Below are 206,473 nucleotides of genomic sequence, written 5' to 3'. Positions count from 1 at the left end.
TGTTGTCTACCACACGTCCCTCGGTCCAGTTGTAGTTTCCGGGGGGGAGGCAGCGCCTGAGAGCGGGAGCGGGGGGGGGGCCCCCCCCCCCTCGGGGCGGCCGCTGTGCCGGGGCGGGCTCGCCTCAGTGCGTCGTCACAGCGCGGTCAGATAGTCCGGCGTCTCGATGCCCGGGGCGAGGTCGGCGGAGGGGATCAGCGCGCCGTGACTCCTGCGCAGCGGGACCACGCCCGACCAGTGGGGGAGGTCCATGTCCTCCGGTTCGTCGTTGGGACCGCCGGTGCGGGCCTTCGCCGACACCTCGTTCAGGTCGAGGCGGAGCACGGCCGTCGCGGCGAGCTCCTTGGCGTTGGCGGGGCGGGAGTCGGCGGCCCGCCCCGGCACGACGTGGTCGACGAGGGCGTCGAGCGCGGCCCGCTTCTCCTCGGGGTCCGTCACCTGGTGGGCGGTGCCGTGGACCACGACGGAGCGGTAGTTGATCGAGTGGTGGAAGGCGGAGCGGGCCAGGACGAGACCGTCGACATGGGTGACGGTCAGACACACCTGAAGCCCCGGGTCCTCCTCTCCGGCAGCCGCCTGTGCGTCGCCCGCCATGCGCAGGGGGCGTGAGCCGGTCGAGCCGTGCACGTAGAGGCGCTCGCCCACCCGGCCGTAGAGCGTCGGCAGCACGACGGGGGCGCCGTCACGCACGAAGCCGAGGTGGCAGACGTAGGCCTCGTCGAGGATCGCGTGCACCGTCTCGCGGTCGTACGAGGCGCGGTCCCGGGAACGGGTGGGGACGGTGCGGTCGGTCGGTGCGTAGGCGGCGCTCTCCGGCGTGTCCGTGTCGGTGGTGGTGCGCGTCGTCTGCATGGCCTCTCCTGTACTGATCCTGTGGCCGGCCGAACCGCGCGCCCTGCCTGGCGCCCCGGTTTGCCGTTCATATTGCACTAGTGCATACTTGCGTTTGTGCTAGGAGAGTATCGGATCGAAGGTCGGCGCGCAGCCGATATCGCGGCCAGTGTGGAGCGGGCCGTGGGTGACGGCGGCCTGGAGCCGGGGCAACTTCTGCCGCCCATGCGGGAGTTGGCGACGCGTCTCGGAGTGAATCCCAACACCGTGGCGGCCGCCTACCGCACCTTGCGTGAGCGCGGGGTCATCGAGACGAGCGGGCGGCGCGGCAGCCGCGTGCGGCCGAAGCCCGCCACGACCGCGCGCGAACGGTCGCGGGTGGACGTGCCGCCGGGTGTGCGGGACGTGTCCCAGGGCAATCCGGACCCGAAGCTTCTCCCGCCGCTCGCCGGGGCGTTCGCGCTGGCCGCGGCGGAGGGCGACGCGAAACCCGTCCTCTACGGAGAGGACGCCGTCGACCCGGCGCTCGAACGGTACGTGCGCGCGGCCTTCGACGCCGAGGGCGTCCCCGCGGGACCCATCGCCGTCACCTCCGGGGCGCTCGACGCCATCGAGCGGGTGCTCGCCGCGCATCTGAGGCCCGGCGACGCGGTGGCTGTCGAGGACCCGGGCTGGGGCAGCATGCTCGACCTCGTCCCGGCCCTCGGGCTGCGCACCGTCCCGGTCGGCGTGGACGACGAGGGGCCACTGCCCGCCGACGTCGAGCGGGCGCTGTCCGGCGGTGCCCGCGCCCTCGTCGTGACGGACCGTGCCCAGAACCCCACCGGTGCCGCCGTCAGTGCTCCACGCGCGCGTGCCCTGCGCGAGGTGCTCGCGGCGCACCCGGACGTCCTGCTCATCGAGGACGACCACGGCCACGGCATCGTCGACCTGCCGCTGCACCCGCTGGCCGGGGCGGCGCGCCACTGGGCCCTGGTCCGCTCGACCGCCAAGGCGTACGGCCCCGACCTGCGGCTCGCCGTGCTCACCGGAGACCCCGTCACCGTCGACCGGGTGCAGGGGCGCCAGCGGCTCGGGCCCGGCTGGGTGAGCATGCTGCTGCAACGTGCCGTCCTGCGGCTCTGGGCCGGTGACGCGGTGGACGCGCGCGTGGTGGCGGCTTCCTACGGGCGGCGGCGGGACGCCCTCATCGCGGCGCTCGCCGAGCGGGGTGTGCCCGCGCAAGGGCGCAGCGGCATGAACGTATGGGTGCCGGTCCCGGACGAGACGGGGGCGGTGGCGCGGCTGCTGCACGCCGGCTGGGGCGTCGCCCCGGGGGCGCGCTACCGCCTTGCCACGCCGCCCGGCGTGCGGATCACGATCGCCGCCCTCGCCGACGAGGAGATCCTGACGGTGGCGGACGCGGTGGCCTCGGCCACCGGCCCCGCTCCCGCGCGGCGCTACGACTGACGGACGCTCCGCCATGGCCTGCGGGTGGCGTCACGCGCGCGTGGCCTGGACTGGGTGAGCGCCGCCCCCGCGAGGACGATCACCGCGCCGACCGGGGTGGACCAGCTCAGGGACTCGCCGAGCAGCGTGACGCCCGCGGCGGTGGCGATGACCGGAATGAAGTACGTGACCATCTGTGCGGTGGTCGGACCGACCTCGGCGACCAGGGCGTACTGCAACTGGAAGGCGAGGCCCGTGCCCAGGGCGCCGAGCGCCACGACCGCGAGGAGCGGCACGACGGGGAAGTGTGCGGGGAGGTCGGTGAACAAGGGCGTCACCACGGCCAGTTCGGCGGTCGCGACGAGCAGTTGCGCACCGGACAGGGAGAGGTTCGAGTGGCCGGAACCGGCCAGCGTGCGGCGTACGTAGATCCAGCCGATCGGGTAGCTGAGCGAGGCGAGCAGCGCCATCGCCGTGCCGGCGAGGTCGAGGCCGCTGAAGCCCTGCCAGGCGCCGAGCACCGTGAGCACCCCGAAGAAGCCGATGCCGAGGCCCGCGACGCGGCGCCGGGTCGGCCGGTCCTCCGAGAGCGCGACGAGCGAGAGGGCCATGCCCCAGAGCGGTGACGTCGCGTTGCAGATGCCCGCGAGCGTCGACGGAACGGTCAACTCCGCGTACGCGAAAAGGGAGAACGGCAGGGCGTTGAGCAGCAGGGCGGCCACCGCAAGGTGCAGCCACGTCCGCGTACCGCGCGGGAGCCGCTCCCGCTTGACGACGAGCACGGCGGCCACGACGGCGGTGCCGAACACGAGCCTGCCCAGGGTGACCTGGAACGGGGCGTACGCCTCTGTGCCCACCTTGATCAGCAGGAAGCTGAAGCCCCAGATCAGCGAGAGGATCCCGAACCGGATGCGCCAGTCGACGGCCGGGCGTGCGGGCGCGGCCGCCCCGGTGGTGGGCGGCTCGGCGGGTGGCTTCATGGGCGGCTCTGGCGCGGTGGCCGTCCCTGCGGGCGGGGTCGGGGTGCTCATGCGCTCCACGATGCGTCTCCACATTCTCGTAGCACAAGCGAGATTTTTTGCGGAGTATCGCGTAGCATTGCTTACATGTCTTACGGGGGGAGTTGAGGAAGCCCATGCTGAATCTGGAGCGGCTGCGCACGCTGGACGCCCTCGCCCGGCACGGCTCGGTCAGCGGCGCGGCGTCCGGGCTGCACGTCACGACGTCCGCCGTCTCGCAGCAGATGACCAAGCTGGAGCGCGAGGTGGGCCAGCAGCTCCTCGCCAAGAACGGCCGGGGGGTGCGGCTCACCGACGCGGGGCGGCTGCTCGCCGAGCACGCCGCGCGGATCCTCTCGCAGGTCGAGCTGGCCCAGGCCGACCTGGAGGAGCAGCGCGGCAAGGCGGTCGGCGAACTGCGGATATCCGCGTTCCCCACGGCCATGCGGGGCCTGCTGCCCGCCACGCTCGCCGCGCTGCGCGCCGAGCATCCGGGGCTGCGGGTGAGCTGTCACGAGATGGAGCCGACGCCCGCGGTCGCCGCCGTGGTGCGCGGCGACAGCGACATGGCGGTCGTCCTCGACTGGTACAACAAACCCCTGCCGATACCGGAAGGTCTTGAGAAGGCGCCCCTGCTCGACGACCCCGCCGACGTCGCGATGCCGGTCGCGCACCCTCTCGCCGACCGGACCGAGATCGATCTGGAGGAGCTCGCGGACGACGAGTGGATCACCTGGGCCGAGGGCGAGTTCTGCCACGAGTGGCTGATGTTCACCCTGCGCGGCAAGGGCATCGAGCCGCGCATCGCGCACCGCGCGGAGGAGCATCACACGCAGCTCGCCCTGGTCGCGGCGGGCCTCGGCGTCTGCGTGGCCCCGCAGCTGGGCCGCGACCCGATGCCGGCCGGGGTGCGGATGGTCCCGGTGCGGCACCGGGTGCGGCGCCATGTGTATGTGGTCTGGCGGACGGACGCGTCCCGCCGCCCGTCGATCAGAGCAGCCGCGGAGGCACTGCGAGTGGCGGGGGCGGGGCTTCGGTAGGGGCGGGGTAGCTGCTGCGGGGCGAGCGGGGCGGCGGCTGCGGGGCGGCCTTCGCGAGGCGCGGCGGTCCCCGTGGGGCGAGGCGGCCTTCGCGATGCACGGGAGTCGCTAAAGTGCCGCCAGCTTGCGGAAGTCCCAGGAAGCGATCGTGTCCGGCGTGAGGCGGAGCCACGCGTGGCGGCCGTCATGCGGCATCTCGTCCATGCCGAACAGCTTGCGCGCGAACAGCTTCTCGGGGACGGCCAGCTCGGGGCAGGGCTCACCCGTGCGGGGTGCCTCCCCGACGAACTCCACGGTTCCGGACAGCTCGACGCCGCGCAGCTCCCCGTACTCCTCGCCGGTGTCCACCACCACGGCGACGCGCTGGTCCTTGCGCAGGTCGGCCCAGCGCTTGCTGCGAGTGACCGAGTACAGCCACAGGGATGCGCCGTCCCAGGCGAACCAGAGCGTGCTGACGTGCGGGGCGCCGTCGGCCGAGACCGTCGCCACGCGGCAGGTGCGCTCCGCGGCGAGGAACGCGTCGAGCTCGTCCGGCGTCATCATGATCCTGCGGCCCCGACGCTGCGTGGCGGCCATGTGCCCTCCCAAGTGGCTGACTCGGTGTCAGAAAGGGATGATGGAGCCTCTTCCCTCGTCACGCAATGCCCGTTAGCCTCGCGCGGATTCCGGGAGCCGCACGCGGGCGACCGTCCTGTCGGAACCCCGGCACCCCGGCCCACCGTCACAGGGGGACCCATGCCGTCGTACGGACAGCTCAGCGCGATCCTCGACCCGGCGAGCACGGCCCTGCTGACCGTCGAGTGCCAGCAGGGCGTCGTGGGCACCGAGAGCGCACTGCCCGAACTCGCCGAAGAGGCCAGGGCGTCGGGGGCGCTGGACAACGTGGCGCGGCTGGTGGCCGCCGCGCACGGCAGCGGCGTCCAGGTCCTGCACGCCGTGGCCGAGCGGCGCCCCGACGGGCGCGGCGCCAACCACAACGCCAGGATCTTCCGGGCCGCGGGCCGGCTGCCCGTCCAGCAGCTCTCGGGCACGGCGGCCGTGCGGATCGCGCCGCCGATCGAGGTGGCCGACGAGGACCTGGTCGTACGCCGCCTGCACGGCCTCTCCCCGCTCGCGGGCACCGACGTCGGCCCGCTGCTGCGCAACCTCGGCTGTCGCACTCTCCTGATCACCGGGGTCTCGGCCAACGTCGCGATCCCCAACGCGGTGTTCGATGCCGTCAACCTCGGCTACACCGCCGTCGTGCCCGCCGACGCCATCGCGGGCGTCCCTGCCGACTACACAGCGGCGATGGTCCGCAACACCCTCGCCCTGGTCGCCACGGTCACCACCACGGCGGACGTGCTCGACGCCTGGAAGCGGTCCGGGAGCGGGTGAGAACCGTCAGGCGAGCCTGACCGAGTCGCCGTCCACGGAGATCTTTGCCGCGGGCAGCGGCTGGGGCGCGGGGTTCTGCTTGACGCTGCCGTCGGCGATGTCGAACTTGCTGCCGTGGCAGGGGCAGTTGATGGTGCCGCCCTCGACGCTGGTCACCGGGCACTGCTTATGGGTGCAGCGGTTGGAGAAGGCCTTGAACTCGCCCTTCGTGGGCTGGGTGACCACCACCCCCTCGTCCTTGAAGATCTTGCCGCCGCCCACCGGGATCTCCGACGTCCTGGCCAGCACGGTCCCGGCGGCGCCACCATCCTCGGTCTGCGCCCCCGCGGGCTCGGCCGAGTCCTTGGCGTCGTCACCGCCGCCGCACGCGGTGAGCGCGGCGGCCAGGCCCGCCGCGCCGATCGTGGCCACGACGGTGCGGCGGCCGGGTCCGGAGAAGGCTTCCTCGTAAGTCGTCATGCCCGGTGGTACGGCCCCGCGCGGCCAGGCGTTCAAACCGTCAGGAAGTTCCCAGGGACGCCCGCAGAAAGCCGAGTTCCATCCGCAGCAGGTTCGCCTGCGCCTCGTCCGACACCATGTGGCTCGCGCCGGACAGCGGCAGCACCGTGTGCCGACGGCCCGCGGCCAGCAGGGCCGAGGAGAAGCGCAGCAGATGCACCGGGAAGACGTTGTCGTCCGCCAGGCCGTGCACCAGCATCAGCGGCCGGGTCAGGCGGTGCGCGTGGGCGACGAGGGAGCAGCGCTCGTACTGCTCGGGTCGTACATCCGGGTGACCTAGATAGCGCTCCTTCCAGTGGGTGTCGTACAGCTCCAGTTCGGTGGGCGCGGCGCCCGCGACCGCCGCGTGGAAGACCTCGGGGCGGTGCAGCACGGCGCCCGCGGCGAGGTAGCCGCCGAACGACCAGCCACGGATACCGACGCGTTCGAGGTCCAGGTCGGGGCACTTCTCGGCCGCCGCGTGCAGCGCGTCCACCTGGTCGTCGAGCGCCGGCGTCAACTGGTCCCCGTGCACGGCCCTCTCCCAGGCGATGCCGCGCCCCGGGGTGCCGCGCCCGTCCGCGACGAGCACCGCGAAGCCCTGCTCCGCGAACCACTGGGCCACGACGGTCCACCACGCGCGCGCGTGGACGACGAGCCGCATCCCGGGGCCCCCGTACGGGCAGAGCAGAACCGGCAGCTTTCCCGCGCCTGGTTCGTGCCAGGACGGCAGGTACAGCGCAGCCCGCAGCTCCCGCTCGCCCAGCGTCATGTGCTGGGGGCGGGGTACGACGACGGGCTCCTCGCAGAGCACGTCGATCTGCCCGGCGGGCTCACCGCCGCTCAGCACGGTCACCGTGTGCCCGTCGGGCGTCCTGCTGTCCAGGACCACGGTGTCACCGCCGAGCACGGCCGTGTGCACGCCCGGGCCCTCGCTGAACCGCGTGACGGAGACCGCTTCGGCCTGGCTCTGGCGTTGGCCTTCCGGTCGGCCTTCCCGTTGGCCTTCCAGGTGGTCGAAGGACCAGACGTGGGTCTCCGTGGCCTCCCGCGAGGCGGTGAAGAACACCCGCTCGCCGACCGCGCCGAGAACCTCGTGCACCTGTAGCCCCGCGGGCGTCGTCGCCTCGCCCACGGCGAGGCCGCGGGTGTCCCCGTCGACCGCCGCGTACCGCACCAGGGCGCCGGACGGGGTACGCAGCGGCGCACCCGGCAGCAGCGGCACCCACGCCTCGTCCCGCACGCGGCACACCGTCCGCGAGGCTCCCGTGGCCGGGTCGACCTCCATGATGTGCACGGAACGCTGGTCGCGCGTCTGGAGGGTGATCAGGGGCCCATGGGCGTCCCAGGCCGCCGTCGGCACGTAGTCGAAACGGTCGTCCGTCCACGTACCGCCGGGGTGCCGCTCATCGGCCCGCTCCGGGGTGCGCACCCGGGTGCGGGTCCCGGCCAGGCGCAGGATGTGCAGTGACGTCTCGGCGTTGCTGGTGCCCGCCGCCGGGTAGCGGACCGCGCGGGGCGGGAGCTCGGGCCTGGCCGGGTCCGCGAGCCACCAGCGCCGCACCATGGAGGCGTCGACGCGGGCGACGAGCAGCGCGTCGCCCGCCGGGGACCACCAGAAGCCCCGGTGGCGGTCCATCGACTCGGCGGCCACGTGGTCGGCGAGCCCGTAGGTGACCTCCGGGCCCTCGGGTTCCGCCAGGGCCCGGTCGTCCGTGCCATCGGCTCCGACGACCCGCAGGGCGCCCCCGGTGACGTACGCGATAAGGGTCCCGTCCGGCGAGGGGCGCGGGTCGAACGCCGGGCCTGCGGTGCGGATGCGGCGCGGAGCGCTGCCGTCCGGCTCCACCACCCAGAGGGCGCCGCCGAGCGCGAAGGCGACCACGCGCGCGTGGCGGTCGGCCGCGAAGGCCACCACTCCTTGTGCGGCCTCCCGCGCGCGTTCCCTGCGGACGCGCTCCGCCTCCGGCACCGGGCCCGCCGCGCCCAGACGGAGCGGATCGACGAGCAGGCGCTCGGCCCCGTCCTCGTACAGCCACAGCCTGCTGACCGGGTCGTCGCCCGCGGTGGAGCGGGTGAAGAGCAGCCGGCGGCCGTCCTCGGAGAGCGTCAGGCCCTGGGGCACGCCCAGGAGGAAACGGCGCGTGCGCGCGAACTGCCGAGGAAGATCCGGTGCGTCCATGAGCGGCACTGTAGGCAGCGGGGCGAGTGATCGAACAGCTTCCGGCCGCCAGTAATCTGGGGCGATGCTCACCGAAGTGACCGCGGTCCGCTATGTCACGCCCCTGCGCGAGGGCGGATCGCTCCCCGGCGTCGTCGAGGCCGTCGACGGCCATGGCGCGTACGCGACGTACGTCATGAAGTTCACCGGCGCGGGACAGGGCCGCAAGACGCTGGTCGCCGAGGTGATCTGCGGTGAGCTCGCGCGCCGGCTCGGGCTGCGGATGCCGCGGCTCACACAGATCATGCTCGACCCGGTGATCGGCCTCGGCGAGCCCGACCAGCAGGTGCAGGAGCTGCTGAAGTCGAGCGGTGGCCCCAACCTCGGCATGGACTTCCTGTCCGGCGCGCTCGGCTTCGACCCGCTCGCCCACCAGGTGGACGCGGCGGAGGCGGGACGTGTCGTCTGGTTCGATGCGCTGATCAACAACGTGGACCGGTCCTGGCGCAATCCGAACCTGCTCCTCTGGCACGGCGACCTGTGGCTGATCGACCACGGGGCGAGCATGATCTGGCACCACAACTGGCGCACCGCCGCGACCGCGTCCGCGAAGCCGTACGACGTCACGGACCACGTGCTCCGCCCCTACGGGCCCGACGTGATGTCGGCCGCCGCGGAGCTCGGCCCGCTCGTCACCGAGGAGCTGCTCACCGAGGTGACCGCCGAGGTGCCCGATGCCTGGCTGACCGACGAGCCGGGCTTCGGGACACCGGACGACGTGCGCCACGCGTACGTGGCGGCCCTGCTGCCCCGCGCCGCGACCATCCACGAACGGATCGCACTCGGCGAGCCGCGGCCGAAGGGGGCCCTCACATGACGGATCGGGACGTCTTCGAGTACGCGCTGGTGCGCGTGGTCCCGCGCGTGGAGCGCGGCGAGCAGTTCAACGCGGGCGTGGTGGTCTACTGCCGCGCCAAGTCCTACGTGGCCGCCCGCACGCACCTCGACGAGACCAAGCTCCTCGCGCTCGACCCCGCGGCCGACGTGGCCGGCATCAGGGCGGCGCTCGGCGCCGTCGAGCGGATCTGCGAGGGCGGCACGGCGGCGGGCCAGGCCGAGCGCGACGACGCCGGGCGGCGCTTCCGCTGGCTCATCGCGCCCCGCTCCACGGTGGTCCAGCCGGGCCCGGTGCACACGGGTCTGACGGCCGATCCCGCGGCGGAGACGGACCGCCTCCTCGACCTCCTGGTGAGGTGACGCGTCACTGTGTGCCGGTGAGCCGTTGACACCCGGTGCCAGGCCTTCTAGCGTCTCGTCCAGCTGAAGGTACTAAGCGGTCGCTCACCATGGGGGCGTACCGTGGGCCGCATCCCAAGGCTGTATCCCAAAGCTGCATCCCAAGAGCCGCATCCCGAGAGCCGCATCCAGGGCGAGGAGAACCAGCATGTCCACCACTGAGCAGCGCGTCGCGATCGTGACCGGCGGAGCGCGAGGCATCGGCGCGGCGACCGCCGTCCGGCTCGCCGCCGAGGGCCGCGCCGTCGCCGTCATCGACCTCGACGAGGCCGCCTGCAAGGACACCGTCGCGCAGATCACCGCGGCCGGTGGCAAGGCGCTCGCCGTCGGCTGCGACGTGTCCGACGAGGCCCAGGTCGAGGCCGCCGTCGCCCGCATCGCCGAGGAGCTCGGCGCGCCGACGATCCTCGTCAACAACGCCGGTGTGCTCCGCGACAACCTGCTCTTCAAGATGAGCGCGGGCGACTGGGACACGGTCATGAACGTGCACCTGCGCGGCGCGTTCCTGATGTCGCGGGCCGTCCAGAAGCACATGGTGGACGCGGGCTTCGGCCGTGTCGTCAACCTCTCCTCGTCCTCGGCCCTCGGCAACCGCGGCCAGGTCAACTACGCCGCCGCAAAGGCCGGCCTCCAGGGCTTCACCAAGACCCTCGCCAAGGAGCTCGGCAAGTTCGGCGTCACCGCCAACTCCGTCGCCCCCGGCTTCATCGTCACCGAGATGACCAAGGCCACCGCCGACCGCGTGGGCATGGACTTCGAGGAGTTCCAGACGGCCGCCGCCACCCAGATCCCGGTGCAGCGCGTCGGCCGCCCCGAGGACATCGCCAACGCCATCGCCTTCTTCACGGGCGACGCGGCCGGGTTCGTCTCCGGACAGGTCATGTACGTGGCCGGCGGCCCGCTCAACTGATCCGGAAGGCGGAGATCATGGCTGTGCAGGACAGTGGGAAGGCCGCGCTCATCACGGGCGCGAGCCGCGGCATCGGCTACGGAATCGCCGAGGCCCTGGTCGCCCGCGGCGACCGCGTCTGCATCACCGGACGCAACGAGGACGCCCTCAAGGAGGCCGTCGAGAAGCTCGGCTCCGACCGGGTCATCGGGGTCGCGGGCAAGGCCCACGACGAGGCGCACCAGGCGGTCGCCGTCGAGCGCGCGATGGAGGCGTTCGGCCGCGTCGACTTCCTGATCAACAACGCGGGCACGAACCCGGTCTTCGGGCCGATGTCCGAGCTCGACCTGAACGTGGCGCGCAAGGTGTTCGAGACCAACGTCATCTCGGCGCTCGGCTTCGCCCAGCGGACCTGGAAGGCCTGGCAGAGCGAGAACGGCGGCGCGATCGTCAACATCGCCTCCGTCGCGGGCGTCTCCGCCTCGCCCTTCATCGGGGCGTACGGAATGAGCAAGGCCGCCATGGTCAACCTCAGCCTCCAGCTCGCGCACGAGTTCGCGCCGAAGGTGCGCGTGAACTCCATCGCGCCCGCCGTCGTCAAGACCAAGTTCGCCCAGGCGCTCTACGAGGGCCGCGAGGCGGAGGCCGCGGCCTCCTACCCGCTCGGCAGGCTCGGCGTGCCCGAGGACATCGGGGGCGCCGCCGCGTTCCTCACGTCCAGCCAGTCGGACTGGATCACCGGCCAGACACTCGTGGTCGATGGCGGCATCTTCCTCAATGCGGGCGTCGGCTGACAAAGGCGGCGCAACCGTTGGCTACGCCGTCAAAAGTGATGTAAACGCGCATCGAGTGCCCCGCACGCCACACCGGTTGGCGTGGCGGGGCACTGCCGATATGGTCTGCCGACCCAGGACGAGGCCGATCGAGGAGAGTGCGCGTGTTCAGTGATGTTCCCCCCGTAAAGCTGACGAGAAGCCTCGGTACCGTGGCGGCGCTCACGTCGCTGTCGCTGATCGTGGGATGCGGGGCACTGTCCTCCGAAGGGTCGGACGGAGAACAGGTGATCACGGTCGGCACCATGAGCGCGCCGAGCACCCTGGACCCGGCCAAGGCCTGGGACAGCTCCTGGGAGCTGTACAGAAACGTTTTTCAGACGCTGCTCAGCCTCCCCTCGGGGGCCACCGAGCCCGAGCCGGACGCCGCGGAGTCCTGTGAGTTCGACGGCGCGTCGAGCACCGTCTACACCTGCGAGCTCCGTGAGGGCCTGACCTTCTCCGACGGGCACGAACTGGACGCGGCGGCGGTGAAGTACTCCTTCGACCGCATGCGCACCCTTGAGGCCAAGGGAGTCGTCAAGGGCGGCCCCATGGGGCTGCTCGGCTCGCTCGACAAGGTCGAGACGAAGGGCGAGCGGACGGTCGTCTTCCGGCTCACGAAGCCGGACGCGACGTTCCCTCTCGTGCTGTCGACGCCCGCCATGTCGATCGTCGACCCGCGCGAGTACCCGGCCGACAAGCTGCGCCGGGGCAACGGGCTCACGGGTTCGGGGCCGTACGGGCTCAAGGCGTACGTGCCCGGTCAGAAGGCCGAGCTGGTCAAGAACGACAACTACAAGGGCGCGGCCGACGTCAAGAACGACGGCGTCACCATCCGCTACTTCAAGAAGTCCTCCACGATGGTCGACGCCCTGAAGAAGAAGCAGATCGACGTCACCTTCCGCGGCCTGGACGCCCGCGACGTCATCGCGGCGCAGGGCAAGGGCAAGGGCGAACAGGACGTCGAACTCGTCGAGGGAACGGGCACCGAGATCCGCTACCTGGTGTTCAACGCCGAAGACCCCTGGGCGCGCAAGCTGCCGGTCCGACGGGCCGTCGCCCAGCTCGTCGACCGCCCTGCCATCGCCCACAAGATCTACAAGGACACCGTCGAGCCCCTGTACTCGATGGTGCCGAGGGGACTCACCGGGCACACCACCGGCTTCTTCGACGACTACGGGGGCCCCAGCACGGCCAAGGCCAGGAAGATCCTCACCGACGCCGGCATCGACGGGCCCGTGCCGCTCACCCTCTGGTACACCACCGACCGTTACGGATCGGCCACTGCCCAGGAGTTCGCCGAGCTCAAGCGGCAGCTCGAAGCCTCCGGCCTGTTCAGGATCACGCTCAAGAGCCGCCCCTGGACCGAGTTCCAGGAGGGCTACAGCAAGGGCGAATACCCCGTCTTCGGCCGCGGCTGGTTCCCCGACTTCCCGGACGCGGACAACTTCATCGCGCCTTTCGTCGGCCCCAAGAACGTGCTCAACACGCCCTACGTGACCAAGGAGATCACCGACGAGCTCCTGCCGCGCCAACGCAGGGAGACCGACAGGGGAGCCGTGACCGACGACTTCGAACGGGCCCAGAAGATCCTCGTCGACGACGTCAGGCTGCTGCCGCTCTGGCAGGGCAAGCAGTACATCATGGCCAGCGAGGAGATCGCGGGCGGCGAGCGCGCCCTGGACCCCTCGGCGATCATGATGATGTGGGAGCTCGAGCGCAAGACGAGCTGGTGACGGGGCGCGGGCCCGGAGCGGCCCGGGGGAGCGCCGGGGCGGCGAGGTGGATTGTCAGTGGTCGCCGGTAGGTTCAGTGGTCAGAAGAGATCGCACCCCGGAGGTTGTTGACGTGACCGACATCGCCATGCTGCCCGCGTCCTGGCGCGGAGTCCTCGGCGAAGAGCTCCAGAAGCCCTACTTCGAGGAGCTCACCGAGTTCGTGGAGCGCGAGCGGGCGCAGGGTCCCGTCTACCCTCCGCGCGACGAGGTCTTCGCCGCCCTCGACGCCACGCCGTACGACCAGGTGAAGGTCCTGATCCTCGGCCAGGACCCGTATCACGGCGAGGGCCAGGGACACGGGCTCTGCTTCTCGGTGCGCCCCGGTGTGAAGACCCCGCCCTCCTTGCGGAACATCTACAAAGAGATAAACGAGGAGCTCGGCCACCCCGTGCCGGACAACGGCTATCTGATGCCGTGGGCCGAGCAGGGCGTCCTGCTGCTGAACGCGGTGCTCACGGTCCGCGCCGGTGAGGCCAACTCCCACAAGAACAAGGGCTGGGAGAAGTTCACGGACGCGGTGATCCGCGCGGTGGCCGCCCGCCCCGACCCGGCGGTCTTCGTGCTCTGGGGGAACTACGCCCAGAAGAAGCTGCCGCTCATCGACGAGGAGCGGCACGTCGTCGTCAAGGGCGCGCACCCCTCACCGCTGTCCGCGAAGAAGTTCTTCGGCTCGCACCCCTTCACGCAGATCGACGCGGCGGTCGCCGCACAGGGGCACGAGCCGATCGACTGGCGGATCCCGGACATCGGCTGAGCGCCCACGTCTCACTCGCCGAGCGTGTATCTCACTCGCCGAGCGTGTAGTCGAACGCGTACGGGGTGGACTTCTCGCCGTGGTGCGCGGTGAACGTGCCGGTTCCGCTCAGCCCGGCGAGTTCGCCGGTGCCGGAACTGGGCAGCACGGTGAAGGCGCACTCGATGCCGTCGGCCACGAACGAACCGCGCTGCTCGATGACGAAGGAGCCCTCGCGGCCGTCGAGGGTCCCCTCGATGTACTCGTAGCCGACGTAGGCGCCGTCGCCGCTCCCGCCGAGGTAGGCGATCGTGTACTGGCACGCGGAGGACCTCGCCTCGATGCCGCCGTGGAAGTCGTTGGAGACGGCGGCATGCGTGATGCGTACGCCGCCGTCCTCTCCGGCGACGGGCCGCTCGTCCCAGTGGGTGAAGGTGAAGGTGCCGGTCGAGCGCTGGAGCTGGGGCATGGGTGTGTTCCTTCCGGGTTCGGACGAGAGATTCCGGTTTCGGGTGAGGGATTCCGGTTCCGGTGGCCGGGGCCGCCGTGAAGAGCACTCTTCCGGGGGTACCTGACACCTTCTGTCAGGTACGGGGGCAGACTTGGGGGCATGCGCGCCGACCGGCTCATCGCCCTCCTCCTGCTGCTCCAGAACCGCGGGCGGATGACCGCGCCCGAACTGGCCGAGGAGCTGGAGGTCTCGGTCAGGACCGTCTACCGCGACGCCGAGGCGCTCGCCGCCTCCGGGGTGCCCGTCTACGCCGAGCGGGGCCCCGCGGGCGGCTTCCGGCTCCTCGACGGCTACCGCACCCGCCTCACGGGCCTCACCGGCGACGAGGCCGACTCCCTTGCCCTCGCGGGGATGCCCGGGGCCGCGGCCGACCTCGGGCTCGGGGCGCAACTGGTCACGGCGCAGCTGAAGTTGGCGGCCGCCCTGCCCTCGGGGCTCGGGGAGCGGTCGCGCCGCATCCAGGAGCGTTTCCACCTCGACGCGGCGGCATGGTTCCGCACCGCGGAACCGGCGCCGCTGCTCGACGTGGTGGCCGACGCCGTGTGGCGCCGGCGGATGCTGAGCGCGCACTACCGGCGGTGGGGCGGTGACGTCCGCCGTGAGCTGCATCCGCTGGGCCTCGTCCTCAAGGCGGGCAACTGGTACCTGGCGGCGGCCGTCGACGACCGCGTCCGCACCTACCGGGTCTCGCGGTTCCTTGAGGTCACGGTGGTGGAGAAGCCGTGCGTGCGCCCCGCAGGGTTCGACCTTGCGGCGTACTGGCGTGAGGCGTCGAGCGGCCTGGAGGCCCGCGTGCTGCGGGGCACCGCGCGGCTGCGGGTGAGCCGGACGGGGCTCCGGCTGCTGCCCGCGATGTTCGGCGCGGCGGGCACGCGGGCCGCGGAGGGGGCGGGTGTGCCGGGGGCGGACGGCTGGGCCGAGGTCGACCTGGAGGTGGAGGAGCTGCCGGTGGCCGTGAGCGACATCCTGCGGCTCGGCCTGGAGGCGGAGGTCCTCGGGCCGCCGGAGCTCCGCGCCGAGGTGGCGAGAAGCGTCACCGGGCTGGCCCAGCGCTACGCGTGAGCGGCCCTCGTCCGAACGTGCCTGACCGCGATTGTCAGTGGTGGCCGCTAGCGTCATGAGGGATGGGGCGTAGGCGGTACGACCACGGAGGACCCGGTGACGGAGCAGCAGGAGCAGGCGGCGGACGACGCGATGATGACGCGCATCGGTCAGGCGGTCATGCTGCATCACGGCGGTGACCGCGAGGAGGCTCAGGACCGCTTCCTCGGGCTGTGGGGGGAGATCGGCGAGGGCGGCGACCCGCTGCACCGCTGCACGCTCGCGCACTACATGGCGGACACACAGGAGGACCCCTCGGCCGAACTGGCCTGGGACCTGCGGGCGTTGTCCGCGGCGGACGAGCTGACGGACGAGCGGCTGAGCGCACACCACCAGTCGCTCGCGGTGCGGGGCTTCTACCCCTCCCTGCACCTGAACCTGGCCGCGGACTACGTGAAGCTGGGCCGTCCCGCGGCGGCCCGCACCCATCTGCGCCGGGCCCGGGGCGCGGCGGGCTCCCTGGAGGACGACGGGTACGGAAACGGCATCAAGGCGGCCCTGGCGAGGCTGGAGCGGGAGGTGGGGGAGGGGAGCGAGGAGGAGTGACGTGCCGGACCGGTGATGTGCTGCCGTCAGATGTGATGCCGTCTGAGGTGATGCCGCCGCGGGTCAACGCCGGTAGGCCTCGCGGCAGATGACGGCCTGGGGGCTGCCCGGCTGCCAGCCCCCGTAGGTCTCACCGAGCGCGCACACGTCCGCACCGGGGACGGCGGGCGCGGACGGGGCGGGGACGGCACGCGTGGCTCCGGCGTCCGGCCGGGCGGCGGGGGGTCTGCGGACCGGCGGGGGCGTGGACTGGGCCGGGCGGGGCGGCGGGGCCGAGGGACGCGTGACGGCGACCGGGCTCGGCGGAGCGCCCGGGCGGGTCGGCCCCATGCGCTCCAGCGCATCCCTGGCCGGGGGCTGCTCGGCCCGGGGCCGGCTCTGCCCGCCGGTACGGGGTGGCGCGGGCGGCGGGGTGGCCGCCGGGGAGCCGTTCCCGCTGGGCCGCTCGACGCTGACACAGCCGGAGACGGCGGCCGACACGGCCACGGAGACGAGTAGCGCGGCGGCGGTTGTCGTCGATCGATGCACCCGCGCAACTCTTGAGGAGGGGGCGGCTTTTTGGTGCGGGAACGGCCGGGGGATGCCTCGCATGGGTGACGGGGGTGACGGGGGTGACGGGGTGAGGAGGTGACGGGGTGAGGGGGGGACGGAGTGAGGGGGTGAGGAGGTGACGGGGTGACGGGGGTGACGGGGTGAGGAGGTGACGGGGTGCTGCGGCTTTGGCGTCGCGCGGTTGCAGCGGCCCCCGCAGCCCCGGGCCCGCAGCCCCGGGCCCGCGGCCGCGCCTCGCGTCAGTCCGGCAGCATCCCCCCGAGCAGTTCCGCCGCTCCTGTCCGTAGTTCCTCCTCCGTGGGGGGCGTCGCGTGGTACGACCCCGCCACGCAGGAGAACATCAGGCCCTCGCACCAGGCGGTCAGGGAGAGCGTGTGGCGTTCGGGGGCGGGGGAGCCCGCTGCCTTGAGCAGGGCCTCAAGAGGCCTGCGGAACTGGGCGCCCGTCGTGTCGTAGTAGGCGCGCAGTTCCGGTCTGCGCGTGGCTTCGAGGGCCAGCTCGTAGCGCGAGACGAGGAGGGGGCGGTAGCCGCCGGTCAGGTAGCGGTGGAGGGCGAGGGCCAGGCCGGCCGCCAGGGCTTCGCGGCCCGCCGCCGGGTCCGGCAGCGACGTGGGGTCGAGCACCTCGGCCTCGCGCTCGGCCTGCCGCCGCACCGCCGCCTCCAGGAGGGCGAGCCGGGTGCGGGCGTGGTTGGACGTCGAGCCCTGCGGCAGCCCCGCCGCCTCGTCGACGGCTCGGTGGGTGAGTCCGCGCATGCCGCGTTCGGCGAGCAGGGCGAGGGCGGTGTCGGCGATGAGCGCGGAGCGCGGCGACCCCGCGGCGGTTCGTGCGGCCATGACGCAAACCCTACCCCGGAGCGACTACAGGTGTAGTACGGTCGTCGTATCGCTCACTACAGGTGTAGTTCCGACCGTGGCGAGCCCGGTCCGCCGTGTGCGGCGTATCAAGGAGGAGCAACCATGAAGCAGCAGCCCCACGCGGTGGTGATCGGCGGTGGGATCGGCGGTCTCACCGCCGCCATCGGTCTGCACAGGACCGGCTGGCGCGTCACCGTCCTCGAGCGCGCCCCCTCGCTGGAGCCCGTGGGCGCCGGCATCGGACTCGCCCCCAACTCCCAGCGCGCTCTGGACGTCCTCGGCCTCGGCGACCGGGTCCGTGACCTCTCGGCCTGGCAGGGCCAGATCGGGATGCGCGCCCGGCACGGCCGCTGGCTGGTGCGTTCCAGCGCGGCCGAGGCCGAGCGGACGTACGGCGGAACGCTGGTGATGCTGCACCGGGCCACCCTCGTCGACCTGCTGGTCTCCGCGCTCCCCGAGGACACGCTGCGCACCGGTACGCGGGCCCGCCTCGCCGACCAGGGCTCGGCCGGCCGCCGTGCGGTCGTCGCGACCGAGGACGGCGACATCGAGGCGGACCTCGTGATCGGCGCCGACGGCATCAACTCCGCCGTACGTACGACGCTCTTCCCGGCTCACCCGAAGCCCGTCTACGCGGGGTTCACCGCATGGCGGTTCGTGACCCCCACCCCCGACCGGCTCCCCGCGCCCGGTGGGCACATCGCGCCTGGTGGGCACATCGCGCCGCACGAGACGTGGGGCCGCGGCGGCGTATGGGGGACGCAGCCGCTCAAGGACGGCCGGGTGTACGCGTACGCCACGGCGAGGCTGCCCGAGGGCGGCAAGGCGCCCGACGGCGAGAAGGCCGAACTGGCACGCCGTTTCGCCGACTGGCACGACCCGATCCCCGAACTGATCGCCGCCGTCGAGCCGGATGCCGTCCTGCGCAACGACGTCCGCTACCTGGCGACGCCGCTCGCCGACTTCCACCGGGGCCGCGTCGCCCTCGTCGGAGACGCCGCGCACGCCATGACGCCCAGCCTCGGCCAGGGCGGCAACCAGGCCATCGAGGACGGCGTGGTCCTGGCCCACCACATGGCACCCGGCGCCGACCTGGCGGCAGGGCTCGCCGCGTACAGCGCGGCACGTGTTCCCCGTACCACCGAAATCGTCCGGCGGGCGGCGCGCGCCTCCCGGGTCACGCACATATCGAGCCCTCCGCTCGTCGCCGTACGCGACGCCCTCGTCGCCACGGCGTCGCGGCTCGGCCCGAACCTCATTCTGCGGGGCTTCTCCTCCATCGCCGACTGGCGTCCGCCGCAACCCCCGTATGCTGCGGGAACGGCGACCGGGGCGCCCGCGCGGACCGTGCGGACGCAGGGCGCGGGGACAGCGGGACGCCAGATCGGCGGCGAGCGGTAGGGAGACAGTGGTGAAGATCGGCTGCATCGGACTCGGTGACATCGCGCAGAAGGGCAACAATGCCGGTTCCCAAGAGCTCTGAAATGGGCCTCACCGGTTGAGGACCCCGCTAATGGGAAACGAGTGGGAAACGAAGAACCCTCTCACGCCCCATCAGACACCGTGCGCCTCAGACGCTCCCGTTCCCGCTGCAGCGCCGACCTGACGGTCACATACTGCACCTCCGGTTTCACCACGCGCACGTCCCGCAGAATCTCCATCGGCTTGGCCAGACCGCGACTCATTGCGTCACGCACCAGCGTCGACACACGCACCTCCGCAGGCCTGGGTTCGATCTGCACCGCCTCGTCAGGCGACAGTGTCTTCCTGTGGTTGTCCCAGCGAGCTTGCAGCATCTCCGCCACCCGCCGTTCCATGACAGGCGTCAGGTTGCTGTACGTGCCCTCAACACCCTGCAGCTCGTGTCCCATGCGGGTCTCCACGACGTACCGCGAGTGCCCATCCTCGTCCAGCCACGCCTTGTGACCGTGCCGGATCAGGTACATGCGCTTTCCCTGAAATGAGGGCACCGGAGGGATCGCTGGGCGCAGCTTCCCGCCGGCGCGCCTGGGCTGCTCGTCGCTGCCATCCGCCACGGGGCGCCAGTACCAGGTGTTGAAGTCTGTTTGCGCCAAGCACCCGCCGTCCACGCCTACGAAGACCCACGGCGAGGTGTGGCTGGCGAGAAGCCTTTCCAGCATCTCCGCCAGGAACGGCGGGATGACAAGAGTGCGGAACGAGTCGTACTTCGGCGGGTAGAAGCCGAGCACGCCGTCCTCGTACTGCACTTGCCGCTCGGCCCGGACCGCGGGAAGGAGACCGTCCCCCTTGCCGTACCGGTCGGTATCCTCCGCGTAGCGGTCGACCTCGTCGGGGTCCGCTCTTGGGTCGGCCCCAGGCCAGCTCGGGTAACAGAACTCGCGCGTCAGGCCGAAGAGCTCGCCCGGTCGCATCCCCGTCATGGCCATCGTCCAGATCAGGACGTACCCCGAGTAGCCGAAGACGACCTCCGCGTTGCGGGCGAGGCGGTCGACCACGGCGATAGCCATGTCCTTCTTGCGCTCGCGCGCCCGCTTCTTGAAGCGGCCCCGGCGGCGATGGCGCTCGACAGGGGACGTCTTCCGCAGGCCCGCGGCCACGGCATCGTCCATCACCATGCCGAGGACCATCATGACGTTGTGCCGGCTGTTCTCTGTTCCAAGGGCCCGCTGGATGTGCGTCTTGAATGCGCGGACGTCAAGGATTCCGATGTCGCCGACGGCTTTGGCCCCGAAGTAGGGGCGGATATGTGAGTTGATCGTCCAGCGGTAGTTGCGCAGCGAGAGGTGCGCGAGGTCGAGTGACGCCAACCAGTCGTCGAGCCACTGCGACATGAGCGTCGCCTTGTCTGATGCTGGAATGTGCAGGCCGTGCCGGATCTCGTACAGCTGATCCCGGCCGTGGTCGAGCGCGGTTTCCTCGTCCAGGAATCCGCCCTGAGAGGCGAACTTCTTGCGCCCGTTGGGGTGGTACTCGCCGGTCCACCACTTCACGCGGCAGGTGCCTCCACGCCACTCCGTGTAGACGTCCTGGCTCCGTCGCGACATCGGCTTCGCCCCCTAGGCATGATCTGACGCGGATGCCTGGCAGGTACCCCTACCGCCAAGGCTCCGCGTCACCATGATGCCGTCAGCTCGGACTGCCAATCGGGCAGTTGCGGCAGGTGCCGCAGTCCACCCCGAGCTCCTGCAGATTTTGGCGCATCGACTTCCGCACACGCCTGTTCAGTTGTGGAGGGACAACGCACACGATCTTGCTGTCAACCTTGACCGCGATACCGCTGAATCCCGGCCCGTAGTCGGCTATGACCGCATCTCCGTACATGGCTCCCCCAAATCGGGCTAGCAGGAGCCTCCAAGGGTTTCTGCCCTGCCGACCCTGCCACGCCTGAGACCACTTGGGGCCACCTACGTCCCAGTACAGATGGCGGAAATGTGTAACAGAATCGAAAAAGCAAATGGTTGTGCGACTTTCGGAGGAACTTTCCTCAGATCGCGCCGATCTTCTTCAGGTCCCGCACGATGCGGTTGCTGAGCTCGCGGATCTGGTCGGCAGGCAACCCCGTCGTGGCGATCGCCGCGAGTTGCACAACGTTCCGCGCCTGCTCGTCCATCGCCTCCGGCGGCACCAGCGTCGTCACGGAGCCGGGCTCCCCCTCGACGTCTTTGACGGGCATCGCGCTGCGGCCGTCAAGGATGGCCGCGCAGCTGCCGGTGGCCCAGTGCAGCGCCTCGTCGATCTTCACGTAACTGGTGTCTCTGACTTTCTCGCCCGCCTCGACGCGCTGCCAGGTGCCCTTGGAGATCCCTGCGGCCTGGGCCGCAGCGAGGCGTGACGGGTACAGGGCGAGCCGGCGGTTCTTCACGGCTTCAGCGAGGCGCCCGAGGTCTGTCGACATGGGTCCATCTTGGCAGGGCCAGCCAGGACCAGCCAGGACCAGGGCCACCTACGGCTGAAACTGTGGCACCCCTGCGACCTGCACTGACCTACGAGCAGACTTCAGCGGCCAAGAAAAAGGCCAACAAAGTCCAACTAGGGCTGGACTGCGAGGCCACCTAGGGCTAACTTCTACTCATGCACCAACCCCCAACCACCTACTCGGTGAACGGACCCAAAGTCCGTGAGCTGCGTATGGAGGCGGGCGTCGAAGTCGCCGACCTGGCCGAGAAAGCGGGCATAAGCCGCCGCTACCTCAGTCACCTCGAGAACGGCACACGCACCCGCATGAGACCGGCCCGATACCAGCGGCTGCGACAAGCCCTGGGGGCGAACGACAAGGAGCTCTTGGCCCCCACCCGAGACCACACCCCCTGAAGGAGCCCGCCAGTGCCCAGCGACAAGCACCTCCGATACGGCCGCCCCACACCGCCCGATGACCCGAACCAGGAGTTCATGAATGTCCAGGAGACGGCTTACGTCCTGGGCTGCGGGGTGAAGACCATCCGCAACCGCCTCAAGCAGCTCGGCCTCAAGTCCAAGCCGGGCCGCCGCGTGATGACGTCGTCCCGGGACCGCCAGCGCCTCCACGAGTTCGGCCGCAAGAACGCCAAAGCGCAGGACAGGGAGCGTTCCCTGCGCGCCACTGAACTCGCCGACGCCGCCTAGGGCGGTATGCGGCCCCAACCGCCGGTTTCTGGCGAGTCACCGGCAGCCGGGGCCTCCGATCCACACCTCAGAACCCTGAAGAACAGGAGCGTGGACCGTGTCCACATTCTCTCAGAACCCTGACGCCACACCGGACCCCGTGTTCACGGAGATCACGAGTGAGCTCGTGATGCCGTCCGCCTGGCAGGCGATGTTCGACGCCGCCCGGGAGCACCTCGCCGACACGCAGCCGGACGGCTTCGAGGTCGAGGACATTGGCCGCCTCGCCTGGTCGTGGCTGCCTGAAGCCGACAAGCCCCGGTCGCTGGACATCCTCTTCTACACGTACTGGGCGGCCCAGTTGTCGGACGAGGAGGAGCTGGAGCGCTACGAGCGTGAGAAGGATGTGCGCCTCGAACGCCGGTATCTGCTCAGCCGGTACGAGGAGCTGGCTGACGGGTCGCGGCTGGTGCCGTATGCGCTGCTCGCCGACATCGTCCGCCTGACGCACCAGCTGAACGGCGGTGGCGAGTCATGAGTGCCATCCGCGACGACATTCTGGCGGGGCTGCGCGCCTCGGAGGGCTCGACGGTCGGTGACGCGACGCCGGAGCAGATCCTTGACGCCTACCGCGCCGAGGTGCTCAACGAGACGGCTGATGAGCTGGTTGCCGACTTGGAGCGGCAGGGCGGGGATGCCACCGGGCAGTACGCGGTCGGCGTGAAGCGTGCGATCTTCCTGCTTCGCCGTCGCGCCACCAACGGTGGTGGCGAGCGATGAACATCCCGACGTTCCTGGCCGCCATGACGGGCGGCGACCTCCCGGCGACTGCGGTGTCCGAGGAGCGGTGCTTGAAGGCGCCGATCGGCTGCGGTGAGCCGCTGGTCGCCGAGGACGGCACGGCCCGCGTCTTCTGGGACGCCGACGAGGCCGCCCGCTATCAGACGGAGTGGCGGATCACCGGGCTGTGCCCGAACTGCCAGGACAGCCTCGACGACGAGGAGCGTGCGTCATGACCGACCGTCTGTCGCCGCAGCGCGAAGCCGTGACGCCCGCCGAGATCCGACTCGCCGAGTACGGCGAGCGCACCAAGTCCTACGGCAGCGGTACCGAGAAGGCCCTGCATCAGATCGCGACCGACCTCGCCGTCGAGTTGGCTGCGGTCCGCGCCGAACGCGACGAGGCGCTGGCTGCGGCCGAGCGGCTCAAGGAGCAGCGGTCCTTCCTGCTGAAGCAGATCCAGAAGAAGGACGCCCGCTCCGGCGAGGCCGACACCGCACTCCGGCGCTTCCTGAGCGGCGACGAGGAGGCCACGTCATGACCGGCCGCCAGTACCCCATCCGGCCCGTCCCGGACGACGACCCTCGCTTCAGCTTCGGCCTCGCCGTCGACATCGCGGACGTGCTCGCACGGCACGGCTACCCGCAGGTCGAGAACGGTCTCGACTTCGTCGACTTGCAGCAGGCGCTGTTCCAGTTCCTCTACGGCAACACCGGCAAGGGGGCAACGTCATGACGAGGGATGCCAGCACGATCGCCGCACTGGATGTCCTCGCCTCCGAGGTTGAGGCCGAGGCCGCGTGCATCACGCTCCGGCAGGCCGCCGCCGTCTCGCAGTCCCCGTCGGACCGGATCGCCTACAGGCTCGATGAGCGGCTCCTCGCCCATCCCGAGGTGTGCGCCCACGACGAGGACTATCCGGGCTGGGCTGATCGCATCGCCAGGGCGCAGGCGGAGAACGAGTTGTACCGCCAGGCCGCCCGGTTCAATGCCCGCTACCCGGTCGGCACCCCGGTCACCGCCTATCCCGGCTTCCGGCCCGAGGACGACAAGAACGCCACCCGCATCGACACGACGACCCGCAGCCGCGCCACCGTCCTCGGCGGCCACACCGCCGTCGTCTGGGTCCACGGTCACGGCGCCTACATCGCCCTCACCCACATCGACGTGCACCCCGGAGGTGCCGCATGAACTACCTCGACATCGACGACGGCCTGGCCGGGGTCCTCGACCTCGTCCGCGAGAAGCACGCCCCCATCCGGCGCGCGCTCGCCGCAAACCAGCCGATGCAGCCCTTCGACCTGGAGCATCTCGCCGGAGCCGTCTCCGTCCTCATCGACGCGATCGACGCCCGCACCCCCCAGCACAACACCAAGGCGGTGGCGGCATGACCGCAATCCTCCCCGAGCGGCCCACGGTCCTCGACGAACTCCCGCCCATGCCGACCACCGCCCCGCCGGTCGTCCTGCCGGGCCTCCTCGCCGCCGTCGGCCTCGCCGAACGCCGCGTACCCCGCTGGATCACCGACCCAGACCTCATCCAGTCGATCCTCAACGGCTTCGTCGACATCCCCGACGAGCTCAACCCGCAGGAGACGTGATGCGCACGCTCAGCGCACGCCAGACACGACTCCTCAACCAAGGCGGCACCGACGACAACCGCTCCTACCGCCTCACCTGGAAGGCCACACCATGAGCACCGAACTCGCGCAACTCCAGGCAGAGCTGCAGGCGTACAAGGACCTAGCCGCGCGCCTCACCGACCGGCTCGACGCCGCCCAGCACGAGAACGAAGCGGCCTACCGGCAGGCATATGAATTCGCAGCCGGCCCCCACTTCTGCACCGGCCAGCCCTTCGGCGCCGTCACAGCCAAGCCGCGGCCCGGCATCCGCGACCTCGCCAAGGAGACGTGATGAGCCTCATCCACCGGCCGAAGGCGGCAGGCAGGCATCGGGCCGACGACCGGATCGCGAAGCTGGAACAGCACCTCGCCGCTGTGCAAGCCGACAACACGAAGCTGCTCAACTTCAAGGCTGCCGCCGACGACTACTTCATGCTCCTCGTCGACGACCGCCGCCAGGTGTACGACGCATGGCGGGACGAAGGGCAGAAGCGGGCCGAAGCGGAGATCGTCGCCGCCTGCACCCTCGCCAACCTTGAGGCGGCACACGCCGAGCTCGCCGAACTCCGCGCCTTCAAGGCCAACGCTCAGGCTGTCACCGTCCCACCGATGCACCGCGACACCACCGCGGTCGAGGACCAGGCCCCCGGCCCCATCGACGTCCGGCCGCTGTGGGAAGCGCACGGCACCGGCCGGACACGGCAGGCCAGCTGGGGTGTCGACGACACACAGCCGCTGACCACCGGCGCGCCGGCCACCTAGACCGCCGGGCTCGCCGGATGACACCGGCCAGCGAGCCCGGCCACCAACGCAGAAACCCCTGCCCGGGGCTAGCGGGCGGGGATCGACCACCAGCATCCCACGGAAGGGAAACCCCGCATGTCCGTCGACACCGTCCCGTACACGATGCGCGGCAAGAACGGCGCAGCCTACGAGGTCAGCGACGCCATCCAGGTCGCCCCCGGACTCGTCGTGTTCCGCCTCCCCGGCGACCTCGACCTGAACAACCCGGCCCGTTGGAACATCGGCCACCACTCGGGCTACGTCGTCGCTGAAGCGATGACCCGCGCGCAGGCCATGGCGGGCGCCAAAGCGATCGGCCCGCTCTGCGACTGGACGGCCGAAGTCGACCTCCTGACCGAGGAGATCGACGAGGACGAGGTGCTGTCGAAGCTCGGACACGTCGGCTGCGGCACCGTCCACAGCCACGGCTACGAGCGCGGCGACGTCTCCCGCAACGGCACCTACACCGACGCCGACATCGAGCAGGCTGCCGCCGCATCGGACGGCATGAGCGCCTACGAAATCTTGCTCGGCATGGCGCACACCGTGCCGTGGATGGGCCTCGACATGAACGACTTCAACGAAGCCCACGACCGCATCGCGACCGCCGCCGGCGCCGCCTGACCGCCACCCCATAGACGCCGCTGAGCCGCCCCCGGGCTCGCGGCCCCAGGGGCCGCCGCCCAGCCACCCCCCGGCGAAGGGCGGCGGGCCCGCCACCTCGCACACCCCGAACGGAGCCACATGAGCACCACGAGCCCCACCATCCCGCGGGAAACCGCCCGCCACGTCCTGTGGCGCTACGACCGCCGCGGCGGCGCACAGCCCGGCAGCTTCACCCAGCACCTCATGGCCGCCATCGAAGCCGCCGACTTCCAGAACCGGGCCATCCTCCGCGACGCCTACCCCGCCCTGTCCCAAGCTCTACACCTGGCCCGCTACGACGAGGAAGGCCTCGCCAAGCTACAGGCCATCGCCACCGGCCAGGCGCCGCTCGGCTGCAAGTGCGGCAACATCGCAGGCCCGTTCGACCTTCAGGGCCGCTGCGAGACCTGCACGGAGGCCGCCGCATGACCGCCGCCGCCGAGACCGAAGCGCCCGCTGAGGCGGTGCCCGGCGTGTACGACATCGACGCCGAGCTGTACCACTCGGACCCCATCCCCGGCGGCAGCCTCTCCTCCACCGGCGCCCGCAAGCTCGCCACCCAGTGCCCGGCAGCATTCAAGCACTGGGCCGACAACCCGCAGCCGAGTAAGCAGGAGTTCGACTTCGGGACCGCCGCCCACAAGGTGGTCCTTGAGGACGGCCCCGAGCTCGTCGTCGTAGAACGCGACATCTGGAACACCAACGAGGTCAAGGCCCAGGTCAAGGAGATTCGCGCCGCCGGGGACATCCCCCTCAAGCCGCGCGACCACGACAAAGTCCACGCCATGGCCAAGGCCCTACGCGAGCACCCCGAAGCCGCAGAACTCCTCGCGCCAGGCAGCGGCGTCGCCGAACAATCGATGTTCTGGGACGACCGCGGCGTCTGGCGGCGCATCCGTATCGACTGGATGCGCCACGACGGCACGCTCGTCGACTACAAGAGCTGCCGCACCGCCAACCCGTCGAAGCTGCCAAACCACGTCGTCGAATACGGCTACCACCAGCAGCAGGAGTACTACCGCGACGGCGCCCTCGAGTTCGGCCTCACCGAGCTGGCCTGCCCGTTCAAGTTCATTTTCCAGGAGAAAGAACCGCCGTACCTGGTCTCGGTGATCGAGCTCGACTCGACTGCCTGCGGCATCGGTCGCCACCTCAACGAAGTCGCCCTGAACACCTACGCCATCTGCCGCGAGAACGGCGAGTGGCCTGGCTACCTCGACACCCCACTGATCTCGCTCCCCGCCTGGGTCGAGCGCCAGTACGCCTAGGAGAAGCACATGTCACAGCTTGGCCAGCCCGTCCGCACCGCACCCCGCACCGAACAAAGCGGGCTCGCGCCGCAGTTCACGTTCGCCCCCGCCAGCAAGGCAGGCCGAAAGGCCCGACTGTCCATCCAGGGCATGTCCGGCTCCGGCAAGACCTGGACCGGCCTCGGCATCGCCCACGGCCTGTCCGAAGGCCGCAAGTTCGCTGTCATCGACACCGAGAAGGGCGCAGCCAGCCTGTACGCCGGGATCGGCGGCATCCAGTTCGACACCCTCGCCATGGACCGCTACGACCCCCGCGACCTCGCCCGAGCCCTCGACGCCGCCGCACAAGCCGGATACCCGACCGTCTTCGTCGACAGCCTCTCCCACTTCTGGAAGGGCACCGACGGAACCCTCGACCAGGTCGAGAAAGCCAAGTCCAAGTACGGCGGCAACAAGTTCGCCGGCTGGAAAGACGGCACCCCCATGCAAAACGACATGGTCGCCGCGATCCTCGCCTACCCCGGCCACGTCGTCGCCTCAATGCGCTCCTACACCGAATGGGTCCTGGAGGGCGGCAAGCCGCAGCGGGTCGGCACCCGGCCTGAGCAGCGCAAGGGCATCGAGTACGAGTTCGACGTGGCCGTCGCCATGGACATCGACAACACCCTCGAAGTCCTCAAGTCCCGCTGCCCTGCGCTGAGCCGCCAGGTCATCAAGCGCCCGCAAGGGGCCCGCGACATCGCCGGTCCGCTCCTCACCTGGCTGGCCGCCGAGCCGCAGGCGGACGCCGAGGACGAGCTCGCCCAGCAGTAGCCCGCACACACCTGAGCCGGCCGCGGGATAGGCGGCCGGCTCCCTCCCAAGGGAATCACACCATGAAGGCACTCACCATCAAGCAGCCGTGGGCAGACGCGATCACCCACGGGGAGAAGCGGACCGAGAACCGGTCGTGGCAGCCGCCGAAAAAGCACATCGGCGCCCGCATCCTCATCCATGCCGGGGCCGCCTACGACCCGATGGGCCGCTTCATCATCACCGACCGGGCCGCCCTCAACTCGTGGCCGGACAGCCGCAAGGCCATCGTCGCCGTCGCCACGCTCGCCAGCGTTCACTTCGCGGCCGGCTGCTGCGGCCCGTGGGGCGAGCCCGGCGTCTACCACTGGACGCTCACCGACGTGATCGCCTTGCCCGAACCGGTGTCCGTGAAGGGGGCGCTCGGATTCTGGGCCCCCGACGAGGAGACCGTCAACGCCGTCCTCCGGCAGGAGACGGGGGTGGCGTGGTGACCGCACCAGTTCGCATCCAGCGTCGCCGAGCCAAAGGCTGGCGCGTAGGGGATCACGCCACCAGCCCGCTCGGCGCCACCTACGTCGGCCGCCCCACCCGCTTCGGCAACCCTGCCCGCCTCAGCTATGCCGACCACGGCCTCATTGTCCAATGGGGACTCAATGGCGGCGTTGTCGGCACATGGCCCGCCGATGGTCTGGACGCCCGCCGGTACGCCACCGAGCTGTACCGGTCGTGGATCAGCCAGCCCGAGCAGGCCGACACTGTGCGTCTCTTTCGCGCCCTGCTCCACGGCCGGGACCTCATGTGCTGGTGCCCGCTCCCGGAGTCGGGTCAGCCCGACCACTGCCACGCCGCCGTCCTCCTGGAGCTCGCAAACGAGGAGGCCGCGTCATGACCCCCGAGCCCGTCGAGGGCAAGTGCGGACGCTGCGGCCAGCCACGGCCCCTGTTCCCGCGCAAGCCCGACCACGACTGCATCGACGCCATCGGCCACGTCGACCTCATCGAAGCCGCCCGACTGATCGCCGAGATCGACGACCAGGGCGACCGCTGGTGCACCCGCCGCATCGAAGGCCTGCCGCCGATCCGGCTGTGTGTCCGCTGCCACGACGCCGACGCCGCCGAAGAAGCCGCACACGTGAAGGAGCACCAACTGTGACCGCCACCGTGCAGCCCGCCCTCGACGGCCGCGTTCCCGCCCCGCGGCAGACCCGCACGCAGCGGCAGGCCGAGGACTACGAGACGTGGCTCGCCGAAGTCTGGCCCAAGTTCCTCGACGCCGCCGCGACCGGCCGCACCTTCACCTGCTACGAGATCGCCGACACCGCGGACCTGCCCGCGCCGCCGAACCCCCAGGCGCACTGGGGCCGGCTAATGACGCTGCTGAAGGACGAAGGCTACGTCCGCACCGCCGGATGGGCATGCAGCGACCGGCCCACCGCCCACCACAGCGGAGTCCGCACCTGGAAAGGCACCGCAGCCGCCAGGAGGGCCGCATGACCGCCGACACCCTCGCCGTCATCGACACCTACACGACCGCCATGCAGTGGGCGATGTGGATGTGGGCTGCCTCCGCGCTCTTCCTCGCCGCCTTCGCCGCCTGGGCCGTCATCGCCCTCGGTCGGACCGCCTTCGACCGGATCGGCCGGGACTTCGCCCGCGCCAACCAGACCATCGCCGACATCCAGCAGAGCCGGAAGGAGGAGCTGTGACCACCACCGACCACACTCCGAGCAGGGCCTGCTACCTCCGCGGCTGCCGCCGGGAAGTCTGCAAGCAAGCCAACTACCGGTACATGAGTCGCTACCGCCTCGACCGACAGCGCAACGGCCTCCGGCGCACTGACGCCGCCCCGGTCGCCGCACACGTCCGGGAGCTTGTCGAAGCCGGCTGGTCCTGTCGGCAGATCGCCAGCGTCGCCGACTGTGCAGAACGCACCATCATCGCGCTGCACAACGGAACATACCCGACCATTCGCGCCGACATCGCAGCCCGCATCGCCGCCGCGCAGCCACATATAGCGGACGTCAGTGACAAGTCCTACGTCGACGCAACCGGCACTATCCGACGCGTCCGCGCCCTCATGGCCATCGGACACCCGCTCAACGCTATCGCCACAGAAGCACAGGTACACCGAGCCCCCCTCGGCAAGCTCATCTGCCACGAGCACCAGCGTGTCACCGCCAGCTTCGCCCGGCGCATCGCCGCCGCTTACACGGCCATGTCGAAATGGCCGGGACGCAGCGTCCGAGCGCGCAACCGAGCCCAGGCCAACGGCTGGCACGGACCCCTCGCCTGGGACAACCTCGACGACCCCGCCGCCGAGCCCGACGTCGACCCGCACGCCGACAAACGCGGGCGGCCCGCAGAAATCGACGCCACCGAAGTCGCCCGCCTCACCCGCGTCGGCAAGAGCGCCGCCGAAATCGCACTCCAACTCGGCTGCCACGTCCGCACCGTCACCCGCGCCCGCGGACGCCTCACCACCAACGACCTGAAGGAAGCCGCCTGATGCCCCGACACGACAACGACGCGCTCACCGTCATGGACTGGTTCTGCGGCGCGGGCGGCTCCTCCCAGGGCATGCACTCGATCCCCGGAGTCCGTATGGAGCGGGCGGCGAACCACTGGGAGCGGGCGATCGAATCGCACGCCGCGAACTTCCCCACCGTCGACCACTACCGCGGCGACATCCGCGAGGCCCCGGTGGAGTCGTGGCCCGTCACCGACATCTTCTGGGCGTCCCCGGAGTGCCCGCAGTGGTCGAACGCGCGCGGCAAGAAGCGCGACTTCGACGCCTCGATGCAGGGCGACCTGTTCGAGGAGTTCGGCCCGTCCGAGGAAGTCGAGCGTTCCCGCGCGCTCATGGAGGAAGTCCCCATGTACCTGGGCGGTGTTCAGCAGCGCGGCGGCCTGGTCAAGGCCGGTGTGGTCGAGAACGTCGTCGACGTCCGCGCCTGGGACCAGTGGGACCGCTGGATCGGCGAGATCCGCAAGCTCGGCTACGAGACCCGCGTCATCGCCCTGAACTCCATGCACGCCGATCCGCGTACCGTCCACAAGGCGCCGCAGTCCCGCGACCGCCTCTACGTCGCCTACTGGCACCAGAGCCTGGGCCGCACCCCGGACTGGGACAAATGGCTGCGCCCCCGCGCCTGGTGCCCCGGCTGCGACGCGTGGGTGCAGGCCGTGCAGCGGTTCAAGCAGCCCGGCCGGGACATGGGCCGCTACCGCCAGCAGTACGTGTACCGCTGCCCCAACACCACGTGCCGCAGCCAGGTCGTGGAGCCGGAGACCCTGCCTGCGGCAGCAGCGATCGATTGGGATATCCCCGGGCAGCGCATCGGGGACCGCACCAAGCCGCTGGCCGACAAGACGCTCGCCCGCATCCAGGCCGGCCTGGACAAGTTCGCCCGCCCCATCACTCTGGAGGCCGCGGGCAACACCTTCGAGCGGCGCCCCGGCGTGCGCACCTGGCCCGTCGACGCACCGCTGACCACCCAGACAACGACGGCGACCAAGGCCCTGGCCTACGAGCCGTTCATGGTCCCCGCGGGAGGCACCTGGCGAAATGACCCCTCCACCGTCCTGGACCCGACGGCCTGCCGCACGACCCGGGAGAACGACGGCCTGGCCATACCGCCGCTCCTCATCCCCGTCGAAGGCCGTGACGGCAAGGAACCCGCCTCCGCCCACAATCCGCTACGCACCCAGACCGCTCGCAACGAGACCGGACTTGCCTGGCTCCCGTTCATGGTCACCATGCGTGGCGGCGGTGACCAGCTCCGTGGCCGGTCCATCAGCGAGCCCGTCGGCACGGTGTCCGCCAACGGCAACCACCACGGCCTCGTCACGCCTGCCGCGATGGTCATGCGGAACAACGGCAGCAAAGGCGACGGTGGCGAGCACTGCACATCCGCCGCCGAGTTCTTCCGCACCATGACCACCGCCGGCCACCAGTCCCTCGTCACCTGGGAGCACCTCCTCGTCCCCTACTACGGCAACGGCACCGCCAAGACTGTGCGCGAGCCCGTCGGGACGCTGTCCACCCGCGACCGGTACGCCCTCGTCCAGGGCAACGTCGACATCAACGACGTCCTCTTCCGGATGCTCGAGCCTCACGAGATCGGCCGCGCAATGTCGTTCGCCGACCAGTACGTCGTCCTCGGCTCCAAGCGTGAACGTGTCCGCCAGTACGGCAACGCCGTCACCCCGAACTGCGCCGAGATCATCGTCTGCGCCCTCGTCGAAGCCATCACCGGCGACGACATCGACCGGCACACCGAGACGCAGTATCAGGCCGCCGCATGAGCGCCGACCGATGCCCGCCACCCTGCGGGAAGCTCCGCTACCCGACGGAGGCAGTCGCCCAGCTCGCCTGCGCCCGCGCCGCCATGCGCGGCAAAACCGACCTCACCTGGTACCGCGCCCCCAGCTGCCGCACCTGGCACCTCAAGAAGACACGCGGCAGCGGACGCGGCGGACGACGCGGCCAGTGGGTGCAGCAGTTCGCCGACCCGGAGGCCGCCGCATGAGTCGAAGCACGCGCCGAAACCGTGCGCCCCCTTCAGATCCGCGGCACGGCCGAGGGGCCGAGACACCAAGTTTGCGCACGCCGACCGCGTGTGCAAACCCGCAGGTCACACCCCAGATTGACCCGCCAGCACAGGGCCGTAAGTCTACCCGCACACCGCACGACGAAAGCCCCGCACACGGCGGGGCCTGGAGGAGAGAGGGGGAGTGTATGAGGTCAGTCGGAGGACGGCTTGCGGCGCACGACGACGCGCTTCTTCGGGGGCTCGATGTCGTCCACCTCGAGGACTCGCTCTTCGCCGAGCGCTTCCAGGGCGCGCTCGTAGAAGTCCATGCCGACCAGGACGGCGACGCGCTTACCGCGGGACGTCAGCACGGTCGTCTCGTCGAAGTAGCGGGCCTTCTCGATCGCGTCTGCGAGCGAGTTGCGGAACACCGCGATCTTCTCCTGGTTCTCCTTCTTCGTCGCGCTCATGTCGGGAGTGTACCTCACGACCATGATGTACATGAGCGCGGTCACCGCTATGATGTACGCGAGACTGTGAACCTCTGGGCGAATTGCTCCGGAGCTGCCGACTTGAATTGCCATGCGCAGCCGAAATTGCTCTTTCAAATCGAGGGACAAATGGCCGTCTCCAAACGCCTCCGGTGCGAGATCCTCCGGCGGGACAACCATGCCTGCCGCTACTGCGGCGCCACCGCGCCCAACGTGAAGCTCAACGTGGATCACGTCATCCCGACATCGCTCGGCGGAAGCCACAAGCCCGACAACCCCGTCACCCCCTGCGCGGACTACACGGACGAGGCCTTCTGATGGCGTGGGCCAGGATCGACGACCGCTTCCCGTCGCACCGCAAGATCGCCTTGCTGTCCGACCGCGCCTTCCGGCTGCATGTTTCCGCGATCTGCTGGTGTGCCGAGAACCTCACCGACGGGAAGGTCACCGACCGCGAGCTTGCACTCGTCGCGAAGATCAGGGGCCTGAAGGCCACCGCCAAAGAGCTTCAGGCTGCTGGCCTGTGGGATCGCGCCGGCGATGTCTGGATGATCCACGACTACCTCGACTACAACCCGTCCCGCGAGCAGGTGCTCGCCGAGCGGAAGAAGAACGCCGAGCGGCAGGAGCGGTTCCGTCAGCGCAAGAACGGCAAGCCGACGCCGCCGTCAGACGGGTCAAGTAACGGCAGCAGTAACGGCGTTACGCAGGACGCCGAATCGCAGCACGGCGACACGAGCGCGACACGACGGCGACACGACGGCGACACGACGGCGACACGACTCAGCGCTGTTCCAGACGAAGAGTCGCAGGTCAACGCGAACCGTAACGGCGTTACTAACGGCGCCCCGTCCCCGCCCCCACCCGTAGTACCTACTTACGTAGGTACTACTGCAAGCAAGGCAGGCCGCACGAACGGGTTCCCCGACGCGCTCCAGCCGCTCGCCGCTGCGCTGGCAGCAGCAGGCCTCGGAGCAGTCGCCTGGGACATCAGGAAGTTCACCGACTGGGAGCGCATCCGCATCCAGCTCGACCGGCTCGGCGTCGACCTCATGGTCCGCTCCGCCGCTCTTGCCGCCCAGTCCCGCGGCGAGCCCGACAGTGTCGTCGCCTGGATTGGCCGCTGGGAATCGCTCCAGCCCGAACCCGAAGCCCCGCCCGGTGGCCGCCCCGTACTGCGTGCCGTACCGGGCGGGCCCAACCGCCCCCACCCCGCCACCGGGGCGGGCGCACCCACACCAACCGCCGAGCAGTACAAGAACGCGAGGCCCTTCTGATGCCCAATGCCGCCGACCGGCGGGCCCGCTACGACGCCGAACGCGCCGCGGCCCGCACCGAGATCCGCAACCAGACCCTCGACCGCTACCTCGCCCGGCGCCCCGTGGCCTTCGAGTACACCGGCGACGTCCGTCCCGAAGTCGACGGATGGATCACCGGCTTCCTCACCGGCTCCCACGCCTCGCTGCTGCTCCTCGGCGAGCCCGGCACCGGCAAGACGTGGCACCTGTGGAAGATCGGCGAACTGCTGATCCGCCGCGGCTGGTTCGGCAGCTACTACCTCGTCAGCGACTTCGACTTCAAAGCCGCAGCCGACCGGCCCGTCAACCACGACAAGCTCGCCACTTGGCGCGAGGTGCCGCTCCTCGCCCTCGATGACCTCGGCGCCACCCAGCTGTACCCGTGGACCGTCGACGCGATCGCCCAACTGATCGACGTCCGCTGGCAGAACCAGCTGCCCACGCTGATCTCCACGAACCTGCCGACGCTCGAGCCGCTCGGCGCCCGCACCATGTCCCGCTTCGCCGACGGCGGCTCCACGTTCGTGCCGTTCACCGGCACCGACTTCAGGAAGAGCGCATGAGCCACGACTACGACGAGCCGCCCGCCGATGACGAGAAGCTGCCCCCGTTCGACCTGTCCGCCGAACGGGCCTTGCTCAGCGCCATGATCCGCTCCAGCAACGCCATCGACGAGGCCGTCGAGATCGTCGAGCCTGAACACTTCTACCGGCCGCAGCACGAGACGATCTGCCGGACCCTCACCGACCTTCACACCGAAGGTGCAGCGCACGACCCGATCTCCCTCAGCGACCGCCTCGAAAAGGCAGGCGACCTCGCCCGCTGCGGCGGCAGGACCTACGTCTTCGACCTCCTCAACGCCTACGACAGTGTCGGCAGCACCCACGCGCACGCCGAGATCGTCCGCGAACACGCCAACCTCCGGAAGATCCTCGCCGCCGGCAACGGCATGACGCTCAGCGTCCACAGCCGCGAGCGAAGCCCCGACGAGATCGTCCAGGACGCCTACGACACCCTCGAAGGCCTCGCCAGCCTCACCGACACGGGCGACACCGACCAGTCCATCGGCGTCGACATCATGGACGCCGTCGCCGAGGTCATCGACATCCGCGAGCACGGCCCCAAGGCCGGACTGTTCACCGGCTTCCTCGACTTCGATGCGCTGACCGGCGGCCTCCAGGCAGGCCAATTTGTGATCATCGCGGCGCGTCCGGCGATGGGAAAGTCCGTGCTCGCCGGGGACTTCGCCCGCTACGCCGCCATCCGCAACGACGTACCCACCGTGTTCTTCTCGCTGGAGATGGGCCGCCGCGAACTCCAGAAACGGTTCCTGTCCGCGCAGGCCAGTTACCCGCTGCACTGGATGAAGACCAAGGGCCCCCTCGAGGACGCCAAGCTCATGGAACTGGCCACCGCAGGCAAGGACATGCAGTCATCGCCGCTGCACATCGTCGCCGACACCGGCATCACCCTCGCCAAGATCCGCGCCCAGTGCCGCCGTATCCAGCGCAAGCAGGGGCTGGGCCTGGTCGTCGTCGACTACCTCCAGCTGATGAGCGGCGAGTCGACCGGCCGCAACGACAACCGGCAGCAAGAAGTCAGCCGGATCAGCCGCGGCCTGAAGAAGCTCGCCATGGACCTGGAGATCCCCGTCGTCGCCCTCTCGCAGCTCAACCGCGGACCCGAACAGCGCCAGGACAAGAAGCCGCAGGTTGCCGACCTCCGCGAGTCCGGATCGCTCGAGCAGGACGCCGACATCGTCATCCTCCTCCACCGCGAAGACGCCTACGAGAAGGAATCACCGCGCGCCGGCGAAGCCGACTTCATCGTCGCCAAGCACCGCAACGGCCCCACCGGAACGATCACTGTCGCCTTCCAGGGGCATTACAGCCGATTCGTCGACATGAACCAGACCTGATCAATTCGCCGAAAGGGAAACGCCCATGCGCCGTCAGCCCTATCTCGACAACTGCGATCGCTGCCTCACCGAAACGAGCCTCCCCATAGCCCCGGCCAGCGTGGTCCCCAGCGGGCCCGACGGGGTTCTGGCCACCTACGTGTGCCCCAGCTGCGGTGGAACGTGGACCTGTGGGTGGAGTGCACAGCCCGACGAGGACGTGGCCGCGTGATGCCGCGCGTTGATTCCCGTCCAGGGGGACCGGTCCGTGGCGTGGCCGCTGGCGCGCGGGCTGGTGGCGCGGCTGGGATCTCGGGTCAAGGCGACCGGTGCACCGTCGCGGGCTCACAGCGGCCTCAGGGCGCCTCTGGGGCGTTCGGCGTCCCCGAGTCAGTCCTGATTCCTCCTGCGGCCTCTCAGGGGCTCTCAGGGCTTCCCGTCTCACGCTTGAAGCTCTCAGCGCCCGCCTGAGCCGCTCTCGCGCCCCGGAGGTCCCGGGCGCCCGTCGTCTCCCGAACGGCCGTCCACGGCCCCGCCAAACGCCGAATTGAGGCCCGCATGCCTGACGCCGAAGCCCCCGACTCCCGATGGACGCCAACCCGCCGCCCACGCGGCCGAGCCCTCACCCCCGACCAGTTCGCGGATGTTGAGGCCGCTGCCCGCGCCTACCTCGACGGCAGCACCCCATGACCGCACACGACCTTGGCGTAGAGGTGGCCTGCGACGGCCCCGACGAAGACCGGGACTGCCCGGACTCCGCCGCGGTCCGCGCCCGCTTCACCTCGATGACTGCAGCGCAGGTGAGGGCGGACGGCCGGGCCGACGGCTGGATCCGCTGCCGCCGCAACGGCCGGCTGGTCGACGTGTGCCCCGCCTGCAAGCCCACCCCGTGATGCCCGACCCGACCCGAAGGAGCGCCCCCGTGACAGCCGCCGCCAAATATGACGCGCTCATGAGATCCCTAGGCCTTGAACCATCCCGGGAGGACGGGAGGCGGAAGAAGGGCCCTCGCGCCGTTCGCTGCGGCACCTACTCCGGATATGAGCGGCACCGCCAGAAGGGCGAGCCCGCCGATGCGGCTTGCCTCGCCGCGAAGGCTGCGTACCGCCGCAGGTACTACGCCGAGAACCGAGAGCGCATTCAGGGACAGCGAGCCAAACAGACCACCGAGCTGTGCATCCCCGCCCCGTGATTCCTGGTGCTGGCCTCCGCCTGCAGCTATCAGGCGGAGGCCAGCCCGGACATCCTCTCGCACCGATCAAGGAGAACCGCAATGACCGACCGCCCGTTTCGTGACGACCCGACTGAGGCTTCCCTGCTGCGCGCCGCGATCGAGCGTGGTCGGCGCCTGGCCCTCACCTTCGAGGTCAGCGGGAACGAGTTCATCGCAGATCAGATCCGCACGGCCCTCGACCTCGACGAGGCCGCCGCGCCGTCTGCGCCCGCCGACACCGACCTCCGTGAGCGCCTCCGGGAGATCGCCAGCCGTCTTGCCAACCACGCGAAAGGTTTCGGAGACGTACTCGACGAGTCCGACCGTGGGCCGTGGGGGCGACTGGTGCGTGGCGACATCGACGAGCTGCTCGCCGTCCTGGCCGCGCTTCCAGAGGCCACAGACAGGGTCGCCTCGCCAGAGGCTGAGACGCCGCTGGAGAAGCGACTCCGTTTCAGCGAGCGCCGCAACGACGAACTCCGCACAGAATGCCTGCGGCGAGGCCGAACGGTTTCGGAGCGCGGCGAGAAGATCCGCACTCTAGAGCTGGAGATCGACGAAGTGCGCCGCCAGCTCGGTACGGAGATCCTGCGGGCCGGGCAAGCCGAGGCTGAGCTCCGCCGCATGGCCGACGAGGCGCAGCAGACAACCGTGTGTGATCACGACTCGCAGATGATCGAGCACGAGGGAGAGCACTACTGGGCCTGCCTCAAGTGCGGCAAGAACCACGGTCGGGTGACCGACGAGGCGCAGCAGACGGTCCGGCCGACACCTGGCGGCTACGAGGCGACCACCGGCCACGCAATCACCTGCGGCAGCGGATTCGGCATGGGCTGCCAGGGCGACGACGAGGAGCAACAGGCCGACACGGGGGACGTCCCCGACGCCCGCCCGGGGACCACGAACTACACGCTCCAGCAGCAGACAGAGCAGCCAGCTACCCCCGTGCACGCTGTCCCTCTGCCTGGTGCCAACGGCATTAGTTCGTGCTGCGGACGGCCGCCCTGCGAGTTCATCGGCGAGCGCGTGACCCGCGACCCGGCGCTCGTCACCTGCATGGGCCGCGACGACGAGGCGCAGCAGGCCGACGGGGCGGGGGAGGCGTGATGGCCACCGTCGACTTGCCGATCCCCGTCGTCGTGACCCGGCACCAGTGCCCACACTGCCGGATCACCAGGGCAAAGCGTGCCGCGATGGTCGCCCACATCGCCCGCTGCTGGCAGAACCCAGCCGTGAGGTCCTGCAAGACCTGCGTCCGCTTCGAACCGTTCGAGGAAGGCCCCTACGACGGGCACCCCGGATTCCCCGAAGGCTGCGAAGCCGACCACCGCATCGACCACCAACTCAAGAGCCACTGTGCCAGCTGGCAAGGCGAGGAGGGGCGCAATGTCTGACGATCAACTGACTTGGACCGGCAGGCACGGAACGCCGTGCGCCAACGAAAAGTACCTCGCTCACTTCGGGCTGCAGGTCGACCCGTGGCGCCTCGATGAATGCCGCGAGTGCGAGTTCTGCGGCTCCTGTCAGATCCACATCTGCTACCGCGACGACGCGTCCACGCTCCTGCACCTCGACTGGTTCAAGGACTTCGCCAACCCGGGTGATCCCGAGTGCGGCCACATCGGCGGGCCCGCCAACCTCGTGCCCTCGACGTACCAGCCCCGGCCATGCAACCGCCCTCCCGGGCACGACGGGAAGCACCGGGCGCGCACGGGCTGGTCTTGGCCCGCAACGAAACCCGCACGCACCGCCTGAACCCCCGGTGGGTGGCGGTCACGGCCGCCGCCCACCCTCACCGCAAGGAGCACGCACGTGAGCACCCGATACCGACGCCGCCCCACCCCGGTCCTGGCCGTGCAGTGGACGGGCGACAACGAAGCCGAGCTGCGCAAGTTCGCCGCATTCCGGTTCTCGATCATCGGCGACAGGGAGGAGATCGAGGACCGCGACATCGACGCCACCGCCAGGCTCCTGGATGACGCCCGCGGGGACTGGGTGCCGCTCGAACCAGGCGACTGGGTCATCCGGTGCCGAGGCAAGTACGCCGTCGTGCGAGCAGCCGACTTCGCCCGGGACTATGAGCTGGCCGGGGAGCAGCCGTGACCGCCCCGCGTCCCGCCGCCGACAGCGTGAAGCCTGCCCGCCGTCCGCAGGCCCGCAAATACGTCAACGCCGCAGCCGGGGAGCTCCTCGCCCGCTGCTTCCCCGGCATGATTCCCGCCCTCGTCATCGAGGAAGCACTCCGCGAGAAAGCCGCCCGCGAAGGCCGACTCCCCGCCAAGCCCGGGAGACAGCCGTGAAACGAGCCCTCACAGCCCGCCAGCGGCAAGTCCTCGCCCTCGTCGCCAACGGCAACACGAGTGCGCACATCGGCCGCCGGCTCGGCATCAGCAAACCCACCGTCGACCGGCACCTCGCCGAGATCTACCGCACCCTCGGCGCCCACGACCGAGCCCAAGCAGTCGCCCTCGCCCTCCGCCACGGCGACCTCACCCAAGCCGACATCCACGAACCCGCCCACGGAGACGCCGCATGATCACCGCCCTGACCGACTCGAAGGCCAGCATCGACTCGATGCCCTCAGTTGCTGGCCGCTGCCCCGCCTGCCGCGGTGAGTCGCTGATGCTCGCCGGCGGGCACGTCACCTGTCGTCGCCTCGGCTGCCCCGACCCGACGGCCGCCGACGACCTGCTGCACGGTGATCGGCCCGACGCCTACCGGAAACTCCTCACCCGGCTCGAGGCTGACCGGGCGCGGATGCTGGCCGCCTCCGAGGCTGCCACCGTCGACGAGGTCCGCATCGCCCAGTCCGCCCTGGCCTCCGGCTACCTGCACGCCATCGCCTGGGCAATCCAGCTGTTCGACGGCACCGAGGCCCGCGAAACGTACCTGCGGGATCACGCCGACGGAGTGCACCTCAGCGTGCACTCCAGGGGCGCGCCGTGACCCAAGCCGCGACGCCTGACCCTGCCTCGCAGCACTTCTAGAGCCGTGAGGCAGGGTTACGTGTTTCGCAACTTGGACGGGTACACCTCGTGCCGGGGATCCCACCACACAACGTGGAAGACGTTCCCGTCCAGGAACCCGTAGAGCCTTTGCAGGCCCGTTAACTCCAGACGCTGGATCGATGTCATGTCGTCGCGGCGCATCTCGGTCAACCTGTCCAGCGCCTCCCGGCAGAGATTGCCCGGCAAGTCGTACTCCTTGAACAGGCGCCGCGTGTTCCGTAACTCCTGCACCGTCATCGACTCACAGTCGGCCAGCTTCCGCAGAACCTCGCACAAGACGGTCGGCTCCATCTCGTCGAAGCCCCACCGACCGTCGTGATCGACGTGCGTGAACCGCCAGCAGAGACGCTCGTTCGACGTGCCCGCCCCAGGCAGCAGCGCCGAAGGATCACCAGTCCGCTTCCCTACCGACAGGCCGGCACTGGGCAGAGCGAGCTTCTTCTTGGCCTTCCCCCCTTTGCCCACTCAGTCCTCGCGGCCCACCAGTGCGCCGAAGAAGTCGGCGATCTCTTCATCGCGCAGTTCCTCGTTGGAACGCTGCAGGTCCCTGACGCCGGCGCGCTCCCGGGCATCAAGCCAGGGGCCGGGCTGGTGCGACATGGCCGACAGCTCTTGCGCGCTGTATGCACGGAAGTTCTCGAGCACGATGTTCACCGACTCGCGTTCGTCGTCGTCGAGGGCTGTCGGATCTCCAGGGATGTCGCCGCGGTCCAGCCGGAACTGGCCGCGGTGTTGGTCATACAGTTCGTAGACCACCGGCCCATTGGCCCACGCCTCGAAGCGTTCGGGAAACAGCTGCCGGTCCTCCCAGGCCAGGTGGTAGCCGTAAGCGAAATAGCAGAGCTTTTGCAGCTTCATGGCGGACATCGGCGCGTCTTTCGCCAGTATGTACGCCGCCACGTCCTGCACGCATGCCATGATCTTGTCCCCTCTGTGCCTTCTCTGACCGTAAGCGAGGCGCTGGCTAGCGTGACTCGCGGGCTCACGGGCGGGACGGCACTTCCCCCAGATGGCCCAGGCTATCGGGCCCGCTGCGGTCACTGAAGAGGCAGGGTGAATCTCTGGACTGTGCCTGACGAATCGAACGAACGTCTGGACGAAATGGGTTCTAATCAGGGCAGTGCAGCCAGCCGTCTACACAAGATCCAAGTATGCGTGGCAGCGCAACGGTGTCTGCCATTCAAGGCCGCGGGCCCGAGCGTTGCGTCACCACAGCACACGGGAGGACCCTGGCCGTGACGCAAAGGAGGCGCCATGGCCTGGGTCGACAAGGAGTACCTGCCCGCCCTCGAACAAGACCACCGCTACACGCGGCTGATCAACCTCAGCAAGCGGCTCCTGGAGGAACACGTGCCAGCCTGCTGCAACTGCACCGGCGGCACCATCACCGTGCGGGACGCCGACGGGCAGGAGACCGTCGTCGCCTGCGGGGAATGCGGCGGGACGGGCGAAGTCGGGACGCTCGTCGACAACGAAGAGAATGGCGAGGCCGGCAACGCCTGAGACGCAGAAGTCCCAAATTGAGTGGAACTGTCATGGGTCAGCGTGTCATCACGGACAGCTGGCAGGTGAGCCCGCTATCCCTAGCCCGTGACCGAAGCCACCTCAGACGCCACACCCGAAGACGCAGAATACCCGCCCCTCGCAGCAGCCCTCGATGCAGGAATCTACTTCCGAGCCTGCTACGACGACGGCCGCATGGCCGTGATACTCACTCCCACGGCACTCGATGCACTGGTCGAGGTGCTCGACCGGCGGAAGAGGCACCTACCCATCCCCCGCGAGGCCCTAGAGGAACTCCAGTACTGGCAACAGCACCTCTGCAACGCCTTCGTGGACCACCACTCGCACTGCCAGCACTTCGTAGACGGGCCAAACGAGCAGTGCCCTCGGCACACGGCGATTAAGCGAGTACACCCCCAGGCGACGCCCGCCCTGCAGGGTCTCAGCGCTCGAGCACGCCACCTCTTCGACGAACTCTGCGACAAGTCCTACCTCCGAGGTGAGCGGAAAATGGAACGGCTCGCAGACCGTCTGGCGATCTCCACCTCCACACTTCACCGCGCCATCGCCGAGCTCGACGTAGCCAACATTGCCTGGCGCTCCAACCGGAGGAGCCCCATCACGATTCACCCGGCGATCGCCTTCTTTGAGAAGGCGAGAGGGCACCGCGAAGCCCTTGAAGCCCTCCGGGCGGACCGCAAGGCCGCCTTCCAGTACCTGGAGCCCGACCTAGACCCTGCCGAGTGCAAGTAGCGCAAAGGCTCATCACGACGCCCCACCTACACCGGGCAGGGCGCCGACGACGGCTAGGCAGCAGGGCCGGCGGCGACACGAGCCAACGCCCGCACCTGCCCCGCGAACGCCTCAAGCCGGTCCGCGAAGACCTCCGCCTCCGCCGGAGACATCACAAACGGCACCGATTGGTCATCGACCAGCACGTAGGTGGCTCGCTCCGACTCGGCCTCCGCGAACGGATCCGAGCCCAGACGAGCGTGCGCCAACAAGCGGTAGCCAGGACCGCCAGGGATCGCCAGATCCGTGACCTCACCCGCATGCTCCAGATCCTCCAGATGCCTGACGCTCTCCGCGATGTGATCTTCCGTGCACCACGGCGGGCACTGGACGTGCACGCGGTGACCGTTCACCAGCGCAGGGCGAAGGCGGGGTTCTGCCACCGGGGGGTGTCCCTCGACGGGTAAAACCGTGGCCACTGTTGGTACGCTCATCGCGATGAGTCCTTTCTTGACGGGACGGACTTACTGATCAGCGAGGTGATGACTCGCTGTTCGCGGCGGCCGGGCTTTCGCTCGGCCGTTTCGCGTTGGTAGGAGTTTTCCGGTGTTTGCGGCTCGCCCTCTCCTGCCTACGGACGATTCGCAAGATCCACTGTTGCCTTTCCGTTATCGGGTGGCTGGTCTGCTCCGTGACGTGGTCGACACGCCCAAGCTGAAACCGGCCCCGGGTCAAGACCATAGGCCACAAGACGCGCCCCACGCAGCCCAATCAGAAAGAGTTTCCGCAGGTCAACGTACATGCATGAACGCTAGAGTGGAGGTAAGGGGAGATCATGCAGATGGCGGCCGGGCGGACCCAGAACATAGGCGACCCGCAGCATCCGGCGCAGATGGGTGGGCACTGACCGGCCTCGTACCAATGTCAACCATCCGGCCGGAGCCCGTGCACCGAGAACCGTGCGCCAGGCCCTTTTACCACGCCCAGGCGTAGGTCCACGACAGCACCGCAGCCAGCGAAAATGCGGTGAGTGTAACTCGGTTGCAGTCATCGCGAGCCCTCCCAGACAGTCTTCAGCAACGGGCGAAACGGACGGACGGCAACCGAAGAAGTGACCGGAAGTCGACGGGCCAGACGCTACGGCCGCACCCCGGCACTACCGGCATGAACCAGACGGCCGCCGACAGGCCGCCCACCAGCGCCACGCCTGAATTGCCCGAGACGGTAGGGTCTGGCGCGCGCCCTCCTGTTGCGCGGCCGACGCGAAGACTGCGGAAAACCGGCCGGAAGATGACTGCATCTCCCCGCTCTCTGCTTCCCAGCATCACGGTGACACCCCCGTCGGCTAGGACACGCCACATGGCAGTTCCGGACCGACGGAAGACTGAAGTGCCACGTAGCTTGGTAATTCGGCTCCGCAGACGGTGAACGGCAGTAAAGCCCGACACGTGCGCCGGTCATGCGCCCCCGTTGGCCGGTTCACGCGCTTGCCGCCCTTTCAGTCGGGCCCCACTCTGGCCACGTCAGTCGACGACCACAGGGGGGCCCATGGCGATCTTCGGCAACGACAACGGCGATCTACTCCGCCAGCTACTCGGCCAGCTCAGCCAGATCGGCACCGACCTGAGCGCAGTCAAACAGCAGGTTGCCGACCAGCAGCACGCCATCGACCAGATCCGCCAAGACGCCACCGCCGCCATCAACACCGGCCTCACCGAGAACCGGGCCGTGATCCGCGACGGGCTAGAGCGCACCCGCGACACGATCGGCGACCCACTCACCCGAATCCACACCGAACTCCTCGCCATCCGCGGCGGCGTCAACGGACTCGATAACCAGCTCAAGGCCCGCGCCGAGCAGACGCCGCCAGCCCCGCAGGTCAGCGACGAGAAGGCATTGAAGCCGCCCCCGGAACCCGCAGACCGGGCAGATGACGAGCGCGTCGTCGACTTCACCGAGCCCACCAGCTACGACCCCGACATGCCAGACAACGCGATCCTGACAGCCGCCGCCGGCGTCGCCCACGCCACCCTCGAAGCCCACCGCGACACCTGGGCGTTCCTCGTCCAGGTCGCCGGGAAAGCCGAACACTTCCACATCCCTGGCGCCGTCAACGACGACGACGGCTTCGTCGCAGTCAGGCTCTCCGGCCCCAGCCTCGTCGCCGCGATCATCAGCCTCGCCCACGTCACCCGCGACACCGACAGCCCCGTCACCCAGGCGATCGCCGGACACATCCAAGACAAGATCACAAAGGCAGTGCAGGCCATCATCGACAGGCCCCGCACCAACGGCCACGGAACACCCGTCCGCATCACCATCGACGACCAAGCCCAAGCCGACGACCAGCCCGGAGGAGACGGCAAGACAGAGCGGCCAAGCGTGGGCGCATAGACAGCACGATGCCCCCGCCCGTCTGGGCGGGGGCATCGTCGTGTGTGGTCAAACGGCAGCATGGCCGATGCCTTGCTGGCAAGACTCACGCCTCCCTCGGCAGCGCGCCGTTGAGGTACTCCTGCACAGGCTCGAAGAGCCCGTAGGGCACGTACTGGCTGATCTCATCGTGGGCTACCCAGGCGACCGCGTCGAGTTCTTCGTCGTCGGCGACCCGGGCCTCGCCCGAGATGACTTCGCAGGCGGTGTACGACATGAGCCGTCCCGTCTTCGGGTGTACCCGCTCGCCGAGAAGCTTGATCGCCTCGACGATGAGGCCCGCCTCTTCCTGTGTTTCGCGGACGGCGGCCTGCTCTGCGGTCTCACCTTCTTCGATGGCACCCGCGGGGAACTGCCACATCAGCTCGCCCTCCTTCACGGCGCGGCGCACCATCAGCACCTTTCCGCCGGAAACGATGATCGCGGCGGAGATGGCCGGCTTTTCGGTGGTGGTCTCGCTCATACGGTCGCCTCCAGGGCGTTCAGGACGGGCGGGTAGATGCGCTCCGTCGGGATGTACCGGGGCAGATCCTTTATCGGAGCCCAGGCCACGGCGGCGTTCTCGAACTCGTCCCCGTTCATCGCCTCACCGTGCAGCCAGTCGCAGATGTAGTAGTTGCAGATGGCCCGGGTGATCGGGTGTAGGCGTTCTCCCAGGTGCTCGCGGACTGTGCAGTGGATGCCGGTCTCGTCGAGCGTCTCGCGGACCGCGACCTTCGCCGCTGAGCCGCCGGGCTTGACGATGCCGGCCGGGAACTGCCACGTGATGTCATCCCCGTCCTGCCTGCATACCAGGAGCACTTCGTCGCCCCGCCGGACCACGGCGATCGCTACGCGCAGCGCCTGAGCCTGTATGCGTTCGACGTGGGCGCGCGTGTAGTGGATGAACCGCCGGCGCACCGCATCACCTGCCCTCTCGTATGCCGTGTTCAGGATTCGCCGCGTCTCCAGCTTCGGAACCATGTCAGGCGACTTGTGCCAGGAGGCGACGCTGCGCACGGAGACGCCGAGACGCGCGGCGAACTCCTCCTGGGTGTCCTCGAACGCGTCCTGTAGCCAGCACGCGTGCCGTCCGGTCCACTCGGTGATATCCACTATTGGCTCCCCGCCTGGTTCCGTGCGGGCTCTTTATGGCGTACCTGCATGAGGCCTGCATGTGCGCTGCATGATCACTGCATGTGGCTGCGTGGTCGCTTCATGGTTTGCGTGTCGAGCAGGGCGTTGACTCGCTTCCATGACCTGCCAATCACTCCCCGTGGGCGATCTGGAAGGCGCGTTGGAACGAGACGCCCCCCATGATCGCTCCGACTTCCTTCCACTTCTTCCCCTCAGCCCTCAGCCCCAGGGCTGTCTCCTGCAGCAGAGCCCGTTTAAGCGCCCGGAACTGCCGCTCGGCCGCTTCGATCGCCTCGAACCGCCCCGGGTAGTCGTCGATGGCCCGGACGTGATCTGCAAGAGGCGCGAGAGCCTTGTCGAGGGATGCGGTCATGCAGTGAGCGTAGAGGGCTACCAGGTAGTCCTCAAGAACCCGTTCGATAAAGCGAGTTGGGTTGACGCCGCCGCGGCGGGCCTCTACTGTCCTTCACATCGAGCTGTTTCTAGTTCCAGCTTGAAGCGATCTTCGTTGCTCACTCCTACCGGACCCAGTCCGCGAGCGACGGAAACACAAAAGAAAACGGGCCGGACGCTTGCGACTCCTACATCGCGCACGCACCGGCCCTGACCACAGGTTCTACAGAGGAGACCCTGATGGCTACCGCTCATTCTATGGGTGCGCCTGCGCATCCCATCCCGACCCCCGCCACTTCGCTGGCCAGCCCCCGTTCGTGGTCGTTCGTCGACCGTCGCACGGGTGAGTCTGTGCAGTACACGTGCATGACCGGCTGCACCGTCAATCACGACTCGGACGTGAGCCGCCCCGTCTTCCCCGAAGACATCTGGTGCTGGCTCTGGGACGAGTCCCTGACGCTCCCGGTCAACGAGAACGGGCGGCCGGAGGAGTTCCGCGTCCTGTCGACCGTCATCAAGGTCGAACCGTGGTCGCCGACGATCGCCGAGCGGCTGCCGTTCGCCGTGGTCGAACTGGTCGACGACCACTACATCGACGGCCTCGACCCCGACGGCTACGAAACCCTCATCAACACCTTCGCCGCCCGGCTGGAGCGGATGCGCGAGACGCACCGTCGCCTCGTCGAGATCCGCGCCCAGTACCGCGCCCGCTTGCAGGCCTCCAACGCGGGGAGGTCGTGATGGCCACGGCAACCCGCATTCCGCTCCCGTCCGACCTCTCCACTGCCCCGCTTCCGCCGTCTGCGGTTGCTGCACTGTCTCGTCTGGAGCGTGCTCTTGCTCCGGCCGTGGTGGCCGAGGCGCTGTCCCGCTTCGAGGCGGCGTCGGCTCGAACCGTGGAGCTTTCCCGTCTGATGGATGCCCGTGATCTGTCGAAGGCGGAGTTCGATGCGCTGTTCGCTGCGCAGGATGTGATGCGGGAGTCCCGTAGGGCGCTGGCTGAGGCCGGGATGCTGCATCTGGTCGGGGTGTCGTCGTGAGTACCGCGACGGTCGACTACCGGGTCTTGGGGCGTTTCCCTGCTGGTGGCCCGCGTGGTTCGTGGCCGGCGGAGGACTTCGCCCGCGCCCGCCGTATGAAGGGTGTCCACGCGGTGGTCGTTATGGATCTTGCGTCGGACAGCTTCCTGGTGATCGTGCGGGGGGTGTCGTGATGTTCGCCCGCTACCGCAAGATCCGTGCCGATCGTCGCCTGTGGGCTGCCGCGCAGTCGCTGCCTGAACTGGGCGAGCTGATGGCCCGCTGGTTGGAGGGCGACCTGCTGGTGTGGCCCGGCTATGCCCCCGGTTATGGCCCTGACGACGAGACGGCGGATCTGATCCCTGTCTTGGCTGCGGCGAATCGGGCTGGGTTCGTGACGGACGCCTCGCAGCCTGCCGGTGACGGGGTCGGTTTCGATGGGGCTCGGTGGCAGCAGCGTGCGGCCGTGTGCGGTCTGGTCGCTGACGAGCAGCTGCTGTCCCGGATCCGCCGGGCTTGTGAGCCTGCCGGTCTGATGGTGATGTTGTTCAATCCGCGGCAGGGTTTGTGGTCGCATGCGGTGCCGGTGACTTTCCGTGACGGCGAGGCGATGACGTCGTTCGGTCGCGAGCAGTCGCTGCGTGATCTCAAGTTCTTGTGGCGGGGCGTCGGTTCGCGAGCCATGGCTCAGGTCACGGACTCCTGGCAGGTCACGATCATCGACTGTGAGACCGACAGTCCCGACCGACTGTGGATGGCGCTCGCGGAAGCTGTCACGCCGACTGGCGACTCGATGGCGCAGGCGCTGGGAATCAACGTGCACGACATCGGTGATGAGGCGGCCCGGCGCCGCTAGCCCCTGTTCTGCCGCGGCGGCGGTCCGTCCCCCGGTCCCCGCCGCCGCGGCTCCCCCCCCCGTTCTGGCTGTTCGGGCGGCTGCCGGTGACATCCCCTGGCACCGGCAGCTCCCCGACCGTCCAGCACCACCGAGCGGGCCGGATTGGCCCGTTTCATTGACCGCCTCTGATGAGGAGAGATCACATGCTGGGATACAGCTTCAAGGTCACCGCCGACGAGCTGAACGAGATTTTCACCGTCCGGCTGGCCCCCTACCTGCCCGCGCACCTGGCCAAGGTGGAGCCTCGCCCGTCCGGCTGGGGCAACAGCTACACCTTCAAGCCCTTCACCGGCCGGGAGACCGAGCCGGTGGAGCCTGACTACAAGAGCATCTGTGACGACCCGAAGCTGGCTCGCCAGCACTGGGACGAGAAGGCTGGCCGCCCCGTCGCCGACGATGCCGAGTACGAGCTGCGTGAGAAGGCCCGCTACTTCCTGAGCGAGGTCTACCGCGAGGCCCGCATCGAGTGGCGCAACGCCGCCCACATCACGGACCTGAAGGCCACCGTCAAGAACGCTGGCGACCTCTACAAGCAGTACGGGCAGGCCAAGACGTTCGACGACCGCGCCCAACAGATCGCCGAGGTCCACGACAAGCACCGCCACGAGTACGGCTACGCCGACGACGAAGCCCTCAAGATCGCCGGATACCCGGAGGGCACGGACTGGCCGATCGCCTCGACCTACGACTACGGCCGCAACTACCGCGGCGAGTACAGCCGCTCCACCCTCTCCGGCCAAGCCCAGGTCCTGATCGCGGAGCAGGAAGAGCACGTCGCCAAGGTCGGCCGCCTCACCGGTACGACAACCGCCTGACCGTCCCACTTGCCGCTTCAACCCGAAAGGTTCTGATCTTGATGTCGATTTATCTCTTCGATGCTGATCTGGCGTCGACGGACCTGGGCCGTCACGTGCGGGCCACAACCACAGTGTCGGATGCGCTGGCCGAGCTGTTCGGCGATGAGCTGACGCGGGCCCTGCACCGGGAGAACGCCTACGCCGTACCGGACGGGCAGCGGATGACGTGCTCCCTGCACCTGGACTGGCGGGCCGACTGCCTCGACCTGCACGCGGCTGTGCGGGCGGCGGCCTGATGAGCAAGCCCACCGTAATCATCATCGTCGGCTACCTGCTCTCCGCCATCGTCGCCGCAGGTATCGGCTACCGGCTCGCCGAGTACGACGTCGCGGTACCGCTCATCGGCGCCTGCGTCTGCTCGGTCCTCGCTTCCGGTACGGCTGTCACCAACCGGCTTTCCGAAGCCCGCGACAAGGCGGGTTCGCCATGACCTACGTCGCATGGATCCTCGGTATCGCCTTCGTGATCGCCTGCCCGCAGGCCATCCCTGTCGCGTTCGCGGCGGCCGGCTGGCTGCTCGCCGATCCGGTCGGCACTGCCTTCCTCGGCTTGGCGTTCGCCGCCTCCCTGCTCGTGTGCGCCCGGTCCCGGTACCGCGGCTACACGGTCAGGCGGGCGTGGTGAGCGATTCCTGCGTGCACGTCATCTGCCACGCCTGACCCGGAAGGACCCGATCGCTGTGGCCAGCCGCCGTAACAGCAAGCCCCGCCGCACCGCCCCTGCGGCGGCGAAGCCCGCACCCGTGCCGGCCGTCGAGACGCCGAAGGCGCCCGTGCAGACCCAGGCCGCCGAAGCTGCGGCCGAAGCGTTGCTCGCGGACGCCCGCACCAGGTCCGACGAGATCATCGCGAAGGCACTCGAAGAAGCGTCTGACACGGTACGGCAGGCCAACGAGCAGTCCGCCAAGCTCGCCGCGGAGACGGAACAGGCCGGCACGCAGGTGAGCCAGAAGGCCACGGCCGAAGCGCAACGGCTTCTCGAAGAGGCCCGGTCTGCGGCGGCATGCCTGCGCTCTGCAGCCGACGGTCACGTCGCAGAGGTGCAGGCGGCAGCCGAGCTCGCAGCGCAGCGCACCGAGAAGCATGCACAGGACCGTGCCGACGCCTTGCACCGGTCGGCCGTCGCGGATGCGGAGAAGCTCGCCGCGGATGCCCGTGAGCGTGCCGATCGGATCGGTGCTCTGGCGGTCGACGAAGCACAGCGCATCACGGCCGCGGCGAAAGAAGAAGCCGACGCGCTTCTGGTTGAGGCCCGCGGTGCTGCCGACCGCGCACGGCGGATCATCGACTCGGCGGAAGCCGATGCCGACCGCATCGGCAAAGACGCCGAGCAGCGCAGCCAGCGACTCATCGCCGTCGCCGCAGCGGAAGCCGGACGGGTCCGGGAAGCGGCCGAAGCGGAAACGGTGAAGCAGCAGCAGCGCGACGACATCTTCGACACGTGGTCTGCGCGCCTCGTCATCGCCGGCACTGTCGGCCTCACCGCATCAGGCGAGTACGCGCTCGCCCGCATGGTCGGCTTCGACAAGCCGGTTGCCTGGCTCCTACCGTTCGTCATCGACGTGTACGTCATCCAGGCGTTCCGGCGGCACCGCGACATCGTGCAGGCGATCGCTTTGACCGTCGCCGCGAATGTCATCTTCCATCTCGCCGACAAAGGGCTGTTCGGAGTGGAGAAGGCGGCCCGCGACGGCAACGAACCGAAGTGGTGGCTGATCGCCATGGTCGCTTCTGTCGCCTCGGTCATCCTCTGGCGGATGCACACCATCACCGCCCCGCCGAAGGTTGAGCGCGAACCTACGGAGAAGCGGCACGACCTCGCTCAGGAGCCGCCCGCCTCGCCCTCCGTGCGCGCTCAGAATGAGCGTGTTGAGCGCCCGGCGGCGGCGCCCGTGAGTACGCCCGCTGAGCGCGCTCACAAGCCCGCCGATGGGCGCCCACTCGAGCGCTCAGGCGGGCGCCCACGGAAGCCCAAGGATGAGCGCGCTCAGAGCGCTCGATCGAAGCCGAAGAAGAGCGCGTCCAAGACGCTCGCTGAGCGTCGGCAGGAGCGCGTCCGCGCCCTCTACACGGAGCTCGGCAAGCGGCCCGAATGGGGCGACATCCGGGACGCTCTCGCTGCGACGAAGCTCGCCGACAAGTCGATCTCTCGCTCCTCGTGCCAGCGCATACGCGACGCAGTCGAAGCCGCCGAGCCGCACCTCGCCGCGCTCGGCTCCACGAACGTCCGCCCCATCACCGGAAGCTAGCCCACCGCTGTCGCGGCCGAAGGTCGCGCGTACTCACTGACAGGAGATCGGCTCAATGGCCGCAACCAACGGATCTAGCAATGGCAGGGCCTCCGCGGTTCCGCCGCCGCCCAACTACCCACCGTCGAATGGGGCGAGGCCGGGCCCGTCCGCCGCTGCCCAAGTTCGCGCTGCGGCACGGGCGCAGGCGCAGGCGCCCATCGGCCCGCCTCCCGCGCAGCAGCGTGGCGGTTCCAAAGTGGAGATCGGCAAGGTCAACCTGGCACCCGACGTCTCTCTGCCGCCGCTGACGTTCAGCTACAACAAGACGACTGTCGTGCAGGGCGCCAGCGGCGGAGGCGGGGGCCGGACTGCGACGCCCGGGTCCGGGTTCACCAGCGACGAGGACATTCGCGCCTACTGCGAGTCGCTGCGTAAAGCTGCCCGGCCGCGCGCCGTCGAGCGGTCCCTCGACGCGGAGGTGCTCGTGTCGTCGCTGAAGAACATTCCGGACGTGAACGGCTCCATGTCGGGTTCGCGGGCGCGGGCCCGACGTGTGGCCCGGCACCTGAAGCGGATCGCCGCCGCCGAGAAGCTGATCGCGAAGCAGGCATCTGCGCTGTACGCGTCGTTCACCCGAGAGTTCGAGGCGGAGTTGGCGCAGATCAGCAGCGGGCGCCGGCGTGGCGCGCCGCGGCAGGCCCCGCGGCGCCGCACCAACAGCACCTGGAAGGCGTTTTGATCGACCTCGTCGTTGCCGCCGCCGCAGCGGGCCTGTACGCGCTCTGGCTGAACCACCAGTACTGCGTTCCGCTGCGGGACGGCGTTGTCTCAGCTGCCGTGCTGTTCGGCTTGTACATCGCCGTCGCCTCCCACATCCGCTGACACCCCTCCCACCTGCACTGATACCTGGAGTGACACCGTGGCTGACACCCCCAAGGCCGAGCTGTGGAAGGCCGTCAAGCACCCTCGCCTGAGGCCTTGGTTGGCGACGTCTGCGTCCATGCCCGCAGCAGTTGGCATGCACGCACTGTGGGGCGGCTCGCCCCTCGCCGGCGCCGGATTGACGGTCGCTGCGGGTGTGCTGACCGCCAGCACTTGGTGGGCGGGCGATGGCACGACCAGGCCGCGGCGTCTGCACGCCACCCTGTCCACAGCCGCGGGCACGTGCTACCTGGTCGTCGCGACGGTGACTGATCCGCTCGACCCGTTTCTCGCCTCGACGTGGGCGATCGGCGGGATGGTCACAGCTGGCGGCTGGAACATGCGGCAGATCTTGCGCGTCAACCCCGACTCGAAGACTGGCGATCAGGCGACTTCAGATACCGGACTGCTGGTCAAGTCGCTGGGCAAGGCGAAGGCCGCCCTGAAGGGCGAGCCGAAGGTCGAACCGAACAAGGTCACCGCCCCGTACAAGCTGGCCGGCGGCGAACTCACCAACGCCGACCTCGGCAACCGGATCAACAACATTGCCGGTGAGCTGGGGATTTCCCCCAACAGCATCCGCATCGTGCCCGACCCCGAGAACGCAGCCGAGGGTGAATTTGTGTTCGTGCCCAAGGACATGCTCGCCGAGGGCGCCCCCTACCCCGGCCCGTCCGCGCCCGGGGCGTCCATCGTCGAACCCGTCCAGGTCGGCATCTACGAGGACGGGGAGATCGAGCAGTTCTGGTTCCCCGCCGACGAGAAGAGCCGCCGCAACGCCACCCACTTCTCGGTGACAGGCATGAACGGATCCGCGAAGTCCACGGGCATGACCTGGGGCATCATCGAAGCCATTACCAGGCGCGATGCCATCGTCTGGGCCATCGACGCCGCCAAGGGCATGCAGACCCTTGGCCCGCTCCTGCCCTATCTCGACTGGGCGGAAATGACGATGCCCGGCGGTAACGCGATGATCGACGCGCTGCCGCAGGTCATCACCGCGCGCGCCGACGAGCTTGGCCGCCACGGCTTCAAGAACTGGACACCGGAGGCGTACACCAAGCTCGGCATGCCCTATCTGATCGTGTGGATCGAGGAGTCCGCGAAGTTCTTCCGTGATGGCGCCGAACTGGAAGCGGTCGTCGAGGCGTTGCGCTCCGCGGGTGGCAGCGTCATCGTCAGCCAGCAGCGGCCCTCGGCTACCTCCATGCCCACTGACGTGCGTGAACAGCTCGGCGGCGCCTTCTGCTTCGGCGTCAAGGGCTCCACCACCGCCGACATGGCCCTGCCCGACGACGTCCGCGACGCCGGCGCCCGGCCGGAAGCGTGGGAGAACCGCAAGCCCGGCTACAACTACCTGGTCGCCCCGGGCGTGGACGAGGAGCGTTACGCCATGAAGGCCCGGACGTGGAGCCCGATTCCCGACGACGACATTCGTGCCGTCCTGGAGCGCTTCCACACGCCCACTCCTGCAGGTCCGACGACGACCACGGCTGCGGGTGAGGCCTACGCCAACCGGAAGATCTACCTGCCCGGCCAGTCCCTGACCAGCATCGACGCCAAGGAGACCGTCATGAACAAGCAAGACGAGGAGCGAGAGGAGGAGGCTCTGCTGGAACGGCAGGTGATGCGTGACGTCGCCGCCCTGGCGCCCGACGACGAGGGCGGCCCGGAACCGGACGTCGACCCCGACGAAGAGCTCGAACCCGTCCCTGCGGATCAGGTCTGGCAGTTCGGAAAGCCCGTCGAGCCGCAGGACGACAAGTCGGAGAAGGATGCCGAGGCCGAACTGATGACCATGTTCGAGGAGTTCCGCGAGCAGGGCCTGACGGAGGTCGGGCCTCGGCACTTCCAGCCGCACGGCAAGGCCGGCCGCTACGGGAAGTCCAGGGCCTGGCTGTCGAAGAAGCTGACGGAACTCGCCGACGAAGGCGTGCACCTCGAGGAGACCGAAGCGGCCGGTACGTACAAGCTGCTGTACCCGGCGCTGACACCCTCCTGACCTGCGGTGACACCTAGCTGACACCTGCTGACAGCTGATCATGGTGTCAGGCGGGGTGTCAGGACCGCTGACACCCCGCCCCGCCTTAGGTCAATGCGCGTGCGCGCGTGAGCTGACACCCACTGACACCCCCTTCTGACACCTCTCTGCTGTCAGTCGGTACAAAGCGATAGAAAAGGAGCACCAGTCATGATCTTCAACCCGCCGGACTACGAGTGGGAAGCGACCACCGTCCGCGAAGCGCAGGAGTTCCTGGACGCCGCGAAGGACATGATCGACGCGCACATGGCCAGCCTCGCCGCCGGCCAGCAGGGCCGCATGGAGCGCGAGCGCCGCACGCCGATCAAGTTGCAGCTCACTCTCGGCCTGGCGCCCGTCGTGGAGCGCATCAACGACAAGCGAGCTGTCGACTTTCTGGCAACTGACTTCGATGACATCGGGAGTGCCTGATGCTCACCGAAGCCGACAGGGAGTACCGCGCGGCCGTCGCCCGCACCAAGGAGATCGGCGCCCAGATAGCCGAATTGCTGAACAAGGTCGACGAGCTCGGCGTCGGAACCGTCCTCACCCGACCGGGCATGGTCACCGGCCCGGAGTTCGTCATCCGCCGCGTTGGAGACCGCTGGATCTGGATCGCATGAGGACCGAGACCGTCCCGACGCGCTGGAGGGGCCGTATGCGCACCGCCTTCCTCAGTAGCGGGAGGGTCCACCCCGCCGAGTTCTCCACCTGGGCTGACGCTCGCCGCTACCACGAACGCCACGGCCGCGACCGGAAGGTGCTCGACCAGCTGCGGGCCTCGATCGCGCAGGACGGCATCCAGGAGCCGCTGCTCCTCGGAGTGCGCGAGCGAGACGGGCGGGTGTTCGTCTTCGAAGGACACCACCGCGCCGTGGTCGCTCTCGAACTCCGCCTGGCGCGCTTCCCGTTCCAGTGGTTCATCGACCCCCACGTCCGCGCTGTTCAGAGCGATCCCTTTCCCCAGCACCTGCTTCCAACTGACTGAGGAGACCCGAGCCCATGTCCACTCCGCTGCCTGAGCGGCCCTCGATCCACGCCGCGCCCGCGGATGGACAGGCCGACCGCGACGCCGTCATCGATCAGCAAGCCGATCAGATGATGGCCGCCCTCCACGAGATTGCGGCCACCAGCTTCCGCGACGACCGGCCCCTCCCGAGGATCGGTGACGCTCTGCCCGTGCCCCAGCCCGGCCGTCCGCCCATGACCCCTCAGGCCACCGGGGCGAGCGTCATGATGATCGCGGGCGGATTCCTGAGCCTGTGTCTCGGTACCGCCGCCTCCGCAGTCCTGCACTTTTCCGCGGGCGCCGACCCGGTCGTCGTCGGTCTCGTCGTCGCCGCCCCGCCTGCCGCCTTCCTGTCTATCCGGGGCCTGCTCAAGAGCCTCAAGGACGCCGTGCCCGACGAGCACCATCACCACTACGAGGGGCCCGTCTACCAGGACCAGCGCAACGTTCACACGTCGACCCGCGGCGTGTGGGCCAAGACCAACAACCAACAGTAGAGGAGCACTACATGTCCAGCCTCACGATGTCTGCCCCGGTCGAGGTGCCTGTAGGTGCCCGGTTTGTGGGGGAGTCCACGACGATCGATCTGGCTGTGGTGGCGGTCGGCCAGTGCCCGCACGGCCACCTGTTCCTGCAGCCCGTCCTTGACGCCTCGGACAGTGAGACGGCCGCGGGGCTTCTGGCGGCATGGGCTGCCGGGCACGCCGACGACTGCACCGGGGTTGCCACGGAAGGAACCGCATGATCCTGCCCAGCCGTAAGCGTGTCACCGTCGTGACTGCTACCTCGACGGTGGCGATCGGCGCCACCACCGCGGCCACTATCGGCGTTGGAGCGCCCGGCGCCGTGACTGTCGCGGCGGCGGTTGTCGTGTTCGGTGCCGCAGCCGTCACCGGGGCCATCCGCCTCGGCGGTAAGCCCACAACCATCACCTGAGAGGACACTCGAATCATGGGATACATGCACTACGAGATCATCCGTCACGGCGAGAAGATCGAGGCCGGTTACGGCGTCAAAGCGACCTGCGAGAAGACCGGCTGCACTGAGAAGATCGACCGTGGGCTCGGCTACCTGTGCGGCAAGAGCCCCGGCGGCGACGAGCATGGCTGCGGCGGCTACTTCTGCGGCGAGCACCTGACCTACAGCAACCAGTGCGAGGTGTGCGGCAAGGCCGCCGACGAAGCGAACCGGTGGGTGCACCCCAGCACGGGCGAGGAGTTCGACCTGCGGGACTACTTCCTGCCCGCCGGATCCATCTACGACGCGCGCGGATCAGTGTGGAAGCACTTGGGGGAGCATCGCGACGGCATCCCGATACTGGCCCTGTGTCCCGTCTACAGTGACCAGCCCGAGGGCCCCGAGCGGCTCATCACCGACGGGGAATGGGAGGACATCGGCAGGATCGTCGTCCGGCAGATGCAGGCGACGCCTGCCACACGCTAGACGTCAGCGGCAAGGCCCGGACCGTCCTCGGTCCGGGCCTTCGTCATGCGCGGTACGGCGCGGGCCATCCACCGGTTGTCGGTGAGGAGCCGCGGCGGCATCGCCGGCTGCAGCCCGAGCGTTAGCAGCAGCCGCAGTCCCTCCGCTGTCTCCCGCTCGTCATCGCCCTGCACCGTGAAACGAAGCGCCATACAGGCAGTGTGATCCGTCGGGTGGGGGAGCGGGGCGGGAACCGGGGATTACGGCTGCCATTCCTGGCGGTAGCCGGGGCGGTCCGCGTAGGGCAGGGCCATGAAGGCGATCTGCATGGCGACGGCCCCGGCTGCCATCCGATAAGCGGCCACGCCGCCCTTCCCTGCCCTGGCGCACTCTGCGTAGTGGTCGAGCGCCTTCCGTTTGGCGTCGATGTCGCGCAGCACCCGCGCCGGATCATGCGTGGCCACGTGAAGGCAGTCCTCACGGGCGCGGTGGGAGTCGGTGTACGCGACCGGCCAGTGCTTGCCGTCGTCGCCCACCACGCCGTCATCACGCACACGCCACGGTCCGGGCGTGGCCGCTCGCGCGATCCGCTCGTCAGCGTCGAACTGCTCGCCGAGCCAGCGTGCGAGGTCATCCATCCGACGGCTCCTGGGTGTGGGCCTTGCCTTCGACTTGCCGCCGGTCCCGCAGTTCGTCGAGGAGCGAGGGGTTGACGATTGTGACGATGGCTTCGATGTCTCGGTCGTCGGCGGCGGACCACAGGACGTCGCGGGCGGCCCGGTACTTCGCTGCGAGGCGTACCCGCTTCTCCTGGGGGAGCTGCGCCGCACGATCGGGATGGCTGTTGTGGGCGTTGTCTGAGATCTTCACGAGGGTGGCGTCGCTGCTCGTGATGATGCGACGGATCTTCTCCTCGTAGGGGACGCCCTTCTGGTTGGTCACCGCCTCGACCGTGGAGACGACGCGCTCCGAGAGGCCTTCCTCGCGCAGCCGGTCGGCGGTCCAGTCGGTGTCTTCGAGGATGTCGTGCAGCAGTCCGGCCATGACGAGCTCGTCGCCGAACGGCGTGAGCCCGGCGGCCACGGCACGAACGTGCTCAATGTAGGGCACGCCGATCTTGTCGACCTGCCCGGCATGGGCGCAGTCGGCCATGAAGTCGACTTCATTGACGCTCTTCATTCCTGGTTCTCCTTTGCCCTCTGGGTGCGCGCTGCTTCGATGGCGCTGCGGTCGGGGCGGGCCGGGAGTTTGGCACCGGGTTCGCGGATGTACCAGTCGATGAGTTCGCGGATGACGGCCGCACGCTCGGTGCCCATGGCCTTCGCGGCGGCGTCGAAGTCGTACCAGGTATCCCCGATGCGGATCTGGCGGGGCGGGGTCTTCGGCTGGTTCGGCGACATGGGCTGACTGTATTCGGGTGTAGCTACCTGCGTCATCTTCCCTCTTCTCTTCTGTAGCTACCGGTGTAGCTGCAGAACCTCAGGCGAACGGCTTGCGGTGTAGCTACACCTGAGTCTAAGGTGTAGCTACACCGCGAGCAAGGGGAACGCCAGGGAGATCAGCCAGGGAGTGCACATGGACACCTTCGAACTCGCCACCGTCGTCGCCGTCGGAACGGCCTTCGTCCTCGCTCCGATCGACCCGCAGCCCATCCGGGACCTCAACACCCCGATCGCCGACCCCGAGCCGGAGTCCACCCCCGAGCCCGCCGTCGTCACCAACTACGACAGCTACGGGTCGGTGTGGGGAACATCGACCGTTACCGAGACGGAAGAGCTGATCGAGCAGGCGCAGGCCGACGGCGACCACATCGACGAGTGGTACAGGACGGACCGCGACGGGCTCCGCCACCGAATCGTGCGGATCGCTGACGCCGAGTTCCTCGACACCATCTGCGTCTTCCCCGGAGAGTGCGACGACTGCGGAGCGCCCGTCACCTCCCTGGAGTGGGTCACCGACGATCACCACGCGAAGTGCCCCCGCCGCGACCCGAACTGCTAGCCCCACCCCAGGGCCCGGCCACCACCGGCCGGGCCCGTCGATCCACCGCACATCCGCACCCAGGGGGAACCGCATGATCCGCTCGAACCGCATCCGCAGCCAGGCCGTGAAGGCCCGCAGTCTCACCACCCGCGCCGCCGCACGTATCGCCCGACGCGGAACCGGGACCCTCGCCTCGCACGCCATGGCGCACGGGCTCTCGCACCGGGACGCGGCCAGCATGGTCGGCACCCTCCGCAAGGTCGCCGCCAAACTCGGCATCACCGGAATGACCGGCCGCACGCACGCCGGCCGCCGGATGCGGGACTGCTCCAGGTTCACGCCCCAGCAGGTCGCCGTCATCGCCCTCTCGTACAGGCCTCGCAAGCCCGCCTACCGCATCGTCGCCGCCCGCCTGCTGCTCGCCGCCTGAAGGGAACGCCATGACCAGCTCCACCGTGCTTCCGGCCGTCCCGGCTGCCCTCGCCGACCGCATTCTGGCAGCCGGGGACGCCGGTCTCATCGACGCCCTGACCGCCCAGATCGGCCAGCAGGCCGCCTTCCCGATCCTCGCCGAGGCGTACAGCATCGCCGCCGACCGGCTCAGGAACCGCTGACCCACGCCTCGCCGCCCACCATCCGGGGACGTCGCCCGACCCGGCAACCTGCCCGGACTCAACCGACAGGAGAACCTGATGGCTGCACCCGCGACCGACACGGCCCCGCGCTTCATGGTGGAGAAGCACGGACCGGGCAGCTTCTACGTCTTCGACACGGCGACCGGCCTGAGCCGCTACCCGAGCTTCACCCGCCGGGGAGCCCAGAAGGTCGCCGACCGGAAGAACGTCGAACACCGCGCCGAGGAGAAGCGATGACGACCGCCGCGATCCGTGCCCGTCTCGCCGCCCGAGGCATCACCGACGAGCCCGCCACCCCGCCGCCCACCAAGCCACGCGCCTACGACTGGGACGAAACCCCCGCCGAAGCCGCCCGCTACGACCGGGCCTACTTCGACGACCTGTACGACCGAGACGAGGACTCATGAACCATCCGCTTCCCGTCGGCGCTCGCGTCCGGCATTACGGCCAGCAGTGGCCCGCCGCTCGGCAGGGCACCGCGACTGTCCGAGAGGTCAAGGGCCCGTGGCCTGACGGTTCCTACGAGTACAGGGTCGCGGCAGGCGAGGACTTCTCCCGCCATACCGGACTCGACAACCCGGAGACCCGAGACACGTGGTGGTCCTCCACCGCAACGATCCCCGCGTCCACCTCGTGACCGCCCCGGCCCCATCGCTCGCCGCCGAGTTCCCGGTCGAGCGGGTCCGCTTCGTCAACGGCCGCACGTATCACCGCACCCGGCGGCCCGACGACGCACGCTGGTGGGATCTGCTGGAAGCCGCCTGCGGGAAAATCGGGCACCTCGCCCGCGGATACCCCGGCGGGAAGATCCGGGAATGCCGCGGATGCGCACGGGCCGTCGATGACGGAAAGCCGTAGCGCACGCAAGACAGAGCCCACCCTGATCCTTGCGGGTGGGCTCTGATGCTGTCCGCAATCGGCCAGCTGGGCGGATCTGTCGATTCCGTCGACTACCTCATCTGTGTGCCGATAGCATCCCCGCCTCATATGCACTGGGGGAACCATGCGCCGCACCGTCGTCGCCCTGCTCGCCACTGGCCTGCTACTCGCCGGGGCCGCGGTCGGCTGCTCGAAGTCCTACGACGAGAGCGCCAAGGACTGCGCCGCCGCGCTCACCAAGAGAACCGGCAGCGATTCCGTGGACACGCCGTCCGTCAGCGAAGCGGAGGAGCGGGTCGATGCGCTCGACACGACGCTCGCGGGCATGGTCCGTTCGGGGTATGAAGCGCCGGCCAAGGAAGCGGCCGACGCTGTGGAGGAGAAGACCAAGGAGGGCGGAAAGAACCGACCAGAGGCGTGTGAGCCGCTCACGAAGGACGACTACACCGCGCTGCACATGGCCAAGGCGATCGCCGGCCTGGGCTGGACGGGCGAGGGCGGGGAGTTCGACAAGCTCAAGATGGTGAAGGGGCTGGGTGGCTAGCGTTGCTGTCGTTGTGGTGAGGCCCTGTGCCGGTTGTCCGGGCTGGGCCTTCGCCATGCCGTGGGGCCCCTCTCAGGCGGCGGCCGTAGCCGTGCCTGACGCTCAGCGGCGTCGAGTGCGCCATCCCTTGCGGGCCATGCGGGAGCGCCCGGCGAAGTACCGTCCGCCGTTGCTGACGCGTGCTGCTTTCTCCTTGCTGGCGCACTTGCGACGCAACGCCCGGTAGGCGGCGTGCCTTGATCGGTAGACGAAGCCATGGGGTCCGCCGCGGTCGCTGACCATGCGTGCCTCCTGCGATGTTGTGACTGCAGCAACTCTTTGAGATGCGACGCTTCGATTGTGAACCTCTGTGACCTACGATTCAAAGGTGGCCGCGATCGTGTGCCCCTGAAACGCAGGCTGAGGAGGGTGATGTGGCCACCGCTGGGGGAGCCCCGTACCGCAAGAAGAACACCGCCGAACGCGCCGAACTAGCCGCCGCCGTCTTCGACCTCAGACTGGAAGGCCACAGCTTCCGCACCATCGACACGCTCACCCAGGTCCCCGACGGGCCCACCGGCGGACGCCGTGTCAGCGCCACCACCGCCAAGGAACTCGTCCGCGAAGAGGCGGCCCGCCGCATCGACCCCAAGGTCGACGAATGGCGAGCCATGGAACTCGGCCGCCTCGACGCTTCCCTGGTCCGCCTCGACGGCCTCGAGTACGCGGCACGCCAGGTTCTGGAGCGCGAGCACATCACCGTCAACAACGGGCGGATCATCGTCCTCGACGGCTCACCGCTCCCCGACGACGGCCCCGTCCTCGCCGCGATCGACCGGCTCATCAAGGTCGAAGACGCCCGCCAGCGCAACAGCGAGAGCAGGCGAAAGCTCCTCGGCCTCGACGCCCCCGCCAAGTACGACGCGCAGGTCACCGAAGTTACGCAGCAGGATCTCGAACTGCAGGAGATGATCCGCGACGCACAGGCAGCCGTGCAGCTCGAAGAGCAGCAGATCATCGACGGCGGCACCGCGTGACCCGCTCCCTGTACTACCTCGAATCCCTCGTCCCGTCCTGGCTGATGCACGACGGCGGCTACCGCCACGCCCTCAGCCAGCATCTGCGCGACCGCGTCGAACACCAGGGCTATGAGATCGTCGCACCGATCCGCATCACGCCCGCCCCCGGAGACGTGCCGCCGCCGGTCGGCATGCTGATGCTGCGCGTCACAACGGAGGTCGAGGAGTTCGACGTCGAGGTCGGCGGCGACTGACGTGGCGGCCGCGGTCCGCGCCCCCGGCTACCTCGTCGGCCTCGACGCCGAGACGTTCGACCTGACCGCCTACCTCGCCCCGTTCGACGCCAAGCTCCTCGCCGAGCCGGAAGGCCGTCGTATCCTGACGCGCCTTGATCCGCTGCTGTTCGCCCTGATCTACGTCCGCCACCACCTCCGTGACGGCAAGGGGAAGATGACGTTCGGGGACGCGCACCTGGACTGGTGCCGTGCCGCGCGCGCCTGGATCCGGCCCGCACTCCAGCCAGCCGAGCACCGCGACGCCTACATCGCCCCGAGGAACATGGGCAAGAGCACGTGGTGGTTCCTGGCCCTGCCACTGTGGGCTGCCGCCCATGGCCATGTCCGGTTCGCGGCGGCGTTCGCGTCGTCGGCGACACAGGCGGAGACGCACCTCGCCTCGTTCAAGCGGGAACTGGACGTGAACCCGCTGCTGCGTCAGGACTTCCCGGACCTGTGTTCGCCGGCGAAGCGCCCGTCGGGCGGCAACGTGGCGGACACGCAGTCGATGTTCATTGCGCGCAACGGGTTCGTGTTCGCGGCCCGTGGTATCGACTCCTCCAACCTCGGCATGAAGGTTGAGGAACGCCGCCCCGACTTGATCTTGTGTGATGACATAGAGCCAGATGAGAGCAGCTACAGCCCCGACCAGGCCCGCAAGCGCCGCACCACATTGATCGATTCGATCCTCCCGCTCAACGTGTACGCCCGCGTCGTGATCTCCGGCACCGTGACGATGCCCGGCAGCATCATCCACGAGCTGGTCAAGCACGGCCGCGGCATCGAAAGCGCCGAATGGGTGCGGGAGGAAGGCTTCTCCGCCCACTACACGCCGCCGATCGTCCAGCGTGACGACGGCACGGAGCGCAGTGTCTGGCCCGGCAAGTGGCCGCTCGCCTACCTCAAGTCCATCGAGCACACCCGGTCGTTCGCGAAGAACTACGCGAACGACCCGATGGGCGCGGACGGAGCGCTCTGGTCCCCGGACGACTTTCGCTATCCCGGCGACGAGGGCGTGGACCCGGTGACGCACATGATGCTGTCGATCGACCCTGCGGTCACGGCGAAGAAGGGCTCGGATTTCACCGGCCTCGCGGTTGTGTCCTGGTCGGCGCGGCACAAGCGCTGCACCGTGCACGGCGCAACCGGGCTGAAGATCCAGCCGGGACCGCTGCTGCGGGAGCGGGTGCTGGCGCTGCTGGATGAGTATCCGCAGATCGGCCTGATCCTGATCGAGGTGAACCAGGGCGGCGATACCTGGGAGGCGATCTTGCACGGCATGCCGGTGAGGGTGAAGACGGTGAACCAGTCGGAGAACAAGTTCACTCGGGCAGAGGGGGTGTTGAACCACTACCAGCGGGGCCGGGTGATCCACGCTCGCAGGCTGGTGGAGGTGGAGCAGCAGATGTGCGCGTTCCCCAAGGCGCCGCACGACGACCTCGTCGATGCCGTCGGGTCGGCTGTGCGCCGATTCATCCCAACCAAGCGGGAAGTTCCCAAGGTTGGTAGCTCAAGTTACCTTTGATTCCAAGGTGAAGGCGTATGCTTCCCTTGATGAAGGGTGGCGCATGTGAGTATCGATGACCTGATGCACGGCATCGACGAGCTCGCCGAGGCGCGCCCCGGCTACGACAAGGCGGCGATGTACTACGAGGGCTCCGCCCCCGAAATCTTCGCCTCCAGCCGCATCCGTGCCGCCCTGCGCGCCAACGACATCGACTTCGACCTCAACTTCGCGAAAACGCCCGTCAATGCCGTGGCCACCCGCCTGAAGGTCGCATCGATCACCAGCCCGGACGAGGCCACCAACACCCTCATCTCGAAGATCTGGCAGGACAACCAGCTCAACCTGGAACTCCCCGACCTCGTCCGCAAGGCAGGCGAGTTCGGTGACGCCTACCTGATGGTGCTGCCCGTCGAGGACGACAAGGGCAACGCCGTCCGGGTCGAGATGTTCTACAACTCGCCGCAGACCGTGCGCGTGATCTACGACGAGGAGAACCCGCGCCGCAAGAAGTTCACGATCAAGAAGTGGTGCGACGGCCCCTACCTGAGGGCCGAACTCCTCTACGACGACGGCATCGAGCGCTGGACCACCGGCAAGCACTCCACCGGAACGGACGCCGGCGACTGGAAGCCGTGGACCGTCGAGCCGGAGCCGGACGAAGCGGCCCCCTCCGAGCCGGACCCCGACTCGTGGCTCATCACGCACGACTGGGGCGAGCAGCCCGTCTTTCATTTCCGCACCGAACGCCCCTACGGGGTGCCTGAGCACTACGGCGCCTACGGCCCGCAGAACGCGATCACGAAGTTGCAGGCCACTCACATGGGGACTGTCGACTACCAGGGTGCCCCCCAGCGCTACGCACTCACCGAGGCTGCCACCACCGACACCTCCGACCTGGAGCCCGGCGACTGGGACGACGCCGACTTCCCCGAGGACACCACCGGCCGCGGCCCTTCGGACACCGGTGATGACAGCAGCTTGAAGGCTGGGCCCGGTGAGATGTGGCTGCTGAGGGGCTACAAGGCGGTAGGCCAGTTCGACGCAGCGAACCCCGAGGTGTTCCTCGGTCCGATCATGTTCAACGTGCGGGCGATGGCGCAGATCACCACCACTCCGCTGCGCATGTTCGACCCGCAGTCTAGCCAGCGCTCTGGCGAGTCCTACCGCGAAGAGGACGGCCCGTTCACCGACAAGATCGAGAACCGGCAGACCTCCTACGGCGCCAGCCTGCACGCCGCCTTCACCTTCGCCCTCAGGCGCCTGGGCATCCCCGACCCGGTCATCACCGTCGACTGGGTGCCCGCCCGCTCCGTCACCGACAAAGAAGGGTGGACGACCGTCGGAGAGAAGATCAGGAACGGTGTGCCGCGCAAGCAGGCCCTGATGGAAGCCGGATACCGGGCCGAGCAGGTCGACGAATGGTTGGAGGGCGTCGATGACGCCGAGCTGACTCGCCGCGTCGACATCCTTGCCACCGTCGCCGACTCCGCCCAAAAGCTCGGCGCAGCCGCCGCCCTCGGCGTCATCGACGACGCCCAGGCCCAAGCCCTCCTCAACGGCGCCCTCTCGGACATCGAGCTGCTCGCCGGAGTGCAGGAGCGCACATGATGGCCCGCCGCCGCGCCACCAACGAGGAGCTAGCCGACCTGGTGCAGGGTGAGCAGACCGACGCCGCCCGGGAACTCGAGGACCGCGTCGCTGCCCGCGCCCTGGGGGATCTCGACAGCCGGTTCGCAGTCCTGTCGCTGCGGTCGATCACCGCCTGGGTGGCCGCGTTCGGGAGCGTCCAGGCCGAGGCCGGCGACCCCGCATCGCTGCGCCGCATCCTGACCACTGTCCGCAGCGCGATACGTCGCTTCCTCGGCCCGCTCGCACCGCGCGCACAGCAGGCGCTGGACGAGGCGCTGACGGAGGCCGTGCTTCTCGGCGCACGCCAGCACGCGGTGTTCGTAGAGGAGGCGTCAGCTCGCCGGGCGCGGCCAGCCACCGCCCGGCCCTCCCGCGGCCTGCGCCGTCGCGCGGCGGCCATCGGCGCCGCCATCGCGGAGCGCCGCGACCGGGCACTGGACATGCTCCGCCCGCAGCGTGCACGACGCTGGTCCGACGTGCAGGCAGGCATCGGAGTAGCCCAAGGTGCCCTGCCCGCAACCCGCGCCCACATTGCCACAAGCATCAACGAAGCCGTCAACGAAGCCGCGCAAGAGGCCATCGACGGTCAGGGCGGCCAGAAGCTGTGGATCGCCGAACGGGACGCCTGCGTCAACTGCTCCGCCTACGCCGGGATGACCGTCGCAGCGGACGCCGACTTCCCCGCCGGGCTGTCCTGGGATCCCAACCAGCGAGGCCGCGGGCAGGCACTCCCCGCCCCGCCGAAGCATCCGAACTGCCGCTGCCGCATCACCGCCTGGCAGGACGACTGGGCCGTCGAGGGCGTGCCGTCATTCCCCGAGTCCCTGCGCCGCGAGGCGCGCCGCTCCATCGCCCGAGGCCACTCCCTTCCCACCGAATCCGGCGCCTCCCGCATCCGGGCCGCCCGCGAGCTCCTGCGCACCGGTGCAGGCCTCCCCAAGAGCGTCGAAGAGTTCGCGGCCAGTGCAGTCGCTGCGGGCCGCTTCGCCAACCGTGCTGTCCCGACAGGCCCGTGATGGGCACTCCGTACCCCGTGATGGGAGCATCATGAACACTCCTCCCCGCCGCGCGATGGTTCGCGCAGCCCGTATCAGCCTGCCGCCCCGCACCCTCATCGGCTATGTCGCAGGCCGCCCCGTCTACAACATCGCCGGGGGCGCTGCAGACACCGACGACATGGACGTCGAAGTCGACGACGCCCTCGATGACGAGCCCGAGCCGCAGCCGGACGACGACGCCACAGAGCCGGAAGATGAGCCGAAGCCGAAGCCTCCCGCCAAGAAGGCGGCGGAGCCGAAGCCCGGCGACGACGACTACCTCGCGCCTTCCCGCACCGAGTGGGAGCGCACGCAGGTAGCCCTCAAGAAGGCCAACGACGACGCGAAGCGCCACCGCCTCCGCAACAAGGAGCTGGAGGAGAAGACGCGCGCGGATGAGACCGAGCACGAGAAGGCGCTGCGCCTGGCCCGCGAGGAGGGCGAGGGGAAGTTCCGCGCGCCACTCGTCCGGACTGCCGCCCGCTCAGCTCTGGTTGAGGCGGGGGCGCTCGCCTTCCTTGCGGAGGAGAAGGAACCCGAGTCGGATGAGGCCCGCAAGAAGGGCGAGTCACGGCTGACGCGGCTGATGAAGCTCCTCGACACCGACGGGCTGGACGTGGATGGGGACGGGGTCGTGTCGGGCCTGGAGGCGGCCGTCGATGATCTGCGCCTCGACTACCCGGAGTTGTTCGCCACCCCCGCGCGGAAGCCCAAGGCGCGGCCGACTGGAGCACCTCGCCCGCCGGCCCCGGACAAGCCCAAGTCGGCGGCGGAGAGGCACGCGCTGCGGGCCCTCGGTAAGGCTTGACATTCCAAGGTATATTTGGCTCTAGCTGATCGATTCGGTGATCGAATCGACTAGTGTCCTTTGATGCGAAGGCGCCCGTGATGGGGCCAGAGCCCACCAGCACCCCCATCACGCCGCCCGCAGGAGGGCACAATGGCCCGAAATACGTTCGAAGCCTGGATCCCGGAAGAGTACGACTCCGAAGTCATCCAGCGGATCACCCAGACATCCGTCGTCGAGGCCGTCGCCAACCGCCTCCCCATGACGTCCGACACCCGCCACGCCCCCCGCTCCGCAGGCATGGGCGTCGAGGTCATCGACAAGGGCGGCGCCTACGGCGAGGACGTCTCCCTCAACGACGACGTCACCCTGACGGCGAAGAAGTTCGGCAAGGTCGTCCGCATCGCCGAAGAGGACATCAACGACGCGCTCCCCAACACGCTCGCCGTGAAGATGAAGGACTGGGGCATCTCCTACGCGAAGATCCTCGACAACGCCTGCTTGGGCGTCACCGCCGTCCCCGGCGCGGGCGTGCCCTTCCAGTCGCTGTACAGCCTGCTCAACACGACGGATGCGACGCTCGGCTACACCGCCGCCGACAACATCACCGTGGCCGCTTCCGGAGGCGTCACCTACGACGACTTCTCCGACACCATCGGCGACGTCGAAGCAGGCGACTACTACGACCCGGCCACGATGCTCGCTGTCGCGCACCCGGCATTCAAGAAGTCGATGCGTGGCATCAAGGATCTCCAGGACGACCCGATCTTCATCGAAGGTCTCGCCGGAACACCCGACACGATCTTCGGTGTGCCGATCCGCTGGTCCCTCGGCGCCCGGCTCCACGCCACCGCCACGTCTGCGCCCACCGGCCGCCCGATCATGGCGTTCGTCTCCACCGACCTCATGCTTCTCGGTATCCGCTCCGGACCCGAGTCCGTGTTCATCGACGGCCGCGACGGCACGTCGGCGCTCACAGACGAATCGCTGCTGAAGATGCGCGCCCGCCGCGGATGGGCCTACGGCCACCCCGCCGGCGCTTCCATCCTCGTCGGCTGACCTCCACCTCCCCACCCCTGCACCGCCCCTGTGGCTGGACGGAGCAGGGCCACCGGAAGGAGGCAGCCATGGCAGCACCGAAGAAGACCGCCGTCCGCGCCAAGCAGTTCCCCGCTAAGGAGGGGGAGCCGGAAGTCGAGGTCGATGAGCGGTCCGCCGACGGCTCCGCAGGGCTGCGGTACGTCAAGGAGTTCGTCGTCCTCAAGTCCTGGCCTGCCGGTGACGAGGCTGACGCGCACAAGGCGAACGCTGCAGCAGTAGCCAACGAGGCGATCCAGCGCGGCCTCCACCCGCGCGGCGAAGCTCGCTTCGACGGCTCCGAAGCTCACCCGGACGGGCACTCGCTGACCCTCACCTACAGCGTCGAGACGGTCCCGTCGTCCATCGACACCGAGCCGGGCGAGACCACCACCCCGCGCGACGTGCTCACCGGCAGCAAGAGCGAGGACTGATGGTCGACGCCTGGGCCACCCCGCAGCAGGTCACCGACATCACCGGCGCCACGGTGAGCGATGTCCAGCTGTCGCAGGCTCAGGCGTCGATCGAAATGTTCTCCAACCGGATCTACCCCGACACGGACCGGATGCGCACCCGCGACCTGTACTGGCTGCGCATGGCCGTCGCCTACCAGGCCGCATGGATGCTCGGCCAGTTCGACCTGCACACGCGCATGGACGCCAACCAGGTTCAGCAGGACGGCATCGTCGCCAGCCTCGACCCGCGCGCCATGTCGCTTGGTCCGGAAGCCAAGCAGGCGCTGCAGCGCTGCTCGTGGATGCGCTCCCGCACCATCCACGTGCAGTCGCCGTTCGAGAGCGCCGGCCGTTACAGCAACGTCCTCGCCGAGTCGGCCGACGAGCAGCAGCAGTGGACGCCACTGGCAGGTGGCGCATGAACCTTGCCACCACCCGCGTCAGCATCCTCGGCGGCACCAGCACCGACGCGTTCGGCGACGAGACAGACGGCTCCATCGCCCTGCAGTCCGGGGTCCCCGCCTCGCTGATCGAATCCTCACGGCAGGCCTCCGAGCCGGTCACTGGCCTTCCCCGGATCGTCCGCACCCACGTCTGCCGCCTCCCGCCCGGCACCGACATCGACGAGACCAAGCGGCTCCTCGACGAGACGACCAGCGAGATCTACATCGTCGTCGCCGTCACCCGCAACGCCAACCCGGTCCTCGCGCAGCCGCTGCGCGTGGACCTGAAACGCACAGGACGAGCCGCGTAGCTCCGACATAGACCACCGCCCGACCGGCACCAACGGCCCGTAAACGGCCCGCCGCCACGGCATTAGCCCGCCGACGTAGAGGAGGTGCAGGGCATGAGCGTCACGTTCCGGCTCGACGTGAACAGCCGTTGGCCGGCAGAGCTCACCGTCGAGATCGCCCGCTACCTCCGCAAGCTCGCTCGGCAGATCCAAAACGATGTCGAGCGGATGGCCGCAGTCAAGACCGGCAAGCTCCGCGCCTCCGCGTACCACGAGGTGAACGGGCTCACAGCCCGTATCGGCGTCCGCAACGTCGACTACTGGAGCACGGTCGAGTTCGGGTCCGGCCCGCACATTATCCGGCCTCGCAACAAGAAGGCCCTCCACTGGCCGGGCGCAGCGCACCCCGTAGCGTTCGTCAACCACCCCGGCACCCCGGCTCAGCCGTTCCTCCGCCCTGCCCTCTACCGGCGACGGGGGGCTCTGTGATGGCGGTCATCCAGCGCGCGAACTCCGAGCTCGTCACCGTCGCGTGGCTGCAGGGCGCCGCAGGGGTGGAAGCGGGGCAGGTCGCCACGACCCTCCCCACTGACGTCTCCACCTGGACCGCCAACGGGTTCGTGCAGGTCTGCCCTGTCGCCGGAGGCAGCCCGCAACTGCACTACGCACTGCGGGAGCCCGTCATCCAAGTCGACTGCTACGCAGTCAATCCGAACTCCGGCAAACCCCCGTGGGGCAAGGCCGCCTCGCTCATGGAACTCGTCGTCGCCGCGACCTACGACGAGGAGCGCATGCAGCGCACCCTCACCCTTCCCGCCGGCTACCCGCAGGCCCGCGTGATGACCGCCCACCTGATGTCGGAGCCGCGCCGGATGCCCGGCGACGAGGCCTCCTACGCCCGCTATGTGGCCGACCTTGCCTTGCACTGGATCACCCTCTAGGAGCGCCATGCCGACCGTCCGCACCACCATCCAGCCGCACGTGGTCCTTGAGGTCTCCGAGGCCGAGTACCTCGACCTGTATCGCCAGGGCCTCCTCCTCGAGGACGTCCCTGCGGTTCCTCCTGCCGCCGCACCGGCCAAGTCCCCTGCCGTTGTGAAGAGTAAGGAGTAAGGCCATGGCCGTCACCACCACCAACCTGATCATGGGGCCGGGGACGCTGTACCTCGCGGACTTCGGCGCGACCGAACCCCTCGACACCGTCGTCAACACCACGCCGGCCGCCTCTGCGTGGACGGACCTGGGCGGTACGCAGGACGGCGCGAAGCTCACCATCGACCAGACATACACCGACCTCGAAGTCGACCAGATCGTCGACGTCGCTGGTGCCCGCCTCACCAAGCGCCTTTTCACCGTCGAGACGAACCTCGCCGAGCCGACGCTGGAAAACCTGAAGTTCCTGCTCAACGACGGCACCGCCGCATCCGGGGCGGGCTTCAAGTCCTTCGAGCCGATCTACGCCAGCTCCGCGACACAGCCCACCTACCGGGCCGCGATCCTCGACGGCTTCAGCCCCAACCAGCTCCGCAGGCGGTTCATCATCCGCAAGGTGCTGTCCAGCGACAAGGTCGAGTCCACGTACAAGAAGGACTCGCAAACCCTGTTCACCGTCAAGTGGTCGGGCTTCTACGTCAGCTCCGTCATCGCCCCCTTCAAGTTGATCGACGAAACCTCCTAGGAGCCACCCGTGACCACCCGAGCGCCCAAGACCCGCACCGCTCCGGTGCCCGCCGAAGAGGGCAGTATCCCCGCCTTCACCACCAGCGACAGCCCCCCGCCTGAAGAGGTTCGTGAGCCGCTGTTCACCGTGGACGGCGAGGAGTTCACCGTCCCAAACATCCTCGACGAGCGGATCACCTACCTCGCCATGAACAAACTCCGCACCGAGGGCGTCGTCTTCGGCGCCATGTACCTGCAAGAACTCGTCCTCGGCGCTGACCAGTTTGCTCGGCTCGTCGCCCTGTACGAACAGCGCAAGCTCACACCCGAGCAGTTCGATCAAGTCGGCAGCCTGATCAACAACCTGTTCTTCAAGAAGGTCAAGGACGAACCGAACACGGCGGGAAAAGCCTCTGCCGACTCGTCGACCAGCTGACCGCACACAGCTGGATCCTCGACCACGAAGAGGACGTCGACGCCGACTTCCTCGCCACCTACGGCATCGACCTCGACACCACCGTTGTCGGCGCCAAACGCTTCCTCGCCCTAGCCAACCGCCTTCCCCTCTACGAGGGCGCTGTGGCCGCCGCCGCAGCCGCCGAACAGCCCGCACAGGCAGCCGCACCTGCCGACACGGACGCCCCCCAGGAGGTGTCCGTCGACGCAATGAACCTGCTGATCCCCGGCCTGATCGAACGCGTGGAGGTGTAGGAACCGATGTCCTTCCTCGTCGCGTCCGGCCATGTCGAAGTCGAAGCCAAGACCGGCGACGCCGTCCGCGACATCAACCGCGTCGTCTCCGCGCTACGCGACATCGGCCCCGCCGCCACCACAGCAGGCACCGCACTCAACCAGCTACGCACCCGCGCCACGGTGACGGTGGCGTGCCGGGTGGTTCCGGCGGCGACTTCGACAACCGGGCCTGCGGCGGTGGTGTACTGCTCCCCGTCATTGGTACGTGCCTGCCGCCCAGGTTCCGTATCGGCGAGGTGCCGGGCCACGTCACGGCTGACCGCTGCGATGAGGGCCCGCGACAGCATCCGCCGTCCGTCCGGCAGCCGCACGACCAGCTTCGTGGGCCGCCCGGCAGACCCGGTGTAGCCGACGACCTGCGCGTCGACCGTCTCACTGTGCCGCAGCTTCCGCCACGCCGGGGTTCGCCCCGCCCGGTACGGCGACTCGGCGCGCTTCGCGACGACGCCTTCGATGCCCTGCCCGGCGAGCTGCTCGATCCAGGCGCGGGCCACGTCCGGGTCGTCGGTGGCGGGCACGGCTTGGATGGGCGGCGGCTGCCCGGCGAGCACATCGAGGAGCGCAGCACGCCGCTCCAGATAGGGCCTGTCGCGGAGGTCGACGCCGGCGAGCATGAGGCAGTCGAACGCCGCGAAGCTGGCTGGGTAGCGGCTGACCAGGTCGGCGAGGCGTCGGCCGCGGGCGGAGGCACGGGAGCGGACCGCACCGAAGTCCATTCTTCCGTCCCGCCAGATCACGGTCTCTCCGTCGAGGACTGTGTCCGGCGGCAGGTCCATGCCTGCGGCGGCGAGGTCGTACCACTGCTCGGTGGCATCGCGCCCGGACCGGGTCTGCACGCGCACCGTGTCCCGGCGCCACAGGACGCCCCTGTCCCCGTCAAATTTGGGCTCGTACCACCAGCCGTCGCCGACGGGCAGCGTATCCACGCGCTCGGCGAGGGCAACCACGACCGGGTACTCCACGGTCAGGGCGTCCACACGTCGGGTCCGCCGCCCCGCCATTCGATGAGCGCGGAGCGGACGACGTCGACCTCGTCGAAGGACTGCAAGCCCGCTTCCTGCATGAAGCGGACGATGTCCTGCACGCTGTAGGCGCGTCCGAGGATCGTGCCGTCGATACGGACGCGGCGGCTGCCGTCCTCATCGGGCGGGTAGATCACTACGGGCATGCTGGACGCCATGCTGCCAGCGTGACGGTGCACTGGGCTGGGCGCACGCCGGGCTACTCCAGGACGCCGAGCGCGGTGTCGGGGCGGCAGTGCATACACGCCCGGATACCGCGCGCCAGCTCCCACCGCGCCTCGTCCCGCGTGATCGGGCGCCGGCGCTTCCCCGCGGCGTGGCAGTCCCCGCGGTGAATCTCGGCGGGCGGGCTGCCCTGCCCGATCCCGAGCTCGACGATCCACTCCGGGGCCGGCGGTCGGGCCTGCTCGCCGCGGACCTTCTCTGCCTGCCGCTGCTGCTCCTCGGCGATCCACTTCTCGACCTGGCCGAGCTGGTGACGGAGGAAGCCCTCGACGATGCGGAGCTTCTCCAGGCGCGACGGCTGCGGCAGATCGGACATGTGTTCGAGTCTACGACGGCGGGAGGCCGCATGTTCACCACTGTTGTCAGTGCCCGCCGCTAGCCTGGGGTCATCTATCCGCGCTGTGGCTGCAGCGTTGCCGCCCCGCCCCTCTGATGCAGGGGGCGGGGTGCTCGGCCGTTGTGGGCCAGATACCCCTGCTTCGCAGGTCAGGACGTCACTCTGCGGTGTCCGCAAAGTGATCAAGCCGCGTCGACCACCGGCTAGGAGCCTGCCCCGTTCCGCTGGACCTTGGCCAGGCATACGTTGCACAGCGGGGAGGATGGCCGCCCGGAGGTCGCGTTGCCGTACTTCTGGGCCTGCCGCTCGCACTGTGCGGTGGCGCACGGCCCTGCTCCCTGGATCGGGGGTTCGTAGGTGACCTCAGGTGTGGGCGTGCTCATCGCGGCAGAATCCTGTTCTGTTCGGGATTCAACAGGATACGTCGAGCCGCTCACGCCGCCTCAACGATGCGCCCCCGCACCGCCTCCGCCCGCGATACTGCCGTCCACTCCGCGACGAGCACCTCGTACCGGGCCCGCGTCTGGCCGTACAGCCAGCCGCCCGTCTCGGCGAGGAGCTCCCGGATCTCGTCGTTCACCACCGCGGCAGACCGCGCGGAACCACACACCGGCGGAGTGGGGATCATGGACCATAGTCTAGGTGCCGGGTCTGACAGACCACAGAGTGCGGTGTAAACGGCATATGGCGATCATGCGCCGAGAGCGTCCATCAAGTGATCGTCGAGATCGGCGACCCAGTCCTCGCGCCGCCACGGCCGCAACTCCTGCCGGGCCCTCCGCAGCCGGATCGCAGGCACCCGACCACCCGTCGCAGACGCCGCCCCCACACACTCATGCAGCAGGCTGGCAGCCTCCCGCGGCTCACCGAGCCGAATCCGTGCCAGCGCCTGATCCGTCGTGACGATCGCCCGCTGCACCTGCTCCCGCGGCGCCGACAACGCCTCCGCCGACCGGGCGAACCGGTCATGCGCCGCCGCAGGATCGCCGACGTACAGCTCACACACACCCTCGAAGCCGCGAAGATGACCGGGCGAGAACGACGTGGCCGCCGGATCCCCGACGTGCGCGGCTTCCAGGTCGTACCAGGCCAGACCCAATGCGGCCTGCGACTGCCGCTCCTGCCCTGCCCGCGCCGCGATCTCCGCCTGCAACGCATGCGCACGCGCCCGCACCAGCGGACTGTCACCCGACCGGGCCGCACGCACCGCCTCATCCACCAGCAGCCGCGCAGACTCCAGACCCTGCACCGAGTACAGAGTGACCAGGGCGTGACTCATGTGGACACCGGCCCGCCGCCACGGATCCTCCAGCAGGGCAGCCTCCCGGCTGGCCTCCGCATACAGGGCGCGCGAAGCGGCATCATCACGGGTCTCGAACGCCAGCCTGCCCGCAAGCGCGGACGCCGAGACCGCGGCTTCCCGCAGGCCGGACTGGAGCGGGTCCGGCACCGGACCCGCAAGCAGGCGACGGCACGCCTCCACCGCAGGCGCCAACATCAACTGCAGCCGCACGAATGGCAAGGTTCCCACTTCGGCGTTCACGTCGGAGACGACCGACACCAGCCCGGCCACGACGTTCTCATCAGTCCGGGACGGATCGGCGAGCGCCGCGGCGAGACCCGACTGCGCACCGGGCGCCATGAAGGCGAGCATGCTGCCGCCGGCGTCCGTCACGGATCGAACCAGCAGCGACCGCAACTCCGCAATCCGCCGCTCGCTCTCCCCGAACAGGCGCAGCGCTGCCAGGAACTCCGCGACGTCGGAGCCCGCACCGAGGGACAGGTCACCGGCGGGCGTGTGTGCGTACAGGTGGGCGAGGAGCAGCTGGTAGCGCTCGTCCGGCATCGTCGGCCTGGCCGACTCCCAGCGGGCCACCGAGCGCTGAACGGATGCGACCGCAGGCAGGTGCGGTTGGTGGAGCTCCGCGGCGTATTGGTGGAGCGCGCGGGCCACGTCGGACAGGGACAGGCCGCGGCGGTGTCTCAGCCGCTTCAATACGGCAGCTCCTGCCGCTCTGTCGTCCATACCGGTCATGGTGGCGCAGATGCCGTCTACACGGGCACGATCAGCCGGGGTTTCCCCATATCGGATGTGTAGGTGAGGGTCTGCCACGTCCCCGACAAGGGTTCACCGCCGTGCGGGAAGCCGATCGTCATGCCGCTGCGGTCGACCATCCACCGGTTGCGGGCATGGTAGGCGGGCGACCGCAGCTCCGGCGCCCTCAACTCGACGATCTCCCTGATGCGGTCCCGGGTCCGCGCGATGGCCTGCCGCGCCTCGGCAGGCTGCTGGTCGACCGTGCCAGGTACGACGACGGTGATCTGCGCGGCCGTGTTCCCCGCGAGCCAGAGCAGGGACATGCTGTCGATACCCTTCGCCCCGCCAATGTAGAAGTGGCTGTCGGCGAACGGGCCCAGGTAGTCGGCGAACAGCCGGGCGTACTCGTCGAGGCTGCGATGCCCGGTGCTGCGCGTGCCTGTGATAGCCACCGTCCGCATCAACATCAACTCCCTGTCATAGGTTGTCATATCCCGCCCCCACCAGCGGCATTGAGATCGTCAAGGCGTGGACATCGACGACCTGCACCGCCTCGGCAAACACCTCGAGCATCGTGGCCTTCACGTAGCGGCCTGCGACCCCGAGCTCCGCCTCCATGTATCCAACCCCCTCAACTCGCGCCTCGGCGAGGAGATCACCCTCGCCGGAGGCCGGTACGTCACCAGCTTCGACTACGAGATCGGCGAGCAAGGCGACGAGCACGCCTGCGCCGAACGCATCGCCCGCCTCCTCGCCGTCGGAGCCGCGCCATGACCGGCCCAAGCCCGAACCATGGCAACCCGGTCGCCGACAGCGCTGAAGACGTCGCGTACCGGGCCCTGCTCGACCACCTCGCGCCGAGCCGCGATGCCCTGAAGGGCTGCATCGCATGCAACGAGGGGCGGTGCCCGCGCGGGAATGAGCTGCGCGCGGCTGTACGCGAAGCGCGGCGGCAACGGTGATCTGCGCCCGCCGCCATCACCGCGATCCTGCGGGATTAGCCGTATACGAGCCACGACATTCACAGCCAGCCTGCGTGCGGGACGGTGTGTGCACCTGGTTTGCCCGCCTGCGGATCGCGAAGGTGACCATGCGCACACGTAGCGTTCATGGCTCTGGCCAGCGGTTCTACGGTGGGTGATCAGTTCGCACGGGGTGCGAACAGAACGCGTAGATGTGCAGTGCAACAGGGTTCCGCATGGCTCAAATATGCATTTAGATAGTCAATTACTAGTCAAGCCCTGAGTGCCCTGCCCAGACCCCGCGAGGCATCCAGTCAGCCCTGCAAGCGGATCCGCCACCTGTCCATAGGCAGGATCAGATCCGAGGTCTCTACGGGGGTGCCGTGTACATCGAGCCGGGTCCGAATTACGCGGAAGGCCAGCGTGTCCACCAAGAGACCCAAAGCGTGAGCCTGTTCCGGCCCGAGGCGCACCGTGTCGAGCTCGGCCGCGAACGCCGCATGGGAGCGGCGCTGCCCGCACCACCAGGTGCTGGCGAGCATCCCCGACCGCCCACCGGGATCCAGGCACTCCATGGACTCGTGGTGGAGCAGTGTCCGCACAGTGACACCCAGCCGCTCGGCCAGTTCCTTCGTGGCGAAACGCGGGCGCGTATCGGTGGTCTCGCAGGAGTAAGGCCATGCGGCATCGATGTCCGTAAGAGTGCGCACGGCAGGAGGATGCGCCACAACAACACGCTTGCGCTCCTCCCCTTCAAGGACTCCAGTCCTTCGGAGGAGGTCGTAGGCGAGACGCATCGTCTGTTCATGGACGCCATACGCGGCGGCTAGAGCCGCGCGGGAGGGGAGCGCTTGGCCCGGTCGCCATTCGCCGGCGTTGATGCGGCGACGGATGTCGTCAGCGATGCGGCGGTAGCGCGCGACTGGCATCCGGTCCCCTGGCGTCGATCACGGTGATCATGACGTGAGGTCCGAAGTTATGAAGCCGGGCCCTGACTGGATATATCCAGAGGGCTTACGGCTGTTCGGCTTATGCCAGGAGCAACTGCACAGAGAGCTTCAGGGCTACGGGTTCAGGTACCAACGGCCCTGAAGGGGCCGCCGTCGGCCCGTCGTACCCCATCAACGGGTTCGACGACGGCTCCGATCGACGATCACCGTCGACATGCATCAATCCGAACGAGTGACCTGGTTTCCGTGCTGCAGGCGGACGTCTCTCGTTGGCCCTAACGGCCGGAGCCGGACCTGACAACGCCTCCAAGGGTGCACAGGGTCCGGCTCCGGTTCTGCGTGTTTACTAGGCCCACTGCCCGCACGGAAGGTCTTTCCGGAAGCGGAGCGCTCGGGTGGGAAACGAATGGGAACCGAAGCAGCCAACCAGAGCATAATCAGGACCAACTAGAGCCCAACCGGAGTGACGAATGGCGAGGTCAGGACGATGACGACCAGCGAACATCAAGGCCTGAAGATCGGCTGCATCGGACTCGGTGACATCGCGCAGAAGGCGTATCTGCCCGTCCTCACCACCCGGCCCGGGGTCGAGCTGCACCTGCAGACGCGCACGCCGGCGACGCTCGCCCGGGTCGCGGGCGTCCACCACATCCCCGACGCCCGCTGCCACACCGACCTCGACTCGCTGCTCGACCAGGGCCTCGACGCCGCGTTCGTGCACGCGCCGACCGCCGTGCATCCGGAGATCGTCGGCCGGCTGCTCGAAGCGGGCGTCGCGACGTACGTCGACAAGCCCATAGCGTACGAACTCGACGAATCGGCCCGCCTCGTGCGGCTGGCCGAGGACCGTGGCGTGAGCCTCGCCGTCGGCTTCAACCGCCGTTACGCGCCCGGTTACGCCCAGTGCGTCGAGCATCCGCGCGAGCTGATCCTGATGCAGAAGAACCGCGTCGGCCTGCCGGAGGACCCGCGCACGCTCGTACTCGACGACTTCATCCACGTCGTGGACACCTTGCGCTTCCTGGCGCCGGGGGAGATCGACCACGTGGGTGTGCGCGCCCGGGTCGTGGACGGTCTCATGGAGCATGTGGTGCTACAGCTCGCGGGCGACGGTTTCACCGCGCTCGGGGTGATGAACCGGCTGAGCGGTTCTGCCGAGGAGATCCTCGAGGTCTCGGGGCAGGACACGAAGCGGCAGGTCGTGAACCTCGCCGACGTCATCGACCACAAGGGCCAGCCCAGCGTGCGGCGGCGTGGCGACTGGGTGCCGGTGGCCCGTCAGCGGGGCATTGAGCAGGTCGTCATCGCCTTCCTCGACGCCGTGCGGGCGGGCAAGGTCCTCAGTGCCCGTGATGCGCTGGCGACCCATGAACTGTGCGAGCGCGTGGTCCGTGCGGCTCAGGAGCAGGGCGCCTGAGCGACCGGGCGCCCTCGGCCGCGCACAGGACGGTGATCACCACGAGCGCCCCGTGCACGGGCCAGTCGCCCCACTTGACGTACGCCGTCGTGCCCTCGGCCAGCGGCACGTCGTAGACCTTGGCGGTGCTCGCCGAGGTGCCGAGGGGGGCGCCCGCGCGGGAGCCGTCGGGGCCGTAGACCGCCGAGACACCGGTGAGCGTGGCGTGCACCATCGGGCGGCCCGTCTCGGCGGCGCGTACCGCGGCGAGCGAGGCGTGCTGCTCGGGGGCCCAACTGGACTGGAACGACGAGGTGGCGGACTGGGCCAGCAGCAACTGTGCCCCGTCGCGGGTCAGTTGGCGGCTCATGTCGGGGAACGCCGACTCGAAGCAGACCAGTGGCCCGACGCGCAGGCCGGGGCCCGCGTCCATCAGGACCTGGCGGTCACCGCGCCTGCGGTCCTCACCGGCGGCCTTGCCGACGGAGGTGGCCCAGCCGAGCAGGGAACGCGCCGGTATGTACTCGCCGAACGGCACGAGCCGCATCTTGTCGTAGCGGTCCCCTGTCGGGCCTTCCGGGCCCACCAGGACGGAGCTCTTGAAGATGCCGGGGCGGTCGGAGCGGCGGGCGTCGACGTTGACCAGCAGGTCGGCGTCCACCTCGCGGGACAGCGCGGCGAGGCGACGCGCCACGTCGGGCCGGTCGGCGAGGTCGAATCCGACGCTGCTCTCGCCCCACACCACGAGGTCCGGGTCCTCCTCCGCCAGGTCCCGAGTCAACGCCTCCTGCCGGTCGAGCCGCTTCTCAGCCCCCGAGACACCGTTCATGACACCGGGCTGCACGACGGCGACCCGGACCTCCCCGGCGGCCTCGGGACGCGGAGCCCAGACCGACGCAGCCACGGCGAAGGCGGCCACGGCGAGGATTCCGGCGAAGGCGGGGAGAGCGGTGGCGGCGGCGGTGGCGGCGGGGCGTGCGGCTGTACGGGGTGCGGGTGCTTGCCTGGCGGCGGCTGGTGGCGTGGGGGCGGTGGGCTTGGGTGTCGCGGGGCCTGTGGGTGCTGGTGCTGCGGGGTTTGTGGGCTTGGGTGTCGCGGGGCCTGTGGGTGCTGGTGCTGCGGGGTTTGTGGGCTTGGGTGTCGCGGGGCCTGTGGGTGCTGGTGCCGCGGCGTCTGTGGGCTCGGGTGCCACGATGGCCGTGGACCTTGGCGTCGGGATGCTGTCCGGGGACTGTGGTGCCGCGATGCCCGCGGGCTCTGGTGTCGCGGGGTCCATGTGCTCGGGTGTCGCGCGGTCCGTGGGCCCTGGTGTCGCGGGGCACGGGGGCTCGGGTATCGCGGGGTCCGTGGCCCTCGGTGTCGGGATGCTGTCCGGGAGCCGTGGTGCTGCGATGCCCGTGGGGCCTGGCGCTGAGGCGTCCGTGGGATCGGGTGCTGCGATGCCCGTGGGGTCTGGTGCCGAGGCGTCCGTGGGGCCTGGTGCCGAGGCGTTCGTGGGCTTGGGTATCGCCATACCCGTGGGCCTCGATGCCGCGATGCTGCCCGTGGACGACCTTGGTGTCGTGATGCTCATGGCCCCCGGTGTCGGGGTGCCCGTAGTCGCATCGGGCGAGGTCGGCCTGCCCGGCGCCGTGGTGTCCTGCCCCGAGGTCTCCATGCGCGAAGCCGCCCCACTCGCCCCCCTGCGTGCCTCCCTACGCGATGCCACCCGCCCCGCCAGGGCCAGCACCAGCAGCGTCACGGCCACGTTCACCACCACGACCAGCGCGCTGACCAGCCACACTCCGCCCACTGACGCGAGCCGCAGCGCCGACGGCACCTGCCACTGGCTGGAGCCCAGCAGACCCCAGGGACCGCCCAGGTTCTCCCACGACCGCGTCAGTTCGACCATCAGCCAGCCCGAGGGCAGGACCACCAGGGATGCCGTGGACCGACCCGGGGACGGCGCGCCGCCGAGCAGGCGACGGACCAGCCAGCCCCACGGCGCCCACAGCAGGCCCAGCAGCGCCGCTATGACCACCGTGAAGACATGCAGGCTCGGCAGCAGCCAGTGGTGTACGGCCACCATGAAGCCCAGGCCGCCGAGCCAGCCGTCCAGCATGGCCCGCCGGGCGGTGGGCGCCGTGCGGGTCAGCAGTATCCAGGGGACCAGCGCCACGTACGCGAACCACCACAGCGACGGCGCGGGGAAGGCGAGGGCAGGGAGCGCGCCGGTCAGGACGGCCAGGCCGCCACGCCACCGGCCCGAGGCAGCCGGAATTCCCCGGGCAAAAGCCTGGAACCGGCCCCGCCGGGCGAAAGCCTGGAACCGCTCCGGCCGGGCGAAAGTCCGGAACCGGTCCCACTGGGCAAGAGTCCGGGTCCGGTCCCATCGGCCCCGCCGGTGCCACCGATCGCCGTCGCCGAACAGATCCATGCAGCGCCTCCCTCGATCCCGCCGCCTGCCGGAATCCCAGTGTGCGCGCCCTTGACGATCTAGAACAGGGGGTGTCCGCTGGGGGCCGCGGGCTGGGGGAGTGGGTCAGCCGGCGGCGGGAGCCTCGGCGGGCCGCTCGCTGATCCGGCGCCACTTCTCCTCCACCGCCACCTGCCGCAGCCGCCAGCCGGCATGGGTCCGCTGGAGCGTGAAGACGTACCGCCCGCCACACTCGAAGTCCGGCGCCGTGGACTTCTGGGCGCCATCGCGGTCGGGGAACCGCATGGGGTTCAGATAGTCGGCCTGTACGCGTGCCGTGTCGCCGACGTCCTGGTCAAGGGTGCCGAACTCCAGCTTCCGGTTCACGATGAGGTGCTGGCGCACCGGGAACATGCGCATGGTCTCGGCCAGCCAGGCCGCGACCTCGTCGGCGCCTCCCTCGATGCCGCCCGCCGAGCGGTAGTCGGCACGTCCTTGGGGAGCGAAAAGCTGCTCGTAGGCGCTCCAGTCGCCGTCGTCGACCGTCACCGCGTACTCGGTGATGAGGGCATCGATGGCCAACCGGTCGATCACGGCGGCCAGTTCCACGCGCTGCGTCATCGGCTCAGTGTTGGGCACGGGCGGTGCCGAGCCAAGGGGTGTGCAGGAGTGGCGTGCAAGAGTGGCGTGCAGGAACCGCCGCCCGGGGTGGGAGCGGTGCCCGGCGCCGGGGACCGGCTAGGCGGCCTTCACGACCTCCGCGCGGACGGCTGCCGCCCACTCCGTCACCAGTCTTTCGTACTCGGCGCGCTGCTCGGCGGAGAGGCGTCCGCCGGCGCGCAGCCACAGGCTGCGGATGCGCTCGTTCAGTTCCACGGAAGAGCGCGCGGAACCATGAGGTGGTGGGGTTAAGGGCATGACGTCAAGCCTAGGGGATGGCTACGACAATCGGAACTGTCAGCTACCGAACACCTCCGCCAGGTGATCGATCGAGGCTGATTTGCCTCAGGTAGCCGCCCGCAAATCCGTATGGAACGGTGTAAAACGACTCGGGTGATGTGACGAAACCTTGCCTGGTCCGTACCGAGCCCCGCTGAGCCCTACCGAGAGAGGTGGCGAGATGTCGTCGAAGCGACGCCGCAAGAAGAAGGCCCGCCGCAAGCACGCGGCAAACCACGGAAGCCGCCCTCAGTCGTAGGCCGTCCGGGCGTCACCGCTGGGCGGGGCGGTGGCGCCCGCCGGTCCAGGCGTCACTCTGCCTTAACATCCCCCTCACATGGCGCATGATGCTCCTTTCAGTACATGCGCCATCCCTGGGGGGATCATGCACAACCGCACCGCCATCGCCGCGCTCATCGTCGGCACCAGCCTGCTCGCGCTCACCAGCTGCGGCCCGGCCAAGGACTCCAGTACGAGCACGAGCACGAGCGCCAGTACCAGCGCCGGTACCAGTGCCGACACCGACAAGCCCGCCGCCGAGAGGGCGGACGGGAAGGCCGAGACCGCCGCACTGCCCGACATGACCGGCAAGGGCTTGCAGTCCGCGCAGGACCAGGCGCAGGCGGCCGGCTTCTACGGCCTCACCTCGCACGACGCGCTCGGCCGCGACCGCATGCAGGCCTTCGACCGAAACTGGAAGGTCTGCTCGCAGACCCCGAAGCCGGGCGAGCACCCGACCGACGTCAAGGTCGACTTCGCCACGGTCAAGCTTGAGGAGACCTGCCCGGCCAAGGACGCCGGCGCCGATGAGCCCCAGGCCGCAGGCGCGAAGATGCCCGACTTCAAGGGCAAGGCCGTCAAGGTCGCGCGCGGCGCTCTCGACTCCGGCACCAGCATCACCGTGAAGGACGCTTCGGGGCAGGACCGGTTCATCCTCATGGAGTCGAACTGGCAGGTCTGCGGGCAGGAGCCTGCCGCGGGCGCCAAGCTCGACGGTCGGCCTGTGACGCTCAGCGCGGTGAAGTTCGAAGAGTCCTGCTGACGCAGCGGTGAACCGGCGTGACCGTCATCGCGCCGCGCTGCGCCGCGTCGTGTCATGGCCATGGCCGTACCGGTGGCCATGGCCGTATAGGACACTTGTGCGGCAACGGCACCGCCGGGTCAGGTATCGCGGACTCGGGACAGGTGCGGACGACGACCGGCGGCAGTGCCTCCGATACAGCGTGGAGGAGGCGTGGGGCCGCGTGGCTGACCTGTACCGCAACTGGGCGGAGCTCGCCGAGGCGGAGGCCGAAGGCGTCGACTACCGGATCCACTCCGCCGGCCCGGCCGGGGCGACCTGGGTGTCCATCGCCATCCACGGCGGTGCCATCGAGGCGGGGTCCGGGGAGATGGCCCGTGCGGTCGCCGGGACGTGGATGCGGTACTACGAGCTCGACGGGGTGAAGGACGCGGGCAACGCGGCCCTGCACATCACGTCGACGAGATACGACGAGCCCGGCGCCCTGGCGGCGGTGACGACTGCCCGCCACTGTCTGTCCTTCCACGGCTACCGGGGCAGCGGCGAGGTTCCCATGACCGCGATCGGTGGCCGGGACGCCGAGCTCGTCGCCCGCGTGAGCCGCAACCTGCGGGCCGCTGGTTTCGTCGTGTCCAGCGCGGCGAGCGATATCGCGGGCACCAGCCCGGCGAACATCTGCAACAAGACGCTGTCGGGCGGCGGCGTGCAGCTGGAGATGAGCCGGGCCCTGCGCCGCAGCTTCTTCCCCGGCGGGGATCTCTCCGCGGAGATGCGCGAGACCGACGCCCGCACGGAGTCCTTCCACCGCTACGCCGCCGCGGTCCGGGCGGCATGCGGCGGCCGCACCCTGACCTCACCGGGCGGCAGGCAGGCCGGCACGATCAGGGTCAGGGCGGCACTGTCCGTGGACAACGCCGCCGCGCCCCAACAATCCCCCAAGTGGCGTTCCCCGGTTGACAGGCAGACGATGAGATGAAGGGATCGGCTGGTGATGTCGGCCGTGGATCCCGCGGCGGCGACGACTGACTCCCGGAGCATGGGCGCGAAGCCCGAATGGAGGAAGTCGTCATGATGGAGGTCAAGACGGTCGAGAAGCCGGACGAGCGGCGAGATTTCCCCCGCGGTCACCTCGAAGCCGTTCATCTCACAGGGCTGGACTTCGCCGTGGGCACCTTCGAGCCCGGCTGGCGCTGGTCCGAATCCGTGGCCCCGCTCGCAGGGACCAAGAGCTGCCAGATCCACCACAACGGTTACGTCGTTCAGGGGCGGATGGGTCTTCGCATGGACGATGGTGGCGAATCCGAAGTCGGACCGGGCGATGTCTTCGTATGCTCGCCCGGCCACGATGCCTGGGTCGTCGGCGACGAACCGGTCGTTCTGTACGACTTCGCCGGTGGCATGGCGCAGGACTACGCGAGAGCAGCGGAGGCGTAGCTGTCTCTGTCTCGCGAGGGCATCAGTTGCTCCGCCGCAGCTGGGAAGCACGCACTCCCACGTGAGGTGCACACGCCGCTCGCCTCCGCGATTGTGGACCACAAGACCGACGTCGCGGGGAGCCCCTGATGTGCCTACCGTCGGCGCCGGAAGTGCAACCAGACCCGGGCGACGACCAGCCCCAGGACGACGACGCCGACCGTGATCTGCGCCCAGCGCGGGAGAGCGCCCGAGCCGGGGAGATACAGGGCGAACGTCATGACGCCCCCTCGGATCGGGCCGTCCGGGCCTGCTCGACCACTGACCGCTCCAGTCGGGCGGGGGGCTTCGGCACATTCGGTGACATGCGAACACCGTATCCATAGGGCGGGCTCCAGGCCTCCCGCAGGAAAACGGCCCTGCTACCCCGCCGACTCGCCCGCGTGAGGGCTCAGTACGCCCATGCTGACCAGCACGATCAGGACCAGTCCCAGCAGGAGCCGGTAGTAGACGAACGGCATGAAGCTCTTGGTGGTGATGAACTTCATGAACCACGCGATCACCGCGTAGCCGACCACGAAGGCCACGAGCGTCGCGAAGATCGTGGGGCCCCAGGAGACGTGCCCCTCGCCCGCGTCCTTCAGTTCGAAGACGCCGGATGCGAGGACCGCGGGGATGGCAAGGAGGAAGGAGTAGCGGGCGGCGGCCTCGCGGGTGTAGCCCATGAGCAGGCCGCCGCTGATCGTGGCGCCCGAGCGCGAGACGCCCGGGATCAGGGCCATCGCCTGGCAGATGCCGAAGATCAGGCCGTCCTTGACGCCGAGTTCCTTCAGGCCCTTGCGTTCCCGCACCACGCGGTGCCTGCCGCCCGTCTCGTCGCGGGCCGCCATGCGGTCGGCGATGCCGAGCACGATGCCCATCACGATCAGCGTCGTGGCGATGAGCCGCAGATCGCGGAACGGGCCCTCGATCTGGTCCTTGAACGTCACGCCGAGCACACCGATCGGTATCGAGCCGACGATGACCAGCCAGCCCATCTGCGCGTCGTGGTCCGAGCGCGGCACCTTTCCGAAGAGGGAGCCGAACCAGGCCGACAGGATCCGCGCGATGTCCTTGCGGAAGTAGATGAGCACGGCGGCCTCCGTGCCGATCTGCGTGATCGCCGTGAACGCCGCCCCGGGGTCGTGCCAGCCGGCGAACGCCGCCGTCAGCCGCAGATGCGCGCTGGAGGAGATGGGGAGGAACTCGGTCAGTCCCTGGACGAGCCCGAGGATGAAGGATTCAAGCCAAGACATGAGTACTGCGCCGTCCAAGTACTGATCATCGGACCGCGGCTGCGGCTTGCGGCTGCGGTCGTAGCGGTCATCGAGAGGCGTGGCGGGAGAGCGTGGCGGGGAGCGTGGCTGAGGCGGAAGGTGTGGGCGAACGCCGGAACGCGGGCGGTGATCACGTGATCACGTCCCCCGTCCGGGGGGCAGCGTAGCGGCCCAAAGTTACGGGCCGGTGCGAGCCCCACCCGGCCACCGCCGTACGGCCACCGCAGCCCCGCCCCGCTGTCGCCGAGCCGTCACCTGAGATCCACCCCGCCGTCCCCGAGCCGCTACCGGAGGCCCGCCCCGCCGTCCCCAGGCGGCCACCGCAGGCCCGCCCCGCCGTAGCCGAGCCGCCGCCTGAGGCCCACCCCGTCATCGCCGGGCGTCACCGCACCGCAGGCACTCACCGCCCGCAAAAGAAACTCAGCGCCCCCGAAAGTGATGCCGCTTGAGCCAGGCCACCGTTGCCCCGCCGAGTCCCGTCACCGCGATGAAACCCATGGCGATAAGGAAGGCCGGGGAGGTCGGTGTGGAGGCTCGGGCGCCTGCTACGACGTACGCCGCGGTGTTCGGGATCGAGCCGAGGCCCGTGGCGAGCAGGAACGACAGCCAGCCCATGCGGGAGACCGCCGCGCAGTAGTTGGCCGCGGCGAACGGCACCCCGGGGAAGAGCCGTATCGCCAGCATCGACCGGAAGCCGTGCTTGCTGAGCTGGCCGTCCGCGGCCCGCAGCCACTTGCCCCGCAGCAGCGGCCGCAGCGCGTCCTGCCCCAGCATCCGGCCCAGCCCGAAGGCGATGCCCGCCCCGAACACCGTGCCGGCGATCGCCGCGACGAGACCCGCCTGCGTGCCGAAGAGCGCGCCCGCCGCCAGATTGAGCAGCGGCCGCGGCACGAACGCGGCGGTGCACGCCCCGTACGCCACGGCGAACAGCGCCACCGCCGTGGCCCCGCCGAGCTGCGCGATCCAGCCGCCGGAGAGCAGCCGTTGCGGCTCGTAGAGCAGCACGCACGTCCCGGCCGCCGCCAGCAGCACGACGAGCAGCGACAGCCGCGACCACGGCGAGAGCAGCACTCTGGTGCAGCGCACGGCGAGGGCCTGCGGACGGGCGGTTGCGGTCTCGGGCATCCGGGCAGACTAACCGGCTCATGTGTCTGATCGCCGTAGGGTGCGTCTCATGAGCGTCACAGCCCCGCGAAGTGACCTGGCCGACACCGTGCTCGAACGGCTCGTCACCGCATACTCCGCGGCGGCCGATCCACGGGCCGCCGAGCGGATGCGCGCGTACATGAAGGACGTCGCTCCCTTCCTCGGCCTGGCCTCGCCGGTCCGCCGTGAGCTGGCCAGGACAGTGCTCGCCGGGACGCCACGCCCCGACGAGGACGACTGCGCGGCCGTCGCGCTCCGCTGCTGGGCGCTGCCCGAACGCGAGTACGCCTACTTCGCGGCGGACTACCTGCGCCGCCACGTCCGCCGCTGCTCGTCCGGCTTCCTGCCCGTCGTGCGCCACCTCGTGACGACGAACCCCTGGTGGGACACCGTCGACGCGCTCGCCGCGCACGTCGTCGGCGGACTCGTCGCCGCCGACCCGCGGCTGGCGACCGCCATGGACGCGTGGATCGAGGACGAGAACCTCTGGGTGGCCCGTACCGCCCTCCTGCACCAGCTCCGCCGCAAGGACTCCACGGACGCGGAGCGCCTCTTCGCCTACTGCCTGCGCCAGTCGGGGCACCCCGACTTCTTCGTCCGCAAGGCCATCGGCTGGTGCCTGCGGGAGTACGCCAAGACCGACCCGGAGGCCGTACGCGCCTTCGTCGAGCGGGAGCGGGGCAGGCTGGCGCCGCTCTCCGTGCGGGAAGCCACGAAGAACCTCTGAGACGAGGGAAAACCATTCGACGCGGGCGTCCTCTTCGGTGAGGATCAGACCCATGTTCCGGTACGCCTTCCTCGCAGCCACGCCCGCAGTCGCGGGCGCTGCGAAGGCTGCCGTCCCGACTCCCGACGCCCTCGACGGCGCCCGAAGCTGACCCTCCCCGGAGACTCCGGCGGACCCCGCAAGGGGAGGGTCGGTCCGGCCCCTGGGGTCCCCGTCCCGACCGTGCGCACCGCCGCAGGTCCGGGCAACAGCTTCGAGTTCCGGAGAAGGAACCGCCATGTCCAAGACGGCCTACGTCCGCACCAAGCCGCACCTCAACATCGGCACCATGGGGCACGTCGACCACGGCAAGACCACCCTGACCGCCGCCATCACCAAGGTCCTCAGCGAGCGCGGCACCGGCACCTTCGTTCCCTTCGACCGCATCGACCGCGCGCCGGAGGAGGCGCGGCGCGGCATCACCATCAACATCGCGCACGTCGAGTACGAGACGGACACCCGCCACTACGCGCACGTGGACATGCCGGGCCACGCCGACTACGTCAAGAACATGGTCACGGGCGCCGCCCAGCTCGACGGGGCGATCCTCGTCGTCTCGGCGCTCGACGGGATCATGCCGCAGACCGCCGAGCACGTCCTGCTCGCCCGCCAGGTCGGCGTCGACCACATCGTCGTCGCCATCAACAAGGCCGACGCGGGGGACGAGGAGCTCATCGACCTCGTCGAGCTGGAGGTCCGCGACCTGCTCTCCACGCACGGGTACGGAGGTGACTCCGTACCGGTGGTACGGGTCTCGGGGCTCAAGGCCCTGGAGGGCGACCCGCGGTGGACCGCCGCGATCGAGGCGCTGCTCGACGCGGTGGACACGTACGTGCCGATGCCCGAGCGCTATCTCGACGCGCCGTTCCTGCTGTCCGTCGAGAACGTGCTGACCATCACCGGCCGCGGCACCGTCGTCACCGGCGCCGTCGAGCGCGGCACCGTCCGCCTCGGCGACCGCGTGGAGGTCCTCGGCGCGGACACCGAGACGGTGGTCACCGGCCTGGAGACCTTCGGCAGGCCCATGGAGGAGGCGCAGGCGGGCGACAACGTGGCGCTGCTGCTGCGCGGGCTGCCACGTGACGCGGTCCGCCGCGGCCACGTGGTCGCGGCGCCGGGCAGCGTCACCCCGAGGCGGCGCTTCACCGCGCAGGTGTACGTCCTGTCGGCACGCGAGGGCGGCCGTACGACGCCGGTCGCCACGGGGTACCGGCCGCAGTTCTACATCCGCACCGCGGACGTCGTCGGCGACGTCGACCTCGGCGATGCGGCCGTGGCCCGGCCCGGCGACACGGTCACGATGACGGTCGAGCTCGGCCGCGACATGCCGCTGGAGGCCGGCCTCGGCTTCGCGATCCGCGAGGGCGGCCGTACGGTCGGCGCCGGCACCGTGACGGAGGTCGCCTGACGGCACGTGACCTGACGGCACGTCGCCTCGCCCGGCGGGTCGCGTCGCGCTCCCTCCCGTCCGCCCCGGGGACATCGGGTCCCCGGGGCGGACGGCACAATGGGGTACGTGGACGACGAGTGCGTGGACGACGGCCTCGCGTACGAGCGCGCGGATGAACGCACGGGCGAGGGCACTGCGGGTATGGGTCAAGGGGACGAAGTGGTGGCGGACGAGGCCATTCCGGTGGCGCGCACCGTCGATCACGGCGTCGCCAAGCTGATGCCCGACGTCGACCGCCCGCGGGCCTGGCTGCTCACCGTCGACGGCGCCCCCCAGTCGTACGTGGATCTGGACGAGCCCACCCACCTGGAGTTCGAGTACGCGCGGCGCCTCGCGCACGTCCTGGACACCGCGGCCGGGCCGGAACACCCGCTCGACGTCGTCCACCTCGGCGGCGGCGCCCTCACCCTGCCCCGCTACGTCGCCGCCACCCGGCCGGGGTCCCGGCAGGACGTGGTCGAGGCCGACCGGGGGCTGCTCGGACTGGTCGCCGAGCAGTTGCCGTGGGACGACGGCGCCGGAATCTCCGTACACGGGACCGACGCCAGGCAGTGGCTGGAGGCGGCGCCGGACGACAGCGCCGACGTCCTGGTCGCGGACGTCTTCGGCGGCTCACGCGTCCCCGCGCACCTCACCACCGTCGCGTACGCACGGACCGCCGACCGCGTGCTGCGGCCCGGCGGCGTCTATGCCGCGAACCTCGCCGACGGCGCGCCCTTCACCTTCCTCCGCTCCCAGCTCGCCACCTTCGCCGCGGTCTTCGAGGAGCTGGCGCTGATCGCCGAGCCGTCCGTGCTGCGCGGACGCCGCTTCGGCAACGCGGTGCTGGTCGCCGCGCACGAACCCCTCGACATCGCCGCCCTCGCCCGGCGCGCGGCCCGCGACGCCTTCCCCGCCAGGGTCGAGCACGGGGACGCGCTCCGGCGGCTCATCGGCGGCGCGGAAGCGGTGCGCGACGAGGACGCGGTGCCCTCACCCGAGCCGCCCGACGGGGCCTTCGGCATCGGCTGACGCGGCGACGGCGGGGCGCGGTGCGGGGGCGCTCGGCATTTCCTTGGTCCGGCGCGTCAGATCGCGTACGTCGGGGACGAACAGGACGGCCGCCGTCACCAGGACCACGAGCAGCGAGCAGCCCCACAGCGACGGGCCCCGCCCGAACGCGGACTCCGCGGGTCCGGCGAGGGCCGTGGCGAGGGGCACCATCGCGATCGAGCCGAACCAGTCGTAGGCGGCGACGCGCGACAGCTTCTCCTCCGGGATCTCCTGGTGCATCGCGGTCATCCACGAGACGCCGAAGACCTCGATGGCCACGCCGCTGACGAACATCACCGCGGCGAGCCCGGCCACTGAAAGGGGCACCGCGAGCGCCGCCGAGGGTGCGGCGAGGGGAAAGACGCAGAGGGTGCCGGCGAGCAGCAGCCTGCGGGGTTTCCACCGCATCATCAGGAAGGCGCCGCCGACCGTGCCCGCCCCGAACGCGCCGAGCGCCAGGCCCCACGGTCCCGCCCCGCCCAGTTCGTCCCGGGCGACCAGCGGCCCGAACACCGACTCGGCGGCGCCGACCACCGCCACCACCACGGAGAACTGCGCGACGATGGCCCAGAGCCAGGGGCGGCCCGTGAACTCCCGCCAGCCGTCGCGCAGATCCGCCAGGAGGCCGCCGCCGGGGGCGCGCGGAGGTATGTGGCTGACGTCGAGGAACATCCGCAGGGCGCCCGCGAAGGCGAAAGCCGCCGCGTCGACGGCGAGCACCCAGCCGGGGCCGAGCGCCGAGACCATCAGACCGCCGAGCGCGGCTCCGCCGAGGCCGGCCCCCTGCATCGCCATGCGGTACATCGCGAACGCCCTGCTGACCTGCTCGCCGCTGACCGAGGACATCAGCATGCCCTCGGCAGCGGGCCCGAAGAAGGCCTGGCCCACCCCGCCGAGGCCGCCGAGCAGCATCATCTGCCAGAGCTGCGGCTCGCCCGCGATGACGAGCACGGCGAACGCGGCCTGGGAGAGGCAGTTCAGGGCGTTGGCGGCGACCATGACGTGGTGCCTCGGCAGCCGGTCGGCGACCGCGCCGCCGATGAGCAGGAACAGGACGAGCGGCAGTGTCCGCGCGGCGGCCACCAGACCGACGTCCCCGCCGTCGCCCCCGGCGTCCAGAACCGCGAACGCCGCCGCGATCAGTGCCCCGTGGCTTCCGAGGTTCGTCACGATCGCGGCGGCGGTCAGCAGTGTGTAGTTGCGGCCCGCCCAGGAGGGCAGGCGGCGGCGCGGAGGGGCGTCGGGAGTCGTCACCCCGGGACTATCCCCGCCACCCGGCCGACTTGCCAAACCGTTTGTCCCCGTGGCGGAAGACCTGCCGAAGGCCTGAGGCCGTCCCGCTGCGGGCGGGTCGGACCGTCCCGCGGACTCAGGACTCCTCGGACGCCGCCTCGCTCCACCGCACGGTGCTGAGGATCTCCTTCACCGTGTCGTCGGAGATCTCGTCCTTGACGCCCTTGGCGCCGTAGAGGGTCCAGGCCACGTACTCACCGGCCTCGTTCTTGAAGCCGAACGTGGTCGCCTTGCCGTCCGAGTCGCACTTGGCCGAGGTGGCCGCGCCGCTCGTCGTGGACGTGGCGAGGCTGCCCTTGATGCCGGACTTGGTGGTGTAGTCCTCGACCTTGCTGATCTTGATCTTCTTCTTGTCGGCCTTGGTCTGCTCGGTGTAGCCGCCGAAGACCCACCACGCGGAGTCGTTGCGCGCGATGTCCTCGGTGTTCTTGGCGCCGTTCTGGCCCTTGGTGCCGACCGTGGCCAGCGAGATGTCGCTGGACTCGCCGTCCTTGTCGTCGTCCGACGAGCACCACTTCTCTTTGTAGACCGCGGGCGCGGACATGCCGATGATCGTCTTCGTGCCGTCGTCCTTGCGGTCGTCGAAGCCGACGAAGGTGTCCGTCGTCTCGACCTTCCAGTCGGCGGGGACGTCGAAGGCGGTGCCCCACTTGGGGTTCACCACGACCTGCCAGCCGTCGACCGTCGGCTTGTCCTCGCCGCCCTCACCGCGCTCGCTGCCGCCGCCGGTGGCCGTCGGGCTCGGCTTCTTGGTCGCGGACTTCGAGGGCTTCGCGGGACCGGCCTCGTCATCCTTGTCCCCGTCACCGCCGAGGACGAGGAAGCCGGTGACGCCGGCGGCCACCACCACGGCCAACGAGGCGACGATGGCGGTGATCTTCGTCTTGTTGCCGCCGCCACCGCCCTGGCCGCCGCCCGCCTGCTGCGGCATCGAGGGCGGCGTCGGAGCGGTCCACTGGGGCTGCTGGGGCTGCGAGTAGCCGCCCTGCTGAGGCTGCTGGTAGCCGCCAGGGGGCGGCTGCTGCTGATACCCGCCCGCCGGCTGCTGGTACCCCGGCTGCTGATAGGGGTTGGGCTGCTGGTACCCCGGCTGCTGGTACGGGTTGGGATTCTGGTCCTGCGGGTTCTGCTCGCCCCCGGGCGGCTGCTGTTCTGGCCACATGGCCAGTAACCATAGAGGTGCCGGGACGCCGGGTGCCACGGGCCCTCCCGCGTGACGGTGAGCAGGGCGGCCGCTGGTGGGGGACACGTGCGGAGATAGCGGCAAAGGGCACCACGATTCCCCCACCCGTGACGAACGGTCAGGACTTCATGGGCTCGCCATGTGTCCGCACCGTGCTGAGAATCTTCATGACCGTCTCCTCGGGGATCTCGTCCTTGACGCCCCTGGCCCCGTACAGGCTCCACGAGACGTAGGTGCCCTCGGAGTTCTTGAAGCCGAAGGTGATCGCCTTGCCGTCCGTGGCGCACTTGCCCGTCTCCGGCGTGCCCTGGGACCGGGCCCGGGCGATGCTGCCCTTGATGCCCGACTTCGTGGTGTAGGGCTCGGCCTTCTCGTCGACCGTGTAGCTCTTCTTGTCGGGCTGGGTGTACGCCGCGTAGACCCACCACCCGGCCTGGATGAGCGCGATCTCGTCGGTGTTCTTCGCGCCCTTGGCCCCCTTGGTGCCCACGGCCGCCAGCTCGTGGTCCTCGGTCTTGCCGTCCTTGTCGTCGTCGGTGGTGCACCACTTGGGCTTGAGGTACGCGGGCGCCGACATGGTCATGAGCGGGTCGCCGGTCTTGTCGTCCTCGAACGCGATCGCCGAGTCGGGGTTCTGTACCTCCCACTCCGGCGGTACGTCGAAGGCGGTGCCCCACCGGGGGTTCACCACGACGTGCCAGCCCTTGATGGTCGGCTTGAGCTCGTCGTCGGCGCCGCGCTCGTCGTCGTCACCGTCACCGGCGGCCGGCGCCTCGGACCCGGCTGCCGACGGTGCCCCGGCCGCACTGTCCTTGCCGCCCTTGTCGTCCTTGTCGCCGCCGAGCACCAGGAACCCGGTCACCCCGGCGGCCACGACCACCGCCAGCGCCGCCACGACGGACAGCACCTTGACCCGCTTCCCGCCGCCCCCGCCGCCGCTCTCCGCCGCGGGCACGGTGGGCACACTCCACTGCCCCTGCGGCCCACCGGCGGGCTGCTGATAGGGGTTGGGCGCCTGATACCCGGGCTGCTGATACGGATTCGGCTGCTGGTACCCCGGCTGCTGGTACGGGTTGGGATCCTGGTCCCGCTGGTTCTGCTCGCCCCCGGGCGGCTGTTCTCCTGGCCACATGGCCAGAAACGATACGGGGGCGGTCCGGCGGGGCCGCAGCCGCCCCGTGCGGGGATCGCGGGCCCGCAGGAGGGCGGCTGACGGAGCTTCAGTCCTCGGGCTCCTCGTACTCGCGTACCGTCGCGAGGATCTTCTCCACGGTGGCGTCAGGCACCTCGTCCCGCACGCCCTTGGCCCCGGCGAAGGCCCAGGAGGCGAACTCGCCCCCGGCGTCCTTGAAGGCGAACACGGTGGCCTTGCCGTCGGAGTCGCACTTGTCCTGCTTCTCGACACCAGCCGAAGAGGCCGTCACCAGGCTCCCCTTGAGGCCCGACGCGGTGATGTACGGAGTGGGCTCACTGACAGTGATCCCCTTCGTGGACGGCTGCGTGTATCCGCCGTAGACCCAGTCACGGGCGTCGCTGCGGGCGATGCCGTCCGTGCTCTTCGCGCCCCTGTTGCCGCGTGAGCCCGCGGCGGCGAGCGCGGAGTACTCCTTCTTGCCGTTCCGGTCCTCGTCGGAGCCGCACCACTCCTCCTTGAGGAGCGCGGGCGCGGCCATGGCGGCGAGCGGCTTGTCGTAGGAGTCCTTGTCGTCGGAGACGTAGTGGACCCAGCTCTTGGTCTGGGGCGCCCACCCGGGCGGCACGTCGAAGGCGATGCCTCGTGCGGGGTTCGTGATCACCTGCCAGCCGGCCACGGTCGGCTGCGGCTCGCCGCTGCCGTCGCGGGGGTTGCTGTCGGAGCCGGCCGATGACGTGGCCCCGGTCTTCGTCGGCTCCGGCTTCGCGGCGTCGTCCTTGTCGCCGCCGAGCAGCAGGAACCCGGTCACGCCCGCGCCCACGACCACGGCCGCCGCCGCGCAGAGCGCGATCACCTTCGTCCTGCCGCCGTTGCCGGGCGGCGGCCCGGGCGTCGCGGCCCCCGGCCCGGCGGGCATGGTCGGCGCGTCCCACGGAGCCGGGCCCGCCTGCGGGTTCGGCTGCGGGTTCGACTGCTGGTACCCCGGCTGAAGATAAGGGTTCGGATTCTGGTCCCGCTGGTTCTGCTCGCCCCCGGGCGGCTGTTCTCCTGGCCACATGAAGGGTCAGCCTAGGGGGACCGTGATCCGGGGGGTGGAGGGGCCTGGTCAAGTTGGCTACTGGTAAGTAACATCGCGGTCATGAGCGCAGACCAGATGACGATCGGCGAGATGCTCGCCGCCACGGTGCCGATGGCAAGGAGCCTGAACCTCGAGTTCCGGGAGACCTCGCCGGACAAGGCCGTGGTGGCCCTGCCCGACCAGAGCGAGTACCACAACCACGTCGGCGGACCGCACGCCGGAGCCATGTTCACGCTCGGGGAGTCCGCGAGCGGCGCCATCGTCCTCGCCGCGTTCGGCGCCCAGCTCTCCCGGGCCGTGCCGCTCGCCGTCAGCGCCGAGATCGCGTACAAGAAGCTGGCCATGGGGCCCGTGACGGCCACCGCGACGCTCGGCCGGCCGGCCGAGGACGTCGTGGCCGAGCTCGACGCGGGGCAGCGCCCCGAGTTCCCCGTCACCATCGAGATCCAGCGCGCGGACGGTGCCGTGACCGGCGAGATGCGAGTCGTCTGGACCCTGCGTCCCAACGACCCCAGCTGAAACAGCGGGGGAGAACGGCTCCGGAGCCCGGGACGCCTTCGCGTTCCGGACTTCGGCGTTCCATGGTGGTCGATTCGTCCAGGTAGGCTGCCCGGCGTCCGCGCACAGGCATTTCGTACGGGAGGAACCGGCGTTGCACGTCCAGGAGTGGCTGGAGCAGGTACCAGCCGTCAGCATCTACGCGCTGGTGGGAATCGTCATCGGCCTGGAGAGCCTGGGCATCCCGCTGCCCGGCGAGATCGTCCTGGTCTCCGCGGCGCTCCTCTCCTCCCAGCACGGTGACCTCAACCCGGTGATCCTGGGCATCTGCGCCACCGCGGGCGCCATCATCGGCGACTCCATCGGATACGCGATCGGGCGCAAGGGCGGCCGTCCGCTCCTCGCCTGGCTGGAGCGGAAGTTCCCCAAGCACTTCAGCGCCGCCAACGTCGGCAGCGCCGAGCGGTCCTTCCAGAAGTGGGGCATGTGGGCGGTCTTCTTCGGCCGCTTCGTCGCCCTGCTCCGCATCTTCGCCGGGCCGCTCGCGGGCGTCCTGCGCATGCCGTACTGGAAGTTCCTCATCGCCAACGTCCTCGGCGGCATCGTCTGGGCGGGCGGCACCACCGCGGTCATCTACTACATCGGCGTGGTCGCCGAGGACTGGCTGAAGCGCTTCTCCTACTTCGGGCTCGCCATCGCCGTACTGATCGGCGTCGGCTCGATGCTCTTCGTCAAGCGCCGGGCGAAGAAGGCCGCCGCCGAGGCGGAGGCCACGGAGACCGCGGGAACCGCGGGCGGTTCCGTCGCCGAGCCGCAGCGGCAGCCGGTGCCGGCCGTCGACTGAGTCACTCCCCGGCGTGCGCCGCCCGGTGCGCCTTGGCCAGTTCGACGTACATCGTGCCGTTGTAGGAGATGCCCTCGCGCTCCTCGTCGGTGAGCGGCCTGCGCACCTTGGCGGGCACGCCCGCGACGAGCGAGCCCGGGGGCACCACCATGCCCTGCGGCACCAGCGCCTGGGCCGCGACCAGCGACCCCGCGCCGATCACCGCGCCGTTGAGCACGGTGGCGCCCATGCCGATGAGGCAGTCGTCCTCGACCGTGCAGCCGTGCAGCACGGCGTTGTGCCCGACCGAGACGCGCTCGCCGATGGTGATGGGGAAGCCCAGGTCGACGTGGAGGCTGCAGTTGTCCTGGATGTTGCTGTCGGCGCCCACGACGATGGGCCCGCCGTCGGCGCGCAGCACCGCGCCGTACCAGGCGCTCGCCCCGGCGCGCAGCGTCACCTCGCCGAGCACGACGGACGTCGGGGCGGTGAAGGCGTCCGGGTCGATCTTCGGGTCCTTGCCGCCGATGCCGGTGATGAGTGCCTCGTGGCCCATCGGATGTCTCCCTCTTCGGTACGTCGTCACGCCTGAGCGCACGGTACGGGACGCCGGGGCGGGCACGGCCGTGTGGGGTGAAGATCACAGGTCAGGGGTGCCCGGGGCGCCGGGTCACTGAGTAACGTGAGCGCGTGCCGAAGAACAGGAACACGTTCTCATCCCTCGCTGCGGTGCCGCGCCGTCTCGCGCAGCGCGCGGTCCACACGGGCTGGGCGTGGGCGCAGCGGACGGGCGCGGTCACCGCCGCGCATCCCGGGCGGCTGCGGTTCGGCGCGATCGGCGAGGGCACGAAGCTGGCCTTCCCGCAGGGCACGGTCTTCGGGGAGCCGTGGATCAGGCTGGGCGACCACTGCATCGTGGGGGAGCACGTCACGCTGACCGCCGGGATGATGCCGGACCTGGACCTCGGCCCCGACCCGATCCTCCGCGTCGGCAACGGCGTCGTACTGGGCCGCGGCAGCCACGTCATCGCCGACACCACGGTCACCATCGGGGACGACTGCTACTTCGGCCCGTACGTCTACGTGACGTCCACCAACCACTCCTACGACGATCCGCACACCCCCATCGGCAAGCAGTGGCCGCGCATGGATCCGGTGGAGATCGGCCCCGGCTGCTGGGTCGGCACGGGCGCGGTGATCCTGCCGGGCGCCAGGATCGGCCGTAACGTCGTGGTCGCCGCGGGCGCGGTGGTGCGGGGCGAGGTGCCCGACCACGCGGTGGTGGCGGGGGCGCCCGCCCGTGTCGTCCGCGCCTGGACCGCGGAGCAGGGCTGGCAGCCGCCGCTGCGGACCCCGGCGCCGGTGCCGATCCCCGAGGGCATCACGCCGGAACAGCTCGTCGCCCTGGGAGAACTGTCGGACGACTGAGCGGTGCCCGGGGGGGGGGTGACGGGTCTGTTCCCGTGGGGTGTGCCGGAGCCGTCCCCGCAGCCGTCGGCCCGCGGGGTGCGCCGGTGTCGTCCCCGTGGGGCGTGACGAGGCCCCGCAGTACAGTGTGGTGAACCATCCAGGCCCACATTTTGGACGGAACGTGTCGGACCTCGACCAGCTCACCCAGTCGCTCGCGCGCAACCTCAAGCGCCGGCGCACCGAGCGGGCCCTCACCCTCGACGCCCTCGCGGCCAGGGCGGGCGTCAGCCGCGGCATGATCATCCAGATCGAGCAGGCCAGGACGAACCCCAGCGTCGGCATCACGGTCAAGCTCGCGGACGCGCTCGGCGTCAGCATCACCACGCTCCTCGACTACGAACAAGGCTCCCACGTCCGGCTGGTGCCACCGGAGCAGGCGGTACGCATGTGGTCCACGGAGGCGGGCAGCAGCAGCACGCTCCTGGTGGGCGCCGAGGCGCGGGGCCCCTTCGAGCTGTGGTCCTATCACCTGCTGCCGGGCGAGGGCAGCGACTCCGACGCGCATCCGCCGGGCACCGTCGAGCTCCTGCACGTGACGCGGGGCGAGCTGACGCTGCTCGTGGACGGCGTCGAGCATGTCCTCGCGGCGGGGACGGCCGCCACGTTCGAGGCCGACGTGCCGCACGGCTACCGCAACAACGGTGCCGAGCCGATCGACATGACCATGGCGGTCTCGGTGCCGCCCGCGCGGACCGCCTCGCGCTGAGGGCTGTTAGCGTGCCGCCATGCGCGCTCCCCTCGGTGACTTCGACATCGTCCGTCCCGCCCCGGAGGCCCTCGACCTGCTGGTGGCGCCCGTCGCGGAGGCCGTACGCGGCTGGAGCGGGGCCGTCCCGGCCGACGAGCTGGTCCACGTGGACACCGACCCTCGGTGGGCCGACACCGCCACCTTCCTGGAGCACTACGGGACCGAACTGCACGACCAGTCCGCGAACTGCGTCGTCGTCGCGGGCAAGCGGGGCGGTGAGACCACGCTCGCCGCGTGCGTCGTCCTCTCCGGCACCCGCGTGGACGTGAACGGCGTCGTCCGCCGCCGGCTCGGCGCGCGCAAGGCCTCGTTCGCGCCCATGGACACGGCGACCGGCGAGACGGGCATGGAGTACGGCGGTATCACGCCGATCGGGCTGCCCGAGGCCTGGCCGCTCCTCGTCGACGCCGCCGTCGTCGACCTGCCGTACGTCCTCATCGGCAGTGGCGCCCGGCGCGGCAAGCTGATCGTGCCGGGCAAGGTCTTCGCCGGGCTGCCGAACGCGGAGGTGGTCGAGGGCCTCGGCACCACCGCCTGAGCGCGGCCCGTCCGCTGGCAGCCTCGTCGCTGCGGAGTTCCGCGAAGCGTACGGAGACGACCGCGTCCAGCGCCCCGCGATGCGCCCGGCCCCGGGCCGCTGATGGCGCAGGGGATCAGCGAGGGGTGTCGCTCCCGCAGCTCCGGCCCGGGCGGTTTGACCGGCCGCGGGTCCGCCTCGTTCGGCGTGGTTTCACCGGCCGGGAGCTCGCCTCGTCCGACGCGGGCGCGGGTGGTTTCACGGCTGAGGGTCCGCCTCGCCCCGCGCGGGCGGCCCCTCCGGCCGCGCGCGTCCCGCCCCGCACGGGCGGCCCCTCCGGCCGCGCCCGCCTCGCCCCGCACGGGCGGTTCCATGGGCCCCAGGCTTCGGCCGCCCCGCACGGGCGGTCCCATGGGCCCCAAGCCTCGGCCGCCCCGCACAGACGGTCCCATGGCCCCCAGGCCCCGGCCCGCCCCGTTTCCGACGTGCGACGGACGCGTGGTTGACGTGCGTCCGAGGCGCGGAGTTCAGGCGGCACCGCCACCGTGCTGAACGTGACCGCAGTCCGGGGCTCATGTCCCGGCCCCACCGACTCTCCCCGCCACACCCGCGACCTCTCCCCGAACCGCGGCGTGTACGTCCGCCGGGCGGATCTCAACCTGAAGCGCAGCGCCCCAGCACCCCGCACCCCACGTCCCCCCCCAGACCCGAGAAACGGAAGTGTCATGCCCTCGACCTCGCTCGTCTCGACGGCTGCCGGCTCCTACGTCATCTCCATCGCGGACACCACCCAGCAGATCAGGGCCGCCCAGCGGCTGCGGTACCAGGTGTTCGGTGAGGAGATGGGAGCGGCGCTCAGCACGCCGCTGCCCGGCCACGACATCGACGCCCACGACGACCTCGCCGACCACCTCATCGTCACCGACACCTCGACCGGCGAGGTCGTCGGGACCTACCGGCTGCTGCCGCCCGGCCGCACCCCGCTGTCCTACTCCGACGGCGAGTTCGACCTGCGCGCCCTCGCGGAACTGCGTCCCTCCCTGGTCGAGGCGGGCCGTTCCTGCGTGCACCCCGACCACCGCTCCGGCGCCGTCATCAACCTCATGTGGTCCGCCCTCGCCCGCTACGTCCTCCTCTCCGGTCACCGGTACCTGGCCGGCTGCGCCTCCGTGCCCCTGGCCGACGGCGGCCGGGCCGCGGCCGGCGCCTGGCTGCTCGGCACCGGCAAGCACGCCTCGCCGCCCGAACTGCGCGTGCACCCCCGCAACCCCTGGACCCCCACGGCCCCGGCCCCCGAACGCCCCACCTACACCGACCTGCCGCCCCTGCTCCGCGGCTACCTCCGCCTCGGCGCGTGGCTGTGCGGAGCCCCCGCGCACGACCCGGAGTTCGACGTCGCCGACTTCTTCGTACTCCTGGACATGGAGCGCCTCAGCGCCCGGCACCGCAGGTACTTCCTGGGCGAGGACGCGTGATGAGTCCCATGAGCCCTTGGGCGGTCGAACGCGGCTGCCCCGCGAGCTGCGTCACCGAACCCGAGTCGCGCGTGTCGCCGGCCGAACTCGCCCGGCGTTACGCGGCGTTGACGTACATCCTGACCCGCGCCACCGCGCGCGGCGGCCGGCTCGCCGAACCCGCCACCCTGCGCGGGGAGGCCCGAGCGGTACTCGCGGCGCTCGGGGTCGGGCTCGAAGCGGGGCCGCCGGGGCGGCTCAGCGCGCCGGACGGGGCGGGCGCGGGCACGCTCGTCGTGGCCAACCACGTCTCCTGGCTCGACGTCGTCGCCCTGCTCGCCGTCGAACCGGTCGTCGTCCTCGCGAAGCGGGAGGTGGGCCGCTGGCCGGTGATCGGGCCCCTGGCCCGGCGAGCGGGGACCCGATTCATCGACCGCGACGGCAGTCCGCGCCAACTACCCGGTGTCGTTGATGAGTTGGCGGACGAACTGCGTGGTGGCACCTCGGTCGTCGTCTTTCCCCAGGCGACGACCTGGTGTTCCGAGGCGGGCGGGCGCTTCCGGCGGGCCGCGTTCCAGGCGGCCGCCGACGCGGGCGCGCCCGTACGGCCGGTGACGGTCGCCTACCGGCAGGGCGGCGCCCCCAGCACGGCCGCCGCCTTCCTCGGCGAGGAGGACTTCACCGCCTCGCTGCGCCGGGTGGCCGCCACGAAGGGCCTGACCGCACGCGTCACGGCGCACGCCCCGCTGCGGGGCACGGACAGACGGGCGCTGGCCGACGCCGCGCGGCGGGCCGTGACGCTGTGCCCCGCACCCGCACCCGTGTCCAGACCCGCACCCGCACCCGTCTCCGCATTCGTATCCGCGCCCGACCCCGCTACCGCAGCCGCTTGAAGTTGTCGCCGAACGTCCATCCCTTCGACCCGTCCCAGTTGATGGACCACGTCATCAGGCCCTTCAGGGCGCCGTTGTAGGTGTTCCAGGCCTGGGTGACCAGGCTCGGGGCCATGTATCCGCCGCCCGCGCCCGGCTGGGCCGGGAGGCCGGGGACCTGCTTGTCGTAGGGGACCTTGATGGTGGTGCCCTGGATGACCAGGCCCTTGTCGAGGCAGTCGGTCTGCTTGGTGAAGCCCTGGACGGTTCCGGCGGCGTAGGAGTCGCCGGAGCAGCCGTACATGCTGCCGTTGTAGTACTGCATGTTCAGCCACCACAGGCGGCCGTTGTCCGCGTACTTCTTGATGACGGGGAGGTACGCGCCCCAGATCGAGCCGTAGACGACGCTGCCCCCGGTCACGTACGCCGTCTCGGGTGCCATGGTGAGGCCGAAGTTCGACGGCATCCGGTCGAGCACGCCGTCGATGATGCGGATGAGGTTGGACTGCGAGGGGGAGAGCTGCTTGATGTTGCCGCTGCCCACGAGGCCGGTCTCGATGTCGATGTCGATGCCGTCGAAGTTGTACTTCTTCAGGATCGGCACGATCGTCTCGACGAAGCGGTCGGCGACCTTGCTGGAGTTCAGGTCGATGCCGGCCGTCGCGCCGCCGATGGACATCAGGATGGTGGCGCCGTCCGCCTTGGCCTGGCACATCTCGGCGGGCGTCGCGACCTTCACCGTCGAGTCCATGCCGTCCTCCCACAGGACGGTGCCGTCCGAACGGATCACGGGGAAGGCGGCGTTGATCACGTTGTAGCCGTGCTCGCGGATGCGGGAGTCGGTGATCGGCGTCCAGCCGAACGGCGGGTGCACGCCGTTGGACGCGCCGTCCCAGTTTTCCCAGTAACCCTGGAGCACCTTCCCCGCGGGCTTCGACTTCACCGCGCAGGTCTCGGCCCGCGGGGCGGCGGGGGCCGCCGCGGCGGCAGGTAGTTGTGCGACACAGGCCAGCGCGACGGCCGACCCCAGCAGGCGTAACGTCCGACCGAACACGCTGTGCTCCCTGGTTCGAAGGGTTCGAAGGGTTCGAGGGGTTCGAAGGGTTCGCGAGGAGACGTGCGGGTGCGAGGCGTCACGCTAGGCAGGTCCAGACCAGTCGTCAATAGGTCTGGACCAGGTCTGGGCGTCAAAGCCGCCGGAGGCCGGTCATCGGCTCCCGCCGCTCCGCGGCGGCGCGGCGTCCACCGGCAGGCCCTCCGGCTCCTTGATCCGCTTCATGATGATCTGCGAGTTGACCTCCGTGACGCCCGCGAGCGCCGTGAGCCGTTCGATCCAGAGCCGTTCGTACGCGGCCAGGTCCGCGACGGCGATGCGCAGCAGGCAGCCGGGGCTGCCGAACAGGCGGTACGCCTCGATGACGTCCGGAATGTCCTGGAGCGCCGCCTCGAACGCCTCGACCGTCTCGCGGTCCCGCCGGACCTCGATGGAGACGAGCACTTCGAAGCCGCGGCCGACGGCCGCCGGGTCGACGATCGCGCGGTAGCCCTGGATCACACCGTCCAGCTCCAGTTGGCGCACCCGCCGCATGCACGGCGACGCGCTGAGGCCGACGCGCTGGGCCAGCTCCTGATTGGTCAGACGGCCGTCGCTCTGAAGCTCGCGCAAGATATTGCGGTCGATGTCGTCCATGGCGCGATTATCCACCCTGTGTGTTGCGTGGGCGGTGGATATCAGCAAGCACATTGCGCTGTGTTCGATCTATCGTTGCTCTGAGGCTGCCCACCGCTGTGCCCACCGTGCGGGGGCTGACGGTCCTCGTGGTCCCCAGGGAGGTACGCAGACGTGGAAGCGCAGGAGCGACGGATCGTCGTCATCAGCACCGGCGGCACCATCGCCAGCCGCTGGCAGGGCACCGGCTTCGCCGCCGACGCCCCCGGCAGCGAGGTGCTCGCCACCGCCTCGATACCCCAGGGCATAACCTCCGAGGTCATCGACCTGTTCAACGTGAACAGCCCGCGTCTGACCTCCGCGCAGCAGCTCACCCTGCTGCGCACCGTGCACGAGGTGCTCGCCGACCCCGGTGTCGACGGCGTCGTCGTCACCCACGGCACGGACACCCTGGAGGAGACCGCCTTCCTGCTCGACCTGTACCACCACGACTCTCGCTCGGTCGTATTCACCGGCGCCCAGAAGCCGCTCGGCGCCACCGACGGCGACGGGCCCGGCAATCTGTACGACGCGCTGCTCACCGCCGCGACAGTCCGTGACCTGGGCGTACTCGTGGTCTTCGACGGCAAGGTGCACGCCGCGCGCGGCACCGTCAAGACGCAGACCGTCGCCGCCGACGCCTTCGCCGACCCCTCGGGGCCGCGCGTGGGCAAGGTCGGCTTCGGCAAGGTGTCGGTACTGCACCGCCCCGAGCGCCCCGCGCCCCTGCCGCTGCCCGACCGCGGGGCGTCGCTGCCCCGCATAGACATGGTCATGCACCACGTCGACGCCGACCCGCTGCTCCTGGAGACGGCGGTCAGGGCGGGCGCCCAGGGCGTCGTCCTCGTCGCCACCGGCGCGGGCAACGCGACCCCGGAATTCGTGGCCGCCGTCGCCGACGCCGTCGACCAGGGGGTCCTCGTGGCCCTCACCACCCGCGTCCAGGCGGGCCCGGTCACCGAGATCTACACCCACGGCGGAGCCGTCGACCTGGCCGCCGCCGGGGCCAACCTCACCGGCACCCTCCGCGCGGGCCAGGCGCGCACCGCGCTCCTCGCGGCGTTGCTCGCCGGGGGCGACGCGGCGGAGCGCACGGCTGAGCTGCGGCGGATTCTCGCCGGTGACGAGGCGCCCGCCGCCGTCGACCGGGCTGCCGCCTGAGCCGTGTGCTGCCGTGTGCCGCCGTATGCCGCCGCGGGGCCGTCGTGGCTGGTCGCGCGGTTCCCCGCGCCCCTGAAGGCCCTGAAGGCCCTAAAGGGCCTTCAGCGCCGCCTCCGCCGTGAACTCGGCGTGGCCGCCCGGGAACAGGAGGGCCGCCTGCGTGAAGGAGGGGGCCGCCGCGTGCGCCGCCACGTAGGGGATCGCGACGCAGCGCATGCCCGCCGCGTGGGCCGCCGCGGCGCCCGGTGCCGCGTCCTCGAAGACCACGCAGTCGGACGGGGCCACGCCGAGCAGCTGGGCCGCGGCGAGGAACACGTCGGGCGCCGGCTTGCCGCGCTCCACCTCCTCGGCCGAGACGAACGTGGTCAGCCAGGCGTCGAGCCCCGTACCGGCGAGGATCGCCGCGATGGCCGCCCGTGAGGAACCGGACGCCACGGCCATCGGCACCTTCGCGTCGTGCAGGTGCTCCACCAGCTTCCGCATCTCCGCGTATACGGGCGTCCCGGCGCGGGCCAGCGCCAGATAGCGGCGGTCGAGGTCGGCGAGGAGTTCGGCCACCGTGGCCGCTATCCCGTACTCGGTCCTCCATTGCGCCAGCGTCTCGTGGGAGCTGATGCCGACGTAGCGCTCGTTGTCGGCCCATGTGTACTCGCGGCCGGAGTGCTCGCCGAGCAAGGCCCGTGACGCCTCGTAATAGTTGGGCTCGCTGTCCACGAGGGTGCCGTCGAGATCGAAGATGACCGCGGTGGTGCCGAAGGTGCTCATGCCCCAAGGATGCCAAAGGCGCAGGTCGGGCAGCTGACCGAGGGTCAGCGCCCGCCGGAGGCCGCCCCGCCGACCGACTCGACCAGTGGAAGCAGCCGGTGCGGCACCCGCTCGCGCAGCGCCATCTCCGTCCGCGTGCGCACCACGCCCGGCAGTTGGATCAGCCGCTGGACGACGTCTTCCAGATGGCCGTTGTCCCGTGCCACGACGCGGGTGAGGAGGTCGCCGCCGCCGGTGATCGAGTGCGCCTCGATGATCTCGGGCACGGCGGCCAGCGCGTCGCCCACCTCGTCCAAGTGCCCCTGCGTGACCTCGATGTGGACGAAGGCGAGCACCGGGTGGCCGAGCGCGGCGGGGGAGAGGAAGGGGCCGGTGCCGGTGATCACGCCGTCCCGCTCCAGGCGGTCGATCCTGGCCTGGAGGGTGCCGCGGGCGATGCCCAGCAGGCGTGCGTACTCGCGCAGGCTGGTGCGGGGCTGTTCGAGGAGCAGCCGCAGGATGCGGGTGTCGAGTTCGTCGACGGCCATGGTGCCAGGTTCTCCCAGGTGGGACGGGGTCGCTGGCGGTGACTCTAGCCGCCCGCCCGAAGGCGCCGCGCCGCCGGGCGTCCGCGGCGGCGCGGGGTGTCCGCTACTTGGGCGTGACCCAGATCTGCCGCTTGTACGTGTTGGCCGTCCAGAGCTGGACCTTGGTGCTGTTGGCGGTGGAGCCGCCCGTCACGTCGAGGACCTTGCCGGACGCGACGTGCGCGATCTGTCCCCTGGCATTCACCGACCAGCGCTGCGAGGCGCCGCCGGTGCAGTCGGAGAGGGTGATCCTGTTGCCGTTGGTGCTCGCGTTGCCGTGATTGGTCAGGCACTTGCCCAGCGAGCGGATGGCGCCGTCCTTCTGCACGATCCACGACTGCCCGGGACCCTTGTTGCAGGTGTAGAGCTGGATCTGCGTGCCGTTGGCGGCCTTGCCGCCCTTGACGTCCAGGCACTTGCCGCCGATGCCGGTGACCTTACCCTGCGGAGGCAGCGCGGCACCGCCGCCGCGGGCGAGGTGCCGAAGGCCCTGCATGTCGTACTGCTGGACGTAGGTGCCCGCGCGCTTGTCCTGGTAGGCGTTGACGGGCGTGCACATCACCGGGGTCTGGCCGGAGTCGGTGCCCTTGACGCAGTCGCCGCGCGCCGCGCTGCGGTTGGCGTGGGTGAGGCCCATCGTGTGGCCGAGCTCGTGGCTGATGTGGTTGCGCAGGTACGTTTCGCCGCCCTTGGCGGGCGACGGCTTGCCGTCCGCGGTGAAGAACTCGTCGTCGATGTACGCGTGGCCGCTGGTCGCGGTCCCGGCGACGGAGGACGAGTAGAAGCCGCAGCTCAGGCTCTTGACGCCGGAGCCGTCACGGACGACCTTCCAGCCCGTGCTGCCGCCGTCGGCGGGCGGGACGCAGGGGTGGTGCAGCAGGCCGATGACGACTTCGCCCTTGGGCCTGGTGTAGTCCCAGCCGACCGGTTCGGTGTCGACGGTGATCGGCAGGTTGGTGACGCGCCGCAGGTCGGCGGCCGACCTCTTGACGTAGGGGGCCAGCCAGTCGACGGCCTTGGTGTCGTAGAACTTGATGGTGTAGCCGGTGCCGAGCAGCTTGCCGGGCCCGCCCGACTTCCAGCCATCGCCGTGCGGCGCGGCGGCCGCCGCACGCCTGGCGGAGGCGGCGGGCGCCTGGCCCAGGGACATGACGCCGTCCTTGAACGTCGTCCCGTCCGCCTTGGAGGCGCCGAAGTCCGCCTGGGCCGCGGGGGCCGCCGGTGGGGGCGTGGCTCCCGCGGGCTTGTCGTCGGTGCCGAACGCGGCGGGCGAAAGCTGTAGCCCGGCCACGACGGCCGCCGCGGCGCCCACCGCGGCCATGGCTATGCGGCGTTTGCGTGCGACGCGCTTGCGTGTGGAACTCAAGTCCCCGTTGTCCTCTCGCTGTGGAGCGTCTGCCGGCTCCGGGCGCGCCGTTGGGGGCGAGCGCCCGGAGCCGAGCAGATGATAGACGTGAACTACGGGGCGCATGTAGCCGGTTGGGGCGGAGACCGACGGCGCGGAGCGCGAACCGGCGGGGCGAGGCAGTCGCCCCAGCCCCCTTCCTCAGTGCGCGTCCTCCGTGGGCCGCAGCCCCTTGGGGATCTTCGCCCAGGTGAGCGCGGCGGCGGCCAGCGGAAGGGCGGCCGCCATCAGGAAGGTGGGCGTCATCCCGTCGGTGAACGCCCCGGCGGCCCGCGTGAGCAGCTCGGCGCCGGCCGGTCCGGTCAGCTCCGAGGCCACCCGCGCGGCCTCGCCGATCGAGTCGCCCACGGCCGCCGAGGTGTCACCGCCGAGCCCGAGCTCGGGCAGGTTCACGCGGTACAGCGCCGTGGCGACGCTGCCGAGGACGGCCACGCCCATGGCGGCGCCCAGTTCGTAGCAGGTCTCCTCGACGGCTGCGGCGCCGCTGACGTCCTCGGCGGGGGTGGCGGCCATCAGCGTCACGGAGGCGGCGGTCGTCGCGATGCCGACACCGCAGCCCAGCACGGCGAGCGCGACGGCGACCCCGCCGTAGCCGAGCGGTCCGGAGAGCTGGAGGAACCAGGGCAGGGCGAGGCCCGCCGTCATCAGGAGCAGGCCGCCGCCCATGACGTGGCGGATCGGCAGCCGGTGCATCAGGACCGGCGTCACGAGGGAGGTCATGACCAGGCCGAGCGGCGCGGGCAGCAGCCGGATGCCCGCCTCCAGCGGGGAGTAGCCCTGCCCGTACTGGAACCACTGGGTGATCAGGAACAGGGCCGAGCCCAGCGCGATCATGCCGAGGAAGATCGAGGCCGCCGCGATGGCGAACGGGCGGGAGGCGAAGAGGCGTACCCGCAGCAGCGGGTTCGCGAGGCGGAGCTGGCGGCGGACGAAGACCGTGAGCGCGACCGCGGCGACCACGAGGAGCGCCCAGGCCACGGGGTCGGCGGGCCCGCCCTTGCCGAACTGCTTGACGCCGCCGGCCAGCGCGAGCATGCCGACGACGGACTGGCCGACGCCCCACCAGTCCCAGCGGCCCTCCCGCGGCTGCCGGGACTCGGGCAGGACCCAGAGGCCGAGCGCGATGATCACCAGCGCCACCGGGATGTTGACGAGGAACGCCGAGTGCCACCCGTCGTGCTCCACGAGGAGGCCGCCGACGACCGGGCCGAGCGCCATGCCGCCGCCGAAGACGGCCGACCAGACCGCGTACGCGAGGGCGCGCTCACGGGCGTCGGTGAAGACCGCCCGCAGGATCGACAGGGTCGCGGGCATGATCGCCGCACCGCCCGCGCCGAGCAGCGCGCGGGCGGCGATGACCTGCCAGGCGGCGGTCGCGAAGACGGCGGCCAGCGAGGCGAGGGCGAAGACGCCGAAGCCGGCGAGCAGCAGCCGCTTGCGGCCGAACCGGTCGCCGAGGGCGCCCGCGGTGACCAGCAGGCCGGACAGTACGAGGGCGTAGACGTCGACGATCCAGAGCTGCTGCACGGAGCTGGGCCGCAGATCGGCGACGAGGGACGGGAAGGCGACGTTCAGGATCGTGGTGTCCATGGCGATCAGCAGCAGGCTGCCGGAGAGGATCGCGAGGACGGCCCAGCGCCGTGGATCACGCTGCGGGGACATGGTGTGACGCTCCAAGTTCGAATGAGACATCAATGTCTCACGTGGAACGTGCGAGTGTCCAACAATCGACCTTGGACGGGGCCGGAGGTCAGAGAACGCGCCGCAGCGCCTCCGGTGTCAGGTCCGCCAGCGTCGGGTAGCCGTCGACGGCCATGAGCAGATCGGCCTCGGCGAGCAGCGAGCGCAGGACGTGCGTGACGCCGTCCGCCCCGCCGATGCCCAGCCCGTACGCGTACGGGCGGCCCACCCCGACGGCGCTCGCCCCGAGCGCGATCGCCTTGACGATGTCCGCGCCGCTGCGGACACCCGAGTCGAAGAGGACGGGCAGTCCGTCAGCGGCCTCGACGACCTCGGGGAGCATGTCGAGCGCGGGCAGTCCGCCATTGGCCTGGCGGCCGCCGTGGTTGGAGCAGTAGACGCCGTCCACACCGCCGTCCCTGGCGCGGCGGACGTCCTCGGGGTGGCACAGGCCCTTCACGATCAGCGGCAGCGAGGTCAGGGAGCGCAGCCACGGCAGGTCGTCCCACGTCAGGGGGTTGCCGAAGAGCTGTACCCACGTCAGGACGGCGGACCGCATGTCCTGCTCGGGGTCGGCGGGGAGCTGGGCGCGGAAGACCGGGTCGGAGGTGTAGTTGGCGAGGCAGTGGCCGCGGAGCTGGGGGAAGTTGGAGGTGCTCAGGTCACGGGGGCGCCAGCCGGTGATCCAGGTGTCCATGGTGACGACGATCGCCTTGAACCCGGACTTCTCGGCCCGGCGCACCAGGCTCTCGGCGAGCGCGCGGTCGGTGGGCGTGTAGAGCTGGAAGAAGCCGGGGGTGTCCCCGAACTCCGCGGCCACCGACTCCATCGGGTCGGCGGACAGCGTCGAGGCGATCATCGGAACGCCGGTGCGCGCCGCCGCCCGCGCGGTCGCCAGATCGCCGTGCCCGTCCTGCCCGCAGATGCCGAGGACGCCTATGGGAGCCATGAACAGGGGGGAGGGAAGCGTCATCCCGAACAGGTCGACGGACAGGTCGCGCTCGGCGGCGCCGACGAACATGCGGGGAATGAGCCCCCACCGCTCGAAGGCGGTGACGTTGGCGTTCTGCGTCCGCTCGTCCCCCGCGCCGCCCGCGACGTAGGAGAGGACCGAGGGCGGCAGCGCGGCCTGCGCGCGGGACTCCAGGTCGGCGTAGGTCATGGGGAAGGCGGGGACCACGCCGCCCAGACCGTTGAGGTAGATCTCGTCCTGGTAGTCCTTGAACGGGCGGGGTGTCGCATTCATGGGCGGCCTTTCCTGGGCTCCTGGGCGGGTCGGACGAACGGGCTGCCGCCGGCGGCGCGTGGCACGCGCAGTGTCGGGTGAACCTGATGTCAAGGTCAATGTCCGCGGACCTCCGACGGGCCGCGCCACGACGTGCGGTGAGGCGTGCCGCACAGCCGGATTGGCGATCAGCGGACGGGGGCATTACCGAGAGGCAGGACCGGCGCCGCCCAGCACGATCCCGCCGGCCGCACAGGACGCGCCGCGATCCCGGACCTCGACCGCGGCGGTCACCGGTTTTGTCACAGGGAGGGGAAGTGATCCGCCATGCGTGCGCACCAGCGCGCCCGTAGGGCCACCGCAGGAGTTGAGTACGCACTGCCGCAGGAGGCCGCTTCGGCGGGCCGGGCACGGAAGCTGACCTCCGCTTTCCTCGTCAGGCCGCACCGCCGCAAGACAGAGGTGACCGCCGAGCGGGTGGACGACGCCACTCTGGTCGTCTCCGAGCTCGTGTCCAACGCGGTCGAGCACGCACGCGGCGGCTGCCGCCTGCGCATCGAGGTCTCCGGCGGCCGAGTGACCGTGGAGGTCCACGACGCGAGCCCCGTCCGCCCCCGGGCCCGCAGGGCGAGCACCGAGCGGGAGAACGGCCGAGGCCTGGCCATGGTCCGCGAACTGGCCCACCGAGTGGACGTCGTACGGATGGAACGCGGAGGGAAGAAGGTCCGGGCCGTACTGGCCTAAGGGGCAGCAGTATCCGACGTACGTGAGCGCGTGCCGTTCGGTGCGGACCGCAGGGCCCGTACGGCGATGACGGCGCGCGCCAGGGCCTGCACCCCGCAGAGCACGGCGAGGACGACCAGCAGGCGTCCCACGTCCGGGACGAACAGCAGGATCTGCGCCAGGTCCACGCCCGTGGCCCGCCGGGGCAGTACGAGGACGGCCAGGTAGGCCAGGAGCGACGGGCCGGTGACGGCGACGGCTCCGCCGACGAGAACGCGGCGCCTCCCGCGCGCGGCGGCGCCGCCCGGCCGTACCAGCCGCAGCAGCGACCAGCCGAGAGCCGCCGAGACCAGGACGACGGCCGCGGCGACGACGGCCGGCATGGTGCCGAGCATCGGGTCGGCGGCGGCCGGCCGGGGTTCGCCGCCGAGCAGGATGCGCAGGGCCCCGAAGGCGGTGGAGTTGAGCTGCTCGTCCCGCAGCGGGTGGTAGGCGTTGTGCTGTACGACGACCGCGAGGCCGCGGTCGGGGGCGAGCGCCACGGTGCCGTGGTAGCCGGGGGTCGCCCCGCTGTGCCACACGACGCGCTCCCCCAGGTCGTCGAAGGTGTCGTCGCGCCAGCCGAACCCGTAGCGGTGGGACGTGCCCGCCGGGATGGTGCCGGTGTGCATCCGCCGCAGCCCGGCGGGGGAGACGACGGCGCGCGCGGCGGGGCCTCCGCCGCCGAGCTGGGTGAGTGCGAAGCGGGACAGGTCGTCGATGTCGGCGCCGACATAGCCGTACGGCACGCCGGAGGAGTCGAAGGGGGAGTCGAACGGCCGGGGGTGCTGGAAGAAGTACCGGTGCCCCGGGGCGAGATGCCGCCGGGCGGCGTCGTGGTCGTCGATGATCGCGCGGTCCATGCCCAGCGGCCGCAGGATCTCCTGCCGCAGCCACGCCCCGTAGGGCCGCCCGGTGACGCGCTCCACCAGTGCGCCGAGGAGCATGTAGTTGGCGTTGCTGTACTCGTGGCGCTCACCCGGCGGGGTCACCGTGCGGACCCGGGCCACCCGCTCGACCCCGCCCGGCGCGTTGTCGAACCGGTCGGCGTTCACGAGCCCGTCCCGTTCGGTCAGTCCGCTGCTCTGGTTCAGTAGGTGACGCACCGTCATGCTTGCCGCTCCCGGGCCCGAGGGGCGGAACCAGGGCAGGTAGCGGCGCACGGGCCTGTCCAGCTCGACGGAGCCAGCCTCGGCCAGGTGCGTCACCGCGGTCGCCGTGACCGGCTTGGACAGCGAGCCGATGAGGAACGGCGTCCGGCGCGTGACCGCGTCACCGTTGCCGTCCTTGCCCCGCAGCAACCGGTGGACGACCTCGCCGTCCTTGACGACCGCGAGTGCCATGCCGGGTATCCGGGCCCGCCCACGCTGCTCGTCGGCGTAGGCGTCGACGCGTTCCATGACCTCGCGCGACCGGTCGCGAGGCCCGGCCGCCGCGGTGGCGCCGACGTGGCTCGAACCCGCCGTGACGAGGACCGCGGCCACCGCTAACGCGGCGCCCAACCGTCGCGCCTCGCCTCTGAGTTCCGCTCCCGGCCCGCCCATGACCCACCCCTGTCTCCATAACCGTATGGCTATACGGTTATGACGTTACCGTACGTCGGTATGGTTGACCCATGCCACGCGTCGCCGATCACGAAGAACGCCGTCAGCAGGTGGCCGCGGCGGTGGGGCGGCTCATCGCCGCCGACGGCCTCGGCGCGGTGACGGTCGCCAGGACCGCCGCGGAGGCCGGGATCTCCGTGGGGCTCGTCCAGCACTATTTCCGCAGCAAGGACGAGATGCTGCTGTTCGCGTACGGCCACGTCCTGGAGCGCTTCGAGCGGCGGGTGACGGATCTGATCGGACGCGCCGAGGTCGTGGGGACGCGGATCGAGCACATCGTCCTCGACGCGCTGGCCGAGGGTATGCCGCTGGACGCCGAGCGGCGCAGGGACTGGCACGTCGCGCTCGCCTTCACCGGCCGCGCGGCCGACGACCCACGCCTCGGGGAACTGAAGGTCGCCGCCCTGCGGCGCACCCGCGCCCACCTCGCCCAGGCGCTGGTGAACGCCAAGGAGTGCGGAGAGGTCGCCGCCGGGACCGACGAGCACGCCGAGGCCGCCCGGATCGCCGCGTACGCGGAAGGGCTGACGGCCCATCTCTTCGCCGACCCGGACGGCCTGCCGCCCGCGGCGGCCCTCGCCGCCCTCGCCGACCACCTGGCCGGCGTCTTCACCGGCGCCTGCGCGCTGCGACGCCGAGAGCCGGGGGAGCGGCCCACGACGTGACGGAACCGGGCCCCGCCGCCCCGAAATTCCGTTGTGGGCAAGCCGCTTCGCCCCCGAGAGTGGGGCGCATGACCACGTCTCCCACACCGCCGGCCGGCCTGACCGTCCGGGCGGCCACGCTCGACGACGCGGACGCGGTGTGCGCGCTGCTCAACGAAGTCGACCTGCTGGAGACCGGCCGTGCCGACACCGAGCCGGCCGAGGTGCTCGCCGACCTCAACCACCCCGAGGTGGACCTGGAGCGCGACTCCTGGCTGCTCACCGAAGACGGGCGGCTGATCGGGTACGCCCTGCTGTGGGACGAATCGCACGGCGAGCGGATCGACATCGATCACTACGTCCTGCCCGGGCGGCTCGACGGAGCCCTGCACCTCTTCGACCTGGTCGAGGACCGTGCCGCCGAGCGCGCGGCGGGCAACGGCGCCGCGCGCGCCGTGGTGCATCTGCACCTCAACACCACGCCCACCATGGACCTGCCCGCACTGCGTGCGCGGGGCTGGCGACCCGTACGGCGCTACCACGTGATGGCCCGCCCCATCGACCCGGAGACCGACCGGACGCCCGCGGCACCGCCCGGCGTCACGCTGCGGAACTGCCTGGCCGAGGACGACCGGCGGCGCGCCCACGCCCTGATCCAGGAGAGCTTCGCCGAGCACTTCGACTTCCAGCCGCGCACCTACCGGCAGTGGCTGGACGACATCGACGCCGGGCGCGCCGACTGGTCACTGGTGTGGATCGCCCACGTCGACGGCCTCGGTGACGCCGCCGTGCTGCGCACCCACGACAACCGCCCCTCGATGGGCTGGATAGGCAACGTCGGCGTCCTCGACAAGGCCCGCGGCCAAGGCCTTGGCAGCCACCTCCTGCGCCACGCCTTCGGGCACTACGCGGCGCTGGGCCGCGACCGGATAGGCCTCGGCGTGGACACCGACAACAGCAGCGGGGCGCTCGCCCTGTACGAGCGGCACGGCATGGCGCTCGACCACGCCGTCGACACCTGGGAACTGGTTCGTACGGTGTGACGACGCACGGCCCGCGTCCCCACGGGGGTGGGACGCGGGCCGTGCGGGTGTCGAGCGGTCAGCGCAGCGCGGTGCCGAAGAGCGCCGCCGTGTTCGGGGCCGCGACGTCCTTGGGGCCGAACGCCACGGAGCCGGTGGCGGTCAGGCCCGTGGCCGTGCCGCGCAGCGACCACAGGGCGCCCGCCCCGGCGTTCTCCCGCACGGAGGACGCGGCGAGGTCGGCGCGGCCGTCACCCGTGACGTCGGTCAGCGCCACGGCCGCACCGAACGCGTCGTCGGCCTCCGCCACTCCGGGAACGCCCGCCGTGTCCTGGTGGAACGCCTGCGCGCCGGTCCCGGTGACGCCGTTCTCGCCGCCGCGCACGAGGACGACCGCGCCCGCGTCGGCGACCGCCTTGACGTCCTCACCGCTCACGCCGAGCGCGATGTCCGCGTAACCGTCGCCCGTCACGTCCCCGACGGCGACCGAGCTGCCGAAGCGGTCGCCGTCCTCCTCGGCACCGGGCACGCCGGGCAGGTCCTGGTCGAACTTCTGCGTCTCGTCCGTGAGGCCGTCCGCCGAACCGAAGGCGACCACGGCCTTCGTCTCGTACCGGCTGTCGCCGACGACCAGGTCGTCGTGGTCGTCGCCGTTCACGTCACCCACGCCCAGCGCGCCGCGGGCGCCCGGCGCCGCGCCCCGCTCGAACCCGGTGGGGCTGCCGTACAGCACGCTGTTGCCCCACTCGCCGTCGCCCTCGTAGTCGTTCATGGCGATGTCGGAGCGGCCGTCGCCGTTGATGTCACCGACGGCCTGGGGGACCACCGGGCCCTTCACGGAGAGCGGGCCGTCCACACAGGTCTCGGGCTTCTCCGCGCAGACCGGGTTGGGGCGCTCGTCGCTGTCGTAGCTCCACCACTGCGACTTGTCCATGAAGTCGAGGGTCCTGGCGGGGGTGCCGGTCCGCTTGACCGGGCCCTTCCAGAGGCGGGCCTTCTGGTCGACCGGGTCGTCGCCGTACGAGCCCGCCCCGGAGAACAGGGCGAGGTCGGTCCTGCCGTCCCCGTCGAAGTCGCCGGCCTGCGGCGCGAAGCCGTGGTCGGCGATCCTGGTGCCGCCGGTCAGGCCCGACGGTGAACCCCAGAGGATCACCGCGCCCGCGCTCGCGCCCTTGCCGTCGGCGCCTATGACCAGGTCCGCGTAGCCGTCGCCGTCGAGGTCGCCCTTGGTGAAGGTGGAGCCGAAGGCCTGCTTCGCGGTGGCCGCGCCGGGCACACCTGTGGTGGAGCGGCTGATGACCTTCTTGTCGGCGGGGTCGAGACCGTTCTTCCAGCCGTACGTCACCACCACGTACCCGGCCTTGGCCTGCCCCGAGACGGTGCCGCCCGGCGCGCCGACGACGAGATCGCCGTAGCCGTCGCCGTTGAAGTCGTCCGCCGCGCCGGCGGCGGCCGCGCGCGGGGTGTCGGCGGCCGGAGCGGCGGCGTGGGCGGTGCCCTGCCCGAGGGCGAGGGCCGAGAGGCCCCCGCCCACCAGCAGGGAGGCGGCGATCACCGGCATGGTGAGACGGGCTGTGCGGCTGGTGCGCGACATACGGCGTACTTCCCTCGGTAGAGTTCCGCTGAGCGGCCTGCCGAGAGTTGACCGGTGGCCGCCGCCGAAGGTTGTACGCCGCCCCGGTCGCGGCGCCGCTACTGCGGCACGTTCAGGACGAAGTCGAAGTCCGCCTCCTTCGCGTTTCCGACGGTACGGACGTTCATCAGCAGCCGGGGGTCGAAGAGCGGGTCGGTGTTGTTGCGCGGCTCGCCGGGGAAGTAGAGCTGCGTCGTGAGGACCGGACGGCCCGGGGCCTGCACCTTGACGTGCAGGTGCCGGGTCCGCCCGGGGTACAGGCCCGGCACGACCGTGGTGAGCCTGAACGCGCCGTTGGCGTCGGTGAACTGGTGCCCGCGGAAGCGGAACCCGACGTTGTCGTACGTGCCGTAGGTGTCGGCCTGCCAGAAGTCCAGCAAGACCTGGCGTATGGGGCGGCAGGCCCGCCCGAAGACGTAACCGGTGACGGTGAGCCGCACCCCCGGCGTGCCCTGCTGGACGAGCGAGGTGCGCCGCGGGGAGTTGGGCTTGAAGTACGGGCCCTCCATCTGCGGGGGTGTCGGGTCGTCGCCGTCGTCACAGGTCGGGGTCAGCGCCGGGGCCTCGCCCCGCTCGCCCGCCGTCCGCGCGAGGGCCGGGACGCCCATGAGGCCCGCCACCGGCAGGGCCATGCCTGCCGCGGCGGCGGCTCTGAGCACCGTCTTGCGGCTCGGTCCCCGGCCGCGCCGCGGCCCGTTCTCGCCGCCCGCGCCGCGGGCGTCATCTCCGGCTCCGCTGCCGGTCTCGTCGTCCATCGCTCCTCCTGAGGGGGGTGGGGGTGGTTCCGGATCGGCTAAGAAGCTATGCCGAGGCGGCGGGCCGGGCGATGGACTGGAGCCGGTGGTCGTGGTGAATATCGCCGGTGCCACGCCGGAAGTCCCCCGGGCTCGTCCCGGTCTCGCGGCGGAAGAAGCGGCAGAAGTAGGCCGGATCGCCGAACCCGGCCCGCGCCGCTACCTGACGCACCGACAACTCCGTGTGCAGCAGCAGCCGTTTGGCCTCGTGCACCCTGGCCTGCCGGATGAGCTCCCCGGGCGTACGGCCGGTGGAGGTCTTCACCGCCTCGCTCAGATAGCCGACGGAGACGCCGAGCCGCTCCGCGCCCGTCCGCACCGAGTGCGAGGTCCCCTCGGGGCCGCCGAGCAGCGCCATGAACTCCGCGGCCACCGAACCCGGCCGCGACCGCGGCGGCGCGGGCGGTGCGGCGGCGGTCCTGCCCGAGGGCAGTCGCGCGGCCCGTACCACCAGGATGTGCAGCAGCGACCGCAGCACGCTGTGGAAACCCGTGGCGCCCGAACGGTACTCGCCGTCCAGGTCGGCGACGAGCCGCGCGGTCGACTCCGCGGCCTCGTCGGGCAGCGCGAGCGTGGCACGCCGGCCGAGCCCCCGCAGGAGGTCCCGGTCGGCGGGGTGGTCGAGGAGGAAGTCGTCGGTGAAGAGGATGACGCGGCCCTCGAGACCGGCGGCGTCCTCCCAGTGGTGGACCTGGCCGGGGGCGATGAAGCACAGGTGGGGCGGGCGCAGCGGGTAGCCGTCCAGGTCCACCACGTGCCTGCCGGTGCCGCCGGTGACGTGCACGATCTCGTGGAAGGTGTGCCGGTGGGGGAAGGCCGCCCGCGACATCGGCCCCATGGTGTCGAAGCTGCCGATGGCGAACGGCAGCGCGTTGGGCATCGGCACCTCCAGGCGGTGCGTCGGCATGCCGTCGCCGGACGGTTCTCCGTTGTTTCCCTCGCCGGGCAGAACCGTTGTGCCGCGCATGCGTACGCTCCTTGTCCCGAAGCCGTGGAGGCCGTGGAGGCCTTGGTCCGGACCAGTACCGGTCGACCGAACACCATGGCACGCGCGGCCCGTGCGGGGGAGAGGGCGTGTCAGACACGCGTCAGGGCCCGGCGGCACCATCGGATCGTCAGCGGGCCGGGGCGGCCGCCGAGAGCGCCCCCCATGGCCCATCCACGCGGAGTGAACTGCCGGGAGACAGCCGACATGGCCGTGAGACAGCTCGCACCACAGCGCGAAGGGAACGAACCGGACGCCGGGCGCCCACGCCTCGGCCGCGGCGGGAACCGGGGGAGGGGCGGGCGGGCCGCCCTGGCGTTCGCCGCCGTCAGCGCCGCCGTCCTGACCGTGTCACCGGCCTCGCAGAGCACCGCTTCGGCCTCGGCCGGCGCCGCCGCGGCCTGCCAGACGCGGGCCGAAGCCAGGCACACCGACTGGACCGGCATGCACTTCCTCGGTGACGTGGTGTGCGCGCACAACACCGGTTCGATCCGCGTGCAGTCCACCACCGACTCCACGGTGAACGGCCAGATCGCCTTCTCGCCGAGCTGGTTCGTCTGCTGGAAGCGCGGCAGCCCCTACCAGGGCGGCGACATCTGGTACTACACCCAGGGCGACACGGTCTCCGGCGCCAGGACGGCGAAGGGCTGGGGCTACCTCCCCGCCGCCGAACTCTCCTCGCCGACGCACCCCGTCCCGGGCCTGAAGCAGTGCACCTGGTCATGACACCGCCCCTCGCTCCCGCACCGCCCCTCGCCCCCGCCCGAGCCAACAGGAGTACGCGCATGAGCCGACCCTCCACGCCCGGCAAGCGCCGCACGGCCCTCGCGGGCGCCGCCCTCTGCCTGGCCCTGTCAGCGGCGGCGGCCCCCGCCGCCCAGGCGAGCCCGGCACCCGCGGCCGGTCCCGCCGACACGTCGCCCACCTGCTCACTGCGGCAGAACCAGCCGCACAGGGACACCCTCGGCAACGCCTTCAGCCTCGACCTGTACTGCGACAACCTGGCCTCCGACGCCTTCGGCCGCCCCGCGTTCAACGCGCCGGTCACCGGCCGCCTGAAGCTCTCCCCGAGCTGGTTCGTGTGCTGGACGCTGGGCGACGCCGCGCCCGACGGCAACAAGGTCTGGTACTACACCCAGGGCGACGAGGTGGTGAGCCTCCCCGGGATCAAGGGCTGGGGCATGGTGCCCGCCAAGGTCGTGCAGACCCAGAAGCACCCCTACCCCGGGCTGCCCCGCTGCCCCTGGGTCTGATCCGTACATCCCACGTACCCACCACAGTTCGGGAGACCACCGTGACTTCGCGACCCAGCAGAGCCCTCCGCACCCGTACGATCGCCGCCGCGCTGCTCGGCTGTGCGCTGATCGCGGGACCGGCCGTCGCCAGCGCCGGGGCGGGCACCGACGTCGGGACCAGGCAGGCCACCAACGGCGAGTGGCGCTACTGCCCCTACACCGGCGACCACCCGGAACTCGGCAAGGGCCACGCCAACGACGCCGTGGGCCATCTCCAGTGCATCCTGAACAGGGTCTACGGCTACAAGAGCGTCGCCCAGGACAAGATCTTCGGCGACGCCACGCTGGCCGCGGTCAAGAACTTCCAGCAGAGCGTCGGCCTGAGCGCGGACGGCTTCGTGGGCCCCAACACGTGGGCGGCCCTGCACCCGTAGCGCACGGCCTCAGTCGCCGCGCCGCAGCCGTACCGCGGCGACGGCGCCGCACACCGCGCCCACCGCGAGCACGGCCAGGCCCCGCAGCCACACCTCGCGCTCGACCTGCGTCGCGAGCACCACGCAGGAGACCGCGCCGAGAAACGGCACCACGAGCGGCGCCCGGAAGTGGTCGCGGGCCGCGGTGTCGCGGCGGCGCAGCACCAGCACCGAGGTGTTGACGAGGAAGAAGACCACCAGCAGCAGGAGCACCAGGGTCGAGGCGAGCGTGGCCACGTCACCGGTCAGCGCGAGCAGCAGGGCCAGTGCCGTGGTCGCGGCGATCGAGGCCCAGGGCGTGCGCCTGCCGGGCAGCACCTTGGTCAGGAAGGACGGCAGCAGCCCGTCGCGTGCCATGCCGTAGGCGAGGCGGGACGACATGATGCCGGTGAGCAGGGCGCCGTTGGCCACCGCCACCAGGGCGATGGCGCTGAACAGCTCGGTGGGGACGCCGCCCGCCTCCTTGACGACTTCGAGCAGCGGCCCGCTGGAGTCGGCCAGTGTCCTGGTCGGTACGGCCGCCGCGGCGGCGGCTCCGACCAGGGCGTACACCGCGCCCGCGGTGACCAGCGCGCCGAACAGGGCCCGCGGGTACGAGCGGCGCGGGTCGCGGGTCTCCTCGGCCACGTTGACGGACGTCTCGAAACCGACGAAGGAGTAGTAGGCGAGCACCGCGCCGGTCAGCACGGCCGCCGCGGGGCCGTGGCTCGCCGTCCCGAGCTGCGCCAGCCTGCCCACGTCGCCGTCGCCGCGCAGCACGATCCACAGGCCGAGCCCGACCACGATCACGAGACCGCTCACCTCGATGACCGTGGCCACGACGTTGGCCCGCGTCGACTCGCGGATGCCGCGGGCGTTCAGGAGCGCGAGCGCGGCGAGGAAGACGACCGTGACGAGCACGACGGGGAGCGTCACGAACTCGGACAGGTAGTCGCCGCCGAACCCGCGGGCCAGCGCGGCGACCGACACGATCCCCGCCGCGAGCATGCAGAACCCCGCGAGGAAGCCGGCGAAGGGCCCGTACGCCAGCGTGGCGTAGTGCGAGGCGCCGCCCGCGCGCGGGTACTTGGTGACCAGTTCGGCGTACGAGGTGGCCGTCAGGAGCGCCAGGCAGAGCGCCACGACCAGGGGCACCCAGACGGCGCCGCCGGAGTCGGCGGCCACCTGGCCCACCAGGACGTACACGCCCGCGCCGAGCACGTCCCCGAGGATGAAGAAGTACAGGAGAGGGGTGGTCAGGGCCTTCTTGAGCGGCGTCGGAGCGTCTGACGTCTGTGATGCGGTGCCGGAAGTTCTCACTCAGGGCCGTATACCCGCGGAGCCGCCCACCAGGCAGTACGTCCCCCGGACGCCCGCACATCCGCGAGGCGCACGGCTCTACACGTGGCCCCTGGCCGCCGCCGCGCGCCCGCCCGCGCCGAGCAGGCCCGTCGACGAGAACTCCGAGCGCGTCAGCTCCTGCCGGGCGAATCGGGTCACGAGCCCCGGCAGGGCGGCCCGCACCGCCTGCACGCCCCGCAGCCATCCCGGCACGTACACGCTGGTCTCCCGCCGCTCGATCGCGCGCACGAGGCGGCGGGCCACCGGCGCTGCGGGGTAGATCCTGCGGGCCGGCGGCGGCATGTGCGCCCGCAGTTCACGCAGTACGGGGTACTGGTCGGCGTCACGGATCATGTCCGTGTCGATCCAGTTCAGGTAGGCGATGCCCACGGCGACCCCCAGCGGGTCGAGTTCCGCGCGCAGGCCGTGGGCGAGGGACTCCGCGCCCGCCTTCGACGCGCAGTACGCGCTCATCATCGGGGCGGCGCCGATCGACGCCAGCGAGGCGATCTGGAGGTAGTGCCCGCGGGTGTGCAGGAGCTGGGGCAGGAAGGTGCGGGCGGTGATCGCGCTGCCCACGAGGTTCACCTCGATGACCCGCCGCCAGGTCGCGGGGTCGGAGTCGACGAACGGGCCGCCCTCGGCCACCCCGGCGTTCGCCACGACGACCGAGGCGGGGCCGAGCCGGCCGCGCACCTCCCGCGCCACGCGAGCCATCGCCGCGTCGTCGGTGACGTCCACGTGCCAGTGCCCCGATGCCGTCGGCAGCGCGGCGGCCACCCGGGCGAGCCCCCGCTCCTCCAGGCCGAGGAGCGCCACTTTCGCGCCGCGCGCGGCCAGCTCCGTGGCGACGGCCTCGCCGATACCGCGCGCGGCGCCGGTCACCACGGCCGTACGGCCGCGCAGGACGTGCTGTCGGTAGGTCACGGGCACTCCTCAGGTTGGCGGCCCCTCAGAACGCGACGCCCTCGGAGTCGGTGATGACCGCGTGCATGTTGCGCTCCATCATGAGCAGCGCGGCCTGGGCCAGGTCGGGGTGGATATGGGCCACCGCGTCCTCGGGCACCGTCACCCGCAGATGGCGAATGTGCGCGTCGAGGGCGGAATACAGCACGCATTGCTCGGTCACCTGCCCGGAAAGGACCACGTGGTCGACGTCGAGCTGGGAGAGCAGATAAGTCAGCGGTGTCTCGAAGAAGATTGAATGACGGGCTTTCACCACGAACAGCGACGCGTCATCCGGCCGCACGGGACGGACCAGCTCGGAATGCGGCCCGGACAGGGCGGTGTCGACGATCTCCCCGTGATGGGAGCGCCATTCGCCGAAATTGTCATTCACATAGATGACCGGTACACCCTCCCTCCGCGCCCGCTCGATCAGCCCCACGACCGAGGGCAACGCCTTGCGTACGGACGGGATGAGCTGCTCGGCGTCGGGGTGATCGTACGTATTGATCATGTCGATGACGATGAGCGCGCTTTTACCCATGCGCCCATGATGGCACTGCGGATGGCGGTCGCATGTTCTCGGCAGGGACGGCCCATCGCGTACCCCGCGGGGCCCCGGCCAATCGGCATTCCCCGCCCCGCCCCGGACGGCGCAGTGCATGTGTCTCCCTCCGGGGGACGGGGTACCCGTCGTCACGCGATATCGCCCCTGCCCAGTGCCACTCACCCTGCGCGTGGCACCGTACCGTCGAAGGATCGGAACCCAGTGAGCGAGAAGAAGAACCCGGTGGCGGCCGCCGCGGAGAAGGCTGTGGAAAAGGTCCAGAAGGCCATGCGCACGGGAAATGAGATTCCCGGCGCACCCGGCCCGGAGGCCGTGCCGGTCGCCGAACCCACGGAACCGCGGGAGCCGCTGCCGCCCAAGCCCGACCAGCGCGGCCCGGACACCTACAGTCCCACCGGACAGGCGACCGGGGTGCCGCAGGACAAGGTCGCCCAGGACGGCGCCTACCTGACCACCGCCCAGGGCGCGCGCCTGTACGACACCGACCACTCGCTGAAGGCGGGGCCCCGCGGCCCCGTGCTGTTGCAGGACCACCACCTGCGCGAGAAGATCACCCACTTCGACCACGAGCGCATCCCCGAGCGGGTCGTGCACGCCCGGGGCGCCGCCGCGCACGGCGTCTTCCGGGGCTACGGCTCCGCGGCCGGGATCACCAAGGCGGACTTCCTCGCCGAGGGCGTCGAGACCCCGGTCTACGTCCGCTTCTCCACCGTCCTGGGCTCACGCGGCTCCGCGGACACCGTGCGGGACACCCGGGGCTTCGCCACGAAGTTCTACACCCAGGAGGGCGTCTTCGACCTCGTGGGCAACAACATCCCGGTGTTCTTCATCCAGGACGCGATCAAGTTCCCCGACATCATCCACGCGGGCAAGCCGCACCCCGACCGCGAGATCCCGCAGGCGCAGAGCGCCCACGACACCTTCTGGGACTTCGTCACCCTCCACACCGAGGCCACCTTCCACACGATGTGGAACATGTCGGACCGCGGAATCCCGCGCTCCTACCGGATGATGGAGGGCTTCGGCGTCCACACCTTCCGCCTCGTCAACGCCGAAGGCGCCACCACACTGGTGAAGTTCCACTGGAAGCCGCGGCTCGGCGTCCACTCCATGGTCTGGGAGGAGGCGCAGATCACCGGCGGTGTCGACCCCGACTTCCACCGCCGCGACCTCGCCGACGCCATCGAGGCGGGCGCGTACCCGGAGTGGGAGCTGGGCGTCCAGACCTTCCCCGACACCCCTGACCAGATGTTCGAGGGCATCGACCTGATCGACCCCACGAAGATCGTGCCCGAGGAGCTGGCGCCGGTCCGCCCGATCGGCCTGATGACCCTCAACGCCAATCCGTCGAACTACTTCGCCGAGACCGAGCAGGTCGCCTTCCACCCGGGCCACCTCGTACCGGGCATCGACGTCACCAACGACCCGCTGCTGCAGGGCCGCCTCTTCTCCTACCTCGACACGCAGATCAGCAGGCTCGGCGGCCCCAACTTCGGGCAGCTCCCGATCAACCGCACCCACGCACCCGTCAACGACATGTTGCGCGACGGCATGCACCAGACCGCCGTGCACCGGGGCGTGGCGCCCTACCGGCCCAACTCCGCCGACGGCGGCTGCCCCTTCCTCGCCGGAGCCGACACCGGGGCCTACATCGAGGTGCCCGCGGAGGTGGCCGCCTCCCGCAAGGTGCGCGAGGCGCCGGTCACCTTCGACGACCACTTCAGCCAGCCCCGGCAGTTCTGGCTCAGCATGACCCCCGTCGAGCGCGAACACCTCGCCGCCGCCTACACCTTCGAGCTCGGCAAGTGCTGGGAGACCGGCATCAAGGAGCGGGGACTCCAGGTGCTCGCCAACATCGACCCGGAGCTCTGCTCCCAGGTCGCGAAGGGACTCGGCCTGCCCGCGCCCCGGCCCATCGGCCCGCTCGCCGATGTCGCGCCCAGCCCCGCCCTCTCCCAGGTGGGCGAGGAGTGGCCGGTCGACGGCCGCATCATCGGCATCGTCACCGACGGCGCCGACCTGGACGGCGTCCGCTCGGTACGCCAGGAGATCCTGGACGCCGGCATGGTCCCGCTGGTCATCGCTCCGGCCGGCGGCAAGCTGGGGCTCGACGGTGACCCGGTCGCCGTGCAGCGCACCTTCACCACCGCGCGGTCCATCGAGTTCGACGCCATCCTCCTCGCCGCCGCGCCCGCCCCGGCCCCCGACGCCTACGGGGCGCGCGACGCCAAGGTCGACGACAAGGCGGCCGGAGCGGGCATCGACCCCCGGGTGCTGCTCCTCGTCACGGAGGCCTTCCGGCACGGCAAGGCCCTCGGCGCCTGGGGCCCGGGCCTGCTCGCCCTCGAATCGGCCGGCCTGTCCTCCGGCACCGCGGGCGTGGCCACGGGCGAACCCACCGCCGTGCTGCGTACGGTCACCCAACTGCTCGGCGGCCACCGCGCCTGGGAGCGCTTCGGCCCGGCCCTCTGACGCGTGATCCGTTGGCCCGCCCACGGTCCAGTGAAATGGCCGTGTGGTGGGCCAATGGTCCAGTGGGCATGGCCACGGTTGAGCCAGGGGGCGATCAGATGGTCTGATGGTGTCGTCGATGGCGCTGCGGGATTCCGCGGCGCCTTTTTCATGCGGGTTCCTCTCGGAGAACCGCGGCGAACCGCACGGACCGGACGCGAAAGGGGCGGAGAGACAGTGTTGAAGAAGGTGTTCATGGCGCCGGATCCGGGACGGATGCGGCTGCGCTTCGCCTCCCGGGCCGTCCTCGGCATCGGCGGGGCGGTGGCGGTGTGCGGCCTGGCCGGGCATTCGCTCGTCGCGGCGATCACGGGCGGGCTCGCCGCGCTGCTCGCCCTCTTCACCGTCGGCGACGCCACGGTCCGGGGACAGGCGGTCACCACCGCCCTGCTGCCCGCCGTCGGATTCCCCGTACTCGCCGTCGCCGCCCTGCTGCACGACGTGCCCGTGGCGCGCGACGCCGCCTTCCTCGCCGTCATGGGAGCCGGCGTGTACGCGCGGCGCTGGGGGCCGCGCGGGCACTCCCTCGGGGTGTTCGCGTTCATGATGTTCTTCGCGACGCAGTTCCTGCACACGGTCCCCGGCCAGCTCCCCGAGCTGTTCGCCGCCGTCCTGCTCTCGCTCTGCACCGCGGCGGCCGTCCGGTTCGGCGCCTGGTGCTACGAACGCGGGCTGCCCCCGGCCGCCGTCCCGCCGCCCCACCCCGGCACCGGACTCGCCCGTACGACGACACGGCAGGCCGTGCAGGCCGTCGCGGGCGGCGCCTTCGCGCTCGCCGCCGGCCAGGTGCTCTCCGAACAGCGCTGGTACTGGGCCGTGGGCGCCACCTGGTGGGTCTTCGTCAACACCGCGTCCAGCGGGGAGACCCTGGTCCGCAGCTTCCGCCGGGTACTCGGCACGGTCATCGGCATCGCCCTCGGCCTGGTCGTCGCCGTGCCGCTGCACGGGGCGCCCGTCCCCTCGGCGGTCATCGTCGCCGTCAGCGTCTTCGGCATCTTCTACACGGCCGCCGTCTCCTACACCTGGATGATGCTCGCGGTGACCGTCATGGCCGGCGTGCTCTACGGCCTGCTCGGGGTGCTCGACCCGGCCCTGCTCGCCCTGCGGGTGACCGAGACCGGGGCGGGAGCCCTCGGCGCCGCCCTCGCGGTGCTGCTCGTCCTGCCCGTGACCACGCATGCCACCACCCACGCCTGGATCGAACGCGCCCTGCGCTGCGTGCACGCCTGCACCGCCGAGGCCGCGGCCCGGCTCGCCGGTTCGGGGACGGCCGACCCCGCGCCCCGCGTCGCCGAGCTGGAACAGCTCCTCGGCAAGGTGCGCCTCTCCCTCGCCCCGCTCGTCCACCCGCTCAGCCCGCTGCGGGCCCGCAAGGAACGCGCCCGGCGGGTCATCGCCCTGCTCGACGCCTGCGCCGACGAGGTGCGCGGCCTGGCCTCGATCGCCGCGGACCCCGAGGCGTCCCACGACGACCGGCTCGCCGCCGCCTGCTGGCGCGTGGAGTCCGCGGTGGAGGCGCTGACCGGGCCCGCCGGGGGCGCTCGCGGAGCGGCCGGGCCCGCCGAGGTGCCGCACGGCTCCGTCGCCGAACCGGCCCTCGCCCATCTGCACGGCCTGGAGAAGGCCCTCGCCGAGCTGGCCGACCCCCTGCACAGCTCCCCGCGGACACCGCTGATCGGGGCCTGATCGCGCCGCGGGGCTTCAGACGTGCCGTCCGGGGCAACAGGGAGTCATGAAGATACTCATCATCGTGGTGCTCGTCGCCCTCGCCGTGTCCTGGTACCTGCACTCCCAGAAGCGGCGCTGAAGCGAAAAGAGCCCCGGCTGGACGGGGGAGACCAGCCGGGGCCGCAGAGAGTGGCACGCGGAGGGCGGTCGCCTCTCGGCGAAAGGCTCCATGGGGCTTCAGCCGAACGATCTTCCCCATGGGCTATAGGTGAGGCCCGGGGACACTGTCCCCTCCGCAGCCACATATGGATGAACGGTGAACCAGCCATGAATGTTCCGCCGCCCGCCCGCGCGGGAGAGTGAGCTGCGACACACACGGTGACCACGGGCTCGCCCCTCCCCACCTGGTCTAGACCCACTGCTAGCGTCGGCCGCACGAGCGGCGCCCGGCACGCGGCGCCCCGGTCGAGAGGGGACAGCAGTGGTCGTGGGCAAGCAGGCCGGACGGGCCTACATCGGATCCTTCACCGCCGCCGGAGGCTTCGGGGTCCTCACCGCGGCCGTCGACGCGGACACCGGCGCACTGACCGTCCTCAGCACCACCGACGCGGTCGCCGACCCGTCCTACCTCGCCCTCTCGCCCACCGGGAACATCCTCTACGCGGTCAGCGAGACGTCCGACGGCGCCGTCGCCGCGTACCGCCTCGACGGGGACAAGCCGGAGCTCGACGGCAAGCCCGTACCGGTCGGCTCGGCCCCCACCCACCTCGACCTGTACGACGGCCACCTGCTCACCGCCAACTACCGGTCGGGCAGCGTCACCGCCGTACCGCTGCGCGAGGACGGCGGCCTCGCCGCCACCCCGTCCAGCGAACTGCGGCACACAGGGTCCGGCCCGCACCCGCAGCGCCAGCAGGGCCCGCACGCCCACCAGGTCCTCGCCGACCCCAGCGGCCGCTGGGCCGTCAGCGTCGACCTCGGGACGGACTCCGTGCGCGTCTGCGCGTTCGGCGACGACGGTCTGACCCTCCACCGCGAGGTCGCCGTGCGCCCCGGCTCGGGACCGCGGCACCTCGCCTTCCACCCGGACGGCGACCGCGCCTACCTCCTCAACGAACTGGCGCCCACCCTCACCACCTGCTCCTGGGACGCGGAGACCGGCGCCCTCAAGCCGCTCAGCGAGGTCTCCGTCCTCGCCGACGCCCCCGAGGGCGACGTCTACCCCTCCGAGGTCGTCGTCGCCCCCGACGGGCGGTTCGTGTGGACCGCCACGCGCGGCACGGACGTCATCTCGGTCCTCGCCCTCGGCGGCCCGGACGAGGCGCCCCGGCTCGCCGCCACGGTGCCGTGCGGCGGGCACTGGCCGCGTGACCTGGCCGTCCACCCCTCCGGCCGCCACCTCTACGCGGCCAACGAGCGCTCCGGTGACGTCACCTGGTTCACGATCGACCAGGGCACGGGCATCCCCCGCAAGGCCGGTGCGATCGACGCGCCCGCAGCCTCCTGCGTGATCTTCGGCTGAGCCCGCCCGGCCCGCGTACACGGATGGGCCCGCCCCCACATCGGGGCGGGCCCATCCGCGTACGTACGCGCGGTGCCACGCGTACGGGAAGTGCTCAGTGCACCGGCGCGCCCGAAGGCTGCTGCGGGGCGATGCCCAGCGCCGTCGTGTACTTCGACAGCGCCAGCTTGCCGATCGCCGGGTAGGGGCCGAGCGGGTCGGCGGACGAGCAGCCCGCTTCCTTCGCGGCCGCGTCGAGCAGGCCCTCGTCGAGCTCGGGGCCGATCAGGTACGGGGCCAGGGCGAGCTGGGCCGAGCCCGAACCGCGCAGCTGCTCGGCGATCGCCGCGACGGCGCCCTCCTGGTCGAGCGCGGCGGCCATCACCGGCACCGCGAGGCGCGCGGCGAGCAGCATGCCGGTGATCCCGGCGGCCTGCACGGCCTCCTCGCCGCCGACCGTGGCCAGGATGATGCCGTCCGCCGCGGTGGCCACGGTGAACAGCCGGGCCCGGTCGGCGCGGGCGAGGCCCGCCTCCGACAGGCGCACGTGCAGCGCCTCGGCGAGCAGCGGGTGCGGGCCGAGCACATCGGTCAGCTCGGCGGGGGCGTGGCTGTCCATGACGGACTGCCGGATGCGCCGCATCAGCGCGCTGTCGGGGCCCGCGAGCAGCGGCACGACGACCGCGACGGGGCCCTCCGGCTCTGCGGCCTCGGCGCCGGCCTCGCGCGCGCGCTCGAAGCGGGCGGTGCGCTCGGCCGTCGCGTGCGCGAGCACGGAGTGCAGCGAGGGGAACTCGGGGAAGGACGTGACGGTGGCGTCCTCCGTACCGTCGACGTAGCCGATCCTGGCGTCGAGGCCGGGCAGCTCGGAGCGGGCGATGCTCACGACCTCTTCGGCGAGGCTGCGCGTGGTGGTGCTGGGGGCGCCCGGCACGGCGAGAACCAGTGCGGGCGCGCCCTCAGGAGCCGCGACGGGCTCCGGACGGCGGTGCCGGCCCGGCTGACGGGGGCGCGGCATTCGTACGGGCAGGCCGGATGCGGGCCCAGTGGGGGAGCTCATGCGCCCGCATGCTACTGGCTTGCGGCCTTACGCTGTTCGGGGAGGGTGCAGGTGGGCGGTATAAGTCCGTTTTTGTCTGATGAATTACGCAGAGGTCAACTGCCCGCCCTGCCCGCCCCGCTCTTCCTGCCCATGGACGGAGAGCATGTGCGCGTCGCGCGGCAGCAGCAGCCGGTCAGCCGCCAGGTCGCCCGCGATGCGCAGGGCGCCGTCCAGCGGATCGCCCGCGGCGGGAACCTGCCGCGCCCCCGGCAGCGACTCCGACAATTCCCCGCGCAACGGGCCGAGCAGCGGCTCGCCCATCGCGAAGAGACCCCCGGTGAGCGCCACTTCGCTCACCACGTCCTTCGGACAGACGGCCGCGGCGGCCTCGGCGATATGCCGGGCGGCATCCCGGAGGATGCCGCGCGCCACCGCGTCGTCCGCCGCGCAGGCCGCGACCTCGGGCGCGAAGGAGGCGAGGACCGCGGGCCGGTCCGCCCGCGGATAGAGCTGCCCCGGCAGCCCGGCCGGCGGACCGAAGACGGCCTCCGCGCGGTCCCGCAGCGCCCGCGAACCGCCCCGCCTGCCGTCGTGCGCCCGCATCGCCGCTTCGAGCCCCGCGCGTCCGATCCAGGCCCCGCCTCCGCAGTCGCCGAGGAGATGCCCCCAGCCGTCGGCGCGACGCCACACGGCGAGATCCGTGCCGACCGCGACCAGCCCGGTGCCCGCGGCCACCACCGCGCCTGGGCGGTCACCCAGCGCGCCCGCGTACGCCGTCACCGCGTCCGCGGCCAGCGCCACCCGCCCCACACCCAGCTCCCGGCCGAACGCGGCGGGCAGCCGCGCCCGCAGGTCGTCGCCGAGCGTCGCCATCCCGGCGGCGCCGACCGCGACCGCCGAGATCCGTTCGCAGCCCGCCGCGGCCAGGAGGGACCGCGCCATGGGCAGCAGCAGCTCCATGAAGTGCCCGGCGTCGATGCCGCGCGGCCCGGTGCGCACCGGCTCGGCCGAGCGCACCGGCTCCGGGCACGGCACCCCCTCCGGAGTCCCGAGAGCGGCCCGCAGACCGGAGCCTCCCGAGTCGACGCCCAGTACGCACGCGGCCGCGGTCACGGCAGCCGCCAGTCCACCGGCTGCGCGCCCTGCCGTACGAGGAGGTCGTTGACCCGGCTGAACGGGCGCGAGCCGAAGAACCCGCGGTCCGCCGACATCGGCGAGGGATGCGAGGACTCCACCGACGGCAACTGCCCGAGCAGCGGCCGCAGATTGCGCGCGTCCCGTCCCCAGAGGATCGACACCAGCGGCTTGCCGCGCGCGGCGAGCGACCTTATCGCCTGCTCGGTCACCTCTTCCCAGCCCTTGCCGCGGTGCGCGGCCGGCTTGCGCGGGGCCGTGGTCAGCGCCCTGTTGAGCAACAGCACGCCCTGCCGCGTCCACGGCGTGAGGTCACCGCTGGCGGGCGGCGGCAGGCCCAGGTCGTCGCCCAGCTCGCGGTAGATGTTGATGAGGCTGCCGGGCAGCGGACGCACCTCGGGCGCGACCGAGAACGAGAGCCCCACCGCGTGACCGGGCGTGGGGTAGGGGTCCTGGCCGACGATCAGGACGCGGACGTCGTCGAAGGGCTGCTGGAAGGCGCGCAGGACGTTCGGGCCCGCCGGGAGGTAGGTGCGTCCCGCGGCGATCTCCGCGCGCAGGAAGTCCCCCATCCCGGCGATCCGTTCGGCCACCGGCTCCAGGGCCTTGGCCCAGCCTGGTTCGACGATCTCATGCAAGGGTCGTGGTGCCACGCGGTCACCCTACTGCCGTCACACGGCCCTCGATCAACCGATGGCCGCGGCCCGCACGCAGAGCACGTCCGGCAGGTGCGAGGCGACCGACTGCCAGGTGTCGCCGTCGTCGGCCGACGCGAACACCTCGCCGTTGCGATTGCCGAAGTAGATGCCCGCCGGGTCCATGCCGTCGGTGCACATCGCGTCCCTCAACACCGTGCCGTAGTGGTCCTCCTGGGGGAGCCCCGCACTCAACGGCTCCCAGCTCTCGCCCGCGTCCGCCGTGCGGAACACCCGGCAGCGGCGGTCCGCGGGGACCCGGTCCATGTCCGCGTTGATCGGGAACACATACGCCGTCCCGCCGCGGTGCGGGTGGGCCACCACGGCGAAGCCGAAGTCGGAGGGCAGGCCGCCGCCGATGTCCGTCCAGTGGGCCCCCGCGTCGTCGCTGCGATACACCCCCCAGTGGTTCTGGAGATACAGCCGGTCCGGGTCGGCCGCGTCCCGCGCCACCTTGTGCACGCACTGCCCGAACTCCGGGTCCTCGTCCGGCAGGAACACCGCGGAGACGCCCTTGTTCGAGGGGGCCCAGCTCGCACCGCCGTCCTGGGTGCGGAACACGCCCGCCGTGGAGACCGCGACGGTCACCGAACGGGCGTCGCGGGCGTCGGTCAGGACGGTGTGCAGGCCCTCGCCACCGCCGCCCGGCACCCACTGGGAGCGGGTCGGGTGCTCCCACAGCGGACGCACCAGCTCGAAGCTCTCGCCGCGGTCCTCCGAGCGGTACAGCGCGGCGGGCTCCGTGCCGGCGTAGACCACGTCGGGTTCGGCCGCCGACGGGTGGAGCTGCCACACCCGCTCAAGGGACGCGCCCGTGTCCTTCGGGAACTTCACCGCGGGCTTCGCGGGCTCCGTCCACGTCCGGCCGAGATCGTCGGAGTGGAAGACGGACGGGCCCCAGTGCGCGCTGTCACCCCCCACGAGCAGCCTGGGGCGCGGGCCACGGGTGTCGATCGCGACGGAATACACCGCCTGCGCGTTGAAGTACGGGCTGTCGTCGAACTCCCAGGCGCCACCGCGCCTGCGGCCGATGAACAGGCCCTTGCGGGTGCCTACGGACAGAAGGACTTCGGCCATGGCGGCCACCTCCGCGACGTCGTTGTCTCAGGTATCCGTCAGTCTGCACCCCACCACTGACAGTCTCCCCTCGACCGGCGTTCCCGCAGGTCGGACACCGTGTCCCCGGAGGCCGTGTCTCACACGCCGTGTCCCGGGCGCCGCGCCTCAGGCGTCATGTCCCCGCCCGCGCGGTCCGGCGGCGACAGTTCGGCCGCCGCGTCCGCGATCGCCGCGGGGCCCACCCGGCAGCACCCGCCGATCAGCCGCGCCCCCGCGGCCCGCCACCCGGCGACCATGCCGGGCTCGAACCGCGCCGGGCCGCGCCACGCCCGCGCCCCGGCGTCCCAGGACTCCCCGCTGTTGGGGTAGACGACCACCGGCAGGCCGGTGACGCGCCGGGCCACGGCGACCGCCGCCCCGACGTCACGCGGATCGCAGCAGTTCACGCCCACCGCGATCACTTCCTCCGCCTCCGCGGCGAGCGCGAACGCCTCCTCCAGCGGCTGCCCCGCGCGCGTGCGCCCGCCCGCCACGCTGTACGAAAGCCAGGCGGGCACCCCGAGGCCGCGCACCGCCCGCAGCAGGGCCCGCGCCTCGTCGGTGTCGGGCACCGTCTCCAGGGCCAGCACGTCGGGCTCCGCCGCGGCGAGCGTCTCCAGGCGCGGCCGGTGGAAGCGCTCCAGGTCCGCCATGGCGACCCCGTACCGGCCGCGGTACTCGGAGCCGTCCGCGAGCATCGCGCCGTAGGGCCCCGCCGAAGCGGCCACCCACACCTCACGGCCGAGGCCCGCGCCGGCCCGCCGCGCCAGCTCCACGCTCAGCCGGAGCAGTTCGGCGGTGCGGCGGGCGTCGATGCCGTGCCGGGCGAACCCCTCGTACGTGGCCTGGTAGCTCGCGGTGATGGCGACCTCGGCGCCCGCCTCGTAGTAGGCGCGGTGGGCGGCCTCGATCGCCGTCGGCTCGTCGGCGAGCAGCCGCGCCGACCACAGGGCGTCGCTCAGGTCGTGCCCGGCGGCCTCCAACTGGTTGGAGAGGCCGCCGTCGAGCACGACCGGGCGGTGGTTCAGGGCATCCGCGAGTCTCACACCGCCGACGCTAGCCGAGGCGCGGCGGCCAGGGGGAAGTGACAGGCCACCTGGTGCGCGCCGCCGTGCGGCGTGCCGGCCTCGGGCTCGGTGGTGGCGCAGATGTCCTGGGCGAGGGGGCAGCGGGTGCGGAAGCGGCAGCCGGAGGGCGGCGCGGCAGCCGAGGGGGTCTCGCCCTTGAGCGGGGAGAGTCCGCTCCGGTCGCCGTCCCCCGTCGAGACCACCGGCAGGTTGACCGTGTCGAGCAGGCCCCGCGTGTACGGGTGCAGCGGCTGCGCGTACACCCGCTCGGCGGGCCCCGCCTCCACCAGTTTGCCGAGGTACATCACGCCGACCGTGTCCGCCAGGTGCCGTACGACGGCCAGGTCGTGCGAGATGAACAGATAGGTCAGGCCGCGCTCGCGCTGGAGCTCCCGCATCAGGTTGAGGATCTGCGCCTGCACGGAGACGTCGAGCGCGGAGACCGGCTCGTCGGCGACGACCAGGTCGGGCGAGAGCGTCAGCGCGCGGGCCAGGCCCAGGCGCTGCCGCTGGCCGCCGGAGAACTCGTGCGGGTAGCGGTGCACGGCGCCGCGCGGCAGACCGACCGCGTCGAGCAGTTCCGCGACCCGTTCCTCCTGCTCGGCCCGGCCCCCGACGCCCTGGATGACCAGGGGCTCGCGCAGGATCTCGCCGACCCGCATCCGGGGGTCCATCGCGGCGGTGGAGTCCTGGAACATGAGCTGGACGCGGCGCCGGTGCGCGCGCCGCTCGGCCCGGGACATCCGGGACGGATCGGCGCCCTCGAAGCGCACGGCTCCCGCGGTCGGCTCCTCCAGGCCCGCGACGATCCGGCCGAGCGTGGTCTTCCCGCAGCCCGACTCGCCGACCATGCCGAACGTCTCGCCCCTGCGGATGGTGAGCGACACCCCGCCGACCGCGCTGACGGTGCCCCGGCCGCGCGAGAACGCGCCGCCCTTGAGCGGGAACTCCTTGACCAGCGTGTCGAGTTCGAGGAGTACGTCACCCGGCGCGGCGGCCGGCGGCGCGGGCGCGGGCCGCACGACGTCCGCGTCCGGAGCGGCCTCGTCGGGGACCGGGTGGAAACACGCGAAGCGGTGCTCCGTGCCCCCCGTCCCGTCGCCGGTGAGCCACGGTTCCTCGCTGTGGCACTCGTCGGTGGCGAAGGAGCAGCGCGGTGCGAAGCGGCAGCCTGCCGGGCGCGTGACGAGGCTCGGCGGCAGGCCGGGGATGGTGTGCAGCTCGGTGCCGCTGCCGGCGGCCCGCTCGGGCAGCGCGGCGAAGAGGGCCTCGGTGTAGCGGTGGCGGGGGCGTTCGAAGAGGTCGCGCACGCCGGAGTGCTCGGCGACCTTGCCCGCGTACATCACGGCGACGCGGTCGACGCGGTTGGCGATGACCCCGAGGTCGTGGGTGACGAGGATCATCGCCATGCCCAGGCGGGAGCGCAGGTCGTCGACGAGTTCGAGGATCTGGTGCTGTGTCGTCACGTCGAGCGCGGTGGTCGGCTCGTCCGCGATCAGCAGCTTCGGCTCGCAGACCAGGGCCATGGCGATCGCGACGCGTTGGCGCATGCCGCCGGAGAGCTGGTGCGGGTAGGCCTTCATGCGCTCGGCGGGCTGCGGCATGCCGACCAGGCGCAGCATCTCCTCGGCGCGGCTCCACGCCTCCTTCCTGCCGATGCCGGGCCGGTGCAGCAGGAGCGGCTCGGCGACCTGGGCGCCGATGGTCATGGTCGGGTTGAGGGAGGTCAAGGGGTCCTGGAAGACCATGCCGATGGTGTTCCCGCGTACGTCCTGGAGGACGGGTGCGGGGGCCGAGGCGAGGTCCTGGCCGTCGAAGAGGACCCGGCCGCCGGTGATCTCGCCGCCCGGCGGGAGCAGGCCGAGGACGCTCAGGGCGGTCATCGTCTTGCCGCTGCCCGATTCGCCGACGATGCCGAGGGCTTCGCCGGGGGCGAGGCTCAGGGAGACGCCGTCCAGGGCGTGGACGGTGCGCTCGCGCGAGGCGATGTCGACGTGCAGGTCCTCGATGGTGAGCAGCGGGTCGCCGCTCCGGGTGCCGGCCGTGTCTGCGGTCATGTCCGCGGTCATCTCTGTGGTTCTCCCTTACTTCCGCAGCCGGACTTCGAAGGCGTCCCGCAGCCCGTCACCGATGAAGTTGAACGCGGCGACGACCAGCACGATCGCGATGCCCGGCGGGAAGATCAGCCACCAGTAGCCGTTCTGGGTGTAGGTGATGCCGGCGGAGAGCATGGAGCCCCAGTCGGCGGAGGGCGGCGGGATGCTCAGCCCGAGGAAGGCGAGGTAGCTGACGTAGAGGATCGCGTCGGCTATCTGGAAGGTGCAGTTGACGATGACGGTGCCGATGGCGTTGGGCACGATGTGCTTGAAGACGGCCCGCGCGCCGCCGCCGCCCATCATCCGCATGGCCTGGACGTACTCGCGGTTGCGCAGGGACAGCGCCTCGCCGCGCACCAGGCGGGCGGGGGAGAGCCAGGCGACGGCCGCGATGATCATGATCAGAACGCCCTTGCTGGGCGTGATGATGGCGGCGACCACGACGAGCAGGAACATGGCGGGGATGGCGAGCGCCGCGTCGGTGATCCGCATCATGGCGGCGTCGGTCCAGCCGCCGAAGTACCCGGAGACGGCGCCGTAGACGGTGCCGAAGAGGGTGGCGAGGAGCCCCGCCGCCAGGCCGATCTCCAGCGAGGTCTGCCCGGCCACCATCAGGCGGCCGATCATGTCGTACCCGAGGTCGGTGGTGCCCAGGAGGTGACCGGGGCTGCCGGGCGGCAGGTTGGCCCGGGAGAGGTCGGTGTGGACCTGCTCGGTGTCGTACACCAGGGGCCCGAGGTAGCTGAAGGCGAGCAGCAGGAGCAGGACGACCACGCCGGTCAGGGCGAGCTTGTTGCCGGTGAAGACCCGCAGGGTGCGGCGGGCGAGCGAGGGCGTGGCCCGCGCGGCCTCCTCGTTCCCCGGAGCGGCCCCGGGGCCGGTGACAGGGACGGCGGTGCTACTCATGCCACGCTCCGGATCCGGGGGTCGAGGACGGCGTACAGGATGTCGGTGAGCAGGGAGCCGACGACGGTGGCGATGCCGACGACGAGGGTCACGCCGAGCAGTACGGGGAAGTCGGAGCCCTGCGCCGCGTTCCAGAACAGCAGCCCCATGCCGGGGTAGTTGAACATCGACTCGACGACGAGGGCGCCGCTGAAGAGGGTCGGCAGATAGAGGCCGAGCAGCGTCGCGAGGGGGATCAGGGCGTTGCGCAGGACGTGCCTGACCATGATGCGGCGGCTCGACTGGCCCTTGGCCATGGCGGTACGGACGTACTCCTCGGTGAGGTTGTCGAGCACGGCGGAGCGCATGTAGCGGCTGAACATCGCGATGATGCCGAAGGCCATGGTGACCACGGGCAGGATCAGTCCGGTGAAGTCGCCGAGCAGGTCGGTGATGGTCTCACCTTGTGGCGCCTCGGCCGGGAAGACCGGCATGACCTGCGCGAACAGGATGATCATGATGAGGCCGAGGAAGAAGACGGGCGTCGCGTACAGCAGGAAGGTGAGCCCGGTCAGCGCGTAGTCGGACGCCTTGCCGCGCCGGACGGCCTGGAGCAGGCCGAGGGGTACGGCGATGATCACGGCGAGGGCGGTCGAAAGGACGGTGAGGAGCAGGGTCTTCGGCAGACGCTGCCTCAGCAGGTCGAGGACGGGCGAGTTGAGCTTGAAGGACTCGCCGAGGTCGCCGGTGACCAGGCGCTTCAGGTACATCAGGTACTGCGTGGGCAGCGAACGGTCGTACCCCTGCTGGTGGTTGAAGTGCTCGATCTGCTGCGGGGTGCCCTTCGGGCCGAGGATGGCGCGCGCGGGGCCGCCCGGCAGCAGGTGCAGGAGCACGAAGACGATGACGGAGACGAGGAAGAGGACGACGATCGCCTGGAGGAAGCGCTTGACCAGAAAGCCGGTGAAGCCGGTCACTTCTCGGCCCCCTTCTTCTTGACGTAGTACCAGTGCTGGGGCGAGAAGGTGACGGTCGGGTTCTGCTCGATCCCGCGCAGGTCGTTGCGGATCACCGAGACCTGGTAGGCGGGGTTGGGCATCCACATCACCGGGAGCTGTTCGGCGAGGTACTCGCCGTACTCGTGCACGGCCGTCATGTCGGGGGAGTACTGCACGCCCCGGATGATGCGGTCGGCCCTCTTGTCGCTGTAGTTGCCGAAGTTGGCGGAGGCTCCGGTGGAGAAGAGCTGCTCACCGCTGGGGTTGAGCGGGTAGTACCAGCTCCCCGCGGTGCCGAAGAAGGACATGTCCCAGTCGCAGCCGGGGTCCTTCGCCGCGCAGGGCACGGAGTTGCCGAGCACGGAGTTGAGCGGCTGCTGGCGGACGGTCAGGTCGATGCCCGCCTTGGAGAGCGAGGACTTGAGTTCCTGCATCATGTTCGTCGTCTCGGTGGAGCCGGACTGGGAGAGCAGGGTCAGCTCCAGCGGAGTGCCCTTCCCGATGCCCTTGCCGCACTCGTCGTCGCCGGTCCCGGGGCGTACGCAGCGTGCGGTGCCGTCCTCGATCCGCCAGCCGTGGCCGGTGAGCAGCCGCTTGGCCGTGCCGACGGAGAAGGGGTACCGGTTCTTCTCCATGGCCTTGGAGAGGTACTGGCTCTTGGGGGTGACCGGCACGGGGCCGAGCGTCGGCGTGGCGCTGCCCTGCCAGATGACGTCGCTCATCGACTTCTGGTCGACGAGGTGCTGCATGGCCCGGCGGATGTAGAGCTGGTCCATCAGCGGGCCGCCGCGCGTGGAGTTGAAGTTGTAGACGATGTACGTCGCCGCCCAGCCCTCCCAGGGATCGACGCGGTAGCCCTTGGCCTCGAACTTCTCCTTCTGCGCCATCACCGACGGCGGGATGTAGCCGTAGTCGACGCCGCCCGAACGCAGCACGTTGTACTCGGAGTCGGCCGTGGTGAACGGCTTGAAGACCACCTTGTCCAGGTGCGGTCGCTCCGACTTCGGGCCGGTGTACTTCTCGTTCGGCACGATGGTGACCTGGCCGCTGTCGCGCCAGCCGGCCAGCTTCCACGGCCCGTTGACCGTCTTCCAGAGCGGATCGGTGGCGTACGAGCCGAGGCTCTTCGCGTGCCGGGTGAGGCGGGCGAAGACGGCCTTGGCGCCCGCGGGCGTGCGGTCCCAGTCCCCGATCCTGCCGCCGTCGGTCTTCGCGTCCCAGGCGTGCTGGGGCAGCGCCCGCAGCAGGGAGAGCTGGTTGGCGGTGAACCAGTCGGGGTTGTACGCGCGCGTCAGGTGCAGCCGTACGGTGTGGTCGTCGAGGGTCTCGAACCGCTTGACGTTGTCCGGCATGGTGCCCACCGAGTAGCTGCCCCAGTCCGCCTTGTTGGCCTTGACGAGGCGGAACCAGAACTCGATGTCGCGTGCGGTGACCGGCTTGCCGTCGGACCATGTGACGCCCTCGCGCAGCGGCACGGTGACGGTCTTGTTGCCGTCGCCGTACTTCGGCTCCAGGCCCAGCGTGCCGGGGCCGTGCGTGGTCAGCTCGCCCTTCGCCTCGTCCTGCACGGCGTCGTACACCGGCGTGAACATCAGCGAGTAGATCGCGTAGTTGTAGGAGCCCCCGTAGCCGGGCGCGCCGATCGGGAAGATCCAGTTGGGCGTCGCGGCCGGCGGCAGTGCCATGGTCGCGGTGCCGCCCTCGACGGGGGTGCCGCCGGTGGGGCCCATGTCGATGCTGCCGCCCTCGCGGGTGCAGCCGGTGAGGGCCACCACGAGGACGAGCAGCGCTGCCGCCGCGGACCGGAGTGAACGCATGGCGATGGGCCTCCAAGGGGTACGGGCCGGTCCCGTGCCGGAGAACGACGGGGCGGCGCCCGAACGCTAGGCCGCAGATGAAAAACAAGTCAATAGCTTCATTCGACAAGAACCGGAAGATCGGCCGGGGTAGCCAACTTGCTTCGATCAGTTCTAGTGTTCCTCTTGTCACCGAATGAACTCGCCGAATGAACTAGACGAACGAGCGCGGCGAATGACCATGACGGAAGAACGCGTGAGCGACGGGGGACGGCATGACCGGCACACCACTCGGCGAACCGGGATCGGCGCAGCACATCGTGCACCTGGTCTCATCGGGGGCGGCGTCCTCCCGCGCCGACCTCGTGCGCGAGCTGGGCCTCGCCCCCTCGACGGTCTCCCTGCGGGTGCAGGAACTCGTCGACGCCGGGCTGCTCAGCGAGTCCGGTGAGGGCGCGTCGCGCGGCGGCCGCAGGCCGCGGCTGCTGCGGGTGGCGCCGCAGGGCGGCGTGGCGCTCGCCGCGGACCTCGGCAGCCACCACGCGCGGCTCGGCGTCGTCGACTTCGGCGGCACCGTCACGGACGCCGTCGACCTGCCGCACGACATCACCGCGGGCCCCGAGTCCGCCGTGGACTGGCTCTGCGGCCAGGTCGACACCCTCATCGCACGCCAGCACGGCGAGGGCCACACCGTACGAGCGCTAGGCGTCGCCTTCCCCGGCCCCGTGCAGCCCGCCACCGGACGCGTCCTCAGCCCGTCCCGCATGCCCGGCTGGCACCGCTACCCGCTGCGGGACGTCCTGGCCGAGCGCCTCGGCATCCCCGTCACCGTCGACAACGACGCCACGATGATGGCCGTGGGGGAACACCGCGTGGCCCGCCCCGAACTCGACCACCTCGTGGTCGTCAAGGCCGGGCGCGGCATCGGCAGCGGCATCATCTCCGCGGGGCGCCCGCACGACGGGGCCAACGGCAGCGCGGGCGACATCAGCCATGTCCGCGTCGACGCCGCGGGCGACCGGCCGTGCAGTTGCGGCAACATCGGCTGCCTGGAGACCGTGGCCAGCGGCGCCGCCCTCATCCGCGAACTCGCCCTCCAGGGCGTCGAGGTGCGGGACACCGGCGATCTGCTGCGCCTGGTCGCGGACGGCGACCCGCAGGCCACCACCCTGGTCCGCACCGCGGGCCGGCACATCGGCACGGTCCTCTCCGTCGTCGTCAACTTCTTCAACCCCCAGGCCGTGGCGCTCGGCGGGGTACTCGCCACGGCCGAACCCCTGGTCGCCGCCGTGCGCGGCGTGCTCTACGAACGCTGCCTGCCGCTCGCCACGGCCGACCTGGAGATCACCACCACCGTCACCGGAGTCGACGCGGGCCTCCTCGGCGCCGGCCTCACCGCGCTCCGCGCCCACCTGCCGACCGCCCCGACCGCCCCGACCGTCCCGGCGCCCGCCGCCCCCGCACCCAAGGAAGAGAGCGCACCCGCATGACCACCTCCGCACACCGCCGCCTGCGCATCGGCATCGGCGGCATCGGCATCGAGTCCTCCACGTTCTGCCCGCACCGCTCCACCACGGACGACTTCCGCCAGACCCGCGGCCAGGACCTCCTGGACCGCTACACGTGGACGCGCCCCGAATCCGATCTCGCCGCCACCGTCGAATGGGTGCCGCTGCTGCACGCCACCGCGCTGCCCGGCGGCCCGGTGGAGGCGGAGTCGTACCTGACCCTCAAGGACGAACTGGTCACGCGCATACGGGAAGCTGGCCCGCTGGACGGCCTCGTGTACGACATCCACGGCGCGATGAGCGTCATCGGTCTGAGCGACGCCGAGGCGGACCTCACCGAAGCGGTGCGCGCGGCCCTCGACTCCGTGGGCACCCCGGACGGCACGGGCCGCCCGATGATCTCCACCGCCATGGACCTGCACGGCAACGTCTCGCGCCGTTTCGCCGAGCCCGTCGACCTGCTCACCGCCCACCGCCTGGCCCCGCACGAGGACGCCTGGGAGACCCGCGAGCGCGCCGCCCGCAACCTGGTGAAGTGCCTTCTCGGCGGGGCCAGGCCGCACCGCGCCTGGGTGCAGGTGCCCGTGCTGCTCCCCGGCGAGAAGACCAGCACCCGCCTGGAGCCCGCCAAGTCCCTCTACGCCTCGCTCGCCGCGATCGAGCGGCTGCCCGGCATCCTCGACGCCGCGATCTGGGTGGGCTACGCCTGGGCCGACGAACCGCGCTGCAAGGCCGCCATCGTCGTGACCGGGGACGACGCCGACCTCGCCGCCGCCGAGGCCGAGAAGCTCGCCCGCCGCTACTGGGACGCCCGCGCGGACTTCGTCTTCGTCGGGCCGACCGGCACGGCCGAGGAGTGCGTGGAGCGGGCCGTGGCCTCGGCGAAGCGGCCCTTCCTGATCAGCGACTCGGGCGACAACCCGACGGCGGGCGGCGCGGGCGACCTCGCGTACATGCTGGAGAAGCTGCTCGCGCACGACGCGATCCGCTCCGGCGAGGTCACCGCGCTGCACCCCGGCATCACCGATCCCGTGGCCGTGGCCCGCTGCTTCGAGGCCGGCGTGGGCGCCGAGGTCACGCTGAGCGTCGGCGGCAAGGTCGACGCGGGCCACGGCGGCCCGTACGAACTCACCGGCACCGTCGTCGCCCTCCAGTGCGCCATGGACCAGAAGGACCGCGCGGAGGGCGGCGCGTACGACCGCGGGGTCGACATGGCGGCCGTGCGCAGCGGCGGCCTCACCGTCGTCCTCGTCGGACGCCGCAAGCCGTTCCACACCCTGGCCGACTTCATGGGCCCGGCCGACGGCGGCCTGGGCATCGACCCGCGTACGTACGACATCGTGGCCGTGAAGATCGGCTACCTGGAGCCCGAGCTGTACGACATGGCGGCCGACTGGCTGCTCGCCCTCACCCCGGGCGGCGTCGACCAGGACCTGCCGCGGCTCGGCCACCACCGGGTGGAGCACCCGCTGTACCCCTTCGACGAGGACGCCTTCGGCACGGGGAACGGACCGGATCTGACGCCGGTCACACTGGCGCCGCTCGCCTGATGAGAAGGGGGTTCACCCGTGCGGGGGCGTCTGCGAAGGTGATCCCTTCGAGCCGCCCCGAGCGCTGAGGAGTCCCCCCGTGAAGCGTGCCGCCACCCTGTCCGCCCTGGTCTGCCTGCTGGCCGTCACGGCCGCCGCCCCCGCCTCGCCCGACGCGGCCCGGCGGCCTGACCGCCCGCACGGCAGCCTCCTCGACACCGTGCCGGAGCGGGGCGTCCTCAAGGTCTGCACGACCGGTGACTACGCCCCCTTCACCAAGCGGGACCCGAAGGACGGCACGTACAGCGGCATCGACATCTCCATGGCACGTGACCTGGCGAAGAGCCTCGGAGCCAAGCCGAAGTTCACCGCCACGACCTGGGCGAACCTCACCAAGGACGTCGCCGCGCGCCGCTGCGACATCGGCGTCGGCGGGGTGTCGGTCACCCTGCCGCGCGCCCGGCAGGTCTCTTTCGGCGAGCCCACGCGCGAGGACGGCAAGACGCCGATCGTGCGGTGCGCGGACAAGGACGAGTTCGGCGCGGGAACCCTCGCCGACATCGACGAGCCGGGCAGGACCGTCATCGTCAACCCCGGCGGCACGAACGAGGAGTTCGCCCGCGCGAACATCAAGCGGGCGACGATCAAGCTGCATCCGGAGAACACCACGATCTTCGAGGAGATCGTGGCGGGCCGTGCGGACGTGATGATGACCGACGCGAGCGAGACGCTCTACCAGTCGAGGATCCACCCCGAACTCTGCGCCCTCCACCCGGAGAAGCCCTTCACCTTCTCGGAGAAGGCCTACGCGACACCGCGCGGCGACGAGGACTTCAAGGAGTACGTCGAGCAGTTCGTGCACCTGGCCAAGCACGACGGCACGTACGCGAAGTACGAGGCCGAGTGGATGAAGTAGGTCATCCGGCGAGCCGCGCCGACGAGATCGCCGCCGCGGTCCGCTCCGCTCTCAGCGCCCTCCTGCGCAGCGCCGCTCGTTCCTCCTCGCCCGTGCCGCCCCACACGCCCGACGCCTGGCCCGTCCTGATTGCCCAGGACAGGCACTGCCCGCGCACGGGGCAGCGGGCGCAGACGCGCTTGGCGGCGTCGACTTCCCGTAATGAGGGTCCGGCGGTGCCGACGGGAAAGAACAGGTCGGGGTTCTCGTCGGCACACGCGGCCCGTTGCAACCACTCCATGGCGAGGCGGGTGCCCCTGCCCCACGGACGGAAACTCCGGCCTGATCGGCCGGTGCGCGGTTTGGCCGGGGGCCGCGGGGACATCCGGAGGGAATGACCGTACAGAAGAACACCGTGCTGGTACTGGACTGTTCGGAGCCCGAGGCGCTCGCCGAGTTCTACGCCGGACTGCTCGGTGCGGAGGTGCGGCTGAGCAAGGACCCCGAGTACGTGGAGGTCACCGGAGACAGCGGAGTCTGCCTCGCCGTCCACCGGGAGCGGGACTACATCCCGCCGAGCTGGCCCCGCCCCGAGGACTCGCAGCAGGCGCACCTGCGCATCATGGTCGCCCGGCAGGACATGGACGAGGCGGAGCGCGAGGCGATAGGCCTCGGCGCGCGTCCCGTGGACACCAAGAACAACCACGGGCCCCGGGACTCGCGCACCTACTCCGACCCGGCGGGCCACTCCTTCACGCTCGCGGCGGTTCCGGAGTAGCCCGCGGGGCCGGGTGGGCTCAGACCGAACGGTGGTACTGGTCGGGCACGTTGACCTCGGCGCCGAGTTCGCGTGCCGCGCGACGCGCCCACGACGGGTCGCGGAGCAGCTCGCGGCCGAGCAGGACCGCGTCGGCCTCACCGTTGGCGAGGATCTTCTCGGCCTGCTCCACCTCGGTGATCAGACCGACCGCGGCGACGGCGAGCTCCGTCTCGGCCTTGACGCGCGCGGCGAACGGCACCTGGTAGCCGGGCCCGACGGGGATGCGCACGCCCGCGGCGTTGCCGCCCGTGGAGACGTCGAGCAGGTCGACGCCGTGCGCCTTGAGCTCCGTGGCGAAGCGGACGGTGTCGTCAGCGGTCCAGCCCGCCTCCTCCAGCCAGTCGGTGGCGGAGATGCGGAAGAACAGCGGCTTGTCCTCGGGCCACACGGCGCGCACGGCGTCGACGACTTCGAGGGCGAAGCGGGTGCGGTTCTCGTAGGAGCCGCCGTACTCGTCGGTGCGCTTGTTGCTGTGCGGGGAGAGGAACTCGCCGATGAGGTAGCCGTGCGCGCCGTGCAGCTCGGCGATCTCGAAGCCGGCGTCCAGCGAGCGGCGGGCCGCGTCGGCGAACTGCGCCACGATCTCGCGGATCTCCTCGACGCCGAGCTCCGTCGGCACCGGGTGGTGCTCGTCGAAGGCGACCGGGCTGGGGGCGACCGCCTGCCAGCCGTGCGCGTCCGGGCCCACCGGGGCGCCGCCGACCCAGGGGCGGTCGGTGGAGGCCTTGCGTCCGGCGTGCCCGAGCTGGATGCCGGGGACCGTGTTCTGGCCCTTGAGGAAGTCGGTGATCCGGCGGAAGGCGGCGACCTGCGTGTCGTTCCAGATGCCGAGGTCGTAGGGGCTGATGCGGCCCTCGGGGCTGACGGCGGTGGACTCGACGATGATCAGGCCGGTGCCTCCGGCGGCCCGCGCCGCGTAGTGCGCGAAGTGCCAGTCCTGGGGCGCGCCCGCCTCCGGGCCCTCCGGCAGCGCCGAGTACTGGCACATCGGAGGCATCCACACCCGGTTGGGGATGGTCAGGGATCGCAGGGTGTAAGGCTCGAACAGCGCGCTCACGGCGGCCTCCATTCGTCACGGGCTGGTGTGCTGTTCGTACGATAACCCTCGTAGTACGGTGGATGTCAAACTACGAAGGTTCTCGTACAATGGCCCAAGGGAGATCCGGACGAAGGGGAGCCGTTATGACGACCGCCGCGAGCAGGACGCTCGCCCACCCCGAAACCGGGGAGATCACGCTCGAAGGCGTGCTGCACGCCCTCGCCGACCCCATGCGGATGCGGGTGGTACGGGACCTCGCGCGCGAGCAGGGCGCGGAGCTCTCCTGCTCCTACTTCGCGCTGCCCGTCAGCAAGTCGACGAGCACGCACCACTTCCGGGTGCTGCGCGAGAGCGGTGTGATCCGGCAGATCTACCGCGGCACCGCCAAGCTGAGCGTGCTGCGCCGCGACGACCTGGACGCGCTCTTCCCCGGCCTCCTGGACACGGTCCTCGCGGCGGCGTCCCGCCAGGCCGAGCGGCAGGCCGCCGCCGGAAGCTGACCCGCGCCCGTCGCGGACCCGCGCCCGTCACGGACCCCGCCTCAGCCGGGCGTGGCCCGCTCCGCAGCCCTGCGCAGGCCCTCCCAGTCCGGGATCTTCACCACGCCCCTGCCGAGCGAACGCCCCAGCTCGGCCTCGGCGCGCTCGATGGCCAGCCACCCCGGCCACTCCACCGGCCGCGGTCCCGCCGCGCGCAGCCCCGTCAGCGGATCTCCCGGCAGCTCCCTGCGTACGAGGTCAGGGGCGTCGTCCAGGAGGGACTGGACCGTCTCCTTGGCGCAGGGGCGGTTGGTGCCGATGACGCCGGTGGGCCCGCGCTTGATCCACCCCGCGACGTACTCACCGGCCGACGGCACCCCCGCGCGCAGCACCCGCCCGGCGGCGTGCGGCACCGTGCCCCGCTCCGGGTCGAACGGCAGCCCTTCGAGCGGCACCCCGCGGTAGCCCACCGAGCGCAGGACGAGCTGGGCGGGGATGTCCTCGTACCGCCCCGACCCGGTGACCCCGCCCCGGCCGTCCGGCAGCGTGCGCTCGAACCGCGCCCCGCCGACCCGGCCATCCGCACCCGCAGTCAGGGCGACCGGGCGCAGGAAGAAACGCAGCCTGATCCGCCGCGCGAGGCCGCGCGCGGGGCGCTCCGCCCAGCCGCGCAGCACCTCGACGTTGCGGCGGCTCGCCGCGGAGAGGCCCGAGGGGTCGGTGTAGGCGGGGTCGAGCGCCAGCTCCGCCGGGTCCACGACGACCTCGGTGTCCGGCAGCGAGCCGAGCTCCCGCAGCTCCTTGGTGGTGAACCTGGCCTGCGAGGGCCCGCGCCGGCCCACCATGTGCACCTCGCGGACCCGGCTGCCCGCGAGGATGCCGAGGGCCACGTCCGGCATGTCGGTGGGCAGCAGCTCGGCGACGCCGCGGGCGAGGATGCGGGCGACGTCCACCGCGACATTCCCCACGCCGATGACGAGGGCGGACTCCACGCCCCGCACGAAGCCGTCCGGGGCGAAACCCTCCGGCAGGGCGTCCGGATGCGCGCTGTACCAGGAGACGAACTCCGTCGCGGAGTGACTGCCGGGCAGCTCCTCGCCCGGCACCCCCAGCCTGCGGTCCGCCGCTGCGCCGACGCAGTACACCACCGCGTGGTAGAGGCTCAGGAGCCGGGCCGGGGGCAGGGCGCCGGGACCGATCTCGATGCCGCCCAGGAACCGGACGCGCTCGTGTTCGAGCACCGTGCGCAGGTTGTTCTGGAGGGACTTGATCTTCTCGTGGTCGGGCGCGACCCCGTACCGCACCAGGCCGTACGGGCAGGGCAGCCGGTCGAGCACATCGACCCGGACGTCCGGCACCCGGTCCTGCTGGACGAGCGACTGCGCGGCGTACACCCCGCTGGGACCCGATCCGACGACGGCGACGTGCAGCACTGTGGTGCTCCCTCCGCGAGGCGACCTCGGGACGGTTTCAGGATCGCATCCGGGGTGCGCCCTGTCAGGAGCGTGCGCGGCGCGGCATGCTTTCGCCGGGCCCGGGGGTCAGCCCATCTCGCGCATCCGGCTGATCTCGCTCGTCTGCTGGGCGATCACGTCGTTCGCCATCTCCTCGACCTGGAGGTTGTTGCCCTCGGAGAGCGCGTCCGTGGCCATCGTGACCGCCCCCGTGTGATGCGTGATCATCAGCTTCAGGAAGAGCTGGTCGAACGCCTCGCCCTTCGCGGCGCGCAACTGCTTCAGCTGCGCCTCACTGGCCATGCCCGGCATCGTCGCGTGGTCGTGCCCGTGCTGCTCGCGCGGGCCGCCGTGGCTCTTCAGCCACCGTTCCATGGCGCCGATCTCCGGTCTCTGGGCGGCGCCGATGCGGGCCGCGAGCCGCTTCACCTTGGCCGACTCGGCCCGCTTCGGGACGAGCGCGGTCATCGTCAGCGCCTGGCCGTGGTGCTCGATCATCATCTGCGTGTACGTGAAGTCGGCCGAGTTGGGGGTGTCGTCGTCGGTCCGCCGCTCCGCCGCCTCCTCCGCCGACAGCGTGGCGGCGCTCTCGCCCGGCTTTCCGGGGGCTATCACCGACGGTCCCGGCGAGGCCTTGCTCCGGGTGTCGGGTTCCGGGGCGGAGTCGCAGGCCCCCAGCGTGAGGACCGCGGCAGCCGCGAGCGCGGCGAGGGCGTACGTACGGCGGTTGGGGAGCACGGCGACCTCCGGTGACATACGGGCGAGTTGGGTCCGTCCTAGCACGTGGACGAGTGCTCGTGATCAAAAAACCGCATGACAAGCATGTTTCCCTCTATTGATCTGAGCATGATGAGAACGATACTGCGGGTGTCCGTGAACCGTTCAACTGTGAACGGCGACAAGGGAGGACGCAGTGACCCTGTTGAACAATTCCCGAACTCGGCGCAGACGCCTGGGAGTCGGTGCCGTGGCGGCCGGTCTCCTCGCCACGCTGCTCACCGTGGCGCCTGCCGGAGCGACACCCGACCCCGGTGACTCCGAAGCCGCGCCCAGGAGTGTCTCCAAGAGCGACGCCGCCGCGGCGCGCAAGGCCATCGAGCGCGGCGAGATACCCGGGCCGGACGAGATCGTCCACTCGGCCAACATCGAGCACGTGGCCAACGTCCCCAAGGACGCGCTGCCCGGCCCGAACACGGACATCGCCTTCCAGGGCCGTTACGCGTTCGCGGGCAACTACGACGGCTTCCGCATCTACGACATCAGCAACCCGAAGGCCCCGAGGACGGTCTCCCAGGTCCTGTGCCCGGGCTCGCAGAACGACGTCTCCGTCTCGGGGAACCTGCTCTTCCTGTCCACCGACTCCTCGCGCAGCGACAATTCCTGCAACAGCACCTCGCAGCCCGCGACGGAGAAGTCCTCCTGGGAGGGCATGAAGGTCTTCGACATCAGCGACAAGGCGAATCCCCGGTACGTCTCGGCCGTCGAGACCGCCTGCGGCTCCCACACCCACACGCTGGTGCCCAAGAAGCGCGACGTCTACGTGTACGTCTCCTCGTACTCCCCGAACGCGGCGTTCCCCGACTGCCGGCCGCCGCACGACGGGATCTCGGTCATCAAGGTGCCGCGCAAGGCCCCGCAGAAGGCCGCGGTCGTGAACTTCCCCGTGCTCTTCCCCGGTGAGGGACCCGACGGCGGCGGCAACCCGGGCGGACCCACCAACCCGGGCGTCAGCAAGACCACCGGCTGCCACGACCTGACGGTGCTGCCCTCCAAGGACCTCGCGGCGGGCGCCTGCATGGGCGACGGCCTGCTGTTCTCCATCGAGGACCCGGAGAACCCGAGGATCATCGACCAGGTCCAGGACAACGAGAACTTCGCGTTCTGGCACTCGGCGACCTTCAACCAGAAGGCCAACAAGATCGTCTTCACCGACGAGCTCGGCGGCGGCTCCGGCGCCACTTGCGACGAGGCCACCGGGCCGAAGCGCGGCGCCAACGGCATCTACGACATCAAGGGCAAGGGCGACAAGCGCGAGCTCGTCTTCCGCAGCTACTTCAAGATCCCGCGCCACCAGGCCGCCACGGAGAACTGCGTGGCGCACAACGGCTCCCTGATCCCCGTCAAGGGCAAGGACCTCATGGTCCAGGCCTGGTACCAGGGCGGCGTCTCCGTCTGGGACTTCACGAACTCCTCGAAGCCCAAGGAGATCGGCTACTTCGAGCGCGGCCCGCACAGCACCGACAAGATCACCTTGGGCGGTTCGTGGTCGGCGTACTACTACAACGGCCTGGTCTACTCGAACGACATCACCAAGGGGCTCGACGTCCTGAAGATCAACGACAAGCGGGTCAAGGCCGCGGAGCGCGTCCGTCTCGGCGAGCTCAACGTCCAGACGCAGCCCGACTACTTCGACTGAGGCCCCGCGGGCCGCTGAGGACGGAACGACAGCACAGAAGGTGTCCCGCCGGGCGGCGCCCCGTCCGGCGGGACACCGAGCTCCCACTCCAGGCCGTACCGCTGGAAGAGCTCGGCCCGCAGTGTCGCGAGCGGCATCGGGGCGCCCGGCATGAGCAGGGCGAAGACCGCGCCCATCAGCAGGGCGCGCAGCAGGGGATAGTCGCGGTCGACGTCGCACGAGCCGTACCGCTCGACGGTGTCGCGGAGCAGCTCCGCCAGGCGCTGCTGCTCGGCGCACTGCACGAAGCCCTCCACCTGGAGGATCCCCGCCATGTGCGTGCGCATGAGGAGCGGTTCGTCCCGGGCCAGGCCGAGGATCGCGTCGACCGCGCGGGCGAGGCGCTCCCGGCCGTCGGGCGTGCCGGGCCCGCGCTCCAGGGCGGCCTCCAGCGTGCGGTGCATCAAGCGGTGCACGGCCGACTGGAGGAGCCAGCGCTTGCCGGGGAAGTAGTACGACACCAGGCCCCGGGCCGCGCCCGCGCGGTCGGCGATGTCGCCGAGCGTCGTCGCTTCGTACCCGCGCTCGGCCACCAGCTCCACCGTCGCCTGAAGCAGCCGCTCCCGCGAACGCCTGCGGAGCTCTTCATTGACCGACGGGCTCCGCGGGGACATCCTGTAACTCCTGCGTTGACTGGCTCGGAGCCAATATACTCAGCGCGGGCCGGCCACGGGACCTTCTTGTGTCCCCTACGGGCCGGACGGGTCTGGAGCAGGCAACACCGCGGGGGAGTGTTGCCTGCTCACGGGCGGTTTCACGGCCGTGCGGGGGCGTCGTGGCCGACGAGGCCGAGCACCGCCCGCAGCGCGTCGGGCCGCTCGGCCACCGGCAGATGGTCCACGAAGTGCACCGCGCACCCCAGATCCGCGGCCCCGCCGTCGGCCCGCCGGTCGTCGCCGACCATGAGCACCTCGCGCGGATCGGCCCCCAGCGCGTCGCAGGCCACCGCGAAGAGGCGCGGGTCGGGCTTCTGGACGCCGTGCTCGTACGACAGGACGTACGCGTCGATGTGGCGGTCCAGGCCATGGGCGCGGAAGACGGGCCGCGGGTCCCACCCGATGTTGCTGACCACCGCGACGCCGACGCCCCGCTCGCGCAGCCCGGCGAGCACCTCGGCCGCGTCACCGTACGGACGCCACGCCGGCGGGGTCATGTGCCGGGTGTAGAGCGCGTCGTACAGGCGCGGATCGGGCAGCGGCACCTCGCGGGCGAGCCCCGTGAACGCGGCCCGGTGCTGCTCGGCGCTGCGGTCCCGCACCGCCCACAGCGCGGCCAGGTGACCGGGCACCTCGACCGGATGGGCCCCACCCGGCAGCGCGCCCGCCCGCTCAAGCGCAGCGGCGGTCCGCGCCGACTCGCCCTCGGCCCACGGCAGTCCGAGGCTGTCGAGCCCGGCGCGCAGCCAGTCCTCGGCGGACTCGATACGGAAGAGGGTCCCGGAGAAGTCGAAGAGCACGCCCTTGATCGTCATGAGCGGGATCCTCGGGGAGCGGCCGGTGGGTGGTCAAGAGTGCCCCCGGGCCGTTCCTCGGGGACCGGCCGCCTCCCGCCGTGCGGGCCCGTACGCGTACGTCGCGACGGTGAGGGCCACCACGAGGGCGCCGAGGAGCCAGCCGCCGATGACGTCCGTGGGCCAGTGGACGCCCAGCCAGATGCGGGTCAGGCCTACCCCGGCGACGGAGACCGCGGCCAGGGCGAGGGCCGTGCGCCACAGGGCGGGGCCCGCGCCGTGCAGGCGCAGCAGCCACAGGAGGAGGCCGCAGACGACGGCCGCGGTCATCGCGTGGCCCGAGGGGAACGCCGCGTAGTGCGCGGAGTCCACCGGGTCCGGCCACACCGGGCGCGGACGGTCGAGCGCCGCTTTCAGCCCCTGCTGCACCGCTGAGGCCAGCAGGCAGGCGCCCGCCAGCCAGAGCGCGAGCCACCTGGCGCCGCGCGCCGCCACCAGCCAGATGACCGCCACCGCGCACAGGGCGCGCATCGTCCAGGGGTCCCACACCCAGTCCGTCAGGATGCGGAAGGCCTGCGTGGTGTCGGGGTCGTCCACGGCCCAGCGATGCGTCGTCCGCGCGATGTCCTTGTCCAGGGTGAGCAGCGGGCCCCACTCCAGCTCCACGAGGAGCAGCAGCAGGAGCGCGGGCACGCCGCAGAGTGCGGCGATGAGTGTGGCGCGGTGGCCGGGCGGGCGGATCGGGGAGTCGGTCGGCGCGGAGTGCATACGGTGATCCTTGCCGACGGGGCGGTGCGCATGCCATCCCCGGGACGGCAGGGCCTGGCTCAGGACGTGGAGGCTGGTCAGCTCAGGGCGCGCAGGCCGGGTCAGCTCAGGGCGCGCAGGCCGGGGCCGAAGGTCATCAGGACCGGGATCGCCGGTACGAGCGCCGCGGTCGCCGTCAGGCGGAGCCTGTGCCCGGCGGTGAGACGCGGGCGGGCGGAGAGCAGCCGGTGCACGCGCTGCGGGACGTGGGCCTGCGGGGTCGGGCAGGGACCGAACACCCCGCGGTCCTCGTTCAGTTCGACCAGGGCGAGCGCGACGGTCAGGCGGCCGAAGCGGCGCGAGGCCACGTCGTCCGCGGCGAGCTCCACGAGGCGGTGCATCTCGTCACGGAACGCCGCGAACACCCGCATCCGCGGGAACCCGGCGGCCAGCGCGCCCGAGCAGTGCAGCAGCCAGTCGTGACGGGCCTGCGCGTGGCCCTGCTCATGGGCGAGCACGGCATCGAGCTGACGGCCCTTCAGGCGGCGCAGGGCGGCCGTCGTGACGACCAGTCGCGGGGCCTGGCCCGGCAGCCACCAGGCGTCGGGGCGCTCACCCTCCAGGACGACGAGCCGGTCAGCGCCCGGCTCCTCACCGGGCAACAGGGGAGCGCGGTCGCGCAGTTCGGTGCGGCGCGCCGAGCGCCGGAGCCGCGCGAGGGTGATCTCGCGGGTCAGCATCGCGGCGCTCCACACCCCGCCGCAGGCGAGCAGCACGGCGGTGGCCGCGGCCCAGGGTCCCGCGGCCTGGAGGGCGTAGGCCTCGACCACGGCGTGCGGCGCGGGGGCGAAGAGGTGGCCGCGCACGGCCTGCCACGCGGCGGCCGCGCTCAGGGCCATCGAGAGCACGCAGCACAGGAGGACGGCCGCGATCACGCACTGCCAGGCCCACAGCGCGACCACCGGTTCGCGCTCCGGCCAGTCGGTCCGCGCGAGCATGCGCGGTGCGACGACGGCGGTCAGGGCGCCCAGCAGCAACAGTGCGACGGGGACCATCATGGCGTCAGCCTATGAGGGCGGGGCCCGTGGAGGGTATGGCCTGCCCCGGCAAGTGACGGACGCCACGGCGGACACACGGGGCGCCGGCGCCGGAAAGGGACGGACAGACGTCCGAAAGCAGTAGCGCCGTTCCCCGATCGGGTCGCCCGCGGGGTGCCGTCGAGTGGCGTACGCCCCGGTGGCCGAGGGGCGCCGTAGTGTCCGGACGATGATCGAGACCATTGTGTTCGACGTGGGGGAGACCCTCACCAAAGACGACCGATACTGGACCTCCTGGGCGAACTGGCTGAAGGTCCCGAGCCATACCCTCTCCGTGCTCGTCGGCGCCGTCGTCGCCCAGGGCAGGGACGGCAGGGACGCCCTCAAGCTCGTCAGTCCCGACATGGACGTCGAGTCGGCGGAGCGTGCGCGCGAGGCCGCGGGCCGGGGCGAGCACATCGGCGAGGCCGATCTCTATCCGGACGTGCGGCCGGCCCTCGGCGCCCTGCACAAGCTCGGCATCCGCGTCGTCGTCGCGGGCAACGGGACCGCGCGCGCCGCCGAGCTCCTGCGCGACCTCGATCTGCCCGCAGACGTGGTCGCCACCTCGGGGGAGTGGGGCGTGGCGAAGCCGGACCCCGCGTTCTTCACGCGGGTGCTCGAAGTCGCCCAGGCGGGTCCCGCCGAGACGCTCTACGTGGGTGACCATCCGGCGCACGACGTCTTCCCCGCCCGGCAGGCGGGCATCCGCACCGCGCACCTGCGCCGGGGCCCGTGGGGGCACCTGTGGGCGAACGACCCGGGCGTGGCCGAAGCGGCGGACTGCCAGCTGGACAGCCTCACCGCGCTCGCCGCGATGATCGCCCAGAGGACCGCATCGGTCAGAGTGTGAGCAGCATCGCCAGCATGCCGATGCCCATCGAGAGCCTGCACGCGAGCGCCAGCTCGGGCCTGTCCCCCCACCCGAGCACCGGCGCTCCGCCGACCGTGCCCTCCCCGGCCGCGACCGTCCGGGCGGGGGCGAGCCGTACGCCGGACCGCAGGACGTACCCGGCGAAGTAGAGCAGGAGGACGCCGGTCAGCAGGGGGAGGCCCGCGCCGCCGTGGCCCGCGTGCCCGCCCGGCGTCGTGATCATCACCACCGACATGTAGACCATGGCCGAGGCGCCGATCAGATGGTGGACGTGGTGAGGGTCCCTGCGTGCCGCCCCCACGGAGTGCCACAGGCCGTGCAGCGACGCGGCGCCGAACACCGCCGCGCTGACGAGCCAGGTCCAGCGCGGCAGGGCGACCACCGCCGCGGGCACGGCCATCACCGCCATGCCGAAGCCCATGAGCGCCTCACCGCCCGCGGTGCGGCGCTGTTCCTCGATGCGGCTGCGCATCCGCAGCAGACAGTAGGCCCCGGTCGCCGCGCACAGCGCGACGAGCAGCCAGGCGGCCTGTGCGGGTCCGTGCACCGCGCACCTCCCCCGGTCGACGGTGTCGTCGGGTCGATGCCCAGGGCCGCGGAGGCGTATGCGGGCGCAGGGGGGTGCACGGGAAGCACACGGGAGGTGAGACGGGAGGTGAGGCCCCGCTGACGCCCCGCTCAGTCGCTCGCGCTCCGGCCGCCGGGCGGAATCTTTTGCGAGTAAAACACTTGCTAAGGTTTTAGGTATGAGCAGTACGCCGCCCTCCCCCACGCCCTCCTCGCCCTCGCCCGCCGCGCCGCACCCCTCCCCCCGTCCCGCCCGCGTCCGGCGGCTGCCGCTCGCCGGGGTGCTCCGCGCGAACAAACCGTCCGACATCTGGTTCAAGCCGGCGTGCAGCGTCGTCGTCGCCACCGCGATCCCCAACGTGACGCTGCTGGCGCTCGGACGGCTCGACCTGGTGATGTTCACGATGGCCGGGTCGTTCTGCGCCCTGTACACACACCACCTCCCGTACGCCGCCAGGGCGCGCGCTCTGGCCTGGGTCGTCGCCGGGATGGCGGCGAGTGTGGCCGTCGCCCTCGTCACCGCCTCGCTGACCGGCTCCGCCGTGGTCCTCGTCGCGGTCGGCGCGGTGCTCGCCGCCCTGCAGAAGACGCTGTGCGACGCGACCCGCGTCGGACCGCCGGGGCACCTGATCTTCACCTTCATCAGCTCCGCGACGCTCTTCGCCCCCAGCACCCTCGGCCAGGTCCCCGCCCACGTCGCGCTCACCCTCGCCGGCGGCGCCGTGGCATGGCTGGTCGGAATGGCGCCCGCGCTGGTGCGCCCGCACGGCCCCGAGCGCCGGGCCACCGCCCGCGCCCTGCGCGCCGCCGCCGCGTACGCGGACGCCGCCGGGGCTGACGGTGCAGGACCCGCCGCCGGGGCCGACGGTGCAGGACCCGCCGCCGAGCGGGCCCGCTCCGCCGCCGCCGGAGCCGTGCACGCCGCCTGGCAGTCGCTGCTCGCCACCGGCAGCCGCACCGCCGAGGCCCGCCGCGCCCTGGGCAGCCTCGTCGTCCGCGCCGAGGAGGCCCTCGCCGCGCCCGCCGCCGCTGACCCCGAAGCGCTGCGCACCTGGGCCGCGAAGCTGCGCGGTACGAGCGCCGTGCCGCGCCCCGGTGACGTACGCCCCGGTGAGCGGGACGAGCTGCTCGGCGTCGAGGCCGAACTGGCCGGGCCCGCCGTGCCGCTGTGGCGCCGCATCGGGCCCGGCTCCCCGCTGCTGCCCATCGCGCTGCGCACCGCGGTCGGCTGCGCGCTCGCCGGCTACGGATCACTCGCCCTCGGCATCGGCCGCCCCTACTGGGCCCTGGTCACCGCAGCCTCCCTCTACCAGGCGAACGTCACCCTCACCTGGAACCGCGGCGTGCAGCGCGTGGTCGGCAACCTCGTCGGGGTGCTCGCCTTCGCCGCCATCGCGCCCTTCGCCCACCTCGGCCACGCGGAACTCATCGTGAGCTGCCTCGCGCTCGGCTTCGGCGCGGAGGCGCTGATCACCCGGAACTACTGGATGGGCAGCGTCTGTGTGACGCCCATGGCCCTCCTGGTCACCGAGTTCGCGCGCTTCCAGCAGCCGGGCGAGCTGATCCTCGACCGCGTCGTGGACACCCTCGTCGGCGCCGTGCTCGGCGTCGCCGCCGCCGTCGTCGTCACCAACCGGCGCGCCACCGACCACATCGAACGCGCCCTCGTGACCGCCGAGCGGGCCAGGGAGCGGGCCGAGGCGGGCCTCGCGGCAGGCACCGGCCCGGTCGAGCCCGCGCGGCGCCGGCTCACCGCCGCCCTGGTCGACCTGCGTGCCGCCGCCGACGCCGCGGCGGGGGAGTGGTGGCAGCGCGCCCTGCCCGAACAGCGGGTGGTCGCCGCCGAGCGCGCCGGACACCGTACGCTCGCGGCGACAGTACGACGGAGCCGCGGGAACGGTCCGGCGGCGCGGGTCGGCGAAGGGGCCCCCGACGCCTGGGAGGGCGCACCAGCATGAGAGCAGAGAACGACCCGGCGGCGCGGGCCGGCGGCGACACCGTGGCCGCGGTGGTGCGGCAGTGGCGGGCGGTGCGTCCCGACATCGACACCGCCCCGATGGAGGTCATCGGCCGCATCAACCGCTGCGCGGCCCTCCTCCAGCAGGCCGAGGACGCCCCGCTGCGCCGGGCAGGCCTGACGCGCGCGGAGTTCGACCTGCTCGGCGCGTTGCGCCGCACCGGGCACGAGCTGACCCCCGGCGAACTGGCCCGCGAGACGTTCTCCTCGGGGGCCGCGGTCACCAAGCGGCTCAAGCAGCTCCAGGAGCGTGAGCTCGTCGAGCGCAGGGCCGACGCGCGGGACCGCCGGGTCGCGCACGTCCGGCTCACCGACGAGGGGCGCGACCTCGTGGACACGATCCTGCCGGAGCAGCTCTCCTACGAGACGGTCGTGCTGTCCGTGCTGGACGGCGCGGACCAGGAGCGGCTGAGCGCACTGATGGGCGAGCTCCTTTCGCGGCTCGAAGGGCGGCTCGGGGTGTGGCGGGGCTGATCCGCCGGGCCCCGGACCGCCGCCCGGGCCGTCACGCCGCGGCCACCCGCTCCTTGATCTCCTCCGGCGACAGGTACGCGTCCGTCATCTCGAAGTCCTTCAGCGTGGCGGGGCGCTGCGCCTGGAAGCCGGTACGGACGTAGTCGTCGCCCGCGACCGCGTTGAGACCCCAGTTGGCGGCCGTGCGGAAGCGGGCCGTCACGGTGCGCAGCGCGCCCAGGTGGTAGCCGCGCGCCACGATCTGCGCGGGCAGCCCGGAGAGCTGGACGCCCAGCGGCTTCGACACCGCCTGGATGCCGCCGAGGTCCACGACCAGGCCCATGTCCTTGTGCCGGTAGTCGGTGAGCGGGGTGCCGCGCAGCGAGGCGACGACGTTCTTCGCGGCGGCCCAGCCCTGGCGCATGGCGTGCTGCGCGGTCGGCGGGCAGGTCGCGTCGCCGCCCTTGACGAGGTCGGGCACGGCCGCCGCGTCGCCGAGCGCGTAGACCCCGTCCAGGTCCGGCACCGTCAGGTCGGGCCGGACGACGAGCCGGCCGCGGTTGGTGTCGGCGCCGAGCGTCGCGATCAGCGGGCTCGGCGCGACCCCCGCGGTCCAGATCAGCGTGCGGCACGGCAGGACCCGGTCGTCGGTGAGCGTGACGGTGTCCTCGGTCACCTTGGCCACGGACACCCCGAGCGAGACGTTCACGCCCCTGCGCCGCATGATCTCCATGGCCTTGTCGCCGAGCGGCCCGCCCAGCTCGGGCATCAGCTTCGGCGCGATGTCCACCAGGTGCCACTTGATCTGTGAGACGTCCAGGCGCGGGTAGCGCCTGACCGCGGCGCACGTCAGGCGCTGGAGGTAGGCGGCCGTCTCCGTGCCCGCGTAACCGCCGCCGACCACGACGAACTGGAGCCGCTGCTCGCGCTCCTCGCGGGACGAGCTGGCCGATGCCAGGTCCAGCTGGGAGATGACGTGGTCGCGGATCCAGGCGGCCTCGGCGAGCGTCTTGACGCCCACCGCGTACTTGTCGACTCCGGGGATGTCGAACTGCCGCGTGACGCTGCCGGGCGTCAGGACCAGGTGGTCGTAGCGCTCCACGACCTCCTCGCCGTTGATCTTCCGTACGAACACCGTCTTGGTCTTCGGGTCGATGCCGATGGCGCCGCCCGGCACGATGACCGTGCGGCGCAGCATCCGGCGCAGCGGCACCGCCACCGACTGCGGGGTGAGCACGCCGGCGGCGACGTGAGGGAGGAGAGGGAGGTAGAGCTGGTGATCCATGGGGCTGATCAGCCGCAGCTCGGCCTCCTGGGGGGCGAGCGTCTTCTCCAGCTTGTGAGCGCACTCCATGCCGGCGAAACCGCCGCCGACGATGAGGATCCGGGGAGCTGCCATGTGATGTCTCTCCAAGGGAGTGGGAGATCGTCTTCAGGGCCGTGGGGGGGCGTCAAGGAGTCGTCATGGATCTTCTGGACCGTACCTGTGGCCGTGTACCCCTGCATCCCGGATGGATTGGTCGTGTGACGTGGCTCACGTCAGTGACGTGCCGCGAGGTCAGATCCCGGGGCGGTAGCGGATCGGGTGGTCGTGCGGGACCTCGACGAGGACGATCCTGAGTCCGTCGGGGTCGTCGATCCACATCTCGATCAGTCCCCACGGCTCCTTCACCGGCGGCCGGACCACCTCGACGCCGCGCTCCACGAGTTCCGCGTGCGCCGCGTGGACGTCGGGGACCTGGAGCCAGAGCCGCAGCTCGGCGGGGAACGGCGTCCCGGAACGCCCGGAGAGCTCGAGGAAGCCGCCGCCGAGGAAGTAGACCGTGCCGCGCTCGGGACCGGTGCCGAACTCGCGGTACACGGCGAGACCGAGCGCCTCGCCGTAGAACGCGCGCGAACGCTCCGGATCGGTGGGGTGGAGAAGGGTCCGACTGCTCAGTACATGCACCATGCGGCCGCACCCTAGCCGCGCGTTAGGCTCGGCGGTGCATCGTGCCGCGCCGAGATCGGAGAACAGTCGATGGACACCGCCCCGCGTCCGCGCACCGGAGAACTGACCTTCCGTGACGCGGAACCCGCCGACGCCGGAGCCCTCGTGACGCTCATCGAGTCGGCGTACCGCGGCGACGCGAGCCGCGCGGGGTGGACCACCGAGGCGGACATCCTCGAGGGCCAGCGCACCGACCCCCAGGGCGTCATCGAGGTCATCGACTCGCCCGGGAGCCGTCTGCTGGCGGTCGAGCGGGACGGCGCGCTCGTCGCCTGCTGCCAGCTCGAACGCCGCGGCGAGCACGCCTACTTCGGCATGTTCGCGGTAAGCCCCGCCCAGCAGGGCGCGGGCCTGGGCAAGGTCATCATCGCCGAGGCGGAGCGCGTGGCCCGCGAGGAGTGGGACGCCCGCGAGATGCACATGACCGTGATCTCCGTACGCGACGACCTCATCGCCTGGTACGAGCGGCGCGGCTACCGCCGTACGGGAAAGATGACGCCCTTCCCGTACGGCGACGAGCGCTTCGGCATCCCGCAACGCGACGACCTGGAGTTCGAGCTGCTGGTCAAGGACCTGGCCCCGGACGTGGGCTAGGGCCTGTCGTTTGGATCATCTCGGCGTCGCGGGGTCTGGCACGCACTCCCCCACGCCTGAACGGCGCGGGGGGACCCCCACCGGCGTTGTCGTCGGTTGCCAACGCTCCGCGTTGTCGCCCTCCTCCGCCTTGCATCTGCACGCACCAGACCCCGCTCGAGCCAGGTCGAAAAGGCACCGCCCCTCCAGCCGACCTGATCCAAACGACAGACCCTAGGCCGTGAAGCGGCCCGTGCGCTTGATCTCGGGGTAGTCGGTGGTCGCGCCGTCGAGCTGGAGCGCGCGCACCAGGCGCAGGTCGTCCTGGGTGTTCACGACCCAGCCGATGATCCGCAGGTCGGCCTTCCTGGCGCGCTCGACGATCTCCAGGGTGAGGCGCCGGATGTTGAGCACGAGGGTGGTGGCGCCGACGGCCGTGGCGCGCTCCACGACGTCGGTGCCGTAGCGGCTCGCGACGAGCGCGGTGCGCACCCCAGGCACCAGGCGCGCGATCTCGGCGATCGCCTCGTCGTGGAAGGAGATGACCTCCACCCGGGCGACCAGATCGCGGCGGTGCATGACCTCCGCGAGGGCGCGCGCGGCGGCCACGTCCTTGATCTCGGCCTGGAGCGGCGCACGCACCGCGTCGAGCACTTCTTCGAAGACAGGGACGCGCTCGCCGCGGCCCGCGTCGAGCTCCCGCAGTTCGGCGAGCGTCTTCTCGGCGATCGGCCCCTTGCCGTCGGTCGTACGGGCCACGTCGGCGTCGTGCATGACGACGAGGGCCCCGTCCTTGCTCAGGTGCAGGTCGAGCTCGATGAGATCCAGGCCCGCGGCTTGCGCGGCGATGAAGGAACGAAGGGTGTTCTCGGGTTCGACACCCATGACCCCGCGATGACCGATGGTGAGGAAGTTCAAGGTTCACTCGCTTCCGTCGACGGCGGCTTGGTGGCCGCAGGGCGGGGGGAAGTGCCGCGCGGCAATGTCGCAGCCTAACGGCCCGCCTCGACGAGGGAACCGGTCGTACGAGGGTGGATGGAGGCGTCCGCCCTGGTCCCCACGATGCCGAGGACGAGGCCCGTGACGAGGGCGGCGACAAGGACTGCACGGGTGCTCACTGGTGCGCTGCTCCCTGCGGCGGTGACGGCTGACCCCGCCCGTCCTACCGGTCGGGGGCCCGCCACCGCGAGCCGCTTCACTCGCGGGTGGGCGCGTCCTCACCGGGGTTGACCAGGGGGCGCGGGACGGCGTCTCGCCGCTGCCGCCCGTGAGGCGGCCCGGGCGAACCCGGCGATCTCGTCCCGAGGGGCGGCGGGGCTGTAGACCGTCAGCGCGCCCTGCCGCTTGTCCAGCACCAGGGTGGCCGGCGCCGACGCGGTCTCGCCGTCGTACGCGAGGTCGGAGACGTCCTCCAGGCCGCTGATCCGCAGCCGCTCGACGCGCTCGGTGCAGAAGACCCGCGAGCGCCGCAGCGCCCCGCCGAGGGAGGAGAGGCTGAGCCGCGTACGGGCCAGCGGCGCCTGGGCGTCGACCGTACGGATGTCGAGGAGCCCGTCGTCCAGATGGGGCCGGTGCGAGGGGGCGAGGCCGTCCGGGACGTAGCGGCCGTTGCCCGCGAAGAGCAGCCACAGGACGCGGTCGTGGCCGTCGAGCCTGACCCGCAGCGGTGTCGCCTCGCGCAGCACGGCGAGGAGGGCCACGGCCGCCGCGGGCCACTTGCCGATGCGGCCCTCCAGCTTCTCGCGCCTGCGCACCAGTTCGGGGTAGAGGCCGATGCTGAAGGTGTTCACGAAGCCCGCGACGACCGCGTCGTCGCCGTCGTGGACCGTGGCCAGGTCCACCCGCACGGCCTCGCCGCGCTCCACGGCCTGCGCGGCGTCCTCGAACGTGGCCGTCCCCGCGTCGAGGGCGAAGTGGTTCAGGGTGCCCCCGGGAAAGACCGCCAGCGCGAGCCCCGCCGCCACGGCCCTGCGCGCCGCCGCGTTGACCGTGCCGTCACCGCCGCAGACGCCGAGCGCCCCGCCCGCCCGGGCGGCGAGCGCGACCCCCTCGTCCAGGGTCTTCCCCAGATCGTCGCCCGGACCGCAGCTGAGGATCTCGGCCTTCGGCAGCAGCAGTTCCAGATGCTGCCCGGCGGGCAGCCGGCCCGGCACGCCCTTGCCCGAGCCCGAGTTGAGGACGATCACCAGGCCCTCGCCCTCGGGCAGCGCGGGCGCCGCCACGCGGGTCCGCCCGTCCCGCTCGGGCCTCGGGCGCGGCGGCCACCAGTAGCAGGTCACCGCGGCGGCGGCCGCGCCGAGCGCACAGCCCGCGAGCACGTCCCCGGGGTAGTGGGCCCCCACGTAGACGCGGGAGAACGCCACGGCCGCGGCGACCGGCGCGACCACGGCGCCGTACCGCGACGACTCCAGGGCCACCCCCGTCACGAAGGCGGCCGCCGATGCCGCGTGCCCCGAGGGGAACGACGACGTCCACGGCGTCTTCACCGGGCGCCGCACCAGCGGCACCGCGGCGGGCCCGGGGCGGCCGCGGCGCACGGCGCACTTGGCGACCACGTTGGTGGTCAGCGAGGCCAGGGCCAGCGCGCCCACACCCCGGCGCGCGGCACGCCGGGCCACGGGACCGCCGACGAGCGCCAGCGCGGCGGCCGAGCCGAGCCACAGCCGTCCGTGGTTCGCGGCGGTGCTCAGGAGCGGCAGCACCTGGTCGGCGCCGGCCGGCCGCGCGGCCGCCACCCGGTCGAACCACCGCCGGTCGATCCTGCCCATGCGTCCCGTCATGGCCTCACTGCACCAGGGCATGAGGAACGGGGCCCGCGCTGCTCGCCCGAACGGGTCAGGCGCGCGCGAGCCCACCGCCCGACGGAGAATGCCGACATGGCGACAGAGCCGAAACATGGCGACAGAGCCGACATGGCGACAGCGCCGTCATGGTGACAGAGGGGAGAACGCTGACATGACGAAGGGCCGCTCTCTCGACATCCAGGTCAAGCGGGTCTACGACGCCGCGGAACCGGACGACGGCTCCCGCGTCCTCGTCGACCGGCTGTGGCCGCGCGGAGTCTCCAAGGACCGCGCGGAGCTGGAGGCCTGGGACAAGGAACTGGCGCCCTCCACCGAACTGCGCCACTGGTACGACCACGACCCGGCCAAGTTCGACACGTTCGCCGAGCGCTACCGGCAGGAACTCGACGACGCCGACCGCGCGGCCGACCTGGAGCGCCTGCGCGGCCTCGCGCGCTCGGGCCGGCTGACCCTGCTCACGGCGACCAAGGATCTGCCGCACGGCCATGTACGGGTCCTGGCGGACGTCCTGCGGTCGGGATGAACCGTAGCTCCCCACAGCCCTGCGGAGTTTGCCGGATCGGCAACAAACATCGGTCGTGGCGTCGCGCCCGCCGCATGCTCGTCGTGCACGCCACCGGTTCGCCGAACGCCCCCGGGAGGGCCCATGCCGCAGACTCCGACCGCCGCCGCCGAGCGCACGCACCGCCTCGTCCCCTCGCCCGCGGGCCGCGTCCACCTGGTGGAGCAGGGCTCGGGGCCACTGGTCCTGCTGGTGCACGGCTTCCCCGAGTCCTGGTACTCGTGGCGGCACCAGTTGCCCGCCCTGGCCGCGGCGGGGTACCGGGCCGTCGCCGTCGACGTACGCGGATACGGGCGCTCCAGCCGGCCCGATGACGTGGCGGCGTACCGGATGCTCGAACTCGTCGAGGACAACGCCGCCGTGGTGCGCGCGCTCGGCGAGGAGACCGCGGTGGTTGTCGGGCACGACTGGGGCGCGACCATCGCCGCCCACTCGGCGCTGGTCAGGCCGGACGTCTTCCGCGCGGCCGCCCTCATGAGCGTCCCGTACACGCCGCCCGGCGGCCCGCGCCCCAGCGAGGTGTTCGCGGGCATGGGCGGCGAAGGAGGGGACGAGTTCTACGTCTCGTACTTCCAGGAGCCCGGCCGGGCCGAGGCCGAGATCGAGCCGGACGTCCGCGGCTGGCTCGCGGGCTTCTACGCCGCGCTCTCCGCCGACACGATGCCCGCCCCCGGTGCCCCGGACCCGCACTTCACCGCGCCCGGCGGCACCCTGCGCGACCGCTTCCCCGCCGGAGCCGTGCCCGGCTGGCTGGGTGAGGGCGAACTCGACGTGTACGCGGGAGAATTCGAGCGGACCGGTCTGACCGGGGCGCTCAACCGCTACCGGAACATGGACAGGGACTGGGAGGACCTGGCCCGCTTCGCGGGGGCGCCCATCACCGTGCCGAGCCTGTTCATCGGCGGCGCCCTCGACGCCTCCACGACCTGGCTGGCGGACGCCATCAAGGCGTTCCCCGACACCCTGCCGGGCCTGAGCGGCGCGCACATCCTCGACGGCTGCGGCCACTGGGTGCAGCAGGAGCGGCCCGCCGAGGTGAGCCGGCTCCTGACCGACTGGCTCGACTCCCTGCCCGCCTGAACCACCGCTTCCGACCGTGATTCCGCCCACTGCTTCCCCCTGTCCGGCCTTCCGGGCGGCAACCGGGGTAGACGGGGGTCATGAAAGATCTCTTGAGGCATCGCGCCCGACGGCTGCTCGGCACCGACCACCGGCTGCTGTTCTGCTCGGTCGCCGCCGGCATGTGGGCGTTCGGCGGGGTGCGGGGGCGGCGCGCGGCGGTGCGGGGCCTCACGTCCATGGGCCTGGCGACGGCCACCGTCAACACCCTGAGCAGGAGCGCGGTGGGCCGCTCACGCCCGGTCCACGAGGCGGCCCCCCTGCTCCGGCGCCTGCCCCGCAAGCCGCTGACCGGCCCGTACCCCTCGGAACGCGCGGCCTCGGCGGTGGCCTTCGCGGCGGGCGCCGCCCTGGAGTCGCCCGGCTGGGGCGCGGCCCTGGCCCCGGTCGCGGCGTCCATGGCGTACGCCCGTGTCCACGGCGGCGCGCGCGCCCCGCGGGACGTCCTGGTGGGCGCGGCCCTCGGGATAGGCGCCGCCTACGCGGTGCGCGGCATGGTGCCCACCCGCGCCCAGCTTCCGCCGCCCGCACGGCCCCGCGTCGACGCGCCCGCGCTGCCGGAGGGCGAGGGCCTGATCGTGGTCGTCAACCCGTCATCGGGAGCGCAGCCCCAACTGGGCGACCCCGTACGGCAGATCAAGGGCGCACTGCCGCGCGCCGAGGTGATCCTCTACGAGGAGGAGGCGGGCGCCCTGCCCAAGGTCCTTGAGGAGGCGGCCAGGGACGCGGCCCGGCGCGGCGGCGTCCTCGGGGTGTGCGGCGGGGACGGCACGGTCAACGCCGCCGTCGCGCCCGCCCTGCGGTTCGACGTGCCGCTGATGGTGCTGCCCGGCGGCACGTTCAACCACTTCGCGGCGGACCTGGGCGTCGACACCATCGCGGACGCCTGCGTCGCCGTGGGCCGGGGCAGTGCGGTCCGCGCCGACGTGGGGCGCATCAAGCCGCTGGCCGGGCTCGGCCCCGCGGGCAGGACCCACGCCGAGGAGGCCCACTTCCTCAACACCTTCAGCCTCGGCAGCTACCCCGAGCTCGTCCGCAGCAGGGAACACTGGTCCCCGAAGATCGGCGGCCCGCCCGCCACACTGCTCGGCGTCGTCCGCATCCTGCGTACGGGCCGGCCGTTGCGCGCCGTGGTGAACGGCCGCCGCCGCTCCATGTGGCTGCTCTTCGCGGGCAACGGCGCCTACCGCAGTGTCGGCATCGCCCCGGTGCGGCGGCACGACCTGGCCGACGGGCTGCTCGACGTCCGCATCGCGCACGCGGGCCGCTTCGCCCGCAGCAGGCTGCTCGCCGCCGCCCTCGCGGGCCAGCTCGCCCGTACCCGCGTGTACGCCGCCGCCAAGCCGCAGCGCCTGATCATCTCCGGGCTGCCCGAAGGCACCCACATGGCATACGACGGCGAGGTCACGCCCGCCCCGCCGGCGCTCCTGATCGACAAGCTCCCCGAGGCGCTCACCGTGTACCGCCCGACGGCCGACTGACCCGGGCGGGCCCGCGCTCTCAGGGGAAGGTGACCGCCGGGTCGACGGGCGTCAGGACGAGCCAGCGGTGCGCCGTGTCGTCGAAGCGCCCGTACGTCATGACGCGTACGTCGACCGGGTCGGGCGCGACCAGCGGGAAGTACACCGGCCGGGGCTCGGCGCCGAGCGGCGCGAGGTCGGTCGCAGCATCCCACAGCGCCGCGACGCCGGGCTCGGCGCGCACGGCCGTCACCACCTCGGCCAGGCGTTCGTTCTCCGGCCAGCGCTGCCAGGCGAGGCGCAGCCGGCCGAGCAGCGGCCCCGCCCACTTCGTCTCCCACTCCCGGAGCTGATAGCGGGCCTGAGGTGAGAACGCCCAGGTCATGACGTTGGCGCCGGGGTGCATCAGCCAGGGGCAGTGCCGCGCGGCGACGGTGTTGGCGGCGACCACGTCCCACGCCTGGTCGCAGATCCAGCTCACGCGCCGCTGCTGGTGCAGCAGGTCGAGCATCGCCTCGTCGGGCGGCGCCGAACCCGCGGGACGCGTCGGCGGCCGGAGCCCCGCGCCGCGGTACAGGGCGTCCGCCTCGGCCGGGCCGAGGTCGAGGACGCGGGCCACGCCGGCGATCATCCCGGGCGCGTGGGCGCGGTCCTCGCCGCGCTCCAGGGCGCGGTACCAGCGTTCTGAGACGCCGAGCAGCAGGGCCATGTCGAGCTGGGTGAGGTAGCTGCGGTGGCCCCGGAACGGTACGGGTCCCGGCAGCTCGGCGGGGTCCCGCGCCATCCGCCAGGCGCGCAGCATCCGGCCGAGGTCCTCGCGTCGCGGGTCGGGCACGGTAAAGACCTCGCAAAGATGGGGTTGCCTGCCGGTGGCTGCCGCGTGCCCTGCGTGTTTCGCCGGCCGGGCGGGTGCAGGTTGACAGCGTCGCACACGGCGCCGGAGACCGGAACCGCGCAGTACCGGTACGCGAGCGTGCCGTTCTTCGAAGCCGCCCGGCATCCAGGGTGAGCCACGCCCGCCCCGTCTCTCCCCCTGACCACACCACCACGGCCCCACCCGACAACCGAACCGCTGCCCTCGCCCCACCCGACGACCGAACCGCTGCCCTCGACCCACCCGCCGACCGCCGCGACGACCGCCCGCGACGACCGCCCCGCACCCTACGGAGAACGCACATGAGCTACTTCCTCCCGGAGAACGATCCCGTGCTGACCGCCGCCCGCGGCCTGGCGCTCGCTCATCCCGGCATGATCGAGGTGAACAGCGGGCCGCTGTACCTGCGTGCGCGCGACCCGCACCCCGACCGCGCGGTCGCGCTGGTCTCCGGCGGCGGCTCCGGCCACGAGCCGCTGCACACCGGGCTGCTCGGGCGCGGCGGCCTGGACGCCGTCTGTCCCGGTGAGGTCTTCGCCTCGCCGCACAACCGGCAGATCTACGAGGCCAGCGCCGCCGCGGCCAAGAGCGGCGGTGTCCTGCACATCGTCAAGAACTACACCGGCGACGTCATCAACTTCCAGATCGCCGCCGAACGCCTGCGGCACGACGGCATCCCGGTGGCCACCGTCCTGGTCGAGGACGACCTGGCCACGGACAGCGCCGACAGCGCGACCGGCCGCAGGGGGACCGCAGCCACGGTGGTCGTCGAGAAGCTGCTCGGCGCGGCGGCCGACCGGGGCGCGTCCCTGGAGGAGCTGGCCGAGCTCGGACGGCGGATCGTGGCCCGGTCCCGCAGCATCGCGGTGGCCGCCCGCGCCCAGACCTCGCCCACGACGTTGGGCCCGGCGTTCACCCTGGACGAGGGCACCCTGGACTACGGCGTCGGCATCCACGGCGAGCGGGGCATCCGCACCATCGCCCGCCCCGCCGTCGGCGACCTCGTACGGCGGATGACCGACGACCTCCTCGACGCCCTGCCCGAGGGCCCCGGCGAGGTGCTCGCCCTGGTCAACGGCCTCGGCGCCACCACGGAACTGGAGCTGAACGCCATCGGCGTCCTGCTGCGCGACGAGCTGATCGGCCGCGGCCTGACCCCGGTCTTCGTCGTCCCCGGCACCTTCACCGCGGCCCTCGACATGGCGGGCTTCTCCCTCACCCTGACCCGCCTGGAGGACGGCTGGGCCGATCTCTGGACGGCCCCCACCCGTACCCCGCTCGTCCTGCCCCGCCCGCTGGACGGCGCCCGAGCCACCGAGGAGACGGCCGCGAGCACGCCGGTCCGGGCCGCACAGGCTGCTCCCGCCGAGGGCACCGGCGGCGACCGCGCCCTCCTCGACCGCTACGCCGCCACCGTCGCCCAGGTGCGCGACAACCTCACCAAGCTCGACCAGCTCGTGGGCGACGGGGACTTCGGCGACAACCTGACCGGCGGAGTGCGCCGCGCGGTGAAGCTCGCCGACGAGCGCGGCCTCGACGGCACGTCCGCCCTCGCCGAAGCCTTCCTCAACGACGTCGGCGGCACCAGCGGACCCCTCTTCGGGCTGCTGTTCCAGCACCTGGCGTCCGCCGTGCCCGCGGACGGCGGGGCGCCGGGGGCCGGTGCGCTGGCCGGGGCCGCGGAGGCGGGCTTCGCCGCCATCCACCGCGTCGGCGGCGCGAGCCCCGGCGACTGCACGCTGGTCGACGCCCTCGCGCCCGCCGCCGAGTCGCTCGCCGCGTCCGCCGAGGACGCCGACGCCGAGGCCCCGCTCACCGAGGCGGCCCAGGCGGCCATCCGCGGCGCCCTGGCCACCGCGGCCCTGCGGCCCCGGCGCGGCAGGGCCAGCTACGTGGGCGACCACGCCCTCGGCGTCCCGGACCCCGGCGCGCTCGCCGTGGCCCTGCTGTTCATGGCCCTGGCCGACATCCACGAGCCCGCCACGGCACCCCGGCTGCCCGCGCCGGGCCACATCACCCAGCCCTGACCGGGGCGCTGTACGCCTCGTCCATTGTCTGACTACAGTCAGGCAATGGACGAGGCGCAGATCGAGCAGGTACGGCGGTTCAACCGCACCGTCACCGAACGCGTGGGCGTACTCCACGACCACTACCTCGGCGGTCACCGGCCCGTCGGCGAGGCCCGGCTGCTCTGGCAGATCGGCGAAGCGGGCCAGGACGTCCGCGGGCTGCGCGAGCGCCTGGGCCTCGACTCCGGCTACGTCAGCCGACTGCTGCGCGCCCTGGAGGCCGACGGCCTGGTGACGGTGGAACCGCTGCCGGAGGACCGGCGGGTGCGCACCGTCAGGCTCACCGATGCGGGCCGCGCGGAGTACGCGCTGCTCGACGCCCGCAGCGACGACCTCGCCGAATCACTCCTGGCCCCGCTCGACGAGGGCCGGCGGGCCCGGCTCGTCGAGGCCATGGCCGAGGTCGACCGGCTGCTGACCGCCGCGACCGTCACGCTGGACGTCGTCGACCCCGGCCACCCCGACGCCCGGAGCTGCCTGCTCGCCTACTTCACCGAACTGCGGGGAGCCTTCGACACCGGCTTCGACCCCGCGCGCAGCCTGCTGCCGGACGCGGGAGAACTCCGGGCGCCGCACGGCCTGTTCCTCGTCGCCCGCGACCGAGGCGAGCCCGTCGGCTGCGCGGGCCTGAAGCTGCCGGCCGGCGCCCCGGCGGAGATCAAGCGCATGTGGATCGCGCCCCGGGCCAGGGGCCTCGGCCTCGCCCGCCGCTTCCTGGCCGCACTGGAGGAACAGGCGGTACGGCACGGCCGCGACGTCCTGCGTCTGGACACCAACAAGGCGCTCACCGCCGCGATCGGCCTCTACCGCTCCCACGGCTACCGGGAGATCCCCGCCTTCAACGACGAGCCGTACGCACACCACTGGTTCGAGAAGCGCGTCGCACCAGAAGCCTCCTAGCCACCGTCAGGCCGGGCAGGCGGTCTTCCCGCCACCGCGGAACGTCCGGTACAGCGGCAGGTCGCGGTCCCGCGCGGTGGCCGGGTACTCGACGACCGGCACCGGTTTGCACACCGCCCACTGGTCGTTCACCTTGGGCCCCTCGAACCCGTACGTGCCTGCCGCTCCCCGCAGGCAGTTGCTGCAACCGGTCGCGGTGATGCTCGGCATGATGAGGGTGTTGTAGACGTCGTTCTTGGTGAGCTTCAGCGGGGCCGTGCCGCCCTTGCCGTCGGTGCCCCCGCCGTTCTCGCGGTCCTCGTTGAACTCGCTGTACGTGCGGTCGACGGCGTCGGCGAGGAGCGTGAACGCGTCGTAATACATCACCGCGTAGCCGTCGTCCAGGAACTCGTCGTCGAAGCCGTGCTTCTCGTCGAGCGTCTTGTAGCGGTCCATGAAGCGGCCGAGCGCCCGCGGCGGGTCGTGCTTCTCCTGCCACCAGGCGGGGTCAACCGACGACGCGGCGACGATCGTCGCGTCCGCCTCCTTGAGCCAGCGGCCGGTCCCGTACGTGGTGAGGGTCGGTTCGAGCCCGATGCCCACCTTGAGGAGCCGCAGCCGCCCACTGCGTCCGCAGTCGCCCTCCTGCGCGAGGCGCTTGATGAAGGCGGGCAGGTCCTGGTCGCGCCCGGCGAAGAAGACGGTGTCCGAGCGGGCCGCGCAGATCTTCTGCGCGGCGTCGGTGAACCGCCGGGGGATTCCCTTGTCCATGCCCGAGGAGCCGGTGAAGTTGGAGTTGTGGCCGCCCTTGAAGTCGTACGCCTTGCCGAAGTGCTTCTCGAAGACCTCGCGCAGGTTCTGCGAGTAGACGTCCTCACTGCGGTTGTCCCAGACGAGGAACCCTTTCTTCGTCTGCGGCTCCTCCTTGAGGTACTGCTTCAGGGCACCGGCGAACTGCTCGTTGTTCGGTGAGGTCTTGAAGAACTGGTCGGCGTTCATGTCCGCCGCGGTGATGACGGGCCCGATGGTCGGAATGCCGGCCTTGCTGAGCGCCTTTATGGCCTGCCGGGTCTCGGGCGTGCTGCTGGGAATGCCGGTGACCCCGACCAGCGGGGCCTCCTTGGCCGCGGCGAGCTCGCCGAGCCGTTCGACGACGGGCTCCCACTGGTCGAGGTTGCGCCCGTCGGGCGCGAGCAGCAGCTGATAGTGCGGCCCGCTGGCGCTGTTGGCCTCCTGCTGGGCGGCCAGCGCCCCGGCCAGTCCCCGGCGGATCATGTCCGTGGTCATCGCGCTGGACTCGTCCGCGGAGAAGGGCATCATCAGCGCGATGCGTACGTACGGGATGCGGGCGCCGTTGTCGGTGGGGGACTCGGCGTCCCGGCGTACCTTCTCGTTCTCGGCGGCGACCGCCTCGATCAGACTCCGCAGGCGCGGATCGGCGTCGAAGGCGTGCGCGGTGACGCCGATGCAGTCGTCGCCGATCTCGGCCAGGTCGTCACCGCACCTGCCGGGCCCCCGTGCCCCGAGGGCGAGAAGGACGGCCACCACTCCGGCGACCACGGCGAGGCCGAGGACGCCGGCCCACTCGATCGGTCCCCACTCGCGGGGATGGCGACGGAACAGCATGCTTCCTCACTGTCCTGGAATCGGAAGAGGGCGCTTGTCGCGGGCCGAGGCGGGCCACCTGCGGGCCGCCTGGCCGAGCGCGACACGCCAGGAAGGGTGGCGCAGCGAGAGATAGGCCAGCTCGTGCTCGATGGCGGCGCACGTGTCGGGGTCCGGCTCGGTGTGCGGCTCCGAGAGATACCACAGGGCGTGCAGCAGGCGGTTGACGCAGCGTTCGACGTCGTCCAGGTGGGCATAGCGGCCGTCCAGCGCGCCGAGTGCCGTGCGCAGGCGGTCGTCCTCCCAGTCGCGGGCGGGCGGCGTCGGCGCCGTGGCGGCGTACTTCAGGCACAGCAGCCAGTGCCCCGCGCCCCGTTCGTCCTGCTCGGACTGGAACTCCTCCGCGAGGGAGGCCACCACCGTCTCCACGCCTCCGGCGGCGAGCATGTGCCGCAGGGCGTCGGCCTCGCCGCCCTCACCGCGCTGGGCGTGGTGGTTCTGGAGGAAGCGGTGGATCTCCTGCCAGCCGCGGCTGTCTTCGGGCCCCGGCGAGAGCCTGCGGGCCTCGTGCACGAGGAGGGTCCGCAGCAGCGGATCCGTCACCAGCGGGCTCTCCGGAGGCGTGAGGCGCTGCCAGTGCTGCTGTTCCAGGTAGTCGGTGACGGCGTTCGCGGGCAGTTGCTCGGGCCCTTCGAGACGCAGCCGTGTCGCGAGGGCCTGGGCGGCCGTGCTGTCCCTTGCGAGGGAGAGGAGCGTGAGCCGGTCGCGCTGGCGGCGGTCGGGCAGCAGCCGTTCGAGGAGCACCTCGCCGACGGGGCGGCCGTCCTCGGCGCACAGCTCAAGAAGGTCCCGCGGGGCGACGGCGCGGCCCGCGTGGGTCGCGGCACGGACCGCCGAGCACAGCGTGGTCGTGGCGGCGGGGTGGCCGCCGGTCAGCGTGTGCAGGGCCGAGGCGAGATACGGGTGGAGCGGGGCGCCCGCCGAGCCGGCCGCGAGCAGCGGCAGCACGTCGTCGCGGCTCAGCGGCGTCAGGGGGACGGTGAGCAGCCCCGCCGACGGCGAGGTGCCGAGGCGCTCCCAGCCCGAGGCGGCGGTCAGGTCCGCCAGTTCGCGCCGGACGGGTCCGGGGTCGCTCCGTGGCGCCTCGCCGAGCCGGGTGGCCACCACGACCAGTTCCTCGCGCTCCGGGGACTCGGTGTGCGCGCGGTGTTCGAGGAGCAGGTCGAGGAAGCGCCGCCCCGCGGGCAGGTGCACGTCGTCGAGGAGCACCAGCGGCCAGGGCTCGCGGTTCCAGCGCTGCAACCGGCCGTACGAGCCCGCGACGTCGTGCCGCAGCGCCGCCATCAGCGTCTGCTCGACCGCGCGCCGGTAGTCGCCGCCCTGGTGGTACCAGTCGCCGAGCAGCTCCAGGGGGTCGGTGCCCTCGTCGAAGCGGGGGAAGCGCCCGCGGTACCAGTCGCGCTCCGCTCCGGCCCGGTGCTGGTCGGTGTAGGCGCCGTGCAGGGCGCGGGAGACGGCCGCCGGTCCCGACGCCGGGTGCCCTGTCCGTGCCTCGGCCGCGCCGGCCCACGTCTGCCGCAGCTCCTGCTCGGGCCCTTCGGCCAGCCGGCAGGCGATCAGGAGCCGGGCGAGGCGCAGACAGACGGCGTCCCGCTCCGAGTCGTCCCCCGGCTCCCAGCTCGACACGGCGAACAGACCGGGGAGGAGTACGGGAAAGGGCCGCCGGTAGGACGGCGCGAGCTGCCGTGCCAGCTCGGTGAGGACGCCCACCAGATCGGTGGCGACGGCGGCGTCCGCGTCCGGTGCGGCCGCCGCGAACGCCGGGGGACCGGGCGGCGCGACACCGACGTGGGCGAGGGGGAGCCGGTTGCGGTAGTGCGCCGCCAGCTCCCGCAGGACCGCGGTGCGCCCCATGCCGTGACGGCCCGTCACCAGGACGACGGGCAGGTCGTGCTGGAACTCCCTGGCGGTACGGGCCCGCTCGTCGTACTTCAGGCCGGTGAGCCGGGGGATGAGCGCGCGCAGGAGAGGGTCCCTGCCGTACAGCGGGGTGTCTTCCGCTCTGCTCATCCGACTGGTTCCCGCCTCCGTGGTGCCGATACCCGTGCCAACCGTGCCTGGAGGGACAGAACTTACCGTGGGCGACAGGCCGTTTCCAGTCCGTTGATCAGGCCTGTGGATAACGGGAGAGCTCGACGTGGCCGGGCAGCGTCTCGGCGCCCCGTACGTCGCCGGGGTAGGTCAGGCGGACCTTGCGCAGCCGGGGCAGCGAGGCGAGCGAGGCGAGGTCGACATCGGCGGCCTCCGCGATGTGGACCTCCTCCAGGCCGGGCAGCCGCAAAGCGATCTTGCGCAACGGCACGGCGGTTCCGGTCCCCGCGTGCACGTCCAGGCGGGTCACCTGGGGCAGCCGCGTGCGCGGCGCGAACAGCAGCGCGCTGAGCTGAGCCGCGGTCAGCGCGAGCGTACGCAGCTCGGTCAGCTCGCCGAGCAGGGCTCCCCAGGAGTCGGGCGCGAGCCGCTCGCTCGCCTCTTGCAGGCGCAGTTCCCCCAGGTCGCGGCAGGCCACGATGTCCGCGAGGCGCGTCGCGGTCGGCGGCAGCGACAGCACCCGCAGCCGGTCGGGACCCGGCAGGTCGGCGAGGCCGCGCCAGGGCACGTCCGCGCCGATGAGCAGCGTGTCGAGCCGCGGGCACCCGGCCAGCGCGTGCAGCGGCTCGAAGCGCGGCAGGTCCCGCAGTTCGAGGCGGCGCAGGCGGGGGAGCCGGGTGAGCGCCGCGGGGTCCTGGACATTGCGGCACCCGCGCAGCCCCAGCGACTCCAGCTCCGCGAAGCCGTCGAGGACGTCGAGGGAGTCCAGGGAGAGGGCGTCGCGCAGCAGCAGTTCCCGCAGCCGCCGGGGGTCGAGCGCGGCGCGGATGTCGGCCGCCGAGAAGTCACCCTGAAGGCTGACGCGCCGACAGCTCCGCATGGACCCCAGCGCCTCCAACTGCTCGCGCGAACGCACGGTGACCCGGTCGTCCGGCGCGATGTCGAGGAGCGGTCCCACGACCTCATCGGCGTACGTCGCGGTGTCGAACCGGTCCCAGTGGTTCAGCAGTTGCGCGCGTACGGCGGGCTGGCCCGTGTGCAGGAACTGCCGCAGGCGGGGGATGGCGGCGTCCCCGCCGATCTGGCAGATCGCGTGCACGGTGGCCAGCTCCTCGTCGCCCGTCACGGCGTCCGCGGCCGGCAGCAGACCGAAGAGCAGCGGCCCCGTCCGGGCCAGCGCCCTGGCCTCGCGCAGACTGCGGGGCGGCAGGAGCCGCGCGGCCTGGCTCTCGATGGCCTCGCGCACGGCGGGCGCGACGCTGGTGGCCTGCTCCAGCGAGGCGAGCGCGAGGAGCCGCAGCCGGGCCTGGACGGCCGGGTCCTTCTCCCGCTCGCCCCGCTCGCGCAGCCGGGTGAGCAGCTCGCCGCGCTCGTGGTGGCGGGCCTGGGCGACGACCATCTGCACGACGTCCTCCCACTGCTCCAGGTGCGCGTTGTTCACCAGCATCCCCATGTCGCGCTCTTCGAGCACGGCCTGGGCGCCCAGGAAGTCCTGGAAGGTGCGGTGGATGAAGTCGACGGCCCCCGGGCCCGGTTCGCGGAGCAGCCCCGAGCGTTCGAGGAGCAACTGGAGGACGTCCTCGGCCTCGCCGAGTTCCGTCAGGCGTTCGACCGAGGGCATCAGTCGGCGTACGACGTCGACGGCGTCCGCACGGTCGAGCTGGGTCCGTTCGTTGCGGATCAGCCAGTAGGCGAGGCGCCGCAGCGGTTCCGTGGCGGACTTCTGGTCGAGCTGCGGGGTGTCGCTGCCGTTGCCGTAGACCTCCCGCTCCACGTCCCGCCGCTCCAGGAGCATGGCGAGGGCGGCTTCGTAGAGCGAGGCGCGGCCACGGGGCAGGAAGCCGCGGCGCTCCCGGTGCAGGGCGCAGATCAGCCCGCACATCAGCGGGTTCGTCGCGAGGCGGCTCAGCTCGGGCCTGCTGCGCAGGGCCAGCGTCAGCGATTCGCCGAGCCGGGCGGGCGCACCGGCCGCCGCGTGCCAGCGGTCGATGAAGCGCCGCATGTCGGCGGGGCGCATCTCGCTCAGCGCGAACTCCCGGAAGCCCTCGCCCTTCAGCCAGCCCTGTTCGAGGGCGGAGGGCCGCGAGGTCAGCAGCCACAGGTTGCCGGGGAAGACCGCGAGGAGCTTCTTCAGCCAGGCCTTGACCCGGTTGCGCTCGCCCTTGGGGATCTCGTCCGCCCCGTCGATGAGCATCACCGCGCGGCCGTGCCGCAGCACGCGCGCCGCCCAGCCGTCCGGCTCGGTGCCGACCAGGGGGCAGTCGATCCAGCGCAGGAAGTCCTGCGGCATCGGCAGCACGGCGCCCTTGCGGGTCAGGGCGCGCAGCGGCATCACGAACGGCACGCGCCCCACGAGCTGGGACAGGCCGCCCGGCACCCGGTCCTGCCGTGCGGTGGTGAGGGCGAGCCACTGGACGAGCGTCGTCTTGCCGGTGCCCGCCACGCCGCGCAGCAGGACCCGGTCGTGGGTGGCGAGGGCGGCCTCCACCGGAGCCGCCGTGCGCTCGGGCGACTCGCGGTCCGTGCCCGGTTCGCCGTCGGCCGCCGCGGCACCCTCGCCGGGGCCGCGGACCGGGACGGCCTCCAGGCTGAGGTAGGCGCTCTCCAGCGGCCACTCCTGGCCCTCGGGCTCGCGCAGGTCGACGCCGTGGATGGTCAGCCTGCCGTGGCTCTGGACCACGTAGCGCGCGTACTCCTCCTCGAAGCGGGTGTCCTGCACCGAGATGTCGGGGAGACGCTCCAGAATCCGCTGGAGCCGTTCGCTCTGCTCGCGGATCTCCCGGCTCTGCTCGACCTGGGTGCGCGCCGCGAACCCGGGCTGCTCGCTGAAGAACCGCACCACGTGCACACAGGCCGTCTCCAAAAGCCGGTCGTGGAAACGGGCGGCGTCGTCGCTGAGGAGCCTGCGGGTCTCCGGGCCCGCCCGCAGCGACAGCTCCTCGGCCAGCTTCTCCGGCCCCAGCGCGAAGGCCTGTACGTCGCTCATGTCGAGGTCGCCGAGGGCGTGCAGCGTACGGGTCAGCGCGAGGCCGACGGCGTCCTTCTCGTCGGCGCCGACCGGCGGGTCGTGCGGACCGGCCGACCGCACGGCCCTGCGCACCAGCTCCCGCGCGATGCGGTGCAGATCGTCCTCGGTGAGGGTGCGGTGCTCGCGGGAGAAGGCCATGAGACGCCGTACGGGGACGGGGCGGTCCCCGAACTCCGCGCCGGGCGCCTTCGCGGCCGGCAGCAGCAACCGTTTGAGCAGTGGGGCGATCACCGCCGAGGCGATGCGCAGCCCTACCGTGCCGCCGTCCACGCGCTCCCCTTCCACCGCTGCGCCCCCGAACTCCTCGCCGCCCGCGGGCCGATGACCGCACAAGCGTAGCCGCGGGAGCCGCCGGAGTATTCGAACGCCGTGATCGCTCAGCGCTGTTGGGGCGCCGTGGGCGGCGTGGGCGCGAGAAAACGCAAACGCTCCGCTGCCCGGCGAGATGCGGGGCACAATCCCCCGTAGGAGTGCCCATCACCGGACACCGCGAGCGGTGCGGCGCCGCGGGGAGCAGGGAGGCGCCGATGTCGACGCAGGCGCACCGTCTGATCATCACGCAGCTCGCGAGCTGCGAGGACTGCGCTGTCCTGCGGGTCACCGGCGAACTCGACCGGGGCGCCGAGGAACTCTTCATGGGCACGCTTGGCGCCTGCGTCGACGCGGGCCACCGGCACCTGGTCCTGGACACCACCGCCCTGTCGTTCTGCGACTCACGGGGCCTCAACTGCCTGCTCGCCATGCGGTGGCTGCTGCAACGCCGCGGCGGGAAGCTGCTGCTCGCGGGCGCGGGGCGGCGGCTGACCGAACTCCTCTCCCGCACCGGCAGCACCGATCTGATCCCCAGTCACCGGACCGTCGGCCTCGCCCTGGGCGAGCTGCCGGAGGCGCACCGTCCGGTCTGGCCGCCGGCCGCTCCGGCGCGCGAAGCGTGACCGTCTTCTCACTGAGCGTGAAAAACGGGTGAATGTGACGGAGGATCGGGGGTACCCGGCAGTCCACGACGTGCTTCCCCGCCGGGGGAGTGTCCTGGATCGCCTCAGGAGCGAGGATGACGACAACGACCGGTGCGGGCGCAGGTGGCACGGCCTGCGCCGAACGTGGGACCGCCGGCCCGCGCGCGGGCGGGGCGGCACCGCCGCCCGAACTGCCCGCCCCCGCCGCCTCGGTGGCCGCCGCCGACGCCAAGGAGCTCTCCAAGGCCCTCTTCGCGCGGCTCGGCGCTCTCCAGGAGGGCACGCCCGAGTACTCGTACGTGCGCAACTCGCTGGTGGAGCTCAACCTCGCCCTGGTGCGTTACGCCGTACGTCGCGTGGGCGCGCGCGGGGAGTCGTACGAGGACGTCGTGCAGGTCGGCACCATCGGGCTCATCAAGGCGATCAACCGGTTCGACCCGGGGCGCGGCATCGAGTTCCCGACCTTCGCCATGCCGACGGTCATGGGCGAGATCAAGAGGTACTTCCGCGACGCGACGTGGGCCGTCCACGTCCCGCGCCGCCTTCAGGAGCTCCGCGCCGACCTGACCAGGGCCACCGCCGGCCTGGAACAGGAGTACGGCCGGGCGCCGACCGCCTCCGAGATCGCCCGGCACCTGGACCTCGACGTGGAGACGGTGGCCGAGGGGCTGATCGCCGCCAACGGCTACGCCAGCACCTCCCTGGACCAGCCGGCCGACTTCGAGGGCGCCTTCTCCGACCACATCGGCCGCCCGGACGCCGGCCTGGAGAAGGTCGAGGACCTGCACGCGCTCAAGCCGCTCATCGCCGAACTCCCCGACCGCGACCGGCACATCCTCGCCATGCGGTACTCGGCGGAGATGACCCAGAGCGCCATCGGCGAGGAGCTGGGCATCTCCCAGATGCACGTCTCCCGCATCCTGACCCGTACCCTCGCGAGGCTGCGGGCGAAGCTCACCACGCTCCGCTAGGGGGCCCCGCCGGCCGCCTCGCGAAGCACTTCCAAGATCCTCACCGGGCGTGGCCCCGGGACAATCGTGAGGAGAGATCTTGCAGGACTCGACGCGGAAGTCCGCCAACGGACCCACGCTCATCGGTTCGGTCCAGCGCGCCCTGCGCCTGCTCTCGGCGCTGGAGCACCACGGGGGCCGGGCGACGGCCAAACAGCTGGCCCGCGACACCCGGCTGCCCCTGGCCACCGCCTACCACCTGCTGCGCACGCTCCAGCACGAAGGGGCCGTCTTCAACGAGTACGGGCACTACCTCCTGCCCCCTCCGGTGGTCACGTCCGTCCCGAACAGGGAGTTCGTGCAGACCTGGCTCGACAGCATCGGCAGGGACCTGCACACCGTCACCTACCTCGTGGTGCACCGGGCCGGTGACATCGACGTCACCGCGGTCTCCTGGCACCCGCTCTGCGGCTTACCCGCCGACCCGGAGCGGCTCTCCGCCACCGCCTACGCGCATGCCGCGGGGCAGAGCCTCCTCGCCCGCCTCGGGGAAGAGCAGCAGCGGGCGCACCTGGCACGCCACCCCGTGGAGCCGCTCACCCCCCATACGGCCGCCGACACCGAGGCGGCCCTGCGCAAGCTGGCCCGGATCCCGCCGTTCTCCCCGGTGGTGGAGCTCGAGGAACTCGCCATCGGCTACGCGTCCGCCGCGGTGCCGGTCTCCGTCGGAGCGGTCCACGCGGCGGTGGCCTTCTCGGTGCGCATGGACCGTTCCGGTGAACTGGGCAGCATGACGGCCTGGCTGAAGGCACGCACGGAGGACGTGCTGCGCTCCCTTGCCTAGGACTTCACGACGCGGCGGACGTTCTCGACGCGGCCGCAGTTCTGTTCGAGCTGCTTGGCGCGTTCCTCGGCGAAGGCGGCTCCCAGCTCCTCGCGGCGCTCCGTCGCGACGTTCTCGCGCGCGCCGTTGAGGATCGTCCGCTCCTCCTCGTCGGCGTGGTGGGTCACCGCCTCGACGAGCTTCTCCAGCTTCTCGTCCCACTCGTCGGAGCCCACCTCGTCGACCTCCAGGAGGGCGAGCAGCGCCTCGTTGCCCTCCTCGTGCTCCTCCACGCCGTGCTCGACCTCGCCGTTCTCGATGTCCCGGTACCGCTTGAGCGCGGGGTAGACCTCGGCCTCCTCGGCGAGCGCGTGCGCGATGAGCAGGTCGGCGAACTCACGCAGCGCCGCGGCACGGTCCTCCTCCACGCTGCGCATGAGGCGGAAGAGGTCCTCCATCCGCCGGTGGTCCCGGAGAATCAGGGCGACGACGTCGCCCGACTCGGCCTTCTTCGCCATGGCTGTGCTCCTTCTCGGTTCACGCGGTGGTGCGCCCGGTGGTGCGCCTGGTGCGCCCGTGCGGTGGTGCTCCGAGCGATGAGTACCCCGGACGCGGCCCTAGGCTTCCTGTCCTGCCCCCCACTACCCCGAATTCAGGAGCGCACCGTGTTCGATCCCGCACCCGGGAATCCCTACCCCGACAGCGTCCACGCGGACGGGGCGCCCGCCGCGCACGCCCTGCTGGCACCCGTGCTGGGCCTCCTCGGCACCTGGCGCGGCACGGGCCGCGGCGAGTACCCGACGCTCGACGAGGACTTCACCTACGAGCAGGAGGTCACCTTCAGCCACGACGGGCGCCCCTTCCTCCGCTACGACTCCCGGGCCTGGCTGACCGACGCCGAAGGACGGCCGCTGCGCCCCTCGGCCAGGGAGAGCGGCTGGTGGCGGCTACAGCCCGAAGGCCGGGTGGAGGCGCTGATCACGCAGCCCACCGGCATCGCGGAGATCTCCGTCGGCCGGGCGGCCGACGGCACGGTCGACCTCGCCACCCACGAGGTGGCCCTCACCCCCACCGCCAAACAGGTGGACGCCACGCGCCGCCGCTACACTCTGGCCGGGCCCGGCACGCTCACCTTCGAGCACGACCTCGCGGCGGTCGGGGTCCCGCTGCGCCACCATCTGGCGGCGCGGCTGACCCGCGACGACCACCCGGCGTCCACACCCGGACAGAAGCGGTAGATCGGGCCGCCGCCGTGCCTCAGTACCGCAGGGCGGCGACGATCCGGCCCTGTCCGGCGAGGGCGTCCGCCGGGACGAAGCGGACCTGCGCGCCCGTTTCCATGGCCTGTTCCACCACTTCGTCGACGATGTCGTCGTGGGCGTCCAGATCATCGGCGTCGGCCGGTACGAGATGCCCGTCCGCCTCTCGTACGGTCGCCCGGTAGGTGTCCTCCACGGCGAGCAGCCGCACCCGTCCCTCCGTGGCGTGGTGCCAGACCTCGTCGAGCCCCGCGGCGAGCCGCTTGTGGTCGCGGGCGTCCTCCAGCTCGCGGAGCGTGGTGCCGAGCTCCGACTCGTCCCGCGCGGCGAGCAGGGGCGCCATCGCCTGCCGCACCTCCGCCGCCGTGCCCCCGGCGAGCCCGCCGTACGGGACGGGCGTGGCCCCTTCGGTGAACATGCCGAGCTCGTCGAGGAGGGAGAGGGCGGCGGCCTCCCCGGCGACGTACACGGGCCGGGGCCGGACGGCGAGGATGCCGCCGATCGCCCGGACCGCCTCGCGCAGGAAGCCGCGGGTGTGCTCGGAGCGGAAGGTGCTCGGCAGATCGCCGATCCGTTCCTTGCGCTCGGCGTCGGGGTCGTCGAGGTCACGGGTCAGCGGGAAGCCGTCGGCCGCGTGCTCGGTGACGTCCGCCGCCGTGCCGTCCCACAGCGTGACGCGGCCGGCGGCTACGGCGAGCAGCCAGTAGGCGTGCTCGGCGGCCTGGGCCGCCACGAGGTTGCGGGTCAGGAAGGTGTCCGAGAGCACCACGCGCGCGGGCACCGTCCGGGCCAGCGACCACACCTGGTGTTCGCCCGGCGCGGCGAAGAGCGCGAGGCCGTCCTCGGTGTGCACCGGGTCGATCTCGGCCACCGCGCGGTCCAGCGCCGTGACGACCTCGGCCCGGCGCTCCTGGGTGACGGCGGGGTCTTCCCGGAGCCGCTTGCCTGCCTCGGCCACCAGATTGCGCAGCCGCACGGCGTCCTGTGCCTTCTCCGGTCCCGCGCGGTGGGTGGGCAGCAGCACCGTGACCGCGGGGTAGGGGCGCGGCCTGCGGAGGTCGGCGAGTACGTCCGGGGTGAGGGAGGGGTGCATGGCGGCCTTCCGGAACGGGGGCGGCGGCGATGAAAGCACCATATGCCGGACAGGGGGCCCTCGCTTCCCGGCGGTCGGCGGCCTCGTACCCCCAGGAACGCCTCCGTCCCCGCCGGCCCGCATGCGCGGGGCGGGCGACGGGGACGGATGGCTGCTGCGATCAGCCGGTGGCGGCGGGAAGCATGCCCTCGCGCAGGTTCGCCAGGGTCCGGGAGAGCAGCCGGGACACCTGCATCTGGGAGACGCCGAGGCGCTCGCCGATCTGGGACTGGGTCAGCTCCTCCACGAAGCGCAGATGCAGGATCTCGCGGTCGCGCTCGGGCAGCTCCGCGATGAGGGGCGCGAGCGCGTGGAAGTCCTCCACCAGCTCCAGGCCGGGATCGATCTCGCCTATGAAGTCGGCCAGCGGCGTCTCGTCGGTGGAGTCGCCGTGCAGGACCGCGTCGAGAGAGGAGGAGTTGTAGCCGTTGGAGGCGAGGCGGGCCTCGGTGACCTCTTCGGGGGTCAGGTTCATCAGCGCGGCCAGCTCGTCGACCGTGGGGGAGCGGCCGAGGCGGCTGCTGAGCTCCTCCGTGGCCTTGGCGAGTTCGACCCGGGCCTCCTGGAGGCGGCGGGGAACGTGCACGGCCCAGGACGTGTCACGGAAGAAGCGCTTGATCTCACCGACGATGTAAGGGACCGCGAACGTGGCGAACTGGACCTCGCGGGAGAGCTCGAATCGGTCGATGGCCTTGATGAGGCCGATCATGCCGACCTGGACCACGTCCTCCATCTCGTCGCTGCGGTTGCGGAACCGCCCTGCGGCGTAACGGACCAGGGACATGTTCAGTTCGATCAGCGTGTTGCGGACGTACTGGTGCTGATGTGTCCCCTCCTCCAACACGGCGAGCTGGTCGAAGAACAACTGGGACAGGGCGCGGGCGTCCTTCGGCGACACCGCCTGCGGGTCGACGATCTCCGGCAGGTCCGTGACCGCCGGCACCTCCGCGACGCCGGTATCCGTCTTTGTTCCGATGGCCATCGTCATGTCAACCTCTCAGTTCGCCAGCCGACGTCCTCTCCTACGGGCTGGTGGCGCCCGGTTACCCCTCCTTCCGCGCTTCATGTCCCCGACGACGGCGCGGAGTCGGGTGACGTGGGCCACACGGCTCCCGGGCGGTGGTGCGGAGGGGCGGCAGGGGGCGGCCGTGCACGTTAAAGACGTGCACGTTAAAGACCCGGGTTCGGGGGCAAGAGGGTCTTTCGTACAGTCCACCCCTGAACGAGGAGGGGCGTATGCGGACGGACCATGCACGGCACAGTGTCAGGCCGTTGGACCGCGCGGTCTTCGGCAACCGGCCGGAAGTCGTGGCGCAGGCACGGGACTTCGCCCGCGCCTTTCTCGGCGGACTCAGTCCGGCCCTGGAGGAGCAGGCGGCGGCGAGCGTCGAACTCACCGTCTCCGAACTCGTCACCAACTCGGTACGGCACGCCCACGGCACCTCGTGCTCGCTGCGGCTCGCGGCCGACCGGCAGACGGTGACGGTAGCCGTCACCGACGCGGACCCCCGCCCCCCACGAGAGCGCACCCCGGACCTGGCAGGCGGCACGGGCGGCTTCGGCTGGCCCATGGTCCGAGGCCTGGCCAGGGCGGTAACGGTCAGCACGGGTCCCCAGGGCAAAACGGTACGGGCGCACTTGCCGCGGTAGCGAGACCACGGCGCCCCGACGCCGACCGCGCCCGCCGCCGCCCCGCCGAGTACGCCGTCACCGAACCCCACCGCCCCACCGCCGTGGCAGAAGCAGCCGCCCCAGCCCCGTGAGGCAGGAAGAACTGCGGTGAATGGGGGGTTGTGCAGGATACTTTCCCGGCCCCCCCCCTTGTCGCGGAGAACCATGCACGCATACGGTGTCCATACGCGAGGTTCTCCCGTGGAAGGTGGGTCATGACGGAAATTCTTGTGCAGGCGGGTACGGAGGGTGCGGTTCCTTCCGCTGAGGAGCGGGTGGTGGACCACCCGGCGTGGCCGGTGCTCAAGGAGGCCGTGGAGGAGATCAGGCCCTGGCAGTCGCAGGACGGCTCCATCGACTTCGACGCGGAGGGCGCCCCGGCGAGGGCCGTGGCCGATCTCGCCGTGGACCGCGTCGTCTCCGCGGTCGAGGAGCTCGCCCCGCTGCTGCCGCACGACGCCGCGTACCACAAGGCCCTCGTGGGCGACCTGCGCCGCTGGTCCGACGGCGGCTTCGAGGTGCCGGACTTCCTCGACTCGCTGCTGGCCTTCCAGCCCGCGGCGCACCGCGAGGACGGCCTGCAGCACCTCGTCGTCTTCCCGATGTACACGCAGAACGGCAACCCCGACCGCAACCTCGAAGCGGTCGTGCTGCGCATGGTCTGGCCCGAGTGGTTGGCCGATCTTGAGCGCACGCGCTACGACAACCCGCTGTTCTGCGGCATCACCTTCGAGGACTTCACCTCCGGGTACGACACCAACTCGGCCGTCCTCTTCCCGGAGACCATCGCGGTCCGCGAGGCGCCCGAGCGCTTCTCCTGGGGCGGCATCTTCTGCGACCGCGAGGCGGCCCGTTTCCGCCGCGTCACCGAGGCCGCCGTGGACCTGCTCGGCCTGGAACTGCCCGAGGACATCCGCGCGATGGTCGGCGACCAGGACCGCTGCCAGCAGGCGTTCGTCCTGTGGGACATGGTCCACGACCGCACCCACAGCCACGGCGACCTGCCCTTCGACCCCTTCATGATCAAGCAGCGCCAGCCGTTCTGGATGTACGGCCTCGAAGAGCTGCGCTGCGACCTCACCGCCTTCAAGGAGGCCGTGAAGCTGGAGGCCGACGGCGTCCCGCAGGGCCGCGACGTGCAGTACGCGGTGCTCTTCGACCGGATGTTCCGCTTCCCGGTCACCGGCGAGCGCGTACGCAACTACGACGGGCTCGGCGGCCAGCTCCTCTTCGCGTACCTCCACAAGCACGACGTCGTCCGCTGGACCGACAACCAGCTCAGGATCGACTGGGAGCGCGCGCCGCAGATCACCAACCAGCTCTGCGGCGAGATCGAGGACCTCTACCGCGCGGGCATCGACCGCCCGAAGCTGGTCCACTGGTTCGCCGCGTACGATCTGGTGTCGACGTATCTCGCCCCGCACCCGGGATCCCGCTGGGCCAAGGGCCCGGACGCCCTGGACACCTCGCTGCCGCCGCGCAAACTGGTGGACGAGGTGCTTCCCGACGAGTTTCCGCTCAGCATGTTCTATGAGGCGCTCTCCAAGAAGCTGAAGCACGTGATCGCCTCCACCAAGGGGATCACTGCTTCCTCGGGCGCCGAGAAGGTCGCCGCGTGAGCGGCCGCCAGGAGGAGGCGAGGAAGATGTCCGCACTCGATGGGGCCGTGGTCGCGGTGGCCGGAGCCGCAGGACCCGCCGGACGAGCCGCTCTGCTGAGGCTCGCCGAGGCGGGAGCCACGGTCGTGGCCTCCGACGCCGACCCGGTCCGCCTCGCCGAAGCCGTGGACGCCGCCCGGTACGCGCACGGCGGCGCCACCGTCATAGGCGACACGGTCGATCTGCTGGACCTGGACGCGGCCCGGGAGTGGGCGACGCGCACGGAGAAGGAGTTCGGGCGGATCGACGGCCTGGTCCATCTCGTCGGCGGCTGGCGCGGCAGCAAGAGCTTCACCGAGACCGACCTCGCCGACTGGGACTTCCTGGAGAAGCTCCTGATCCGCACGGTCCAGCACACCACCCTCGCCTTCGAGGAGGGGCTGCGGCGCAGCGACCGCGGGCGCTATCTGCTCATCAGCGCGGCCGGCGCCTCCAAGCCGACCGCGGGCAACGCGGCGTACGCGGCCTCCAAGGCGGCGGCCGAGGCCTGGACGCTCGCCCTCGCCGACGCCTTCCGCAAGGCGGGGGGCGAGCAGGGCCCGCGTGCGGCGGCTGCCATCCTGGTGGTCAAGGCGCTGGTGCACGACGCGATGCGCGCGGAGCGGCCCAACGCGAAGTTCGCGGGCTTCACGGACGTCAAGGAGCTGGCCGATGCCATCGCCGACGTCTGGGAGCGGCCCGCCGGTGAAGTGAACGGAAACCGCCTGTGGCTGACAGAGAAGCCGTGACCGAACGCGACCGGGCCGCCGTGACCGCCGCCAGGGAAGCCGTGAACCCTCCGAAGACCGACGCCCGGCGTCACCACGACGTCGGCCTGCGGGGCTTCGCGAGCGACAACTACGCGGGCGCGCACCCCGAGGTCATGGCCGCCCTGGCACTGGCCAACGGCGGCCACCAGATCGCGTACGGCGAGGACGACTACACGGCCCACCTCCAGCAGGTGATCCGCGGCCACTTCGGACCCACCGCCGAGGCGTTCCCGGTGTTCAACGGCACGGGGGCCAACGTCGTCGCGCTCCAGGCGCTCGCCGACCGCTGGGGTGCGGTGATCTGCGCCGAGTCCGCGCACATCAACGTGGACGAGGGCGGCGCCCCCGAGCGCATGGCGGGGCTCAAGCTGCTCACGGTGCCGACGCCGGACGGCAAGCTCACGCCCGAGCTGATCGACAAGCAGGCCTTCGGCTGGGACGACGAGCACCGGGCCATGCCGCAGGTCGTCTCCCTCGCGCAGAACACCGAGCTCGGCACGCTCTACACGCCCGACGAGATCCGCGCGATCTGCGACCACGCGCACCAGCTCGGCATGAAGGTGCACCTCGACGGCGCCCGGATAGCCAACGCCGCGGCGGCTCTCGACGTGCCCATGCGGACGTTCACGAACGCGGTGGGCGTCGACATCCTGTCGCTCGGCGGCACGAAGAACGGCGCGCTGTTCGGCGAGGCCGTCGTCGTCATCAACCAGGACGCGGTGCGCCACATGAAGCACCTGCGCAAGATGTCGATGCAGCTCGCCTCGAAGATGCGCTTCGTCTCCGTCCAGTTGGAGGCGCTGCTCGCCAAGGACCTGTGGCTGCGCAACGCCCGGCACGCCAACGCGATGGCGCAGCGCCTCGCGGAGGGCGTCCGATCGGTGCACGGCGTGGAGATCCTCCACCCCGTGCAGGCCAACGCCGTCTTCGCCCGGCTGCCGCACGACGTGAGCGAGCGGCTCCAGAAGCGCTACCGCTTCTACTTCTGGGACGAGGCGGCCGGGGACGTGCGCTGGATGTGCGCGTTCGACACGCGCGAGGAGGACGTCGACGGGTTCCTCGCGGCGCTCAAGGAAGAGATGGCGGGCTGACCGCCGCCCGGGCCACCCCGCAAGGCGCTGCATAGTTATGCGGCCCATCGTAAAGTCATTGACTGACGGTGGGTCGTATTTCTATGCTCGCGTGCCATGCAGCTCATCCAGCGAGACCCCGACCTGTCCGCGTATCTGGCCGCCGACGAGGCCATCGACCACCATCACCCCGTCGTACGCGAGACCGCCGCACGCCTCGCGAGAGAGGCCACGGATTCCTACGCGTACGCCCGCGCCGCATACGTCCACGTACGGGACACCGTTCCGCACTCCGCGGACAGCGGCGACATGCGCGTGACCTGGCGGGCCTCGGACGTCCTCGAACAGCGCACCGGCATCTGTCACGCCAAGGCACACGCCCTGGCCGCGCTGCTGCGCGCCGAGGACATCCCGGCCGCGCTCTGCTATCAGCGGCTGGCCTACGACGGGGGAACCGGGCACTGCCTGCACGGGCTCGTCGCCGTGCGGTTCCGAGGCGCCTGGCACCGGCAGGACTGCCGCGGCAACAAGCCGGGCGTCGACGCGCGGTTCTCCCTCACGGGGGAGCGGCTGGCCTGGACACCGGACACCGACGCGGGCGAGGTGGACCACCCGGGCCTCTACGCCGTGCCGGACCCGGGTGTCCTGCGGGTCATGCGGAGCGCCCCTGACAGGTCGTACCTGTGGGAGAACCTGCCCGACACGCTCCGGGCGCCCGAGTGACTCAGCCGGCCTCGAGGGCCTTCACCTCGGCAGGGGTCGGCGCCGTCCCGCCGAGGTGCGCCGGCATCCACCACGTGTCGTCAGGGCCCTTGGGGCGTACGGGATAGGCGCGCTGGGCGGCTTCGAGCAGCTCCTGGCACCGCTCGCGCAGCCGCCGAGTGATCGCGCCCGCGTACTGGTCCTTGGGTGCTTCGATGGGCTCGCCCACCCGGATCGTGATCGGCGTGTGGCTGCGCTTGAAGTTGCGCGGCTGGCCCTTGGTCCACAGCCGCTGCGTGCCCCACAGGGCCATCGGGATGAGCGGGACGCCCGCCTCCTGGGCCATGCGCGCGGCGCCCGACTTGAAGGACTTCAGCGTGAAGGACTGCGAGATCGTCGCCTCGGGGAAGACGCCGATGATCTCCCCGGAGCGCAGCGAGTCGAGCGCGTGCGCGTACGCCGTCTCGCCCTGCTTGCGGTCGACGGGGATGTGCTTCATCCCGCGCATCAGCGGCCCGGAGATCTTGTGCCGGAACACCGACTCCTTGGCCATGAAGCGCACCAGCCGCTTCTGCGGCAGGGCGGCGAGGCCGTCGAAGATGAAGTCGAGATAGCTGATGTGGTTGCTGACGAGGACCGCGCCGCCGGTGCGTGGGATGTTCTCCGACCCCTTGCAGTCGATCTTCAGGTCCCATGCCTTGAACAGCGTTTTCGCGGCACCGATGACCGGACGGTAGACAAGCTCTGCCATGGGTGGGGAGGGCCCTTCGTGTCTGCCTTGGGAGGGGGCTCCCGGCGGGAGGTTACGCAGCCGTAGGTTTTTCGGCGTTGCGCAGATCGTGCCCCAAGAACGGACGAGTGACCAGCCTTGGTGCCGCCAATCCGGGAGATTCTCGTCACGTCGGAATTCTTACGGCCGCACAAGCGCTGAACTGGGACGGAACCGGATCAAGGAATGCGCGGGCGGGAGGCAGTACGTGCCAGGAGGCGACATCGGGCAACGGCTCGGCGCGGCGGACATCGGGGAGGAATTGGGGGAACGGGCGACGCTCGTGCAGTTCTCCAGCGCCTTCTGCCGGCCCTGCCGCGCCACTCGCGCGGTCCTCGCGGACGTGGCCGGGATGGTTCCCGGCGTGGCCCACGTGGAGATCGACGCCGAGGAGCACCTCGCACTCGTACGGGAGCTGCGGGTCGAGAAGACGCCGACCGTGTTCGTCCTCGACGCGCTGGGCCACGTGGTGCGCCGCGCCGCGGGACAGCCCCGCAAGGCCGATGTGATCGCCGCGCTCGGGGAGGCCGTATGACCCCCCGCGGCCCGAGCGGCGGAGCGCCGGTCAGTGACGCATCTTTCATCCGCAGGGCTGGGCTTGACTGTACGAGCCGACTGTCGCGAGCCTGCTCACATGTCCAGGGACCCCCTTCCATGAGGACGACTCAGTGACGGCATCGCCCGCCATCGGCGCCCGCACGGCCACCCCCGACCTGCTGCGCTCGGTCTTCCGGCGGCACGCGGCGGGGGTCGCCGTGATCACCGCGGCCCACGGCGGCCGCCCCGTCGGCTTCACGGCCACCTCGCTCACCTCGGTCTCCGCCGAGCCCCCGATGATCTCCTTCGGCATCGGCACCGGCGCGTCGAGCTGGCCCGCCGTCAGCGCGGCCGAGCATGTCGGCGTCCACATACTCGGCGAGCACCAGCGGGAGCTCGCCGGCACGTTCGCGCGCAGCGGAGCCGACCGCTTCGGCGCGCCCACCGAGTGGCACGAGGGGCCCGAAGGGGTACCGGTGCTCGGCGGCACGCTCGCCTGGATGGTCTGCCGGATCGTGGCGCGGGTGCCCGCGGGCGACCACCGGCTCGTCCTCGCGGAGGCCGTCGCGGGGGACCCGGCGGGCGAGGGACGGCCGCTCCTGTACCACCACGGACGCTTCAACGCGCTGCGCGACTGAGAGTTCCCGGAAACGGGGGTTCGCGGCCGATCGCGCGGCGTTGGGAAGGTCACAGTTCAAAGCGCTTGCTCAGCGGGAATGAACTGGGTGTACTCATGAGTAATATTTCGATCGGAGCAGGGGCCTCCCCGACCGGAGTCCACCGCTTCAGGCGCCTATGCTGCCTGCAAGAAGGCAGTGGCCGAAGCCAAGGCAGCAGCCCAGTAAAGACGATGCAGTAGGAGAGCCGGCGTGAGCTTGAGGATCGTTGTCTGTGTGAAGTACGTGCCCGACGCCACCGGCGACCGGCACTTCGCCGATGACCTGACCGTCGACAGGGACGACGTCGACGGCCTGCTGTCGGAGCTCGACGAGTACGCCGTCGAGCAGGCGCTGCAGATCGCCGACGAGGCGGACGACGCGGAGATCACCGTGCTGACCGTCGGCCCCGAGGACGCCAAGGACGCGCTGCGCAAGGCGCTCTCCATGGGCGCCGACAAGGCCGTCCACGTCGAGGACGACGACCTGCACGGCACCGACGTCATGGGCACCTCGCTGGTGCTCGCCAAGGCGATCGAGAAGACCGGCTTCGACCTGGTCATCGCCGGCATGGCCTCGACCGACGGCACGATGGGTGTGCTGCCTGCGATCCTCGCCGAGCGCCTGGGCGTCCCGCAGGTCACCCTGCTCTCCGAGGTCTCCGTCGAGGACGGCGTCGTCAAGGGCCGCCGTGACGGTGACGCCGCCTCCGAGCAGCTCGAGGCGTCCCTGCCGGCCGTCGTGTCCGTGACGGACCAGTCGGGCGAGGCCCGCTACCCGTCCTTCAAGGGCATCATGGCCGCCAAGAAGAAGCCGGTGCAGGCGTACGACCTCGGTGACCTGGACATCGAGGCCGAAGAGGTCGGTCTTGAGGGCGCCTGGACCAAGGTCGAGTCCGCCACCGAGCGTCCGGCCCGCACGGCCGGCACGATCGTCAAGGACGAGGGCGAGGGCGGCAAGCAGCTCGCCGAGTACCTCGCGGGCCAGAAGTTCATCTAGCCGCCGGCGGGCCCGGGGTATGCCCAGGCCGGCCCAGAGGCTCGAAGAGCCCGCCAACCGCCTCCCAGATTCTTCGCACTCGCAGGAGATTGAAGTCCCATGGCTGAAGTTCTCGTCTACGTCGACCACGTGGACGGCGCCGTCCGCAAGCCCACCCTTGAGCTGCTGACCCTGGCCCGCCGCATCGGCGAGCCCGTCGCCGTCGCCCTGGGTGCCGGCGCCGAGGCCACCGCCGCCACGCTCGCCGAGCACGGCGCGGTCAAGGTCCTCACCGCCGACGCCCCCGAGTTCGCCGACTACCTCGTCGTACCGAAGGTGGACGCGCTCCAGGCCGCGTACGAGGCCGTCTCCCCGGTCGCCGTGCTCGTGCCCTCCTCGGCCGAGGCCAAGGAGATCGCGGGCCGCCTCGCGGTCCGCATCAAGTCCGGCATCATCACCGACGCCGTCGACCTGGAGGCCGGTGACGAGGGCCCGGTGGCCACGCAGTCCGTGTTCGCCGCCTCGTACACCACCAAGTCCCGCATCTCGCAGGGCACCCCGGTCATCACGGTCAAGCCGAACTCGGTCGCCGTCGAGGCCGCCCCGGCCGCGGGCACCGTCGAGGCCCTCAGCGTCTCGTTCTCCGAGAAGGCCACCGGCACCAAGGTCGTCGCGCGCACCCCGCGCGAGTCGACGGGACGCCCCGAGCTGACCGAGGCCGCGATCGTGGTCTCCGGCGGCCGCGGCGTCAACGGCGCCGAGAACTTCTCGATCATCGAGAACCTCGCCGACTCGCTCGGTGCCGCCGTCGGCGCCTCCCGCGCCGCCGTCGACGCCGGCTGGTACCCGCACTCCAACCAGGTGGGCCAGACCGGCAAGTCGGTCTCCCCGCAGCTCTACATCGCCTCCGGCATCTCCGGTGCGATCCAGCACCGCGCGGGCATGCAGACCTCGAAGACCATCGTGGCCATCAACAAGGACGCCGAGGCCCCGATCTTCGACCTGGTCGACTACGGCGTGGTCGGCGACCTCTTCGAGGTCGTCCCCGCGCTCACCGAAGAGGTCAAGACCCGCAAGGGCTGATCCCGTCGCGCGTACGAGGCCCCCGTCCCGCCCGTGTGGCGTGACGGGGGCCTTCGCGCGTCACAGCGTCAGGGTCGCCTGCACCGGCAGGTGGTCGCTCGGGTACTGCCCGCCGAGCGAGAACGTGTTCATCGACACCGCGTGGACCTGCGCGCTGGGCCGCGTCAGAATCCAGTCGATGCGGTTGCCGTTCGGCGTGAGCGGCTTGTAGCCGTGGTACGTGGCGTACGCCCTGCCCCGCTGCTTCGCCACGTCCCAGGTGTCGACGAGACCGGCGCGCAGCAGCGTGTCGTGGACGACGTTCTTGTGGGCGGTGGCGTTGAAGTCGCCCGTCACGACGACGGGCAGGGAGGCGTTGAGGCGGCCGACGCGTTCGGCGATCAGCGTCGCCGAGCGGGCGCGCGCGTTCTGGCTGATGTGGTCCAGGTGCGTGTCGAGGACGTACAGCTCGCCGCCGGTGTTCAGGTCCTTGAAGCGGACCCAGGTGGCCATGCGGACCGAGCGGCCGCCCCAGGTGTTGGACGCGATGACGTACGGGGTGTCCGAGAGCCAGAAGTGCTCGTACTCCAGGGGGAGGAGCCTCTTGGTGTCGTAGAAGACCGCCATGAACTCGTCGCGGCTGCCGCCGCCGCTGCCCGTGCCGATCCAGTCGTAGTCCGCGCCGAGGTCGGACTCGATGTCGCGGAGCTGCGAGTAGAGGCCCTCCTGGGTGCCGATGACGTGCGGCTTGGCGCGGAGCAGCAGTTCCTTGGTCACCGGGCGGCGCTGGGCCCAGGTGTGCGGCGGCTTGTCGCTCGCGAAGCGGAGGTTGAACGTCATGACCTCCAGGCGGGCCCCCGGCGCCTGCCTGCGGGGCAGCGCCTGTGCCGCGTACGCCGGACCGCCGGACAGTGCTCCGCCGGACACGGGGAGCGCCGCCGTCGCGGCGAGCGCGGCCCGCAGACCGGTACGGCGCGAGAAGCGGGAGTCGATCGGCACACGGTCTCCTTCGGTTCGGGCCGCGCGGTCCTGGCCGTGGCCGCGCGGGGATGGGGCCACACTGACCAAGAGGGCCGCCCGCGCGGTCCGGGACACGCGTGAACCGCCGTGGTCCGCTACGGATGCAGGACACGGGAGGGTGTTGACCAGCACCAAGGTCACGGATAACTTCGCTATACGGATTACTGATTCCGTGAAGCGGAAACGCCGGGCGCGGCACCGAGTGTGTGGAGGATGCAGCAATGGGTCAGCAAGAGCAGGTGGCGACGAGCCTCGCCGGCGCGGTCAGCGAGGGCATCAGCGCTTCCCTCGCCCCCGTGGACGCGGAGCTCGACCGCCGCTACCCCGGAGACCCCGGCACCCGCCAGCCCGTCCACACCGTCTACGTCCCCGGCGAGCAGTTCACCGCCGAAACCATTCGCGGCTGGGGCGACCAGGCGCTCGCCATGCTCGACGAGCACGCCCCGGACGCCGCGACCCTCGCCTCGGTGCTCGGCCTGGGCGACGACCTCGCCGACGCCGTCCACACGCGCGTGCGCGCCAAGCTGGAGCGCGAGCCGATCGAAGACCTGCGCATCGACTTCGAGGACGGCTACAAGGGCGCCGACGAGGACCAGGACGCCGCCCGCGCGGCCCGCCTGGTGGCCGAGGCCTACAAGAACGGCACGGCCGCCCCGTACATGGGCATCCGCATGAAGTGCATGGAGGCGGCCGTGCGCGACCGCGCCATCCGCACGCTCGACGTCTTCCTCTCCGGCCTCATGGAAGCGGGCGGCCTGCCCGACGGCCTCGTCCTCACCCTGCCCAAGGTGACCTACCCCGAGCAGGTCACCGCGATGGTGCGCCTCCTGGAGGAGTTCGAGAAGGCACGCGGCCTCGAAGCGGGGCGGATCGGCTTCGAGATACAGATCGAGACCAGCCAGTCCATCCTCGCCACCGACGGCACCGCCACCGTGGCCCGCATGATCCAGGCCGCCGACGGCCGCGCCACCGGCCTGCACTACGGCACCTTCGACTACAGCGCCTGCCTGGGCGTCAGCGCCGCCCACCAGGCCAGCGACCACCCGGCCGCCGACCACGCCAAGGCCGTCATGCAGGTCGCCGCCGCCGGCACCGGGGTGCGGGTGTCCGACGGCTCCACCAACGTCCTGCCCGTCGGCTCCACCGAGCAGATCCACGACGCCTGGCGGCTGCACTACGGCCTCACCCGGCGCGCCCTGGCCCGCGCCTACTACCAGGGCTGGGACATGCACCCCGGCCACATCCCCACGCGCTACGCCGCCGTGTTCGCCTTCTACCGCGAGGGCTTCGAGGCCGCCGCCGCGCGCCTCGCCGCCTACGCCGGTCACCACGCGGGCGGCGCCGTCGCCGACGAGCCCGCCACCGCCAAGGCCCTCGCCGGATACCTGCTGCGCGGCCTGGACTGCGGCGCCCTCGACGCGGGCGAGGTCACCCGCCTCACCGGCCTGACCCTGGCCCGGCTCCAGGGCTTCGCGGGCCCGCGCCGCGGCGACCTGACGGGCAAGTAGACCGCTGCCCCGTACCGCTGACGGCGGAAGCCGACGCCAGACTTCACGATCCGACGCGGAAGGCCGCGGGCCGCGGGTCGGCAGGTGATTCCGGCGGGTGCTTCGCCGTGCCCGCACCCCTCAGCCATGTGAACGAGAAGAGGGCAGCCGCGGCCATGACGACGGCCGCGCCGACGGCCGCGAAGGCCATCCCGTGCGTGAAGGCGTCGCGCGCGGCCGCCAGAACGGCATCGGCGGTCTCGTCGGGCAGTTGGGCCGCGGTGGCCGTCGCGCCGCCCAGCGTTTCCCGTACGGCTTCGGCCTGCGGCACGCCGGAGGGCAGCGCGTCGGCCATGTCCCGGCTGTAGACCGCTGCCCCGATGGAGCCGAGGATCGCCATGCCCAGCGCTCCGCCCAGCTCCTGGCCCGACTCCAGCACGGCCGCGGCCGATCCCGCGCGCTTCGGTGGGGCCGCGCCGAGGGCGAGTTCGTTGGCGAGGGTCATGGCGGCGACCAGGCCGCCCGCGTACAGGGAGGCGCCGACGAGGGTGTACCAGAGTGCCGAGTCGGTGCGTACCTGGCTCAGCCAGAGGAATCCGCAGGCGGAGAGGAGGAAGCCGCCACCCATGACGTACGCGCGGTCCACGCGCTGTGCGAGCACGGCTCCGGCCGGGGCCATGACGGCCACCCCAGCGGCCGGTACCAGGCTCCACAGCGCGGCGTTGAACGGGCTCCGGCCGAGTACGGACTGCAGATACTGGGTGAGGAAGACGGCCATCCCGACCGTGGCGAACATCGCGAGGAGGTTGGCGAACACCGGGCCGCCGAAGTCGCGCCGGCCGAGCAGGCCAAGGTCGATCATCGGATGAGTGAGGCGCTTCTGCCGGCGCACGAAGACGAAGCCGAGCACGAGCCCCACGCTGATGCCGAGAGCGGGCAGCGTCTCGTACCCGTCCCGGGCCGACTCCTTGATGCCGTAGATGACCAAGAGCACAGCGCCGAGGGACAGCGCCGCGCTCAGCAGGTCGAAGCGCCCACGCCTCGCCGCTTTGAACTCCGGCACCAGGAAGGGCACCAGCACGAGCAGCAGCACCATCGCTGGCAGGTTGATCAGGAAGACCGCACCCCACCAGAAGTGCTCCAGCAGCAGACCGCTGACCACGGGCCCCAGTGAGATGCCCGTCGTCATGACAGCGGTCCACAGGGTGACCGCCTTGCCACGCTGCTTCTCGTCGTGGAAGAGGTTGCGGATCAGCGCGAGAGTCGAGGGCATCAGAGCGGCGCCGCCCAGACCCAGCAGTGCCCGTACGGCGATGAGCAGTTCAGCCGTGTGCGCGTACGCGGCGGCGACCGAGGCCGCTCCGAAGACCACCGCTCCCGCGAGCACCAGCGCGCGCCGTCCGATCCGGTCGCCCAGCGCACCCATCGTGATGAGCAGCCCGGCGAGGACGAAGCCGTATATGTCGAGGATCCACAACTGCTGCGTCGCGCTGGGCTCCAGGTCGTGACTGACGTAGGGGATCGCGAAGTACAGGACCGAGACGTCCATCGAGACGAGGAGCAGGGGCAGCATCAGGACGCCGAGGGCGGTCCATTCCTTGCGCCCCGCGCGGGGGCCGGTTGGATTCTCCATGACGGCAGAGAACCGGCAGCGCGGCGTACACCACAAACAGATGCCTAGTGCACTCCGGCACCTCGGGGCGGTGAGCAGCCTGAATGCCGTGTGAGTGCATCTGAATGCCATGTGAGTGCACTAGTACAGTGCACTCATGGCTCTGGAACCGCCCTACCTCCGCATCGCCGGCGACATCCGCCGGCGTATCGCCTCGGGGGAGCTTGCGCCCGGCACCCGAATTCCTTCCACCCGGCGCATCACCCGGGAGTGGGGCGTCGCGATGGCGACCGCCACGAAGGCGCTCGCCACCCTGAACCAGGAAGGTCTGGTGCGGGCCGTGCCCGGCGTCGGCACCGTGGTCGCCGAGCCAGGACGGGAGAGGCCTGCGGCTCCCCGCCACGGACTCACCCGGGACCGCGTCATCCGCGCCGCGATCGCTCTCGTCGACACCGAAGGGCTCGCCGCGCTCTCCATGCGCCGCGTCGCGACCGACTTCGGCGTCTCCACCATGGCGCTCTACCGCCACGTCCCGAGCAAGGGCGAGCTCGTACGGCTGATGTCGGAGGCAGTGTTCGACGGAGAACCACTGGGGCCGCGACCGGCCGGCTGGCGTGCGCGACTGGAACGGGAGGCGCGGTGGTTGTGGGGCCTGTACCAGCGCCATCCCTGGCTGGCGCGAGCCATGGCCGCGCTCACCCGGCCGATGGCCTCGCCCCACGCGATGCGCTACACCGAGCGGGTCCTCAGTGCCCTGACCGGCGTGGGGCTGACACCGACCCAGATCCTCCACGTCCACCTCGCCCTTCTGGGGTACGCCCAGGGCGTCGCGGCGGCCGTCGAGCTGGAGTCGCAAGCCCGGCAGGACACCGGAATGACCCCGGAGGAGTGGATGGCCTCCAACGAACCGCGGCTGGAGACGATCCAGGCCGCCGGGGCCTACCCGGTCCTGTCGACTCTCTTCGCCCAGGAGGAGTTCGACCTCGAACTCGTCACCCTCTTCGAATTCGGGCTCGCGCGGATGCTGGACGGAGTCGAATCGCTCATCGAGAAGACCGGAGGCCAGGACCAATCGGTCCAGACCTGAGTTCGGGCTCAGACACAGCTTCCCCCCCCCGGCCCAAGGGTGGTGACGCCGGCGCTCCCGGGCCCCTCGCTCCCGGCCCCGCGCTCCTCAGCCCGCGGGCGGCAGCTCGCCCGAGCCGCGCTGGATGAGCCGCGTCGGCAGCTCGACCCGCTCCGGAGCCCCGGACGCGCCGTCGAGCTGCCGGAAGAGCCGCTCCGCCGCCGTCCTGCCGAGCTGCGCCGCGTCCTGGGCGACGACACTCACGCCGGGGTCGAGCAGATCCGCGAGCTCGATGTCGTCGAAGCCGACCAGCGCCACGGGGCGGTCGAGAGCGGCCAGGACCCGTACGACCGTCACGGTCACCCGGTTGTTGCCGGCGAAGATCGCCGTCACGGGATCGGGACCGCCCAGCATCTCCTCGGCCGCCGTCCGCACCCGCTCCGGATCGGTCACGCCGAGCGAGACCCACGCCTCGTCGACCGGGATCTCCGCGTCCTCCATCGCGGCACGGTAGCCGCGCAGCCGCTCTATCGCGGTGTGGATGCGCGGCTGGTCACCGATGAAGCCGATGCGGCGGTGCCCGTGCCCGATGAGGTGCGCCACGCCGTCCCGCGCCCCGCCGAAGCTGTCGGAGAGCACCGCGTCGGCGTCGATCTTCCCGGCGGGCCGGTCGACGAAGACGGTCGCGACACCGGCGGCGATCTCCGGCTCCAGGTAGCGGTGGTCGTCACCGGCCGGAATGATCACCAGGCCGTCGACCCGGCGCGCGCAGAGCGCGAGCACCAGCTCCTGCTCGCGGTCCGGGTCCTCCGCGCTCGACCCGTTGATCAGCAACGCCCCGTGCGCCCGCGCGACCTCCTCGACCGCGCGGCTCAGCGGGCCGTAGAACGGGTCGGCGAGGTCCTCCAGGACGAGCCCGATGCTGGCGGTGCGGCCCTTGCGCAGCACGCGCGCGCTGTCGTTGCGCCGGAAGCCGAGGGCCTCGATGGCCTCCTGCACACGGCGTTCGGTGTCGGGGGTGACGCCCGGTTCGCCGTTCACGACGCGGGAGACCGTCTTCAGGCCGACTCCCGCACGTGCGGCGACGTCCTTCATGGTGGGACGGTTGCCGTAGCGGCTGGCGGGTCGTCTGGCGGCGGTCTCTGCCACGGTGCGCTGTCCTGTCCTGTCGTCACTGGGTGGTCCAGGGTGGTCCATGGGTCTTCCATAGGGGTGTGGCGTCGAGCATAGGGCCTGGACAACGTTGTCAGATGCGGGGGAGACTGACCTTCGCACTCTCCGGCCTGCTCATACACAGGAGACCCGACACAGATGCACATGGACCTCGTCGCCGCACTCGACATCGGCGGCACCAAGATCGCCGGCGCCCTGGTGGACCGCAGGGGGCGCATACTGCTGCGCGCCCAGCGGCCGACGCCCGCGCGCGAGGACGGCGACACGGTGATGCGGGCGGTCGAGGAGGTCCTCGGCGAGCTGACCTCCAGCGGGCTGTGGGGCAGAGCTTCCGCCGTCGGCATCGGCAGCGCGGGTCCGGTGGACGCGTCGGCCGGCACGGTCAGCCCCGTCAACGTCCCCGGCTGGCGCGGCTACCCCCTCGTGGAACGGGTCCGCGCGGCGACCGGCGGCCTCCCCGTCGAACTGGTCGGCGACGGCGTGGCCATGACCGCGGCCGAACACTGGCAGGGCGCTGCCCGTGGCCATGACAACGCGCTCTGCCTGGTCGTCTCCACGGGTGTGGGCGGCGGCCTCGTCCTCGGCGGGAAGCTCCACCCCGGGCCCACGGGGAACGCCGGTCACATCGGTCACATCAGCGTCGACCTCGACGGCGACCCCTGCCCGTGCGGTGCCCGCGGCTGCGTCGAACGCATCGCCAGCGGCCCGAACATCGCCCGCCGCGCCGTGGAGGGCGGCTGGCTCCCGGGCCCCGACGGCGACACCTCGGCAGCGGCGGTGGCCGACGCCGCCCGCGCGGGCGACCCGGTGGCCATCGCCTCCTTCGAACGCGCGGCCAAGGCGCTCGCCGCCGGCATCGCCGCCACGGCCACGCTCGTCGAGATCGACATCGCGGTGATCGGCGGGGGAGTGGGCAAGGCGGGCGACGTCCTGTTCACTCCCCTGCGCCGGTCGCTGCGCGAGTACGCCACGCTGTCCTTCGTACGTGACCTCACCGTGGCGCCCGCGCTGATGGGAACGGACGCGGGCCTGGTGGGAGCGGCCGCGGCGGCGCTCAGCGGTGGGGCGAGTGGTGGGGCCAGTGGGGCGAGTGGGGCGAGCGGGGCGACGGAGACGGTGGGGGTGCGGTCCGCGGTGGGAGGCTGACATGTGTGCCCGGGTCACAAATGAGACCCGGGCACACAAGCCACCTGTAACCCAGTCACATCGCAGCCGAAACGCTCAGCAGCTGAGCGTCGCCTCCGCCCAGTCCGCGTGGTCCGAGTCTCCGCCGTCGCCGCCGTCCGTGACGACGAGGCGTACGACCTGTGCGCCGCTCACGTCGGCCGACAGGTCCTGGGCCGGCATGGCGTTGGTGAGGACGCCGGTGGAGGCGACCTTCCTGGTGTCCGCCCAGATCTCGAAGGCGACCGTCCCCCGCGTCAGCTTCTCGTCGTCGACGCCGACGGCGGCCGTGACCTTCTCGCAGGCCGCGCCCGCGTAGTACTCCACGCTGCTCGGCGCGTGGACGCCGAGGCCCTTGGCGTAGGTCGTGCCGCCGATGGTGAGCGGGTTTCCGTCGCCGGCGGCGTTCTCGCCGTTGCTGGTGTTGCGTTCCACGGGGCCCCAGCCGTTGGACGCCGAGATCCACGGCAGGTCGCCGAGCGCGGAGCTGCCCGCGGGAGGTGCGACGACCACGTTCGCCGTCAGCGGCAGTACATGCCCGGCCCGGGTGCCCTGCGGTGAGCGGTAGGTGACCTTCAGGGTCAGGTCGTACGCCCCCGGGGACGTGCCCGCGGGCGCGGTGACGGACCAGGCCGTGGTGAGCTTCTTGCCCGTACGCAGCGAGCCCGCGGTCGTGGACGAGGTGGCCTTCAGGCGCCAGCCGGAGGGTCCGTCGAGCGTGACGGAGACCCGGTGCGCGGAGGTGCGGCCGAGGTTGGTGACCTCGGAGGTGAGCCCCGTCCGCTTGCCGGCCTCCACCATCGCCGCGCCCCGCGCGCCGAGTTCGACGGCCGGCGGCTGCTTCGCCCACTCGCCGTCGGCCGCGACGCGCAGCAGGACGGTGCCGTGCGCGGGCACGGTCGCCGAGATGCGGCCCGCGGTGTTGTAGCTCTTGTGCCGCCACAGATCGCGCAGCGTGTACCCGCCGGCGTCCCGCAGGCCGACCGCCTTCGCGGTGGTGGAGATGGACTGGGCGGTACCGGTCTCGTTGAACAGGGCGACGGCGCGGCTGCCGTCCTTCATCTCCTTGGCCACGACCCAGCGCCCGTCCTGCGACGAGAGCACCTCGCCCTGCCGGCCCAGCGGGTCCTGGTCGACGGCGATGACCTCTTCGTTCCCGAGGATCTCGAAGGTCTCGGGAGAGGCCTTGCGCAGGTCGGAGCCGATGAGCAGGGGCGCGGCCATGATCGACCACATCGAGAAGTGGGTGCGGTACTCGGTGTCGGTCATGCCACCGTTGCCGACCTCCAGCATGTCCGGGTCGTTCCAGCGCCCGGGCCCGGCGTACTTCGCCAGCGGCAGGTTCTGCTTCATGATCGACAGCATGGAGCCCCAGCTGTCGCTGATGTCACCGGTGGTGCGCCACAGGTGCCCGACGTCGGCTGCCCATTCCCAGGGTTTGTTCTCGCCCCACTCGCAGATGCTGTAGACGATGGGCCGTCCGGTGGCCTCGGAGGCGTCCTTCAGCGCGTCGCGCATCGCGATGTACCGCTGCTTGGCGTCGACGCCCTGGTTGTTGCAGTTGTCGTACTTGAGGTAGTCGACGCCCCACTCCGCGAACTGCCCGGCGTCGCTGCGCTCATGGCCGAGCGCGCCGGGGAAGCCCGCGGAGTTGCAGGTCTTGGTGCCCGCGCTGGTGTAGATGCCGAGTTTCAGACCCTTGCTGTGGACGTAGTCGGCGACGGCTTTGATGCCCTGCGGGAAGCGCTTGGGGTCGGGCACCAGCTTGCCGTTCGCGTCACGCTCGGGCAGGGCCCAGCAGTCGTCGAGGTTGACGTATTCGTAGCCCGCTTCCTTCAGGCCCTTCTCGACGAAGATGTCCGCGATTCCCTTGACCATCGCCTCGTCGAACTCGGCTCGGCAGTGCGTGGTATTCCAGTTGTTGAAGCCCATGGGCGGGGTGGCCGCCAGGCCGTCGGGGAGCTTTACGCCCGAGGCGGCGGCGGCCCGCGCCGCGGGGGCGTCGAGGGTGGCGGACCGTTCGCCGCCGTCACGCGCGACGGCGGGAGCGGCGAGCCCGCCCGCACACAGCAACACCGTGGTCAGCGATCCGACCACTCTTCGGCCGGTGGTACGGCATGGGAGATGACGCATCGTTACGTTCCTCCGTACGTACTCAAGGTGACGGTTTGCATGTACGTGTCATGCTGTGCGCGCTTACGGTAGGGCGTGTTGAACTCTGTTGGAAGAGGGGCCGTAACGGTTCGGGCGCCCCGTGCCAAAACCCTTCACGACCGTACCGCCCGGGAGTGAGATCTAGCCCTCGCGTTCGGTTGTGTTCGGTTGCACCCCGAGAAGGGGGACATGGCACAGTCCTCGGGCAGCAAGAAGAACGAAGTCACCATGGGGTCCAACTCCTCGGACGCCGTGCCGAAGAAGGCGTTCCGGGACAGATCTCGCAGTTCCTGGACCGCGATACGAGGCCGGACTTCGCACAGACCGTGATGATCAAGGCGCTCCAGGATTTCATCGGCGACCCGGATGACGTCGACGGCCTGGTCAACAGCATCGAAAGGCAGTCAACGTCATCGTCGGAGTGATCACCGTCGGCGAGGCGAGCCGCATCGGATTCGGCTCGGCCATCGCGGTCGTCCTGCTGATCGTGTCGCTGGGGTTCATCGTGGCGTTCCTGGTCCAAGAAACGCTAGGTGGGACGTCCCGCTCTTCCTGGCCGCCGTCTCGCTGGTCTTTCTCGCGCCCCTGCTGCTCGCCGTCCACGCCTCGCTGCGGCCGTACGAGGAGACGGCGGAGCACGGCTACTTCTCCTGGCCGGACCGGCTCTCCTTCGATTACTACCGCGAGGCCTACACCGAATCCGGTATGGGCGCGTACTTCACCAATACGTTGCTGATCGCCGTGCCCGCGGTGATCGTGACGCTGTTCCTCGCCTCTTTCGTGGCCTTCGCCGTTTCGCGGGTACGCATACGTGGCGGAATGGTCCTGCTGATGCTGTTCACCGCGGGCAATCTGCTGCCGCCGCAGGTCATCGTTGTCCCGCTCTACGCGCTCTTCCTGAAGATCCCGCTGCCCTGGTGGATGTCCGACTCCGTGACGCTCTACGACTCGTTCTGGGCGCTCATCCTCGTCGACGTCGGGTTCCAGATGGGCTTCTGCGCTTCTGCGTATTCGTGCTCCCCAACTTCATGCGCAGTTCTGGCGCATCACGCTGCCGTTGTGTCGTCCCCGCGCTCGCGGCCCTCGCCACGCTCGAATTCACCTGGATCTACAGCGACTTCCTCCCGATCACGTCCTCGCTGAACAATCTCCGCGGTCAGTTCTTCACGGACTACGACCTGCTGGCCGCGGGCTCCGTCCTGGTGGCGCTCCCGACCGTGCTGGTCTTCCTGCTGCTGCGTCCGCCGACGTCAGGCGTCCGTCGAACGCATGTCGTCTGCAACCCCTCGGGCCGCTCCCGAGTCCTTTCCGGGTATCCCGTACGCACCCTGGGGGGAACATGCGCAACCGGCTCCGCGGCATCGCCGCCGCCGTCCTCGTACTCGGCGCGCTCGCCGCCTGCGGCACCACCGAGGGTGATGTCGCCGTCGGCCCCCAGGCGACCGTCTCCGCCGGTGGGTCCGGGAGTGGGGACACGATCAGCCTCACGGGTCTCGAAGGCGGCAGCGGACTCGACGTCACGGTGGTCAAGGTCGCCGACCCCGCGAAGTCCGCCGAGAGGTCCAGCGCCCCCGGGAAGGGCAAACGGTGGCTCGGCATCCAGTTCCGTCTGGTGAACACCGGGACCAAGGCCTACGCCGACAGCCCGCAGAGCGGCGTCCAGGTCGCCGACGCCGACGGACAGTGGTTCCGGACGACGTTCGCCGAGATCACCGCGGGACCGTCCATGTCGGCCGACGTACGGCTGAGGCCCGGGGCCAAGGCGCTCGGCTGGATGGTCGTCGAGGTGCCGGCGGACGTCACGGCGACGGCCGTGCAGTTCACCATGGATTCCGGCATGGCCGACCACACGGGCGAGTGGCAGCTGAGGTAGGGCCGTTCCCGGAGCACCGGACACAGCCGTGCCCCGCCCGCGGAGACCGACGACGCCGGACACAGCCGTGCCCCCGGCGCGCGGCAGGGGGCACGAGAGGGCCGTAGGAGCCGGAAGACCGGCAGGCCGGAGGGGCAGCGTCAGGAGCCGCCGCGCTTCATCGAGCCCCGCACGCCCTTGGCCTTGTCACGGGCGGAGCCCATGGCGTCCTTGGCCTCGCCCTTGGCGCGGTCCGCCTTGCCCTCGGCCGCACGCCGGTCGTCACCGGTCACCTTGCCGGCCATCTCCTTGCCCTTGCCCTTGAGCTTGTCCATGCCACCACGTTCACCCATGACTGCTCCTCTGTTCGCACTGGGTGTTACGTGCTCAACGTAAGACGGCGTGTCGCGGCGCGCGCGTTCAACCGTCACCCTGTGTGACGGGGGCTGTCGCGGGTCGGCGGCGGCGGTCGCTCGCTACTCCTCCTCCGGAGCCAGCAGAGCCGCGCGCAAGGTCGGGGCGGGGGCGAGGACTTCGGTGAGGTGGGTCAGACGCAGCATGCGCAGGGTCAGCGCGTCGGTGCAGACGATGCGCATCGTGCCGCCCCGGGCCGTCACGCGGCGGTGCACCCGCGTCAGCAGTGAGATTCCGGAGCAGTCGAAGAAGCCGACCTCACTGAGGTCGATGATCACGACCGCTTCGGGTCCGGCGGCCACGGCGTCCAGTAGCGGGAACGTGCGCTGATACGTCACGAGGTCGATCTCGCCGTGCAATTCGACGACGATGGCCCGGTCGATTCCGTACACCCGGGGCGGCCGATTCACCTCGCCGCAGGTATATTCGCTCAGTTCGCTCTGCCGCATCCATACCCCCAGTGTCGGCGCCGCTCCGCCCTGGCGAGGGCAGCTCGACGGGAATGCCTCTTCAGGGCACCGGGGACTGGGGCGCCTATCCGGGTGACGCTAGCGGGGACTCGGGTGTTCTGGAGTGCCGGAACGATTCACGAAAGTCCGGTACCACGCGTTGGGGTGAACTTGGCGCCAATCGCTTGACATGGTTTCCGGCTGTCGAGTTGCCCCCCTGTCAGTGCTTGGTTTCCGTGGCAGGGTGTTGCGGGCAAGCCACAGGGGGCCGACGGAAGAGGGGGAACCGTGATCGTCTGGATCAACGGCGCGTTCGGTGCGGGCAAGACCAGTACCGCACGGGAACTGATCGAGCTGATCCCGAACAGCACACTCTTCGACCCCGAGATCATCGGCGGCGCACTGTCGCACTTGCTGCCTGCCAAACACCTGGCGGAAGTCGGCGACTATCAGGACCTGCCGATCTGGCGCCGCCTCGTCGTCGACACGGCGGCCGCGATCCACGCCGAAGTGGGGGGCGTCCTGGTGGTGCCGATGACCCTGCTGCGCCAGGAGTACCGCGACGAGATCTTCGGCGGTCTCGCCTCGCGCAGAATTCCCGTGCGCCACATTCTGCTCGCCCCCGAGGAAACGATCCTGCGGGCGCGGATATCCGGGCGGGCGGTGCCGCCGGACCTGCCCGACGGCGATGTGCGCGTACGGCAGTGGTCGTTCGACCACATCGAGCCCTACCGGGCGGCTCTCGCGGGGTGGCTGGGCGCGGACGCCCACCGCGTCGACACCAGCTCGCTCACGCCCTGGGAGACCGCGGTCCGCCTCGCCGAAGCCGTGCGGAACGGGGACGCGTCCGTCTGCGACATCGTGCAGACGCCGGAGCCCACCGCGGAGACCCTCGCCGCCGGAGTGCTGCTCTTCGACGAGCAGGACCGGGTGCTGCTGGTCGACCCGACGTACAAGGCGGGTTGGGAGTTCCCGGGCGGCGTCGTCGAACCGGGCGAGGCTCCCGCGCGCGCGGGCGTGCGCGAAGTGGCCGAGGAGACCGGCATACAACTGCGCGGAGTGCCCCGCCTGCTCGTCGCCGACTGGGAGCCGCCGCAGCCGCCCGGCTACGGCGGCATGCGGTTCCTCTTCGACGGCGGCAGGCTCGACAGCGCCGACGCCGGCCGCGTCCTGCTGCCGGGCCCCGAGCTCCGCGGCTGCCGCTTCGTCACCGAGGGGGAAGCCGCCGACCTGCTGCCCTCGGTCCGCTACGAACGGCTCCGCTGGGCCCTGCGGGCACGCGAACGCGGCGCGCCGCTGTACCTGGAGGCGGGCATCCCGCTCGGCTGACGGCGGGGCGCCCCCGGCCGGCCCCGCCCCCGGCCCCGGGACGTCAGCTCGCCGCGTACTTCCGCAGGAACAGCGCCTCGGCCACGGAGAGCCGCTCCAACTCCTGGGGAGACACGCTTTCGTTGGCCGCGTGGATCTGCGCCTCCGGCTCGCTCAGGCCGATCAGCAGGACCTCCGCCCGCGGGTAGAGCGTGGAGAGGGTGTTGCACAGCGGGATCGAGCCGCCCTGGCCCGCGTACTGCATCTCCTGGCCCGGGTAGGCCTCACTCATCGCCTCGGCCATCGCCGCGTAGGCCGGGCTCGTCGTGTCGGCGCGGAACGGCTGGCCCTGCCCGATCTGCTCCGTGCGCACCCGCGCGCCCCACGGCGTGTGCGACTCGATGTGCGCCTGGAGCAGCTTCGTCGCCTCAGCGGCGTCGACGCCCGGCGGCACCCGCAGGCTGATCAGCGCCCGCGCGCCCGCCTGCACGGAGGGCGTCGCGCCGATCACCGGCGGGCAGTCGATGCCGAGGACGGTGACGGCGGGGCGCGCCCAGATCCGGTCGGCGACCGTGCCGCCACCGATCAGGCCGACACCGTCGAGGACCTTGGCGTCCTTGCGGAAATCGTCCTCTTCGTACTGAAGACCGTCCCAGACTGCGTCACCCGTGAGGCCGTCGACCGTCGTCGAGCCGTCCTCGGCGCGCAGCGAGTCCAGGGCCCGCACCAGCGCCGCGAGCGCGTCGGGAGCGGCACCGCCGAACTGGCCCGAGTGCAGGTTGCCCTCAAGCGTGTCGACCGTGACGCGTACGAGAGTCATGCCGCGCAGCGTCGACGTCACCGTCGGCAGGCCGACCCGGAAGTTGCCCGCGTCACCGATGACGATCGTGTCGGCGGCGAGGAGCTCGGGGTGGTCCTCCGCGTACCGCTCAAGACCGCCGGTGCCCTGCTCCTCGGAGCCCTCGGCGATGACCTTGACGCTCACCGGGACGCCGCCGTTCGCCTTCAGGGCGCGCAGCGCGAGCAGGTGCATGATGACGCCGCCCTTGCAGTCGGCGCTGCCACGGCCGTACCAACGGCCGTCCCGCTCGGTCAGCTCGAACGGCGGAGTGACCCACGCGGCCTCGTCCAGCGGCGGCTGCACGTCGTAGTGCGCGTAGAGCAGGACCGTCGGGGCGCCCTCGGGGCCCGGCAGGAAGCCGTACACCGACTGCGTGCCGTCCGGGGTGTCGAGCAGCGCGACGTCCCGGAAACCCTCGGCGCGCAGCGCGTCGGCCACCCAGTTCGCGGCGGCCTCGCTCTCGCTCCGCGGGAACTGGCCGAAGTCCGCCACCGACTTGAAGGCCACCAGTTCGGTGAGCTCCGCCTTCGCCTTCGGCATGAGTGAGGCGATGGTCTCGGCGATCGGATCCCGCGACATGGGCACGCTCCTCGTAGGTGCGACGTTGTACGTGTGGGTATATGTGATCCTCCCACAAGAGGGACCCGGAAGCCTCCGCCGTAGGATGCCTGGGGAAAGCGCGGCCAACAGCGGGATCAGGAGCGGTAGACCAACGTGAGCAGCGAGAACTCAGCGGACGACGCCCGGCACGTGTGGGACGTCGTCGTGGTCGGAGCCGGCCCCGCCGGAGCCTCGGCGGCGTATGCGGCGGCCGTCGCGGGACGCAGCGTGCTGCTCCTGGAGAAGGCCGACCTGCCGAGGTACAAGACATGTGGCGGCGGCATCATCGGCCCCTCGCGCGACTCCCTGCCGCCCGGCTTCGAGCTGCCCTTCCGCGACCGGGTGCACGCGGTGACGTTCTCCCTCGACGGCAAGTTCACGCGCACCCGCCGCTCCCGTCAGATGCTCTTCGGGCTCATCAACCGCCCCGAGTTCGACCAGCAGCTCGTCGAGCACGCGCAGAAGGCGGGCGCCGAGCTGCGCACCGGCGCCACCGTCGCGCGCGTGGAGCAGCACGGGCCCGACGTGCCCGACCGGCGCACCGCCGCCGTCGTGCTCCAGGGCGGCGAGACCGTCCTGGCCCGTGCCGTGGTCGGCGCCGACGGCAGCGCGAGCCGTATAGGGGCCCATGTCGGCGTCAAGCTGGACCAGGTCGACCTCGGCCTGGAGGCGGAGATCCCGGTGCCCGCGACCGTCGCGGAGGACTGGGCGGGCCGCGTGCTCATCGACTGGGGCCCGATGCCGGGCAGTTACGGCTGGGTCTTCCCCAAGGGCGACACCCTCACCGTCGGCGTGATCTCCGCGCGCGGAGAAGGCGCCGCCACCAAGCGGTACTTGGAGGACTTCATCGCCCGGCTCGGCCTCGCGGGATTCGAGCCCAGCATCTCCTCCGGACACCTCACCCGCTGCCGCAGCGACGACTCGCCGCTCTCGCGCGGCCGGGTCCTGGTCTGCGGCGACGCGGCCGGACTCCTCGAACCGTGGACCCGTGAGGGCATCTCCTTCGCGCTGCGCTCCGGGCGGCTCGCGGGGGAGTGGGCGGTCCGCATCGCCGAGGCGCACGACGCGGTGGACGCCCGCCGCCAGGCGTTGAACTACGCGTTCGCCATCAAGGCGGGCCTCGGCGTGGAGATGAGCGTCGGGCGCCGCATGCTCAAGGTCTTCGAGCGCCGCCCCGGCGTCCTGCACACGGTGCTCACCGGCTTCCGCCCCGCGTGGAACGCCTTCGCGAGGATCACCCGCGGCTCGACGACCCTGGGCGAGCTGGTGCGGACGCATCCGCTGGCGGGCCGGGCGCTGAACTCCCTGGACCGCTAGCGGGTCCCGGCCACCGGGCCCCGGCGGAAGGCAGACGGCTACTCCCGCGGGAGTACGCGTGATCACCTCGCCCGGCGGACGCCGCCGGCGCGCCCCGCGGTCTAGCGTGACCGCCATGGACGAACAGCGCGAAAGCGGACCCGGCGGTCCGTTCCCCGCCCGGGGAGGACCATGGCGGCAGGGCCCGCCCTGGTGGAACCACGGGCCGCGGGACGGCACAGGGCGCCGGCTGCCCTGGCTGACGACGCTGGCGCTCACCGCGTTCGTCCAGATCGGCTCCGGCTTCGCCGCGCACGGCCAGCCCGACCGGGAGCAGCTGACCCCCCTGGCCAGGGTGCTGCTGCTCCTCGCCACGGCCGTGCTGCTGTTCCGCCACCGCCACCCGGCCGCCGTC

Annotated in this window: 245 protein-coding genes and 3 pseudogenes (1 of these 248 cut by a window edge); 156 read left to right on the top strand and 92 right to left on the bottom strand. The window is 71.2% G+C overall.

The window, feature by feature from the left end; genetic code table 11:
* Window positions 1-135 precede the first annotated feature (135 nt).
* A complete protein-coding gene (locus tag ACZ6JY_RS17960) occupies window positions 136-852 on the bottom strand; it encodes a pyridoxamine 5'-phosphate oxidase family protein (protein WP_469196944.1) in 717 nt (238 codons plus the stop codon).
* A gap of 96 nt (window positions 853-948) precedes the next feature.
* On the opposite strand from ACZ6JY_RS17960, the gene ACZ6JY_RS17955 reads away from it, so the two are divergent.
* Complete coding sequence (locus ACZ6JY_RS17955; protein WP_469196943.1) at window positions 949-2,280, top strand: aminotransferase class I/II-fold pyridoxal phosphate-dependent enzyme; 1,332 nt, start codon at window positions 949-951, stop codon at window positions 2,278-2,280.
* Here the strand turns inward: ACZ6JY_RS17955 and ACZ6JY_RS17950 are convergent.
* Window positions 2,271-3,290, bottom strand: coding sequence for a DMT family transporter (locus tag ACZ6JY_RS17950; RefSeq protein WP_469196942.1), 1,020 nt, complete (start codon window positions 3,288-3,290; stop codon window positions 2,271-2,273). The genes ACZ6JY_RS17955 and ACZ6JY_RS17950 overlap by 10 nt on opposite strands.
* A 104-nt stretch (window positions 3,291-3,394) precedes the next feature.
* On the opposite strand from ACZ6JY_RS17950, the gene ACZ6JY_RS17945 reads away from it, so the two are divergent.
* A complete protein-coding gene (locus ACZ6JY_RS17945; protein WP_469196941.1) occupies window positions 3,395-4,297 on the top strand; it encodes a LysR family transcriptional regulator in 903 nt (300 codons plus the stop codon).
* A 108-nt stretch (window positions 4,298-4,405) separates the two neighbouring features.
* On the opposite strand, the gene ACZ6JY_RS17940 is transcribed toward ACZ6JY_RS17945, so the two are convergent.
* A complete protein-coding gene (locus ACZ6JY_RS17940; protein ID WP_469196940.1) occupies window positions 4,406-4,873 on the bottom strand; it encodes a pyridoxamine 5'-phosphate oxidase family protein in 468 nt (155 codons plus the stop codon).
* Window positions 4,874-5,032: 159 nt separating this feature from the next.
* On the opposite strand from ACZ6JY_RS17940, the gene ACZ6JY_RS17935 reads away from it, so the two are divergent.
* On the top strand, window positions 5,033-5,674 hold the full coding sequence (locus ACZ6JY_RS17935; protein ID WP_469196939.1) for a cysteine hydrolase family protein: 642 nt from the start codon (window positions 5,033-5,035) through the stop codon (window positions 5,672-5,674).
* Window positions 5,675-5,680: 6 nt separating this feature from the next.
* Here the strand turns inward: ACZ6JY_RS17935 and ACZ6JY_RS17930 are convergent, their stop codons facing one another.
* Window positions 5,681-6,133 (bottom strand): Rieske (2Fe-2S) protein, encoded by a 453-nt coding sequence (locus tag ACZ6JY_RS17930; RefSeq protein ID WP_469196938.1) that lies wholly within the window; start codon window positions 6,131-6,133, stop codon window positions 5,681-5,683.
* 40 nt (window positions 6,134-6,173) lie between these two features.
* Window positions 6,174-8,333, bottom strand: coding sequence for a S9 family peptidase (locus ACZ6JY_RS17925; protein ID WP_469196937.1), 2,160 nt, complete (start codon window positions 8,331-8,333; stop codon window positions 6,174-6,176).
* A 64-nt stretch (window positions 8,334-8,397) separates the two neighbouring features.
* Between ACZ6JY_RS17925 and ACZ6JY_RS17920 the strand changes: the two genes are divergently transcribed.
* The 6 genes from ACZ6JY_RS17920 to ung all read left to right on the top strand — a co-directional run bounded on the left by ACZ6JY_RS17920 (window position 8,398) and on the right by ung (window position 13,844).
* Window positions 8,398-9,189: a HipA family kinase gene (locus tag ACZ6JY_RS17920; RefSeq protein ID WP_469196936.1), complete on the top strand. Its 792-nt coding sequence runs from the start codon at window positions 8,398-8,400 to the stop codon at window positions 9,187-9,189.
* Window positions 9,186-9,569, top strand: a complete 384-nt coding sequence (locus tag ACZ6JY_RS17915; RefSeq protein WP_469196935.1) for a DUF3037 domain-containing protein — start codon at window positions 9,186-9,188, stop codon at window positions 9,567-9,569. The genes ACZ6JY_RS17920 and ACZ6JY_RS17915 overlap by 4 nt, the downstream gene beginning before the upstream one ends.
* Before the next feature lie 187 nt (window positions 9,570-9,756).
* Window positions 9,757-10,518, top strand: a complete 762-nt coding sequence (gene fabG, locus ACZ6JY_RS17910) for a 3-oxoacyl-ACP reductase FabG (RefSeq protein WP_447036131.1) — start codon at window positions 9,757-9,759, stop codon at window positions 10,516-10,518.
* 17 nt (window positions 10,519-10,535) lie between these two features.
* The gene (locus ACZ6JY_RS17905) at window positions 10,536-11,291 is read left to right on the top strand and encodes an SDR family oxidoreductase (protein WP_469196934.1); all 756 of its coding nucleotides are present in this window, start codon (window positions 10,536-10,538) and stop codon (window positions 11,289-11,291) included.
* Window positions 11,292-11,482: 191 nt separating this feature from the next.
* Window positions 11,483-13,048, top strand: coding sequence for an ABC transporter substrate-binding protein (locus ACZ6JY_RS17900; protein ID WP_469196933.1), 1,566 nt, complete (start codon window positions 11,483-11,485; stop codon window positions 13,046-13,048).
* Between the two features lie 112 nt (window positions 13,049-13,160).
* A complete protein-coding gene (ung, locus tag ACZ6JY_RS17895; protein WP_469196932.1) occupies window positions 13,161-13,844 on the top strand; it encodes a uracil-DNA glycosylase in 684 nt (227 codons plus the stop codon).
* 31 nt (window positions 13,845-13,875) lie between these two features.
* Here ung and ACZ6JY_RS17890 read toward each other — a convergent pair whose 3' ends face one another.
* The gene (locus ACZ6JY_RS17890; protein ID WP_469196931.1) at window positions 13,876-14,292 is read right to left on the bottom strand and encodes a DUF3224 domain-containing protein; all 417 of its coding nucleotides are present in this window, start codon (window positions 14,290-14,292) and stop codon (window positions 13,876-13,878) included.
* 141 nt (window positions 14,293-14,433) lie between these two features.
* On the opposite strand from ACZ6JY_RS17890, the gene ACZ6JY_RS17885 reads away from it, so the two are divergent.
* Complete coding sequence (locus tag ACZ6JY_RS17885) at window positions 14,434-15,396, top strand: helix-turn-helix transcriptional regulator (RefSeq protein ID WP_469196930.1); 963 nt, start codon at window positions 14,434-14,436, stop codon at window positions 15,394-15,396.
* A gap of 96 nt (window positions 15,397-15,492) precedes the next feature.
* Complete coding sequence (locus ACZ6JY_RS17880) at window positions 15,493-15,981, top strand: hypothetical protein (RefSeq protein WP_469196929.1); 489 nt, start codon at window positions 15,493-15,495, stop codon at window positions 15,979-15,981.
* 63 nt (window positions 15,982-16,044) lie between these two features.
* On the opposite strand, the gene ACZ6JY_RS17875 is transcribed toward ACZ6JY_RS17880, so the two are convergent.
* Complete coding sequence (locus ACZ6JY_RS17875; protein WP_469196928.1) at window positions 16,045-16,509, bottom strand: hypothetical protein; 465 nt, start codon at window positions 16,507-16,509, stop codon at window positions 16,045-16,047.
* Window positions 16,510-16,772: 263 nt separating this feature from the next.
* Window positions 16,773-17,369 (bottom strand): TetR/AcrR family transcriptional regulator, encoded by a 597-nt coding sequence (locus ACZ6JY_RS17870; protein WP_469196927.1) that lies wholly within the window; start codon window positions 17,367-17,369, stop codon window positions 16,773-16,775.
* A gap of 123 nt (window positions 17,370-17,492) precedes the next feature.
* Between ACZ6JY_RS17870 and ACZ6JY_RS17865 the strand changes: the two genes are divergently transcribed.
* Entirely contained in the window at window positions 17,493-18,791 is a 1,299-nt protein-coding gene (locus ACZ6JY_RS17865; RefSeq protein ID WP_469196926.1) for an FAD-dependent monooxygenase, read from the top strand.
* A gap of 143 nt (window positions 18,792-18,934) precedes the next feature.
* Here the strand turns inward: ACZ6JY_RS17865 and ACZ6JY_RS17860 are convergent, their stop codons facing one another.
* Window positions 18,935-20,362 (bottom strand): tyrosine-type recombinase/integrase, encoded by a 1,428-nt coding sequence (locus ACZ6JY_RS17860; RefSeq protein ID WP_469196925.1) that lies wholly within the window; start codon window positions 20,360-20,362, stop codon window positions 18,935-18,937.
* A 494-nt stretch (window positions 20,363-20,856) separates the two neighbouring features.
* Window positions 20,857-21,267, bottom strand: a complete 411-nt coding sequence (locus tag ACZ6JY_RS17855) for a hypothetical protein (RefSeq protein WP_469196924.1) — start codon at window positions 21,265-21,267, stop codon at window positions 20,857-20,859.
* Window positions 21,268-21,443: 176 nt separating this feature from the next.
* Here ACZ6JY_RS17855 and ACZ6JY_RS17850 point away from each other — a divergent pair, with 176 nt between their 5' ends.
* The 24 genes from ACZ6JY_RS17850 to ACZ6JY_RS17735 all read left to right on the top strand — a co-directional run bounded on the left by ACZ6JY_RS17850 (window position 21,444) and on the right by ACZ6JY_RS17735 (window position 32,354).
* Complete coding sequence (locus tag ACZ6JY_RS17850; RefSeq protein WP_469196923.1) at window positions 21,444-21,683, top strand: helix-turn-helix domain-containing protein; 240 nt, start codon at window positions 21,444-21,446, stop codon at window positions 21,681-21,683.
* A gap of 12 nt (window positions 21,684-21,695) precedes the next feature.
* Window positions 21,696-21,974 (top strand): DNA-binding protein, encoded by a 279-nt coding sequence (locus ACZ6JY_RS17845; RefSeq protein ID WP_469196922.1) that lies wholly within the window; start codon window positions 21,696-21,698, stop codon window positions 21,972-21,974.
* A 97-nt stretch (window positions 21,975-22,071) separates the two neighbouring features.
* The gene (locus ACZ6JY_RS17840; protein WP_469196921.1) at window positions 22,072-22,491 is read left to right on the top strand and encodes a hypothetical protein; all 420 of its coding nucleotides are present in this window, start codon (window positions 22,072-22,074) and stop codon (window positions 22,489-22,491) included.
* Entirely contained in the window at window positions 22,488-22,733 is a 246-nt protein-coding gene (locus ACZ6JY_RS17835; protein WP_469196920.1) for a hypothetical protein, read from the top strand. The genes ACZ6JY_RS17840 and ACZ6JY_RS17835 overlap by 4 nt, the downstream gene beginning before the upstream one ends.
* The gene (locus tag ACZ6JY_RS17830) at window positions 22,730-22,969 is read left to right on the top strand and encodes a hypothetical protein (RefSeq protein WP_469196919.1); all 240 of its coding nucleotides are present in this window, start codon (window positions 22,730-22,732) and stop codon (window positions 22,967-22,969) included. Before ACZ6JY_RS17835 ends, ACZ6JY_RS17830 begins: the two co-directional genes overlap by 4 nt.
* Window positions 22,966-23,274, top strand: coding sequence for a hypothetical protein (locus ACZ6JY_RS17825; protein WP_469196918.1), 309 nt, complete (start codon window positions 22,966-22,968; stop codon window positions 23,272-23,274). The genes ACZ6JY_RS17830 and ACZ6JY_RS17825 overlap by 4 nt, the downstream gene beginning before the upstream one ends.
* Window positions 23,271-23,468 carry a hypothetical protein gene (locus ACZ6JY_RS17820; RefSeq protein WP_469196917.1) on the top strand — a complete coding sequence of 66 codons (198 nt, stop codon included), beginning with the start codon at window positions 23,271-23,273 and terminating at the stop codon, window positions 23,466-23,468. The genes ACZ6JY_RS17825 and ACZ6JY_RS17820 overlap by 4 nt, the downstream gene beginning before the upstream one ends.
* Window positions 23,465-23,923, top strand: coding sequence for a hypothetical protein (locus ACZ6JY_RS17815; RefSeq protein ID WP_469196916.1), 459 nt, complete (start codon window positions 23,465-23,467; stop codon window positions 23,921-23,923). The genes ACZ6JY_RS17820 and ACZ6JY_RS17815 overlap by 4 nt, the downstream gene beginning before the upstream one ends.
* Complete coding sequence (locus tag ACZ6JY_RS17810; protein WP_469196915.1) at window positions 23,920-24,123, top strand: hypothetical protein; 204 nt, start codon at window positions 23,920-23,922, stop codon at window positions 24,121-24,123. The genes ACZ6JY_RS17815 and ACZ6JY_RS17810 overlap by 4 nt, the downstream gene beginning before the upstream one ends.
* Window positions 24,120-24,332 carry a hypothetical protein gene (locus ACZ6JY_RS17805; RefSeq protein ID WP_469196914.1) on the top strand — a complete coding sequence of 71 codons (213 nt, stop codon included), beginning with the start codon at window positions 24,120-24,122 and terminating at the stop codon, window positions 24,330-24,332. Before ACZ6JY_RS17810 ends, ACZ6JY_RS17805 begins: the two co-directional genes overlap by 4 nt.
* Window positions 24,333-24,423: 91 nt before the next feature.
* Window positions 24,424-24,645 carry a hypothetical protein gene (locus ACZ6JY_RS17800; RefSeq protein ID WP_469196913.1) on the top strand — a complete coding sequence of 74 codons (222 nt, stop codon included), beginning with the start codon at window positions 24,424-24,426 and terminating at the stop codon, window positions 24,643-24,645.
* The gene (locus ACZ6JY_RS17795) at window positions 24,645-25,115 is read left to right on the top strand and encodes a hypothetical protein (RefSeq protein WP_469196912.1); all 471 of its coding nucleotides are present in this window, start codon (window positions 24,645-24,647) and stop codon (window positions 25,113-25,115) included. The genes ACZ6JY_RS17800 and ACZ6JY_RS17795 overlap by 1 nt, the downstream gene beginning before the upstream one ends.
* 117 nt (window positions 25,116-25,232) lie before the next feature.
* Window positions 25,233-25,760 carry a hypothetical protein gene (locus ACZ6JY_RS17790; RefSeq protein WP_469196911.1) on the top strand — a complete coding sequence of 176 codons (528 nt, stop codon included), beginning with the start codon at window positions 25,233-25,235 and terminating at the stop codon, window positions 25,758-25,760.
* A gap of 120 nt (window positions 25,761-25,880) precedes the next feature.
* A complete protein-coding gene (locus ACZ6JY_RS17785) occupies window positions 25,881-26,210 on the top strand; it encodes a hypothetical protein (protein WP_469196910.1) in 330 nt (109 codons plus the stop codon).
* The gene (locus tag ACZ6JY_RS17780; RefSeq protein ID WP_469196909.1) at window positions 26,207-27,049 is read left to right on the top strand and encodes a PD-(D/E)XK nuclease-like domain-containing protein; all 843 of its coding nucleotides are present in this window, start codon (window positions 26,207-26,209) and stop codon (window positions 27,047-27,049) included. Before ACZ6JY_RS17785 ends, ACZ6JY_RS17780 begins: the two co-directional genes overlap by 4 nt.
* Before the next feature lie 9 nt (window positions 27,050-27,058).
* A complete protein-coding gene (locus tag ACZ6JY_RS17775; RefSeq protein ID WP_469196908.1) occupies window positions 27,059-27,844 on the top strand; it encodes an ATP-binding protein in 786 nt (261 codons plus the stop codon).
* A gap of 62 nt (window positions 27,845-27,906) precedes the next feature.
* Complete coding sequence (locus tag ACZ6JY_RS17770; RefSeq protein ID WP_469196907.1) at window positions 27,907-28,317, top strand: ASCH domain-containing protein; 411 nt, start codon at window positions 27,907-27,909, stop codon at window positions 28,315-28,317.
* On the top strand, window positions 28,311-28,715 hold the full coding sequence (locus ACZ6JY_RS17765) for a DUF4326 domain-containing protein (RefSeq protein ID WP_469196906.1): 405 nt from the start codon (window positions 28,311-28,313) through the stop codon (window positions 28,713-28,715). Before ACZ6JY_RS17770 ends, ACZ6JY_RS17765 begins: the two co-directional genes overlap by 7 nt.
* Window positions 28,712-28,978, top strand: a complete 267-nt coding sequence (locus ACZ6JY_RS17760; RefSeq protein ID WP_469196905.1) for a hypothetical protein — start codon at window positions 28,712-28,714, stop codon at window positions 28,976-28,978. Before ACZ6JY_RS17765 ends, ACZ6JY_RS17760 begins: the two co-directional genes overlap by 4 nt.
* Window positions 28,975-29,319: a hypothetical protein gene (locus ACZ6JY_RS17755; RefSeq protein WP_469196904.1), complete on the top strand. Its 345-nt coding sequence runs from the start codon at window positions 28,975-28,977 to the stop codon at window positions 29,317-29,319. The genes ACZ6JY_RS17760 and ACZ6JY_RS17755 overlap by 4 nt, the downstream gene beginning before the upstream one ends.
* On the top strand, window positions 29,316-29,531 hold the full coding sequence (locus ACZ6JY_RS17750) for a hypothetical protein (protein WP_469196903.1): 216 nt from the start codon (window positions 29,316-29,318) through the stop codon (window positions 29,529-29,531). The genes ACZ6JY_RS17755 and ACZ6JY_RS17750 overlap by 4 nt, the downstream gene beginning before the upstream one ends.
* Complete coding sequence (locus ACZ6JY_RS17745; RefSeq protein WP_469196902.1) at window positions 29,528-30,331, top strand: hypothetical protein; 804 nt, start codon at window positions 29,528-29,530, stop codon at window positions 30,329-30,331. The genes ACZ6JY_RS17750 and ACZ6JY_RS17745 overlap by 4 nt, the downstream gene beginning before the upstream one ends.
* Window positions 30,331-32,130: a DNA cytosine methyltransferase gene (locus tag ACZ6JY_RS17740; protein ID WP_469196901.1), complete on the top strand. Its 1,800-nt coding sequence runs from the start codon at window positions 30,331-30,333 to the stop codon at window positions 32,128-32,130. The genes ACZ6JY_RS17745 and ACZ6JY_RS17740 overlap by 1 nt, the downstream gene beginning before the upstream one ends.
* The gene (locus ACZ6JY_RS17735) at window positions 32,127-32,354 is read left to right on the top strand and encodes a hypothetical protein (protein WP_469196900.1); all 228 of its coding nucleotides are present in this window, start codon (window positions 32,127-32,129) and stop codon (window positions 32,352-32,354) included. The genes ACZ6JY_RS17740 and ACZ6JY_RS17735 overlap by 4 nt, the downstream gene beginning before the upstream one ends.
* 215 nt (window positions 32,355-32,569) lie before the next feature.
* Here ACZ6JY_RS17735 and ACZ6JY_RS17730 read toward each other — a convergent pair whose 3' ends face one another.
* Window positions 32,570-32,827 carry a type II toxin-antitoxin system prevent-host-death family antitoxin gene (locus tag ACZ6JY_RS17730; protein WP_469196899.1) on the bottom strand — a complete coding sequence of 86 codons (258 nt, stop codon included), beginning with the start codon at window positions 32,825-32,827 and terminating at the stop codon, window positions 32,570-32,572.
* A gap of 150 nt (window positions 32,828-32,977) precedes the next feature.
* On the opposite strand from ACZ6JY_RS17730, the gene ACZ6JY_RS17725 reads away from it, so the two are divergent.
* From ACZ6JY_RS17725 to ACZ6JY_RS17665, 13 genes are all read left to right on the top strand, one after another.
* A complete protein-coding gene (locus ACZ6JY_RS17725; protein WP_469196898.1) occupies window positions 32,978-33,166 on the top strand; it encodes an HNH endonuclease in 189 nt (62 codons plus the stop codon).
* The gene (locus tag ACZ6JY_RS17720; RefSeq protein WP_469196897.1) at window positions 33,166-34,125 is read left to right on the top strand and encodes a hypothetical protein; all 960 of its coding nucleotides are present in this window, start codon (window positions 33,166-33,168) and stop codon (window positions 34,123-34,125) included. Before ACZ6JY_RS17725 ends, ACZ6JY_RS17720 begins: the two co-directional genes overlap by 1 nt.
* Window positions 34,125-34,709, top strand: a complete 585-nt coding sequence (locus ACZ6JY_RS17715) for an ATP-binding protein (RefSeq protein WP_469196896.1) — start codon at window positions 34,125-34,127, stop codon at window positions 34,707-34,709. Before ACZ6JY_RS17720 ends, ACZ6JY_RS17715 begins: the two co-directional genes overlap by 1 nt.
* Window positions 34,706-36,064, top strand: coding sequence for a replicative DNA helicase (dnaB, locus tag ACZ6JY_RS17710; RefSeq protein ID WP_469196895.1), 1,359 nt, complete (start codon window positions 34,706-34,708; stop codon window positions 36,062-36,064). Before ACZ6JY_RS17715 ends, dnaB begins: the two co-directional genes overlap by 4 nt.
* A 537-nt stretch (window positions 36,065-36,601) precedes the next feature.
* A complete protein-coding gene (locus ACZ6JY_RS17705) occupies window positions 36,602-36,733 on the top strand; it encodes a hypothetical protein (protein ID WP_469196894.1) in 132 nt (43 codons plus the stop codon).
* Complete coding sequence (locus ACZ6JY_RS17700) at window positions 36,730-36,936, top strand: hypothetical protein (protein WP_469196893.1); 207 nt, start codon at window positions 36,730-36,732, stop codon at window positions 36,934-36,936. The genes ACZ6JY_RS17705 and ACZ6JY_RS17700 overlap by 4 nt, the downstream gene beginning before the upstream one ends.
* A 380-nt stretch (window positions 36,937-37,316) precedes the next feature.
* Window positions 37,317-38,363, top strand: a complete 1,047-nt coding sequence (locus ACZ6JY_RS17695; RefSeq protein ID WP_469196892.1) for a hypothetical protein — start codon at window positions 37,317-37,319, stop codon at window positions 38,361-38,363.
* The gene (locus tag ACZ6JY_RS17690) at window positions 38,363-38,650 is read left to right on the top strand and encodes a hypothetical protein (protein ID WP_469196891.1); all 288 of its coding nucleotides are present in this window, start codon (window positions 38,363-38,365) and stop codon (window positions 38,648-38,650) included. Before ACZ6JY_RS17695 ends, ACZ6JY_RS17690 begins: the two co-directional genes overlap by 1 nt.
* On the top strand, window positions 38,643-39,011 hold the full coding sequence (locus ACZ6JY_RS17685; protein WP_469196890.1) for a hypothetical protein: 369 nt from the start codon (window positions 38,643-38,645) through the stop codon (window positions 39,009-39,011). Before ACZ6JY_RS17690 ends, ACZ6JY_RS17685 begins: the two co-directional genes overlap by 8 nt.
* 57 nt (window positions 39,012-39,068) lie before the next feature.
* Window positions 39,069-39,359, top strand: coding sequence for a hypothetical protein (locus tag ACZ6JY_RS17680; protein ID WP_469196889.1), 291 nt, complete (start codon window positions 39,069-39,071; stop codon window positions 39,357-39,359).
* Window positions 39,356-39,556: a hypothetical protein gene (locus tag ACZ6JY_RS17675; RefSeq protein ID WP_469196888.1), complete on the top strand. Its 201-nt coding sequence runs from the start codon at window positions 39,356-39,358 to the stop codon at window positions 39,554-39,556. The genes ACZ6JY_RS17680 and ACZ6JY_RS17675 overlap by 4 nt, the downstream gene beginning before the upstream one ends.
* Window positions 39,553-39,792, top strand: coding sequence for a LuxR C-terminal-related transcriptional regulator (locus ACZ6JY_RS17670; RefSeq protein WP_469196887.1), 240 nt, complete (start codon window positions 39,553-39,555; stop codon window positions 39,790-39,792). The genes ACZ6JY_RS17675 and ACZ6JY_RS17670 overlap by 4 nt, the downstream gene beginning before the upstream one ends.
* A complete protein-coding gene (locus tag ACZ6JY_RS17665) occupies window positions 39,789-40,202 on the top strand; it encodes a hypothetical protein (RefSeq protein ID WP_469196886.1) in 414 nt (137 codons plus the stop codon). Before ACZ6JY_RS17670 ends, ACZ6JY_RS17665 begins: the two co-directional genes overlap by 4 nt.
* A 56-nt stretch (window positions 40,203-40,258) precedes the next feature.
* Here the strand turns inward: ACZ6JY_RS17665 and ACZ6JY_RS17660 are convergent, their stop codons facing one another.
* Both ACZ6JY_RS17660 and ACZ6JY_RS17655 read right to left on the bottom strand, forming a co-directional pair.
* Window positions 40,259-40,729, bottom strand: coding sequence for a hypothetical protein (locus ACZ6JY_RS17660; RefSeq protein ID WP_469196885.1), 471 nt, complete (start codon window positions 40,727-40,729; stop codon window positions 40,259-40,261).
* Window positions 40,730-41,173, bottom strand: a complete 444-nt coding sequence (locus ACZ6JY_RS17655) for a Panacea domain-containing protein (protein WP_469196884.1) — start codon at window positions 41,171-41,173, stop codon at window positions 40,730-40,732. It abuts the gene before it with no gap.
* A 345-nt stretch (window positions 41,174-41,518) separates the two neighbouring features.
* On the opposite strand from ACZ6JY_RS17655, the gene ACZ6JY_RS17650 reads away from it, so the two are divergent.
* Entirely contained in the window at window positions 41,519-41,767 is a 249-nt protein-coding gene (locus ACZ6JY_RS17650) for a hypothetical protein (protein WP_469196883.1), read from the top strand.
* Window positions 41,768-41,854: 87 nt separating this feature from the next.
* The gene (locus ACZ6JY_RS17645) at window positions 41,855-42,520 is read left to right on the top strand and encodes a hypothetical protein (RefSeq protein WP_469196882.1); all 666 of its coding nucleotides are present in this window, start codon (window positions 41,855-41,857) and stop codon (window positions 42,518-42,520) included.
* A 53-nt stretch (window positions 42,521-42,573) separates the two neighbouring features.
* Here the strand turns inward: ACZ6JY_RS17645 and ACZ6JY_RS17640 are convergent, their stop codons facing one another.
* Complete coding sequence (locus ACZ6JY_RS17640) at window positions 42,574-42,993, bottom strand: DUF6907 domain-containing protein (protein WP_469196881.1); 420 nt, start codon at window positions 42,991-42,993, stop codon at window positions 42,574-42,576.
* A gap of 1,054 nt (window positions 42,994-44,047) precedes the next feature.
* Between ACZ6JY_RS17640 and ACZ6JY_RS17635 the strand changes: the two genes are divergently transcribed.
* Window positions 44,048-44,893: a hypothetical protein gene (locus ACZ6JY_RS17635; RefSeq protein WP_469196880.1), complete on the top strand. Its 846-nt coding sequence runs from the start codon at window positions 44,048-44,050 to the stop codon at window positions 44,891-44,893.
* 85 nt (window positions 44,894-44,978) lie between these two features.
* Here the strand turns inward: ACZ6JY_RS17635 and ACZ6JY_RS17630 are convergent, their stop codons facing one another.
* The 3 genes from ACZ6JY_RS17630 to ACZ6JY_RS17620 all read right to left on the bottom strand — a co-directional run bounded on the left by ACZ6JY_RS17630 (window position 44,979) and on the right by ACZ6JY_RS17620 (window position 46,421).
* Window positions 44,979-45,395 carry an NUDIX hydrolase gene (locus ACZ6JY_RS17630; protein ID WP_469196879.1) on the bottom strand — a complete coding sequence of 139 codons (417 nt, stop codon included), beginning with the start codon at window positions 45,393-45,395 and terminating at the stop codon, window positions 44,979-44,981.
* Window positions 45,392-46,027: an NUDIX hydrolase gene (locus ACZ6JY_RS17625; protein ID WP_469196878.1), complete on the bottom strand. Its 636-nt coding sequence runs from the start codon at window positions 46,025-46,027 to the stop codon at window positions 45,392-45,394. Before ACZ6JY_RS17625 ends, ACZ6JY_RS17630 begins: the two co-directional genes overlap by 4 nt.
* A gap of 151 nt (window positions 46,028-46,178) precedes the next feature.
* Window positions 46,179-46,421, bottom strand: coding sequence for a hypothetical protein (locus ACZ6JY_RS17620; RefSeq protein ID WP_469196877.1), 243 nt, complete (start codon window positions 46,419-46,421; stop codon window positions 46,179-46,181).
* Window positions 46,422-46,681: 260 nt separating this feature from the next.
* Here ACZ6JY_RS17620 and ACZ6JY_RS17615 point away from each other — a divergent pair, with 260 nt between their 5' ends.
* From ACZ6JY_RS17615 to ACZ6JY_RS17530, 18 genes are all read left to right on the top strand, one after another.
* A complete protein-coding gene (locus ACZ6JY_RS17615) occupies window positions 46,682-47,182 on the top strand; it encodes a DUF6907 domain-containing protein (RefSeq protein ID WP_469196876.1) in 501 nt (166 codons plus the stop codon).
* Window positions 47,182-47,481 (top strand): hypothetical protein, encoded by a 300-nt coding sequence (locus tag ACZ6JY_RS17610; protein ID WP_469196875.1) that lies wholly within the window; start codon window positions 47,182-47,184, stop codon window positions 47,479-47,481. Before ACZ6JY_RS17615 ends, ACZ6JY_RS17610 begins: the two co-directional genes overlap by 1 nt.
* Window positions 47,482-47,653: 172 nt before the next feature.
* Entirely contained in the window at window positions 47,654-48,316 is a 663-nt protein-coding gene (locus ACZ6JY_RS17605) for a DUF6919 domain-containing protein (RefSeq protein WP_469196874.1), read from the top strand.
* 185 nt (window positions 48,317-48,501) lie between these two features.
* Window positions 48,502-49,173 (top strand): hypothetical protein, encoded by a 672-nt coding sequence (locus tag ACZ6JY_RS17600; protein ID WP_469196873.1) that lies wholly within the window; start codon window positions 48,502-48,504, stop codon window positions 49,171-49,173.
* Between the two features lie 41 nt (window positions 49,174-49,214).
* Window positions 49,215-49,451, top strand: a complete 237-nt coding sequence (locus ACZ6JY_RS17595) for a hypothetical protein (RefSeq protein WP_469196872.1) — start codon at window positions 49,215-49,217, stop codon at window positions 49,449-49,451.
* Window positions 49,451-49,645 carry a hypothetical protein gene (locus ACZ6JY_RS17590; protein WP_469196871.1) on the top strand — a complete coding sequence of 65 codons (195 nt, stop codon included), beginning with the start codon at window positions 49,451-49,453 and terminating at the stop codon, window positions 49,643-49,645. Before ACZ6JY_RS17595 ends, ACZ6JY_RS17590 begins: the two co-directional genes overlap by 1 nt.
* A complete protein-coding gene (locus ACZ6JY_RS17585) occupies window positions 49,642-49,839 on the top strand; it encodes a hypothetical protein (RefSeq protein WP_469196870.1) in 198 nt (65 codons plus the stop codon). Before ACZ6JY_RS17590 ends, ACZ6JY_RS17585 begins: the two co-directional genes overlap by 4 nt.
* Before the next feature lie 55 nt (window positions 49,840-49,894).
* On the top strand, window positions 49,895-51,463 hold the full coding sequence (locus tag ACZ6JY_RS17580; protein WP_469196869.1) for a hypothetical protein: 1,569 nt from the start codon (window positions 49,895-49,897) through the stop codon (window positions 51,461-51,463).
* A gap of 238 nt (window positions 51,464-51,701) precedes the next feature.
* The gene (gene traA / locus ACZ6JY_RS17575; RefSeq protein ID WP_469196868.1) at window positions 51,702-52,184 is read left to right on the top strand and encodes a plasmid transfer protein TraA; all 483 of its coding nucleotides are present in this window, start codon (window positions 51,702-51,704) and stop codon (window positions 52,182-52,184) included.
* Entirely contained in the window at window positions 52,181-52,327 is a 147-nt protein-coding gene (locus ACZ6JY_RS17570) for a hypothetical protein (RefSeq protein ID WP_469196867.1), read from the top strand. Before traA ends, ACZ6JY_RS17570 begins: the two co-directional genes overlap by 4 nt.
* A 118-nt stretch (window positions 52,328-52,445) precedes the next feature.
* Window positions 52,446-54,368: a plasmid transfer protein TraB gene (locus ACZ6JY_RS17565; protein ID WP_469196866.1), complete on the top strand. Its 1,923-nt coding sequence runs from the start codon at window positions 52,446-52,448 to the stop codon at window positions 54,366-54,368.
* A 189-nt stretch (window positions 54,369-54,557) separates the two neighbouring features.
* Window positions 54,558-54,818 (top strand): hypothetical protein, encoded by a 261-nt coding sequence (locus ACZ6JY_RS17560; RefSeq protein ID WP_469196865.1) that lies wholly within the window; start codon window positions 54,558-54,560, stop codon window positions 54,816-54,818.
* Complete coding sequence (locus ACZ6JY_RS17555; RefSeq protein ID WP_469196864.1) at window positions 54,818-55,009, top strand: hypothetical protein; 192 nt, start codon at window positions 54,818-54,820, stop codon at window positions 55,007-55,009. Before ACZ6JY_RS17560 ends, ACZ6JY_RS17555 begins: the two co-directional genes overlap by 1 nt.
* Window positions 55,010-55,044: 35 nt before the next feature.
* Window positions 55,045-55,374 carry a ParB/RepB/Spo0J family partition protein gene (locus ACZ6JY_RS17550; RefSeq protein WP_469196863.1) on the top strand — a complete coding sequence of 110 codons (330 nt, stop codon included), beginning with the start codon at window positions 55,045-55,047 and terminating at the stop codon, window positions 55,372-55,374.
* A gap of 14 nt (window positions 55,375-55,388) precedes the next feature.
* Window positions 55,389-55,892: a hypothetical protein gene (locus ACZ6JY_RS17545; protein ID WP_469196862.1), complete on the top strand. Its 504-nt coding sequence runs from the start codon at window positions 55,389-55,391 to the stop codon at window positions 55,890-55,892.
* Window positions 55,893-55,903: 11 nt separating this feature from the next.
* Window positions 55,904-56,140, top strand: coding sequence for a hypothetical protein (locus ACZ6JY_RS17540; RefSeq protein ID WP_469196861.1), 237 nt, complete (start codon window positions 55,904-55,906; stop codon window positions 56,138-56,140).
* Window positions 56,137-56,331 (top strand): hypothetical protein, encoded by a 195-nt coding sequence (locus ACZ6JY_RS17535; protein WP_469196860.1) that lies wholly within the window; start codon window positions 56,137-56,139, stop codon window positions 56,329-56,331. The genes ACZ6JY_RS17540 and ACZ6JY_RS17535 overlap by 4 nt, the downstream gene beginning before the upstream one ends.
* A 15-nt stretch (window positions 56,332-56,346) precedes the next feature.
* Window positions 56,347-56,838, top strand: a complete 492-nt coding sequence (locus ACZ6JY_RS17530; protein WP_469196859.1) for a hypothetical protein — start codon at window positions 56,347-56,349, stop codon at window positions 56,836-56,838.
* Here the strand turns inward: ACZ6JY_RS17530 and ACZ6JY_RS17525 are convergent.
* The 4 genes from ACZ6JY_RS17525 to ACZ6JY_RS17510 are packed head-to-tail and all read right to left on the bottom strand — an operon-like array spanning window position 56,835 to window position 58,217.
* Window positions 56,835-57,029 (bottom strand): hypothetical protein, encoded by a 195-nt coding sequence (locus tag ACZ6JY_RS17525; protein WP_469196858.1) that lies wholly within the window; start codon window positions 57,027-57,029, stop codon window positions 56,835-56,837. The genes ACZ6JY_RS17530 and ACZ6JY_RS17525 overlap by 4 nt on opposite strands.
* Window positions 57,030-57,077: 48 nt before the next feature.
* Window positions 57,078-57,455 (bottom strand): DUF6221 family protein, encoded by a 378-nt coding sequence (locus tag ACZ6JY_RS17520; RefSeq protein ID WP_469196857.1) that lies wholly within the window; start codon window positions 57,453-57,455, stop codon window positions 57,078-57,080.
* Window positions 57,448-57,996, bottom strand: a complete 549-nt coding sequence (locus ACZ6JY_RS17515; RefSeq protein ID WP_469196856.1) for an HD domain-containing protein — start codon at window positions 57,994-57,996, stop codon at window positions 57,448-57,450. Before ACZ6JY_RS17515 ends, ACZ6JY_RS17520 begins: the two co-directional genes overlap by 8 nt.
* Entirely contained in the window at window positions 57,993-58,217 is a 225-nt protein-coding gene (locus ACZ6JY_RS17510) for a hypothetical protein (RefSeq protein WP_469196855.1), read from the bottom strand. The genes ACZ6JY_RS17515 and ACZ6JY_RS17510 overlap by 4 nt, the downstream gene beginning before the upstream one ends.
* Window positions 58,218-58,392: 175 nt before the next feature.
* Between ACZ6JY_RS17510 and ACZ6JY_RS17505 the strand changes: the two genes are divergently transcribed.
* From ACZ6JY_RS17505 to ACZ6JY_RS17405, 21 genes are all read left to right on the top strand, one after another.
* The gene (locus tag ACZ6JY_RS17505; protein WP_469196854.1) at window positions 58,393-58,818 is read left to right on the top strand and encodes a hypothetical protein; all 426 of its coding nucleotides are present in this window, start codon (window positions 58,393-58,395) and stop codon (window positions 58,816-58,818) included.
* Window positions 58,819-58,891: 73 nt separating this feature from the next.
* Window positions 58,892-59,230, top strand: a complete 339-nt coding sequence (locus ACZ6JY_RS17500) for a hypothetical protein (protein WP_469196853.1) — start codon at window positions 58,892-58,894, stop codon at window positions 59,228-59,230.
* A 10-nt stretch (window positions 59,231-59,240) separates the two neighbouring features.
* Window positions 59,241-59,414: a hypothetical protein gene (locus ACZ6JY_RS17495; RefSeq protein ID WP_469196852.1), complete on the top strand. Its 174-nt coding sequence runs from the start codon at window positions 59,241-59,243 to the stop codon at window positions 59,412-59,414.
* A 78-nt stretch (window positions 59,415-59,492) separates the two neighbouring features.
* The gene (locus ACZ6JY_RS17490; RefSeq protein ID WP_469196851.1) at window positions 59,493-59,672 is read left to right on the top strand and encodes a hypothetical protein; all 180 of its coding nucleotides are present in this window, start codon (window positions 59,493-59,495) and stop codon (window positions 59,670-59,672) included.
* Window positions 59,669-59,842 carry a hypothetical protein gene (locus tag ACZ6JY_RS17485; protein ID WP_469196850.1) on the top strand — a complete coding sequence of 58 codons (174 nt, stop codon included), beginning with the start codon at window positions 59,669-59,671 and terminating at the stop codon, window positions 59,840-59,842. Before ACZ6JY_RS17490 ends, ACZ6JY_RS17485 begins: the two co-directional genes overlap by 4 nt.
* Window positions 59,843-60,029: 187 nt before the next feature.
* On the top strand, window positions 60,030-60,293 hold the full coding sequence (locus tag ACZ6JY_RS17480) for a hypothetical protein (RefSeq protein WP_469196849.1): 264 nt from the start codon (window positions 60,030-60,032) through the stop codon (window positions 60,291-60,293).
* A 145-nt stretch (window positions 60,294-60,438) separates the two neighbouring features.
* Window positions 60,439-60,858, top strand: a complete 420-nt coding sequence (locus tag ACZ6JY_RS17475; protein ID WP_469196848.1) for a hypothetical protein — start codon at window positions 60,439-60,441, stop codon at window positions 60,856-60,858.
* A gap of 413 nt (window positions 60,859-61,271) precedes the next feature.
* Window positions 61,272-61,874 carry a hypothetical protein gene (locus ACZ6JY_RS17470; protein WP_469196847.1) on the top strand — a complete coding sequence of 201 codons (603 nt, stop codon included), beginning with the start codon at window positions 61,272-61,274 and terminating at the stop codon, window positions 61,872-61,874.
* Window positions 61,871-62,110 carry a hypothetical protein gene (locus ACZ6JY_RS17465; RefSeq protein ID WP_469196846.1) on the top strand — a complete coding sequence of 80 codons (240 nt, stop codon included), beginning with the start codon at window positions 61,871-61,873 and terminating at the stop codon, window positions 62,108-62,110. The genes ACZ6JY_RS17470 and ACZ6JY_RS17465 overlap by 4 nt, the downstream gene beginning before the upstream one ends.
* A gap of 1 nt (window position 62,111) precedes the next feature.
* The gene (locus ACZ6JY_RS17460; protein WP_469196845.1) at window positions 62,112-63,656 is read left to right on the top strand and encodes a hypothetical protein; all 1,545 of its coding nucleotides are present in this window, start codon (window positions 62,112-62,114) and stop codon (window positions 63,654-63,656) included.
* 45 nt (window positions 63,657-63,701) lie between these two features.
* Complete coding sequence (locus ACZ6JY_RS17455; protein WP_469196844.1) at window positions 63,702-65,246, top strand: phage portal protein; 1,545 nt, start codon at window positions 63,702-63,704, stop codon at window positions 65,244-65,246.
* On the top strand, window positions 65,243-66,283 hold the full coding sequence (locus tag ACZ6JY_RS17450) for a hypothetical protein (RefSeq protein ID WP_469196843.1): 1,041 nt from the start codon (window positions 65,243-65,245) through the stop codon (window positions 66,281-66,283). Before ACZ6JY_RS17455 ends, ACZ6JY_RS17450 begins: the two co-directional genes overlap by 4 nt.
* A 31-nt stretch (window positions 66,284-66,314) precedes the next feature.
* Window positions 66,315-67,112 (top strand): hypothetical protein, encoded by a 798-nt coding sequence (locus tag ACZ6JY_RS17445; protein WP_469196842.1) that lies wholly within the window; start codon window positions 66,315-66,317, stop codon window positions 67,110-67,112.
* 132 nt (window positions 67,113-67,244) lie between these two features.
* Window positions 67,245-68,150: a phage major capsid protein gene (locus ACZ6JY_RS17440; protein ID WP_469196841.1), complete on the top strand. Its 906-nt coding sequence runs from the start codon at window positions 67,245-67,247 to the stop codon at window positions 68,148-68,150.
* A 68-nt stretch (window positions 68,151-68,218) separates the two neighbouring features.
* Window positions 68,219-68,602 carry a hypothetical protein gene (locus tag ACZ6JY_RS17435; RefSeq protein ID WP_469196840.1) on the top strand — a complete coding sequence of 128 codons (384 nt, stop codon included), beginning with the start codon at window positions 68,219-68,221 and terminating at the stop codon, window positions 68,600-68,602.
* Window positions 68,602-69,045 (top strand): hypothetical protein, encoded by a 444-nt coding sequence (locus ACZ6JY_RS17430; RefSeq protein ID WP_469196839.1) that lies wholly within the window; start codon window positions 68,602-68,604, stop codon window positions 69,043-69,045. Before ACZ6JY_RS17435 ends, ACZ6JY_RS17430 begins: the two co-directional genes overlap by 1 nt.
* On the top strand, window positions 69,042-69,377 hold the full coding sequence (locus ACZ6JY_RS17425) for a hypothetical protein (RefSeq protein ID WP_469196838.1): 336 nt from the start codon (window positions 69,042-69,044) through the stop codon (window positions 69,375-69,377). Before ACZ6JY_RS17430 ends, ACZ6JY_RS17425 begins: the two co-directional genes overlap by 4 nt.
* A 93-nt stretch (window positions 69,378-69,470) precedes the next feature.
* A complete protein-coding gene (locus ACZ6JY_RS17420; protein ID WP_469196837.1) occupies window positions 69,471-69,845 on the top strand; it encodes an HK97 gp10 family phage protein in 375 nt (124 codons plus the stop codon).
* Window positions 69,845-70,297: a hypothetical protein gene (locus ACZ6JY_RS17415; protein ID WP_469196836.1), complete on the top strand. Its 453-nt coding sequence runs from the start codon at window positions 69,845-69,847 to the stop codon at window positions 70,295-70,297. The genes ACZ6JY_RS17420 and ACZ6JY_RS17415 overlap by 1 nt, the downstream gene beginning before the upstream one ends.
* Window positions 70,298-70,473: 176 nt before the next feature.
* The gene (locus tag ACZ6JY_RS17410) at window positions 70,474-71,034 is read left to right on the top strand and encodes a phage tail tube protein (protein WP_469196835.1); all 561 of its coding nucleotides are present in this window, start codon (window positions 70,474-70,476) and stop codon (window positions 71,032-71,034) included.
* 9 nt (window positions 71,035-71,043) lie between these two features.
* The gene (locus ACZ6JY_RS17405; RefSeq protein ID WP_469196834.1) at window positions 71,044-71,451 is read left to right on the top strand and encodes a hypothetical protein; all 408 of its coding nucleotides are present in this window, start codon (window positions 71,044-71,046) and stop codon (window positions 71,449-71,451) included.
* Between the two features lie 130 nt (window positions 71,452-71,581).
* On the opposite strand, the gene ACZ6JY_RS17400 is transcribed toward ACZ6JY_RS17405, so the two are convergent.
* From ACZ6JY_RS17400 to ACZ6JY_RS17370, 7 genes are all read right to left on the bottom strand, one after another.
* Complete coding sequence (locus ACZ6JY_RS17400) at window positions 71,582-72,745, bottom strand: ATP-dependent DNA ligase (protein ID WP_469196833.1); 1,164 nt, start codon at window positions 72,743-72,745, stop codon at window positions 71,582-71,584.
* A complete protein-coding gene (locus ACZ6JY_RS17395) occupies window positions 72,733-72,948 on the bottom strand; it encodes a hypothetical protein (protein ID WP_469196832.1) in 216 nt (71 codons plus the stop codon). Before ACZ6JY_RS17395 ends, ACZ6JY_RS17400 begins: the two co-directional genes overlap by 13 nt.
* Before the next feature lie 41 nt (window positions 72,949-72,989).
* The gene (locus ACZ6JY_RS17390) at window positions 72,990-73,331 is read right to left on the bottom strand and encodes a DUF6233 domain-containing protein (RefSeq protein ID WP_469196831.1); all 342 of its coding nucleotides are present in this window, start codon (window positions 73,329-73,331) and stop codon (window positions 72,990-72,992) included.
* 224 nt (window positions 73,332-73,555) lie between these two features.
* On the bottom strand, window positions 73,556-73,735 hold the full coding sequence (locus ACZ6JY_RS17385; protein WP_469196830.1) for a hypothetical protein: 180 nt from the start codon (window positions 73,733-73,735) through the stop codon (window positions 73,556-73,558).
* 50 nt (window positions 73,736-73,785) lie between these two features.
* On the bottom strand, window positions 73,786-73,980 hold the full coding sequence (locus ACZ6JY_RS17380) for a hypothetical protein (RefSeq protein WP_469196829.1): 195 nt from the start codon (window positions 73,978-73,980) through the stop codon (window positions 73,786-73,788).
* 63 nt (window positions 73,981-74,043) lie between these two features.
* Window positions 74,044-75,378 (bottom strand): hypothetical protein, encoded by a 1,335-nt coding sequence (locus ACZ6JY_RS17375; RefSeq protein ID WP_469196828.1) that lies wholly within the window; start codon window positions 75,376-75,378, stop codon window positions 74,044-74,046.
* Window positions 75,379-75,404: 26 nt separating this feature from the next.
* The gene (locus ACZ6JY_RS17370) at window positions 75,405-75,851 is read right to left on the bottom strand and encodes a hypothetical protein (RefSeq protein WP_469196827.1); all 447 of its coding nucleotides are present in this window, start codon (window positions 75,849-75,851) and stop codon (window positions 75,405-75,407) included.
* A gap of 67 nt (window positions 75,852-75,918) precedes the next feature.
* On the opposite strand from ACZ6JY_RS17370, the gene ACZ6JY_RS17365 reads away from it, so the two are divergent.
* Both ACZ6JY_RS17365 and ACZ6JY_RS17360 read left to right on the top strand, forming a co-directional pair.
* Window positions 75,919-76,164, top strand: a complete 246-nt coding sequence (locus tag ACZ6JY_RS17365; protein WP_469196826.1) for a hypothetical protein — start codon at window positions 75,919-75,921, stop codon at window positions 76,162-76,164.
* Window positions 76,161-76,352 (top strand): hypothetical protein, encoded by a 192-nt coding sequence (locus ACZ6JY_RS17360; protein ID WP_469196825.1) that lies wholly within the window; start codon window positions 76,161-76,163, stop codon window positions 76,350-76,352. The genes ACZ6JY_RS17365 and ACZ6JY_RS17360 overlap by 4 nt, the downstream gene beginning before the upstream one ends.
* Before the next feature lie 314 nt (window positions 76,353-76,666).
* Here the strand turns inward: ACZ6JY_RS17360 and ACZ6JY_RS17355 are convergent, their stop codons facing one another.
* Window positions 76,667-77,281 carry a GntR family transcriptional regulator gene (locus ACZ6JY_RS17355; RefSeq protein WP_469196824.1) on the bottom strand — a complete coding sequence of 205 codons (615 nt, stop codon included), beginning with the start codon at window positions 77,279-77,281 and terminating at the stop codon, window positions 76,667-76,669.
* A gap of 532 nt (window positions 77,282-77,813) precedes the next feature.
* On the opposite strand from ACZ6JY_RS17355, the gene ACZ6JY_RS17350 reads away from it, so the two are divergent.
* Window positions 77,814-78,719, top strand: a complete 906-nt coding sequence (locus ACZ6JY_RS17350; protein WP_469196966.1) for a Gfo/Idh/MocA family protein — start codon at window positions 77,814-77,816, stop codon at window positions 78,717-78,719.
* Here ACZ6JY_RS17350 and lnt read toward each other — a convergent pair.
* The 3 genes from lnt to ACZ6JY_RS17335 form a co-directional block, all read right to left on the bottom strand.
* The gene (gene lnt, locus ACZ6JY_RS17345; protein WP_469196823.1) at window positions 78,643-81,114 is read right to left on the bottom strand and encodes an apolipoprotein N-acyltransferase; all 2,472 of its coding nucleotides are present in this window, start codon (window positions 81,112-81,114) and stop codon (window positions 78,643-78,645) included. The genes ACZ6JY_RS17350 and lnt overlap by 77 nt on opposite strands.
* Before the next feature lie 105 nt (window positions 81,115-81,219).
* Window positions 81,220-81,714, bottom strand: a complete 495-nt coding sequence (locus tag ACZ6JY_RS17340; RefSeq protein ID WP_469196822.1) for a nuclear transport factor 2 family protein — start codon at window positions 81,712-81,714, stop codon at window positions 81,220-81,222.
* Between the two features lie 117 nt (window positions 81,715-81,831).
* Window positions 81,832-82,011 (bottom strand): hypothetical protein, encoded by a 180-nt coding sequence (locus ACZ6JY_RS17335; RefSeq protein ID WP_469196821.1) that lies wholly within the window; start codon window positions 82,009-82,011, stop codon window positions 81,832-81,834.
* A gap of 202 nt (window positions 82,012-82,213) precedes the next feature.
* On the opposite strand from ACZ6JY_RS17335, the gene ACZ6JY_RS17330 reads away from it, so the two are divergent.
* From ACZ6JY_RS17330 to ACZ6JY_RS17315, 4 genes are all read left to right on the top strand, one after another.
* The gene (locus ACZ6JY_RS17330) at window positions 82,214-82,291 is read left to right on the top strand and encodes a 50S ribosomal protein bL37 (RefSeq protein WP_466231358.1); all 78 of its coding nucleotides are present in this window, start codon (window positions 82,214-82,216) and stop codon (window positions 82,289-82,291) included.
* A gap of 126 nt (window positions 82,292-82,417) precedes the next feature.
* Window positions 82,418-83,074, top strand: coding sequence for a PASTA domain-containing protein (locus tag ACZ6JY_RS17325; protein WP_469196820.1), 657 nt, complete (start codon window positions 82,418-82,420; stop codon window positions 83,072-83,074).
* A 202-nt stretch (window positions 83,075-83,276) separates the two neighbouring features.
* Window positions 83,277-84,029 carry a poly-gamma-glutamate hydrolase family protein gene (locus ACZ6JY_RS17320; RefSeq protein WP_469196819.1) on the top strand — a complete coding sequence of 251 codons (753 nt, stop codon included), beginning with the start codon at window positions 83,277-83,279 and terminating at the stop codon, window positions 84,027-84,029.
* A 92-nt stretch (window positions 84,030-84,121) separates the two neighbouring features.
* Window positions 84,122-84,487: a cupin domain-containing protein gene (locus tag ACZ6JY_RS17315; protein ID WP_469196818.1), complete on the top strand. Its 366-nt coding sequence runs from the start codon at window positions 84,122-84,124 to the stop codon at window positions 84,485-84,487.
* Between the two features lie 134 nt (window positions 84,488-84,621).
* On the opposite strand, the gene ACZ6JY_RS17310 is transcribed toward ACZ6JY_RS17315, so the two are convergent.
* The 3 genes from ACZ6JY_RS17310 to ACZ6JY_RS17300 all read right to left on the bottom strand — a co-directional run bounded on the left by ACZ6JY_RS17310 (window position 84,622) and on the right by ACZ6JY_RS17300 (window position 86,907).
* Complete coding sequence (locus tag ACZ6JY_RS17310) at window positions 84,622-84,747, bottom strand: hypothetical protein (RefSeq protein ID WP_469196817.1); 126 nt, start codon at window positions 84,745-84,747, stop codon at window positions 84,622-84,624.
* A 141-nt stretch (window positions 84,748-84,888) separates the two neighbouring features.
* A complete protein-coding gene (locus ACZ6JY_RS17305; RefSeq protein ID WP_469196816.1) occupies window positions 84,889-85,761 on the bottom strand; it encodes an undecaprenyl-diphosphate phosphatase in 873 nt (290 codons plus the stop codon).
* A 441-nt stretch (window positions 85,762-86,202) separates the two neighbouring features.
* Window positions 86,203-86,907: a TVP38/TMEM64 family protein gene (locus ACZ6JY_RS17300; protein WP_469196815.1), complete on the bottom strand. Its 705-nt coding sequence runs from the start codon at window positions 86,905-86,907 to the stop codon at window positions 86,203-86,205.
* A 49-nt stretch (window positions 86,908-86,956) separates the two neighbouring features.
* Between ACZ6JY_RS17300 and ACZ6JY_RS17295 the strand changes: the two genes are divergently transcribed.
* The 3 genes from ACZ6JY_RS17295 to ACZ6JY_RS17285 all read left to right on the top strand — a co-directional run bounded on the left by ACZ6JY_RS17295 (window position 86,957) and on the right by ACZ6JY_RS17285 (window position 90,155).
* Complete coding sequence (locus ACZ6JY_RS17295; protein ID WP_469196814.1) at window positions 86,957-87,655, top strand: DNA alkylation repair protein; 699 nt, start codon at window positions 86,957-86,959, stop codon at window positions 87,653-87,655.
* Window positions 87,656-87,932: 277 nt separating this feature from the next.
* Window positions 87,933-89,102, top strand: coding sequence for an elongation factor Tu (gene tuf, locus ACZ6JY_RS17290; RefSeq protein ID WP_469196813.1), 1,170 nt, complete (start codon window positions 87,933-87,935; stop codon window positions 89,100-89,102).
* A 183-nt stretch (window positions 89,103-89,285) separates the two neighbouring features.
* Complete coding sequence (locus ACZ6JY_RS17285) at window positions 89,286-90,155, top strand: spermidine synthase (RefSeq protein WP_469196965.1); 870 nt, start codon at window positions 89,286-89,288, stop codon at window positions 90,153-90,155.
* On the opposite strand, the gene ACZ6JY_RS17280 is transcribed toward ACZ6JY_RS17285, so the two are convergent.
* The 4 genes from ACZ6JY_RS17280 to ACZ6JY_RS17265 all read right to left on the bottom strand — a co-directional run bounded on the left by ACZ6JY_RS17280 (window position 90,117) and on the right by ACZ6JY_RS17265 (window position 94,844).
* A complete protein-coding gene (locus ACZ6JY_RS17280; protein ID WP_469196812.1) occupies window positions 90,117-91,430 on the bottom strand; it encodes an MFS transporter in 1,314 nt (437 codons plus the stop codon). The two genes, ACZ6JY_RS17285 and ACZ6JY_RS17280, sit on opposite strands and share 39 nt — an antisense overlap.
* Window positions 91,431-91,545: 115 nt before the next feature.
* A complete protein-coding gene (locus ACZ6JY_RS17275; RefSeq protein WP_469196811.1) occupies window positions 91,546-92,631 on the bottom strand; it encodes a DUF8017 domain-containing protein in 1,086 nt (361 codons plus the stop codon).
* 139 nt (window positions 92,632-92,770) lie between these two features.
* Window positions 92,771-93,784, bottom strand: a complete 1,014-nt coding sequence (locus ACZ6JY_RS17270; RefSeq protein ID WP_469196810.1) for a DUF8017 domain-containing protein — start codon at window positions 93,782-93,784, stop codon at window positions 92,771-92,773.
* 88 nt (window positions 93,785-93,872) lie between these two features.
* On the bottom strand, window positions 93,873-94,844 hold the full coding sequence (locus tag ACZ6JY_RS17265; protein WP_469196809.1) for a DUF8017 domain-containing protein: 972 nt from the start codon (window positions 94,842-94,844) through the stop codon (window positions 93,873-93,875).
* Between the two features lie 96 nt (window positions 94,845-94,940).
* Here ACZ6JY_RS17265 and ACZ6JY_RS17260 point away from each other — a divergent pair, with 96 nt between their 5' ends.
* Both ACZ6JY_RS17260 and ACZ6JY_RS17255 read left to right on the top strand, forming a co-directional pair.
* Window positions 94,941-95,384, top strand: coding sequence for a DUF4442 domain-containing protein (locus ACZ6JY_RS17260; RefSeq protein WP_469196964.1), 444 nt, complete (start codon window positions 94,941-94,943; stop codon window positions 95,382-95,384).
* A gap of 133 nt (window positions 95,385-95,517) precedes the next feature.
* A complete protein-coding gene (locus tag ACZ6JY_RS17255) occupies window positions 95,518-96,207 on the top strand; it encodes a DedA family protein (protein WP_469196808.1) in 690 nt (229 codons plus the stop codon).
* Window position 96,208: 1 nt separating this feature from the next.
* On the opposite strand, the gene ACZ6JY_RS17250 is transcribed toward ACZ6JY_RS17255, so the two are convergent.
* Window positions 96,209-96,742 (bottom strand): gamma carbonic anhydrase family protein, encoded by a 534-nt coding sequence (locus ACZ6JY_RS17250; RefSeq protein ID WP_469196807.1) that lies wholly within the window; start codon window positions 96,740-96,742, stop codon window positions 96,209-96,211.
* Between the two features lie 134 nt (window positions 96,743-96,876).
* Here ACZ6JY_RS17250 and ACZ6JY_RS17245 point away from each other — a divergent pair, with 134 nt between their 5' ends.
* From ACZ6JY_RS17245 to ACZ6JY_RS17225, 5 genes are all read left to right on the top strand, one after another.
* Window positions 96,877-97,614 carry an acyltransferase gene (locus tag ACZ6JY_RS17245; RefSeq protein ID WP_469196806.1) on the top strand — a complete coding sequence of 246 codons (738 nt, stop codon included), beginning with the start codon at window positions 96,877-96,879 and terminating at the stop codon, window positions 97,612-97,614.
* 163 nt (window positions 97,615-97,777) lie between these two features.
* Entirely contained in the window at window positions 97,778-98,362 is a 585-nt protein-coding gene (locus ACZ6JY_RS17240) for a helix-turn-helix domain-containing protein (protein ID WP_469196805.1), read from the top strand.
* Between the two features lie 19 nt (window positions 98,363-98,381).
* Entirely contained in the window at window positions 98,382-98,942 is a 561-nt protein-coding gene (locus ACZ6JY_RS17235; RefSeq protein WP_469196804.1) for a YbaK/EbsC family protein, read from the top strand.
* A 704-nt stretch (window positions 98,943-99,646) separates the two neighbouring features.
* Window positions 99,647-100,396, top strand: a complete 750-nt coding sequence (locus tag ACZ6JY_RS17230) for a GNAT family N-acetyltransferase (protein ID WP_469196803.1) — start codon at window positions 99,647-99,649, stop codon at window positions 100,394-100,396.
* Window positions 100,397-100,404: 8 nt separating this feature from the next.
* On the top strand, window positions 100,405-101,268 hold the full coding sequence (locus ACZ6JY_RS17225) for a lysophospholipid acyltransferase family protein (protein WP_469196802.1): 864 nt from the start codon (window positions 100,405-100,407) through the stop codon (window positions 101,266-101,268).
* On the opposite strand, the gene ACZ6JY_RS17220 is transcribed toward ACZ6JY_RS17225, so the two are convergent.
* Window positions 101,252-102,301 (bottom strand): chitinase, encoded by a 1,050-nt coding sequence (locus ACZ6JY_RS17220; protein ID WP_469196801.1) that lies wholly within the window; start codon window positions 102,299-102,301, stop codon window positions 101,252-101,254. The two genes, ACZ6JY_RS17225 and ACZ6JY_RS17220, sit on opposite strands and share 17 nt — an antisense overlap.
* 153 nt (window positions 102,302-102,454) lie before the next feature.
* On the bottom strand, window positions 102,455-102,937 hold the full coding sequence (locus ACZ6JY_RS17215; protein WP_469196800.1) for an Lrp/AsnC family transcriptional regulator: 483 nt from the start codon (window positions 102,935-102,937) through the stop codon (window positions 102,455-102,457).
* 153 nt (window positions 102,938-103,090) lie between these two features.
* Here ACZ6JY_RS17215 and ACZ6JY_RS17210 point away from each other — a divergent pair, with 153 nt between their 5' ends.
* A complete protein-coding gene (locus ACZ6JY_RS17210; protein WP_469196799.1) occupies window positions 103,091-104,116 on the top strand; it encodes an asparaginase in 1,026 nt (341 codons plus the stop codon).
* A 90-nt stretch (window positions 104,117-104,206) separates the two neighbouring features.
* On the opposite strand, the gene ACZ6JY_RS17205 is transcribed toward ACZ6JY_RS17210, so the two are convergent.
* From ACZ6JY_RS17205 to ACZ6JY_RS17185, 5 genes are all read right to left on the bottom strand, one after another.
* Window positions 104,207-104,881 (bottom strand): HAD family hydrolase, encoded by a 675-nt coding sequence (locus tag ACZ6JY_RS17205; protein WP_469196798.1) that lies wholly within the window; start codon window positions 104,879-104,881, stop codon window positions 104,207-104,209.
* A gap of 44 nt (window positions 104,882-104,925) precedes the next feature.
* Window positions 104,926-105,408, bottom strand: a complete 483-nt coding sequence (locus tag ACZ6JY_RS17200; RefSeq protein WP_469196797.1) for an Lrp/AsnC family transcriptional regulator — start codon at window positions 105,406-105,408, stop codon at window positions 104,926-104,928.
* A 103-nt stretch (window positions 105,409-105,511) separates the two neighbouring features.
* Window positions 105,512-106,813 (bottom strand): ricin-type beta-trefoil lectin domain protein, encoded by a 1,302-nt coding sequence (locus ACZ6JY_RS17195; RefSeq protein WP_469196796.1) that lies wholly within the window; start codon window positions 106,811-106,813, stop codon window positions 105,512-105,514.
* A 180-nt stretch (window positions 106,814-106,993) separates the two neighbouring features.
* A complete protein-coding gene (locus ACZ6JY_RS17190) occupies window positions 106,994-108,514 on the bottom strand; it encodes an MFS transporter (protein WP_469196795.1) in 1,521 nt (506 codons plus the stop codon).
* Window positions 108,515-108,602: 88 nt separating this feature from the next.
* Window positions 108,603-109,778, bottom strand: a complete 1,176-nt coding sequence (locus tag ACZ6JY_RS17185; protein ID WP_469196794.1) for an alpha-hydroxy-acid oxidizing protein — start codon at window positions 109,776-109,778, stop codon at window positions 108,603-108,605.
* A gap of 306 nt (window positions 109,779-110,084) precedes the next feature.
* Here ACZ6JY_RS17185 and ACZ6JY_RS17180 point away from each other — a divergent pair, with 306 nt between their 5' ends.
* The gene (locus tag ACZ6JY_RS17180) at window positions 110,085-110,501 is read left to right on the top strand and encodes an ATP-binding protein (protein ID WP_469196793.1); all 417 of its coding nucleotides are present in this window, start codon (window positions 110,085-110,087) and stop codon (window positions 110,499-110,501) included.
* Here ACZ6JY_RS17180 and ACZ6JY_RS17175 read toward each other — a convergent pair.
* Window positions 110,498-112,021, bottom strand: a complete 1,524-nt coding sequence (locus ACZ6JY_RS17175) for a serine hydrolase domain-containing protein (protein ID WP_469196792.1) — start codon at window positions 112,019-112,021, stop codon at window positions 110,498-110,500. The genes ACZ6JY_RS17180 and ACZ6JY_RS17175 overlap by 4 nt on opposite strands.
* A gap of 113 nt (window positions 112,022-112,134) precedes the next feature.
* Here ACZ6JY_RS17175 and ACZ6JY_RS17170 point away from each other — a divergent pair, with 113 nt between their 5' ends.
* Both ACZ6JY_RS17170 and ACZ6JY_RS17165 read left to right on the top strand, forming a co-directional pair.
* The gene (locus tag ACZ6JY_RS17170; protein ID WP_469196791.1) at window positions 112,135-112,788 is read left to right on the top strand and encodes a TetR/AcrR family transcriptional regulator; all 654 of its coding nucleotides are present in this window, start codon (window positions 112,135-112,137) and stop codon (window positions 112,786-112,788) included.
* Between the two features lie 68 nt (window positions 112,789-112,856).
* Window positions 112,857-113,810, top strand: a complete 954-nt coding sequence (locus ACZ6JY_RS17165) for a GNAT family N-acetyltransferase (RefSeq protein ID WP_469196790.1) — start codon at window positions 112,857-112,859, stop codon at window positions 113,808-113,810.
* A gap of 58 nt (window positions 113,811-113,868) precedes the next feature.
* Here ACZ6JY_RS17165 and ACZ6JY_RS17160 read toward each other — a convergent pair whose 3' ends face one another.
* The 3 genes and pseudogenes from ACZ6JY_RS17160 to ACZ6JY_RS17150 form a co-directional block, all read right to left on the bottom strand.
* Window positions 113,869-115,383: an FG-GAP-like repeat-containing protein gene (locus ACZ6JY_RS17160; protein ID WP_469196788.1), complete on the bottom strand. Its 1,515-nt coding sequence runs from the start codon at window positions 115,381-115,383 to the stop codon at window positions 113,869-113,871.
* A 101-nt stretch (window positions 115,384-115,484) separates the two neighbouring features.
* Window positions 115,485-116,177 (bottom strand): annotated as a pseudogene (locus tag ACZ6JY_RS17155) (dioxygenase family protein); the annotation flags it as partial.
* 46 nt (window positions 116,178-116,223) lie between these two features.
* A complete protein-coding gene (locus tag ACZ6JY_RS17150; protein ID WP_469196786.1) occupies window positions 116,224-117,183 on the bottom strand; it encodes a helix-turn-helix transcriptional regulator in 960 nt (319 codons plus the stop codon).
* Between the two features lie 225 nt (window positions 117,184-117,408).
* Between ACZ6JY_RS17150 and ACZ6JY_RS17145 the strand changes: the two genes are divergently transcribed.
* From ACZ6JY_RS17145 to ACZ6JY_RS17135, 3 genes are read left to right on the top strand one after another with little or no spacing between them, the layout of a single operon-like run.
* Window positions 117,409-117,927: a hypothetical protein gene (locus ACZ6JY_RS17145; RefSeq protein ID WP_469196784.1), complete on the top strand. Its 519-nt coding sequence runs from the start codon at window positions 117,409-117,411 to the stop codon at window positions 117,925-117,927.
* Window positions 117,928-117,986: 59 nt separating this feature from the next.
* Window positions 117,987-118,454: a hypothetical protein gene (locus ACZ6JY_RS17140; protein WP_469196782.1), complete on the top strand. Its 468-nt coding sequence runs from the start codon at window positions 117,987-117,989 to the stop codon at window positions 118,452-118,454.
* Window positions 118,455-118,495: 41 nt separating this feature from the next.
* Window positions 118,496-118,870, top strand: coding sequence for a peptidoglycan-binding domain-containing protein (locus ACZ6JY_RS17135; RefSeq protein WP_469196781.1), 375 nt, complete (start codon window positions 118,496-118,498; stop codon window positions 118,868-118,870).
* A 9-nt stretch (window positions 118,871-118,879) separates the two neighbouring features.
* On the opposite strand, the gene ACZ6JY_RS17130 is transcribed toward ACZ6JY_RS17135, so the two are convergent.
* The 3 genes from ACZ6JY_RS17130 to ACZ6JY_RS17120 form a co-directional block, all read right to left on the bottom strand.
* Window positions 118,880-120,208, bottom strand: coding sequence for an APC family permease (locus tag ACZ6JY_RS17130; RefSeq protein WP_469196779.1), 1,329 nt, complete (start codon window positions 120,206-120,208; stop codon window positions 118,880-118,882).
* Between the two features lie 78 nt (window positions 120,209-120,286).
* Window positions 120,287-121,156 (bottom strand): SDR family oxidoreductase, encoded by an 870-nt coding sequence (locus ACZ6JY_RS17125; protein ID WP_469196777.1) that lies wholly within the window; start codon window positions 121,154-121,156, stop codon window positions 120,287-120,289.
* 25 nt (window positions 121,157-121,181) lie between these two features.
* Window positions 121,182-121,718, bottom strand: coding sequence for a cysteine hydrolase family protein (locus ACZ6JY_RS17120; RefSeq protein WP_469196775.1), 537 nt, complete (start codon window positions 121,716-121,718; stop codon window positions 121,182-121,184).
* A gap of 225 nt (window positions 121,719-121,943) precedes the next feature.
* Here ACZ6JY_RS17120 and ACZ6JY_RS17115 point away from each other — a divergent pair, with 225 nt between their 5' ends.
* The 3 genes from ACZ6JY_RS17115 to ACZ6JY_RS17105 all read left to right on the top strand — a co-directional run bounded on the left by ACZ6JY_RS17115 (window position 121,944) and on the right by ACZ6JY_RS17105 (window position 127,443).
* Entirely contained in the window at window positions 121,944-124,214 is a 2,271-nt protein-coding gene (locus ACZ6JY_RS17115; protein WP_469196773.1) for a catalase, read from the top strand.
* 216 nt (window positions 124,215-124,430) lie between these two features.
* Window positions 124,431-125,939: an FUSC family protein gene (locus tag ACZ6JY_RS17110; protein WP_469196771.1), complete on the top strand. Its 1,509-nt coding sequence runs from the start codon at window positions 124,431-124,433 to the stop codon at window positions 125,937-125,939.
* Window positions 125,940-126,402: 463 nt separating this feature from the next.
* Complete coding sequence (locus tag ACZ6JY_RS17105) at window positions 126,403-127,443, top strand: lactonase family protein (RefSeq protein WP_469196769.1); 1,041 nt, start codon at window positions 126,403-126,405, stop codon at window positions 127,441-127,443.
* Between the two features lie 94 nt (window positions 127,444-127,537).
* Here the strand turns inward: ACZ6JY_RS17105 and ACZ6JY_RS17100 are convergent, their stop codons facing one another.
* From ACZ6JY_RS17100 to ACZ6JY_RS17060, 9 genes are all read right to left on the bottom strand, one after another.
* The gene (locus tag ACZ6JY_RS17100) at window positions 127,538-128,482 is read right to left on the bottom strand and encodes a sirohydrochlorin chelatase (protein ID WP_469196767.1); all 945 of its coding nucleotides are present in this window, start codon (window positions 128,480-128,482) and stop codon (window positions 127,538-127,540) included.
* Window positions 128,483-128,566: 84 nt separating this feature from the next.
* Entirely contained in the window at window positions 128,567-129,577 is a 1,011-nt protein-coding gene (locus ACZ6JY_RS17095) for an N-acetylglucosamine kinase (RefSeq protein WP_469196765.1), read from the bottom strand.
* Window positions 129,574-130,251, bottom strand: a complete 678-nt coding sequence (locus ACZ6JY_RS17090) for a uracil-DNA glycosylase (protein ID WP_469196763.1) — start codon at window positions 130,249-130,251, stop codon at window positions 129,574-129,576. The genes ACZ6JY_RS17095 and ACZ6JY_RS17090 overlap by 4 nt, the downstream gene beginning before the upstream one ends.
* A 33-nt stretch (window positions 130,252-130,284) precedes the next feature.
* On the bottom strand, window positions 130,285-131,370 hold the full coding sequence (locus tag ACZ6JY_RS17085; RefSeq protein WP_469196761.1) for a WD40/YVTN/BNR-like repeat-containing protein: 1,086 nt from the start codon (window positions 131,368-131,370) through the stop codon (window positions 130,285-130,287).
* A gap of 119 nt (window positions 131,371-131,489) precedes the next feature.
* Complete coding sequence (gene mmuM / locus ACZ6JY_RS17080) at window positions 131,490-132,437, bottom strand: homocysteine S-methyltransferase (RefSeq protein ID WP_469196759.1); 948 nt, start codon at window positions 132,435-132,437, stop codon at window positions 131,490-131,492.
* Window positions 132,434-134,515, bottom strand: a complete 2,082-nt coding sequence (locus ACZ6JY_RS17075; protein ID WP_469196757.1) for an ABC transporter ATP-binding protein — start codon at window positions 134,513-134,515, stop codon at window positions 132,434-132,436. The genes mmuM and ACZ6JY_RS17075 overlap by 4 nt, the downstream gene beginning before the upstream one ends.
* A 27-nt stretch (window positions 134,516-134,542) precedes the next feature.
* On the bottom strand, window positions 134,543-135,460 hold the full coding sequence (locus tag ACZ6JY_RS17070) for an ABC transporter permease (RefSeq protein WP_469196755.1): 918 nt from the start codon (window positions 135,458-135,460) through the stop codon (window positions 134,543-134,545).
* Entirely contained in the window at window positions 135,457-136,416 is a 960-nt protein-coding gene (locus tag ACZ6JY_RS17065) for an ABC transporter permease (protein WP_469196753.1), read from the bottom strand. Before ACZ6JY_RS17065 ends, ACZ6JY_RS17070 begins: the two co-directional genes overlap by 4 nt.
* On the bottom strand, window positions 136,413-138,254 hold the full coding sequence (locus ACZ6JY_RS17060) for a peptide ABC transporter substrate-binding protein (RefSeq protein WP_469196751.1): 1,842 nt from the start codon (window positions 138,252-138,254) through the stop codon (window positions 136,413-136,415). The genes ACZ6JY_RS17065 and ACZ6JY_RS17060 overlap by 4 nt, the downstream gene beginning before the upstream one ends.
* 254 nt (window positions 138,255-138,508) lie before the next feature.
* On the opposite strand from ACZ6JY_RS17060, the gene ACZ6JY_RS17055 reads away from it, so the two are divergent.
* The 3 genes from ACZ6JY_RS17055 (at window position 138,509) to ACZ6JY_RS17045 (ending at window position 142,186) form a co-directional block, all read left to right on the top strand.
* Window positions 138,509-139,723, top strand: a complete 1,215-nt coding sequence (locus tag ACZ6JY_RS17055; RefSeq protein WP_469196749.1) for an ROK family protein — start codon at window positions 138,509-138,511, stop codon at window positions 139,721-139,723.
* Window positions 139,720-141,291 (top strand): M81 family metallopeptidase, encoded by a 1,572-nt coding sequence (locus ACZ6JY_RS17050; RefSeq protein ID WP_469196748.1) that lies wholly within the window; start codon window positions 139,720-139,722, stop codon window positions 141,289-141,291. The genes ACZ6JY_RS17055 and ACZ6JY_RS17050 overlap by 4 nt, the downstream gene beginning before the upstream one ends.
* A gap of 79 nt (window positions 141,292-141,370) precedes the next feature.
* A complete protein-coding gene (locus ACZ6JY_RS17045; protein ID WP_469196745.1) occupies window positions 141,371-142,186 on the top strand; it encodes a transporter substrate-binding domain-containing protein in 816 nt (271 codons plus the stop codon).
* A gap of 1 nt (window position 142,187) precedes the next feature.
* Here ACZ6JY_RS17045 and ACZ6JY_RS17040 read toward each other — a convergent pair whose 3' ends face one another.
* Window positions 142,188-142,466 (bottom strand): WhiB family transcriptional regulator, encoded by a 279-nt coding sequence (locus ACZ6JY_RS17040; protein ID WP_469196743.1) that lies wholly within the window; start codon window positions 142,464-142,466, stop codon window positions 142,188-142,190.
* A gap of 93 nt (window positions 142,467-142,559) precedes the next feature.
* Between ACZ6JY_RS17040 and ACZ6JY_RS17035 the strand changes: the two genes are divergently transcribed.
* Window positions 142,560-142,943, top strand: coding sequence for a VOC family protein (locus ACZ6JY_RS17035; protein ID WP_469196742.1), 384 nt, complete (start codon window positions 142,560-142,562; stop codon window positions 142,941-142,943).
* Window positions 142,944-142,962: 19 nt separating this feature from the next.
* On the opposite strand, the gene ACZ6JY_RS17030 is transcribed toward ACZ6JY_RS17035, so the two are convergent.
* Complete coding sequence (locus tag ACZ6JY_RS17030) at window positions 142,963-144,042, bottom strand: NADH:flavin oxidoreductase/NADH oxidase (protein ID WP_469196740.1); 1,080 nt, start codon at window positions 144,040-144,042, stop codon at window positions 142,963-142,965.
* Window positions 144,043-144,167: 125 nt separating this feature from the next.
* Here ACZ6JY_RS17030 and ACZ6JY_RS17025 point away from each other — a divergent pair, with 125 nt between their 5' ends.
* Window positions 144,168-144,524, top strand: a complete 357-nt coding sequence (locus ACZ6JY_RS17025; RefSeq protein ID WP_469196737.1) for an ArsR/SmtB family transcription factor — start codon at window positions 144,168-144,170, stop codon at window positions 144,522-144,524.
* A gap of 41 nt (window positions 144,525-144,565) precedes the next feature.
* Here the strand turns inward: ACZ6JY_RS17025 and ACZ6JY_RS17020 are convergent, their stop codons facing one another.
* Together ACZ6JY_RS17020 and ACZ6JY_RS17015 are read right to left on the bottom strand one after the other, a co-directional pair.
* Window positions 144,566-145,936, bottom strand: a complete 1,371-nt coding sequence (locus ACZ6JY_RS17020; protein ID WP_469196735.1) for an FAD-dependent oxidoreductase — start codon at window positions 145,934-145,936, stop codon at window positions 144,566-144,568.
* Window positions 145,937-146,044: 108 nt separating this feature from the next.
* Window positions 146,045-146,713 carry a DUF305 domain-containing protein gene (locus tag ACZ6JY_RS17015; RefSeq protein ID WP_469196733.1) on the bottom strand — a complete coding sequence of 223 codons (669 nt, stop codon included), beginning with the start codon at window positions 146,711-146,713 and terminating at the stop codon, window positions 146,045-146,047.
* 157 nt (window positions 146,714-146,870) lie between these two features.
* On the opposite strand from ACZ6JY_RS17015, the gene ACZ6JY_RS17010 reads away from it, so the two are divergent.
* Window positions 146,871-148,373, top strand: a complete 1,503-nt coding sequence (locus tag ACZ6JY_RS17010; RefSeq protein WP_469196731.1) for an LVIVD repeat-containing protein — start codon at window positions 146,871-146,873, stop codon at window positions 148,371-148,373.
* Here ACZ6JY_RS17010 and ACZ6JY_RS17005 read toward each other — a convergent pair.
* The 4 genes from ACZ6JY_RS17005 to ACZ6JY_RS16990 all read right to left on the bottom strand — a co-directional run bounded on the left by ACZ6JY_RS17005 (window position 148,361) and on the right by ACZ6JY_RS16990 (window position 151,667).
* Complete coding sequence (locus tag ACZ6JY_RS17005) at window positions 148,361-149,026, bottom strand: TetR/AcrR family transcriptional regulator (protein ID WP_469196729.1); 666 nt, start codon at window positions 149,024-149,026, stop codon at window positions 148,361-148,363. The genes ACZ6JY_RS17010 and ACZ6JY_RS17005 overlap by 13 nt on opposite strands.
* Before the next feature lie 140 nt (window positions 149,027-149,166).
* Window positions 149,167-149,883, bottom strand: a complete 717-nt coding sequence (locus ACZ6JY_RS17000; protein WP_469196727.1) for an HAD family hydrolase — start codon at window positions 149,881-149,883, stop codon at window positions 149,167-149,169.
* Between the two features lie 33 nt (window positions 149,884-149,916).
* Complete coding sequence (locus tag ACZ6JY_RS16995; RefSeq protein WP_469196725.1) at window positions 149,917-150,630, bottom strand: phosphatase PAP2 family protein; 714 nt, start codon at window positions 150,628-150,630, stop codon at window positions 149,917-149,919.
* A gap of 101 nt (window positions 150,631-150,731) precedes the next feature.
* Window positions 150,732-151,667, bottom strand: a complete 936-nt coding sequence (locus ACZ6JY_RS16990) for a M56 family metallopeptidase (RefSeq protein WP_469196723.1) — start codon at window positions 151,665-151,667, stop codon at window positions 150,732-150,734.
* A gap of 208 nt (window positions 151,668-151,875) precedes the next feature.
* On the opposite strand from ACZ6JY_RS16990, the gene ACZ6JY_RS16985 reads away from it, so the two are divergent.
* Complete coding sequence (locus ACZ6JY_RS16985) at window positions 151,876-152,538, top strand: HAD family hydrolase (RefSeq protein ID WP_469196721.1); 663 nt, start codon at window positions 151,876-151,878, stop codon at window positions 152,536-152,538.
* Here the strand turns inward: ACZ6JY_RS16985 and ACZ6JY_RS16980 are convergent.
* The gene (locus tag ACZ6JY_RS16980; protein WP_469196719.1) at window positions 152,528-153,106 is read right to left on the bottom strand and encodes a DUF5134 domain-containing protein; all 579 of its coding nucleotides are present in this window, start codon (window positions 153,104-153,106) and stop codon (window positions 152,528-152,530) included. The two genes, ACZ6JY_RS16985 and ACZ6JY_RS16980, sit on opposite strands and share 11 nt — an antisense overlap.
* A gap of 199 nt (window positions 153,107-153,305) precedes the next feature.
* On the opposite strand from ACZ6JY_RS16980, the gene ACZ6JY_RS16975 reads away from it, so the two are divergent.
* Both ACZ6JY_RS16975 and ACZ6JY_RS16970 read left to right on the top strand, forming a co-directional pair.
* On the top strand, window positions 153,306-155,084 hold the full coding sequence (locus tag ACZ6JY_RS16975; protein WP_469196717.1) for an FUSC family protein: 1,779 nt from the start codon (window positions 153,306-153,308) through the stop codon (window positions 155,082-155,084).
* On the top strand, window positions 155,081-155,617 hold the full coding sequence (locus ACZ6JY_RS16970) for a MarR family winged helix-turn-helix transcriptional regulator (RefSeq protein WP_469196715.1): 537 nt from the start codon (window positions 155,081-155,083) through the stop codon (window positions 155,615-155,617). The genes ACZ6JY_RS16975 and ACZ6JY_RS16970 overlap by 4 nt, the downstream gene beginning before the upstream one ends.
* 31 nt (window positions 155,618-155,648) lie before the next feature.
* On the opposite strand, the gene ACZ6JY_RS16965 is transcribed toward ACZ6JY_RS16970, so the two are convergent.
* On the bottom strand, window positions 155,649-156,995 hold the full coding sequence (locus ACZ6JY_RS16965; protein ID WP_469196713.1) for an NAD(P)/FAD-dependent oxidoreductase: 1,347 nt from the start codon (window positions 156,993-156,995) through the stop codon (window positions 155,649-155,651).
* Between the two features lie 159 nt (window positions 156,996-157,154).
* Window positions 157,155-157,547 carry a VOC family protein gene (locus ACZ6JY_RS16960; RefSeq protein WP_469196711.1) on the bottom strand — a complete coding sequence of 131 codons (393 nt, stop codon included), beginning with the start codon at window positions 157,545-157,547 and terminating at the stop codon, window positions 157,155-157,157.
* Between the two features lie 69 nt (window positions 157,548-157,616).
* Here ACZ6JY_RS16960 and ACZ6JY_RS16955 point away from each other — a divergent pair, with 69 nt between their 5' ends.
* Window positions 157,617-158,180 carry a GNAT family N-acetyltransferase gene (locus ACZ6JY_RS16955; RefSeq protein WP_469196709.1) on the top strand — a complete coding sequence of 188 codons (564 nt, stop codon included), beginning with the start codon at window positions 157,617-157,619 and terminating at the stop codon, window positions 158,178-158,180.
* A 213-nt stretch (window positions 158,181-158,393) separates the two neighbouring features.
* On the opposite strand, the gene ACZ6JY_RS16950 is transcribed toward ACZ6JY_RS16955, so the two are convergent.
* From ACZ6JY_RS16950 to ACZ6JY_RS16940, 3 genes are all read right to left on the bottom strand, one after another.
* Window positions 158,394-159,077, bottom strand: a complete 684-nt coding sequence (locus tag ACZ6JY_RS16950) for a glycerophosphodiester phosphodiesterase (RefSeq protein ID WP_469196707.1) — start codon at window positions 159,075-159,077, stop codon at window positions 158,394-158,396.
* 74 nt (window positions 159,078-159,151) lie between these two features.
* Window positions 159,152-159,277, bottom strand: coding sequence for a hypothetical protein (locus ACZ6JY_RS16945; protein ID WP_469196705.1), 126 nt, complete (start codon window positions 159,275-159,277; stop codon window positions 159,152-159,154).
* 99 nt (window positions 159,278-159,376) lie between these two features.
* Window positions 159,377-160,939 (bottom strand): phosphatase PAP2 family protein, encoded by a 1,563-nt coding sequence (locus tag ACZ6JY_RS16940; RefSeq protein ID WP_469196703.1) that lies wholly within the window; start codon window positions 160,937-160,939, stop codon window positions 159,377-159,379.
* A 175-nt stretch (window positions 160,940-161,114) separates the two neighbouring features.
* Here ACZ6JY_RS16940 and ACZ6JY_RS16935 point away from each other — a divergent pair, with 175 nt between their 5' ends.
* The 3 genes from ACZ6JY_RS16935 to ACZ6JY_RS16925 all read left to right on the top strand — a co-directional run bounded on the left by ACZ6JY_RS16935 (window position 161,115) and on the right by ACZ6JY_RS16925 (window position 164,125).
* Entirely contained in the window at window positions 161,115-161,486 is a 372-nt protein-coding gene (locus ACZ6JY_RS16935; RefSeq protein WP_469196701.1) for a DUF488 domain-containing protein, read from the top strand.
* Between the two features lie 123 nt (window positions 161,487-161,609).
* A complete protein-coding gene (locus tag ACZ6JY_RS16930) occupies window positions 161,610-162,605 on the top strand; it encodes an alpha/beta fold hydrolase (protein WP_469196699.1) in 996 nt (331 codons plus the stop codon).
* An 80-nt stretch (window positions 162,606-162,685) separates the two neighbouring features.
* On the top strand, window positions 162,686-164,125 hold the full coding sequence (locus ACZ6JY_RS16925) for a bifunctional phosphatase PAP2/diacylglycerol kinase family protein (RefSeq protein ID WP_469196696.1): 1,440 nt from the start codon (window positions 162,686-162,688) through the stop codon (window positions 164,123-164,125).
* A 19-nt stretch (window positions 164,126-164,144) separates the two neighbouring features.
* On the opposite strand, the gene ACZ6JY_RS16920 is transcribed toward ACZ6JY_RS16925, so the two are convergent.
* Window positions 164,145-164,939, bottom strand: a complete 795-nt coding sequence (locus ACZ6JY_RS16920; RefSeq protein ID WP_469196694.1) for a helix-turn-helix domain-containing protein — start codon at window positions 164,937-164,939, stop codon at window positions 164,145-164,147.
* Between the two features lie 341 nt (window positions 164,940-165,280).
* Between ACZ6JY_RS16920 and ACZ6JY_RS16915 the strand changes: the two genes are divergently transcribed.
* Both ACZ6JY_RS16915 and ACZ6JY_RS16910 read left to right on the top strand, forming a co-directional pair.
* Window positions 165,281-167,005, top strand: coding sequence for a dihydroxyacetone kinase family protein (locus ACZ6JY_RS16915; protein WP_469196692.1), 1,725 nt, complete (start codon window positions 165,281-165,283; stop codon window positions 167,003-167,005).
* A 45-nt stretch (window positions 167,006-167,050) separates the two neighbouring features.
* Window positions 167,051-167,947 carry a GNAT family N-acetyltransferase gene (locus tag ACZ6JY_RS16910; protein ID WP_469196690.1) on the top strand — a complete coding sequence of 299 codons (897 nt, stop codon included), beginning with the start codon at window positions 167,051-167,053 and terminating at the stop codon, window positions 167,945-167,947.
* A gap of 6 nt (window positions 167,948-167,953) precedes the next feature.
* On the opposite strand, the gene ACZ6JY_RS16905 is transcribed toward ACZ6JY_RS16910, so the two are convergent.
* The 3 genes from ACZ6JY_RS16905 to ACZ6JY_RS16895 form a co-directional block, all read right to left on the bottom strand.
* Window positions 167,954-169,552 carry a type 1 periplasmic-binding domain-containing protein gene (locus ACZ6JY_RS16905; protein WP_469196688.1) on the bottom strand — a complete coding sequence of 533 codons (1,599 nt, stop codon included), beginning with the start codon at window positions 169,550-169,552 and terminating at the stop codon, window positions 167,954-167,956.
* Between the two features lie 6 nt (window positions 169,553-169,558).
* Window positions 169,559-171,601, bottom strand: a complete 2,043-nt coding sequence (locus ACZ6JY_RS16900; RefSeq protein ID WP_469196686.1) for a P-loop NTPase family protein — start codon at window positions 171,599-171,601, stop codon at window positions 169,559-169,561.
* A gap of 97 nt (window positions 171,602-171,698) precedes the next feature.
* A complete protein-coding gene (locus tag ACZ6JY_RS16895; RefSeq protein WP_469196684.1) occupies window positions 171,699-174,920 on the bottom strand; it encodes an NACHT domain-containing protein in 3,222 nt (1,073 codons plus the stop codon).
* A gap of 257 nt (window positions 174,921-175,177) precedes the next feature.
* On the opposite strand from ACZ6JY_RS16895, the gene ACZ6JY_RS16890 reads away from it, so the two are divergent.
* The 3 genes from ACZ6JY_RS16890 to ACZ6JY_RS16880 all read left to right on the top strand — a co-directional run bounded on the left by ACZ6JY_RS16890 (window position 175,178) and on the right by ACZ6JY_RS16880 (window position 177,400).
* Window positions 175,178-175,585: an STAS domain-containing protein gene (locus ACZ6JY_RS16890; protein WP_469196682.1), complete on the top strand. Its 408-nt coding sequence runs from the start codon at window positions 175,178-175,180 to the stop codon at window positions 175,583-175,585.
* A gap of 116 nt (window positions 175,586-175,701) precedes the next feature.
* Window positions 175,702-176,577, top strand: coding sequence for a SigB/SigF/SigG family RNA polymerase sigma factor (locus tag ACZ6JY_RS16885; RefSeq protein ID WP_469196680.1), 876 nt, complete (start codon window positions 175,702-175,704; stop codon window positions 176,575-176,577).
* A gap of 79 nt (window positions 176,578-176,656) precedes the next feature.
* The gene (locus tag ACZ6JY_RS16880; protein WP_469196678.1) at window positions 176,657-177,400 is read left to right on the top strand and encodes a helix-turn-helix domain-containing protein; all 744 of its coding nucleotides are present in this window, start codon (window positions 176,657-176,659) and stop codon (window positions 177,398-177,400) included.
* Here ACZ6JY_RS16880 and ACZ6JY_RS16875 read toward each other — a convergent pair.
* Window positions 177,397-177,897, bottom strand: a complete 501-nt coding sequence (locus ACZ6JY_RS16875; RefSeq protein WP_469196676.1) for a hemerythrin domain-containing protein — start codon at window positions 177,895-177,897, stop codon at window positions 177,397-177,399. The two genes, ACZ6JY_RS16880 and ACZ6JY_RS16875, sit on opposite strands and share 4 nt — an antisense overlap.
* A gap of 147 nt (window positions 177,898-178,044) precedes the next feature.
* Between ACZ6JY_RS16875 and ACZ6JY_RS16870 the strand changes: the two genes are divergently transcribed.
* Window positions 178,045-178,617 (top strand): heme-binding beta-barrel domain-containing protein, encoded by a 573-nt coding sequence (locus tag ACZ6JY_RS16870; RefSeq protein WP_469196674.1) that lies wholly within the window; start codon window positions 178,045-178,047, stop codon window positions 178,615-178,617.
* A 19-nt stretch (window positions 178,618-178,636) separates the two neighbouring features.
* Here the strand turns inward: ACZ6JY_RS16870 and ACZ6JY_RS16865 are convergent, their stop codons facing one another.
* Complete coding sequence (locus tag ACZ6JY_RS16865; protein WP_469196672.1) at window positions 178,637-179,731, bottom strand: baeRF3 domain-containing protein; 1,095 nt, start codon at window positions 179,729-179,731, stop codon at window positions 178,637-178,639.
* Between the two features lie 160 nt (window positions 179,732-179,891).
* The gene (locus ACZ6JY_RS16860) at window positions 179,892-180,758 is read right to left on the bottom strand and encodes an RNA polymerase sigma factor SigF (RefSeq protein WP_469196670.1); all 867 of its coding nucleotides are present in this window, start codon (window positions 180,756-180,758) and stop codon (window positions 179,892-179,894) included.
* Window positions 180,759-181,006: 248 nt separating this feature from the next.
* On the opposite strand from ACZ6JY_RS16860, the gene ACZ6JY_RS16855 reads away from it, so the two are divergent.
* The 5 genes from ACZ6JY_RS16855 (at window position 181,007) to ACZ6JY_RS16835 (ending at window position 185,641) form a co-directional block, all read left to right on the top strand.
* Window positions 181,007-181,420 (top strand): ATP-binding protein, encoded by a 414-nt coding sequence (locus tag ACZ6JY_RS16855; protein WP_469196668.1) that lies wholly within the window; start codon window positions 181,007-181,009, stop codon window positions 181,418-181,420.
* 236 nt (window positions 181,421-181,656) lie between these two features.
* Window positions 181,657-183,060 carry a DUF6421 family protein gene (locus ACZ6JY_RS16850; RefSeq protein ID WP_469196666.1) on the top strand — a complete coding sequence of 468 codons (1,404 nt, stop codon included), beginning with the start codon at window positions 181,657-181,659 and terminating at the stop codon, window positions 183,058-183,060.
* A 26-nt stretch (window positions 183,061-183,086) separates the two neighbouring features.
* Window positions 183,087-183,827, top strand: a complete 741-nt coding sequence (locus tag ACZ6JY_RS16845) for an SDR family NAD(P)-dependent oxidoreductase (protein ID WP_469196664.1) — start codon at window positions 183,087-183,089, stop codon at window positions 183,825-183,827.
* 41 nt (window positions 183,828-183,868) lie between these two features.
* Window positions 183,869-184,939 (top strand): threonine aldolase family protein, encoded by a 1,071-nt coding sequence (locus ACZ6JY_RS16840; RefSeq protein WP_469196963.1) that lies wholly within the window; start codon window positions 183,869-183,871, stop codon window positions 184,937-184,939.
* A gap of 96 nt (window positions 184,940-185,035) precedes the next feature.
* Window positions 185,036-185,641: a transglutaminase domain-containing protein gene (locus ACZ6JY_RS16835; protein WP_469196662.1), complete on the top strand. Its 606-nt coding sequence runs from the start codon at window positions 185,036-185,038 to the stop codon at window positions 185,639-185,641.
* A gap of 1 nt (window position 185,642) precedes the next feature.
* Here ACZ6JY_RS16835 and ACZ6JY_RS16830 read toward each other — a convergent pair whose 3' ends face one another.
* The gene (locus ACZ6JY_RS16830; protein ID WP_447036006.1) at window positions 185,643-186,371 is read right to left on the bottom strand and encodes a lysophospholipid acyltransferase family protein; all 729 of its coding nucleotides are present in this window, start codon (window positions 186,369-186,371) and stop codon (window positions 185,643-185,645) included.
* A gap of 196 nt (window positions 186,372-186,567) precedes the next feature.
* Between ACZ6JY_RS16830 and ACZ6JY_RS16825 the strand changes: the two genes are divergently transcribed.
* The 4 genes from ACZ6JY_RS16825 (at window position 186,568) to ACZ6JY_RS16810 (ending at window position 189,643) form a co-directional block, all read left to right on the top strand.
* Window positions 186,568-186,924 (top strand): TlpA family protein disulfide reductase, encoded by a 357-nt coding sequence (locus ACZ6JY_RS16825; RefSeq protein WP_469196962.1) that lies wholly within the window; start codon window positions 186,568-186,570, stop codon window positions 186,922-186,924.
* A 133-nt stretch (window positions 186,925-187,057) separates the two neighbouring features.
* Window positions 187,058-187,564: a flavin reductase family protein gene (locus ACZ6JY_RS16820; protein ID WP_469196660.1), complete on the top strand. Its 507-nt coding sequence runs from the start codon at window positions 187,058-187,060 to the stop codon at window positions 187,562-187,564.
* Window positions 187,565-187,795: 231 nt separating this feature from the next.
* Window positions 187,796-188,581, top strand: a complete 786-nt coding sequence (locus ACZ6JY_RS16815) for an electron transfer flavoprotein subunit beta/FixA family protein (protein WP_469196657.1) — start codon at window positions 187,796-187,798, stop codon at window positions 188,579-188,581.
* A 99-nt stretch (window positions 188,582-188,680) separates the two neighbouring features.
* Complete coding sequence (locus ACZ6JY_RS16810; RefSeq protein WP_469196656.1) at window positions 188,681-189,643, top strand: electron transfer flavoprotein subunit alpha/FixB family protein; 963 nt, start codon at window positions 188,681-188,683, stop codon at window positions 189,641-189,643.
* 60 nt (window positions 189,644-189,703) lie between these two features.
* On the opposite strand, the gene ACZ6JY_RS16805 is transcribed toward ACZ6JY_RS16810, so the two are convergent.
* Window positions 189,704-190,621, bottom strand: coding sequence for an endonuclease/exonuclease/phosphatase family protein (locus ACZ6JY_RS16805; RefSeq protein ID WP_469196654.1), 918 nt, complete (start codon window positions 190,619-190,621; stop codon window positions 189,704-189,706).
* A gap of 242 nt (window positions 190,622-190,863) precedes the next feature.
* On the opposite strand from ACZ6JY_RS16805, the gene ACZ6JY_RS16800 reads away from it, so the two are divergent.
* Window positions 190,864-192,150: a DUF6986 family protein gene (locus ACZ6JY_RS16800; RefSeq protein ID WP_469196652.1), complete on the top strand. Its 1,287-nt coding sequence runs from the start codon at window positions 190,864-190,866 to the stop codon at window positions 192,148-192,150.
* A gap of 43 nt (window positions 192,151-192,193) precedes the next feature.
* On the opposite strand, the gene ACZ6JY_RS16795 is transcribed toward ACZ6JY_RS16800, so the two are convergent.
* Complete coding sequence (locus ACZ6JY_RS16795; RefSeq protein WP_469196649.1) at window positions 192,194-193,762, bottom strand: MFS transporter; 1,569 nt, start codon at window positions 193,760-193,762, stop codon at window positions 192,194-192,196.
* Between the two features lie 136 nt (window positions 193,763-193,898).
* On the opposite strand from ACZ6JY_RS16795, the gene ACZ6JY_RS16790 reads away from it, so the two are divergent.
* Complete coding sequence (locus ACZ6JY_RS16790) at window positions 193,899-194,828, top strand: TetR/AcrR family transcriptional regulator C-terminal domain-containing protein (RefSeq protein ID WP_469196648.1); 930 nt, start codon at window positions 193,899-193,901, stop codon at window positions 194,826-194,828.
* An 87-nt stretch (window positions 194,829-194,915) separates the two neighbouring features.
* Here the strand turns inward: ACZ6JY_RS16790 and ACZ6JY_RS16785 are convergent, their stop codons facing one another.
* The gene (locus ACZ6JY_RS16785; protein WP_469196646.1) at window positions 194,916-196,004 is read right to left on the bottom strand and encodes a LacI family DNA-binding transcriptional regulator; all 1,089 of its coding nucleotides are present in this window, start codon (window positions 196,002-196,004) and stop codon (window positions 194,916-194,918) included.
* A gap of 114 nt (window positions 196,005-196,118) precedes the next feature.
* Here ACZ6JY_RS16785 and ACZ6JY_RS16780 point away from each other — a divergent pair, with 114 nt between their 5' ends.
* On the top strand, window positions 196,119-197,126 hold the full coding sequence (locus tag ACZ6JY_RS16780) for an ROK family protein (RefSeq protein WP_469196644.1): 1,008 nt from the start codon (window positions 196,119-196,121) through the stop codon (window positions 197,124-197,126).
* Between the two features lie 75 nt (window positions 197,127-197,201).
* Here ACZ6JY_RS16780 and ACZ6JY_RS16775 read toward each other — a convergent pair whose 3' ends face one another.
* Complete coding sequence (locus tag ACZ6JY_RS16775) at window positions 197,202-199,277, bottom strand: NPCBM/NEW2 domain-containing protein (RefSeq protein ID WP_469196641.1); 2,076 nt, start codon at window positions 199,275-199,277, stop codon at window positions 197,202-197,204.
* Between the two features lie 210 nt (window positions 199,278-199,487).
* Between ACZ6JY_RS16775 and ACZ6JY_RS16770 the strand changes: the two genes are divergently transcribed.
* The 4 genes and pseudogenes from ACZ6JY_RS16770 to ACZ6JY_RS16755 all read left to right on the top strand — a co-directional run bounded on the left by ACZ6JY_RS16770 (window position 199,488) and on the right by ACZ6JY_RS16755 (window position 201,171).
* The gene (locus ACZ6JY_RS16770; RefSeq protein ID WP_469196968.1) at window positions 199,488-199,628 is read left to right on the top strand and encodes a hypothetical protein; all 141 of its coding nucleotides are present in this window, start codon (window positions 199,488-199,490) and stop codon (window positions 199,626-199,628) included.
* Window positions 199,629-199,728: 100 nt separating this feature from the next.
* Window positions 199,729-199,845, top strand: a pseudogene (locus ACZ6JY_RS16765) (sugar ABC transporter permease); the annotation flags it as partial.
* A 5-nt stretch (window positions 199,846-199,850) separates the two neighbouring features.
* Window positions 199,851-200,539, top strand: a pseudogene (locus ACZ6JY_RS16760) (carbohydrate ABC transporter permease); the annotation flags it as partial.
* A gap of 98 nt (window positions 200,540-200,637) precedes the next feature.
* Window positions 200,638-201,171, top strand: coding sequence for a DUF4352 domain-containing protein (locus ACZ6JY_RS16755; RefSeq protein WP_469196640.1), 534 nt, complete (start codon window positions 200,638-200,640; stop codon window positions 201,169-201,171).
* 140 nt (window positions 201,172-201,311) lie between these two features.
* On the opposite strand, the gene ACZ6JY_RS16750 is transcribed toward ACZ6JY_RS16755, so the two are convergent.
* Window positions 201,312-201,503: a CsbD family protein gene (locus tag ACZ6JY_RS16750; protein ID WP_469196638.1), complete on the bottom strand. Its 192-nt coding sequence runs from the start codon at window positions 201,501-201,503 to the stop codon at window positions 201,312-201,314.
* Window positions 201,504-201,626: 123 nt separating this feature from the next.
* Window positions 201,627-202,013: an STAS domain-containing protein gene (locus tag ACZ6JY_RS16745; protein WP_469196636.1), complete on the bottom strand. Its 387-nt coding sequence runs from the start codon at window positions 202,011-202,013 to the stop codon at window positions 201,627-201,629.
* A 288-nt stretch (window positions 202,014-202,301) separates the two neighbouring features.
* On the opposite strand from ACZ6JY_RS16745, the gene ACZ6JY_RS16740 reads away from it, so the two are divergent.
* Window positions 202,302-203,342 (top strand): NUDIX hydrolase, encoded by a 1,041-nt coding sequence (locus ACZ6JY_RS16740; RefSeq protein ID WP_469196634.1) that lies wholly within the window; start codon window positions 202,302-202,304, stop codon window positions 203,340-203,342.
* Window positions 203,343-203,385: 43 nt separating this feature from the next.
* Here ACZ6JY_RS16740 and ACZ6JY_RS16735 read toward each other — a convergent pair whose 3' ends face one another.
* Complete coding sequence (locus tag ACZ6JY_RS16735) at window positions 203,386-204,741, bottom strand: M20/M25/M40 family metallo-hydrolase (RefSeq protein WP_469196632.1); 1,356 nt, start codon at window positions 204,739-204,741, stop codon at window positions 203,386-203,388.
* A 135-nt stretch (window positions 204,742-204,876) separates the two neighbouring features.
* Between ACZ6JY_RS16735 and ACZ6JY_RS16730 the strand changes: the two genes are divergently transcribed.
* Together ACZ6JY_RS16730 and ACZ6JY_RS16725 are read left to right on the top strand one after the other, a co-directional pair.
* Complete coding sequence (locus ACZ6JY_RS16730; protein WP_469196630.1) at window positions 204,877-206,079, top strand: geranylgeranyl reductase family protein; 1,203 nt, start codon at window positions 204,877-204,879, stop codon at window positions 206,077-206,079.
* A gap of 115 nt (window positions 206,080-206,194) precedes the next feature.
* On the top strand, window positions 206,195-206,473 hold the start of the coding sequence (locus ACZ6JY_RS16725) for a sensor histidine kinase (RefSeq protein ID WP_469196628.1). The gene runs 996 nt beyond the window's last position; 279 of the gene's 1,275 nt are visible here — the first part of the coding sequence; the start codon lies at window positions 206,195-206,197; the stop codon falls past the right edge of the window.

This window comes from Streptomyces sp. NPDC046335 (assembly GCF_055587985.1).
This window is presented reverse-complemented; position numbering and strand designations above follow the sequence as displayed.

Bases quoted from the DNA above. Each gene is read 5' to 3' on its own strand.
- ACZ6JY_RS16865 (WP_469196672.1), bottom strand. From the start codon at position 179,731: ATGCACCCCTCCCTCACCCCGGACGTACTCGCCGACCTCCGCAGGCCG.
- ACZ6JY_RS17595 (WP_469196872.1), top strand. From the start codon at position 49,215: ATGTCGATTTATCTCTTCGATGCTGATCTGGCGTCGACGGACCTGGGC.
- ACZ6JY_RS17730 (WP_469196899.1), bottom strand. From the start codon at position 32,827: ATGAGCGCGACGAAGAAGGAGAACCAGGAGAAGATCGCGGTGTTCCGC.
- ACZ6JY_RS17185 (WP_469196794.1), bottom strand. From the start codon at position 109,778: ATGAATGCGACACCCCGCCCGTTCAAGGACTACCAGGACGAGATCTAC.
- ACZ6JY_RS17235 (WP_469196804.1), top strand. From the start codon at position 98,382: ATGCGCGCTCCCCTCGGTGACTTCGACATCGTCCGTCCCGCCCCGGAG.
- ACZ6JY_RS16770 (WP_469196968.1), top strand. From the start codon at position 199,488: ATGGCACAGTCCTCGGGCAGCAAGAAGAACGAAGTCACCATGGGGTCC.
- ACZ6JY_RS17415 (WP_469196836.1), top strand. From the start codon at position 69,845: ATGGCGGTCATCCAGCGCGCGAACTCCGAGCTCGTCACCGTCGCGTGG.
- ACZ6JY_RS17610 (WP_469196875.1), top strand. From the start codon at position 47,182: ATGGCCACGGCAACCCGCATTCCGCTCCCGTCCGACCTCTCCACTGCC.
- ACZ6JY_RS17060 (WP_469196751.1), bottom strand. From the start codon at position 138,254: ATGCGTTCACTCCGGTCCGCGGCGGCAGCGCTGCTCGTCCTCGTGGTG.
- ACZ6JY_RS16860 (WP_469196670.1), bottom strand. From the start codon at position 180,758: ATGACGATGGCCATCGGAACAAAGACGGATACCGGCGTCGCGGAGGTG.
- ACZ6JY_RS16905 (WP_469196688.1), bottom strand. From the start codon at position 169,552: ATGCTGTTCCGTCGCCATCCCCGCGAGTGGGGACCGATCGAGTGGGCC.
- ACZ6JY_RS17120 (WP_469196775.1), bottom strand. From the start codon at position 121,718: ATGGGTAAAAGCGCGCTCATCGTCATCGACATGATCAATACGTACGAT.
- ACZ6JY_RS17905 (WP_469196934.1), top strand. From the start codon at position 10,536: ATGGCTGTGCAGGACAGTGGGAAGGCCGCGCTCATCACGGGCGCGAGC.
- ACZ6JY_RS17000 (WP_469196727.1), bottom strand. From the start codon at position 149,883: ATGACGATCAAGGGCGTGCTCTTCGACTTCTCCGGGACCCTCTTCCGT.
- ACZ6JY_RS17370 (WP_469196827.1), bottom strand. From the start codon at position 75,851: ATGCGGACGGTGGCTATCACAGGCACGCGCAGCACCGGGCATCGCAGC.
- ACZ6JY_RS17735 (WP_469196900.1), top strand. From the start codon at position 32,127: ATGAGCGCCGACCGATGCCCGCCACCCTGCGGGAAGCTCCGCTACCCG.
- ACZ6JY_RS17485 (WP_469196850.1), top strand. From the start codon at position 59,669: ATGACGACCGCCGCGATCCGTGCCCGTCTCGCCGCCCGAGGCATCACC.
- ACZ6JY_RS17430 (WP_469196839.1), top strand. From the start codon at position 68,602: ATGGTCGACGCCTGGGCCACCCCGCAGCAGGTCACCGACATCACCGGC.
- ACZ6JY_RS17300 (WP_469196815.1), bottom strand. From the start codon at position 86,907: ATGCCCGAGACCGCAACCGCCCGTCCGCAGGCCCTCGCCGTGCGCTGC.
- ACZ6JY_RS17445 (WP_469196842.1), top strand. From the start codon at position 66,315: ATGAACACTCCTCCCCGCCGCGCGATGGTTCGCGCAGCCCGTATCAGC.
- ACZ6JY_RS17015 (WP_469196733.1), bottom strand. From the start codon at position 146,713: ATGTCACCGGAGGTCGCCGTGCTCCCCAACCGCCGTACGTACGCCCTC.
- ACZ6JY_RS17790 (WP_469196911.1), top strand. From the start codon at position 25,233: ATGTCCGTCGACACCGTCCCGTACACGATGCGCGGCAAGAACGGCGCA.
- ACZ6JY_RS16855 (WP_469196668.1), top strand. From the start codon at position 181,007: ATGCGGACGGACCATGCACGGCACAGTGTCAGGCCGTTGGACCGCGCG.
- ACZ6JY_RS17830 (WP_469196919.1), top strand. From the start codon at position 22,730: ATGAACATCCCGACGTTCCTGGCCGCCATGACGGGCGGCGACCTCCCG.
- ACZ6JY_RS17940 (WP_469196940.1), bottom strand. From the start codon at position 4,873: ATGGCCGCCACGCAGCGTCGGGGCCGCAGGATCATGATGACGCCGGAC.
- ACZ6JY_RS16835 (WP_469196662.1), top strand. From the start codon at position 185,036: ATGCAGCTCATCCAGCGAGACCCCGACCTGTCCGCGTATCTGGCCGCC.
- ACZ6JY_RS17815 (WP_469196916.1), top strand. From the start codon at position 23,465: ATGACGAGGGATGCCAGCACGATCGCCGCACTGGATGTCCTCGCCTCC.
- ACZ6JY_RS17780 (WP_469196909.1), top strand. From the start codon at position 26,207: ATGACCGCCGCCGCCGAGACCGAAGCGCCCGCTGAGGCGGTGCCCGGC.
- ACZ6JY_RS17040 (WP_469196743.1), bottom strand. From the start codon at position 142,466: ATGGAGTGGTTGCAACGGGCCGCGTGTGCCGACGAGAACCCCGACCTG.
- ACZ6JY_RS16755 (WP_469196640.1), top strand. From the start codon at position 200,638: ATGCGCAACCGGCTCCGCGGCATCGCCGCCGCCGTCCTCGTACTCGGC.
- ACZ6JY_RS16965 (WP_469196713.1), bottom strand. From the start codon at position 156,995: ATGGCAGCTCCCCGGATCCTCATCGTCGGCGGCGGTTTCGCCGGCATG.
- ACZ6JY_RS17270 (WP_469196810.1), bottom strand. From the start codon at position 93,784: ATGTGGCCAGGAGAACAGCCGCCCGGGGGCGAGCAGAACCAGCGGGAC.
- ACZ6JY_RS17450 (WP_469196843.1), top strand. From the start codon at position 65,243: ATGATGGCCCGCCGCCGCGCCACCAACGAGGAGCTAGCCGACCTGGTG.
- ACZ6JY_RS17535 (WP_469196860.1), top strand. From the start codon at position 56,137: ATGATCCTGCCCAGCCGTAAGCGTGTCACCGTCGTGACTGCTACCTCG.
- ACZ6JY_RS17100 (WP_469196767.1), bottom strand. From the start codon at position 128,482: ATGAGCTCCCCCACTGGGCCCGCATCCGGCCTGCCCGTACGAATGCCG.
- ACZ6JY_RS16935 (WP_469196701.1), top strand. From the start codon at position 161,115: ATGACGAAGGGCCGCTCTCTCGACATCCAGGTCAAGCGGGTCTACGAC.
- ACZ6JY_RS17960 (WP_469196944.1), bottom strand. From the start codon at position 852: ATGCAGACGACGCGCACCACCACCGACACGGACACGCCGGAGAGCGCC.
- ACZ6JY_RS17810 (WP_469196915.1), top strand. From the start codon at position 23,920: ATGAACTACCTCGACATCGACGACGGCCTGGCCGGGGTCCTCGACCTC.
- ACZ6JY_RS17615 (WP_469196876.1), top strand. From the start codon at position 46,682: ATGGCTACCGCTCATTCTATGGGTGCGCCTGCGCATCCCATCCCGACC.
- ACZ6JY_RS17545 (WP_469196862.1), top strand. From the start codon at position 55,389: ATGTCCACTCCGCTGCCTGAGCGGCCCTCGATCCACGCCGCGCCCGCG.
- ACZ6JY_RS17205 (WP_469196798.1), bottom strand. From the start codon at position 104,881: ATGAGCACCTTCGGCACCACCGCGGTCATCTTCGATCTCGACGGCACC.
- ACZ6JY_RS17385 (WP_469196830.1), bottom strand. From the start codon at position 73,735: ATGAGCACGCCCACACCTGAGGTCACCTACGAACCCCCGATCCAGGGA.
- ACZ6JY_RS17605 (WP_469196874.1), top strand. From the start codon at position 47,654: ATGTTCGCCCGCTACCGCAAGATCCGTGCCGATCGTCGCCTGTGGGCT.
- ACZ6JY_RS17930 (WP_469196938.1), bottom strand. From the start codon at position 6,133: ATGACGACTTACGAGGAAGCCTTCTCCGGACCCGGCCGCCGCACCGTC.
- ACZ6JY_RS17140 (WP_469196782.1), top strand. From the start codon at position 117,987: ATGAGCCGACCCTCCACGCCCGGCAAGCGCCGCACGGCCCTCGCGGGC.
- ACZ6JY_RS16995 (WP_469196725.1), bottom strand. From the start codon at position 150,630: ATGCACTCCGCGCCGACCGACTCCCCGATCCGCCCGCCCGGCCACCGC.
- ACZ6JY_RS17715 (WP_469196896.1), top strand. From the start codon at position 34,125: ATGCCCAATGCCGCCGACCGGCGGGCCCGCTACGACGCCGAACGCGCC.
- ACZ6JY_RS17500 (WP_469196853.1), top strand. From the start codon at position 58,892: ATGATCCGCTCGAACCGCATCCGCAGCCAGGCCGTGAAGGCCCGCAGT.
- ACZ6JY_RS17805 (WP_469196914.1), top strand. From the start codon at position 24,120: ATGACCGCAATCCTCCCCGAGCGGCCCACGGTCCTCGACGAACTCCCG.
- ACZ6JY_RS17565 (WP_469196866.1), top strand. From the start codon at position 52,446: ATGCCCGCAGCAGTTGGCATGCACGCACTGTGGGGCGGCTCGCCCCTC.
- ACZ6JY_RS16940 (WP_469196703.1), bottom strand. From the start codon at position 160,939: ATGACGGGACGCATGGGCAGGATCGACCGGCGGTGGTTCGACCGGGTG.
- ACZ6JY_RS17505 (WP_469196854.1), top strand. From the start codon at position 58,393: ATGGACACCTTCGAACTCGCCACCGTCGTCGCCGTCGGAACGGCCTTC.
- ACZ6JY_RS16910 (WP_469196690.1), top strand. From the start codon at position 167,051: ATGGACGAGGCGCAGATCGAGCAGGTACGGCGGTTCAACCGCACCGTC.
- ACZ6JY_RS17075 (WP_469196757.1), bottom strand. From the start codon at position 134,515: ATGACCGCAGACACGGCCGGCACCCGGAGCGGCGACCCGCTGCTCACC.
- ACZ6JY_RS17525 (WP_469196858.1), bottom strand. From the start codon at position 57,029: ATGGCGCTTCGTTTCACGGTGCAGGGCGATGACGAGCGGGAGACAGCG.
- ACZ6JY_RS17695 (WP_469196892.1), top strand. From the start codon at position 37,317: ATGACCGACCGCCCGTTTCGTGACGACCCGACTGAGGCTTCCCTGCTG.
- ACZ6JY_RS17770 (WP_469196907.1), top strand. From the start codon at position 27,907: ATGAAGGCACTCACCATCAAGCAGCCGTGGGCAGACGCGATCACCCAC.
- ACZ6JY_RS17705 (WP_469196894.1), top strand. From the start codon at position 36,602: ATGCCTGACGCCGAAGCCCCCGACTCCCGATGGACGCCAACCCGCCGC.
- ACZ6JY_RS17440 (WP_469196841.1), top strand. From the start codon at position 67,245: ATGGCCCGAAATACGTTCGAAGCCTGGATCCCGGAAGAGTACGACTCC.
- tuf (WP_469196813.1), top strand. From the start codon at position 87,933: ATGTCCAAGACGGCCTACGTCCGCACCAAGCCGCACCTCAACATCGGC.
- ACZ6JY_RS17510 (WP_469196855.1), bottom strand. From the start codon at position 58,217: ATGTCGCCGAACCAGCCGAAGACCCCGCCCCGCCAGATCCGCATCGGG.
- ACZ6JY_RS16990 (WP_469196723.1), bottom strand. From the start codon at position 151,667: ATGATGGTCCCCGTCGCACTGTTGCTGCTGGGCGCCCTGACCGCCGTC.
- ACZ6JY_RS17435 (WP_469196840.1), top strand. From the start codon at position 68,219: ATGGCAGCACCGAAGAAGACCGCCGTCCGCGCCAAGCAGTTCCCCGCT.
- ACZ6JY_RS17275 (WP_469196811.1), bottom strand. From the start codon at position 92,631: ATGTGGCCAGAACAGCAGCCGCCCGGGGGCGAGCAGAACCCGCAGGAC.
- ACZ6JY_RS17490 (WP_469196851.1), top strand. From the start codon at position 59,493: ATGGCTGCACCCGCGACCGACACGGCCCCGCGCTTCATGGTGGAGAAG.
- ACZ6JY_RS17260 (WP_469196964.1), top strand. From the start codon at position 94,941: ATGACGATCGGCGAGATGCTCGCCGCCACGGTGCCGATGGCAAGGAGC.
- ACZ6JY_RS17855 (WP_469196924.1), bottom strand. From the start codon at position 21,267: ATGTCGACAGACCTCGGGCGCCTCGCTGAAGCCGTGAAGAACCGCCGG.
- ACZ6JY_RS16750 (WP_469196638.1), bottom strand. From the start codon at position 201,503: ATGGGTGAACGTGGTGGCATGGACAAGCTCAAGGGCAAGGGCAAGGAG.
- ACZ6JY_RS17425 (WP_469196838.1), top strand. From the start codon at position 69,042: ATGAACCTTGCCACCACCCGCGTCAGCATCCTCGGCGGCACCAGCACC.
- ACZ6JY_RS17395 (WP_469196832.1), bottom strand. From the start codon at position 72,948: ATGGCGTCCAGCATGCCCGTAGTGATCTACCCGCCCGATGAGGACGGC.
- ACZ6JY_RS16875 (WP_469196676.1), bottom strand. From the start codon at position 177,897: ATGGCGAAGAAGGCCGAGTCGGGCGACGTCGTCGCCCTGATTCTCCGG.
- fabG (WP_447036131.1), top strand. From the start codon at position 9,757: ATGTCCACCACTGAGCAGCGCGTCGCGATCGTGACCGGCGGAGCGCGA.
- ACZ6JY_RS17230 (WP_469196803.1), top strand. From the start codon at position 99,647: ATGCCCTCGACCTCGCTCGTCTCGACGGCTGCCGGCTCCTACGTCATC.
- ACZ6JY_RS17825 (WP_469196918.1), top strand. From the start codon at position 22,966: ATGACCGACCGTCTGTCGCCGCAGCGCGAAGCCGTGACGCCCGCCGAG.
- ACZ6JY_RS17550 (WP_469196863.1), top strand. From the start codon at position 55,045: ATGCGCACCGCCTTCCTCAGTAGCGGGAGGGTCCACCCCGCCGAGTTC.
- ACZ6JY_RS16780 (WP_469196644.1), top strand. From the start codon at position 196,119: ATGCACATGGACCTCGTCGCCGCACTCGACATCGGCGGCACCAAGATC.
- ACZ6JY_RS17215 (WP_469196800.1), bottom strand. From the start codon at position 102,937: ATGGACGACATCGACCGCAATATCTTGCGCGAGCTTCAGAGCGACGGC.
- ACZ6JY_RS17005 (WP_469196729.1), bottom strand. From the start codon at position 149,026: ATGTCCCCGCGGAGCCCGTCGGTCAATGAAGAGCTCCGCAGGCGTTCG.
- ACZ6JY_RS17640 (WP_469196881.1), bottom strand. From the start codon at position 42,993: ATGAGCGTACCAACAGTGGCCACGGTTTTACCCGTCGAGGGACACCCC.
- ACZ6JY_RS17560 (WP_469196865.1), top strand. From the start codon at position 54,558: ATGATCTTCAACCCGCCGGACTACGAGTGGGAAGCGACCACCGTCCGC.
- ACZ6JY_RS17375 (WP_469196828.1), bottom strand. From the start codon at position 75,378: ATGGACGACAGAGCGGCAGGAGCTGCCGTATTGAAGCGGCTGAGACAC.
- ACZ6JY_RS17800 (WP_469196913.1), top strand. From the start codon at position 24,424: ATGAGCACCGAACTCGCGCAACTCCAGGCAGAGCTGCAGGCGTACAAG.
- ACZ6JY_RS16955 (WP_469196709.1), top strand. From the start codon at position 157,617: ATGGACACCGCCCCGCGTCCGCGCACCGGAGAACTGACCTTCCGTGAC.
- ACZ6JY_RS17170 (WP_469196791.1), top strand. From the start codon at position 112,135: ATGCCACGCGTCGCCGATCACGAAGAACGCCGTCAGCAGGTGGCCGCG.
- ACZ6JY_RS16975 (WP_469196717.1), top strand. From the start codon at position 153,306: ATGAGCAGTACGCCGCCCTCCCCCACGCCCTCCTCGCCCTCGCCCGCC.
- ACZ6JY_RS17200 (WP_469196797.1), bottom strand. From the start codon at position 105,408: ATGGCCGTCGACGAACTCGACACCCGCATCCTGCGGCTGCTCCTCGAA.
- ACZ6JY_RS17650 (WP_469196883.1), top strand. From the start codon at position 41,519: ATGGCCTGGGTCGACAAGGAGTACCTGCCCGCCCTCGAACAAGACCAC.
- ACZ6JY_RS16845 (WP_469196664.1), top strand. From the start codon at position 183,087: ATGTCCGCACTCGATGGGGCCGTGGTCGCGGTGGCCGGAGCCGCAGGA.
- ACZ6JY_RS17795 (WP_469196912.1), top strand. From the start codon at position 24,645: ATGAGCCTCATCCACCGGCCGAAGGCGGCAGGCAGGCATCGGGCCGAC.
- ACZ6JY_RS17725 (WP_469196898.1), top strand. From the start codon at position 32,978: ATGGCCGTCTCCAAACGCCTCCGGTGCGAGATCCTCCGGCGGGACAAC.
- ACZ6JY_RS17850 (WP_469196923.1), top strand. From the start codon at position 21,444: ATGCACCAACCCCCAACCACCTACTCGGTGAACGGACCCAAAGTCCGT.
- ACZ6JY_RS17390 (WP_469196831.1), bottom strand. From the start codon at position 73,331: ATGTCCGATCTGCCGCAGCCGTCGCGCCTGGAGAAGCTCCGCATCGTC.
- ACZ6JY_RS17835 (WP_469196920.1), top strand. From the start codon at position 22,488: ATGAGTGCCATCCGCGACGACATTCTGGCGGGGCTGCGCGCCTCGGAG.
- ACZ6JY_RS17685 (WP_469196890.1), top strand. From the start codon at position 38,643: ATGTCTGACGATCAACTGACTTGGACCGGCAGGCACGGAACGCCGTGC.
- ACZ6JY_RS17590 (WP_469196871.1), top strand. From the start codon at position 49,451: ATGAGCAAGCCCACCGTAATCATCATCGTCGGCTACCTGCTCTCCGCC.
- ACZ6JY_RS16930 (WP_469196699.1), top strand. From the start codon at position 161,610: ATGCCGCAGACTCCGACCGCCGCCGCCGAGCGCACGCACCGCCTCGTC.
- ACZ6JY_RS17760 (WP_469196905.1), top strand. From the start codon at position 28,712: ATGACCCCCGAGCCCGTCGAGGGCAAGTGCGGACGCTGCGGCCAGCCA.
- ACZ6JY_RS17225 (WP_469196802.1), top strand. From the start codon at position 100,405: ATGAGCCCTTGGGCGGTCGAACGCGGCTGCCCCGCGAGCTGCGTCACC.
- ACZ6JY_RS17520 (WP_469196857.1), bottom strand. From the start codon at position 57,455: ATGGATGACCTCGCACGCTGGCTCGGCGAGCAGTTCGACGCTGACGAG.
- ACZ6JY_RS17055 (WP_469196749.1), top strand. From the start codon at position 138,509: ATGACCGGCACACCACTCGGCGAACCGGGATCGGCGCAGCACATCGTG.
- ACZ6JY_RS17475 (WP_469196848.1), top strand. From the start codon at position 60,439: ATGCGCCGCACCGTCGTCGCCCTGCTCGCCACTGGCCTGCTACTCGCC.
- ACZ6JY_RS16925 (WP_469196696.1), top strand. From the start codon at position 162,686: ATGAAAGATCTCTTGAGGCATCGCGCCCGACGGCTGCTCGGCACCGAC.
- ACZ6JY_RS17885 (WP_469196930.1), top strand. From the start codon at position 14,434: ATGCGCGCCGACCGGCTCATCGCCCTCCTCCTGCTGCTCCAGAACCGC.
- ACZ6JY_RS17700 (WP_469196893.1), top strand. From the start codon at position 36,730: ATGACCGCACACGACCTTGGCGTAGAGGTGGCCTGCGACGGCCCCGAC.
- ACZ6JY_RS17630 (WP_469196879.1), bottom strand. From the start codon at position 45,395: ATGAGCGAGACCACCACCGAAAAGCCGGCCATCTCCGCCGCGATCATC.
- ACZ6JY_RS16885 (WP_469196680.1), top strand. From the start codon at position 175,702: ATGACGACAACGACCGGTGCGGGCGCAGGTGGCACGGCCTGCGCCGAA.
- ACZ6JY_RS16790 (WP_469196648.1), top strand. From the start codon at position 193,899: ATGGCTCTGGAACCGCCCTACCTCCGCATCGCCGGCGACATCCGCCGG.
- ACZ6JY_RS17025 (WP_469196737.1), top strand. From the start codon at position 144,168: ATGACGACCGCCGCGAGCAGGACGCTCGCCCACCCCGAAACCGGGGAG.
- ACZ6JY_RS17585 (WP_469196870.1), top strand. From the start codon at position 49,642: ATGACCTACGTCGCATGGATCCTCGGTATCGCCTTCGTGATCGCCTGC.
- ACZ6JY_RS17665 (WP_469196886.1), top strand. From the start codon at position 39,789: ATGATCACCGCCCTGACCGACTCGAAGGCCAGCATCGACTCGATGCCC.
- ACZ6JY_RS17360 (WP_469196825.1), top strand. From the start codon at position 76,161: ATGACCGGCCCAAGCCCGAACCATGGCAACCCGGTCGCCGACAGCGCT.
- ACZ6JY_RS17515 (WP_469196856.1), bottom strand. From the start codon at position 57,996: ATGAAGAGCGTCAATGAAGTCGACTTCATGGCCGACTGCGCCCATGCC.
- ACZ6JY_RS17355 (WP_469196824.1), bottom strand. From the start codon at position 77,281: ATGCCAGTCGCGCGCTACCGCCGCATCGCTGACGACATCCGTCGCCGC.
- ACZ6JY_RS16795 (WP_469196649.1), bottom strand. From the start codon at position 193,762: ATGGAGAATCCAACCGGCCCCCGCGCGGGGCGCAAGGAATGGACCGCC.
- ACZ6JY_RS16775 (WP_469196641.1), bottom strand. From the start codon at position 199,277: ATGCGTCATCTCCCATGCCGTACCACCGGCCGAAGAGTGGTCGGATCG.
- ACZ6JY_RS17925 (WP_469196937.1), bottom strand. From the start codon at position 8,333: ATGGACGCACCGGATCTTCCTCGGCAGTTCGCGCGCACGCGCCGTTTC.
- ACZ6JY_RS17915 (WP_469196935.1), top strand. From the start codon at position 9,186: ATGACGGATCGGGACGTCTTCGAGTACGCGCTGGTGCGCGTGGTCCCG.
- ACZ6JY_RS16915 (WP_469196692.1), top strand. From the start codon at position 165,281: ATGAGCTACTTCCTCCCGGAGAACGATCCCGTGCTGACCGCCGCCCGC.
- ACZ6JY_RS16890 (WP_469196682.1), top strand. From the start codon at position 175,178: ATGTCGACGCAGGCGCACCGTCTGATCATCACGCAGCTCGCGAGCTGC.
- ACZ6JY_RS17750 (WP_469196903.1), top strand. From the start codon at position 29,316: ATGACCGCCGACACCCTCGCCGTCATCGACACCTACACGACCGCCATG.
- ACZ6JY_RS17315 (WP_469196818.1), top strand. From the start codon at position 84,122: ATGATGGAGGTCAAGACGGTCGAGAAGCCGGACGAGCGGCGAGATTTC.
- ACZ6JY_RS17310 (WP_469196817.1), bottom strand. From the start codon at position 84,747: ATGACGTTCGCCCTGTATCTCCCCGGCTCGGGCGCTCTCCCGCGCTGG.
- ACZ6JY_RS17890 (WP_469196931.1), bottom strand. From the start codon at position 14,292: ATGCCCCAGCTCCAGCGCTCGACCGGCACCTTCACCTTCACCCACTGG.
- ACZ6JY_RS17620 (WP_469196877.1), bottom strand. From the start codon at position 46,421: ATGACCGCATCCCTCGACAAGGCTCTCGCGCCTCTTGCAGATCACGTC.
- ACZ6JY_RS17820 (WP_469196917.1), top strand. From the start codon at position 23,271: ATGACCGGCCGCCAGTACCCCATCCGGCCCGTCCCGGACGACGACCCT.
- ACZ6JY_RS17165 (WP_469196790.1), top strand. From the start codon at position 112,857: ATGACCACGTCTCCCACACCGCCGGCCGGCCTGACCGTCCGGGCGGCC.
- ACZ6JY_RS17050 (WP_469196748.1), top strand. From the start codon at position 139,720: ATGACCACCTCCGCACACCGCCGCCTGCGCATCGGCATCGGCGGCATC.
- ACZ6JY_RS16960 (WP_469196711.1), bottom strand. From the start codon at position 157,547: ATGGTGCATGTACTGAGCAGTCGGACCCTTCTCCACCCCACCGATCCG.
- ACZ6JY_RS16970 (WP_469196715.1), top strand. From the start codon at position 155,081: ATGAGAGCAGAGAACGACCCGGCGGCGCGGGCCGGCGGCGACACCGTG.
- ACZ6JY_RS17720 (WP_469196897.1), top strand. From the start codon at position 33,166: ATGGCGTGGGCCAGGATCGACGACCGCTTCCCGTCGCACCGCAAGATC.
- ACZ6JY_RS17935 (WP_469196939.1), top strand. From the start codon at position 5,033: ATGCCGTCGTACGGACAGCTCAGCGCGATCCTCGACCCGGCGAGCACG.
- ACZ6JY_RS17600 (WP_469196873.1), top strand. From the start codon at position 48,502: ATGCTGGGATACAGCTTCAAGGTCACCGCCGACGAGCTGAACGAGATT.
- ACZ6JY_RS17070 (WP_469196755.1), bottom strand. From the start codon at position 135,460: ATGAGTAGCACCGCCGTCCCTGTCACCGGCCCCGGGGCCGCTCCGGGG.
- dnaB (WP_469196895.1), top strand. From the start codon at position 34,706: ATGAGCCACGACTACGACGAGCCGCCCGCCGATGACGAGAAGCTGCCC.
- ACZ6JY_RS16985 (WP_469196721.1), top strand. From the start codon at position 151,876: ATGATCGAGACCATTGTGTTCGACGTGGGGGAGACCCTCACCAAAGAC.
- ACZ6JY_RS17775 (WP_469196908.1), top strand. From the start codon at position 27,059: ATGTCACAGCTTGGCCAGCCCGTCCGCACCGCACCCCGCACCGAACAA.
- ACZ6JY_RS17265 (WP_469196809.1), bottom strand. From the start codon at position 94,844: ATGTGGCCAGGAGAACAGCCGCCCGGGGGCGAGCAGAACCAGCGGGAC.
- ACZ6JY_RS17785 (WP_469196910.1), top strand. From the start codon at position 25,881: ATGAGCACCACGAGCCCCACCATCCCGCGGGAAACCGCCCGCCACGTC.
- ACZ6JY_RS17285 (WP_469196965.1), top strand. From the start codon at position 89,286: ATGGGTCAAGGGGACGAAGTGGTGGCGGACGAGGCCATTCCGGTGGCG.
- ACZ6JY_RS17950 (WP_469196942.1), bottom strand. From the start codon at position 3,290: ATGAGCACCCCGACCCCGCCCGCAGGGACGGCCACCGCGCCAGAGCCG.
- ACZ6JY_RS17555 (WP_469196864.1), top strand. From the start codon at position 54,818: ATGCTCACCGAAGCCGACAGGGAGTACCGCGCGGCCGTCGCCCGCACC.
- ACZ6JY_RS17740 (WP_469196901.1), top strand. From the start codon at position 30,331: ATGCCCCGACACGACAACGACGCGCTCACCGTCATGGACTGGTTCTGC.
- ACZ6JY_RS17340 (WP_469196822.1), bottom strand. From the start codon at position 81,714: ATGACGCAGCGCGTGGAACTGGCCGCCGTGATCGACCGGTTGGCCATC.
- ACZ6JY_RS17920 (WP_469196936.1), top strand. From the start codon at position 8,398: ATGCTCACCGAAGTGACCGCGGTCCGCTATGTCACGCCCCTGCGCGAG.
- ACZ6JY_RS17380 (WP_469196829.1), bottom strand. From the start codon at position 73,980: ATGATCCCCACTCCGCCGGTGTGTGGTTCCGCGCGGTCTGCCGCGGTG.
- ACZ6JY_RS17420 (WP_469196837.1), top strand. From the start codon at position 69,471: ATGAGCGTCACGTTCCGGCTCGACGTGAACAGCCGTTGGCCGGCAGAG.
- ACZ6JY_RS17145 (WP_469196784.1), top strand. From the start codon at position 117,409: ATGGCCGTGAGACAGCTCGCACCACAGCGCGAAGGGAACGAACCGGAC.
- ACZ6JY_RS17635 (WP_469196880.1), top strand. From the start codon at position 44,048: ATGGCGATCTTCGGCAACGACAACGGCGATCTACTCCGCCAGCTACTC.
- ACZ6JY_RS17295 (WP_469196814.1), top strand. From the start codon at position 86,957: ATGAGCGTCACAGCCCCGCGAAGTGACCTGGCCGACACCGTGCTCGAA.
- ACZ6JY_RS17410 (WP_469196835.1), top strand. From the start codon at position 70,474: ATGGCCGTCACCACCACCAACCTGATCATGGGGCCGGGGACGCTGTAC.
- ACZ6JY_RS17530 (WP_469196859.1), top strand. From the start codon at position 56,347: ATGGGATACATGCACTACGAGATCATCCGTCACGGCGAGAAGATCGAG.
- ACZ6JY_RS16745 (WP_469196636.1), bottom strand. From the start codon at position 202,013: ATGCGGCAGAGCGAACTGAGCGAATATACCTGCGGCGAGGTGAATCGG.
- ACZ6JY_RS17190 (WP_469196795.1), bottom strand. From the start codon at position 108,514: ATGTCCCCGCAGCGTGATCCACGGCGCTGGGCCGTCCTCGCGATCCTC.
- ACZ6JY_RS17160 (WP_469196788.1), bottom strand. From the start codon at position 115,383: ATGTCGCGCACCAGCCGCACAGCCCGTCTCACCATGCCGGTGATCGCC.
- ACZ6JY_RS16785 (WP_469196646.1), bottom strand. From the start codon at position 196,004: ATGGACCACCCTGGACCACCCAGTGACGACAGGACAGGACAGCGCACC.
- ACZ6JY_RS17035 (WP_469196742.1), top strand. From the start codon at position 142,560: ATGACCGTACAGAAGAACACCGTGCTGGTACTGGACTGTTCGGAGCCC.
- ACZ6JY_RS17085 (WP_469196761.1), bottom strand. From the start codon at position 131,370: ATGGCCGAAGTCCTTCTGTCCGTAGGCACCCGCAAGGGCCTGTTCATC.
- ACZ6JY_RS17945 (WP_469196941.1), top strand. From the start codon at position 3,395: ATGCTGAATCTGGAGCGGCTGCGCACGCTGGACGCCCTCGCCCGGCAC.
- ACZ6JY_RS17180 (WP_469196793.1), top strand. From the start codon at position 110,085: ATGCGTGCGCACCAGCGCGCCCGTAGGGCCACCGCAGGAGTTGAGTAC.
- ACZ6JY_RS17540 (WP_469196861.1), top strand. From the start codon at position 55,904: ATGTCCAGCCTCACGATGTCTGCCCCGGTCGAGGTGCCTGTAGGTGCC.
- ACZ6JY_RS16830 (WP_447036006.1), bottom strand. From the start codon at position 186,371: ATGGCAGAGCTTGTCTACCGTCCGGTCATCGGTGCCGCGAAAACGCTG.
- ACZ6JY_RS16800 (WP_469196652.1), top strand. From the start codon at position 190,864: ATGGGTCAGCAAGAGCAGGTGGCGACGAGCCTCGCCGGCGCGGTCAGC.
- ACZ6JY_RS16900 (WP_469196686.1), bottom strand. From the start codon at position 171,601: ATGAGCAGAGCGGAAGACACCCCGCTGTACGGCAGGGACCCTCTCCTG.
- ACZ6JY_RS17690 (WP_469196891.1), top strand. From the start codon at position 38,363: ATGGCCACCGTCGACTTGCCGATCCCCGTCGTCGTGACCCGGCACCAG.
- ACZ6JY_RS17330 (WP_466231358.1), top strand. From the start codon at position 82,214: ATGTCGTCGAAGCGACGCCGCAAGAAGAAGGCCCGCCGCAAGCACGCG.
- ACZ6JY_RS17335 (WP_469196821.1), bottom strand. From the start codon at position 82,011: ATGCCCTTAACCCCACCACCTCATGGTTCCGCGCGCTCTTCCGTGGAA.
- ACZ6JY_RS17325 (WP_469196820.1), top strand. From the start codon at position 82,418: ATGCACAACCGCACCGCCATCGCCGCGCTCATCGTCGGCACCAGCCTG.
- ACZ6JY_RS17870 (WP_469196927.1), bottom strand. From the start codon at position 17,369: ATGGCCGCACGAACCGCCGCGGGGTCGCCGCGCTCCGCGCTCATCGCC.
- ACZ6JY_RS17305 (WP_469196816.1), bottom strand. From the start codon at position 85,761: ATGTCTTGGCTTGAATCCTTCATCCTCGGGCTCGTCCAGGGACTGACC.
- ACZ6JY_RS17865 (WP_469196926.1), top strand. From the start codon at position 17,493: ATGAAGCAGCAGCCCCACGCGGTGGTGATCGGCGGTGGGATCGGCGGT.
- ACZ6JY_RS17250 (WP_469196807.1), bottom strand. From the start codon at position 96,742: ATGGGCCACGAGGCACTCATCACCGGCATCGGCGGCAAGGACCCGAAG.
- ACZ6JY_RS16735 (WP_469196632.1), bottom strand. From the start codon at position 204,741: ATGTCGCGGGATCCGATCGCCGAGACCATCGCCTCACTCATGCCGAAG.
- ACZ6JY_RS16810 (WP_469196656.1), top strand. From the start codon at position 188,681: ATGGCTGAAGTTCTCGTCTACGTCGACCACGTGGACGGCGCCGTCCGC.
- ACZ6JY_RS17150 (WP_469196786.1), bottom strand. From the start codon at position 117,183: ATGCGCGGCACAACGGTTCTGCCCGGCGAGGGAAACAACGGAGAACCG.
- lnt (WP_469196823.1), bottom strand. From the start codon at position 81,114: ATGGATCTGTTCGGCGACGGCGATCGGTGGCACCGGCGGGGCCGATGG.
- ACZ6JY_RS16850 (WP_469196666.1), top strand. From the start codon at position 181,657: ATGACGGAAATTCTTGTGCAGGCGGGTACGGAGGGTGCGGTTCCTTCC.
- ACZ6JY_RS17495 (WP_469196852.1), top strand. From the start codon at position 59,241: ATGACCAGCTCCACCGTGCTTCCGGCCGTCCCGGCTGCCCTCGCCGAC.